Raw genomic sequence first — 180,815 nt, forward strand, 5'->3', positions numbered from 1 at the left:
GGGTGTGGCCGGCGCGCCCGTGGGCGGGCCCGGCGCCCGGGCCGTCCCGGGGCCGCCTGGTGTCGGGGCAGGGCCCGGCCACCCGGAGCGCGGCCACCGGCGCCTGCCGTACCGCGTCGAGGTCGGCGGCCACGCAGACGGCGCGGTAGGCGGCGCCGTCGGGCGGCGGGTGGTGGAAACGGGCGTCGGAGCGGACGGCGACGAGGGTGTTCGCCGGCCGGCCGAGTGCGACGCCGAGGATCACTCCAGCTCGCGCCCCTCGGTCTCGGGCAGCGGCAGGGCCAGCAGCACCGTGACGGCCAGGAAGGCGTTGATGATCAGCATGGTCGGCGTGAACCCGGTCGAGGCCGCGAGCAGCGCGCCGACCGCGGAGGGCGCGGCGGTGGTGGCGACGAGCTGGGCGGCGGTGGCCCAGGAGTAGCCGGTGCCGCGCAGCGCGGTCGGGTAGAACTCGCCGTTCCAGGTGTTCCAGACGCCCCACGCGCCGAGGCTGAAGAAGGAGAGCACGAAATTGCCCGCGTACAGCTCCCAGGTGGCCGAGGCGGTGGCGAACCAGAGCCCGCCGACGGCCGCGGCCGCGACGTAGGAGAGGAAGACCTTCTTGCGGCCGAAGCGCCCGGTCAGCCAGGAGGCGCTGACGTAGCCGGGGATCATCATCAGCGCGCTGAGCGCCGCGAAGCCGAGCGAGGCCGACAACGTCAGGCCCTTCTCCTGCAGCAGCGTCGGCAGCCAGGTCTGCAGCCCCCAGTAGCCCCAGTTGAAGGCGAAGTTGAGCAGCAGCATCAGCACGGTGATCCGGGCGAGTTTGCCGCGGAACAGGTCGAGCGGGTTGCCGACACGCTCGGTGGTGACGGTGAAGGTGGCGTCCCAGTCGGGGCTGCCCAGCTCGCGCAGCACCGCGCGGGCCTCGGCCTGCCGGCCGCGGGCGGCCAGCCAGTAGGGCGACTCCGGCACCCAGGCGCGGATGGCGAAGGCCCACAGCCCGGCGGCGGCGCTGGCGATGGCCACGACGTGCCAGCCCAGGTGGCCCAGGGCCAGCGAGGCGCCGATGGCGGCCAGGATGCCGATCGGCCAGCCGATGGACAGGTAGACCGCGGCCTTGCCGCGCTGCCTGGTGGGCAGCAGTTCGAGGAAGTAGGGGAAGGTGATGGTGTAGACGCCCGCCAGCGCCAGGCCGGAGGCCACCCGCAGGGTGAGCAGGACCGGCAGGTTGGGCGCGAAGGCGGAGGCCAGGGCGATCACCCCGTAGGCGACCAGCGACCAGAAGCTGGTCGGCAGCCGTCCGATGCGGTCGGCGATCGGCCCCCAGATGAGCACGCCCGGGATCATGCCGAAGGCCACCGCCGAGAGGACCAGGCCGACGCCGCCCTCGTCGATGCCGAAGGAGGCGCCGAGGTCGTCGGCGACGTAGATCAGCGCGAGCTGCTCCCAGGATTCGATGACGAAGGCGATGAAGAGCGCCAGCGCGATGAGCACGTGCCGCCGGGTGAACGGCATGCGGTCGAAAGCCGCGCCGATGGGCAGCGTCCGCGTGTCTGTGGCAGTCATGGAACTCCTCGGAGGGGGGCGTAGAAGTTGTTGCGAACCCTAGGCCCGCCCCCTCGTCCGGCGACTGTGCCAGACGCCTGTCTCGATCACCCGCGGCTGTGCGCCGCGCCCGGTACGGCCAGCATACCCGCAGGTCAGATGGTGTTCTCGTGGACGTGCACGATCAGCCACGCCTCGTCGGCCCGGCGGAGCACCGCGGTCGTCCTGACCAGCTCCGGCGGGCCGTCGGCGAAGTCGACGCGCAGCACGTAGCGCGCGAGGGCGGTCTCGCCCCACACGTCCACGACCTCGTCGAGGGGATGGACGCCGGTCTCCGCCGGCCCGCCGGCGGGCCGCGCGTCCCGGACGGCGTCGAGCTGGGCGCGGCTGGTGATCAGCTCGGGCGCCGCCGAGTCCCAGATGGTCGCCTCCGGGTGCAGGAGCCGGTCGATCCCGGCCCGGTCGCCTCGCGCGTAGGCGTCGTACATGCCGGTGATGACCGCCCAGACGGCGTCGCGAGACATCGCGCCCATCCCTTCGTCGTGCTCAGTCGGACGCGCTCACGTTACCCGGCGGCCTGCGCAGCAGCGTGACCACCCGCATCAGGCTGTCCCCGCCGTACCCGGCGGCGACCGCCTCGGCCATCAGCCGGCGGTGCGGCTCCAGGAAGTCGGTGCGCACGCCCAGCTCCTCGCTGGCGGCGAAGAAGTTGGGGAAGATCAGGTCGTTCATCGCCAGGTTGGACACGTCGGTGGCGAAGTGGTCGCTGTCGACCTCCTCGGCGCCCTCGCGCACGACGCTGAGCATCGCCTGGAGCCAGGTTTCGATGCGCGGGCCGAACTCGGTGGTCTTGATCCCGGCGTTGGAGATCATCGCCAGGGCGTGGTAGACGCCGCCGAACATGCCGTACATGGCGCTGAGCAGGGCCAGGTCGTACAACGCGGCGGTGCCGGGGTCGGTGTCGACGAAGTCGGGGGTGGCCAGGACGTCCAGGGTGGCGCGATGCTCGGCGAAGGCGTCGGCAGCGCCGCTGTAGAGGATCAGCGCCTCGCGGGAGCCGATCATCGGCGGGACCGCCATCACGCCGCCGTCCAGGTAGCGGGCGCCGAAGCCGCGGACCACGGTGTCGAGCTCGCGGGCCTGCTCGGGCGTGCCGTTGGTGAGGTTCACCACGGTACGGCCGGCCAGCGTCTCGCCCATCGCGGCCAGCAGCTCGCCGGCCGCCGCCTGGTCGAGCACGACGAGCACCACGAGGTCGCTCGCCTGCGCCGCCGCCACCGGGTCGGCGGCCCGGCCGGCTCCGGCGGCGACCAGGTCGTCGGCCTTGGCCGCGGTGCGGTTCCACACCGTGGTCGGGTGGCCGGCGTCGAGGAAGGTGCGGGCCACGGCGTGTCCCAGGAGGCCGAGGCCGAGCACTGTCACAGAGGGCTTGTTCATGGGACCCACCGTGCCGGGACGCGCTTCAGGTCCGCTTCGGATCGGCTCCAGGTCCGGCCAGCTCGTGGGCGAGCTGCTCCAGCTCGGCGCCGCCGGCCATCAGCGAGGTCAGCTCCTGCAGCGCGATGTCGGCCTTGGCGTGCAGGCCCAGGCTGGCGCCGCGGTTGAGCAGCAGGAAGCGGTCGCCGACCGGGTAGGCGTGGTGCGGGTTGTGCGTGATGAACACGACGCCGAGCCCGCGATCACGGGCGCGCACGATGTAGCGCAGCACCACCCCGGCCTGCTTGACGCCGAGGGCGGAGGTGGGCTCGTCCAGGATGAGGATCTTGGCCCCGAAGTGCACCGCCCGGGCGATGGCGACCGACTGCCGCTCGCCGCCGGACAGGGTGCCGACCGGCTGGTCCACGTCGCGGATGTCGATGCCCATCGCGCGCAGCTCCTCGCGGGCCACCCGCTTGGCGGTGGCGATGTCGAAGCGGCCGAAGGACTTGCGTGGCTCGGAGCCGAGGAAGAAGTTCCGCCAGACCGACATCAGCGGGATCATCGCCAGGTCCTGGTAGACGGTGGCGATGCCGCGGTCGAGCGCCGCCCGCGGGCTGGCCAGCCGTACGGCCTGGCCGTCGAGCAGGTACTCGCCGGAGTCGTGCTGGTGCACCCCGGCCAGGATCTTGATCAGGGTGGACTTGCCGGCGCCGTTGTCGCCCAGCACGCAGGTCACGGTGCCGGGCTCGACCAGCATCGACACCTCGCGCAGGGCCAGCACCGAGCCGAACGACTTGCCGATGGCGCGGGTCTCGAGGATCAATGTCTCACCTGCTCGGCGTAGCGGCGCACCAGCCGGTTGGCCAGCGTGGCCAGCAGCAGCATCGCGCCGAGGAAGAACATGAACCAGTCGGCGTCCCAGCCGAGGAAGACGATGCCCTTGTCGGCCATCCCGAAGATGACCGCGCCGATGGAGGCGCCGATGGCCGAGCCGTACCCGCCGGTGAGCAGGCAGCCGCCGATGACGGCGGCGATGATGTAGATGAACTCCTGCCCGATGCCGATGTTGGCCTGCACGCTGGTGTAGCGCAGCGCGAGCATGGAGCCGACCAGCCAGGCGGCGAAGGCGGTCGTCATGAACAGCGCGATCTTGGTGCGGGCGGCGGGCACCCCGACCGCGCGGGCGGCCAGGTCGTTGCCGCCGACGGCGAAGACCCAGTTGCCCGCGCGGGTGCGCATGAGGAACCAGGTGGCGAGCGCGGTCAGGCCGAGCCACCACAGGATCGCCACCCGGAACCCGACCCCGCCGACGGTGATCGTGCCGCCGAACAGGGTGCGGGCCAGCTCGTAGCCGTCGGCCCTGGCCAGGCCGCTGACCTGGACGGTGCCGGTCAGCGCCTTGGTGACGCCCAGGTTGACGCCCTGCAGCATCAGGAAGGTGCCCAGCGTCACGATGAAGCTCGGCAGCTTGGTGCGGGTGACCATGAGGCCGTTGAGGAAGCCGACCGCCAGCGCGACGACCAGCCCGGCCAGCATCGCCAGCCAGACGTTGACGCCGAAGCGGGTGGCCAGGATGACCAGCACCAGGCCGCTGGTGCCGGTCAGCACGCCCGCCGACAGGTCGAACTCGCCGCCGATCATGAGCAGGGCGACGGCGACCGCCATGATGCCCAGCGTGGCCGCCGGGTCGAGCCAGTTGGCGACGCCGGCCACCGAGCGGAAGACCTCCGACTGGGCGGCGAAGAAGGCGAAGACGACGACCGCGCCGACCACCGCCCCGAGCTCGGGGCGGATCAGCAGGCGGCGCAGCGGTCCGGCGTGGGCCAGCCGCTCGTCCACGGCGGCGCTCGTCACCTGGTGCCGCCCTCGGCCAGCTTGGCGATGGCCTCGGCGTTGTCCTTGGTCACGAAGCCGGGTCCGGTGTTGACCGGCAGGCCGCCGCCGACGGTGTTGAGGTTCTTCTTGTGCAGGGTGAGGAAGGTGATCGGCAGCCAGCCCTGCAGGTACTGCTGCTGGTCGACGGCGAACAGGATCTGCCCGTCCTTGATCGCGGCGACCACGTCGGCGGACAGGTCGAAGGTGGCCAGCTTGGCCTGCGAGCCGGAGTCGCGCACGGCGTCGCGGGCGGCGATGGCGACGGCGTTGTTCAGCGCCAGGATGCCGTTGACCGCCTTGTCCGACTGCAGCTTCGCGGTGACCTTCGAGGTGACGTCGGCGAGGTTGGCGATGTCGACCTGCAGCCGCTCGACCGTGCCGCCGAGCGTCTCCTCCGCGCCCTTGCAGCGCTGGTCGAGCCCGACGTTGCCGGCCTCGTGCACGACGCACAGCAGCTTGGTGACGCCGGCCGCCTTGAGCTGCTCGCCCGCGCCGCGCCCGGCCACGTCCTCCGACTGGCCGACGTGGGCGACCGCCCCGAACTCCTTTGAGCGGTCGGCGCCGGAGTTGATGGTGATCACGGGGATCTTGGCGGCGACCGCCTTGCCGATGGCCTCCTTCAGCGCGTCGGGGTTGGCCATGGAGACCACGATGCCGTCGACCTTCTGCGCGACCGCCTGGTCGATGAGCTGCGACTGCTTGCCCGGGTCGCCGTCGCCCTGGTAGGTGACGGTGACCCCGTACTGCTTGCCGGCGGCCTCGGCGCCGTTCTTGACCACGTCCCAGAAGGAGTCGCCCGCGCCGCCGTGGGTGACGACGGCGAAGGAGCCCTGGTTGGCGGCGGGGCTCTGGCCGCCCCCGGCCGGGGCGGGCGGCTGCGTCTGGCCGCCGCCGCCCCCGGAACTGCAGCCGGCCAGGACCAGCGAGCCCAGCAGAGCCAGGATGATCGGCGTTCGCTTCACGGCTACCTCCAAGACCGGTGAGTGACCTTGTTCTAACCGCCCGGTCCGCGAAGGTCAATAGTTTGTCCAGACATGAGGACTAATCTGTTAGCTGGCGGACATCAGGGCGATCAGGGCGGGGATGTCGTCCACGACGGCGCTCGGGCGCTGCCGTACCCGGTAGGGGATCTTGTCGGTGCTGGAGGAACGGACGATCACCGTGGTGCCGACGCCCGCCCGCACCCCGCACAGCGCGTCGCGGTCGAAGTTGTCGCCGACGTACCAGACGTCGGCCGGGTCGACCCCGAGCGCGCGGGTGGCGATCCAGATCATCTCCGGATTCGGTTTGCGCACTCCGACCTCGTCGCTGTAGACCTGCAGCGCCACCGGCAGCTCCTGGCGGGCGACGAAGTCGCGGTGCACCGCGCCGCACAGGGCGTTGCTGACCACCGCCACGGGCACCTCGCACGCCGCCAGCAGCTCGCGGACGCCCGGCCGCAACCGCCGCTCCTGGCGCAGCTCGCCCATCAGCCGGCACAACGCGCTCGCCTCGGCCAGCACCAGCTCGCGCGCCGCGGCCGGCCAGTCGGCCGCGACGTAGTCGCCCCAGAACTGGCGATGGGTCATCTCGGCCGGCGCGGCCAGGCGCGACATCGCGTCCTTCCAGTAGCGGTCGGCGTCGGCGCCCGCCCGGATGTCGAGCTCCACCTCCGCCACGTCCAGGTCGAGGCAGCCGGCCCGCGCCAGCCGCCCGTGCACCTCCTTGGCCAGCTCGGCCGGCCAGGAGGGCCGTTTGGCCCCCTCGACCAGCACCCCGCCGAAGTCCAGCAGCAACGCCTTCACAAACGCTTCCCATCCTCACCGAACAGGTGCAGGTCGGCCGCGCGCGCCCAGCAGCGCACGACCTCGCCGGTCGCCGCCTCGACCGGCTCGTAGGACAACGCGAACAGCTCAGTCTCCTGGATGCGCAACCGGGTGGTCCATGACGAACCCGCCGGGAGCACCGCCTCGACGACCGCCTCCTCGCTCCAGGCGCCGGGTGCGGGCTCGCCCAGCCGCAGCGCTTCCGGCCGGACCCCGACCGTCGCGACCGCTCCACCCGCTTTGTCCGTGGCGCCGGCGTAGCGCAGCAGTGACGCGATCCCCGGCGTGTCGACCAGGTTCATCGGCGGGCTGCCGACGAACTCGGCGACGAACCGGTTGGCCGGCCGGGCATACATCTCCAGCGGCGGCGCCACCTGCTGCAGCGTGCCGCCCTCCATGACCGCGATCTGGGTGGCCATGGTCATCGCCTCGAGCTGGTCGTGGGTGACGAAGACGATCGTCGCCCCCGACTCCTCGTGGATGCGCTTGAGCTCGGCGCGCATCTCCAGCCGCAGCCGCGCGTCCAGGTTGGACAGCGGCTCGTCCAGCAGCAGCACCGACGGGCCGACCGCCAGCATCCGCGCCAGGGCCACCCGCTGCTGCTGCCCGCCGGACAGTTGCGAGGGGTAGCGGTCCATGGCGTCCTCGACGTGCACCATCTTCAGCGCCGCCTCCGCCCGCGCCCGCCGCTCCGGCCCGGGCACCTTGCGCATGCGCAGCCCGAACTCGGTGTTGCCCAGCACCGTCAGGTGCGGCCACAGCGCGTAGTTCTGGAAGACGAGCCCCATCTGCCGCTTCTCCGGCGGCACGTAGCGGCCCTGCTCGACCGAGTCGAGCACCCGGCCGTCCACCTCGATCGTCCCGGCGCTCGGCTGCTCCAGCCCGGCGATCATGCGCAGGGTCGTCGTCTTGCCGCAGCCCGACGGGCCCAGCAGGCACATGAAGGCCCCGTCGGGGACGACCAGGTCCAGGTCCTTGACCGCGTGGGCGGAGCCGCCGTAGCTCTTCGACACGCCGCGTAAGGTGATCATTCATCCTCCGAGCCCGGCCGCCAGGGAACTCCTGGTCAGGCGCTGCGCGAGATAGGTCATGGTGAAGGAGACCAGCGCGATCATCAGCACGACCGCGTTGGCGAGCTGGGTGTAGCCGTAGTCGACGAGGTTGATCGAGAGCGTGGTGAGCAACTGGGTCCCGGTCGTGGTCAGCATGATCACGATGCTGAGCTCCTTCAGGCCCGAGATGAACGGCAGCACCACCCCGGTGACCAGCGCCCCCTTCTGGATGGGGAAGACGATGAGCCGCATCCGCGCCGCCCACGAGGCGCCGCTGACCTGCGCCGCCTCCTCGGGCTCGCGGCCGAGCTGCGTCATCGCCGCGATCCCCGAGCGCGAGGAGTACGGCAGATGCGTCACCGCCATCACGATCACCAGCAGGGCCGTCGTGCCGTACAGCGCCGGGACCGGTCCGCGCTGCACGGCGAACAGCGACAGCGACGCGGCGGCGAAGGCGATGCCGGGGATCAGGTAGGGCAGGAAGGACACCTGCCGCAGGAACCCGGCGACCCGGCCGGCCGTCCCCCTGACCACCACGTAGCCGACCAGCAGCCCGAGCACGCCGCAGATGAGCGCGGCGCTGCCGACGATCACCAGGCTGTTCCAGGCCGCCTCCCACAGCTCGCTGCCGCGCAGCACCCCGTGCGGGAAGCCGACCGCGCCCGGCAGGTGCTCGCCCAGCCAGAAGTCGAGGGTGAAGTTGTCGGCCCGCCACACCCCCGGCGTGCGCGTCACCGTGGACAGGGCCAGCGTCCCGACCGGGATCGCCACGCTGACCAGCAGGGTCAGCCCGGCCAGCGCGGCGGCCGGCCAGCGCCAGCGGCGCAGGTCCGCCGGCCGGTCCATCGCGCCCTTGCCGCCCACCGTCACGAACCGGCGCTGCTCGCGCAGCAGGCGCATGTCCACCAGCACGACCAGCACGCCGATGACCACGATCACCGAGGCCAGCACCGAGGCCACGCCCGTGCTCCGGTCGCGGATCGACTGGTACAGGCCGGTGGACAGCACCCGGTAGTCGGCCGGCAACCCCAGGATGTACGGCGTGCCGAAGGTGCCGAGCACCCGCCCCACCACCAGCAGCACCGCGCTCGACAACGCGGGCAGCATCAGCGGCGCGACGATGCGCCGCACCACCGTGGCCCGCGAGGCGCCCAGGATGCGCGCCGAGTCCTCCAGTTGCGAGTCGATGCGCCGCAGCGCGTTGCCCACCAGGAGGAAGACGAAGGGGAAGTAGTGCAGCCCCAGCGTCACGATGATCGGCACCGCCCCGTAGGCCAGCCAGTCGGGCGTGCGGATCCCGGCCGACTGCAGGATGCCCGCCTGCCCGCCGGCCCGCTCGTTCTTGAACAACGTCAGCCACGCCAGCGAGAACGTCCACGACGGCAGCATGTACGGCACGACCAGCGCGCCGGCCAGGAAGCGGCGGCCGGGCACGTTGGTGCGCGTCACCAGGAAGGCCATCCCGCCCCCGGCCACCAGCGCGAACAGCACCGTGCCGACGCTGACCACCACCGTGTTGACCAGCGGCTCCCAGAACAGCAGCCCGCTGATCTGCGAGCGGAACACCCGCCACAGGTAGTAGCCGGTCCACTCGCCGGGCCGCTGGCCCGAGTGCACCTCGTCCCCGTACTGCACGCGGAAGGCGTCGGAGATCACCGCGCCGAGCGGGGCCACCACCAGGTACAGCAGCAGGATCACCAGGATCAGGCCCATCGCCGCGGTGGGCTCGTGGCGCAGCACGCGTAAGCGGTAGACCACCCGCCGCCGGATCGGCGGCCGGTCGGTGACCGTCGTCATCTCATCGTCTCCTCAAGGTCCAGGGGGTCAAGTGCTGGCGCACCCGGCTGCCGGCCTTGCGCGCGGCCAGGGCGCAGGCGGTGACCGAGGCCGGGTCGCCCAGCACCCGGCCCCACGGCCAGCACCGCGCCCGCCCGCGCGGTGGCGATCTGCGCGCTGGCCAGGGCCACGAAACTGGCGCCCGAGGCGCCGCGCAGGTCGTCCCACGCCCGGCGCAACCGGCCCGTCATCCGTGGTTGATCCGCCAGAAGTCCGACACGACCTGCCGGTTCTGGAAGTCGGCCAGGAGCTTGGCCGAGTCGGTGTGGAACAGCTCGCTCTTCCAGTCCTTGAGACCTTCGGGCACCACGAGCGGCTTGACGGTGGAGTTGCCGGAGACCCCGCCTTCGGCGATCTCGTGCTTGACGCCCTCCTCGGTCATGATGAAGTGCACGAAGAGCTTGGCGGCGTTGGGGTGCTTGCTCTTGGTGGCGATGGCCGCGTACTTCGGGTAGCTGAAGCCGGCGAAGGGCTGCATGCCGGTGCAGGCGGCCTGGGTGTAGCCCTTCTCCTCGTTGTTCCTGAACTTCGAGATGGACATGAAGCCGATCTTGGAGTCCTTGGCGGTGGGGGCGCCGACGGCGCCGGAGATGTCCTCGTCGGAGCCGGTCAGCACGGGCTGGTTGGCCGAGAGCCGCTTGATCCACTCGTAGGCGGCGCTCTTCTCCTTGGTCTCCAGCGGCTTGCCGTACCTGGCCTGGTAGGCCTGTTCGAGCGCCTGGTTGCCGTGCGCGTCGAGCTGCGTGAAGAACGACAGGACGGTCGGCTTGCCGAGCGGGTCCTGCATGACGACCTTGCCGCGCCACTCGGGCTCGGTCAGGTCCCAGACGTTCTTGGCCGGGCAGCCGTCCGGTGACAGCTTGGTGTTGTAGGCGAAGATCGTGGCCTTGGCCAGGGCCATCAGCGGGTTCTGGTTCTCCGGCGGGATGTCCTTGGCCAGGTCGCCGGGGATCCAGGTGTGCACGATCTGCTGGGGCAGGAGCTGGCCGACCAGCACGCCGCCGTCCTCGTACATGGTGGCGTCGATGGTCACGTTGCCGGCGGCGTGCTCGCGGATCATCTTCTCCGCGGTCTCCGGGGAGTCGGACTTGACGCCCTCCATCTGGATCCCGTACTTCGCGGTGAAGGCCTTGGCGACGTCCTCGATGTCGCCGCTGGAGTCGTAGACGGTCACGCTGCCCTCCGCCTTGGCGGCGGCGACGAGCGCCGCCAGGTCGAAGGCGGCGTCCTGGGAGGCGCTGGGCGCGGGCGCGGGCGCGGCGGCCGGGCCCTGGGTGGACGGAGCGCAGGCGGTGGCGAGGACGGCCACGGTTAAAAGGGCTGGAACGGTGCGCATGAACGGCTCCTTCGAGAGAGCGGCCGGGCCCCCGTTCCGGCTGGCGATGCCTACAAAATGAACGCCAGATGAACCATTTGTCAAGACATAATGACCTTTAGAGGAGCAGCCCACCGGCTGTCAGGACGTGGGTCACGCGCTTGCCGTGGCACCATTCTGGTGCCATTCTGGTGCCATGGATCTCACGCCCTACGTCGACACCATCCGCCGCGAGATCGCCCTCGCCGCGGAAGCCGGCGGCGAGGAGGCGCGCGCCCTGGCCGTCCGGCTCTCCGCCACTGTGGAGTCGGCCGCCCGCCTCGCCCTGCTCGAAGCCCTCTCCGCCGCGGCCGACGAGATCACCCGCGACCTGGCCCCCGGCTCGGTGGACGTACGGCTGCGCGGGCGCGACCCCCAGTTCGTCGTGACACCATCCCCGCCCGCCGCCGGCACCACGCGGCACCACGAAGCGCCCGCCGACGAAGCGCCGGTCCCGGAGGCCGAGGACGGCGCCGTCGTCCGCGTCGCCCTGCGCGTCCCCGAACAGCTCAAGCCCCGCATCGACGAGGCGGCCGGCCGCGAGGGCCTGTCGGTCAACTCCTGGCTGGTGAGAGTCGTCGCCTCCGCCCTCGACCAGCGCACCCGCCGCCGCACCGCCACCCCCGACAGCGGCGCGACCGGCCAGCGGTTCACCGGATGGGTGAGCTGACGTGCCCGTCTACGACACCCCAGAGCCCATCACCGCCGCCGTCGAGGGCGTCTACGGCCCGATCCGCTTCCACGCCGGCCCGCGCATCACCACCGAGGTCCTCGTCCGGCCCGGCAACCCGGCCGACCCCGAGGACGCCCGCGCCGCCGCCGAGACCCGGGTGGAGTTCACCGCCGGCCGGCTCGTCGTCCGGCGGCCCAAGAAGGGACCGCTCAGCCGGCTCATCGGGGCGAGCGGCGAGACCGTCATCGACATCGGCCTGCCCGCGGGCTCCGCCGTCGAGGTCGACGCGGCCGGTGAGATCCACACCAGCGGCGAGCTCGGCGAGTGCACGCTGACCTCCTCCTACCACGACGTCCGCGTCGAGCACGCGGCGGCGCTGCGGGTCAGCGCCGCGCACGGCGACGTCTTCGTCGGCTCGGTCGGCGGGACCACCACGATCACCTCCGCCTACGGGGCGATCGAGGCCGGGCGGCTCGGCGGCCACACCGCCGTGAAGGCCACCCACGGCGACGTGCGGATCGCCGAGACCGGCGGCGACCTGCGCGTCCGGCACGCCTCCGGCCTGGTCTTCCTCGGCCGCGCCGGCGGCGACGTGGCGATCAGCACGGCCTACGGGGACCTGCGGGTCGCCGAGGTCTCCGGCGGCACCGTCACTTTGGAGACCAACACCGGTGGCATCGAGATCGGCATCGCCGAGGGCACCGCCGCCTGGCTCGACGTCAGCTCCGGCTACGGCACCGTCTCCGTCGGCCTCGACGCCGGCGACGGCCCGGGAGCCGGCCTGCGCACCGCCGAGATCACCGCCCGCGCCGGCTACGGCGACATCCGCGTCCGCCGCGCCCCCTGACCCCCCGCTTTCCCATCCCCCAAGAACCTGCTGGTCGCCCCTTCCGATCCCCGAAAGAACCTCCTTCCCATCCTCGGATGAACCTCCCGATCCCCCAGGCTCCCGGTCCTCCGGGTTGCCCGACGAAACGAGGTCCCATGCCCGCCCCCGCCATCGCCGTCTCCGGCCTGCGCAAGGCCTACGGCGACAAGACCGTCCTCGACGGCGTCGACTTCGAGGTCCCCGCCGGCACCGTCTTCTCCCTGCTCGGCCCGAACGGCGCCGGCAAGACCACCACCGTGCAGATCCTGTCCACCCTGCTGACCGCCGACTCCGGCCGGGCCTGGGTCGGCGGCCACGACGTGCGCGCCGACCCCGACGCGGTGCGCGCGCTGATCGGCGTCACCGGCCAGTTCTCGGCCGTGGACGAGCTGCTCACGGGCGAGGAGAACCTCCGCCTGATGGCCGACCTGCTCCACCTCGACCGCGCGGAAGGCCGCCGCCGCGCCACCGCGCTGGTGGAGTGGTTCGAGCTCGGCGAGGCGGCCAGACGCCCCGCCGGCACCTACTCCGGCGGCATGCAGCGCCGCCTCGACCTGGCGATGACCCTCATGGGCGAGCCGAAGGTGATCTTCCTCGACGAGCCGACCACCGGCCTCGACCCGCGCAGCCGGCACACCACCTGGCAGATCATCCGCGACCTGCTCAGCGAGGGCATGACCGTCTTCCTCACCACCCAGTACCTGGAGGAGGCCGACCAGCTCGCCGACCGCATCGCCCTGCTCGACCACGGCCGGCTGGCCGCCCACGGCACCCCCGACGAGCTCAAGCGCATGGTCCCCGGCGGCCACGTCAGCCTGCGCTTCGCCGACCCCTACTCGTTCGACGCCGCCGCCCGGCTGCTCGGCCCGGCGCGGCGCGACGAGGCCGCGCTGAGCCTCCAGGTGCCCGGCGACGGCAGCGTCCGCGCGCTCAGGACCCTGCTCGACCGCCTGGACGGGGCCGGGCTGGAGCCCGAGTCCTGCACCGTGCACACCCCCGACCTCGACGACGTCTTCCTGGCCCTGACCGGCCGGCCCGCCCCCGACAAGGAGCCCGCCCGATGAGCACGGTCCCCACCACCGGCCCCGGCGTCCGGCGGCTGAGCCCGCTGGCGCTCACCCTCGCCGACTCGGCCACCATGATCCGGCGCAGCTTCAAGCACGCGCTGCGCTACCCGTCCATGACCATCAGCACCGTGCTGATGCCCGCCTTCATGCTGCTGCTGTTCGTCGGCCTGTTCGGCAGGTCGATGAGGGCCGGCCTGGCCGGCACCGCCGCCGACGGCCTGGAGTACGTCGACTTCGTCGCCCCCGGCGTGCTGGTCGTCGCGGCGGCCGCGGCCGGGGTGGCCACCTCCGTCGCGGTCTGCGTGGACATGACCAAGGGCATCGTCAACCGCTTCCGCACCATGTCCATCGCCAGGACCTCGGTGCTGACCGGGCACGTCGTCGGCAGCGTGGTCCAGGCGATGGCCGGGGTGATCCTGGTCGCCGGCATCGCGCTGGCGATGGGCTTCCGCCCCACCGCCGGAGTCCTGGAGTGGCTCGGCGCGCTGGGGCTGCTCACGCTGCTGTCCTTCGCGCTCACCTGGCTGTCGGTCGCGCTCGGCCTGCTGGCCAAGAACCCGGAGGGCGCCAGCAACACGCCGCTGCTCTTCCAGCTCCTGCCCTTCCTCGGCAGCGCGTTCGTGCCCACCGAGACGCTGCCGTCGGCGGTACGCTGGTTCGCCGAGTACCAGCCCTTCACGCTGATCAACGCGACGTTGCGGGGCCTGCTGCTCGGCCTGCCGGTCGGCGACAACGCGATCATCGCCGTCGCCTGGTGCCTCGTCCTGGCCGTGGCGGGATACGCGTGGTCCAAGATGTTGTTCAACCGGCGCTAGCCCTACTAGAACGGAATCATTCGTTCCCTTATAGTGGACGGCATGACCAGCCCACCCATGAGCGGCCGCAAGAAGCAGGCCGCACGCAACGACGAGCTGATCCTGCAGGCCGCGCGCACGGTGTTCACCACCGATCCGGGAGCCCCCATCTCCGCCGTCGCCGACCGCGCGGGCGTCGGGATCAGCGCTCTCTACCGGCGCTACCCCAGCAAGGACGCGCTGCTGCAGAAACTCTGCTCCGACGGGCTACAGCTCTTCCTCAAGGCCGCCCGCGAGGGCCTGGCCGTGGACGACCCCTGGGAAGGCTTCGCCACCTTCGTGCGAGGCGTGGTCGCCTACGACAGCCACTCGCTCACCATCGCCCTGGCCGGCACCTTCCCGCCCACCGAGGACCTCTTCCGCGACTCCCAGCTCGCCTTCCAGCTCAGCGCCGAGGTCTTCGAACGGGCCCAGCAGGCCGGGGTGCTGCGCCCCGGCCTGGTCGTGGACGACCTCGCGATGGTCTTCGAGCAGCTCGCCTCGATCAAGCTCGGCGACGCCGAACGCATCGCCGAGCTGCGCGAGCGCTACCTCACCCTGATCCTCGACGCCCTGCGCAACCCCCCGGCCGTCAGCCCGCTGCCCGGCCCGCCGCCCACCGCCGCCGAGATCGGCCAGCGCTGGGTCTACACCGGCTGATCCGGCGTCCTGGCCAGCTCCCACAACCGCTCGAACTGCCGGAACCAGTAGGCGAACCAGCGCGGGTGGGCCTCCTTCGTCAGCTCCAGGTGCATGCGCGCCACGATCGACTCGTTGCGCACCCCGTGGAACTCGACGATGACCCGCCCGTGCCTGGTCCTCGGATCGATCAGCACGAGGCTGAAGCCCGGGTTGAAGCCCAGCAGCCGGTAGGCCACCCGGTCAGGGTCGCGCATCCGCTCCAGCCGGCCCAGCGTGCCGGCCAGGCCCTCGCGCAGGCCCTGCACCTGGTGCTCCTCCGAGCCGTCGAGCTGGGCCTCGGCCAGCCGCAGCCCCTCGGCCGCCTCCGGGTCCAGCACGATCACCTGCAACGAGCCGCCCCGCTTGGCCAGCAGGCCGTTCCACAACATCTGGCAGTTCTGGGCCGACAGCAGGTTCACCCCGGTCGGCGCGTAGATCCGCACGTCCTTGGCCTTGCCGAACAGCTGCGACAACGGCTCGCCCTCGAACGACAGCCGGTCGGCCGGCCGTACGGCGTCGCGGTCCAGCCGCTCCGGCGGCAGGGTCAGCCGGTAGACCAGCAGCGCGATCCCGCCCAGCACCACCGCCCAGCGCAGGTTCTCCGAGAGGACGTCGTCCACCGCCGTCACCACGGCGCAGACGAACGCCGCCGCCGCCAGCGCGTAGGCCTCGAGATTCCTGCGCTGCACCAGATCAGTTCGAAACCGCCGGAACAGCCCCACCGCGCCTCCCTCGGCTCGCCCCACCTCCATTCTGGGCGGGCCGGCCCTCGCGCGGGCGGTGTTCTAGGGCGCTTCCTCCCCGGCCAGGTCCAGCACCCGGCGGGCGCGCGCGACGACCGGCGCGTCCACGAAGCGCCCGTCGGCGAGCGCCACCGCGCCCCGGCCGGCCGCTTCGACGATCTCGCGGGCCCTGGCCACCTCCTCCGCGCTCGGGCGGAAGGCCCGGCGGATGACGGGGAGCTGGGCGGGGTGGATGGCGGCCCTGCCGTACAGGCCGATGGAGCGCCCGCGCACGCACGAGGCGAGCAGGCCCTCCTCGTCGCGCACGTGCGGGTAGACCGACATCGGCACCGGCGGCAGCCCGGCCGCCGCCGCGGCGAGGATGACCTGCAGCCGCAGGTGATCGAGGGCGCTCTCGGCGGTGATGGACAGCTCGGCCGCCAGGTCCTGCTCGCCGAGCGCGATGCCCGCCACGCGCGGGTGCGCGGCGATCGCCGGCGCGGCGAGCACGCCCGCCGCCGACTCCACCAGCGCGTACAGCGGCGTCTCCCCCGGCAGGTCGAGCGCCCGCGGCGACTCCACCTTGGGCACGCGCAGCCCGTCGGCGCCCGCCCCGGCCAGCGCCGCCACGTCGGCCCGCCCGCGCTCGGTGGCCGGGTCGTTCACCCGCACGTGCACGGCGGGCCCGCCCTCACGGGCGCCGAGGTAGGCCAGCGCGTTGGCCAGGGCCTCCGCCTTGCGCTCGGCCGCGACCGCGTCCTCCAGGTCGATGATGACCACGTCCGCCCCGGACCCGGCGGCCTTGGCGAACCGCTCGGGCCGGTCCCCCGGCACGTACAGCCAGGTCAGCGGTGCCGCGCTCACGCGATCACCCCGTCGGCGCGCAACGTCGCGACGGCCTCGGCGGCGTAGCCGAGCTCGCCGAGGATCTCCTCGGTGTGCCGTCCGTGCGGCGGCCCCGCCCACCGCACCTCCCCCGGCGTCTCCGACAGCCGGAACAACACGTTCTGTACGGTCACCGAGCCGAGCTCCTCGTCGGGGAGCTCGACGAAGGTGTTCAGCGCCTCGTACTGGGGGTCAACGGCGATGTCCTTTACATTGTAGATCGGAGCCACCGCCGCCTGCGCCTCCTCGAACCTGGCGATGACCTCCTCGGCGTCCCGCTCGGCGATCCACGACCCCACGGCCGCGTCCAGCTCCTCCACGTGCGCCACCCGCCCGCTGCCGGTGGCGAACCACGGCTCGGCCACCAGGTCGGCCCGCCCCACCAGCGTGACCACCCGCTCGGCGATGCTCTGCGCGCTGGTCGAGATGGCCAGCCACCGCCCGTCGCGGGTGCGGTAGGTGTTGCGCGGCGCGTTGCTGCTGGAGCGGTTGCCGGTGCGCGGCGGCACCACGCCCAGCTCCTTGTAGGCGGTCATCTGCGGCCCGAGCAGCCCCAGGATCGGCTCGATGATCGCCATGTCGATCACCTGGCCGCGTCCGGTCGCCTCCCGGGCGTGCAGCGCCACCATGATCGCGTAGGACATCGCCAGCCCCGCGATGCCGTCGGCCATGGCCAGCGGCGGCAACGTCGGCGGCCCGTCGGGCTCCCCTGTCATCGCCGCGAAGCCGCTCATCGCCTCGGCCAGCGTGCCGAACCCCGGCCGCGAGGCCATCGGCCCGAACTGCCCGAAGCCGGTCATCCGCGCGACCACCAGGCGCGGGTTGAGCTCGTGCAGCACCTCGGGCCCGAGGTTCCAGCGCTCCAGGGTGCCGGGACGGAAGTTCTCCACCAGCACGTCGGACTCCACCGCCAGCCTGCGCAGGATCTCCTGGCCGCCGGGCTGCGACAGGTCGACGGCCGCCGTCCGCTTGTTGCGGCCCAGCGTCTTCCACCACAGGCCCACGCCGCGCGAGGAGGCGCCATGCCCGCGCGCCGGGTCGGGCCGCCGCGGATGCTCGATCTTGACCACGTCCGCGCCGAAGTCACCCAGCAGCATCGCCGCCGAGGGGCCGGCGAAGAGCGTGGCCGCGTCGATCACCCGGATACCATCCAAAGCTCCCATAGTCTTATATCTTATAAGATGTGCCCGCACCGATGAGCAAAGCCGACTACGTCTACTCCGTGCTCCTGGAGGAGATCCGCACCGCGCGCCTGCCCGGCGGCACGGCCCTGCGCGCCGCGGCCATCGCCGAGCGGCTGGGCGTCTCGGTCACCCCGGTCCGCGAGGCGCTGCGCCGCCTGGAGCAGGATCGGCTGATCAGCTACGAGCCGCACCACGGCGCCACCGTCGCCGACCTCACCGGCGAGGCCCTGGAGGAGTTCTACGGCGTGCGCGCGGTCCTGGAGGGCTACGCGGCCCGCCGCGCCGCCACCCGGCGCACCCCCGCCGACCTGGAGCGGCTGCGCGCCCTGCACGAGTCGATGCGCGCGGACCTGGCCGCCGGCCGCCTGGAGGCCCTCGGCGGCCGGAGCGAGCAGTTGCACCTGGCCCTCGCCGACATCGGCGGCCCCGCCTTCCTCGGCCGGCAGATCCGGGCGGTCCGCGACACCGTTCCCGTGCGGCCCGGCGACTCGCTGTGGCTCGACCCCGCCCTGGCCGCCGACCTGCTGGAGGCGCACGAACGGCTGCTGGCCGCGCTGGAGGCGGGCGACGGAGCCGCCGCCGAGCGCGTGATGGTCGAGCACGTCGAGCAGGGCGGCGCGCACCGCACCGGCTAACCGGCCAGCCGCCAGCCGGTCAGCCGAAGGTCCAGTCCAGGTGGGCCAGGCCCGCCTCGAAGTAGCGCCGGTCGGTGCTCAGGCCGTGGACCAGGTCCTCCAGCAGCGAGCAGCGGGCGTAGAACAGCACGCGGGCGTGCTCCGGGGCCGGGCCGCCGTAGGACTCCAGGATCCGGGCGTAGGCGGCCGGCCCCAGGTCGCGCCAGAGCAGCGCGAAGTCGCGGGCCGGGTCGGTCAGCGCGGCGTCGCCCCAGTCGATGACGCCGCTGATCGCCCCGGCCTCCACCAGCAGGTGCTCGGCGCCCAGGTCGTTGTGGCAGAACACCACCGCCTCGCCGGCCGGCGGCGGAGCGGTCCCCAGGAACTCCTCGACCCTCGCGCGGGCACGGGCGGGCAACTCCGGGGCGACCTCGGCGAAGCTCTCCTCCGCCTCCTCCAGCAGGCCGCTCAGCGGGTAGTCGTCGCGCTCGGCCCCGATGGGCGCGCCGTGGATCGCCGTCAGGAACCCGCCCAGCGCGGGCGCCAGCCGTACCGGATCGACGGCCGGGCCGTCGATCAGCGGCACGCCGGGCAGCTTGCGGTAGGCCAGCACGCCGGCCTCCGGGTCGGCGTGGACCGGGACGGGCACCGGCAGCGGCGAGACCTCGGCCACCGCGCGCAGGATCGCCACCTCGGCGGGGTTGACCGCGCCCTTGCCCACCCGCACCACGTACTCGCCGTTGATCTCCCAGGCGACGTTGTCCACGCCCTCGCCGAGCCGGACGCGGCTGTGCTCCACGATGCCGGGGATCATGCGGGGACCAGCTCCGCGAGGGCGGAGCCGGCCAGGTCGAAGCCGCCCACGGTGGCCAGGTAGGGACCGACGGTGAACGGGTCGCCCAGGTAGCGGCCGCCCGCGCGGCGCACGAGCAACGCGCCCGCCGCCACGTCCCACGGGCTCGCGCCGAGCCCGAAGCAGGCGTGTGCCCAGCCGGCGGCCACGTGCGCGAGCTTCAGCGCCGCGCTGCCCGGCCGGCGCACCGCGCTGAAGGAGGTGACCAGCCGCCCGAACCGGTGCAGCGCCTCCTCCCCCTGCTGGGCCAGGTCGTAGGCGCTCGGGTAGCTGGTGAGCAGCAACGCCTCCCGGTCGGTGCGCGGCCCCGCGCTGGTCAGCGGGACCCCGTCGCACCGGGCGCCGCCGTCGCCGGCGGTGAAGAGCTGGTCACGGACCGGGTCGTAGATCGCCCCGGCGACCAGCTCGCCGCCGACGGCCGCGCCGATCGAGACGCAGAAGAAGGCCACTCCGGCGGCGAAGTTGGCGGTGCCGTCGATCGGGTCGACGTACCAGGTGACCTCGCCCGAGCCGGGGTGCGTGCCGCCCTCCTCCCCCACGATCACGCTGCCTGGGGCGCGTTTGCCGATCACCGCGCGGATCTGCTCCTCGGCCGCGAGGTCGTGCTCGGTGACGGGATCGTGGAAGTCGGTCTTGGTCGCCACCCGCGCCCCGGTGCGGAACACCTCGCGCAGCCGGGTGCCGGCTCCGGTGGCCGCCTCGACCGCGATGTCCAGAAGATCATCATTCGTCGCCATAATTCCACGGTAGCCGTTTGTCAGGACATTCTGACCCCATTACGCTGATCGCATGACCGCTAACCTGGCCATCGACCTGGACCGCTCCAGCCCGGTACCCCTGTATTTCCAGGTCGCCGAGCAGATCGCCGAAGCCATCCGGCGCGGGGATCTGGCCCCCGGATCGCGCCTCGACAACGAGATCCTGCTCGCCGACCGCCTGGGCCTGTCCAGGCCCACGGTACGGCAGGCGATCCAATACCTCGTGGACAAGGGCCTGCTGGTCCGCAAGCGCGGCGTCGGCACCCAGGTGGTCCACGGCCAGGTCAAGCGCTCGGTCGAGCTCACCAGCCTCTACGACGACCTGCGCCGCGCCGGCCAGGAACCGGCCACCCAGGTACTCGCCCTCGAACCCCGCCCGGCCGACGAGGAGATCGCCCGCATCCTCGGCGTCGAGACCGGCGTGCAGGTCCTCTACCTGGAGCGGCTGCGCTTCGCCGCCGGCGAGCCGCTCGCCGTGATGCACAACTGGCTGCCCTTCGGCCTGGCCCAGCTCAGCGCCGAGAGCCTGCAGCACCGCGGCCTGTACGAGCTGCTGCGCCAGGCCGGGGTCCGGATGCGCGTGGCCAACCAGCGCGTCGGCGCCCGCGCCGCCACCCAGGCCGAGGCCAAACTCCTCGACGAGCGGCGGGGCGCGCCGCTGCTGACCATGGTCCGCACCACCTACGACGACCAGGGCCGCGCGGTCGAGCACGGCTCGCACATCTACCGCGCCTCCCTCTACTCCCTGGAGGTCACCCTCATCGAGCGCTGACAACGCCTCGACAGGGGCGCTCGGTAGCGTCGCGCGGCGTGAACCTGTCCGATGTCGCCGCGCCGCGCTGGCCGGGTTGTTGTCGTGCTTTCCTCCCGCTGGTCCCGCTGGCGCTCCTGCCGATGGTCGCCCACCTTCCTCAAAAGCACCGCTGAGCCGTACCCCGCGGCCGGGGGCTCACCCGGTCAGTGACAGCGCCGTCTGGGCGGCTTCGCGCAGGTCGGCGTGCAGGCGGGCGTTGTGCTCGCGGTCGGAGCGGACCTCCACGATCCGCACCCCCTCGCCCCGGATCGCCTTGGCCACCTCCGACGGATCCTCCACCAGCGTGTACGGCGTGCCGGTGGCGGCCGCGACGTAGCCGAGGTCCACCCCGTGCGGCGTGCCGAAGACGCGCTCGAACGGGTCACGCAGCGCCGCCTGCGGCAGCAGCGAGAAGATCCCGCCCCCGTCGTTGTTTACCACCACCAGGCACAGGTCGGGCCGCGGCTCGCGCGGTCCGAGGATGAGCCCGTTCTGGTCGTGCAGGAACGACAGGTCGCCCACCAGCGCGTAGGAGGGCCCGTTGTGCGCCAGCGCGGCCCCCATCGCGGTGGAGACTATGCCGTCGATGCCCGAGGCGCCCCGGTTGGCCAGCACCCGCAGCCCGCGCCGGGGCCGCATGACGGTGTCGAGGTCGCGGATCGGCATCGAGGAGGCGGTGAACAGCAGCGACCCGTTCGGCAGCAGCTCGACCAGGTCGCGCGCCAGCCGCGGCTCGCTCATGCCGCTCACGTCCAGGAGCCCGTCGATCGCCGCGCGGACCGCGAGGTCGGCCCGGCGCCAGGAGTTGAGCCACTCGTCGTCGCCCGAGGCGACCGGGATCTCGACCGCCTGCGCCACCTGGGTCGCCGACCGGGTGGGGTCGGGCCAGCGGGTCAGGTCGGTGGCGACCACGATGTGCTCCTCGGCGTGCCGCAGCCACGACAGCAGCGGCCGCGACAGGCCGGGACGGCCGAGCGTGACGACCACGTCGGGCCGGTGCGCCTCGGCGAACTCCGGCGAGCCGAGCAGGAAGTGGTAGGTGGAGACGGCGTGGTCGCCGTAGCGGCCGTTGCCGTTCGGCTCGGAGATCACGGGCCAGCCGGCCATGCCCGCGGCGGCGACGTAGCGCCGCACGTTGGCCGCGCCGTCGCCGACCACCAGCACGCCCCGGCGGGTCGGCGGCAGGTGCAGCGCCACGGGCGGCGGGGCGACCCGCGCCCGGATCCAGGGGCCGCCGCCGGAGTCGCCGTCGAGCGACTCGCACCAGGTGGTGTCCCCGTCGGGGATCAGCGGCTCGCGGAAGGGCAGGTTCAGGTGGACCGGTCCAGGGTCGGCCGGGCCTGAGGCGCGCTGCCAGGCGCGGCAGGCCAGGGAACGCCAGTAGGCGGCCTGGCCGGGACGTTCCTCGGGCACGCCGACCTCGAAGAACCAGCGGGCCGCGGTGCCGTACAGCTTGAGCTGGTCGATGGTCTGGTTGGCGCCGGTGCCGCGCAGTTCGGGCGGGCGGTCGGCGGTGAGGACGAGCAGGGGCACGCCCGACTCGCTCGCCTCGATCACCGCGGGGTGGAAGTTGGCGGTCGCGGTGCCGGAGGAGCAGATGAGCGCGACCGGCTTCTCCGAGCGGCGGGCCAGGCCCAGCGCCAGGTGGGAGGCCGAGCGCTCGTCGATGCGCACGTGCAGCCGGATGCGGGAGTCGGCGTGGGCGGCCAGGGCGAGGGGGGCCGAGCGGGAGCCGGGGGCGAGCACGACCTCGCTCAGGCCGCAGCGGACGAACTCGTCGATCAGCACCGTGGCCAGCGCGATGGCGGGATTCACAGCTCAGCCTCCTGCAGGCGGCGCAACCAGGCCGGGGAGTCGATCTCGACGGCGGCGAGGCGCTCGGGGTCGACCTCCACGCTGCGCACCTCAAGCATCCCATCGACCGGGATAAGGGGATTTTTCGTGACATCGCCGGTCAGCAGGCTCATGGTGCCCAGCCCGCACGCGTACGGCAGCTCCGGCAACGCCGCCGCCAGCGCCAGCCCGGCGGCCAGCCCGACCGAGGTCTCGACCGCGCTGGAGACCACCGCGGGCAGCCCGCACGCCTCCACCACGCGCAGCGCGTTGCGCACCCCGCCCAGCGGCTGCACCTTCACCACGGCGATGTCGGCGGCCTCGGCCGCCCGCACCTTCAGCGGGTCCTCGGCGCGGCGGATCGACTCGTCGGCGGCGATCGGCACCCGCACCGCCCGGCGCACGCGCGCCAGCTCCTCCAGCGTCGCGCACGGCTGCTCGGCGTACTCCAGCTCGAAGCGGTCGAGCTCCTTGAGGTTGCGGACCGCCTCGTCCACGTCCCAGGCGCCGTTGGCGTCGACGCGCAGCCGGCCGCCCGGGCCCAGGGCGTCGCGCACCGCCTCGACGCGGGCCAGGTCCTCGGCGAAGCTCTGGCCGCGCTCGGCGACCTTGACCTTGGCGGTGCCGCAGCCGGCCTGCCGTACCAGCTCGTGGGCGCGCTCGGGGCCCACGGCGGGCACGGTCGCGTTGACCGGCACCCGCGCGCGCAGCGGCGCGGGCCAGCCCAGCTCGGCGGCCTCACGCGCGCAGGCCAGCCAGCGGGCGCTCTCGCGCGGCCCGTACTCCGGGAACGGGGAGAACTCCCCCCACCCGGCCGCTCCCCTGATCAGCACACCCTCACGGACCGTCTGGCCGCGGAAACGGGTGCTCATGGGGATGCGGAAGACCACGGGGCGTGGTGGGCTGGCGGGCTCGATCACATGACTAACCTTACGGACATGAAGGGGAAGTCAGCGCACCCGGACCGCGCGTTGCGCGCGGTGGTCCTGCCGCCCGGCCCGCGCCTGTTCGAGGCGATCACGCGCGCTCTGGCCGGTGACGGACCCGCCGTGCTGCCCCTGCCGCCCTCCCACGCCGCCGGCGCGCTCGCCGCGCTCGGCCCGACCGAGGTGGAGACCGAGCAGGGCGTACGGCAGGCTGGCGGCGAGGGCGTCCCGGCCGGCGTCGCGGTCGTGATCGCCACCAGCGGCAGCACCGGCCGCCCCAAGGGCGTCCAGCTCAGCGCCACGGCGTTGCGCGCCTCGGCGGCGGCCTCGCTGAGCCGCCTGGAGGCCGCCCCCGGCGAGCGCTGGCTGTGCTGCCTGCCGCCCTCGCACGTGTCGGGCCTGCAGGTGCTGGTCAGGTCGCTGCTCGGCGGCACCGAGCCGATCATCCACGAGCGCTTCGACCCGGCCGCGGTGCTCGCCTCCGGCGCCGCGCACGTCTCACTCGTCCCGACCCAGCTCCACCGCCTGGTCGAGAGGGGCGCCGACCTGTCGGTCTTCCGGACCATCCTGCTCGGCGGCGCCGCCGCCTCCCCCGCGCTGCTGGAGCGGGCCGGTGAGCTCGGCGCCCGGGTGGTCACCACGTACGGCATGAGCGAGACCAGCGGCGGCTGTGTGTACGACGGCCGGCCCCTTGACAATGTAGATCTCAAAATCGGCCCCGACGGGCGCATCCTGCTGGCCGGCCCGGTGCTCTTCGCCGGCTACCGCGGCGGCCCCGCCTTCGACGGCGGCTGGTTCACCACCTCCGACCTCGGCGAGCTGTCCGGCGGCCGGCTGCGGGTGCTCGGCCGCGCCGACGACGTCATCAACACCGGCGGCGAGAAGGTGGTCGCCGCCCAGGTCGCCGGCGTGCTCGCCCAGCACCCCGAGGTCGCCGACGTCGCCGTCGTCGGCCGCCCCGACGCCGAGTGGGGCGAGATCGTGGTGGCCGTCGTCGTGCCTCGCACGCCGGCGAACGCGCCGAGCCTCGCCCATTTGCGGGCGTTCGCCAAAGACCGTCTCCCCGCGCACGCCGCACCCCGTGACCTGCGGCTGCTCCCCCGCCTGCCGCTCCTGCCGAACGGCAAGACCGACCTCGAAAGCCTCCGGCATGGAACGCGGGGCCACGGCGATGCGTCATAGTGAGGCAAGCGTCGAAGGAGGATCCTCCATGAAGCAGACCCGCAAGATGTGGGTGTCCGCGGCGGTCGTGGGCGTCGTCGTCGCCGGCGGCCTCTACGTCGCGGCCGCCGCCTCGGCGGGCCGGTTGGAGAAGGTCAGCCAGGAGACCAGAGCGGTGGTCAACAAGATGCCCGAACCCGCGAGCGGACCCGCCGAGGCCCCCGAGCCCGCCGGCACGCCCACCCCCGAGCCCTCCGACATCGTGGTCTCCCACGAGGTCAACGAGAACCCGGGCGACGTGCTCCAGTTCTGGAGCAGCGAGCGCATGGAGGGCGCGGAGCCCATGCCCATGCCGACCGTGGTCCAGCGCCCCTCCGGCGACTGAACGGACCGGACGACACGGCTGGGATCAGAGTGAGATAGCCCACCATTCCGGCCGCTGCCCGCCCCACCAGGGGTTTTTCCCATGCGGCCGGGAACGGGCGGGAACAAAACGCGAAATTCGGCGTTATTGGTACTGGTGCGTTGATGCGGCCACAGCCGCCCCACCCGATGTCAGAACCTGTGCCAGAACTTGCCGACACTCCGCGAGGAGGAGGTGTCCTCATGCCCACAGCCGCCGCGCCCGCGACACCCGCGACGCTCGACCAGCTCCTCACCCGAGGGCGAGCCCAGGGTCACCTGTCCCTTGCCGAGCTGCGCGACGCCTTCGCCGAGGCCGGGATCAGCCCCGCTCAGGGCAGGTCGATCCTGCGTGAGCTGACCGAGTCGGGGGTGAGCCTCGCCGCCGAGGACGAGCCGTCCCTGACCAAGAAGACCCCCGCGCCCCGTAAGAAGGCCACCGCGAAGAAGACTACCGCCACCAAGCCCAAGATCGCCAAAAAGGCCGCGGAAGCGGCCCCGGCCGCCGCCACTCCCGCCTCCGACGAGGACGGCCCGGTGGAGATCTCCGCCGAGGACGTCGAGCTGGAGCAGGAGTCGCTCGACCTGGACGACACCCAGTCGGTGATGGGTGACTCGGTCCACACCTACCTCAAGTCGATCGGCCGCCGCACGCTGCTCACCGCGGCCGAGGAGGTCGAGCTCGCCCGCCGCATCGAGGCCGGCCTGTACGCCGAGTACAAGCTGGAGTCGGAGCCCGGTCTCACCCCGCGCCGGCGCGAGGACCTGGAGTGGGTGGCCGAGGACGGCCGCCGCGCCAAGGACCACATGCTGGAGGCCAACCTCCGCCTGGTGGTCTCGGTGGCCAAGAAGTACACCGACCGCGGCATGGCGCTCCTCGACGTGGTCCAGGAGGGCAACCTCGGGCTCATCCGGGCGGTGGAGAAGTTCGACTACACCAAGGGCTTCAAGTTCTCCACCTACGCCATGTGGTGGATCCGGCAGGCCATCCAGCGTGGCTTCGCCGACTCCGCCCGCACCATCCGGCTGCCCGTCCACGTGCTGGAGATGCTCTCCAAGCTGTCGCGCATCGAGCGGGACATGCACCAGCGGCTGGGCCGCGAGCCCACGCCGGAGGAGCTGGCCGTCGAGCTCGACAAGACGCCCGACCAGATCGAGGAGCTGCTGCGTACGGCTCGCCAGCCGATCTCGCTCAACGCGACCATCGGCGAGGACGGCGAGACCACCATCGGCGACCTGATCGAGGACGTCGACTCGCCCGAGGCCTCCGAGATCGTCGACCGGCAGTTGCTGGCCGACCAGCTCAGGGGCGTGCTCGGCAACCTGTCGCAGCGCGAGGCGCGCATCATGGCGCTGCGCTTCGGGCTCATCGACGGCAAGCCGCACACCCTCGACGAGATCGGCAAGCACCTGGGGCTCACCCGGGAGCGGATCCGGCAGCTCGAGAAGGAGTCGCTGTCCAAGCTGCGCCACCCGAGCAACACCCGCCCGCTGCTGGACTGGGCGAGCTGAGCAAGAGCCAGACCACTCTGGCCCCCTCTTCCGCGGCACCGGGCCAGGCCGGTCCCCGTCACCCCTTGAGCGGCGGACCGGCCACCCGGCGAGGGCCTCCGGGCCCGTCCGCGGAAGCGGCGAAGCCCCGGAACCACCAGGTTCCGGGGCTTCTTCGTGTCGCGAAACGACCTGCGCGGGGTGCCGCACCCTGCGAGGGCACGCACCGCTTCCGGCAGGAAGGGTCAGCGGACGGCGGGCACCCGCGGGATCCCCCACATGCGGTTCTGCTCGCGCAGCGTGCGCAGCCGGTCCACCTCGGCGGTCCACATGGCGCCCTTGGGCGTCGCCTTGGCCTTGCGCCGCGCGATCCGGTCGTCGTAGCTGCGCACCCCGAAGGTGCTGCGCTGCCCGCTCTCGGCCGCCCGCAGCGCCTCGGTGAGCGCCTTGTCCAGGACCAGCCCGGCCTCCCGCAGCTCCTCCTCGGACGCCTGCGCCGCCTGGAGCTCCCGCACCCGCTGCTCGGCCAGCCGGGCCTTCTCCAGCAGCTCGGGAAGGCTCTTGGAGATCTCCTGGTCCGCGAGGTAGCGGACCTCGGCCTCACGGCTCACACGCGGACGGAAAAACGCCATCGGAACTTCGCTCCCTCTGTCAGCTTGTCGAGGCTAAGCGTAGCCCCACCGCCCCGCGCGCCACGCACCGGACCTCCGGTGGTTCTGTACGGCGCGGCGGCCTTTACAAAGTAAGTCACCAGCGAGCAGGATGATCTCCATGCCTGCCAAACGCCCGCCCGTCCCGCTCTCCCGGGAACGCATCATCGACGCCGCCCTGCACATCGCTGACAGCCAGGGCCTGCGCCGGCTCACCATGCGACGGCTCGGGGACGCCCTGGAGGTCGAGGCCATGGCGATCTACCACCACCTCCCCCGCGGCAAGGAGGCCCTGATGGACGCCCTCGCCGAGCACGTCACCGCCGTCCAGGTCGAACGCGGCACCACCTGGGAGGACACCGCCCGCGCCTGGTGCCGGGCCGGCCGTGAGGCCCTGCGCGACCACCCCGGTGTCCTGGCCCTGGCCCTCACCAAGCCGCCCAAGGGCGCCACCGCGCTGGCCATCCGCGAGCAGATCGACCAGCTCACCGACCTGGGCCTGCCCGACGCCGCCGAGGCCGTCCGCTCGCTCCGCGCCTTCGTGTTCGGGAGTGTCGCGGTGGAGGTGCAGGCCAGCGGCTGGGCCGACCCCGAGGCCGACACCTGGACTCGCCGCGACCCCGGCGCCGACGCCGACTTCGAACGGGGCCTGGACGCCCTCCTCCGCGGCCTCACTTCCTCCTGACCCCACCCTTTCCATCGCCTCACCCGCCGCCCGCCGTACCCAGCCCCACCCTCTGCCACCGGTGAGCAGGGTGAGGGGCCGGGGTGAGCGGGCCGGGGCGAGCGGGCCGGGGCAGGGTGAGCAGCGCCCGTCACCCCGGCGGCGGTCAGGAGGCCGGGCCGCCCTCGCCTCGCCGGCCTTCCGGGCCCAGGTCGTCCCAGCCGGTGGTGGGGCGGCCGGCGCCGAGGTCGTCCCAGCCGTCGGGCAGGACGGCCCGGTCGGGATCGGGCGGCCCGGGACGGGGCCCGTTGAGCCCGTCCGCGTCTGGCACGGCCGACCCGGGAACGTCCGGGTCGGGAAGCCCGGGATCGGGCGCATCGGGATCCGGCAGGTCAGGGTCAGGCAGCCCCGGTTCCGGGACGTCCGGATCCGGCAGACCCGGTTCCGGAGCATCGGGGTCGGGAAGGCCGGGGTCGGGGATGCCCGGCGTTCCGGGGGTGTCCGGAGCGTCCGGCGTGTCGGGAGGCGGGGTGGCGGGGTCGTTGGGGCCGGGCGGCGACCCCGGACCACTGGGCACGTCGGGGTCGGGCAATCCCGGTCCACGGGGCGGCGAGAGCGACGGGTCAGGCGAGCCGGGCGTCTCCGAAGAGCCTCGCGACTCCAAGGACTCAGCCGACGACGGCTCCGAGAGCTCCGGTTCGTGTTCAGGGGTGTGCTGGCTCACGGCCTTCTCCTTCCGGGCGCTCCCCTCTCAGACCAGCCCGCCTACCCCCAGACCCCCCGATAACCCCGCACACCCTCCGGCTTTGCCCGCCGTACACCGAACAAAGACCACCCCCGCACCCCACCCGGAACTGTCGCGAAAAACCGGCGTGTCGGCGTTGGAGCAGGGCCGGAACATGGGCACTCTGTCTCTCAGGTCGCACGCCCTTCCGGCGAACCTCCTCCTTCAACCGTCCTAACGGGCTATGTCGGAATGTGTGATCTGCATCGCACACTTGCTGGGACCGATTGTTCACGAGATTTCGGAGGCACGCCGATGTGCCCGCACGACCCGGCCTGTCCGCCGGCCGACGCACGCGACCGTGAGGCCGCGCGCACCATGGCCTGCCACCCCGAACAGGGGTGGAGCCTGCTCTGCAACGGGGTCGTCCTGTTCGAGGACACCGGTGAACTGTTGCCGAGCGGGGCAGTCATCGCCCCGCACCGGCCCGTGCCAGTCACGGCCTGCTGATCAGCGGGTGTGACCCGCGATCCACTCGGCGACCACTTCGCCCACTTTCACGGGGTTCTTCTTCAGATCGTGGCCCTCCCCCGGCAGGACCACCAGGTACGAGGCGTCCGCGGCGTCCGGCACACCGAACGGGTCCCGGTCGCCGTTGATCACCAGCACGTCGACGCCCGTGTTCCTGAGCTCCTCCGCCCTGGAACGTTCCGGCCTGCCCGGCGGGTGCAGGGGGAAGGCCATGGCCACCACGGCCACCGCCCCCACCTTTCCAGCGGTACGGCAGGCGACCCGGGCGCCGTTGCTCCGCCCGCCCTGTACCAGCGGCAGGTCCGGCCGCTCCTCGCGCAGCCTGGCGACGATCTCCGCCCAGGCCTCGTCCTGCCGGTCCGGCGATCCCGGCGCGCGTGCCCCGGCCAGCCGGAACGGCTGCAGCACCCGCGCCACCACGGCCCCGCCGGCCAGCGCGGCGTCGCGGACGGCCAGCAGGTCGGGCGCGTCCACTCCCCCGGCCGAGCCGTGCGTCAGCACCAGCAGCAGCCGCGCCCGCCCGGCCGGCGTCTCGACCAGCACCCGGGCCGGGCCGCGCGAGGTGTCGAACTCCAGAACCTCAAGGCCCTTCGCGGCCGCGCTCGCCGCGGTCCCGGGCTCGTCTCCGCCGCCCCCCGCGGCACTGCTCTCCATGATCTGTCATGGTGGCACAGCCCGCTGCTCCGCCTGCCGTACGGCACGCCTTCCCACCACCGACCCGGGAAGGAGGGACGCCTGCCCCTCAGGAGGGATGCGCCCGCCCGGCCGGTGTGCCAGATTGGCTGCTATGTCTGACACTCCTTCCGAGATCGGCCGGGACTACCGGGCCACCCTCGACGCCCGCCGCGATCTCGGACCGGAATACGAGACCGCGCTGGCGGAGTCCTTCGCCGACCGGCTGGACCAGGTCATCGCCGCCCGGGTGCAGGCGGAGATCCAGGCCGCCGGGCCCTCGGCCAAGAAGCGCGCCAAGACCCAGGCGGAGGTCACCACCACCGTGGCGATCGCCTCGCTGGGTCTCGGCATCCCGCTCACCGCCATCGCGGCGGGGACCGCGGGGCCGCTCGGGCTGCTGATCGCGTGGATCGGCATCGCGGTGGTCAACATCGCCGTAGCCGTCGGCAACCGCCGCTGACCGCCCCCCGGGGGAAGGTGGCCGCAGGACGGCCTGCGTGAGAGGGCGGGGGCCGGCGCGAAACCGGGGCCGGGGAGCGGTCAGGGACGGTCGTGGCGGAGGCGGACCTGGTCGGCCAGTTCGGCGTCCCCGTGCCCCAGCCCGTAAGCCCACACCTGCTCCGCGTCATCCCCCCGCCCCCGCAACGGCAACGTCCTGGCGAGCAGCTCGATGGCCAGCGAGACGGTCTCCCGGTCGCGCCCCTCCTCCACCGCGACCGCGAAGTGCGCGCAGGCGAGTTCGAGGTGCGCGATCCCGAGCCGGACCCGCACCTGCGCGGCGGCCACCTCGTCGCACACCTCCAGCGTCTCCTCCAGCACCGCCACGGCCTCCTCGGGCTCGCCACGGGCCAGCAGGAGGTCGGCGAGCTGCTGGGCGGCGCTGATCGGCCCACCGGCCGCCAGGGCCCCGCGCAGGTGCGCCTCGGCCTCCTCGTCGCTCTCGGCGAGCCGGGCCAGGGCGAGGTGCGCCACGGGCAGGTAGGCGGCCGTGCCGAGCCCGAGGACGGCCTGCCACGCGCCCCGGGCCTGCTCGTCGAGCCCTTCGCGCTCGAAGCCCTGGGCGAGGTGGCAGGCGGCCTGGGCGGCGTACTCGGGGTGTCCGGTGGCCAGGGCGGAGCGGGCGGCGTTGCGCGCGCCCCGGACATCGCCCTGCTCGTCCAGCACCACGGCGAGCCCGACCGCCGCCTGGGCGCGGTCGGGCGCCTCGGGGTCGGAGGCCAGTCCGGTGAGGATGGCGGCGGCTCCGCCGAGATCGCCTTCCTCGGCCAGCCGCCGGGCGGTGTCGAGGGGTGAGGCGTCGAGCTCCTGGGGGGTCAACGAAACTCCTTCGCGTCTTCACGAGGCTGCCCCCGAGCCTAACGATTCCCGGCGATCACGTCGCGCGACTCGACGCGCGGGGTCTCACCGAGCCCGGCCCGGACGCGAGAGAGCCCGCCCCGGCCGGAGAACGGCCGGAGCGGGCTCCGTCACCCGAGCGGGATCAGTCCTCGTAGGCCTCCAGCGGCGGGCAGGCGCACACCAGGTTGCGGTCGCCGTAGGCCTGGTCGATGCGGCGGACCGGCACCCAGTACTTGTTCTCCCGCAGCGAGCGCACCGGGTAGGCCGCCTCGCTGCGCGAGTACGGGTGGGTCCACTCGTCGGCGGTGACCGACTCGGCGGTGTGCGGGGCGTTGCGCAGCGGGTTGTCGGTGCGGTCGTAGCCGCCGTCGGCCACCCGCGAGATCTCCTGGCGGATGGCGATCATCGCGTCCACGAAGCGGTCGAGCTCGGCGAGGTTCTCGCTCTCGGTCGGCTCGATCATCAGCGTGCCGGCCACCGGGAAGGACATGGTCGGCGCGTGGAAGCCGTAGTCGATGAGGCGCTTGGCCACGTCGTCCACGGTGACGCCGGTCTCCTTGGTGATCTGCCGCAGGTCGACGATGCACTCGTGGGCGACCAGCCCGCCCCGGCCGGTGTAGAGCACCGGGTAGTGCGGGGCCAGCCGGCGGGCGAGGTAGTTGGCCGACAGGATGGCCTGCTCGGTGGCGGCGCGCAGGCCGTCGCCGCCCATCATCCGGACGTAGGCCCAGGAGATCGGCAGGATGCCCGCCGAGCCGTACGGCGCGGCGGAGACGGGACCGACCGCCGAGCCCTCGCGCAGCGGGTGGCCGGGCAGGTAGGCGGCCAGGTGGGCGCGGACGGCGACCGGGCCGACGCCGGGGCCGCCGCCGCCGTGCGGGATGCAGAAGGTCTTGTGCAGGTTGAGGTGGGACACGTCGGCGCCGAACTCGCCCGGCTTGGCGAGGCCGACCAGCGCGTTGAGGTTGGCGCCGTCGACGTAGACCTGGCCGCCGGCCTCGTGGACCTTGGCGCAGACCTCGGTGATGGTCTCCTCGTACACGCCGTGCGTGGACGGGTAGGTCACCATGATCGCGGCCAGCTTGTCCGCGTGCTTGGCGATCTTGGCGTCGAGGTCGGCCAGGTCGACGTTGCCGTCGTCGTCGCAGGCGACCACGACGACGCGCATGCCGGCCATGACCGCGCTGGCCGCGTTGGTGCCGTGCGCCGAGGACGGGATGAGGCAGACGTCGCGCTCGGCGTCGCCGTTGGCGCGGTGGTAGGCGCGGATGGCCAGCAGGCCGGCGAACTCGCCCTGCGAGCCGGCGTTGGGCTGGATGGAGACGGCGTCGTAGCCGGTCACCTCGGCCAGCCAGCTCTCCAGGGTCTCGATCAGCTCCCGGTAGCCCTCGGACTGCTCCTCGGGCGCGTAGGGGTGGATGCCGGCGAACTCCGGCCAGGTGATCGGCTCCATCTCGGTGGTGGCGTTGAGCTTCATCGTGCACGAGCCCAGCGGGATCATCGAGCGGTCGAGCGCGATGTCCTTGTCCTGGAGCCGGCGCAGGTAGCGCAGCATCGAGGTCTCGGAGCGGTGGGTGTGGAAGACCGGGTGGGTGAGGTAGTCGTCGGTGCGCAGCAGCGCCTCGGGCAGCGCGGTGAGCTCCTCGCCGGCGGCGGGCGCCTCGATCGGCAGGCCGAGCGCGGCGGAGAAGGACTCCAGCACCTTGGCGACCTCGGCCGGGCCCGTCTTCTCGTCGCAGGCGACGGTGACGCGGTCGGCGTCGACCTGCCACAGGTTGACGCCGCGCGAGAGCGCCTCGGCGACGACCGCGGCGGCCTTGCCCGGCACCGAGGCGGTGACGGTGTCGAAGTAGTGCTCGGTCACCGGGACGCCGGCGCCGGACAGTGCGTGGCCGATCGCGGCGGCCTGGGCGTGCACGCGCGAGGCGATCCGGCGCAGCCCCTCGGGGCCGTGGTAGACGGCGTACATGCCGGCGATGACGGCCAGGAGCACCTGCGCGGTGCAGATGTTGCTGGTGGCCTTCTCGCGGCGGATGTGCTGCTCGCGGGTCTGCAGGGCCAGCCGGTAGGCCGGGTCGCCGTCGGTGTCGACCGAGACGCCCACCAGGCGGCCGGGCATCTGCCGCTGCAGGCCCTCGCGCACGGCCATGTAGGCGGCGTGCGGGCCGCCGAAGCCGAACGGCACGCCGAAGCGCTGCGAGGAGCCGATCGCGATGTCGGCGCCGAGCGAGCCGGGCGAGGCGATGAGGGTCAGGGCCAGCAGGTCGGCGGCGGCGACGACCTGCGCGCCGAGCTCGTGGGCCCGCTCGGCCACGGCGCGGAAGTCACGCACGGCGCCGGTGGCGCCGGGGTACTGGACCAGCACGCCGAAGCACTCCGGCAGCTCCTGGTCGAGGCGCTGGAAGACCAGCTCGATGCCGAGCGGCTCGGCGCGGGTGGCCAGCACCGCCTTGGTCTGCGGCAGCACGTCGTTGTCGACCACGAAGACGTTGCTCTTGGCCTTGCCGGCCCGGCGGGCCAGGGTCATCGCCTCGGCGGCGGCCGTCCCCTCGTCCAGCAGGGAGGCGCCCGCGACGTCGAGGCCGGTGAGGTCGGAGACCACGGTCTGGAAGTTGAGCAGCGCCTCGAGGCGGCCCTGCGAGATCTCCGGCTGGTAGGGCGTGTAGGCGGTGTACCAGCCCGGGTTCTCCAGCAGGTTGCGGCGGATGACCGCCGGGGTGACCGTGTCGTAGTAGCCCAGGCCGATCATGCTGGTCAGGACCTGGTTGCGATCGGCCAGGGCGCGCAGTTCGCCGATGACCTCGATCTCGCTCGCCGCGGCGGGCAGCTTGAGCGCGTCCTTGGCCCGGATCGCTTCCGGTACGGCTACCGCGACCAGATCCGCGACGGACTCGAAGCCCACGGCCTCCAGCATGCGCTGCTGCTCGGCGTCGGACGGGCCGATGTGACGGCTGGAGAAAAGCTCAGACATGAAGGGTGCCTCCTGGAGACAGCGCGCAGGCGGGTGCCGAGTCTCCCCCTCTGTCATCGCAACCTGAGAGCTTCACTCCCGAGGGAGCTTTCACCGTCGGTGAGACGCGCCTGGCGGGCGCGCCTGCTTTCCAGAGTCGCCTCGCCCGAGCGGTACCGGGTGCCTGAGAGATTCCGGGGAGGGTTGCTCCTTCGGCGCCCCACAGTTGCTGGGGACTCTCCCGCACGGGGTCGAAAGCTTCGCTGCCCAGATTACCCTCAGCCAATCCTCCGCGCACGTCGGCGCTGTGCGAGTTCGTCAGCCGGGTGGCCGGCCGAGGCGTTGCCGTCCTCGGCCGCCGTGGGTTCCCCCGGCAGCTCCGCGAGCGATCCCTCGACTTCCCGCCACACGCGGCCCAGCGCGATGCCGAACACGCCCTGACCGCCCTGGAGCAGGTCGATGACCTCGTCGGCGGAGGTGCACTCGTAGACGCTCACCCCGTCGCTCATCAGCGTGATCTGGGCCAGGTCGGCCACGCCGCGGTCGCGCAGGTGCTGCACGGCCGTGCGGATCTGCTGGAGCGAGACTCCGGTGTCGAGCAGCCGCTTGACCACCTTGAGCACCAAGATGTCGCGGAAGCTGTACAGGCGCTGGGAGCCCGAGCCGTGCGCGGCTCTTATCGTCGGCTCCACCAGACCCGTGCGCGCCCAGTAGTCGAGCTGCCTGTAGGTGATGCCGGCCGCCGCACAGGCCGTAGGGCCGCGGTAGCCGAGGTTGCCAGGCTGGGAGGCGGGCTCTTGGTCGAAGAGCAGCCCCTGTTCACCGGCACGCTGGCGCGCGTCCTCGCGCCGGGCCGGATCTTCCTGGCCGGCCCTGTTTCCCTCGCCGCTGCTGACCGCCACGCGGACCTCCGGCTTTCTCTCATCCCGCGGCCTGATCTGGGGGTTCTTCGGGCGACCGCGGGTTTCACTTGCACCGTAGGACCGTGACCATGCTCAGTCAACGATCCGCCCCGGCGAGTCGTGAAGCGTAAATGCTCTTATATAGCTACCCCGCGCGGCCGAAGTCCTCGGGCGTGATCTGGTCAAGGAACTCCCTGAACTTCTCCACCTCGTCCTCCTGGTCGTCGGGGATGACGACACCGGCTTCCTGGACGACTTCCTCGCTGGCGTAGATGCGCGCTCCGGTGCGCAGGGCGAGGGCGATGGAGTCGGACGGGCGGGCGCTGACCTCGACGCCGTTGGAGAAGACCAGGTCGGCGAAGAAGATGCCGTCACGCAGGGCGACGATGTTGACCGCGCGCAGGCTGACGCCGAGGGCGCTGAGCACGTCGCGGAACAGGTCGTGGGTGAGCGGCCTGGGCGGCGGCTCCTCCGCGGAGGCGAGCGCGATCGCCTGCGCTTCTGTCATTCCTATCCAAATAGGCAGGAATCGGTCACCACTCGCCTCCTTGAGCAGAACGATCGGCTGATTGGTGGGCATTTCAACGCGAACGCCCACTACTTCCATCTGCACCACGGGCTGCTCCGAAATCCGAAATGGCGACTGAAAAGCGAGCGACAGGCTCTTCCAACGTAACACCCGCAAGGCCCGGAATGTGCCCGATGCCTCAGCCGCCCAGCACCGACCGGACGCCGGAGCGCAGCAGGGCCGCGTGCAGATCCAGCAGCAGGCCGGTCAGCTCGCGGGCGTTCTCGTGGGCCTCGCCGATCGCTCCGGGGGCGCGCCGCTTCAGCACCGGGGCCACGGTCTGCTCGACCAGGCCGCACTCGCGCTCGGCCGCCGCCTTGACCGCCCGCAGGTGGCGGGCGTGCAGACCGAAACGGGCCAGCGCCCCGACCGTCCGCGCGATCTGGAGCGCCTCCTCGTCGTAGCGCCGGGCGACCGGCGCCAGCAGGCCGTAGTCCTCCAGCTCCGCCAGCGCCTCCTCGGTCAGCCCGGCCGCCTCCAGCAGCTCGTCGCGGCTGAGCCGTACCTCCTTGCTGTCCGGTACGGCACGCGGCCGGGACAGCTCCTCCAGCATCTTGTCCTTGATGACGCGCAGCGGCAGGTAGTGGTCACGCTGCTCGCGCAGGATGAAGCGGAGCTGTTCGACGTGCAAGTGGGTGAACTTGCGGTAACCGGAGGGGCTGCGGTCCGGCTCGATCAGCCCCTCCCCCTCCAGAAAACGGATCTTGGAGATGGTGACGTCTGGAAACTCGGACTTGAGCAGGGCGAGGACCTCGCCGATGCTCATGTGCGAGCGAGCCGCCTGCGCGCTCATCGAGAGAGGAACACCAGCCTGAACTTGCCGATCTGGACCTCGTCCCCCGAGTGCAGCGGCACCTCCTCGATGCGCTCCCGGTTGACGTAGGTGCCGTTGAGGCTGCCCACGTCACGGACGGTGAAGCGGCCGCCGGGGTGGCGGTAGAACTCCACGTGCCGGCGCGACACCGTGATGTCGTCGAGGAAGATCGTGCTCTCCGGGTGCCGGCCGACGGTGGTCAGGTCCTGGTCCAGCCGGAAGCGGCTGCCCGCGTTGGGCCCGCGCACGACGGTCAGCAGCGCGGCGCCCGGCGGGAGCTGCTCGACCAACTGCCGCTCGGCGAAGAGGAACTCCCCGGTCTCAGCCTCGTACGCCTCGATTCCCGCGACGGAGATCGTCGATGTGGTGTCCCCCGTGACCTCGGACCTGGTCAGGGGTGATCCACAGCGGGAACAGAAACGGGCATCCTCGGGGTTGGCGTGCCCGCACTGCGTGCAGTAGACGCTCGGCATCGATCGGCTCGGCCTCCTACCGCGACGGCGCTGCTTCGGTGCCCGGGCGCGCCTTCGCTTGTATCGCTGTCAACATTGCGAATGCCGCAACTTACGCTGTAGCGCCGCAAAGGTCAAGACGAGCCGCTGGCGACACGCTCGTACGTTTCCTGAGTCTGGTCGGGGACAAAGTTACCGCCCAGCGCACCCCAAGGTCCAACACCGAGGTGAAAGCCGGGTCAAGATCCCGACGCCTCCTCCACGACCCGCCCCCAGCGCTCCAGGAGGGCCTGTGCGGCGTCCACGTCGGCCGCCTCGGCCCACAGGTCGGTGACCGGCTCGGTGGCCGAGGGCAGGATCAGCACCCAGCCGCCGTCGGCCGACAGCACCCGCACCCCGTCGGTGGTGTCGGTGCGCAGTCCCTCGGCCGCCTCGATCACCGAGCGCATGACGACGCCCTTGGCCGCCCACGGCGTCGGCACGGCCCGGCGCAGCAGCTTGGCCTCGGGGATGCGGGCGTCGATCTGGCTGAGCGACAGCCGGGTCCTGGCCACCAGGCCGAGCAGCCGCATGAAGGCGGCCAGCCCGTCGACCGTGGGCGCGAACTCGGGCACCACGAAGCCGCCGCGCCCGTCCGCCGCGAAGATCATCTCGCTCTGGCGGGCGGCGGCGGTCAGCGAGTCGAGCGCGGTGGGCGTCCACTGGACCTGCACGCCGTGGAAGCGGCAGACCTGCTCGGCGACGCGGGTGGTGGTCACCGGCAGCGCCACCCGCCCGGTGCGCCGCTCGGCGGCGACCAGGTCCAGCACGACCAGCAGGGCGCGTTCCTCGCTGATGAACTGGCCCTTCTCGTCCACCAGCGCGATGCGCTCGCCGACCGGGTCGAAGCGCACGCCGAAGTGCGCCCGCGAGGAGCTGACCAGCTCCGACAGCCGTTGCAGGTCGCGCCGGCGCTCGGCCAGCGTCTCGGTGGGCGAGGCCTCGTCCAGCCGGGCGTTGACGGTCAGCACCTCCAGCCCGACCCGGCCGAGCAGGACCGGCATGACCAGCGAGGCGGTGCCGCCCGCGCAGTCGACGACCACCTTGAGGTCGCCCGCGCCGCTCATGTCCACGCAGCGCAGCAGCTCGTGGGCGTAGTCCTCGATGGTCCTGGCCGGGTGGCTCAGCTCGGCGATCTCGCCGGGGAAGGCGCGCCTGAACTCCTGGCGGGAGTAGACGCGCTCCAGCTTGCGCTGGGTGGCGGGGGCCAGGTCGGCGCCGCGGCCGTCGTGGAAGACGATGTCGAGGCTCTGCGGGTCGCCGGGGGTGGTGCGCAGGGCTATGCCGCCGGAGGCGTGCTTGCGCGAGGTGGCGAAGCGGGCCACCGGCAGCGGGGTGGCCTCCAGGTCGATGACGTTGATCGCGCTGGCGGTCAGGGCGCTGATCACGGCCCGCTTGAGCGCGCTGGCGGCGCGGGAGGAGTCGCGAGAGGTGACGACCGACTCGCCCTTCTTCAGGGTGGTGGCGTAGGCGCTGGCCAGCCGTACGCACAGCTCCGGGGTGATCTCCACGTTGACCAGGCCGCTGACGCCGCGGCGGCCGAAGAGGCTGGCCTGGCCGCGTGACTCCCAGATGACGCTGGTGTTGATCACGGCCCCGGCCTCGATGGTCTTGAAGGGGTAGACCTTGACGCCGCTGGAGACGTAGGCCTCGGCGCCGATCACGCACTCGTCGCCGACGACGGCGTTCTCCTCGACGCGGGCGCCGGTCATCACGTCGGTGTTCTTGCCGATCACGCAGCCGCGTAAGTGGGTGCCGGGGCCCAGGTAGACGTTGTCGTGGACGACCGCCCGGTGCAGGAAGGCGCCCTCGCGCACGACGGCGTTGTCGCCGAGCACGGTGTACTCGCGTAACTCCGCCCCGGCCTCGACCTTGGCGTAGTCGCCGATCAGCAGCGGGCCCTTGAGCACCGCGTCGGGGTCGACCGCCGCGGTCTCGGCGACCCAGACGCCCGGCGACAGCTCGAAGCCGTCGATGTCCAGGCGCACCCGGCCGGACAGGGCGTCGGCCTGGGCCTTGAGGTAGTTCTCGTGGGTGCCGACGTCCTCCCAGTAGCCCTCGGCGACGTAGCCGTAGACGGGCGCGCCGCGCTCCAGCAGCCGGGGGAAGACGTCGGCGGCCCAGTCGGCGGCCACGCCGTCCGGCACCTCGGCCAGGACCTCGGGCTCCATGACGTAGATGCCGGTGTTGACGGTGTCGGAGAAGACCTGGCCCCAGGTGGGCTTCTCCAGGAAGCGCTGGATGCGGCCGGCCTCGTCGGCGATGACGATGCCGAACTCCAGCGGGTTGGGCACCTGCTTCAGCCCGACGGTGACCAGGGCGCCGTTGTCCCGGTGGAAGCGGATCATGTCCGACAGGTCGATGTCGGTCAGCGCGTCGCCGGAGATGACCAGGAAGCGGTCGTCGGCCAGTCGGCTGGCGGCGTTCTTGACGCTGCCGGCGGTGCCGAGCGGCAGGTCCTCGGTGGCGTAGTGCAGGGTCATGCCCAGCTCGTCGCCGTCGCCGAAGTAGGAACGTACCAACGCGGCGAGGAACTGGACGGTGACCACGGTCTCGGTCAGGCCATGCCGTTTGAGCAGCCGGAGCACGTGCTCCATGATCGGGCGGTTGACCACCGGCAGGAGGGGCTTGGGCTGGTTGGCGGTCATCGGACGCAGCCGAGTCCCCTCCCCGCCCGCCATGACGACCGCCTTCACCCGATCACTCCTTCGCCGTGGCGCCACCCGTGTCGCTGGAAGCGGCAGTGCTACCCGAAGAGCCGCTGTTGTCCCGCTTCGAGGCTTTTACGAGCTGCCGCACCTGTACCACATACAGCACGCCGGCCCACCAGTACAGCCCCACGCCCCAGACGGCGAAGGCCCAGCCGATGATCCGGGTGAAGTCGGCGTACCACTCCCCCGTGTGCGAGGCGAGGAACAGCAGCGGGAAGGCGTACATCAGGTTGGCCATCGCGGCCTTGCCCAGGAAGTGCACCTGGAGGGCCTTGTAGCCGTACTTGCGCAGCACCGGGATGAAGCAGGCCACGAACAGCTCGCGGCCGAAGACGATCGCGGCCAGCCACCACGGGATCGCCTCGCGCAGCACCAGCCCGACGACGGTGGCGAAGACGTAGAGCTTGTCCGCCGCCGGGTCGATGATGCGGCCGAGCCTGCTGGTCTGGTTGAACGCGCGAGCGATCTTCCCGTCGAGCCAGTCGGTGGCGGCCGCGGCGATGAGCAGGGCGACCGCCCACCCGTCGGCCCGTGGACCCAGGACGAGCCACAGGAACACGGGCACGCCGAGCAACCGCAGGAAGCTCAGGATGTTGGGGATCGTCCAGATCCGGTCCTCGGCGGGAATCTCACTCACGTGCTCAAACCTACTGTGCCGCGCCTCCTGCCGACGGCATCGGGGCGTCCGCTCTGGGCAGCTTGACGGTGCTCTTGGCCGCGGCGGGCGGGGTGCCGCACAGCGCGGTCAGCAGGTGGACGCCCTCGGCCGCCGCCGAGTCCTCGGTGCCGGGGTGCCAGGTGAGGTTGACCCCGGTCGAGGCCTGCCGCTGGAGGTCCTCTGTGGTGAGCGAGACGGTGGCCATGCCGATCACGCCGCCGTCGTGGCCCCAGACCCGGCCGCCGCAGGGCAGGTCGACGGCGTAGATGCCCAGGCCGTAGGCCATCGTGTCGGGGATGCCCGCGCCGGGCTGGACCGGCACCGTCTGCTTCATCTGCGCCAGCGCCTGCGCGCTGACCAGCTTGCCACCGAGCAGCGCCCGGTAGAAGCGGTTGAGGTCGGGCATCGTGGCGACGATCGCGCCCGCGGTCGAGGCCCACGACATGTCGAACACGGTGAAGTCGCGCGGCGGGTCCCAGTAGCCGCCGAAGGAGGTGTAGGCGTTGGCGTGCGGGCGGGGCAGGTACGGCGTGCGCGGGAAGAAGGTGTCGCCGAGCCCGGACCGGCGGATGACGTTGCGGGTGATGACGTCCTCGGCCTCCTGCCCGGTGACCTCGGTGATCAGCAGCGCCAGGACGATGTAGTTGGTGTTGGAGTAGACGCCGGGCGTCTGGCCGGGCACGCCGGTGCTGCCCCGGCCGAGGCCCAGGCCGATCAGCTCCCGCTTGGTGTAGGAGCGGGTGCGCATGGTCTCCAGGTCCTCGGGCTTCGCGATCAGCGCCTCGTCGTAGTCGCCCAGGTGGCTGGTGTGGTTGAGCAGCATCCGCACGGTGATCCGGGCGTCGGGCAGCAGGCCGGGCAGGTAGCGCTCGACCGGCGCGTCGAGCTCCAGCCGGCCCCGGTCCACGAGCTGGAGCACCGCGGTCGCGGTGAAGGACTTGGTGATGCTGCCGACGCGGTGGTGCATGCCGGGGCGCATGGGGCGGCCGGCGAACGGGTCGGCGAACCCGGCCGCGCCGCGCCACTGCTGCCGTCCGGCGCTGACGGCCGAGTAGATGCCGTACATGCCGCCCTTGGGGACCTCGTCGAGGGTCTCGCGCAGCGCGCGCCGGTCGAGCTCGGGACCGGCCGCGGCCGGGGCGGCCACGACGCCGGCGAGCAGCACGCCGCCCAGGAACGCGGCCGCCGCCTTCAGTAAGATCATCGCTCTTCCTTCCACCGGAGGATGCGGGACATTCCCGACTTTCTCAGATGGAAGATCGCCTCGCCTCGGGCTGAGGACCGAGCCGCCGTCTCCCCCGCGAGGCGGAGCCGGGACCGACCAAAGTCGCGGCGGGCCCAGCGGCGGGCTCAGCGGCGGGCTCAGCGGCCGGCCCAGCGCGCGGGCTCAGCGGCGGGTTCAGCCGCGGGCGGCGTCCAGGAAGGCGCGGATCAGCCCGGCGTCCTTGACGCCGCGCGACACCTCGACGCCGCTGGAGACGTCCACGCCCCACGGCCGCGCCGCCTCGACGGCGGCGGCCACGTTGCCGGGGTCGAGGCCGCCGGCCAGGATCCATCGCCCGGAGGGCCGGCCGCGCACGGCCGCCCAGTCCCAGGGCTCACCCGCGCCGGCCCTGGGGGCGTCGACGAGCAGCAGGTCCTCGTCGAAGGCGCCGCAGCGCAGGTCGGCATCGGACGGTACGGCCCGCAGCAGGGTGAGGCCGAGGTCCTTCAGCGCGGTGAAGTCGGCGTGCGGGTGCCGGCCGTGCAGCTGGACGCCGCGCACTCCCGAGATCGCGGCGGCCTGCCGTACCTCCTGGGGGCTCTCGCCCATGAACACCCCGACGGTCAGCACGTGCTCCGGGACGAGCGCCGCCAGGGCGGCGGCCTCCTCCGGGGAGACGCGGCGCGGACTGGCCGTCATGACGAAGCCGATCGCGTCGGCGCCCGCCTCGACGGCGGCTCGGACGTGCTCGGGCTCGCGCAGCCCGCAGATCTTCACGAACACGCCGTCGAGCCTACCCGTGGCGTACGGTCGCCCGCTGCGACCAGCTCCACACGGTCAGCCACAACGACAGGCCGAACAGCAGCACGCCGTTGGGCAGGTGCGCGTTGATCCCGATGGCCAGCAGGAAGTGCTGCCCGATGCTCATGACCAGCAGGAGCAGGCTCACCAGGGCCGGCCAGCCGGCGCCGCGGCCCGGCCGCCAGTACAGGATCGCGGCGATGAGCTGCAGCAGGCTGAGCAGGTGGGAGACCATGCCGACCATGACGTGCGGCTCGGTGGCGGTGTTGTCGAAGGTGAGCGCCTCGCCCTGGTAGGCGAAGGAGGAGCCGGCCATGGCGGCGGCCACGATCAGCGAGACGGCGTGCACGAGGATGAGCACGCGCAGGGTGTAGACCAGGCCCGCGGCGACCGGCCTGGTCGCCGTGGGCGTCGTCGAGGAGATGTCCTGCATGGGGAGGTGAGTCCTTCCTGGTGGGCGATAGGCCCACATGCTCCCCAGAACCCGGGTGGCGGGTCGTCCGCCTGCGGGGGGAAGGGGCACTCACCCGGCAGGCGGATGGCGCTCGACCGGCCGGAAGCGGGAGTCGACCAGGCCCATCCGGTAGGCGAGCACCGCGGCCTGGGTGCGGTTGCGCAGGCCGAGCTTGTCCATGGCGGCGGCGGCGTGCGACTTGACCGTGGTGACGCCGACGTGCAGGCGCTCGGCGATCTCGGCGTTGGACAGGCCGGCGCCGAGCAGGGCCAGCACGTCGAGTTCGCGTTCGGTCAGGTTGGCGGGGACCGGCGGGGTGGCGGCCTCCGCCGCGCTGACCGCGCGCTCGACGACGCGGCGCAGCACGCTGGGGGCCAGGAGCGGCTCGCCGGAGGCGGCGCGGCGCACGGCGTCGACCATGCGTTCGGGCTCGTCGTCCTTGACCAGGAAGCCCAGGGCGCCCAGCCGGAGGGCGGCGAAGACGTTGGCGTCCTCGGCGAAGGTGGTGAGCACCACGATGCGGGCGCTGGGGCGGGCGGACAGGATGCGCCGGGCCGCCTCCAGGCCGTCGAGGCGGGGCATGCGCAGGTCCATCAGGATCACGTCGGGCAGGTGCTGCTCGGCCAGGCGGACCGCCTCCATGCCGTCCTTGGCCTCGCCGACCACCTCCATGTCGCCGGCCGCCTGCAGCAACATGCGCACCCCGGCCCGGACCAGGGCCTGGTCGTCGGCGATCAGGACGCGGATCACAGCGGGATCTCCAGGGGTGCGGCGGGAGAGGGAGGGGTCACGACCGGCCTGCCGGCAGGAGGGCGGTCAGGCGCCAGCCGCCCTCGCCGTCGGGCCCGGCGCTCAGCGAGCCGCCCAGGGCGCGGGCCCGCTCGCGCATCCCGGTCAGGCCCTGGCCGGAGGAGGGCAGCACCGGCCCGGGCGCGGGCGGGCGGGTGTTGGCGATCTCGATGTCCAGCCCGCCCCCGGCGGCGCCGGCGACGCGGACGTGCACGGTGGTGCCGGGCCCGGCGTGTTTGAGCACGTTGGTGAGTCCCTCCTGGACGATCCGCGCCGCCGAGGCGCGGGTGACGAGCGGCGCCTGGGACGCCTCGGGATCGAGGTCGAGCTCGACGTGGAGCCCGGCGGCGCTCATCCGTTCGGCCGACTCCCGCAGCACGTCGGCGGGGTCGGCGAGCAGCTCGGGCTCCGCCTCCGGGTCGCGCAGGACCTCCAGCAGCCCGCGCAGGTCCTCCAGGACCTGGTGGCCGGTCTCGCGGATGTCGGCCAGCGCCTCGGCGGCCGGGCCCTCGGGAGCGGCGTAGCGGGCGGCGCCGGCCCGCAGCACCATCGCGCCGACGTGGTGGGCGACGATGTCGTGCACCTCGCGGGCCAGCCGTTCGCGCTCGGCCAGCCGGTCGGCGCGGAGCTGGGCGGCGGCCAGGCGCACGCTCTCGGCGGCGCGCAGCCGTTCGGCCTCGGCGGCGGCCTGGCGCGCGCCGAGGTAGCGGCCGATCGCGACCGGCACCACGGTGAGGCTGACCAGGGTCAGTACCCGGACCGGCGTGATGTCGGCGACCGCGTTCACGAAGCGGGAGGCGGCCACCGCGGAGCTGACCAGGTAGACGACGATGGTCCAGCCCCAGGAGCCGACCCGCATGGCGAAGACGGCGACCGAGATGCCCATGAGGATCATGAAGGTGCCGCTGACCGCGGGGAAGTACCGGTCGCCGACGACCAGCATGGCCGCCTCCAGCAGGAACACCAGCCCGGGCAGCCGCCGCGCCAGGCCGAGGACCGCGCCGCCGAGCACGACGAACAGGCCGCTCACCCAGATCGGCTCGAAGCCGCTCTTCCAGTCCGACCAGGTGCTCAGCACCGAGATGGCCAGGCCGGCCCCGGCCAGCATGAGATCGGCCGTGAGGTCGAGGTGGACGCCGCGCAGGGCCGGCCGGCGCAGGTAGAGGCCGATGAGGCAGGGCAGCAGGGAGATGGCGACGGTGAAGAACCAGGCGGTGGCGGTCAGGGCCAGCCCGGGGTCGGCCAGGTTGACCGCGGTGGCCGCCGCGGTGACCGGCAGCACCGCCAGGGTGACCCGCCAGCCGTGGGTGTAGGCGACCACGCCGGTGGCGAGGCAGAGCATGATCTGGGCGGTGTTCGCGGAGAAGGAGCCCATCTGGTCGGTGAGGACGGCCACCGCCGCCAGGACGAGCGTCACCGGGACCGGGCGGTGGCGCACAAGGGCCATGGGCGCGCCGACGAGCAGGGCCATCCCGGCCAGCCGCAGCAGCGAGACCGAGTCCTCGGTGTCGCAGGCCGAGACCATGAGGTCGAGTCCACTTCCGGCCACCCCGAGCGGCACGTCGAGGCGCAGTTCCCGCCAGCGCATCCGCCCACGGTAGCGGGAGGGAGGCAGCCGCCCGTCCTCCCCTCGGACGAGGAGGTCCTCCTCCTATCGGCCGGAAAATCGCCCGCAAGATAGATCGGAGGCCGAGAAGTCCGCGCTTAGGCTCTACCCCATGGCTAACGACGCAGGGCTTTTCTTCGGGGAGTTCGTCCGATCCCCGGGGACCATCGGCGCCCTGGCCCCCAGCTCCCCCCGCCTGGCCGACGCCGTCTGCAAGCCGGTGCCGGAACGAGGCGAGCCGGTCGTGGTCGAACTCGGACCCGGCACCGGATCGTTCACGGCCGAGATCCAGCGCAGGCTGGGTGGCCGCGGCCACCACCTCGCGGTGGAGCTGAACGAGCGGCTGGCCACCCGCCTGGCGTCCCGTTTCCCCGGGGTCGACCTGGTCTGCGGCGATGCCGCCGACCTGCCGAAGGTGCTGGCCGAGCGTGGTTTCGGACACGCGGACGTGATCGTGAGCGGGTTGCCGTGGGCGGCCTTTCCCACGACGGTGCAGGAGAAGCTGATGGACGCGGTCACCGCGGCGCTGACGCCGGGCGGGGCGTTCACCACGTTCTCCTACATCCACGCGATCCCGCTGCCGTCGGCCCGGCGCTTCCGGGTGCTGCTGGGCAACCGGTTCGAGGAGGTCGTCGCCGGCCGGACCGTGTGGGGCAATCCGCCGCCCGCCTTCGTCTTCCACGCGCGCCGGCCCAGAATATCGTTCTAACATGCGCGCATGGACTTCACCCTCCCCGAGAGCGCGCTGGCCGTCCAGCGCGGCGTAGCCGAGCTCTGTGCCCGTTACGACCTGGACTACTGGCAGCGCTGCGAGAGTGACAAGCGCTGGCCGGAGGAGGTCTGGGCCGACCTCGCCAAGGGCGGCTGGCTCGGGCTGGCCGTACCGGAGGAGTACGGCGGCGGCGGCCAGGGCCTGCTGGAACTGGCCGTCGCGACCGAGGCCCTGGCGGCCTCGGGCGCGGCGGGCGGCTCCGCCTTCACCTACGTGCTGACCCCCGGTTTCGGCGCGCTCACGCTGGCCCGGCACGGTACGGCGGAGCAGCGCGCCGAGCTGCTGCCGCGCCTGGCCACCGGCGAGCTCGAGACCTGCTTCGCGCTCACCGAGCCGGACGCCGGCTCCAACTCGCTGGCCATCACCACGCAGGCCCGCCGCGACGGCTCGGACTTCGTGGTCAACGGCCAGAAGATCTGGATCACCGGCGTGCAGCGCGCCACCTGGATGCTCCTGGTCACCAGGACCATCCCGGCCGGCGAGGCCAGGCCCCGCACCAACGGCCTGACGGTGCTGCTGGTCAACGTGCCCGAGGCGGTCGCCGCCGGGCAGCTCAGCTACCAGCCGATCCCGAAGCTGGGCGCCAACACCACGCCGTCGAACATGGTCTTCCTGGACGACCTTCGGGTGCCGGCCTCGGCGGTCGTGGGCGAGGTGGACGCGGGCGCGGCGGTGCTGTGGGACATCCTCAACCCGGAGCGCATCCTGCTGGCGGCCAGCGCGCTGGGCGGGGCCGAGGTGGGGCTGCGGGTCGCGGTGGACTACGCGCGCCAGCGTGAGGTGTTCGGCCGGCCGATCGGCGCCAACCAGGCCATCGCCTTCCCGCTGGCGCAGGTCAAGGCCAAGATCGAGCTGGCCAGGCTGATGCTCTACAAGGCGGCGTGGTCCTTCGACCGGCAGTTGCCGTGCGGCACCGAGGCCAACATCGCCAAGCTGACCGCGTCGCAGGCGGCCTGGGAGGCGGCCGACGCCGCCTTCCAGACGCACGGGGGGATGGCCTACTCGCTGGAGTACCCGGTGGCCAGGCTGCTGACCGACGCCCGGATCGGCAAGGTGGCGCCGGTGACCGAGGAACTGCTGCTCAACTACCTGGCCACGCAGGTGCTCGGCCTCCCGCGCAGCTTCTAGACGGGCAGCTTCTAGACGGGCAGCTTCTCATTGGGCTGCTTCTAGGCGGGCCGGTCAGCGGGAGAAGCGGGGGGCGCGCTTCTCCCGCAGGGCCCGCACGCCCTCGGCGGCGTCGGGGCCGGTGAAGCCGAGGAACTCCATCGCCAGGGAGGCGTCGAAGGCCGGTCCGGCGCTGCGCAGCCAGTTGTTGAGCGAGTACTTGGTCAGCCGGATGGCCTCGGCCGAGCCCTGCGCCAGCCGTACGGCCAGCTCCAGGGCGCGCTCCTCGACCAGGTCGTCGTCCACGCAGAGGCTGACCAGGCCCATCCGCTCGGCCTCCTCGCCGGAGACCGGCTCGCACAGCAGCAGGTGGTACTTGGCCTTGGCCAGGCCGCACAGCAGCGGCCAGATGATCGCCGCGTGGTCGCCCGCGGCGACGCCCAGGCGCGTGTGGCCGTCGATGATGCGGGCGGTGCGGCCGGCCACCGAGATGTCGGCCAGCAACGCCACCGCCAGCCCCGCGCCCACGGCCGGGCCGCGGATCGCCGACACGACCGGCTTGGAGCAGTTGATCACGTTGTAGACGATCTCGCGGGCCTCGGCGAAGACGCGCAGCCGGGTGGCGTGGTCGACGATCATCTCCTCGATCATCGCCAGGTCGCCGCCGGCGGAGAAGGCCTCGCCCTCGCCCCGGACCAGGATCGAGCGGACCTCCTCGTCGCGGTCGGCCTCGCGCCAGACGTCGGCCAGCGCGGCGTGGTCGGCCATGCTGACCGCGTTGAGGCGGCGCGGCTCGCTGATCGTGACGCGCAGGACGCCCTCGGCGGGGCGGTCGAGCTCGAGGCTCACAGGAACTCCTTCAGCCGGGCGGCGACGTACTCACGGGCCTCGACGGCCTGGTCGAACAGGCCGGGCAGGCCGAAGAAGCTGTGCACGGCGCCGTCGAAGCGGCGGGTCTCGACCGGCACGCCGGCCTCGGCCAGGCGCCTGCCGTACGCCTCGCCCTCGTCGCGCAGCACGTCGCAGCCGGCGGTGACGACGGTCGCGGACGGCAGCCCCGCGCAGGACGGCAGCCGCAGCGGCGACAGCCGCGGGTCGGCCGGGCCGGCGCCGGGCGCGTACTGCTCGGCGAACCACGCCATCTCGGCGGCGTCCAGCCCGAAGCCGGTGGCGAACTCGCGGTAGCTGGCGGTGTCCATGGCGGTGTCGAGCACCGGGTAGACGAGCACCTGGTGGGCCAGGCGCAGCCCGGCGTCACGGGCCTGCCAGGCGGCCACGGCGGCCAGGTTGCCGCCCGCGCTGTCGCCGATCACCGCGACCGAGCCGTTGCTCTGGTAGAAGGCCGGGCGGGCGAAGATGTCGCGCACCACGGCCCAGGCGTCGTCGGCGGCGGCCGGGAAGCGGTGCTCGGGGGCCAGCCGGTAGTCGACGGAGACCACGACCGCGCCGGTGCGCAACGCCAGGTCGCGGCCGAGCGCGTCGTTGCGGCGGACGCTGCCGAAGACCCAGCCGCCGCCGTGGAAGTAGACGACGACCGGGAGCGCGTCCTCGCCCGGGTCGGCGCGGTAGACGCGGACCGGCACCTCGCCCACCCGCTCGTCACGGACGTAGGGGAGCTTGGGACGGGGGCCGCGCTGCAGCGCGAACCCGTCCTGGGCGCGCATCGCCTGGATGGTGGCCAGGTCGAGCGAGCCGAGGTCCACGCCGAGGTCGGACGGGTAGCTCGCGACGAAGGCCGCTGCCTGAGGGTGCATGGTGACGAATCTAGCGGGCGGCTTCGACGAAGTGCTCGACGAGCCGGTCCTCCCGGGCCCGTTCGGGATGCCACTGCACGCCCACGCCGAAGCGGTGGCCCTGCAGCTCGATGCCCTCGACGATCTGGTCGTCGGCCCACGCGACGGCCAGCAGGCCGCTGCCCAGGCGCTTCACCGACTGGTGGTGCGGGGCGGTGACCTCGACCCGGTCGCCGACCGCCTTGCCGAGCTTGCTGGAGACGCTGACCTGGATGACGTGCGGGCGGCCGGGCTCGTGGTGGCGGTCGTGGTCGACCACGTCGGGCAGCCACGAGATCAGCGAGCCGCCCTGGGCGACGTTGAGCACGTGCATGCCGCGCCCGACGGCCAGGATCGGCAGGTCGGCCTGGACGGCGGCGCGGGCCAGGGCCAGCTCGAAACGGTCGCGCATCGGCTGCGGCTCGGGCACCCGGTCCTCGATCTCCTCGCCATAGGCCTCCGGGCCGACCTCCACTCCCCCGGCCAGCACCAGGCCACGCAGTCCCCGCACGTAGTCGTCGACCGCCTGGGGGCTCAGCGGGGGCAGGACCACCGGCGCGCCGCCGGCTCGCTCGACCGCCTTGGCATAGGCCGGTGGGGACAACACCGCCTCGCGGACCCAGGTGTCCCACCTGGCGGCCTCGTAGTAGGCGGTGATACCGATCAGCGGTCGGGACATGCGCTCTCCAGGGGACTGCGCTCCCTCAACGGGACTCTCACGGGGGCACCAGGCCCATCATGGCGCACTCCATTTCGGTTATGTCACCAAACTCAGCTTTCACGTGCGGCCGATCGCCCTTTGTCGCGGCTTCCCGTCCGGGTGTCAGGCGGCGCCGATCGCGGAGAAGGACAGCCCGGTCGCCCGGTGCAACGGGTCGTCCGGCAGGGCGGCCCGGGCGTCGCGCAGCGCCTCGGCCGTGCCGAGCCCGGCGCGCAGGCCGTCGTGCAGGGCGAGCATCAGCGGAACCACCGCCTCGTCGTGCACCGGGACGGTGCTGGCCACGATCCCGGCGGTGCCGAGCGGCAGCAGCGCGGCCGACAGGCCCAGCAGCTCCTCGCCGCCGACCGGCTCCATCCGCCCGGAGTCGCAGCTCGACAGGATGATCCGGTACGGCGCGCGGCTCAGCCGCTCCACGTCGTGCACGGTCAGGGGGCCGTCGTCGAGGTGCAGGCTGGAGAACATGGGGCTGTCGGCGCGGAAGGAGCCGTGCGCGGCGATGTGCGCCAGGCTGCTGCCGTCGATGCGCTTGAGCACCTCCTGGGCGGTGGCCTGGCCGTTCTCCAGCACGGTGGCCGCGCCGTACCGGCCGGCCAGGACCGGAACCTCGGCCCCGCCGCCGCCGAGGCCGGGCCCGCGCACCAGCACCACCGGGCCGTCCGGCGGCGGGATGCGGGCGGCGCGCAGCCACGCGGCGGCCGAGGGCGAGACGCTCAGCACCCGCTCGCGCAGCGAGGGCAGCAGCGCCCACGGCACGTCGTGCAGGTGCCCGGGCGGGACCAGCACCAGCGGGGCCGACCCCAGATGGGCTGCGGCCTCGCCGAGCAGTTCGGCCTCCAGACGGCGGGCGGCGCGTTCGAGGCCGGCGGCGGGCGCGCCGTAGGCCAGGCGGCGCAGGGCGGCGTTGGCGTGCGCGGCCTCGGCGGCGGCCCCCGTCAGTGTGCCCGCCGGGTAGGCCCGCACCCGGCCGCCGCCGCACAGCAGGACCCGCAGCCGGCCGTCGATCACCACGATCTCGGCCAGCCGGCGCGGGCCGAGCTCGCGCAGCACCTCGCGGGCGAGCCCGCCGGGACCCGGCCGGGCCGCCCGGCCGCCCTCGGCGCCCAGGGCGAGCAGGCGGTCGCGGATGGCGCGCTCCAGGCGGTGCTGCTCGCGCTGGAGCTGCGGCACGGCCTTGCCGGCCGAGCGGGCCTCCTCGACGCGGCCGGAGATCTCGCGGAAGGCGGTCAGGTCGCGCATCAGGAGGGGGTCCTCGGGCGGGCGGGCCGGGGGGACCGACAGCGCGCTGGCCCGCCAGCGTTCGCTCCAGGCCAGCAGCCGTCTGGGGTGGTCGCCGACGACGCGCTGGGCCAGGGTGGCCAGCTCCGCGCCCTGGGCGCCGACCCCGGCCCGCAGCTCGGCGGCGCCCAGGGTCATGCGGTGCTCGTCCAGCAGGTCGAGGCCGCGGCGGCAGGCGGCCAGCACGCCCGCCTCCCGGCCGGCCATGCCGGCCAGCAGGGCCTGGGCGAGCCAGCCGTCCACGCGGGCGTAGGCGGGGCCGCGGTGGCGGGCCCTGGCCGCCCTGGCCAGGTGGGCCCCGGCCTCGCCCGTACGGCCAGCGGCGGCCGCGGTACGGCCGGCCAGCAACCAGGCCCGGGGGGCGTCCGGCGAGCCCAGCTCCTGCAGCCGGGCCGCCACCGCCGCGGCCTCCTGGGCGAGGGCGGCGGGGTCATCCGGGCGGGGGTGGCGGACGGGTTCCCGGGAAGCCGGCTCCTGCGGATGAGGGGCGGGTTCCGGGGAGCCTGGCTCCTCGGAGTGAACGGTGGCCTCCCGGGAGGCCGGGGCTTCGAGGTGGCCGGTGGTTGTCGGCGAGGGCGGGGCTTCGGCGTGGGGGGCGGTGGTCGGGGTGGTCGGGGCTTCGAGATGGGGGGCGGGGGTCGGGGTGGTCGGGGCTTCTGGGCGGGGGGTGGCGTGGCGGGCGGTGGCTAGGGTGAGGCGGGCGTGGGCGGCCCACCAGGGGCGGCGCTGGGCGGTGAAGGCGCGGGCGGCGGCCTCGGCCCGGTCGATGGCGGTGGCGTGGTCGCCGAAGGCGAGGGCGGCCCGCGCGGCGGTGAGCACCAGCTCGGCCCGCCGGGAGGCCGGCCCGCCCAGCCGGTCCATCCGCTCAGCCCCGGCGTCGGCCTCCCGCAGCGCGTCGCGGGCCAGCCCGGCGGTGAGCAGCACGTCGCACCGCCACAGGTCCACCACGTAGGAGGGCGTCCCCAGCTCGGCCAGCGTCCGCTCGGCCTGCTCCAGGTGGTGCAGCGCCGCGGGCAGGTCGCCGCTGCGGAAGGCGGCCACCCCCCGGTTGACCACCGCGATGGCCTTGTCGTGCTCCTGCCCCGTGGTGTCCCAGAGCGCCTCGGCGCCGTCGAAGTCGGCCCGGGCCCGCTCCACCGACCCGAGCGCGAGATAGAGCGTTCCACGAAGGGTGAGCGCCCTGGCCAGCCAGATGGTGTCCTCGCCCCGGCGCAGCAGCGGAATGGCCCGCCGCAGGTCCTCCAGCCCCTCCTGGTGCCGCCCCAGCACCCACATCACGTACGCCCGCCGGAACAGCACCCGCGGCAACGTCGCCCCGGTGGCCAGCTCGCAGGCCCGGGTGAGCGCCTGGATGCTGGCCCCGGTCCGCCCGGCGTGCACGTATCCCAGTCCGAGGGTGGCCAGCACGTCGGCCTCCCGCTCGGCCGACCCGGACTCCCGGGCCAGGCGGCGGGCGCGGTTGAGGTGGCCGAGCCCGGCCCGCAGGTCGCCGAAGTCGCGCTCCCAGATGCCGATCACCTGATGCGCCACCGAGGCGTCGTGCGGCCCCGGCGCGGACCCGAGCAGCTCGCGCGCCCGCGCGAGCGCTTCCTGGGGACGCGCGAACACCAGGGGCAACAGCTCCACGGCGCTTCCCGTGATCACGCATCGATGCTAGACGTGGAACTGCTGAGGAGTCCACGACGGGTGAATCAACTGGGGGTGGCCCGACTCCTAACAAGCGACAGCCACCGGCGCACAGGGAGCCACCATGAGGCCTGACCGTTTCCGAGAGCAGTTCGACGCGATGAACGAGGGCGCCAGGGAGCGCGGCCGTCCGCTCGCCTACGACCCCGAGCGGTTCTTCACCTGGGAGAAGGGGTGCCTGCTGGCCCGCGAGGGCGAGGACGCCGAGGTGGTGGCGGCCACCATCGACCGGCTGGAGCTGACCAGGCGCGGCGAGACGCGCAACGAGCGCAGCGGGATCCGCGCCCTGCGCTTCGGTGATCCGTTCCGCGACGGTGACAACGCCGACGAGGACGTGCGCCGGGTGCTGGGCGAGCTGCCGCGGCGGGGCGGCGAGCTGGGGCCGTACGCGACCCGCAACCACATCGTCAGCGTGACCGAGGTGAACGGCTGCCCCAACGACGAGCCGGAGCCGGTCTCCACCATCGCGCCGGCCGCGCTCAACCCGGGCCTGGCGGCGGCGCGCGGGAACGGGAGCGTTCGGGTGCTGGTCGTCGACACCGGCCTGGTCGCGGGGGTGACCGAGACCTACCCGTGGCTGCGTGACGTGGTCACCGACGACGAGCTGGAGCCCGACTTCGGGCCGCTGGCGCAGTACGTCGGCCACGGCACCTTCATCGCGGCCGTCCTGAAGGCGGTGGCGCCGGACGCCGCCGTCGAGGTGGACGACGCCATCCCGGCGATCATGGCCGCGGCGGTCCCGGAGGACGTCTTCGGCGAGGCCCTGCTGGAGGTGCTCGACGACAAGGGCTGGCCGCCCATCCTGAGCCTGTCGGCGGGCGCGGTCACCGAGGACGACCGGGCGCTGCTGGGCCTGAAGACCTTCATGGAGCGGCTCGCGCAGGAGCCCACGGTGCTGGTGTGCTCGGCCGGGAACAACGGCAGGGACGAGCCCTTCTACCCCGCCTACCACGCGAAGAGCATGCCCGGAAAGGTGATCGCGGTGGGGGCGCTGCGCGCCGACGGGCAGGGCCGCGCCTGCTTCAGCAACCACGGGGAGTGGGTGACCGTCTACGCGCCGGGCGAGCGGATCTCCTCGGTGTTCACCGCGGCCGACCACACCCCGCCGCTCTACGTCTACCGGCACTCCACCTTCGAGGAGTGCCGCTTCACCCACCAGCCGCCCTACGCCGACTGCAGTTGCGTCACGCCGCGCATCGACGGCGAGCGCTCGCTGGCGCGCGACGGCAACGCCGCCGGGATCGCGGCCACCCGCAAGGCCTTCACCGGGCTGGCCCGCTGGAGCGGCACCTCCTTCTCCACGCCCATCGTCGCCGGGATGATCGTCAACCAGATGCTCGAGTCCGGCGAGGACGACCCCGTGGTCGCGGCGCAGCACCTGCTGGCCAAGCAGGCGGTCGCCATCGGCGGCGGAGGGAGCGGCACGACGCTGACGCCGCCCACCTGGCGGCCCCTGCCGTACGGGCCGGCCTGAGCGCGCGCCCTATCTGCGGCAGTGATCGGAGACGTACGATGACACTCCCCGGACCTAGGGAAGTCATCGTGGATCACGAATCCATCGGACGGCTCTTCCAGGCCGCGGCGAAAGGCGACGCCGCGGCCTGGCGGAGCCTCGTCGAGGCGCTGAGCCCGCTGGTGTGGTCGGTGGTCCGCGCCCACGGCCTGTCCGACGCCGACGGGCACGAGGCCTACCAGACGACCTGGTTCCGGCTGGCCCAGCACCTCGATCGCATCCGTGAGCCCGAACGCGTCTCCACCTGGCTGGCGACCACCGCGCGCAACGAGTGCCGGAAGATCATCCGGTCCGGCCGCAAGCTCGTCGTGGGCGAAGCCGACACCTTCGACCGCATCCCGGACGAGCGCACTCCAGAGACGGTGGTCATCGAATCCGAGGAGGCCGCCGCCGAGGCCGAGCGCCATCGCCGGCTCTGGGCGGCCTTCCAGCAGCTCGGCGACAAGTGCCAGCGGCTGCTTCGTGTGTTGATGGGCTCGCCCCCGCACAGCTACCAGGAGGCCGCCGCCGCGCTCGGGCTGCAGATCGGCAGCATCGGGCCGATGCGCCAGCGCTGCCTGCGCCGGCTGCGCGTGCTGATGAGCGAGGGTGGCGGGCCGTGACCGAGGACGACGACATGCTCGAGAACGATCTCCGCCGCGCCGCGGAGTTCCTGGACCCCGTGCCGGCCGCGCTCCTGGACAGCGCGGTGGCGGCCTTCACGCTGCGCTCGCTCGACGCCGAGCTGGCCACGCTGACCTTCGACTCGCTCGCCGAGGCCGCCGCCGTCCGCTCCGGCGGCGGGGTGCGGGTGCTCGGCTTCTCCTCCGGTGAGCACCAGGTGGAGGTGGAACTGTCCTTCACCGACGGCAGTGGCCGCCTGGTCGGCGCGGTCGAGCCGCCCGAGCCGGCCGAGGTGGTGGTCGAGGGGGCGTCCTGGTCGCGTGCCGTACGGGCGGACGCCCTGGGGCGGTTCACCTGCGCGGGGCTGGCCTCCGGGCCGCTGAGCCTGCGGGTACGGCTGGCCGCGGGCGAACTGCGCACAGAGTGGATCACCGCCTAGGCCGGCAGCCGGTGAGCACCCCCCGGTGCTCGCCGGTCCGGCCCGGCGGAGGCCCGCCCGCGCCTAGTGGCGGGTGACCGCGGCGCGCCGGCCGAGCAGCAGGCCCAGGGCCAGCATGCCGAGGCCGAGCACCAGGTGCAGCCAGTTGTCGGCGGCGTTGAGCGGGACGAAGTTGGCCGAGCTGTCGGGATCGACGAGCAGGCCGTAGATCCACAGCACGAGGTAGACGACACCACCGCCGATCAGGAAGCCGCGCGCGCCGCTCCAGGTGCGCGAGAGCACGACTCCGGCCGCGCCGAACAGCAGGTGGACGATGTTGTGAAGGACGGAGACCTGGAAGACGCCCAGGAGCATCGCGCCCGAGTGGTGGCCGGCGGCCTGCAGGTCGCCGGTGTCGGTGGTGAGGCCGGGGATGAAGCCGGCCACACCGACCAGCAGGAAGACGATGCCCACGATCAGCGACGCCAGTTGAACGGGAGTACGGGCCGTACGGGCTGAAGCCGAGCTCATGACTCCTCCTTCGTTCGTCGGATGGGGTACGGCTACCCGCGATGACACCTTGTAGACGCTGTTTCGGGAGGTGGACGGGGGGCAGCCCGACCTCATGGGTGATTCGGTGCAGGACGGGTGTTTCGGGTTCGCGTTCGACGACCGCTACCGGCGGTGGCTCTCGGTGCTGGGGATCCGGCCCGCGAACTGCGGCCTGGTGGTGTCGGACGCCGGCATCCGGGTGCGTTTCGGGCCGTGGGAGGTCTCGACCGGGCTGGACAATTTGGCCGGTGCCGAGATCACCGGCCCGTACCAGGCGATCAAGGTGATCGGGCCGCACCTGTCGCTGGCCGACCGCGGTGCGACCTTCGGCACCAACGCCCGCCGCGGGGTCTGCCTGCGCTTTCACCGGCCGGTGCGCGGCGGCGAGCCGACCGGCCTGGTGCGCCACCCGGGGCTGACCGTCACGGTGGCCGACCCGGAGGGGCTGATGGCGCGGTTGCGGCCCCACCTCGGCCCGTCGTCGTCGTGAGGGGGCGCCCGCTACGCTCTCCGCATGCGCGCCACCGTTGACGGAGAAGACGTTCGCCTGGCCGTCGGCCTGGCGATCGACACGCTGAAGGACGCCGACCCCGCGGCGTGGGAGTCGAAGGCCGGCACCCTGGAGTGGACCTGCCGGGAGACCCTGGAGCACCTGGCCGACGACCTGTTCAGCTACGCCTCCCGGTTCGGCCTGGCCAAGCCGCCCACCACCCGGCTGCTGCCTTTCCGGCGCGTCACCGAACGGCCGGGCGGGCCGGAGAGCATCATCTTCGCCGACCCGGCGGCGCCGCCGGACGGCCTGCTGCTCCTGGTCGAGGCGTGCGGGGGGCTGCTGGCCTCCATCGTGCGCACCGCGCCGCCGGACACGCTGGCCTACCACGTCTTCGGCCCCTCCGACCCGGAGGGATTCGCCGCGATGGGCGTGGTGGAGACCCTCGTGCACACCCACGACCTCGCCCAGGGCCTGGGCCTGGCCTGGTCACCGCCCCGCGAGCTGTGCTCGAAGGTGCTGGAGCGGCTCTTCCCGCACGTCACGGCGGACGGCGACCCGTGGGAGGTCCTGCTCTGGGCCACCGGCCGCACCTCCCTGCCCGGCCGCCCGCAGCTCACCGGCTGGCGCTGGTACGGCGCGCCGCGCCCGTGAGCCCCGAACCCGCGCTCAGCCGGCGCACGCTCAACCGCACCCTGCTCCAGCGGCAACACCTGCTCGCCCGCAGCACGGACCTGTCGGCGCTCCAGATGACCGAGCACCTGCTCGCCCTGCAGTCGCAGGAGCCGAACTGGCCTTACGTGGGCCTGTGGACCAGACTGGCCGAGTTCACCCACGCCGACCTCACCGGCCTGCTCGCCGACCGTTCCGTGGTGCGCTCCACGCTGATCCGCGGCACCCAGCACCTGGCCACGGCCGAGGTCTTCGCCCTGCTCCGGCCGGTCGTCCAGCCGGTGCTGGACCGGTCGGCGCGCTCGCCGTACTTCACCGCGCAGACCGACGGCCTCGACCTCGCCGACCTGCTCGCGGCGGGCGCGGAACTGCTGGCCGGGCGGACCCTGAGCCGCCGGGAGTACGGCACGCTGCTCGCCGCGCGCTTCCCCGGCCGCAAGGGCTCCATCCTCGCCGGAGCCGTCGAGCTCCGGACGCCACTGCTGCATCCCAACCCGGGCGGGACCTGGGGCGGCTGGGGCACGCGGCCCGGCATGCCGGTGGCCCGCGCCGAGGACTGGCTCGGCCGCCCGCTGCCCGCCGAGGCCCGCCCGGACGAGGTGATCGCCCGCTACCTCGCCGCCTTCGGCCCGGCCACCGTCAAGGACGTCCAGGCCTGGTCGGGACTGACCCGGCTGCGCGAGGTGACCGACCGGATGGACCTCAGGCGCCTGCGCGACGAGGAGGGCCGCGACCTGCTCGACCTGCCCCACCTGCGGCCGGCCGACCCCGGCCGGCCCGCGCCGGTGCGTTTCCTGCCCGCCTTCGACAACGTGCTGCTCGCCCACGCCGACCGGACCCGCATCATCACCGACGCGGACCGCAAGCTCGTCATGCCGGGCGGCGCGATGGTCCGCCCCACTTTCCTCGTCGACGGCTTCGTGCACGGACTCTGGGCGGTGCGGGGCACGGAACTGCTGCTCCAGCCGTTCCGGCCGCTGCCGGACGAGGCCGGCGCGGAGCTCGTGGCCGAGACCGAGCGGCTCCTGCCGTTCGTCGGCGCGCACCGCTTCCGGATCGAGCCCGCCTGATCAGTCCGATACACCGCTCCCTCACTCCCTACGCGGTGACGTTCGACTTCGCCCGCATGCGTCTGCTGGTGGAGCCGGGGGCTCGGTAGGGTGATCGTCATGGCGTTGCTGGCTCACCTCGACCGGTTCAACCGGCGGCATCCGTGGAGCCACAACGACCACTACGGACCCTGGATCGCCCGCCAGGTGCGCGGCGCGCGGCAGGTGCTCGACGTGGGGTGCGGGACCGGCAACCTGGTCGCGCTGCTGCGCCGGGGTGGCGCCGCGGTGACCGGGCTGGAGCCCGATCCGGCGACGGCCCGGCTGGCGGTGGAGCGGTTCGCCGGCGACCCCGGGGTCGCCATCGTGCGGACCGGATTCGACGGGCGGGAGCCGGGGCGGCGGTGGGACGCCGTCACGCTGGTGGCGGTGCTGCACCATCTGCCGCTGGTGCCGACGTTGCGGGAGCTGCGGGAGTGCCTCGTGCCGGGTGGGCGGCTGGTGGTGGTGGGGTGTTATCGGCAGGACGGGGCCGGTGACCTGTTCGCGGCGCTGGCGGCCGTGGTGGCCAACCCCGTCGTGGGGCTGCTCAAGCACCCGCGCCGGGCGGTCGCGACGCCCGCGCACATGGCGGCACCTGTCGCCGAGCCGCGGGAGACGCTGGGCGAGATCCGGGCCGCGGCGGCGCGGGAACTGCCCGGGGCGCGTATCCGGCGGCGGCTATTCTGGCGGTACAGCCTGGTCTACGACGCCCCGGCCTGACCCCGGCCTTCCCCGGCCTTCCCCGGCCTGACCCGGGCTTCCCCGGCCTTCCCCTCCAACCTTCATCCCCGGCCCTCCTCCCCCCGACCTTCATCCCCGCCTTCTGAGCCGGCGGTGCGATCGGCTGACGGGTCAGGTTGCTTCGGCGCTGAGGGTCTGGGTGACGGGCCGGCGGGCGGCCAGGCGGGCGGGGAGGGCGGTAAGGGCGGCCGTCGCCAGGACGGCCACGACGGCGGCGCCGTACAGCCAGAAAGCGGGCGGATCCACCGCGTTCCGGGCAGCGAACAACGACAGCAGCCCGACGCCCAGCGGGACGCCGAGGACGGCCCCCGGCAGGGCGGGCAGGAGCTGGGCGAAGGAGAGTCCCGCGGCGATCTGCCCGGGGGTCGCGCCGAGGGTGCGGGCGATGGCCATGGTCGCGCGGGATTCCATGGCGGTGGTCCAGGTGAAGGTGACGGTGTTCGCCACGGCCAGGAGGATCAGCAGGAGGGTGACGGCGAGCATCAGCCGCCGGTCGTGCACATCCCGCAGGTTGGGCAGCGCGCCGGAGCCGTCCAGGCCGTACCCCCGAGGCCGCTGGACGTGCATGGACACCAGGGCGACCAGCGCGATCACCGTGGTGGCCGTGGACCACGCCTGCAGGACGGCCCGGCCCGGCCGGCGGGCGGTCAGCCGCAGCCCGAGCAGCAGCGGCGTGGGCAGCAACGCGGACAGCGCGGTGAGCCGCGGCCGGTGCCGGGGCTCGTGCACGGGGGCCGACAACGCCGTGACGGTCGCCGTGCGCAGGGCCCGCAGCGTCGGGCGCAGCGTGGACAGGACCGCCACCGCCACGGCGAGGACGGTGGCCGCGACGACGGTGGCCACGCCCGGCCCGGCGGCGTCGCCGATCCGGCTGGCGGTGGGGCTGGCGATGGCGGGCACGGTCAGCCGGGCCAGCGCCAGCCCTGCCGCCTCCCCGGCCAGCGCCAACGCCAGGTACTCGGCGAGCAGGACGGCGGCGATCAGCCCCGGGGTGGCGCCGACGGCCTTGAGCAGCCCGGCCCGGCGGGTCTGCTCGACGGCGCGCCCCGCCGCCAGGGCTCCCACGCCGGTGACGGCCAGCAGGCTGAGCAGCCAGGCCCCCACGACCAGGATGGGCCGGCTGACGCGGAGGATGGCCAGGTCGCGCTCGGCCCTGAACTGCCAGGTGTGGAAGGTGATCCGCGCGCCGGAGAGCCGGTGGGCCTCGGCGAACGCCTCGGTGGCGGCCGGGTCGCGCAGGTCGAGGTCCATGGCCAGAGTGACCGGCAGGTCGCGGGAGGCGGCCAGGGCCTTGGCGTCCGCCCGGGTCATCCAGGCCAGGCCGCTGTAGTCGACGGGGCCGCCGCCGGGGCCGATCTGCGCCGCTCCGGGGTAGACGGAGGTGGCCGCGGTCACCGCGATGCCGACGACCGGGTAGGAGCGGCCGGCGATGGTGACCCGGTCGCCGACGCCGGCGCCGAGCGCGGTCGCGAAGCCGCGTTCGAGCACCGTGCCGCCGGAGCGCACCCACGCGCCGGAGGTCACCAGCGGCCGGTTGACCGGGCCTGCCCGCTCGGCGAAGCCGTGCACCACCACCGGGGAGGAGACGGCGTCGCGGGTGGTGAGGGTGGCGTAGACGATGCGGTAGGGCCCGTGGTGGGCGGCGACCTCGGCCTCCTCGGCCAGCGCGGCCAGGATCGAGGGCACGGCCGGGCCGGGGTCGCCGGAGAGGGCCACCACGTCCGGCCCGGCGGTGGCCGCGCGGGTCTGCTCGTAGAGGGCGTCGGTGACGCCGCCCAGCGACAGGCCGAGCGCCATCGTCGCGGTCGCCACGGTCACCGCGAGCGTCAGCAGCGCGGCCTGGAGCCTGTGCCGCCGCAGGTCGGCCAGCACCAGCCGGGCGACGAGGACGGCGGAGCCCACGCCGCCGGCCAGACCCGAGCACGACCGGGGGTCCAAGATGCGACCCACTCCGCTCACCCGTCCAGGCCGATCAGCCCGCCGAGGCTGCCGAGCCCGCGCGGCTGGGCGCGGGCCAGCCACGTGTCGTCGACGAACCGCCCGTCGCGCATCGAGACCACCCGGTCGGCGGTGGCTCCCACGCGTTCGTCGTGCGTGACGAGGACCAGGGTCTGGCCCGCGGCCCGCAGTTCCTCGAAGATCCTCAGCACGTCGAGGGTGGCGGCGCTGTCGAGGTTGCCGGTGGGCTCGTCGGCCAGCACCACCAGCGGCTCGTTGACCAGCGCGCGGGCGACGGCGACCCGCTGGCGCTGCCCGCCGGACAGCTGGGAGGGCAGGTGCCGGGCCCGCGCGGCCAGTCCGACCCGCTCCAGCAGGGCGGCGGCGCGCCGCCTGGCCTGGCGGGGCGAGCGGCCGGCCAGCAGGGCCGGCAGTTCCACGTTCTCGGCGGCGGTCAGCTCCTCGACCAGGTGGAAGGCCTGGAAGACGAAGCCCACCGACCTGCGCCGCATCCGCGCCAGGGCTCGCTCGCTCAGCGGGTCGACGCGCCGCCCGGCGACCCACACCTCGCCACTCGTGGGGCGTTCCAGGCCGCCCAGCAGGTGCAGCAGGGTGGACTTCCCGCACCCGCTAGGCCCCATGACGGCCAGCGTCTGCCCCTGCGGCACCTCCAGGTCGACCTCGTCGACCGCGAAGACGCGGCTCTGCCCCTGCCCGTGCGTCTTCACCAGGCCCACGGCCCGCAGCGCGACGTCCGGTCCGTTCATCCGCCCTCGACCCCGCTCTCGTTCCCGCGCCTCGACCAGGCGCGCTCGCAGGCTTCCAGCCAGCGCAGGTCCGCCTGCAGCCGCAACACGACCCCTTCCAGCAGCAGTACGGCAGGCGAGCCCGCCGCCTCGGCCAGCACCGCCCCCTGCACCTCCCGCAGCCGGCGCAGCAGTTCCCGGCGCTGGGCGGCGACGAGCTCCACCGGGTCGGCCAGCCGGGCCGCCGCCGCGGCGGCGAGCTTGAGATGGAACTCCGCCAGGTCGGGCTTCGGCCAGCCCACCTCGGCCAGCCACGCCGCGACCCGCTGCTGCCCGGCCGGCGTCAGCGCGTAGACCTTGCGCTCCGGACGCTCGGGCAGTCCCTCGGCCCGCTCGCACACCACCAGCCCCGCGCGTTCCAGGCGGCCCAGGGTCACGTAGATCTGGCCCCGGTTCATCGCCTCGCCCAGCGGGCCGAGGCTGCGCTGGAGCCGGGCATGCAGGTGGTAGCCGTGCGCCGGCTCCTTGGCGAGCATCGCCAGCACTGCGTCCTGCACACGACCCCCTAACGGTTGGCTAATAGATAGCGGTTAGCCGTGATCCCTGTCAAAGCGCCGGCGGGTAGCCCCGAGCCGGAGCGGGCAGGGGTGGCCCATGCACGCACCAGTCACGCACCGGACGATCGACGTCGACGGCGTCGAGACCTTCTACCGGGAGGCGGGGCCGCCGGACGCCCCGGTGTTCCTGCTGCCGCACGGCTATCCCTGCTCCTCCTACGAGTTCCGCGACCTGATGCCCGCGCTCGGCGACCGCTGGCGGCTGGTGGCGCCCGACCTGCCGGGCTTCGGCTACAGCGCCACCCCCAAGGGGTTCGCGTGGACCTTCGACGGTTACGCCGACTTCCTCGAGCGCTTCACCCACGTGCTGGGACTGTCGCGCTACGCGCTCTACCTGCACGACTACGGCTCGCAGTTCGGCCTGCGGCTGGCCCTGCGCGCCCCCGAGCGGGTCGCCGCCCTCGTCATCCAGAACGGCGACATCTACGAGGACACCATGGGGCCCAAGTACGCCGGGCTGAAGGCGTACTGGTCCGACCCGACGCCGGAGGGCCGGGCGAAGCTCGCCGCGAACGTCTCGGAGGAGGGTTTCCGCGACGAGTTCGCCGGCGACCTGCCCCCGCACCTGGCCGAGCGGGTGAGCCCCGACCTGTGGAAGCTGCACTGGAGCCTGATGGACACGCCGCAGCGCCGGGGGAACGTCGTGAGGCTGTTCGAGGACCAGGCGACGACCCTCGGCTGGTTCGCCAAGGAGCAGCAGTACCTGCGCGAGCACCGCCCGCCGGCGCTGATCGTCTGGGGGCCCCATGACGGCTACATGCCCGAGGAGTCGGCCCGGGCCTACCTGCGCGACCTGCCGGACGCGGAACTGCACGTGCTCGACGCCGGGCACTGGGCGCTGGAGACCAGCCTCGGGGAGATCGTCCCGCTGGTCCGCGACTTCCTCGGCCGGGTGCACACCTCGTAGGGGGTCCCATTGAACTTAGGTCTATGCCGTCCGGCCCGAAGTCCCACGAGCGGTTCATCAGGCAGAAGGACGAGAGGCCGCCTCGCCGCTGCGAGTCTCGGAAGTGCACTCCCCCTGACACCAGTTGAGAGGCACCTGTGCTCAGAAGAATCGCGGTTGCGGCCGGCCTGCTGGCGGCGACCATCGTGGCCGTCCCCCACACCGCCACGGCATCGGCGCGCACCGGACCGGACCCGGTGCGGGCCGCGCTGGACAAGGCCTTCGCCGAGGCGACCGGCGGCGCGGACGGCCCCGGCGTCCAGGCCGTGGCGATGCGCAACGGGAAGGTCATCTGGTCGGCGAGGACCGGCCGGGCGGTGGAGGACCCGCCCGCCCCGGTCACCGGCCGGACGCTGTTCAGCCTGGCCAGCTTCGGCAAGCTCATCCTGGGCGCCTACGCCCTCCACCAGGCCGACAAGGGCGCCCTCCCCCTCGACCAGCCCATCTCCGCCCACATCGGGACCAAGCTGCCCGGCGCGAAGGTGGTCACGCCGCGGATGCTGCTCACGCACACCGCGGGCTACCCGGACCTGTACAGCCATCCCAGCACCGCGCCGCTGCTGCCGCGGGGCGCCGAGTACGACCCGAACCGGCCGTTCACCTTCGCCATGCTCGCGCCGGGCATCAGCGAGCCGGTCAAGCCGGGCACCCGCTTCGCTTACTCCAACACCGGGTTCATCATCCTGGCCCACGTGCTGACCGAGATCGCCGGCGGCGAGAAGGCGCTGGAGCGGGACGTGCGGCGCTTCCTCGCCAAGGCGGGCGAGCGAGGCGACCACCTCACCGGCGAGCGCGCCCCGCGCCATCGCCTCCGCTTCGCGCACGGTTACCTCGACGGCGGCAACGGCAAGCTCGTGGACTACTTCACCGCGTTCGGGGCCACCGGCGTGCCCACCGACGTGTACGGCCTGCCGTTCGGCGACGGCATGTTCGCCGGCACCGCCTTCGGCGCCGCCCGCTTCCTGGACGCGTTGTTCACCGGCCGCCGCCTCCTGCGCCCGGCCACCCTCGACGCGATGGTCAAGCCCACCGCCCTGTCGGTCGCCGCCAACATGCCGTACGGCATGGCCGCCCTCAGCGTCGAGTACGCCGGGCTCGCCTGGAAGGGCCACAGCGGCGGCTGGGGCGGCTTCACCTCCATGGCCGCCACCGACCGGGCCGGCGGGGTGACGATCGCCGTGGTCAACAACCGGCTGACCGAGACCGATGCCGCCGGGGCGACGTGGGCGAAGCTGGCCGCGGCCTACGCCGCCGCCAAGTAACCGCACCGCCTCCTACGACGCGTCCCGCACGAGGACCACCACGTCCGCCTCCTACGACCGGTCCCGCAGGAAGACCACCACGTCCGCCTCGGGGCCGGTCAGCCGCTGCCAGCCGGTCCGCTCGTACAGCCGGATCGCGTCGTCCGCCTGGGGCGAGGTCAGCAGCCAGGCGCGAGGGGCGTCCGAGCAGAGCAGGTCGAGGATGCGCGCGGCCAGGCCCTGGCCGCGCGCGTCCGGGCTGACCGCCAGCTCGTCGACCTCCAGCGCCCCGACCAGGCGCGTCTCCACCGCCGCGCCGAGCGCGCGGCGCACCCGGTCGTAGGCGCGGCCCGACGGGAAGGGCCCGGCGGTCGGCCAGGCCGTGCCGAACCCGGCGGGCCGGCCGTCCTGGGTGGCCAGCACCGCGACGAAGCCCGGGCGGCTCGCGTCGCCGGGCAGCCGCCGGGCGAAGTCGGCGGCGCCGTACCCGTCCTCGTACCACGGCGGCCCGCTGAACGCGGTGCGGTAGATCTCGGTCAGCTCGCCGGCGTGCGCGAGCACCTGATCCCCGGTGAGCCGCCTCATCGCGGCACATCTGCTGGACATCATCGCCGCACCTCACTGTCTACATATACTTAGCCAGTGACCCTAGATTCGGTACGCATCACTGGTCAACCGGAAATAGACCGTTACCTCACCCGGTCGGTGGAATCGGCCGCCATGCTGGTGAACGGCCTGACCGTGACCACCGCCCACGGCCGCCCCGTCACGCCCCCGTCCTCGCCCGAGGCCCGGCTGGCGGCGATCCTCGCGCACTCGCCGTCCGCCGGCCTCTCCCCGGCCGACGCCGACCACCTCGCCGGCGTCGCGGTCCAGCTCGCCCCCGCCTTCCGCACCGGCGAACCGGCGGAGCCGGTCGCGGCGCGCCTCAACGACCTGCTGGTCCGGCACGGCGCCGTCCCCAACCTGCACGGCGCTCCGGGCGGCCCGCTCGTCCTCGCCTTCCACCGCCCGGACGCCACCCTCGCCGACGCCTGGGCGGCCGACCTGGGCGCCGCGCTGGTGATGGTCATCGGCCTCGGCCAGGCGGCCAGACTCGGCCGATGCCGGGCCGATGGGTGCGACCTGGTGTTCTTCGACAGCACACGCAACACCTCCCGCCACTTCTGCGACCTGTCGTGCCAGAACCGCGCCAAGGCCAGCGCCTACCGCGCCCGGCGGCGCGGCTGACCCGGCGGAGCATTGGCCACCGAAGCCGCTTTCCTGAAACCTGCTTCATGTATTACCGTGGGCGATACGGACCCTTCTCCAGCGACTGGAGGCGTCATGGGCACCCCTGCAGCAGCCCGATCCACCCGGAGCGCCCGCCTCGAACCGGGGCGGATCCGGTGACGCCGCTGGTCCTGGACCTCCGGCCGTCGCCGGCCGGTCCGGTCCTGCATCCGGCGGGCGAGATCGACGCCACCAACCTCGACGAGCTGGCCTCGGCGCTCGACCGGGCCCTCGCCATGGGCGGCCCGGTGACCGTGGAGCTCACCGAGGTGCCGTTCCTGGACGGCCGGGCCCTCGACCTGCTGATGTCCGCCTACGTGCAGGCCGTGATGCAGGGCGACGACCTCCGCCTCGCGTCGCCGAGGCCCAAGGTCCGGAGGCTGCTGGAGATCACCGGCGCCCGGCTCCCGGTCTGCGAGGCCACGGAGGTCCGCGCCGCCTGAGGCGAGGTTCCTTGGTCAACCGCGGGCCGAGATCGTGGAAACGGGTGTCGTGGAGCGCCATTTCGGGTAGTCAAGAAATGGCAATCCACAGTAACGGGGAAGTCCCTCCCTTCTCCTCGGCTTAGAGAGCGGGATACATGCCGAGGACCAGCCCTGGCGGCAGCCTTGAAAGGGCCATCGACCTCCTGACCAGCCTGAGCGGCCACTCAGCCCCCCTGAGCCTGTCCAGGCTCGCGCGGGAGACGGGTCTGCCCAAGTCCACGACCCATCGCCTGCTCGGCGTGCTGTGCGCACGCGACCTCGTGAAACGGGCGGGCACCGGGTACGTGCTGGGCGACCTGCTGACCACCCTGACCCGGGAGCGCATCCCAGGCTCTCGCCCCCTCGTCCTGCCGTACCTCATGGACCTGTACGAGACGACCCGGCAGACGGTGAACGTCGCCGTCGCGTCCGGGCCGGAGGCGATCTACGTCGAGCGGATCTACGGGCACGACCGGGTGGCGTGCCCGTCCGACGAGCACGACCGGGCGCCGCTGCACTGCACGGCGGCCGGGAAGGTGCTGCTGGCCTACGACGACGACGCGCGGAAGGCGCTGCTGGAACACGGACGGCTGGCGCGGATGACGCAACGGACGATCACCGGCCTGCTCGGGCTCGACCGGGAGCTGGCGCTGGTGCGGCGGCACGGGCTGGCCTACTCGCAGGAGGAGTTCGCGCCCGGGCTCACCAGCGTCGCGGCCCCGGTGATCGGGCCCGGCGGTTCGGTGACCATGGCGGTGGAGATCGCCGGGCGGACGTCGGCGATGCGGCTGGGGCGGGTCGGGATCGCGGTCCGCGGGGCGGCCCAGGCGATCTCGACGGCGCTGTCCGTGGCCGCCTGACCTTCCAGCGGGACCACGCGGGCCCGGGATCTCGCGGACCACCGGCTCGAACCGGCCGGTGTCCTCCGCCGAGATCCCGGGCCCTTCCACGGACCCGGGGGGTCGAATAACTGTCGGACCGGAATCCGGGTCAGCCGGTTTCGGTCCGTCCCGCACCGGGTCGAAGTCCCGTCCGGTTCCAGCCCACGGAACGATCGGCACGCCCCGCCAGAGGGGCGTTCCGCTGATCAGGACCACCGATTGACCCCATGGATCATGACTCGCTGTGATCGGATCGTGACTCGGGAATGGCATGACCTCCCCCTCCCGCTCCAGCTCCGCGAGCTGGCGCGGATGCGGGACCGGCTTCGTTCAGACAACCTGCACGACACCTACGGCGCCGGCGGCGAGCGGCCACGACGCCCCTCCCCCGGCCGTGTCTGCCGGTCCTACGACGGTTCGGGCTACGACCCGGACGACGCGGACATGGGCGCGGCGCACACCCGCTTCGACCGGAACGTCCCCTTGGAGCTGGCGCACGGCGACCCGGCGAGCCTGATGTCGCCCAGCCCCCGCGAGGTGAGCAACCGGCTGCTGGCCCGGACCGTCTTCAAACCGGCCACCACCCTCAACGTGCTCGCCGCGGCGTGGATCCACTTCCAGAACCACGACTGGTTCAGCCATGGCCGAAACCCGGTCGGCGACCCGATGGAGGTGCCGCTGGCCGACGACGACCCGTGGCCGAGCCGGCCGATGCGGGTGCGCCGCACCCAGCCCGACCCGGTGCCGCACGCCGTCCCCGGCGCCCCGCCCACCTTCGAGAACACCGTGACGCACTGGTGGGACGGCTCCCAGCTCTACGGCAGCGACGAGCGGACCTGCCGCGAGCTGCGCACCGGCGAGGACGGCCGGATGCGGGTCGAGGACGGCCGGCTGCCGCTGGGCCCGCTGGGCCTCGACCTGACCGGCTTCTCCGACAACTACTGGGTGGGCCTGTCCCTGCTGCACACCCTGTTCGTCAAGGAGCACAACGCCATCTGCGCGCACCTGCGCCGGGCGCATCCGCGCTGGGGCGACGAGCGGCTGTTCCAGACCGCCCGGCTGGTGAACGCCGCGGTGATGGCCAAGATCCACACCATCGACTGGACCCCGGCGCTGCTGGACAACCGCGCGGTACGGCTCGGCATGACGATCAACTGGCGCGGCCTGCTCGGCAAGCCGTTCCGCGGCGAGGTGCTCGGCGGCATCCGCCGATCCCCCATGGACCACCACGGCGTGCCGTACTCCATCACCGAGGAGTTCGTGACCTGCTACCGCATGCACCCGCTGATCCCCGACGACTGGGAGATCCGCTCCCACCGCACCGGCGAGGTGGTCGCCACCACCGACTTCACCCCTCTGCAGGGGTACGGCACGCGCGCCGCGATCGACGAGCACGGCTGGTCGGACTGGTTCTACACCTTCGGCACCGCCCACCCCGGCGCGATCACCCTGCACAACCACCCGGAGGCGCTGCGCAACCTGCGCGGCATGTTCGGCGAGCACCTCGACCTGGGCGCGGTGGACGTGCTGCGCGACCGCGAGCGCGGCGTCCCGAGGTACACCAAGCTCCGCGAGGCCCTGCACAAGCCGCCCATCCACGACTTCTCCGACCTGTCGGACGACGTGGCGCTCAAGGACGTCTACGAGGGCGACATCCACCGCATCGACGCGATGGTCGGCATGTACGCCGAGCAGCCCCCGCCCGGCTTCGCCTTCTCCGACACCGCCTTCCGGCTGTTCATCCTGATGGCCTCGCGGCGGCTCAAGAGCGACCCGTTCTTCACCACGCACTACACCCCCGAGGTCTACAGCCCCGAGGGCCTGGCCTGGATCGAGCGCACCCGGATGCGCGACGTCCTGCGCCGCCACCACCCGGAACTGGATCCGGGCGTCCGGAATCCCTTCACCCCCTGGAAGGCGGCCCGAGCATGATCGTCCGTGACGCGGTCTTCGACTGGATGCGCCGCCGGGAGCTGACCACGCTGTTCGGCAACCCCGGCTCGACCGAGCTGCCGATGCTCGACGGCTTCCCCTTCCGCTACGTGCTGGGGCTGCAGGAGGCGGTGGTGACCGGCATGGCCGACGGCTACGCCGCGGTCACCGGGCGCCCGGCGCTGGTCAACCTGCACACCGGACCGGGCGTGGGCAACGCCATGGGGGCGATCCTGGGCGCCGCGGCCAACCGCACGCCGCTGATCGTCACCGCCGGGCAGCAGACCCGCGAGATGCTCGCGATCGAGCCGCTGCTGACCAACGTCGAGGCCACCACGCTTCCCCGGCCGGCGGTCAAGTGGGCCTGCGAGCCGGCCCGGCCGCAGGACGTCCCGGCCGCGCTGGAACGCGCCTACCTGATCGCGAACACGCCGCCGCGCGGGCCGGTCTTCCTGTCGCTGCCCATGGACGACTTCGACGCGCCCTGCGCCGGGCCGGTCGCTCTCCGCCGGGTGGGCTGCTCCGCCGTACCGAGCCTGGGCGAGCTGGCCCGGCGGCTGGACGCGGCGGCCAACCCGGTGCTGGTGGTCGGCGCGGAGGCGGGCTGGGCGGCGGCGGTGGAGCTGGCCGAGCACCGGGGGCTGCCGGTGTGGGAGGCGCCGCTGGAGGGGCGGCTGGGCTTCCCGCACGACCACCCCTACTTCCAGGGGCAGCTCCCGCCCGCGATCGCGCCGCTGGCCGCCCAGCTCGCCGGGCACGACCTGGTGCTCGTCGCCGGGGCGCCGGTCTTCCGCTACTACCCGCACGTGCCCGGCCCCTACCTGCCGCAGGGGGCCACGCTGGTGCAGCTCACCGCCGACCCGGACGAGGCCGCCCGGGCGCCGGTGGGCGAGGCGATCGTCTGCGACCCCGGCCCGGCCCTGGCCACGCTGGCCAAGCTCTGCGCGGGCGGCACCACCCGGCCACGGCCACGCCCCGCGCCCGCCGCGCTGCCCGAGGAAGGGGGGATGAGCGCGGCGGCGGTCATGGACGCACTCGCCCAGGGCGCGCCGCCGGACACGATCTGGTTCAACGAGTCGCCCTCCAACCGCCCGGCCTTCCACGACCGCATCCGCCCCGGGCTGCCCGGCTCGTTCTACTTCGCCGCAGGCGGCGGGCTCGGGTACGGCCTGTCGGCGGCGGTGGGCGCCGGGCTGGCCGCCCAGAGCCCCGAGCCGGGCCACCGGCGGCCGATCGTGGCCGTGCTGGGCGACGGCTCGGCCCAGTACGCGATCACCGCGCTGTGGACCGCCGCCGCCCACCAGGTGCCGGTCACCTTCGTGGTGCTGAGCAACCGCGAGTACGGCGTCCTGAAGTGGTTCGCCGGCGGGCGCAGCGTGCCCGGCCTGGACATCCCCGGCCTCGACGTCACCACCATCGCCCGCGGCTACGGCGTGCCCGCCCGCCGCGTGGCCACCCCGGCCGACCTCGCCGACGCCGTGCGCGACGGCTGCGCCTCGGGTGCGCCGGTGCTGGTCGAGGCCCCGATTCTCTGAAAGGACCTGTCCTGTGGACCTGGTGGAAACCCTGAGCGAGGGCTGCCGCGTGCTGACCGGCGGCGAGCCGTACGCGCGCGACAGCGCGCCCTTCTGCCCGGCGGGCCTGCCCGCCGCCGTGGCCCTGCCGACGACCGTGGCCGAGGTCCGGCACGTGCTGGAGGTGAGCGCGGCCTACGGCGTGCCGGTGGTGCCGCAGGGCGCCCGCACCGGCCTGGCCGGCGGCGCCAACGCCGTGGACGGCTGCGTCGTGCTCAGCCTGACCGGCCTGAACCGCATCCTGGAGATCGACCCGGCCAACCGGCTGGCCCGCTGCGAGCCCGGCGTCACCACCCGCGCGCTGCAGGAGGCGGTCGCCGCGCACGGCCTGCACTACCCGCCGGACCCGGTCTCCCGCGACACCTGCACGATCGGCGGCAACATCGCCACCGGCGCGGGCGGGCTGTGCTGCGTCAAGTACGGCGTCACCGGCGACTACGTGCTCGGCCTGAGCGTGGTCCTGGCCGGCGGGCGGCTCGTGCGGACCGGCCGCAGGACCGTCAAGGGCGTGGCCGGGCTCGACCTGACCAGCCTGTTCGTCGGCTCCGAAGGCACGCTGGGGGTGATCGTCGAGGCGACCCTGGCGTTGCGGCCCGCCCGGGGGCCGGTGCGCGGCCTGCTGGCCCAGTTCGGGAGCGCCGGCGAGGCCGGCGAGGCGGTCGCCGCCGTCGTCGCCGCCGGGCACACCCCCTCGGCGCTGGAGCTGATGGACCGGCACGTGTGCGGCGCCATCCGCGACCTGGGCCACGACCTGGCCGCCGCGTCCACCCTCGTGGTCGAGTGCGACGACGGCAGCCTGCCGGAGATCGCCGAGCTGATCGGCGGCACCGCGACCGAGCACGCCCTGGAGCTGCGCCGGCTGATCGCCCCGGCGATGGGCCGGATCATGGCCGGGATGCCCGGCCGGCCCACGGCCTTCATCGAGGACGTCGCCGTCCCGCGCAGCGAGCTCGCGGCGCTGATCGACCGGGTCGAGGCGATCGCCTCCCGGGCCGGGCTGTTCATCGGCACCACCGGCCACGCCGGCGACGGCAATCTGCACCCGATCGTGCTCTTCGACGCCGACGACCCCGCCGCCGTCGCCCGCGCCTCGGCCGCCTACGACGAGATCATGGCCGCCGGGCTGGAGCTCGGCGGCACGATCACCGGCGAGCACGGCGTCGGCCTGCTCAAGCGCGACTGGCTCGCCCGCGAGCTCGACCCCGCGGCCCTGGAGCTCCAGCGCGGGCTCAAACGGCTCTTCGACCCCGCCGGACTGCTCAACCCGGGCAAGGTGCTCCATGTCTGATCCGATCCCCCGCGCCACCGCGCGCGAGAACGCCGCCCTGGCCGCCACCTTCTACGCCCCCAGCCTGCTGCGCGGCACGATCGCCTCGATCCCCGCCGCGCACACCCTCACCACCCGCCTCGGCACCCTGGGCCGGGCCCAGCGGGTGCTGGCCCGGCTGCGCGAGCGGTACGGCGAGGCGGTCCTGACCCGCGGCCCGGCCGGGCACACGCTGCTGGTGCTGGGCCGCGACGGGGTGCGCCGGGTGCTGGAGGCGCCCACCGACCTCTACACGCTGGCCAGCAAGGAGAAGGTCGCCGGGCTCGGCCCCTTCCTGGAGGGCACGCTGCTGCTGTCGTCCGGCTCCGACCGCGAGGCCAGGCGGGCCTTCGTCACCGACGTGCTGTCCCGGCTCGAACCGCGCTTCGCCGAGGTCGCCCGCGAGGAGGCCGCGGCGCTGGTGCCCGGCGTGCTCACCTACGCGCGGCTCAACGACGCCTGGAACCGGGTCGCGCGCCGCTGCATCTACGGCGACGGCGCCCGTGACGCGGTCGAGCTCAGCCGCCTGCTGGCCGCGCTGCGCGGGGCGGGCAACTGGATGGGCCTGCGGCAGGCCCGCCAGCGGGAGCTGTCGGCCCGCTACGACGCGCTCATCGCCGTGCACCTGCGCCGGGCCGAGCCGGGCAGCCTCGCCGGGCTCACCGCCGGGCTCGCGCCCCGGCCGCCGGTCTGCCCAGTACGGCAGGCGGCCTTCTGGCTGATGGGGTTCACCGTGCCGCCGCCCGGGATCATGCAGGCGCTCGCGCTACTGGCGGGGCGGCCTGCCGTACCGGGTGGGGACGATCCGCGGGCAGTCCTGCTGGAGGGACTGCGGCTGTGGGCACCGGTGCCGGCGCTGATGCGGACACTCACCGAGGACACCACCTGGGAAGGCGCGCCCTTGGCGGCCGGGACCAGCGTGCTGATCCCGCTCGTGCTGCACCAGCGCGATCCGTCGCTGCCCTACGCCGACCGCTTCACCCCGGCGATCTGGCAGGACGGCACCGCCGAACGGGAGTGGCTGCTCGGGCCGTTCAGCCGGGGCGACGGCCAGTGCAAGGGCATGGAGCTGGCCCTGCACACCGGCTCGGCCTTCCTCGGCGAGCTGATGGCGCGGGCCGCGATCCGCGGGCCGTGGTTGCCCGACCCGCTGCCGCTGATGCTGGACACCCCCCGGCTGCGGCTGACCCTGGAGGAACGATGAGCGGCTGTCTCGACGAGCACGGCGGCGGCGCCCCGGCCGGGGTCGCCGAGCGGGAGGCGCGGCTCAAGGCCGCCGCGCTGGAACTGGCCCGCGTCGCCGAGCGGATCCGCGCGACCGGTGAGCGCACGGCGTCCGCCCTGCTCGACCCCGTTCTGACCCGTTCGGCCCTGGCGCGGCCGGTGAGCGCGCTGCGCGTGCACGCGGCGCTGCTGCAGGCGGTCACCAGCAGGCGCGGCCTGGGCTTCGCCTTCGGCGGGACCCTCGCCCGGCTCGGCGGCGTGGCCGGCATGGAGAGCCTTGCCCGCCAGGTGGCCGTGACCTCGCTGCGGCTGCGCATCGCCGCCGTCGCGCTCACCCACCCCGAACTGCTCACCGACCCGGCCACCCGCGCGCTGGTCGACGCCGCCACCGGCGACCGCGAGATCGAGGCCGGCCGGCTGCTGCGGGCGATGGTCGCCGAGCGCGGCGCCTCAGAGGCGATGTCGGCCGTCGCGCCGATCATCATGGAGGTGCTGGCCGCGCGGGCGCTGGTGGACGAGAACCCGTTCAACGACGGGTGCGGCTGGGCCATCGCCACCGGCCGCCGGCCCGACGCCGAGCCGCTGCTGGGCCTGGCCACCCGCGCGATCACCCGCTGGGACCGCGGCGAAGGCTCGGCGACCCCCGCCGACGCCCCGCCCGGCCTGACCACCCGCGGCGGCGTGCTCGGCTTCCTCGGCAACATCGCCGCCCTCGGCACCGACGGGCGCGTGCTGCTGCAGGAGGTCGAAGGCGGGCGGTACGTGCTGCACGCGCCCGGCATGGGCTTCGGCCGGCCGATCAACGACACCCCGCAGGACTTCGTCGGCGCCGGGCGCAACGCCATGCTGAACGACTCGCCGTACGTCCGGGCGCTGGCCAAGGCGATCCGCGCCTTCGGCGTGCCCGACGGCGCGCCGCTGGCGCTGATCGGGCACAGCGAGGGCGGCGCGGCCGTCATGAACCTCGCCCAGAACCCGGCCTTCTGCGCCCGCTACCGCGTCACGCACGTCGTCTGCGTCGGCTCCCCCATCGACTTCAAGGTCTGCGCCGACGCCGACACCTGGGTCGCCTCCATCACCAACCAGCACGACATCGTCCCCGCGCTCGACGGCCTGGGCACCGGGAGCTGCTTCGCCGACCTGCACCCCGGCTGGTACGTCGTCGACTACACCCACCCCAGCCACCGCTTCCCGCAGTGCCACAGCATCGGCGTCTACCTCGCCGACCTGCGCGAACACCTGCCCGCCGCCCGTGCCCACCTGGACGAACAGCTCGCCGCCTACCGCGGCGCGGTGCTGCGCTCCCAGGTGTACCGCCTGCACGACCGGGAGGCCCGATGAACGCCCTCGTCCTGCGCCTGCGCGGCGACGCCGCCGAGCTCGCCGAGCTCGCCCAGCGGCTGCGCGGGGTCGCCGCCGCCCTCCCCGACCCGCCGCCGTGGCTGAGCGCCGCCCTCACCGACCACGTACGGCGGTGCGAGCGTGCCTCGGGAGATCTCGCCCGAGCCGCCCAGGAACTCCACCGGCACGCCGAAACGTCCTTCCTCCACTAGAGTCTTGGGTGAATCGGGCGTTTGACTCTAGGGGACGAGACCGGGTTGGGGCGCGACAACGGCGAAGGGAAGGCGGCGGTGGGACAGCAGGGTCCGCTGACCCCCAACGACCCCGCCACCATCGGTCCGTACCAGCTGACCCGCCGGCTGGGCACGGGCGGCATGGGCACGGTCTACCTGGCCCGCCGGGCCGACGAGGCGGGCGAGGGCGGCGGCGCGGCCGGCCAGGTGGCGGTCAAGGCGATCCGCCGCGACTACGCCGCCGACCCGGTCTACCGCGAACGCTTCCACGAAGAGGTCTCCAACGCGCGCCGGGTGGCCTCGTTCTGCACCGCGCGCGTGCTCGACCACGGCGAGGACGACGGGGTGCTCTACCTCGTCACCGAGTACATCGACGGCGTCTCGCTCGAGGACCACCTGCTGGCGCACGGCGCGCTGCCGCACTCCATGCTGCACTCGGTCGGGGTCGGGGTGGCCGCGGCGCTCACCGCCATCCACGCCGCCGGGCTCGTCCACCGTGACCTCAAGCCGGCCAACGTCATGCTCACCCTCGCCGGGCCGCGCGTGATCGACTTCGGTCTGGCCCGTTCCACGCACCTGGGCACCCGGCACACCAACGTCGGCATGGTCATGGGCACGCCGGGGTGGATCGCGCCCGAGCAGGTCTTCGAGGGGCGCACCAGCCCGGCCGCCGACGTCTTCGCCTGGGGGTCGCTCATCGCCTACGCGGGGCTGGGTGGGCACCCGTTCGGGGAGGGCGACGCCTACGTCATGGCCGCCCGTGCCCGGACCGCGCCGCCCGACCTGCGGGGGCTGCCGGCGCCCCTCGACCGGCTGGTCGCCGCCGCCATCCACCCCGACCCGTCCCGGCGGCCCACGGCCACGCAGTTGCTGCTGGAGCTGGTCGGCGCCGAGGGCAGTGGTGCCCAGCAGGCGGCCACCCGCTTCCTGACCGACTCCTGGGACCCGGCCGCCTTCCCCCACCCCCGCCCGAGCCACCCCCAGCCGCCCCACCGCCGCCCCGCCCCCGACCCCCGCCACACGCCCGACCCCCACCGCGGCGGCCCCGACCCCCGCCACGCCCCGCACCGCGGCCCCGACCGTTACCCCCGCACGGATGCCCCGCCGCCGCCCCCTCCCGGCAGCCGCGGCCCCTCCCCCGTCCCCCCGCCGCAAGGTCTGGGCACCGGCCAGTTCCCCGAACAACACCCCCACCCCCAGAACGTCCCCCCTCCCGCCCCTCTGGCGGGCCCCCCGGCCGGCCCCCACGGCGGACCGCAAGGTGGACCGCAGGGTGGACCCCAAGCGGGACCGCAGGGTGCGCCGCCCCTGGGCGGGCCGCAGGGTGGGAGCCAAGGTGGACCTCAGGGCGGCCCGCAGCCCGGGCCTCTGCCGGGTGGGCCGCAGCCCGGTGCACAGGCCGGGCCGCCACCCGGTGGACCGCAGCCCGGTGCACAGGCCGGGCCGCCACCCGGTGGACCGCAGCCCGGTGCACAGGCCGGGCCGCCCGCCGGTGGGCTGTCGCCTGGGCACACCGGTTCCGGCCGGCTGCCGCAGCCGCCTCCGGGCGGTTACCCCGGCGCGCCTGGCCACACCGTCACCAGCCACTCCGCCCCACCGCCAGGCGCCCAGCCCGGCCACCCTCCGGCAGCCCCGGCGGGCGGCCCTCGGCCAGGCCCCCACACCGGCCTGCCCTCGGGCGGACCCGGTGGCCCCCGGCCCGGCGTCGGCGGGCCCGTGGGACGGCGTGGCGGCGGTGGCCCGGGACCCAGCGGGACGGCGCGGATGCCGCACCCGCACGGCCACACCGGCAGCGGCCGCCTGCCCCAGCCGCCCCCCTTCACCCCGCCGAAGACCAGAAGGGGCCCGAGCGGCGGCTGCCTGGCGCTGATCCTGATCGCGGTGGTGATGCTGGCCATCGTGATCGGCCTGGTGTCGATGTTCTTCCGCTCCTCCGCGGTGAACGCCGACACCCCGACCGCCCAGGACGGCAAGCTGACCTTCGCCGTCACCAAGTCGAGCTGCGCCAAGGCGGCCAAGTCGGCCGCGACGCGCACCTGCACGGTGAGCATCCGGGTGCGGAACGTCGGCCAGGAGGGCCGGGTGGTGTACCCGGGCTTCCAGAAGCTGGTCGACACCAAGGAGGCCCGCTACGCCGCGGCCCGGCTGCTCGACCGGGCGGGCAAGGCGCTGACGCCGACCCGGGTCGAGCCCGGCGGTTCGTTCGCCGCGACGCTGGAGTTCCTGCTGCCGAGGAACAGCCGCCCGCATAGCCTGGAACTGCACGACTCGGCCCTGAGCCGGGGCGTCCGCCTCCCGCTCGCCTGACGCACGGCCAAGCGGTGGTCAGGCGGTGGCGCGCTTGAGGAGTTCGGGCTCGGTGATCGGCTGTTCGTGGGTGCCGGCCGAGGTGCAGGCGTGCGCACCGGCCAAAGCGCCGTAGCGGACGCACTGCTCCACCGACGCGCCCCGCAGCCTGCCGTACAGGAAGCCGGAGACGAACGCGTCGCCCGCGCCGTTGGTGTCGAGCACGGGCCCGGGCAGCGGTGCGGCGGGGAAGGCGCGGACGGCGCCGCCGCGGGCGAGCACGAGACAGCCGTCCGCGCCCCGCGTGCAGACGACCAGTCCGGCCCGGCCCAGGCCGAGGATGGCGCGCATGGCGGCCTCGGGGTCGCCGAGGGCGGTGGCGCTGAGGAAGACCAGGTCGGACTCGCGCGCGAAGTCGAGGTGGTAGGGGTTGACGCCGTCCCAGTCGTGCAGGTCGGTCGAGGTGGGGACGCCGTCGAGGTCGGCGTAGACGTGGCGGGCGAAGTCCATGATGGAGACGTGCGCGTGCCTGGCCGGGACCGCGTACAGCTCACGGGGCAGGCGTTCGCCGGGGGTGGGGCGCGGGTCGTGCAGGGAGGTGCGGCGGCCCGCCGGGTCGACGAGGAGCACGCTGCGGCGGGTTCCGGCGGCGGCGGGCGCCCAGGCGAAGTCGAGGCCGGACAGGCGGGCGCGGATGAGCTCACCCTGAGGGTCCTCGCCGATGAGGTCGGCGAACCGGACCGACAGGCCCAGCGCGGCGGCTCCGAGGGCGACGCCGGCGCCGGTGTTGCCGATGCGGTCGATGATCGGGGGCACGGGGTGGGTGTCGGCGTCGGGCAGCGGGAGGGCGGGCACCTGGACGGTGCTGTCCACGCCGGCACCGCCGATGACGAGCAGGTCGATCACGGGACGTCCAAACCGGAGAAGGGTGAGGCCGGCTCGCGGGCGCGAAGCTCGGCGGGTGGGTCACCGATCGGTCCGCTGGCGGGCGGAGCCGAAGCAAGGACGGGTCAGCGGTTGACGAGGGGGCCGGAGCCGGTGGAGCCGCGCACGACGAGCTCGGGCTGGAAGATGAGCTCGATGTGCCGCGCGGGCGCCCCGTTGACCTCTTCGAGCAGGGTCTGGACGGCCGCAGACGCCATCGCCCCGATGGGCTTGCGGACGGTGGTGAGGGGCGGGTCGGTGAAGGCGATGAGCGGCGAGTCGTCGAAGCCGACGACCGACACCTCGCCCGGCACCGACAGTCCCCGCTCGCGGCAGGCGCGGATCGCGCCGAGGGCCATGAGGTCGCTGGCGCAGACGATGCCGGTGCAGCCGCGCGCCAGGAGCTGCGCGGCGGCGGCCTGCCCGCCCTCGACGGAGAAGAGCGAGTGGGACACCAGGTCGTCCACGTCGGGAGCGCCCAGGAGCTGGGCCATCGCCTGCTTGTACCCGTCGATCTTGCGGATGACCGGCACGAACCGCCGGGGTCCGAGGGCCAGGCCGATGCGCTCGTGCCCGAGGTCGACCAGGTGCTGCACGGCCAGGCGGGAGGCGAGCCGGTCGTCGGGTGAGATGAACGGCGCGTCGATGCGGTCGTTGTAGCCGTCGACCAGCACGATCGGCAGGCCGCGGTCGATGAGCCGGGTGTAGCGGTCCATCCGCGCGGTGGTGTCGGCGTGCAGGCCGGAGACGAAGATGATGCCGCTGACGCCGCGGTCGACGAGCAGTTCGGTGAACTCGTCCTCGGGCGCGCCGCCGGGCAGCTGGGTGCACAGCACGGGCGTGTAGCCGTGCTGGGTCAGCGCCTTCTCGATGGCCTGGGCGAAGGCGGGGAAGATGGGGTTGTCCAGCTCAGGGGTGACCAGCCCGACCAGCCCGTTGCTGCGCTGCCGCAGCCGCTGGGGACGCTCGTAGCCCATGAGGTCGAGCGCGGTCATCACCGCCTGCCGGGTGGCGTGGGAGACGCCCGGCTTGCCGTTGAGCACCCGGCTGACGGTGGCCTCGCTCACTCCGGCCTGGGCGGCGATGTCGGCGAGACGGGCATGGCCATTCATGAGGGACACTTTACGCAACCCTGCCTCTCCACCACGTGGTGGAATCAAGCGATTCCGGCGTGTCGCTGGAGAGCAGCACCTCGCCGCGGACCAGCCCGGCGGTGGAGCCGGTCAGGTTGACCGAGCAGACGAAGTCGCCGCGGGAGAACAGCAGCGTGCCTTCGGGCGAGGCGTGCCAGGTCAGCGGCCCGTCGAGGGTACGGCGAAGCCGCAGCGCCGCCTTGTACAGCTCCAGCGTGGAGCCGGCGGCCCCCTGCTGGGCCTCGACGCTCAGCTCCGACCAGGCCGCCGGGATGGGCAGCCACGGCTCGCGCCAGCCGAGGTCGCGCGTCCAGGGCAGCGGCACCCGGCAGCCGTCGCGGCCGCTGTCGGGGTCGCGCAGCCGCTGCGGGTCGCACAGCACCTCTTCCGGCAGGTCGAGCACCTCGGGCAGGCCGAGCTCCTCGCCCTGGTAGACGTAGGCCGAGCCGGGCAGCGCCAGGGTGAGCAGCCCGGCGGCGCGGGCACGGGCGAGCGAGCCGTACCGGGTGACGTGCCGCTTGACGTCGTGGTTGGACAGCACCCAGGTGGTCGGGGCGCCGACGGAGCCGGCGGTGGCCAGCGACTCGTCGATGACCTGGCGCAGCGGGCCGGCCTGCCAGGGGGCGAACAGGTAGTGGAAGTTGAACGCCTGGTGCAGCTCGTCCGGCCGGACGTAGTTGGCCAGCCGGGCCGGGGTGGGCGCCCACGCCTCGGCGACGCCGATGCGCTCGCCGGGGTAGGAGTCGAGGATGCGCCGCCAGCGGCGGTGGATGTCGTGCACCTCGTCGTTGTCGAAGTACGGGACCGGCTCGGTGCCGATCAGCCGGACCTGGTCGGGGTGGCCGATGTCGGGCAGCCCGGCGGGCTTGACCATGCCGTGCGCGACGTCGATGCGGAAACCGTCCACGCCGAGGTCGAGCCAGAAGCGCAGCACGGAGTCGAACTCGGCGTGCACCTCGGGGTGGTCCCAGTTGAGGTCGGGCTGCTCGGGCGCGAACAGGTGCAGGTAGTAGGACCCGTCCGGGGCCTGCGTCCACGCCGGGCCGCCGAAGATGGACTCCCAGTCGTTCGGCTCGTCGCGGAAGATGTAGCGGTCCTTGCCGCGGCCCTGCAGCGCCTCCTGGAACCACGGGTGCGCCGAGGAGGTGTGGTTCGGCACGATGTCGATGATCACCCGCAGCCCGAGCCGGTGCGCCTCGTCGATCAGCGCCTTGGCGTCGCCCAGCGTGCCGAAGAGCGGGTCCACGTCGCGGTAGTCGGCGACGTCGTAGCCGAAATCGGCCATCGGCGAGGTGAAGAAGGGGGTCAGCCAGACCGCGTCGACACCGAGGTCCTTCAGGTACGGCAGGCGGTCCCTCGCCCCGACGAGGTCGCCCACCCCGTCGCCGTCGCCGTCGGCGAAGCTGCGGACGTAGATCTGGTAGATCACCGCGTCGCGCCACCACTCCGTCATGGTTCCCCCGTGTCCTGCTCTCGACTGTGCCTGGAATTCCTTTCCGCAAGTTTACGCAAACCGTTTCACCCGTCAGCCCCATGTCCGAAATATGGGACAAAAATATGAGCCCTGATGATTTTTTGGGTTATCTCTGGACACCCACGGTGAACGCGCGATGTACTACCTCATCAGTCACTCGCGCAAGGTAGGGCGCATGAGCACGGTCGTTCTCGACAAGGTGACCAAGGTTTACCCAGGCGGCCACCTGGCAGTCGATCGAGTCAGCCTCAAGGCCGACAACGCGGAGTTCCTCGTACTTCTCGGGCCCTCGGGCTGCGGCAAGTCGACGCTGCTCCGCATGATCGCCGGCCTGGAGGAGGTCACGGAAGGTGATCTCTGGCTGGACGGGCGCATAGCCAACGATCTGAGCCCTCGCGAGCGCGACGTCGCCATGGTCTTCCAGAACGGCGCCCTGTACCCGCACCGCACGGTCCGCGGCAACATGTCCTTCCCGCTGGAGATCGCCGGCGAGGACCCGAACCTCACCCGCGAGCGGGTGGTGCAGTTGTCCAAGGCGCTGCACCTGGACGAGACGCTCGACCGCCGCCCGGGAACGCTCTCCGGCGGCCAGCGCCAGCGCGTGGCGATGGGCCGCGCCATCGTGCGCCAGCCCAAGCTCTTCCTGATGGACGAGCCGCTGTCCAACCTGGACGCGGGGATGCGCACCGAGTTACGCATGGAGATCTCCTCGCTCGTCCGCTCGCTCGGCGTCACCACCATCTACGTCACGCACGACCAGGTCGAGGCGCTCACCCTGGCCGACCGCATCGCCATCCTCAACCGCGGGGTGCTCCAGGACGTCGGCACCCCGTCGCAGATCTTCAACGACCCGGCCACCGCCTTCACCGCGAGCTTCCTCAACTCCCAGCAGCTCAACCTGATGACCGCCGGGGTGCACACCCCGCAGAACCAGTACGTGCTGCTCGACCTCGGCCCGCACTCGATCATCCTGCCTTGGAGCGATCCGCGCGCCTACGCCACCTCCCAGTACGTGGGCAAGGACATCCTCATCGGGATGCGGCCCGACGGGCTGGCGCCGGTGCCGGAGAGCTTCGAGGGCCCGGCCATCTTCGGCCGGGTGCGCGCTCTGGAGTACCACGGTCACGAGTGGCTGGCCTACGTCGAGTGCGGCATCCCCTCGATGCCCGTCCCCGAGCCGCCCGACCCCCGGGTGGCGGCGCAGGCGGCCAAGCAGGAGGCGGGCGGGCTGCGCGGCATCATGCGCCGGATGTTCGGCTCCGAGCAGGAGCTTCTCCCGCAGCAGGAGCAGGTCGGGCAGAACGTCGGCGGCATCCACCGGCGCTCCGACGTCATCGTCCGGGTGGGCAGCCGCCCGGTCTGGCGGGTGGGCGACCCGGCCAAGGTCGGCATCGACCTCAGCCGGCTCATGCTGTTCACCGTCGACGGCGCGCGCATCGACCCGCCCCGCCGCTGAACCGACGCTGAACCGCCGCTGAACCGCCGCTCGATCCAGCGGGGCCCGCTCAGCACTCGGCGAGCTTGCTCACCACCCGTACGAGCTGCACGGCACGTTCCAATTCGGCCCGATGGTACGGCGGGCCGTCCCCCCGGGCGACCACCAGCGTCAGGCCGCCGGCCGGCAGCGCCAGGTAGGCCAGCCCGCCCTCGCTCAGCGTGCTGGGCCGCAGCACCTCGGGCAGCTTGACCTGCTCGGGGGCCAGCGGGCTGCGCAGCCGTACCTCCTCGCCCAGCAAGGCGGCGGCCCACTCGCCGCCGCACAGCGCGGGCAGGGCGTCCACCAGGGTGGCGTAGGCGCGCGCCGGGTCGGCGGCGACGTGCCAGAGCAGGTCGTAGTCGGGCGCGGTGCCGGGCACCTCGCGGGTGGCCCAGACACCCTCCACGCGGATGCCGGGCACGCCGGTGAGCCGTTCGGCCACGGTCTCGGGACCGCCCGAACCTGGCCAGTTCACCACGAACTCGTCCACCGCGCGCCCGGCCTCACGTTCGAGCACCGTCACCTGCAGGATGTCGGCGCCCAGCACGCCCAGGGCTCGGGCCACGTGCCCCAGGCCGCCGGGGCGGTCCGGGAGCGAGATTCTCAGTCGCAGCAGCATGTCGATCGTCCTCTGCTCGTTCTCGCGAACCACGGTGCCGCAGGGAGGTTTCCGTCGGGTTCCGTAGGTGTTTCACCAGGATGAGGCCCCGCGTGCCATGGGTCCATGACGGTCCGGAAATCGCGTGGCAAAGCTTGGCCGGCTGCCGCCAGGATGGAGGGCGTGCGGTTGTGGACGGTGCAGCACCGGGCGGTGCTGGCGGAGCTGGCGGGCGGGCTCACCGGCCGGTGGGAGCGCGTCATCCCCACCTGGCTGCCCGCCTATGCCGAGATGGTGGCCGAGATGGCCCGGCGCGGGGTGGACTGCGCCGGGAACGCGCCCATCTGGGCCTGGCCGGGCCCCGACGACCGGGGCGAGCAGGTGCAGCTCACCGCTGAGCTGCTGGTGTGCCCCAGGACGCCGGAGGAGTACGAGCAGTACGTCATCCTCGACCTGCGGGTGCCCGAGCCGCTGGTCGTGCTCAGCTCCTACGGCCGGTGGAACGATTTCCTGGAGGCGCAGTTCGCCGGCCGGCCGGACGCGATGGATTGGACGATCGACCCCGGCGAGCGGAAGCGCTCCTTCACCGCCGGGGTGCAGGCGTGCCTGCCCCGGCTCGACCCGGCCTGGGTGCTGGGCAGCCGGGTCTGGACGGCCGCCTAGCGCTGGTAGGCGCCGGCGTCGGGGCTGGCGCCGAGTTCCTTGCCGAGCACGTCGCGGGCGGGCCCGCCGTACCACGCGGCGCCGAGCCGGGTGGCGCGGCCGATCGCCGGTGAGCCGTCGCGCAGCCGCAGGTCGGCGGCGGAGACGAAGAGCGGCTTGGCCACGACCGAGGTGCGGTGCACGCGGAAGCGGGCGGTGCGGCCGGAGAAGACGTTGCCCGCCTCGTCGGCGCCCTTGCCGTCGGCGTAGCCGATCTGGCCGGCCACCGAGATGACGTTGTTCCGCAGCCGCAGGATGGTCGGCGAGCAGCCGTCGTGGCAGGACCAGCCGATGGTCTGGCGGCCGGGCAGGTTGACCGAGTTGTGCACGGCGACGGTGCCCTTGACCGGGCCGACCACGTGGCCGGGACCGCGGGTGACCAGGAAGCCGGCCCGCGCGCGGGAGGAGGTGACGACGTTGAAGGCGAAGACGTTGCCGGTGGCGGTCTTGCCCTTCTCCGCGCCGAGTTCGGTGAAGGTCTCGTTGTCGCGGGCGATGTTGTGCGTGACGCGGTTGCGGTCGCCGTTGAACACCTCGACCGCCGCGCCGTCGCTCTTGTAGTCGAAGCTCTTGGCGTAGCTGCCGGTGATGGTGTTGCCGGTGATCAGGTTGTCGTCGCCGTTGAGCAGCACGCCGAAGGCGCCGGAGTCGTCGTCGCCGCCCTCGGTGTTGACGCTCATCCGGTCGTTGCCGATCAGCTTGCTGTCGCGCACGACGTTGCGCGAGCCGATGATGTGCACGCCGGCGATGTTGCGGTCGGCGTGCACGCCGGTCAGCTCGTTGCCGTTGCCGCCGAGCTCGAAGCCGGCCCAGCGGCAGTTGCTGGCGCGCAGGCCGCTGATCCGCCAGTGGTCGCCGCTGACCGTGACGCAGTCACCGGTGATCTTCGGGCTGGCGCCCTCGCCGTAGGCCTGGACGACCAGCGGCCGGGCCGCGGTGCCCTTGGCGGCCAGGGTGAGCGCGCCCTCCCAGCTCCCGCCGCGGCGGAAGCTGATCGCGTCGCCGGGCTTGAGGTCGGCGGTGTTGACCTTGTCCAGCGAGCGCCACGGCTTGGCCGCGCTCGTGCCGGCCGCGTTGTCGTCTCCCTGGCGCGAGTCCACGAAGTACGTCGTGCCCGCCGTACCCGATTCCGACAGGGGTACGGCAGGCATGAGCAGGAGCGCCGTCAAGGAGATCGCCTTCATGACGGTGCAGGTTACAGCGGTCCAACCCCGCTGGCGAGCCGCCAGATCCGCAGCGCAGGACCTTCACAGGGAATTCGGATCTCGGCGAGGTCGCCGGCGTGGTAGACGCCGGTCGCGGTGCCGGTCAGCGGCAGCTCGATCTCGGGGCCGGGCGCCCGCCGGACCGCCACCAGCAGCGACTCCGCCTCGGTCTCGCGCAGGAAGACCAGGCAGTCGGCGTCGGCGTGCAGCCAGCGCAGCCCGCCGTGCCGCAACGCCGGTTCGGCGCGGCGCAGGCCGAGCAGTTCGCGGTAGGCGGCGTGCGTCTCCTCGTCGCGCTCGCGGGTCCAGGGCATCGGCGTGCGCGAGTGCTCGCCGTTGATGCCGGTGAGCCCGAACTCGCTGCCCGCGAAGACCATCGGCGTGCCGGGCAGCGTCGCCTGCAGGCCGAGGGCCAGCAGGTGCCGCTCGCGGGAGCCGGTGACCGTGCGGATGCGCGGCGAGTCGTGCGAGTCGAGCAGGTTCCACGAGTGGGTCAGCGCCTGCCACGACATGCCGGCCGCGAAGGCGCGGAAGGTGGCCAGCGTCTGCTCGCCGTCGCGCAGCGGCACGTCGCCGGGGACGCCGAGGAAGGTGTCGAGCCCCGGAGCCTCGCCGCGCAGCCACGTCCAGACCGGCCGGGTGAAGCCGGCGTAGTTCATGGTGCCCTGCCAGCCGCCCCGGTCGAGGTCGGAGGCGGCGTCGTGGTTGTGCTCGGCGATGAAGGCCACGTCGCCGACCGCCGCGCGCAGCGAGCGGGCCACGTCGTGGGCCAGGTCGTCGGCGCGGAAGCGGCCGCTCATGTTGGCCACGTCCACGCGCCAGCCGTCCAGCACGCTCAGCCAGCGGGTGAGCACCTCGGTCATGCGCTCGCGCACCAGCGGGCTGTTCCAGTTGAGCTTGGGCAGCGTCTTGACGCCCCACCAGGACTCGTAGTCGCCGGTGTCGGGGTCGAAGTAGAACATCTCGCGCTCGGGCGCGTTGACGTCGGAGACGGCGGTGGTGAACCACTCGTGGGCGTCGCCGCAGTGGTTGGTGGTGATGTCGCCCAGCAGCCGCATGCCGCGCGCGTGCACCGCCTCGGCCAGCCGTTCCAGCGCCGCGTCGCCGCCGAGCACCGGGTCGACCCGGTCGAAGCTGGAGGCGTCGTAGCGGTGGTTGGAGCGGGCCGGGAAGAACGGCGTCAGGTAGACGGTGTCGGCGCCGAGCGCCTGGATGTGGTCCAGGTGCTGGGTGATGCCGTCCAGGTCGCCGCCGTAGAACTGCTCGGCGACGCCGGGGCCGCGCGGGATGACCGGGTCGGTGTCCCACTGCCGCGGCAGCGCCCAGTCGGGCATCTTGCCCTCGGGGTCGGAGCGCGCGAAGCGGTCGGGGAAGATCTGGTAGACGATGGCGTCCTTGAGCCACTCCGGCGGGGCGGGGTGGGCCACCAGCCGGAAGTCGGTGCTGTCGGGCACGTCGTGGTCCACCGGCCCGGCGGCGGTGAACCAGCGGCCGTCGAGCAGGAAGCGGTAGGGCGTCACCGGGTTGTGGGCGGTGATCTCCGCCTTCCACCAGGTGTCCGCCGCGCCGTACCCGGCCACGGGCCGGCCGGTGCGCTCGTGGTCGACCTCGGCGGGGGTGTAGCGCGGCTCGCCGTCGTGGACGGTGCGCACTGAGACGCTCTCCACCCGGTACGGCACGCGCAGCCACACGGTGACGCGCTCGCCGAGCCTGGGGCTGAGCGTGGAGACGTACAGCGCCGAACCGTCGTGGTGCGGCTGGTCGATCAGGCCGATCATGCTCATCCCTTCACGGCTCCGGCGGTCAGGCCGGAGACGATGTAGCGCTGCAGCCACATGAAGACCCCCACCGTCGGGATCGCGGTGATCAGGGTGGCCACGGCGAACATGCCGAAGTTGGTGTTGCGCCCGTCGCCGGAGAGCATGCCGAACATGCCGACGGCGAGGGTCTTGCTCTCCGGGTCGCGCAGGAAGACGCCCGCGATGATGAACTCGTTGATGATGCCGATGAAGGCCAGCAGCCCGGTGACCGCGAGGATCGGGGTGACCAGCGGCAGGATGATCCGCCAGAAGATCTGCCCGTGGCTGGCGCCGTCGACGGTGGCCGACTCGTCGAGCTCCTTCGGGACGGTGTCCAGGAAGCCCTTCATCAGCCAGGTGTTGGCGCCGAGCGCGCCGCCCATGTAGAGCAGCATGAGGCCGGAGACGGTGTCGAAGCCGAAGGCCGGGTAGAACTCGGTGATCCTGGTGAAGATCATCATGATCGTGACGATGGCCAGGAACTGCGGGAACATCTGGATGAACAGCAGCGACAGCAGCCCGATCCTGCGGCCCTTGAAGCGCATCCGGCTGAAGGCGTAGGCCGCCATCAGGCTGAGCAGCAGGCTGGTGAAGGCCGAGGCCAGCGCGATGCCGACCGAGTTGAGGAACCAGCGGCCGAAGGGGTAGACGTCGGAGCTGAACAGGTTGACGAAGTTGTCCAGGCTCGCTCCGGTCGGCACCAGTTCGGCGGTGGCGAGGGTGCCGAGCGGGTTGAGCGCGGCCGACACCACGAAGACGATCGGCAGCAGCGCGAAGGCGCAGGCGAGCAGCACGAAAGCGTGCCTGAGCGCCATCTTCACCGGTACACCTCCTCCTGCTTGCGGGTCATCCGGAACGTGATCGCCGACAGCACGGCGACGATGGCGAAGATGAAGACCGAGATGGCCGCGGCGAAGCCGAACTGCGCCGAGCCGGTGCCGAACGCCAGCCGGAAGGTGTAGGTGATCAGCAGGTCGGTGCCGCCCACCTGGGTGTTGTCCACGTCGAACGGGCCGCCGTTGGTGGTGAGCTGGATCGCGTTGAAGTTGTTGAAGTTGAACGCGAACGACGAGATCAGCAGTGGGGCCAGCGCCACCAGCAGCAGCGGCAGCGTCACCTTGCGGAAGGCGTACCACGGGGAGGCGCCGTCGATGCCGGCCGCCTCGGTCAGCTCGCGCGGGATGGCCTGCAGCGCGCCGGTGGTGACCAGGAACATGTAGGGGAAGCCGAGCCACAGGTTGACCAGCAGCACCGCGGCCTTGGCGGTGAGCGGGTCGCCCAGCCAGTTCAGGTCGAGTCCGGTGAGCTGGTTGATCAGGCCGAAGTCGCGGTTGAACATGTCGCGCCAGATCAGCAGCATCGCGAAGGCGGGCATCGCGTAGGGCAGGATCAGCACGATCCGGTAGACCTTGGTGCCGCGCATGCGCGGGTGGTGCAGGACCAGCGCCAGGGCCATGCCCAGGACGAAGGTGGAGACCACGGAGATCAGCGCGAACGACAGGTTCCAGGCGAAGACGCCGGCGAAGTGGCCGGAGATCGTCGGGTCGGTGACCACCCGGGTGAAGTTGCTCAGCCCGACGTTGACCTGCCAGCCCTGGGCGAGGTGCTCGCCGCGGCCGTTGACGAAGTAGCCGGTCGAGGCGTCGGCGGTCCATCGGTCGCCGCGGCCCTGGACGCAGTCGCAGGAGGCGTCGTAGACCAGTTCGGCCTTGCTCTCCACCGCGCGGCTCAGGCCGTTGGCCTTGATCGCGCCGCCCTCGGTGGGGACGGTCAGCGCGGAGATCTCCTTGCCGCGGGCGGCGGCCTGCGGCGCGGTCAGCACCTCGTAGCCGGGCGCCTGCACGACCTTGCCGGTGATGCCGAGCTTCGCGCCCTCGACCGGGGTCAGGCCCTCGGCCGTGCCGGCGCTGACCCGCTTGGTCTTGGCGTCGGCCAGCAGGAAGACCAGCTCGCCGTCCTTGATCGCGGCGGTGAGCTGGTACTCCGGCGAGCCGGGGACCTGCCTGAGCGAGCCGCGCTCGATCGCCTCGACGGCCTCGGTCTTGGTGCCGCGGTGGCCGTCACCGAAGTTGGTGACCGCCGTGCTGACCGTGTAGAGCACCGGGAAGACCTGGAAGGCCAGCAGGAAGACGGTGCCGGGGATCAGGTACTTGGCCGGGACGAAGCGCCGGGTCAGGTAGAGGAAGGCGATGATCGCGGCGGCGACGCACACCACGGCCACGGCGGGCCAGGCGCCCGCCGAGACCAGCGGCGGCAGCGCGAAGAGCAGGAGCGCCGCGGTCACGCCCAGCACCGCGATCCGGCTGAGCAGGAAGCCCGTGGTCAGCTCCCGCCGCCGGGCCGGGACCCGGCCGTGCCGCCCCCCGCCCGCCGGGCCGGTCCCCGAGGGGGAACCGGCGGCGGGGCGGGTGGCGTCCGGCGGGGTCGTCACGCTGTCTGCGGACATGTCCGGTTACTTCTTGAGCGTCTTCTCGACGGCCGTCTGCGCGGCGGCCGCGGCCTTGGCCGGGTCGCCACCCTTGATCACGGAGACCTCGGCGATGCCGAACGGCTCCCAGATAGCCGACATCTCGGGGATGGCCGGCATGGGCATGCCGTCCTTGCCGGCCTCCAGGAACTTGGCCAGGTCGGGGTCGTTGCCCTGGACCGCCTCGAGCGCGGCGCTCAGCGCCGGCGGGCGCGGGTCGGCCTCGTAGAGGGCCTTGGCGACGTCCACGTTGGTGACGTAGTTGGTCACGAACTCCTGGGCGAGGGTCTTGTTCTTGCCCTTGGCCGCGACGAAGAAGGCCTGCACACCGACGAACGGGGTGGCGGGCTTGCCGCCCTCGACGCCGGGGACCGCCGAGACGTCGTACTTCAGGCCCGACTTCTTGACGTCGTTCATGGCCCACGGGCCCGACTCCAGGAAGGCGCACTTGCCGGAGGCGAAGGTGGCGATGGAGTTCTCGGGGGTGATGGTGGCCTTCAGCGCGCCGGCTTTGCCGAACTCGCCGAGCTTGGCCCAGGCCTTGACCGAGTCGCCGGTGCCGACGGTGACCTTGGCCGGGTCGGGGTCGCCGGCGGCGGTGGTGCCGAACAGGGAGCCGCCCGCGGAGGAGAAGAGGGGGTAGGCGTGGTAGGCGTCGCCGCGCTCGGAGACCTGCAGGCACAGGATCTCCTTGACCTTGCCGGCCTTCTTCAGCTCGGCGCCCTTGGCGACCAGCTCGTCGAAGGTGGCGGGGGCCTCGGGGACCAGCTCGGTGTTGCGGATGATCGCAAGGTTCTCGACCGCGTACGGCGCGCCGTAAACCTGGCCGTTGAAGGTCACGGCCTTCATGGCGACCGGGTTGAAGGCGGCCTTCTGCTCCTCGGTCAGGGTGACCGGCTCGATGGCGCCGTTCTGCACCATGTTGCCGATCCAGTCATGCGCGCCGACCATGACGTCAGGACCGCTGCCCTGCTGGGAGGCGGTCACGAAGGCCTGCTGCGGGTTGTCGGTGAGCTCCTTGATCTCGACCGTCACCCCGTTCTCGGTGCCGAACTGCTCGGCGAAGGGCTTGAGCGCGGCGGTGCGCTTGGCGCCCTCGGACCAGATCACCAGCTTGCCGCCGGCGGCGGGCGCGGCGCTGCTCGAAGCGGATCCGGCGGGCGTGGCCTCCGGGGCGGCCTCGGGCTTGGCGGTCTCGCCGCCACCGCAGGCCGCGGCGGCGAAGGCCAGGCTCGCGAGAGCGGCCACAGCGCGGATGCGCATGACTCCTCCTGGAATGTTCATCGGGTGTGACGGGGACGTTAGCGGCTTGTTGCAAGTTTTGGAAGAACTTGCAAAGACCTTTTACCGGACTGCGACCACTTAAGCGGGCCTATGTCCCGTCTTGGCCAGTTCACTGGGCACTGTAACTTGCAGCAAGTTACGCTTGACCAGCTCCACACCTTCCGCCGACCCGAAGGATAAGTGCGCCGTGAGCATGCCCGACCCCGCCGACTGGTGGCGCGACGCCGTCGTCTACCAGGTCTATCCCCGCAGCTTCGCCGACTCCGACGGAGACGGTACCGGTGACCTCGGCGGGGTGGTGCGACGCCTGCCGTACCTCGCGGAGCTGGGGGTGGACGCGCTCTGGCTGAGTCCGTTCTACACCTCGCCGCTGGCCGACGGCGGCTACGACGTCGCCGACTACCGCGACGTGGACCCCCGCTTCGGCTCGCTGGCCGACTTCGACGCGCTGGTGGCCGGGGCGCACGAGCGCGGCCTGCGGGTGATCGTGGACCTGGTGCCCAACCACACCTCCTCGGAGCACCCCTGGTTCCAGGAGGCGCTGCAAGGGCGCGGCAAGGACCGCTACATCTTCCGCGACGAGCCCAACGACTGGGAGTCCATCTTCGGCGGCCCCGCCTGGACCCAGGCACCCGACGGCTCCTACTACCTGCACCTGTTCGCGCCCGAGCAGCCCGACCTCAACTGGGACCACCCCGAGGTGCGGGCGGAGTTCCGCTCGATCCTGCGCTTCTGGCTCGACCGGGGCGTGGACGGCTTCCGGGTGGACGTGGCGCACGGCATGGTCAAGGCCGCCGGGCTGCCCGACGTCGGGCCGAAGGAGGGCCGCCAGGCCGAGATGCTCGGCGACGAGCAGGTGCCCTACTTCGACCAGGACGGGGTGCACGAGATCTACCGCGAGTGGCGGCCGATCCTCGACTCCTACCCCGGCGGGCGGATGGCGGTCGCCGAGGCGTGGGTCTCCTCCCCCGCGCGGCTGGCCCGCTACGTGGGGCCGGACGAGCTGCACCAGGCGTTCAACTTCGAGTTCATGATGGCCGGCTTCGACGCCAAGTCCTTCCGCGAGGTCATCGACCGCTCGCTGGCCGAGGCGGAGATCGTCGGGGCGCCGACGACCTGGGTGCTGTCCAACCACGACAAGCCCCGGCACGTCACCCGGCACGGCTCGCTGGCCCGCGCCAGGGCGGCCACCCTGCTCATGCTGGCCCTGCCCGGCTCGGCCTACCTCTACCAGGGCGAGGAGCTCGGCCTCGACGAGGTGCTCGACCTGCCGGACGAGCTGCGCGAGGACCCGGCGTTCCTGCGCACCGGGGAGAGCCGGGACGGCTGCCGCGTGCCGCTGCCCTGGTCGGGGACCCAGGCCGAGGGCTTCGGCTTCGGTCCGGCCGGCTCGGCCGCGCCGTGGCTGCCGCAGCCCGCCTCGTGGGCCGCCCTCACCGCCGCCGCGCAGGAGGGCGACCCCGGCTCCACGCTCACCCTCTACCGGGAGGCGCTGCGGCTGCGGAAGGCGCACCCGGCGCTCGGTCTCGGCTCGATCGAGTGGGTGCAGGCGCCCGAGGAGGTGCTGGTGCTGCGCCGCGAGCCCGGCTTCACGCTGGTGACCAACACCGGCGAGACCCCGGTCACGCTCTCCGCGCTGGGGCTGGCCGGTGAGGTGCTGCTGGCCAGCGGCCCGATGGCGGGCGAGACGGTCCCGCCGGACACCACGGTCTGGCTCGCCCGCTGAAACTTGCGGCAAGCCGACCGGCCGAGGTGCTCGCGTATTTCCCGGTCTGCGGGGTATCCCTGGTGGCACTGTGATCATCGATGACGAGGCCGTCAGGGACGCCGCCGGCGCACCCGGGCGCGACTGGCTCCTGGTGCACTACCGGCGCGAGGACCCCGACGGCTGGGGCCTGCACGTGTGGGGCGACGTGGAACGGCCCACCGCGTGGGACGCCCCGCTGCCCCTCCACGGTGAGGACGCCTTCGGCCGCTTCGCCTGGATCCGGCTCACGCCCGGCGCGACCGGCGTCGGGCTGCTCGTCCACAAGGGCGAGGAGAAGGACGGAGGCGAGCGGCTCGTCGACGTCACCCGGCGCGGCGAGGTCTGGCTCGTCGAGGGCGAGCCCGAGGTGTACGGCTCGCGCCGGGCCGCCCAGGGTCACGCCACGGTGCGCTACCGCCGCCCGGACGGCGCCCATGCCGGCTGGGGCCTGCACCTGTGGGGCGAGGCGGTGGCCGAGCCCACCGACTGGGCACGGCCGAGACAGCCGGACGGAACCGACGCCTTCGGCCCGTACTGGACGATCCCGCTCAGGAAGCCGGACGCGCCGGTGACCTTCATCATCCGCAACGGCGAGGAGAAGGACCCAGGCCCCGACCAGAGCTTCACCGGCCCCGAGGCCTACGTGAACTCCGGCGCGGCCCGGGTCCACCCGACCAGGGCCGCCGCCGAGCAGGTCGCCGTGCTGCACTACCACCGGCCCGATGGCGACTACGACGGCTGGGGGCTGCACGTCTGGACCGGCGCGGCCACCCCGACCGAGTGGGACGCGCCGCTCCAGCCGGACGGGCGCGACCACTTCGGCGTCCACTGGCGCGTCCCGCTGGCCGCCGGAGCCACCGGCCTGAGCTTCGTCGTGCACCGGGGCGAGGAGAAGGACCAGCCGGCCGACCAGGTGCTCGACCTGGGTGCCACCGGCCACGAGGCGTGGAAGGTCGCCGGGACCGACGGCTTCGTCCTGCCCCGGCCGCGGGGCGCGGACGCGGACCTGTCGAAGGCGCGGGCGCACTGGATCGACCGCGAGACCGTCGCCTGGCAGGTCGTCCCGGCCGCCGGCCGGCAGTACGCGCTGGCCTTCGGCGACGACCGGCTCGACCTGGCGAAGCCGTACCGGGTGATCCGCCTGACCCCGGGCACGCTGAGCGACGGGCAGCGGGTGAAGTGGCCGCACCTGAAGGACCACGCCGCGCTCAAGGTGGACCCGCGCGACGCCGGCCTGGTCAAGGCCGCGCTGCTCGGGCACGTGGTCGCGGTGGAGCGGGACGCGGCCGGGCACCTGCTGACCGCGACCGGGGTGCAGATCCCCGGCGTCCTGGACGATCTGTACGCCAAGGCGGCGACCGCGCGGCTCGGGCCCAGCGGGACGATCCTGCCCAGATTGGCCCTCTGGGCGCCGACCGCCCGCCAGGTCAAGCTCAAGATCGGCGGCAGGACCTACCCGATGCGCCGCGACGAGGACAGCGGGGTGTGGTCGCTGCGCGGCCTGCCCACCTGGCGCGGACGCGACTACACCTTCCTGGTGACCGTCTACTCCCCCGCCGACGGCAAGGTGGTCACCAACGAGGTGACCGACCCCTACAGCCTCGACCTGGCCCCCGGCTCGGTGGCCAGCCGGCTCACCGACCTAGGCCGGGAGAAGCCCTCCGGCTGGGACGGCCTGCGCAAGCCGCCCCTCGACGGTCCGCTCACCCTCTACGAGCTGCACGTGCGTGACTTCTCCGCCACCGACCACAGCGTGCCGGAGCCGCTGCGCGGCACCTACCGGGCCTTCGGCCGGGACTCGACCGGCATGCGGGCGCTGCGCGAGCTGGCCGCCGACGGGCTGACGCACGTGCACCTGCTGCCGGTGTTCGACTTCGGGACGGTGCCGGACCGGCGGGCCGACCGCACCGAACCGGCCGGCGACCTGGCCGCCCTCCCGCCCGACTCCGAGGAGCAGCAGGCCCGCATCGCCGCGACCGCGGCCCGGGACTCCTTCAACTGGGGCTACGACCCGCTGCACTACACCGTGCCGGACGGCTCCTACGCCACCGACCCGGACCGGCGGGTGCGCGAGTTCCGCGAGATGGTCGCCGCGCTCAACGCCGCCGGGCTGCGCGTGGTGATGGACGTGGTCTACAACCACACCCACTGCCTCGGCGTGCTCGACCACATCGTGCCCGGCTACTACCACCGCCGCCTCGACGACGGCGCCGTCGCCACCTCCACCTGCTGCCCCGGCACCGCGCCCGAGCACACCATGATGGGCAGGCTCGTCGTGGACTCGATCGTCACCTGGGCCCGCGAATACAAGATCGACGGCTTCCGCTTCGACCTGATGGGCCACCACCCCAAGGCCAACATCCAGGCGGTACGGCAGGCACTCGACCGGCTCACCGTGGCCAGGGACGGCGTGGACGGCCGGCAGATCATCCTGTACGGCGAGGGCTGGGACTTCGGCGAGGTCGCCGGCGACGCCCGCTTCGAGCAGGCCACCCAGGCCAACCTGGCCGGCACCGGCATCGGCACCTTCAGCGACCGGCTGCGCGACGCGGTGCGCGGCGGCGGCACCTCCGACGCCGACCCGCGCGAGCCCGGCTTCGGCTCGGGCCGCGCCGACCGCCCCGACGAGCGGCTCAAGGTCTACCAGGACCTGGTCACCCTCGGGCTGACCGGCAACCTGCGCGACTACGTGCTGCCCGACGGGCGCAAGGGTTCGGAGGTGTCCTACCACGGCTCGCCCGCCGGGTACGCGGCCGATCCCCCGGACGTGGTCAGCTACGTGGACGCGCACGACAACGAGACGCTCTACGACGCGCTGGCCTACAAGCTGCCGCCGGGCACGCCCATGGCCGACCGGGTGCGGATGCAGGCGCTCTGCCTGGCGATCGTGCTGCTCGGGCAGGGCACGGCGTTCGTGCACGCGGGCGGCGAGCGGTTGCGGTCGAAGTCGCTCGACCGCAACTCCTACGACTCCGGCGACTGGTTCAACCGGCTGCACTGGGACTGCCGGCAGGGCAACGGGTTCGGGGCGGGGCTGCCGCCGAAGGCGGGCAACGAGTCACGGTGGCCCTATGCCCGGCCGCTGCTGGCCGATCCGGCGCTGCGGCCGGACTGCGCGGCGATCGAGGCGGCGCGGGCGGGGTTCGGGGAGTTCCTCCGTATCCGGTCGGGGTCGCGGGCCTTCGCGTTGCCGACGCTCGACGAGGTGCGGCGGCGGGTCACCTTTCCGGCCTCGGCGCCCGGGGTGATCACGATGCGGGTGGACGCGGCCGGGGTGGATCCGGCGTGGAAGGCGCTCACCGTGGTGTTCAACGCGACGCCTGCCGTACAGCGGCAGGTGGTGGCGGGAGTGACGGGGGCGCGCTTGCATCCGGTGCAGGCGTCGGGGGCGGACCCGGTGGTCAAGCGGGCCGCCTTCGACCAGGAGAGCGGCACGTTCACGGTGCCGGGGCGGACGGTCGCGGTCTTCGTCGAGCCCGCGCGCTGACCCTCGCCGAGCGGCGCTGCGGTCGTGCGCTGACCCGGCCGCCGAAGGTTGGCGGGTTTGGCGGGTGGCCAGAAATGGGGAAATCTTTCCAGTTGCCCGATATATCCGGACAGTACGCCCGAGTAGCCTCGGGACGTGGCACGCATATGGGCGACGACCCTCCGCGGACGGGTCACGCTCATCGCAGCAGCAGTGGCCACCCTTGTCCTGGTGCCCGCCGGAGTGGCGGGGGCCGCCCTCGCGCGTTCCCTCTCGGCGGCCGAGGTCTGGACCGAGAACCGCGACACCGCCGCCCTGGTCACCGGGATGATCCGCGGCGGCGACCTGGCCGGCGACGTGCTCCGGCTGAAGAACACCGACCCCACCACGCTCGTCCAGGTCGTCACCGCCGACGGCACCGTGGTCGCCGCCACCCCCGCCGCGCAACGCCTGTCCCGGCTGAGCGACGTGTGGCCGGCCGCCTCCGACCGCGTCGTCAACACCACGGCCTGCCCCAGCTTCGGCTGCCTGCACCTGACCGCGCTCCGCGAGTCGACCAGACCGGACTCCCTCGTCGTCTACGTCGCGCAGCCCACCCCGTCGATCCTGGCCGGCCGGGCCGTGGACCTGGTCATCGCCATCCAGGTCGTGCTGCTCACCGCGCTGATCACCTGGATCGCCTGGCTGCTGGCGGGCCGTACGCTGCGGCCGGTGAACCAGATCCGGGCCCAGCTCGACGACATCAACGCCACCGACCCGGGCCGCCGGGTCGTGGAGCCGTCCGGCGAGGACGAGATCGCCAAGCTCGCCCGGTCCATCAACGGCACGCTCGCCCGGCTGGAGTACGCGGCCGAGCAGCAGCGCCGCTTCGCCTCCGACGCCTCCCACGAACTGCGCACCCCGCTGGCCGGGCTGCGCGCCCAGCTCGAAGGCGCCCAGCTCTACCCGGAGGACACCGACATCGCCGAACTGGTCGACGACGCGCTGAAGGACACCGACCGGGTCGAGGCGATCATCACCGACCTGCTGCTGCTGGCGCGGATCGGCTCCCGGGTGGACATCGTCAAGGAGCGGCTCGACCTGGGCGAACTCGTGCGCAAGACACTTCTGGACCGCACCGGGCCGGTCCCGATCACCGCCACGCTCGCCGACGGGGTGTTCGTCGAAGGGGTGCGCTTCCAGCTCGACCGGCTGCTGGCCAACCTGCTCGACAACGCCGAACGGCACGCCGACACCAGCATCGGCGTCGAGCTCACCGCCGCGGGCGACGAGGCCGTGCTCAGCCTGGAGAACGACGGGGCGCCCATCCCCGAGCACGAGCGGGAGCGCATCTTCGAGCGGTTCACCCGGCTCGACAGCGCGCGCAGCCGGGGCGCCGGCGGCACCGGCCTGGGCCTGGCCATCGCCCGCGAGGTCGCGGTGGCGCACCGGGGCAGCCTCCGCGTGGCCGGCGACGCCCGCTTCGAGCTCCGCCTCCCCCTCGCACCCCCGCTCCCCTCCTGACCCGCCCCTGCCACCCCCGCATTTCCTAAGCCCGGGCCCTGCCGTACCTCCTGGGTCGGTCAGGCCGGGTCCAGGGTGGCGAGGATCCGGTCCACCTGAGCCGCCCGAGCCTCCGGAGTCCGAGCCTTCAGCAGCGGCAGCATCAGCAGATACCGCCCACCCTTGTCCAGCCCCTCCCAAGCCGCCAGCGCCGCCGGCCGCCCCTCCAGCGCGGCCACCAGTTCAGCCGGCGCGGCGGCGGTGCGCTGCGACTCGTAGGCCGCGTCCCAGCGCCCGTCCTCCTGCGCCGCCCGCACCTCGGCCAGCCCCGGCTCCCGCATCCGCCCGGCCGCCAGCAACGCCTCGACCTTGTCCACGTTGACCTGCGACCACACGCTCCGCCGCCGCCGCGGCACGTACTTCTGCAGGTAGTGGACCTCGTCCAGCGGCTTGCGCTGCCCCGACACCCACCCCCAGCACAGCCCGATGTCCACCAGCTCGTCCGAGGTGACCGAGGGAATCCCCGACCCCTTCTTGGCCACCTTGACCCAGACGCCTTCCGTGCGCGGGTGGTGCTCTTCCAGCCACGCCTCGAACGCCGGCCCGTCGGCGAAGGCCCGTACCTCCACCCCGTCGAGCTCCTCCCTCACGCCTCCTCCTTACGGGCCACGTCGAGCTGCGTGACCAGGACGAGATCCACGCCCGAGCCGATCTCCGCCGCGACCAGGCCGAGCAGTTCCTCCAGCTCGCCGCTCTCCAGCATCCGGTAGGCGGAGACGGACCGGATCAGGTCGAGATAGCGCGCCGCCGGATACCGCTCCTCCCGCCGGTAGAGACGATGCGCGGCGTCCCGGAACCCGGCCTCCCCGGCCAGCAACGGGTCACCGGGGAAGTCCTCCGGCGCGTGGTGGAGGCTGGAGGCGATGCCGAACCGGTCGTCGATCTCCTTGAGCCGCTCGCGCAGCTCCGGATCGGCCAGGATGTAGCGGTTCCAGAACAGCGCCAGCACCCCGCCGGGCGCGAGCGCCGCCAGCGCCAGCCCGGAGCGGCGCTCGGGGTCCACCCAGTGCCAGGCCTGCGCCGAGAACACCAGGGCGTAGGCGCGGTCGGGGAGGTAGTCCTCGAAGCTGGTCACCTCGATCCGGGCGCCCGGGCAGTGTCCGGCGAGCTGGCGGGCCATCCGCGGGTCGGGCTCGACGCAGGTCAGGTCCACGCCGCGGGCCGCGAACGCCACGCTCGCCTTCCCGGTCCCCGCGCCGACCTCCAGCACCGGCCCCGCCGGAGCCATCGCCAGCACATCCGCGACCAGCTCCGGCGGGTATCCGGCCCGCGCCGACTCGTACTCGCCCACCGCTTCGCCGAAGACACCGCTTCTCTGTCGCATGCCCAAGATTCAACCAGCCTCCTGTACGGCACGCGCAGACCACAGCCCTCGACCCCAACCTCCGCCGGCCCCAGCTTTCCTGGCCCAGCCTTCCTGGGTCGGCCACCTCGGCGGTGGTCAGACCTTCTCGGCCACCCGCCCCTCCTCCGGCCGCTCAGGCGCCCCCTGCCCCTCGACGCCCTCACCCTCCTGCACGTCGTCATCGTCCTCATCCAGCAACGTCGCCTCGTCGAACGGATCGCGCCCGGCCAGCACCTCAGCCGCCCGCTCCCGGTCGAACCCGCCGGTCCACGTCCCCACCAGCACGGTCGCCACCGCGTTCCCCGCGAAGTTGGTCAACGCCCGAGCCTCCGACATGAACCGGTCGATACCGACGATCAGCCCCACCCCGTCCACCAGGTCAGGCCGGTGCGACTGCAGCCCGCCCGCGAGGGTCGCCAGGCCCGCCCCTGTGACGCCCGCCGCCCCCTTCGACGCGATGATCATGAACACCAGCAGCGAGATCTGCTCCCCCAGCGACAGCGGCGCCCCGGTCGCCGACGCCACGAACAGCGTCGCCATCGTCAGATAGATCGCCGTGCCGTCCAGGTTGAACGAGTACCCGGTCGGCACCGTGATCCCCACCACCGGACGGCTGACGCCCAGGTGCTCCATCTTGGCGATCAGCCGCGGCAGCGCCGACTCCGACGACGAGGTGGACAGGATCAGCAGGAACTCCCGCCCGAGGTAACGCAGCAACGACAGCAGGTTGACCCGCGCCACCACCCACAGCAGCGGCCCCAGCACCACGGCCACGAACAGCAGGCAGGTCACGTAGAAGCCGAGCATGATGACCGCCAGCGACTGCAGCGCCTTGATGCCGGTCGAGCCGACCACCGCCGCGATCGCGCCGAACGCGCCGACCGGCGCGGCCCACATGATCATGGCCAGGATCCGGAACACCAGGCGCTGCAGGTGCGCGATGCCGTTCAGGATCGGCGTGCCGCGCGAGCCCATCGCCTGCAGCGCGAACCCGGCCAGCAGCGCCACCAGCAGCGTCTGCAGCACCTGCCCCTCGGTGAAGGCCGACACCAGCGTCGTCGGGATGATGCCGAGCAGGAAGGTGACGGTGTCGCTCTCCCCGCCCTTGGCCGCCTCCGCCTGCGCGGCCTGCTTGGCGGCGTCGGTCAGTTGCAGTCCCGCGCCCGGGTCCAGCAGGTTGCCGACGACCAGGCCGATGACCAGCGCGACGGTGGACATCAGCAGGAAGTAGCCAAGCGCCAGGCCGCCGACCTTGCCCACCCGGGCGGCCTTCGACACCGAGCCGACGCCCAGCACGATGGTGCAGAAGATGATCGGGCTGATCATCATCTTGATCAGGTTCACGAAGCCGGTGCCGAGCGGTTTCAGCTCCTTGCCCAGCTCCGGCCAGACGAAGCCGACGACGATGCCGGCCAGCACCGCGACGATGACGGCCAGGTAGAGATAGCGCGTGCGGTCACGCATGGCGGGTCTCCCAGGCAGTGGACGAACATTCGGGTTGCCCGGATACTGCTGCCGACAGTGACGTAGGTCACTATTTTGTAAGTTTCGTTCGCGGGGAGGCCGTCATGCGGAGCTGGAGTCTGGCCGCTCAGATGCTCGCGCTCCAGCTGGTGGTGGTCGTCGTCACCGTCACCGGGGGTGCCGTCCTGGCGCTGGTGCAAGCGCACGACCTGCTCACCGACGAGGCCGCCGGCACCGCCCGTGCCGTCGCCGCCGGCGTCGCCGCCTCTCCCGACGTCGTGGCCGGGCTCTCGGCGCCCGCGCGCCTCCAGCCCCATGCCGAGGCCGTACGGCAGGCGACCGGGGTCGACTTCATCACCATCATGGACCCCACCGGGCGGCGCTACACCCACCCCAACCCGGCCCAGATCGGCAAGCGTTTCCTCGGCCACATCGAGCCCGCCCTGCGGGGTGAGACCTTCACCGAGACCTACACCGGCACCCTCGGCCCCTCCATGCGTGCCGTCGCCCCTGTCTTCTCCGGTGGGCGGGTCGTCGCGCTGGTCAGTGCCGGGATCACCATCGACCGGATCTCCGCGCGCCTTCGTGACCAGCTCGCCTGGGCCGCCTTCATCGGCCTGCTCGGCCTGGCCCTGGGCACCTGTGGCACCTGGCTGGTCGGCGCCCGCCTCCGTCGTCAGACGCACGGTCTTGGCCCGGTCGAGCTGGCCCGCATCCACGACCACCACGACGCCATCCTGCACACCGTCCGCGAGGGCCTCCTCCTGGCCGGGCCGGACGACCGCCTCATCCTCTGCAACGACGCCGCCCGCACCCTCCTCGACCTCCCTCCGAACCCCGAAGGCCACCCCCTCCCAGCCCTGGGCCTCCCCACCCCCGAAGACCCCCATCGGTCGACCCTCCATCTCCCGACAGCGGACCTCCCTCGGCTGGCCCCGGATTTCCCCACGGAGGACCTCCCTCAGCCCGCCCCGGATCTCCCTACCCAGGACCCCCCTCAGCCCGCCCCGGATCTTCCGCAGGAGAACCCCCCTCGGCTGGCCCCAGATCTCATGAAAGAGGACCCCCCTCGGCGCGCCCCGGCTCTTCTCGGCTCACCGCCGCCGCCGCGCCTTCCCCAGCCCGATTCAGCGGACGTGGCCGCCCCTGGTGAGCAGGCCTGTCCGAAACTCCCGGCACCACCCCACAGCCAACCCCCGCCCCACAGCCAACCCCCGCACCACACCGAACCCCCGCCCCCCACCGAGGCCCGGCCCGCCACCGAGGCTCCGACTGCAGCCGAGCCCCCAAGCCCAGGTGGCCGGACCGACGAGATCCACCTTGTCGGGGATCGGGTGCTGGCTGTCAGCCGGGCGCCGAGCCGGCACGGCACGGTGGTCACCCTGCGGGACCACACCGAGCTCCAAGCACTCGCCGGACAACTGGACGCCGAGCGTGGGTTCGCCAACTCCCTGCGGGCCGCGGCCCATGAGGCGGCCAACCGTCTGCACACCGTCATCACCCTGGTCGAGCTCGGCCGCACCGAGCAGGCGGTCGCCTTCGCCACCGCCGAGCTGCGCGCCGCCCAGGACCTCACCGACCGGGTGGTGGGCGCCGTCCGGGAACCCGTCCTGGCCGCCCTCCTCCTCGGCAAGAGCGCCGAGGCTGCCGAGCGGGGCATCGAGCTGGCGATCCTGCCCGAGAGTGCCCTGCCCGATGCGGTGCCGTACGAGCGGGATCTGGTCACCGTGGTGGGCAACCTGCTGGACAACGCCATCGACGCCGCCGCTGCCCGCGTCGAGGTTCTGGTCAGTGCTACCGACACCGACCTTCTTCTCCGGGTAGGGGACGACGGGCCTGGCCTCACCTCGCCGGCGGCCTTCACCCGTGGGTGGACCACCAAGGGGGATGGTCGCGGGCTTGGGTTGGCTCTGGTCGGTGCCGCTGTTCGCCGTCTTCGGGGTTCCATCACCGTGGATGGGTCGACCTTCACCGTCTTGCTGCCTCGGGATGAGCGGGCTGGGGTGTCTGGTCGTCCGTGAGGGGTGGGCGGCTCCTACGGCCCTGGAGGGGCTGCGAGGTGAGGGCCGGGAACCCTGGGTGGCAGGGAACCCTGGGTGGCAGGGAACCCGGAACCCGGAGACCCCCAACCCGGGGGCCCGAACCCGGGGGCCCTGAAGACGGGGGCCCGGGGCTCTGGAGGCGGGGACCCCGAAGCTGGGGACCCCGAAGCTGGGGACCCCGAAGCTGGGGACCCCGAAGCTGGGGACCCGGAGGCGGGGACCCCGAGCTGGGGAAGCGGGGGGCTGAGGGGTGGTTGGGTGGGTTAAGGCTGGTCCTCCAGGACGGTGAGGATGGCTTCGCCGTACTTGGTGAGCTTGTTCTCGCCCACGCCGCTGATCCCAGAGAGTTCGCCCAGGGTGGTGGGGTGGGTGGAGGCGATCTCGCGGAGGGTGGCGTCGTGGAAGACGACGTAGGCCGGGACGCCCTGCTCCTTGGCGGTGGCGGCGCGCCAGGCGCGGAGGCGGTCGAAGAGGGAGGCGGCCTCGGGGGCGAGGTCGGCGGCGGGCTTGGCGGAGGAGCCGCCGGGCTTGGCCGAACGGTCGGGCTTACGGGGCGTGGGGTCACGGCGAAGGCTGAGGGGACGCTCGCCGCGCAGGACGGGGGCGGACTCTGGCGTGAGGGACAGGGTGCCGTACTCGCCCTCGACGGTGAGCAGGCCGAGGGCGAGGAGCTGGCGGACGACGGCCCGCCATTCGGCCTCGGAGAGCTCGGTGCCGACGCCGAAGACGGTCAGCGAGGCGTGGTCGAACTGCAGGACCTTCTCGGTCTTCTTCCCGAGCAGGATGTCGATGAGGTGTCCGGCGCCGAAGCGCTGGTTGCGCTCGCGCTGCAGGCGCAGGACGGTCGACAGGAGCTTCTGCGCCGGGACGGTGGCGTCCCAGGTGGCGGGCGGGGTGAGGCAGGTGTCGCAGTTGCCGCACGGCGAGCCGTCCTGGCCGAAGTAGGCCAGAAGGCGGACGCGGCGGCAGTCGACGGTCTCGCAGAGGGCGAGCATGGCGTCGAGCTGGTCGAGCTGGCGGCGGCGGTGGGTCTCGTCGCCCTCGGTGGACAGCTTGCGGAGCTGCACGACGTCCTGCAGGCCGTAGGCCATCCAGGCGGTGGCGGGCAGGCCGTCCCGGCCGGCGCGGCCGGTCTCCTGGTAGTAGCCCTCGACGGACTTGGGCAGGTCGAGGTGGGCGACGAAGCGGACGTCGGGCTTGTCGATGCCCATGCCGAAGGCGATGGTGGCGACCATGACCAGGCCGTCCTCGCGCAGGAAGCGGGACTGGTGGGCGGCGCGCGTGGCGGCGTCGAGACCCGCGTGGTACGGCAGAGCCGGGATGCCGTTCTCCTGGAGGAAGAGCGCGATCTTCTCGACCGAGGAGCGGGACAGGCAGTAGACGATGCCGGCGTCGCCGTCGTGCTCGGTGCGCAGCAGCCGCAGGAGCTGGCGCTTGGGCTCTTGCTTGGGCTCGATGTGGTAGCGGATGTTGGGCCGGTCGAAGCCGGCGACCAGGTGGCGGGCCTGCTCCAGGCCGAGGCGCTGGGCGATCTCGGCGTGGGTGGCGGGGGTGGCCGTCGCAGTCAGGGCGATGCGCGGGACGTCGGGCCAGCGCTCGTGCAGGGCGGACAGCCGCAGGTAGTCGGGGCGGAAGTCGTGGCCCCACTGGGAGACGCAGTGCGCCTCGTCGATGGCGAACAGGGCGATCTTCCCGCGCGAGAGGAACTGCAGGGTCTGCTCGGAACGCAGCCGCTCGGGGGCGAGGTAGAGGAGGTCGAGCTCGCCGGCGAGGTACTCGGCCTCGGTCACCTCGCGGTCGCCGAACTCCTGGGTGGAGTTGAGGAAGCCGGCCCGGACGCCCAGGGCTCGCAGGGCGTCGACCTGGTCCTGCATGAGGGCGATGAGCGGGGAGACGACCACGCCGGTGCCCGGGCGGACCAGGGCCGGGATCTGGTAGCAGAGCGACTTTCCGCCGCCGGTGGGCATCAGGACCAAGGCGTCGCCGCCGGCTACGACGTGCTCGATGATCTCCTGCTGGCCTTCGCGGAAGGAGTCGTAGCCGAAGACGCGGCGCAGGACCTCGGTGGCCTGAGGGGTGGAGGTGGAGGAGGTGGAAGTCACGGGCGCCATCGTAGGCAACTCGCGGGACGGGTGTGCGGGGTTGGCGGGTGGCTGTGGATAACCGGGGTCACCGTGGGCCCGTCTGGGGAGCCTTTCAGACGCCGCGGAGGCCGGTCAGAAGCCCTGGAAGCCGCTTGGAAGTCTCGGAAGCCGTTCAGAAGCCGTTCAGAAGCCTTGGGGCCGTCAGAAGATGAAGCCGCCGGGGCGGTGGTTGCGGTCGGCGATGAGGCCGGCGAGGGTGGCCAGGGCGATCTCGGCCGGGGTGCGGGAGCCGATGTTGAGGCCGATGGGGCGGTGGACGCGGGCGATGTCGGCCTCCGGGACGCCCAGGGCGGTGAGGGCGGCGACGTGGGGGGCGGTGTGGCGGGGGCTGCCCATGATGCCGATCCAGCGGGCCCGGCTCTGGAGGAGGTCGCGCAGGACGGGGCCGATCTCGGGGCGGTGGTGGTCGGTCAGCACGACGTCCGCACCGGTCAGCTCGGGAAGGACCTGGAGGGCAGGGACCCCGGAGAGCCCGGGACCCGGCGCGGCAGATGAAAATGCCGCAGGAGACAGCGCACTAGAAGAAGGTGCCGCGGCAGACGGCTCACCAGAAGGTGCCGCGGGAGACGGCGCGGCAGAAGAAGGTGCCGCGGGAGACGGCGTGGCAGGCGGCGGTGAGGCGGGGGCAGCCGGGGAGCCCGGGTGGGCGGGTGCCGCGGCGGGGTCGTACAGGTGGGTCTCGTAGTCCAGGTCGGCGGCGAAGCGCAGCAGGCAGTCGGCCACCGGTGAGGCGAAGACCGCGACGAGCACCCGCCGCCCCGGCGCGCCGGCCGAGCCCGTCCCGTGGGCGAGGTCGCAGGTCACGCCGTCGTCGTGCGAATGCGTCATGCCCGCAGACTACGCTGCACGCTGTGACGCACAAGGTCCTGGTCGTGGAGGACGAGGAGATCACCGCGGAGGCCAATCGCGTCTACGTGGGCCGGGTCCCGGGGTTCGAGGTGGTCGGGGTGGCCCGGACGGGCGCGGAGGCGCTGCGCTTCCTGGGCGGGCACCGGGTGGATCTGGTGCTGCTGGATCTGTACCTGCCGGACATGCACGGGCTGGAGGTGTGCCGCTCGATCCGGGCGGCGGGGCTGGCGTGCGACGTGATCGCGGTGACCTCGGCGCGGGATCTGGCGATGGTGCGCTCGGCGGTGTCGGCCGGGATCGCCCAGTACCTGCTCAAGCCGTTCACCTTCGCGACGCTGCGCGAGAAGCTGACCCGGTACGCGGCCTTCCGGGCGAGCGAGGGGCAGGCGGCCGGGCAGGGCGAGGTGGACCGGGCGCTGGCCGCCCTCAGCGGGGGCGCGGCGGCGGCGCTGCCCAAGGGGATGACGCAGGAGACGCTCGACGCCGTGGTGGCACTGCTCCGCCGTACACCGGAGGGGGTGTCCGCGCAGGAGGCCGGGGCCGCGCTCGGGGTGTCGCGGGTGACCGCGCGCCGGTATCTGGAGCACCTGCTGGAGACGGGGGTGGCCCGCCGGGCCCCGCAGTACGGCGGGCCAGGGCGGCCCGAGCTGCGCTACCGCCCGGTGAGCCCGGAAGCCCCGGAGAGTCGGCCGTGAACAGGACCGCGAGTCAGGCACGGACCGCACACGGAGTCAGGCGGAGATAGCACGGAGAGTTAACGGGCAGTTCAGCCCGTCCACCCGGCGAGGTCGGATTGCGTGGCTAGGTTCCTTGACACTTCGAGGAAACCGTAGGGAGTCACGTTGCGAGTCCTGGCCGTCATTCCAGCCCGTGGAGGTTCGGCGGGCATCCCCCTGAAGAACCTGGCGACGGTGGGCGGCCTGCCGCTCGTGACCAGGGCTATCAGGGCCTGTCTGCACGCCGGTCTGATCGACGAGGTCGTCGTCAGCACCGATCACGAGGAGATCGCCCGGGTGGCCCGCGAGGCCGGGGCCACCGTCGTCGAGCGTCCGGCGGAGCTGAGCGGCGCGACCGCCTCCAGCGAGTCGGCGCTGCTGCACGCGCTCGACGCCCGCGGCCAGGATCCGGAGGTCGTGCTGCTGGTCCAGTGCACCAGCGCCTTCATCGACCCGGCCGACCTGGACGAGGGCGTGCGCCGGGTGCTGGAGGGCGAGGCCGACGTGGTCTTCTCCGGCACGCCGACGCACGAGTTCCTGTGGACCGTGGCCGGCGCGGGCGTCAACCACGACCCGTCGGTGCGGCTGCCGCGCCAGCAGCGCGAGCCGCACTACCGCGAGACCGGCGCCTTCTACGTCATGCGTACGGCGGGCCTGCGCGAGCACGGTCACCGCTTCTTCGGCGAGGTCGTCGTGCAGCCGGTCCCGGCCGGGCACGCGGTCGAGGTGGACGAGCCGGCCGACCTGGAGATCGTGCGCGCCCTGGCCCCGTTCGTGGACCACCCCGAGCCGATCGACGTGGACGCGGTGATCACCGACTTCGACGGCGTGCACACCGACGACCGCGCCTACGTCGACTCCGAGGGCCGCGAGATGGTCCTGGTCAGCCGCTCGGACGGGATGGGCGTCTCGCTGCTGCGCCGCGCCGGGGTGAAGGTGCTGGTCATGTCGACCGAGCAGAACCCGGTGGTCAGCGCCCGCGCCCGCAAGCTGGGCGTGCCGGTGCTGCAGGGCCTGACCGACAAGCGCACGGTGCTGCGCGATTGGCTGGCGATCGAGGGCCTGGACCCGGCGCGGGTGGCCTACGTCGGCAACGACGTCAACGACCTGGGCCCGATGGGGCTGGTCGGCTGGCCGGTGGCCACGCCCGACGCGCATCCGCGGGTGCGGGCGACCGCGCGGGTGGTGCTGTCCACCCCGGGCGGCTCGGGAGCCGTACGCGAGCTGTGCGACCGGATCCTGGCCGCGCGGCCGGAGCCGGAGCCCGAGGCCGCGCCGGCTCCGGCGCGCACCCGCCGGCTCGGGCCGGTGGCGATCGGCGACGTGCTGGTCGGCGAGGGCCAGCCGGTGTACGTGATCGCCGAGATCGGCATCAACCACAACGGCGACGTCGAGATCGCCAAGCAACTGATCGACGTGGCGGCCGAAGCCGGCTGCCAGGCGGTGAAGTTCCAGAAGCGCACCCCGGAGATCTGCGTCCCGGTCGAGCAGCGCGACCAGATCCGCCAGACGCCGTGGGGCGAGATGACCTACCTGGAGTACAAGATCCGCACCGAGTTCGGGGCGGACGAGTACCGGGAGATCGCCGCGCACTCCTACAAGCGCGGCCTGCAGTGGTTCGCCTCGCCGTGGGACGTGCCCAGCGTGCACTTCCTGGAGGAGATGGAGGTCGAGGTGCACAAGGTCGCCTCGGCCAGCGTCGCCGACCACGAGCTGCTGCGCGCGCTGGCCGCGACCGGCAAGCCGATCATCCTGTCCACCGGCATGTCGACGCTCAGCGAGATCGACCAGGCGGTCGAGATCCTGGGCGGCAACCCGCTGGTCCTGATGCACGCCACCAGCACCTACCCGCTGCCGCCCGAGGAGGCGAACCTGCGGGCGATCACCACGCTGCGCGAGCGGTACGGCCTGCCGGTCGGCTATTCCGGGCACGAGCGCGGCCTGCAGATCTCGCTGGCCGCGGTGACGCTCGGCGCGGTGACGGTGGAGCGGCACATCACCCTCGACCGCACGATGTGGGGCAGCGACCACGCCGCCTCGCTGGAGCCGACCGGGCTGGAGCACCTGGTGCGCGACATCCGGGTGATCGAGCAGGCGATGGGCGACGGCATCAAGCGCGTCTTCCCGGGCGAGGAGGCCCCGAAGGCCCGGCTGCGCCGTATCACCGTCTGATGGCGCCGACGCTCTCGGTGATCGTCCCCATCCGCGACGGCGAGCGCTTCATCGAGGACGCGCTCGCCTCGCTGGCCCGCAACAGCCGGCCCGACTTCGAGGTGCTCGTGGTCGACGACGGCTCGGTGGACGCCACCCCGGAGATCCTCGCCGAGTCGGACCTGCCCGGGCTGAGCGTGCTGCGGCACGAGCGGCCCAAGGGCCTGGCCGACGCGCGCAACGCCGGGCTGGAGGCCGCCTCCGGGCGGCTGGTGACCTTCATGGACGGCGACGACTGGCTGGCGCCGGGCTACCTGGCCAGGCTGGTCGCCGCGATCGACGGGCTGGACTGCGACTTCGTGCGGACCGACCACGTGCAGGCCGAGGGGCGCAAGCGGGTGCTGCACCGCGCGCCGCTGACCGTGCGCGGGCGGGTCCTGAACCCGGCCGAGCACATCATGCCCGCGCACGTCCGGACGATGGTCGACTATCCCTACGCCTGGGCCGGGATCTACAAGCGCTCGCTGGGCGACCTGCTGCGCTTCCCCGGCTCGCTGCACACCGCCGAGGACCGGCCGTGGATCTGGCGGCTGCACCGCGAGGCCGCCTCCTTCGCGGCGGTCTCGCTGGCCGGGGTCTTCTACCGCCGGCAGGTGGCCGGCTCGCTCACCCAGGTGGGCGACGAGCGGCAACTGCACTTCTTCGACGCCTTCGAGCTGGTCTTCAAGGAGGTGGAGGAGGCGTACCTGCCCAAGGCGGTGCGCAACTTCTGCGCCCTGCTGGCCCACCACCTGGAGCTGTCGGAGCGGCTCACGCCGGAGCTGCGCGCCGCCTTCGCCGAGCGCGGCGCCGAGCTGGTGCGGCGGCTGCCGGGCGAGGTGGTCTCCGCCTCGGTCGCCGGGATGACCGCCGAGCGCGAGGCGATCCTGCGCGGGCTGGTGCCCGAGCTCGTGCCCGCCGGCCGGCGGGTGCGCCGGGAGAGGGAGGATCTGGCATGACGACCGTCTTCTACGCCTCGACCCTGTACGGGGCGATGACGCTGGCGGCGGCGCAGGACGCCGGGCTGCTGCCCGCGGCCGGGCGGCGGGTGCTCATCGTCTCGACCAACGCGGCCATCCCCGAGGTGGCCGTCCCGCTCGACCAGGCGCCGGGCTTCGCCGTGCTGCGCGAGCGCTTCGACGAGATCGTCTCCTGGAACGAGCTGATCGCGCCGCTGCATCCGGCCGACTGGCGGGCCCGGGTCATCGAGGTGCCGATGCTGGAGCGGCTGCTCGCCTCGCATCTGCGGCTCGACCAGGTCGAGGAGCTGGTGCTGGAGTCGATCGCGGTCACCCCGGCGCGGACCATCGCGGGGCTGATCCGCGACTGCCCGATCACCGTCTACGCCGACGGGCTGATGAGTTACGGGCCGACGCGCGATCCGCTGCCGGCCGAGATCCACCGGCGGATCAGCCGGCTGCTCCACCTCGACCTGGTGCCGGGGCTGGTGCCGTTGCTGCTCACCGAGTACGGCGTGCCTGCCGTACCGGTGCCGGGGGCGGCCTTCGAGGCGGTCGTCGAGCAGGTCGCGCGCACCGCGCCGGACATGCTGGCGGCGGACGCGATGATCCTCGGGCAGTACCTGTCCGCGCTCGACCTGCTGACCCTGGAGGAGGAGGCGGAGCTGCACGCCGGGCTGCTGCGCGGGGTGGCGGCGCTCGGGCACTCCACCGTGGTCTTCAAGCCGCACCCGGCGGCCGGGCGGCGGCCCACGCAGCTCCTGCGGCAGGCGGCCGAGGAGATCGGGGTGCGGCTGCACGTGGCCGGCGGGGCGGTGCCGGCCGAGGCGTGCTTCACCGCGCTGCGGCCCAAGCTGGTGGCGGGGTGCTTCTCCACCGGGCTGGCCACCGCGCGCACCTTCTACGGGCTGCCGGTGGCCACCCTCGGCACCGAGCTGGTGCTGGAGCGGCTGCGGCCCTACGAGAACAGCAACCGGGTCCCGGCCACGCTCGCCGACGCGTGGCTGCCGCGGCTCACCCCCGAGGGGGTGCTCGCCGGCCCGCCGGAGCTCGACCTGGCGCGGCTGGTGCGGGCGGTGGGGTACTGCATGCAGCCGGAGAACCTGCCCGGGCTGCGGGAGGACGCCGCGGCCTGGGTCGAGCGGCACGGGAGCGCGCGCTACTTCAAGAAGCAGCGGCTGGAGGCGGTGGGCCTGCTGCCCGAGGCCGAGCGGCCGGGCACGCTGGCCCGGATCCGCCGCCGGCTGGCCCGCACCCTATGACCGCCGCTCCGGCGGCGGCCAGGCCTGCCGCATCGGGTACGGCGGAGGCACCGCCTGCTGCTGCGGGTAGGCGGGCTGGGGAGGGACTGGCTGCGGAGGGAAGGGCTGCGGAGGGGCCGGGCGGGGGACCTGGCGGCGGGCGTCCCACTCCACGCGCCGGAAGACGACCGTGGCCAGCGCGTCCTCCGGCACCGCGACGGGCCTGGCCACCGGGGGGACCCGCCGGGCCGCAGTGAGCAGCGCGACGACGAGCGCGAGCCCCGCCGCCCCCGCGGTGAGCACGAACCCGAGGCTGAACCCGGACGTCAGCGCCTCGTCCAGCACGGCGGTCCCCGGCTCGGTGCGCGGATGCGCCGCCACCCACTCGCCGAACTCGTCCTTAGACCGCGTCGCCGCCAGCGAGGCGAAGGCCGCCAGCCCGAGCGAGCCGCCGATCTGCTGCGCCGTCCCCAGGACGCCCGAGGCCAGTCCCGCGTCCCGCTCGGCCACCTCGGTCATCGCCGACAACGTGTTGGCGACCAGCGCGAAGCCGACACCCACCGACAGCCCGACCATCGCCGGGAAGAGCGCGGCCCAGTAGCCGGAGTCCGGCTCCAGCCGCCCCAGCCACAGCCCGGCCAGCGCGGCGAAGGCGCCGCCCGCCGCGACCAGGACGGCCAGCGGCACCCGGGTGACCAGCCTCCGGGCCACCAGCCCGATGACCAGCGTGCCGACGCCGATGGGCATGGCCGCCCAACCGGCTTCGAGCGCCCCGTAGCCCAGGACGTCCTGGATGAAGCGGGTCAGGAAGAAGAAGGCGGGATACAGGCAGGCGAAGAAGAGCCCCGCGATGAGGTACGCCCCGGCTCTGGTGCGGTGCCGCCACAGGGCCAGCGGCATGGCCGGTTCCCCGCCGAGCCGCTCCACCTGCCGCTCGACCAGGACGAACACCGCCAGCAGGCCGGCCGCCGCGGCGAGCACCACCAGGGTGGGGCCGTCGTCCCAGCCGTGCTCGGCCGGGCGGCTCAGGCCGTACGCCAGGGTGACCAGGCCGGCGGTGCCCAGCAGGACGCCGGGCAGGTCGAGTCGGCGCGGCGAGCGGGCCGGGACCGGCACGCACAGCGGCGCGAGCACCAGCACGAGCAGCCCGATCGGCACGTTGACCAGCATCACCCAGCGCCAGGACAGGAACTCGGTGAGCAGGCCACCGGACAGCAGCCCGAGCGCGACCCCCACCCCGGACAGCGCCCCGTACACGGCCAGCGCGCGATGCCGCGCGGGTCCTTCTGGGTAGGCGCTGTGCAGCAGCGACAGCGCCGACGGCGAGGTGAGCGCGGCGCCGACGCCCTGGAGCGCCCGGGCGGCGATCAGCGGGCCGGGCTCGTCGACCAGGCCGCCGAGCAGCGAGGCGAGGGTGAAGACGGCCACGCCGGCCAGGAAGGTGCGGCGGCGGCCGAGCAGGTCGCCCAGCCGCCCGCCGAGCAGCAGCAGGCCGCCGTAGGGCAGCGTGTAGGCGGTGGTGACCCAGGCCAGGTCGGCCGGGTCGAAGCCCAGGCCCTGCTGGATGGAGGGCAGCGCGACGTTCACGATGGTGACGTCGAGCACCAGGATGAGCTGGGCGACGCAGATCACGGGCAGCGCCCACGCTCCGGCGGGTCGGGTGCGCATCACCGCACCGCCGCGCGGGCCGCGTCCCGGCGGGGCTTGCCGCTGGTGGTGACCGGGACGCCGCCGCGCTTGACGGTGACGACCTTGAGCTCCAGGCCGTGCCGCTCCCAGACGGCCGGGGCGGGGTCGGGGCCGTCGGCCATCTCGACGACCGCGACGACCTGGTGCTCGCCGGCGAAGACGGCCGCGCGGACGTGGTCGCCGCAGACCTCGGCGATGGTGCGTTCCACGTCGTGGGCGTGGTGGACGCGGCCGTCGCGCAGGAAGGAGTCCTCGACGCGGCCCAGCACGTACAGCTCGCCGTCGTGGAAGGCGCCCAGGTCGCCGGTGGGCAGCGGCCCGTGCCTGGGTGGCTCGTTCCAGTAGCCGGGGGTGACGGCGGGGCCGTCGATGACGATCTCCCCGATCTCGCCCGGCTCCAGCGGCCGGCCGGTGACCGGGTCGGCGATCTGCACGGTGGTGCCGGGCAGCACCCGGCCCGAGCCGCGCACGCGCCGGCCGCGTCCGGGCGCCAGGCGGCCCCAGGCCAGGGCGGCGGTGTCGGCCTCCAGGACGGCGCGACCCCCGCCGGAGACCATGAAGGCCCCCTCGGCCAGGCCGTACGAGGGGAAGAGCGCGTCCGGGGAGATCCCGGTGGCGGCGAGGAAGCGGTCGAGGTCGTCGGCGTACAGCGGCTCGGCCCCGACCAGGACGACGCGCAGCCCGCTCAGGTCCAGCCCGGCGCGCTGCTCGGGTGTGGTCTTGCGCAGCGCCATCCGCAGGCCGAAGCCCGGCGTGGCGGTGCAGGTCGCGCCCAGGTCGGACAGGAGCCGCAGCCACTCCTGGGGCCGCCGGACGAAGGCCAGCGGCTGCATCATCCAGCAGTCGTAGCCGGCGTACATCGGCATGAGCAACTGGGCGCCCAGGCCCATGTCGTGGAAGAGCGGCAGCCAGGCCACCATGCGGTCGTGCGGGCCGGCTCCCGACAGCTCGGTGATCTGGGCGAGGTTGGCGAAGGCCCCGCCGTGGGTGATCGCGACGCCGCGGGGAGCTCCCGTCGTCCCCGCGGTGTACTGCAGGTAGGCCACCGCCTCCGGGTCGGCGGGTAACGGCTCGAACGGCAGGTCGGGCAGTTGGTCGGTGGCCAGAGCGCCTTCGACGAGCGGGGCGAGCCCGCTGGTGGTGAGCACGAGGCGCGGGTCGCAGTCGAGCGCGACGGCCTCGAAGCGCTCGCTGAGCGCCCCGCCGGCTGGGGGCGGCACCGGGACCGGCAGCACGCCGGCGTACAGGCAGCCGAAGAAGGCGTCGGCGAAGTCGGGGCCGGTGTCGTAGGCGAGCAGCACCCGGTCGCCGGGCGCGGCCAGCCCTCGCAGCGCCGCGGCGACCGCCTGGGCGCGCTGGTCGAGCTGGGCGTGCGTGACGGCGATGAGGTGCTGGTCGTCGAGCACGTAGACGTGCGGCGCGACGTCGGGCAGGGTGGCGGCGCGCAGGCGCAGCAGGGCGGTGAGAGTCCCCGGGTGGGAGCCCGGCGGGGCCGCCGGGGCGATCTCTGGCGAGATTTGCGTCACGCGGGGAGGCTGGCACGGGGGACTTGTAAGTGATTGGGAAGTGGTTGCAAAGCGTCACGCCAGGGCGCGGCGCAGCTTGCGCTTGGCGCGGTAGCCGGCGCGCAGCAGCCGCGGCGGCACCTCGACGCGCAGCCGGGCCCGGCGGCGGGCGGCGGCGTGCTCGGGCCCGTCGAGCAGGGAGCGCGAGCGCATCCGCGGCCCGGCGGCCAGCGCGGTGAGCAGGCCCACCCAGTCGCTGTCGCGCTGGAAGTAGTTGGCCTCGCACCAGGCCGGATCGGGATCGCGGAAGCGCCCCGCGGCCAGCTCGGCCAGGGAGCCGAGCACCCCGCTGCCCTCGAAGACCAGGTTGATCATCTCGGCGCTGACCCCGAAGTCGTCCAGCACCAGCAGGGGCACCTCGCGGGCGATCGCCTCCAGCGCCGCGGTCGAGCTCACCGTGACGAACCCCGCCGCGCGGTCCAGATGCTCCTGCATGGAGCCGGCCTCGAAGCTCAGCCGCCCGGGCTCGCCCAGGTCGCGCCAGAGCCGGGGGTAGGGGTGGCGCTCGTTGTGCGTCTGGCGCTCGCCCTCCAGCGCGCGGAGCTTGACCACGACGTCCAGGTCGGGCCGGGCCTCGGCCAGCTCGGCCAGGGCCAGCAGGATCCGCTCGCGCTGCTCGCGCGGGCCGGGCACCTTGGCCTGCGTGGCGAAGACCACGCGCCGCCGCTCCCCCGCCGCCTGCGGCCGGCCCGGCGTGGGGGCCGTGCGCAGGAAGGGCAGCCGGGCCAGGCCGACCGCGCCGCCGCCGCCGAGCTGCCGGGACAGCGCCTCGAACTCGGCCACCTCGCGCGCGCTGTGCGCCACGAACAGGTCGCAGCCGCTGCGGTAGAGCCAGGCCTTCTCGGTCGCCGGCACCGCGATCCCCGGCAGGCCGGTGACGAACACCGGGCGGGGCCGCAGCCCGGCCAGCACCGAGGAGACCAGCACGTCGACGACCGGGCCGGTGCAGGCCACCACGATGGCGTCGGGGCGCAGCCGCTCCGCCGTACGCCGCAGGGCCCGGGCGGACAGGACGCCCGCGAGCGGGCGGGCGCCCGCGGCGGCGGCGATCTGCTGGGCGGAGGGCACGATCGGGGTGCGGACGACGGCGAGCTCGGCGTGGCAGCCGGCGGGCAGATCGTCCAGGAGGCAGGCCGCCCACTTCAGGTAGGAGTCGGAATCGGCGACGGCCAGGATCTTCACGGTCGGGCGGCTCTTCCTGAGAGGCCGGAGGCCGGGCCCCCGGAGAGGGTGAGATGGTCGCGCAGGTCGGGTGCGGCGCGGCTGGTCCACCAGTCGTCGGGGACCTCGACCGGCTCGACGGCGACGCCGCGCGGGCTCAGCAGGACACGCAGCGAGCTGATCGCGGTGGAGGGCAGGCTGAGCACGCGCTGCTCGGCGCCCAGGCCGCGCAGGCTGAGCTCGGCGGGCATGCCGGGCTCGTGCACGGTGATGCCGGGCCGCTCGCGCAGCAGCGCCAGGTCGGTCGGGTCCTCGCGGCGGTGCGGGAAGTAGGCGACGGGCTCGTCGGCCGCCAGCGCGGTGATCCAGCCGAGGTAGCGGTCGCGGTGGACCAGGCCGTTGCGGACCAGCGAGGTGCCGAGCACGACGGTGCGCTGCGGCGGTCCAGGCCGGTCGAGCGGCTGCGCCCGCAGCCAGGCGAAATCGTGGCTGATCACGTCGAACCCCGCGGCTCGTACGGCTTCCGCCAGCCGCTCCTCCACCGGCAGCGCGGTGAACACCGTCACCCGGCGCTTCCCCGCGTGCAGCCGCAGCCCGGCGGCCAGCCCCAGCGCGCGGCGGGCCACGCCCGGCGTCGCGCGGGCACGGACCAGCGGCCGGCCGGGACCCGCGGCCAGCAGCTCCAGCAGCCGGATGGTCGCCAGCCCGTCGTCCACGATCACCACCGGCCGCCACGAGGTCAGCCAGCGCACCTGCACGCGGCCGGAGAAGGCGTCGCCCACCGCCCCCAGGCGGCTGGGCATACGTTCGCGCGGCTCGGCCACCTCCACCCCCAGAGGCAGGCCGAGCCGCGCGAGCTCGGCGCGGGTGGCGCGCAGGGCGCGCACGCCCGCCCGCGGCACGATCACCGTCGTGGGCCCGAGCAGGCCGGCGTGGTGGGCTTCCACCGCGCAGATCATCTGGAGTGGCGATTCCACCCAGGCCGGCCACACGCTATGGGCCTCCCTCTCCTCACGGAACCGCACGGGCGATCCCGCGGGCCGACGACCGTGGCCCGACACTAACCCGGCCCTCTGACGCCATCGGTAACGCAGGGTGAACAATGAGATGCATGAACTCACTGCTGCTCAACACCGACGGCGTCCAGATTCCGCAGCTCGGCTACGGCGTCTGGCAGGTGCCCGACGAGGACGCCGAGCGGGCGGTCGGGCTGGCCCTGGAGGCGGGCTACCGCAGCATCGACACCGCGCGGCTGTACAACAACGAGGAGGGCGTCGGCCGGGCCGTGCGCAACTCCGGGCTGCCGCGCGAGAAGCTCTTCATCACCACCAAGCTCTGGAACGACGACCACGGCCGGGTGGCGGAGGCGTTCGAGGAGAGCATGGCGCGGCTCGGCCTCGACCAGCTCGACCTGTTCCTGATCCACTGGCCCGCGCCCAAGCAGGACCTCTACGTCCAGGCGTGGAAGGAGCTGGAGCGGCTGTACCACGACGGCCGGGTGCGCGCCATCGGCGTCTCCAACTTCACCGTCAAGAACCTCCAGCGGCTGATGGACGAGACGCAGATCGTGCCCTCGATCAACCAGATCGAGCTGCACCCCAACCTGCCGCAGACCGAGCTGCGCGCCTTCCACGAGGCCAACGGCATCCTGACCGAGGCGTGGAGCCCGCTCGGCCAGGGCCGGGGGCTGCTGGAGGAGCGGGCGCTGGCCACGCTGGGCGAGAAGCACGGGCGCACGCCCGCCCAGATCGTGCTGCGCTGGCACATCCAGCTCGGCAACGTGGTGATCCCCAAGTCGGTCACCCCGTCGCGGATCAAGGAGAACATCGACGTCTTCGACTTCATCCTGGACGCCGAGGACATGGCCGCGATCGGCGCGCTGAACAACGGCAAGCGCCTGGGTCCCGACCCGGCCGAATTCGGCTGATCCCGGCCGTTGCGTTCCCCCGGTCCCGGGCCGGGGGAACGCCGTCGGCAAAGGTAAAGTCAGGGGCTGGCGGAGGGTCCGAAAAAGATCTACTCATGGGGGTCCGGCGAACCGGCCGATTCCCCGATCGCCCTGCCCACAGGGGTTTTCCGTAGATCGGCGGCTATTGATCTACAGCCGATTTTACTGCCCGGACATTTACAGATTTGTAATCTCCTTGCCGCGTGTATTACCTTTTGGTCACTCCCGGCAAACGAACGGCCATCCGTTCCTTGCCTTGACCGACCACCTCTCACAGGCCCCCGCCTGTGACCGCTGAATCCGCCACCGCGCGGAACCGGGGACCCAAAAGTCTCACTGGGGTGAATCGGCGCCGACCCCGCCAGGGGCGCGCCGTAGGGCAGCTTCACGTCCGAACCCGTCAGCTAACCCGGTAAGCGGCATGAAGCAAGGAGTGTCCTTTCCCTCATGGCAAAACACCGTCGCGTGCGTCCTTCCAAGGCCCAGCTCGTCTCCGCCGGTCTCGGCGCCGCCCTTTTCGCGGCCACCGGATTCGGCGCCCACGTCGCACACGCTGACACCGTCAAGCCCGAGATCGGCGGCGTCCCCGAGGTCGCCGCACTCGCCTTCAACGCCCCCAAGGAAGCACCCGCCGCGCCCGCCGCGGCACCCAAGGCCGCCATGCCGGCCAAGCCGTCCCTCACCAAGGTCCTCGGCCTCGCCCGTCAGCAGATCGGCGTGAGCGAGAACTCCAGTGGCGGAGGCACCAAGTTCCAGAACTGGTACGCCGCCTCCAAGCGCGCCCAGGAGACCATCAAGCGTGACGGCGGCTCCACCAAGGCCTACCTGAACGCCGCCTGGTGCTCGATGTTCGTGTCCTGGGTCGGCGAGCACACCGGCGCCCGCAGCTCCGTTGGCTGGGACGCCTACACCGTGACCCACGCCAAGTGGTTCAAGAACAACAACCGCTGGGGCACCACGCCCAAGCCCGGCGCGGTCGTCTTCTTCTCCTGGTCCGGCAGCAAGAGCCTGGACGGCATCGCCCACGTGGGCTTCGTCGAGAAGGACAACGGCAACGGCACGATCACCACGATCGAGGGCAACACCGGCAACGGCAAGGTCGAGCAGCGTGTCCGGCCGAAGTCCCAGGTCGTCGGCTACGGCTACCCCGAGTACGGCAAGTAGGAGCTCGCGGCCCGTCCCCCGGGCCGCCTCCACTTCCCGGTGACCACCGCAGAAGCGCCCGCCCCTCCCAGGGGCACCCCCTCCCCAAGAGACGCCCGCCCCTCCCCAGGGGCGGGCGTTTCTTGCGTGTTTCGCGACACCCAGGATGGGAGCGCTCCCACCATCCTCTCCGTCCCCTTCATGCCGACATATCCGTTTAAGAAACCAGAAAACGCTCTCTCGGTCACGGTTGTGTTTCAGCCCGTTGACGAGCGAGCCCACCATGGCCACTCTTCATGGGAGCGCTCCCAAGCCTCACCCCCGAATCCCCCACGGGCGCACACGAAAGAGGACCTCATGACCATCAGCAAGCGCCGCGGCGCGGTCGCGGCCCTGGCCGCCATGGCGCTGGTCTCCTGCGGCTCGAACGGCACCACCACCCCCGCGGCCACCGGCGGCGCCGGCTCCCCCGCCGCGCAGGCCGAGCCGATCACCATCCGCGTGCAGACCTTCGGCGGCGGCGCCAACTTCGGCTACAAGACCGCGGTCGAGAAGTGGAACGCCGAGCACAAGGACATCCAGATCAAGCACGAGAACCTCACCGACCAGTTCGAGCAGCAGTACTGGCCCCAGATGATCCAGTGGCTGCAGGCCGGCAGCGGCGCGGGCGACGTGGTGGGCATCGACGAGGGCGGCATGGGCCTGGCGAAGGCCAACAGCGCCTGGTGGGCCGACCTGAAGGAGTTCGGGCTCGACAAGCGCCAGGCCGACTTCCCCGCCTGGAAGTGGGAGAACGGCGTCGCCGGCGACGGCAAGGTCTTCGCCCTCGGCACCGACATCGGCGGCATGAGCCTGTGCTACCGCAAGGACCTGTTCAAGAAGGCCGGCCTGCCCTCCGAGCGCGACGAGGTCAGCGCCCTGTGGCCGACCTGGGACGAGTTCATGAAGGTGGGCCAGCAGTTCCAGGCCAAGGTGCCCGACACGAAGTTCACCGACGGCACCAACACCCTCTACCAGGTGCTGCTCTACCAGGAGGCGGCCAAGAACGGCAACGTCACCTACTTCGACAAGGACAACAACCTGATCGTCGACAAGAACCCGGCGGTCAGGACGGCGTTCGACTTCGCCCAGAAGATGAGCCAGGGGGGCCTGACCGCCAAGCTGCGCAACTTCACCGACGAGTGGGCGACCGGCACCCAGAAGGGCTCCTTCGCCACCCTCGGCTGCCCCTCCTGGATGCTCGGCGTGGTCCAGGGCAACGCCGGTGACGCCGGCAAGGGCAAGTGGGACGTCGCCGCGGTCCCGGGCGGCGGCGGCAACTGGGGCGGCTCCTGGCTCGCGGTGCCCAAGCAGAGCAAGCACCCGAAGGAGGCCGCGCAGGTCGCCGACTACCTGACCAGCGCCGCCGTCCAGGCCGACGTGTTCGCCGAGTTCGGCAACATGCCGAGCAACACCAAGGCCCAGGCCGACCCGAAGGTGCAGGGCGCCAAGAGCGAGTTCTTCGACAACGCGCCCTCCGGCGAGATCTTCGCCAAGTCCGCCGCCTCGCTCCAGCCGGTCTTCCTCGGCGTCAAGCACGCCCAGGTCAAGAACGCCATCGAGTCGGTCATCCAGGGCATGGACGACGGCTCCGTGCCGCACGACAAGGCCTGGCAGCAGCTGGTGGACGACGCGGTGAAGGCCGCGGGCTGACCTAGATCCCGGACTCCGGTACGGCGGCGCGGCCCGCCGACTCGCCGAGCGGGGGCCCGGCCGCCCCGCCGTACCGGATCGTTCCCGACCCGTCTGGAAAGGTCTCCCATGAGCCTCAACGTGGCGCCGCCGCCCGCGGCCCACCGGCCTCCCCGCGGTTCGCGCCGCAGAACGCCCTCCACCGGCCGGCGGGGCTGGTCCGCCTTCGACCTCAAGGCCGTGCCGTACCTGCTGGTCTCCCCCTACTTCCTGCTGTTCGCCGCCTTCGGGCTGTTCCCGCTGGTCTTCACGCTCTGGTACTCGCTCTACGACTACGACCTGGCCGGCACCACGGAGTGGGCGGGCCTGGACAACTACGCCAAGCTGCTGGCCGACGAGGACTTCTGGAACGCCGTCACCAACACGACGGGCATCTTCTTCCTGGCCACCGTGCCGCAGATGCTGATCGCGCTGATGCTGGCCAACGCGCTGAACAAGCGGCTGCGTTTCCGGCTGGCGATCCGGATGAGCGTGCTGTTCCCGCTGGTCACCTCGGTGGTGGCGGTGGCGATCGTGTTCAGCCAGCTCTTCGCGCGCGACTGGGGCCTGGCCAACTGGCTGCTCGGCCTGGTCGGCGTCGAGCCGATCAACTGGCGGGCCGAGCGGCTGCCGAGCTGGATCGCCATCGCGCTGATGGTGGACTGGCGCTGGACCGGCTACAACGCGATCATCTTCCTGGCCGGGATGCAGACCATCCCGAAGGACCTGTACGAGGCGGCCGCGATCGACGGCGCCTCGCGCCGCCGGCAGTTCTGGCAGATCACGCTGCCGATGCTCAAGCCCACGATGATCTTCGTCGTGCTGAACTCCACGATCGGCGGCCTGACCCTGTTCGCCGAGCCGACGACGTTCTACAACGGCAACGTGGACGGCGGCTCGCAGGGCCAGTTCCAGACGGTGGCGATGTTCATCGTCAAGCAGGGCTTCCGCGAGTTCGACTACGGCTACGCCGCCGCCGCGGCGTGGATGTTGTTCCTGCTGATCCTGGTCGGCGCGGCGATCAACTTCGTGCTCGTGAGGAGGATCAGGTGACGAACTGGAAGCCGGCCGTCATGACGCGGGTCATGCTGGCCTTCACGGTGATCCTCTCCGTCTTCCCGCTGTACTGGATGCTCGTCATCGCCTCGCGCTCCAACTCCGAGGCGGTGGCCGTGCCTCCGCCGCTGCTGCCCGGCGGCAACCTGGGCGAGAACATCATGGCGGTGCTCCAGCACGAGGACGCCAAGTTCCTGACCGGCCTGCTCAACTCGATGATCGTGGCCACGACGGTGACCGTCTCGGTCGTGCTGATCTCGACCCTGGCCGGCTTCGCCTTCGCGCGGCTGCGCTTCAAGGGCAGCAAGATCCTGCTGATGGCGGTGCTGCTGACCATGATGGTGCCGCTGCAGCAGATGGGCGTGGTGCCGCTCTACCGGCTGATGGTCAGCCTGGAGTGGACCGGCACGCTGCAGGCGGTCATCCTGCCCTACCTGCTCAACGGTTTCGGCGTCTTCCTGATGACGCAGTACACCACCCAGGCGGTGCCGAACGAGCTGGTGGAGGCGGCGCGCGTGGACGGGGCCTCCACGCTGCGGGTGTGGTGGAGCGTGGTGCTCCCGGCGGTACGGCCGGGCATGGCCGTGCTCGGGATCAACACCTTCATGCTCATGTGGAACGACTTCATGTGGCCCCTGATCGTGCTGACCGGGGAGAACCCGACGGTGCAGATCGCCATCACCCAGCTCAACATGCGTTTCGCCACGAACTACACATTGATCTTCGCGGGGACCGCGCTGTCTATCATTCCGCTCATCGTGGTTTTCGTCGCGTTTGGCCGCCAGATTGTCGGCGGAATCATGGAAGGTGCTGTCAAGGCATGAAATTTCCGGCCAACTTCGTCTGGGGCGCCGCCACCTCCGCCTACCAGATCGAGGGTTCGACCACGGCCGACGGTCGCGGCGTCTCCATCTGGGACACCTTCACCGCCCAGCCGGGCCGCGTGGTCGCCGGCGACCACGCGCAGGTCGCGATCGACCACTACAACCGCTACCGCGAGGACGTCCAGATCATGGCGGAGCTGGGCCTGAAGGCCTACCGCTTCTCCGTGTCCTGGCCGCGCGTGCAGCCCGACGGCGCCGGGCGGATCAACGCCAAGGGCCTCGACTTCTACCGCAGGCTCACCGACGACCTGCTGGAGCACGGCATCCAGCCCTGGCTCACCCTCTACCACTGGGACCTGCCCCAGGCGCTGGAGGAGGCCGGCGGCTGGCCGAACCGCGACACCGCCTACCGCTTCGCCGACTACGCCGAGGCGGTGCACGACGCGCTCAAGGACCGGGTGCACACCTGGGCGACGGTCAACGAGCCCTGGTGCGCGGCCTTCCTCGGCTACGCCTCCGGCGAGCACGCCCCCGGCCGGCGCGAGCCCGCGCAGGCCGTCCAGGCGGCTCACCACCTCAACCTGGCCCACGGCCTGGCCGCCCGGCGGCTGACCGGCTCGCGGGTCGGCGGCTGCGTCAACCTCTACCCGGTACGGCCGGCCAGCGACGACCCCCGCGACGTGGACGCCGCGCGGCGCATCGACGGCGCCCAGAACCGCTTCTTCCTGGACGGGCTGCTCAAGGGCGCCTACCCGCAGGACGTGCTGGACGACTGGGGCGTCTCCTTCAGCCAGGAGGACCAGGAGCTGGTCGGCGCGCCGATCGACCTGCTGCTGATCAACTACTACAGCCCGTACACGGTCTCCGGCGCACCCGGCGGCAAGGCCTCTGCCTCGGCCGCGCCGACCGACACCGGCTCGCCGTGGGTGGGCAACGAGCACGTCTCCTTCCTCAGCGACGGCCTGCCGACCACCTCGATGGGCTGGGAGGTCGAGCCCGACGGCCTCAAGCGCACGCTGCTGCGCCTCAAGCGCGACTACCCGGCCATCCCGCTGGTGGTCTCGGAGAACGGCGCGGCCTACGACGACGTGCTGGAGGACGGCGCCGTGCACGACACCGAGCGCGTCGCCTTCCTGGAGGGCCACCTGCGCGCCTGCAGCGAGGCGATCGAGGCCGGCGTGCCGCTGGAGGGCTACTTCGCCTGGTCCCTGATGGACAACTTCGAGTGGGCCTGGGGGTACGGCAAGCGGTTCGGCCTGGTCTACGTGGACTTCCCGACCCAGAAGCGCATCCTCAAGGACAGCGCCCACTGGTATTCGCGGACCATAATGTCCGCATGAACCGACCGACACTCGAAGCCGTGGCCGCGCTGGCCGGCGTGGGCCGCGGCACGGTGTCGAGGGTGATCAACGGCTCGCCGAACGTCAGCGAGAAGGCTCGCCGCGCCGTCCTCGACGCGATCGACCAGCTCGGCTACGTGCCGAACCGGGCCGCCCGCACGCTGGTGACCCGCCGCACCGACACCGTGGCCCTGGTGGTCTCGGAGTCGGAGCTGCGGGTCTTCGACGAGCCGTACTTCGCCGGCACCATCCGCGGCATCGCGACCTACCTGGCCGAGACCGGGCTGCAGCTCATCCTCGCGATGTCGCAGTCGCGCTCGGAGCACAAGCGGCTGGAGGAGTACCTCACCGGCCAGCACGTCGACGGCGTGCTGCTGCTGTCGCTGCACGGCGCCGACCCGCTGCCGGGCCGGCTGGAGGACCGCGGCGTGCCGACGGTGCTCGGCGGCCGGCCGGTCGGCCTCGACCCGGCGCAGTTCCAGCGGCTGAGCTACATCGACATCGACAACCGCACCGGCGCCCGGCAGGCCGCCAAGCACCTGCTGGGCCTGGGCCGCGAGCGCATCGCGACCATCGCCGGCCCGCAGGACATGGGGGTGGGCGTCGACCGGCTGGCCGGCTACCGCGACGCCCTGTCGGCGGCCGGCCGCCGGGAGCTGGTCGCCTACGGCGACTTCTCCGAGGCGAGCGGCGCCACCGCGATGGCGGCGCTGCTGGAGGCCGATCCCGATCTCGACGCGGTCTTCGCCGCCTCCGACCTGATGGCTGTGGGCGCGATGCGGGCGCTGAAGACGGCCGGCCGGCGCGTGCCGGGGGACGTGGCGGTGGTCGGGTTCGAGGACGCCAAGGTGGCGTTGCACACCGACCCCCCGCTGACCACCGTGCACCAGCCGACCGAGGCGATGGGCCGGCAGATGGCCCAGCTCCTGGTAGCGCGGATCAACGGCGAGCAGCCGCAGCACCAGGTGGTCATCCTCGACACCCACCTGGTGCCGCGCGGTAGCGCCTGAGCTGCCCGTATCCTGGCACCGTGCAAGGATCCCCCCTTATCGCCGCCGGGTACACCGCCGAGTGGAGCGTGCGCGGCGCCGCCGTGCGCGCCCTGCGCCACGGTGACCGCGACCTGATCACGAGCTGGCCCGCCGAGGGCCCGGTGCCCTTCTACGCCGGGACGATCCTGGCCCCCTGGCCCAACCGGGTGGGGCAGGCGAGCTACCGCTTCGGCGGGCGCGAGCACCACCTGGAGGTGACCGAGCCCGACCGCGGCCACGCGCTGCACGGGCTGGTCGCCACCGCCGACTGGCGGCCGGTGGAGCAGGTCGCGGTCGAGGAGGAGCAGGCGTGGGTCCGGCTGGCCCACACCGTCACGCCGGTGGCGGGGTATCCGTTCACCCTCGACCTGGAGGTCACCCACCGGCTCGACGCCGGCGGCCTGACCACCACGCTCACCGCGGCCAACCGGGGCGCCGACCCGGCTCCCTACGGCTGCGGGCCGCATCCGTGGCTGGTGGGCGAGGAGCTGGAGCTGCCCGCCGGGCGGGTGCTGCTGACCGACGCGGCGCTGCTGCCGGCCGAGGTGGCCGAGGTGGCGGCGACGCCGTACGACTTCGGGCAGGCCAGGACGACGGCCGGGGTGGACGTCGACCACGCCTTCACCGGGCTGGCCGAGGGCCGGGCCCGGGTGGGCGGGGTCCTGATGGAGTGGGACCCCGCCGTGCTGCCGTGGGTGCAGGTCTGCACCGGGGCGCAGCTCGGCTACCGCGGGGTGGCGGTCGAGCCGATGACCTGTCCGCCGGACGCCTTCAACTCCGGCGACGACCTGATCACGCTCGCGCCGGGGCAGAGCCACAGCGCGAGCTGGACGATCAGGTCAGCTCGGCCGGAGTGAGCCGGAGGTACTCGATCATCTGGTGCGCGGCGCCGGACCACGCCAGGAAGATCCGGCCCCGGTAGCCGGCCGCGCTGAGCCCGGCCTTGGTCGGCCGGATGCCCTTGGCCACGACCGGCGTCGACCAGCCGCCGGTCTCGGAGCTGGTCGAGAGCTGCACGTCGTCGGCGCCCTGCGGGATCCACGCCATCAGCCGAAGGTAGTCGCCCTGCCAGGAGTGCGGGATCTCGGCCCAGGCGGGCACGCCCGTGACGCTGGCCAGGCTGACGGTGCTCGGGGTGTCGGCCGCCTCGTGCAGCGAGCGGTACTTGAGCTGGCCGGTGTCGGGCGCGCGGTAGAGCAGGCCGGGACGGCTGTCCAGGTCGGCGAGCACGATCGCCGGGTCGGCGTCGGAGCGGGCGGAGGGCACGGCCTTGGGCCCGCTCCCCCAGCTCCCGTCGGCGGCACGGCGCTTGAAGCGGATCTGCGTGCCGGTCCTGGCCCGCCAGGCCAGGTGCAGCGCGCCGCCGGGGAAGCGGCCGAGCACCGGGCCGCCTTCGGCGACGTAGTCGGGCCCGAGGTCGAGCCGTCCGGTCCACGTCACCTCGTCGGCCGTGCTCCCCCTGGGCACGGCTGCCCTGGCGACCTGGATGCGGGCGGTGGCGGCGTCGGTCCAGGCGAGGGTGAGCTCGTCCTCGGCCGACCACCACAGCCCCGGGGCGTGGCGGGTGTCCGGCGCGCCGCCGCTCACCCGCACGGGTTGCTGGGGCGACCAGCGGCGTTCCCTGTCCTGCCAGAGCGCGAACCACAGCCCGCGGTCCTCGCGCTGGCCCTTCCACACCATGGCGAGCCTGCTGCCCGCGGCGAGGACCGGCCGGTGGCTGGTCCCCTTCGTCTCCGTCACGGGGTCCGGTAAGTCGTGAATGACCATGAAATGTGTATGGCCCCGGTATCGTACGATCATGCACAGCCGGACCAAGCGCCGTCTGACCCCCGAGCAGCTCGACGCGCTGGCCCGCCGCGCGCTCGGCGCCGGGGTGAACCTCTCTGAAGAGCTCACCGACGGCTTCGCCAACGCGGTGTGGCGGCTGAGCCTCCATGACGGTCGCCGGGTGGTGCTGAAACTGTCACCTTCACCGGACCTCGATCAGCTCACCTACGAGCGCGGCCTGCTGCGCATGGAGGCCCACGCCTACGAGCTGGCCGCCGCGGCGGGCGTTCCGCTCGCCGGACTGCTGGCGGCCGGGTTCGACGACCCGGTGCTGGGCGGCGACTACCTGCTGCTGCGGGAGCTCGACGGCGTGCCGTGGAACCACGCCCGGCTCGACCCGGACCGGCAGCTCGCCCTGCGCCGGGAGCTGGGCGGCCACCTGGCCCGGCTCAACTCGGTGCGCGGCGACAGCTTCGGCTACCCGTGGATCGCCGCGCCGAGCTGGCGGGCGGGCTACCTGGCGATGGTCGAGGCGCTGCTGAAGGACACCGAGCGCTATCCCACGCCGCTGCCCGCGCCGGTGGAGGAGATCCGCGCGCTGGTGCACCGGGCCGCACCCGCCCTCGACGCGGTGCGCGAGCCGCGGCTGGTGCACTTCGACCTGTGGCCGGGCAACGTCTTCCTCGACCTGACCGGCGAGCCGCGCATCCAGGCCGTGATCGACCTCGAACGCGCCTTCTGGGGCGATCCGCTGGCCGACCTGGTCACCCCGACGCTCTTCGGCGAGCTGGCCGAGGACGACCCGGTGCTGGCCGGCTACCGCGAGGTGGCGCCCCTGGAGGTGGACCAGACCCGGCTGGCGCTCTACCGGGTCTACCTCTACCTGATCATGCTGGTGGAGAACGGCCCGCGGCAGTACCCGGAGGAGGACTACGCCCCGCTCCGGGCACTGACCACCGAGTCGCTGGTCAGAGCGCTCGCTCGACTCTGAACAGCTCGGCCTGCACGCCGTACCAGCGGTCGGTCTGACCGATGTGGCTCATCCCGATGCGGCGGCAGACGGCCTGCGAGGGGTGGTTGTCGGGGAAGGTCAGCGCGTAGACCTCGCCGATCCCGGCCGCCCAGGCCCGCTCCAGCGCGCCGCGGGCGGCCTCGGTGGCGTAGCCGCGGCCCCACATGTCCGGGTGCAGGTGCCAGCCGACCTCCACCTCGTCGTCGCCGTTGGGCAGCCGCTTGAGCAGGATCGTCCCGGCCACGACGCCGCTCTCGCGCTCCTCGATCGCCCAGACGCCCAGGGTCGGGTCGGGCTCGCTGTGCGCGCGGTAGCGCGGCACGAGATCGGCCGCGGGCGGCACCGCGCCGGGCAGCCAGCGGGTGACCTCCTCCCGGCTCATGATGTCGTCCAGGCGCTTGACGTCGGCCGGGCTGTCGGTCCACATGCGGACGGTCAGCCGGTCAGTCGTGTAGATGGTCATCGGTGCCCTTCTCGGGAGCTGCGGAGTTGATCACAGCCTCGTACGGCTCGCTTGCCGCTCGCTTGGCATCGGCTGCAGCCTGGATGGCTGCGCACTGGCCGGCTCCGGTGAGGCGGTTGGGGACGCCGAGATCGACCGGGGCCGGGGTGTTGCCCGCGCACGACAGCGCACCGTTGATCGTAGTGCCGGTCAGGATCGGATCCGCGTTGCCGGTCAGCGTCGCCGCGCCGCGCAGCTCCATCCCGGCCAGCACCAGCGAGCCGGTGGTGCCGTGCACGCTGAGCGCGCCGGTGATCCGGGCGTTGAGCACCTGGACGTCGGCCGCGCCGGTGGCGGTGACGGCGCCGGTGACCGAGCCGCCGGACACGATCAGGGAGGCGCCTCGCCGTACCGTCACCGGGCCCTTGACCTGGGCGCCGTTCAGGCAGGTCACCCCGGAGGCGACGGTGAGCGGGCCGGTGTGGGCGCCGGTGACGGTGCGGGTGCACGCGGGCGGCGGCGCGATGGTGGTCACGGTGAACGATTTTTCCGCGCCGGCGTTGCCGGCCGCGTCGATGGAGCGGTAGTCGATGACGTGCCGGCCGCGCGGCAGCCGGCCGAAGACCAGGTGGTCGATGGTGGTGCCGGTCTCGGTGAAGCGCCAGGGCAGCTCGGAGGAGGTGGGCCAGCCGAAGTAGTTGAACCAGCCGTCGCCGTCCACCCGCGACTCGGAGACCACGTAGCCGGGGTGCTCGTCGGCGCCGGTCAGCCGCATCTCGACCGGGCCGTTGTAGACGTAGGTGTCGCCGGAGCGCACCAGCGGCGCCGACAGCTCGTAGGCGGTCGCGGGCGCGGTGGCGTCCACGGTCCAGGTACGGCTCTGCCCGCCGGCGGTGGCGGTGAGCGTGTGCGTGCCCGGCTTCAGGGCGAGCGGCTCCAGGTCGAGGGCGGGCCCGCCGTCGCCGACCGGCGTGCCGTCGAGCGTCCAGGTCACCCGCGGGACGCTCCGCGCGGGGTGGGTGGTCTCGACGTAGACCACATCGGTGCCGCCGACCGGCCGCTCGGTGGGGGTCGAGGCCACGATGCCCGGCTCGACGCCGTCCGGCGGGGTGCTCAGCGCGGTGTCCACGGTCCAGGAGACGGTACGGCTGAGCGCCGCCTTGATCGCCGGGTCGCGCACGAAGCCGGTGGGGTCGGCGACGACCGCCTGGACGGTGTGCGTGCCGGGGCTCAGCCCGAGGGTGCGCAGGTCGAGCGCGACGCCCTTGGCGGGCAGTTCGGCGCCGTCGAGCGACCAGGTGACGGTGAGGGCGTGCGAGACCGGGTGCATCGGCTCGACCCAGAGCACGCGGTCGGCGCCCACCGGCGCGCCGGCCGGGGTGGAGCTCTGCACCAGGTCGGTCTTCGCGGAGATCCGACGGACCATGATCTCGCGGCTGACCTGGTCGAAGTAGTAGCCGAGCGTCTTCATCATCGAGTGCCGGCTGGGCCGCCAGACGCCGGTGGAGTAGTACAGGCCGCCCTCGTAACGGCCGATCGGGCCGCCCGACTCGCTCTCCTCGCCGAGCCAGCGCCACCACTTGCGGCGCTGCTCGGCCATCTGGGCCTCGGTGAGCAGCGTGTGGTGGGGGCTGGAGGGCTCGGCGCCGGAGTAGGCGCCGCCGGGCACGCCGCGCTGGTAGTAGTCGTACTCGTCCTGGAGCCCGCCCAGCGAGTGGCCCAGCTCGTGCGGGCTGATCAGGGCGGACATCGCGTTGCTGCCGGTCGCGGTGGCGTAGGCGCCGCCCGCTCCGCCGTAGGTGCCGCTGTTGCCGAGGGCGAGGATCTGCCGGTTGGCCGAGGAGGTGCCGGTGACGAGGTTGGCGTAGGTGTTGGCGGCGGAGTTGCTCATGGTGACCAGGCGCTGGACGCTGGCCGGGTTGCAGCCGCCCCAGAAGCCCATGTTCAGCGGGGTGTCGCGGCGGGGGGAGCCGAGGTCGGGGTCGCAGTCGATGCCCGACTCGGCCGAGACGATGTCGAGCCGGTAGACGTTGATGTAGTTGCGGTAGGACTTGAACGGCTCGATGGACCACATGACGTTCAGGTGGCGGTCGACGTCGGCGGCGAAGGCGGGCAACTGGCTCTCGGTGTAGCCGTCGCCCATCACGATGACGTTGAAGCGCTTGGCGGGGCTGCCGGTCACCTGGACCGGGACGACCGTGGCGCTGCCCGGCCCCGCGCTCGGAAGCGCGGTCTCGGCCTGGGCGGGTGCGGCGGGGGTGACGGCGAGGGCTAACAGCAGGAGCGCGGCGAGGGTTCGGCGCATGGGCGGGACCTTTCGGGGGGTGTTCCGGACGTCCCGATCATCGCCGAACCATGTCACATTCTCCAGATCCCCGCGGTCCGGTGCGCCTAGGTCCCGGGCAGTTCGGTGAGCAGGAGCGGGACCGTGGTGGGCTGCGCGGAGCCGCCCGCGGGCTCGACGGTGAGGCCGAGGTGGCGGTCGTCGGCTTCCGGGCTGGTCAGCAGGGGCAGGGTCTGCCCCGCGCCGTCGTCGGTGAGCAGCCCGGCGGGCCGGGCGCCGCCCGGTCCCATCAGCCACAGCTCGTAGACGCGGCCCTCCGGCAGGACGGGCAGGCCGTGCGCGGCGAACAGCAGGCGGCCGCGTTCGCGGGAGACCACCAGCGTCGCCGTCCCGCCCGAGGTGACCGGGCGGCGCAGCGTCCTGGCGTCGGGGGCGGCGAGCACCTCGACCAGCTCCCGCTGGGTCTCGCGGACCCGCTCCAGGTCGCGCAGCCCGTCGAAGGCCACCACGCCGAGCACCGCCGCCGCGACCGTCGCGGCAGCCGTGAGTCCCAGCGCCAGCCGCACCGGCCACGACCGGCGGGGGCGGCGCTTGCCGGGGCCGGTCCGTCCTCCCGCGCGGGCGCGTCGCGGAAGGGGGCCGGTGCGCTGCTCGACCCGCGTGGCCGGGGTCAGGTCGGGGGGCGCCTGCCGTACGTGCCGGGCGGCGGCGAGCACGCGGGCGCGCAGGTCCGGGGGCGGCGCCGCGGCGGCGTCCAGGGCCAGCAGCGCCGCGGTCTCGCGCAGCCCGCGCACCTCGGCCGAGCACGCCGAGCAGCCGGACAGGTGCCGCTCGAACTCGGTCTCCTCCGCCTTGCCGAGCGCGTTGAGGGCGTAGGCGCCGGACAGGGCGTGGATCTCGGGGTTCATCGTTCCACTCCCATGCAGTCGCGCAGCCGGACCAGCCCGTCGCGCATCCTGGTCTTGATCGTCCCGAGCGGGACGCGCAGCAGGCCCGCCACCTCGGGATAGCTGTAGCCACCGTAGAAGGCCAGCGTGACGGCCTGCCGCTGGACCTCGGTGAGCCCGCCCAGGCACCGCCGGACCCGCTCCCCCTCGAGCCGGACGGTCACCTCCTCGACGACGTGGTCGTGCGGCACCTCGGCCGAGCGCGTCCCGGCGCGGTGCTCGCGGTCGGCGGCGGCCTGGGCCGAGCGGACCCGGTCGACCGCGCGGCGGTGGGCCATGGTCATCACCCAGGACAGGCCGGACCCGCGGGCGGTGTCGAAGCGGGCGGCGGTGCGCCAGACCTCGACGAGCACCTCCTGGGCCACCTCCTCGGCCTGGGCCGGGTCCCGCAGCACGCGCAGGACCAGCCCGTACACCGGGCCGGCGAGCCGGTCGTAGAGCCGTTCGAAGGCCTGTTCGCCGCCCGCCGCCACGGCGGTGAGCAGCTCTTCCAGGCCGGGCTCCCGTGGCACCGGGGTCAGCGGGTGCGCGGTTGGCTTGGTCACACCGGTGATTCGGCGCGGCGGGGCTGTCGGATTGCGGTGGCCGATGGCATAATTTCACTAGGTGATGAATTATGACTTGTGTGATCGCCGGCGGCGGACCCGCCGGAGCCGTCCTGGCCCTGATCCTCGCCCGAGCCGGCGTGGAGGTGACCCTCCTGGAGAAGCACGCCGACTTCCTGCGCGACTTCCGCGGTGACACCATCCACCCGTCCACCCTGCAGGTGCTGGAGGAGCTCGGCCTGGCCGAGCGCTTCCACGACCTGCCCCACCGCAAGACCCGCGCGATCCGGCTGTGGACCGACCGCGGCACCGCCGACCTGGCCAGCCTGCGCGGGCTGCCGGGAAACTACGACTACATCGCCTTCGTCCCGCAGTGGGACTTCCTCACCCTGGTGACCGAGGCGGCCAAGGAGTGCCCCACCTTCCGGCTGATCATGAAGGCGGAGGCCCACGGCCTGATCCGGGAGGACGGCGTGGTGCGCGGCGTCCGCTACCGCACCCCGGAAGGCGAGCACGAGATCCGCGCCGACCTGGTGGTGGCCGCCGACGGCCGCACCTCCGCCCTGCGCGCGGCGGCCGGGCTGGTCCCGGAGGAGCTGGGCGCGCCGATGGACGTGGTGTGGTTCCGCGCCTCCCGGCTGCCCGGCGATCCGGACGAGACCTTCCTGCGCCTGTCGGCCGGGCACTTCATGGTCGCGATCAACCGCGACAGCTACTGGCAGCTCGCCTACGTCATCCCCAAGGGCGGCTTCGACGAGCTCAAGGCCGGGGGCATCCGGGCCCTGCACGAGCCGCTGGCGCAACGCCTACGTCGCCGCGGCGGCGGCGCTCGTGCGCTCGCACGCCCCCGAGCTGAGGCCGGGCCGCGTCGTCGAGTCGCTGATCGCCTCCGCCCGGCTCCCCGGCGCGGACGGCGGCTGGCTGGACCAGGACGGCTACGAACACGACGACGCCCTCGGCTTCGGCCTGGTCAACCCGGCGGGCGCGCTGGAGGCGGCCGACCGGCTGACCGCGGCCCCGCCGGCTGCCGGCCTGTCCCCCGGCAGCCGCTTCGTGGCCGGCCCGGCCGGCCGCATCGAGGCGGTCCGGCCCGACCCCCTGCTCACCGCGGGGTACGGCGGGCTGCTGGCCGCCGGCGTGGGCCTGCTGATCGTCGCCGGCACGCTGGCCCTGGCCACGCGCAGGCGCCGGACGAGCGCGCCTCCCCCCGGGCCGGACGCTCAGTCGCCCACAACGTGAAAATCCCTTCTCAGAACGTGGACAACTCGGCCGACCGGCTCAGCGGGTGGAATACCCTCGTATCTCGTGAGCGCACTCTCTAACCTCGATTCCTGGCGTGACCTGCCCGCGGCGCAACAGCCCGAGTGGCCCGACCCCGCCGCGCTCGGGCGCGTCGTCGCCGAGCTCAACACCCTGCCGCCGCTGGTCTTCGCGGGTGAGTGCGACCAGCTCAAGTCCGATCTGGCCGCGGTGGCCAGGGGCGAGGCCTTCGTCCTGCAGGGCGGCGACTGCGCCGAGACCTTCGCCGGGGCGACCGCCGACAACGTGCGCAACAAGCTCAAGACGTTGCTGCAGATGGCGATCGTGCTCACCTACGCCGGCCGGGTGCCGGTGGTGAAGATCGGCCGGCTGGCCGGGCAGTTCGCCAAGCCGCGGTCCAAGGGCACCGAGACCCGGGGCGAGGTGACGCTGCCGGCCTACCGCGGCGACATGGTCAACGGGTTCGACTTCACCGAGGAGTCGCGCACGCCCGACCCGCAGCGCCTGCTGCGCGCCTACCACTCCAGCGCCGTGACCCTGAACCTGGCCCGCGCCTTCACCAAGGGCGGCTACGCCGACCTGCGCCAGGTGCACGCCTGGAACCAGGACTTCGTGGCCGAGTCGCCCGCCGGGCGCCGCTACGAGCAGCTCGCCCGGGAGATCGACCAGGCGCTGGCCTTCATGCGCGCCTGCGGGGCCGACCCCGAGGAGTTCCACACCGTCGAGTTCTACTCCTCGCACGAGGCGCTCATCCTCGACTACGACCAGGCGCTCACCCGCATCGACTCGCGCACCGGCCTGCCGTACGACGTGTCGGCGCACATGGTCTGGATCGGCGAGCGCACCCGCCAGCTCGACGGGGCGCACGTGGAGTTCTTCTCGCGCATCCGCAACCCGATCGGCGTGAAGCTCGGCCCGACGACCTCGCCCGAGGAGGCGCTGGCGCTGGTGGAGAAGCTGAACCCAGACAACGAGGCGGGCCGGCTCACCTTCATCACCCGGATGGGCGCGAGCAAGATCCGCGACCACCTGCCCACGCTGGTGGAGAAGGTCTCGGGCAGCGGCGCGCAGGTCGCCTGGATCTGCGACCCGATGCACGGCAACACCTTCGAGGCCGCGGGCGGCTACAAGACCCGGCGCCTCGACGACGTGCTCGACGAGGTCAGCGGCTTCTTCGAGGTGCACCGGGCGCTCGGCACCCACCCGGGCGGCGTGCACATCGAGTTCACCGGCGACGACGTGACCGAGTGCGTGGGCGGCGGGGCCGAGATCCTCGAGGACGACCTGGCCCTGCGCTACGAGACGGCCTGCGACCCGCGGCTCAACCGGGGGCAGTCGCTCGACCTCGCCTTCCGGGTGGCCGAGCTCTACCGTTCGGTGTGACTTTGTACGGCTTGCGCCCTCGGAGAGGGGGGCGCAAGCCGTATGATCATCCCCGAATGCCGTGATATTTCGGGAGAAATCGTGAGCGAGCAGGTTCCGGAAGGCGTGGACCCCAGCGTCCCCAACGTCGCGCGGATGTACGACTACTACCTCGGCGGCAAGGACAACTTCGCCTCCGACCGCGCCGCCGCCGACCAGATCCTGCGGCTGTTCCCGAACACCCGGGACTCGGCGCTGGAGAACCGGTCCTTCCTGCGGCGGGCCGTACGGCACCTGGTGGACTCCGGGGTGCGGCAGATCGTCGACCTGGGCTCCGGCCTGCCCACGCAGGGCAACACCCACGAGACCGCCCCCGAGGCGCGCGTGGTGTACGTCGACTACGACGCCATCGTCTGCGCCCACGCCCGCGCGCTGCTGGCCGGCTCGCAGGTCAGCGTGGTGCAGGCGGACGTCAGGCAGCCGGAGGACCTGCTCGCCAAGCTCGGCGAGCACGTCGACTTCAGCGAGCCGGTCGGTTTCGTCATGCTCTGCCTGCTGCACTTCATCCCCGACGAGCCCGCCTACGCGCTCACCGACCGGCTGCGCGAGGTCAGCGTGCCGGGCAGCGCGCTGGTCGTCAGCCACGCCATCGACGCCGCGCCCGATCTGACGGCCGAGGCGATGGAGATCTACCGGCGCTCCACCGCCGGGCTGAACCTGCGCACCGAGAGCCAGATCGGGCGCTTCTTCGAGGGCTATCACCTGGTCGAGCCCGGGCTGGTGCACCCCAAGGACTGGCGGCCCGAGGGCGAGCCGGAGAAGACGCCGCCGATCGGGTACGCGGGCGTCGGCTTCAAGGCCTGACCGGATCCCCAGAACACCCTGGACACACGAAAGACCCCGCCGCGGCGGGGTCTTTTCGGTTGGCCGGGCCTCAGTTCTGCTCGGCGGCCTGCTGCATCTCGTCGGCCAGCTCAGCGCGGATCGCGTCCATGTCGAGCCCCTTGACCTGGCCGATCAGGTCCTCCAGCGCCGGCTCGGGCAGCGCGCCCGGCTGCGCGAAGACGACGATGCCGTCGCGGATGGCCATGATGGTGGGGATCGAGGTGATCTGGAAGCCCTGCGCGAGCGCCTGCTGAGCCTCGGTGTCGATCTTGCCGAAGGTCACGTCCTCGTGCTTGTTCGAGGCCTTCTCGAAGATCGGGCCGAACACCCGGCACGGTCCGCACCATTCGGCCCAGAAGTCCAGCAGCACGATGCCCTTGTCGGCGATCTCGTTGAAGTTCTGCTCGGTTACTTCGATGGTCGCCACGCGTGGCTCCTCGTTACTCGGTCACGGTCTATCGGTCTTGCCCTACTCAACCACCTACCCACTGAACGCATTCCACAACGGCCCCCTCCCCGAGCTGGGGACGGGGCCGCCAAGGTGCCGGGTGGAGGCTACTTGCCGCCGGGCATGTCGAGCCCGATCAGGACCGGGTCGTGGTCGGAGGAGCGGAAGGCGTTGGCCTGGTAGAGGTCAGGCCGGTGGCCGGTGCCGTACGGAGCCAGGATGCGCGGCTCGTCGGCGTTGATGTGCCAGATGGTCGCGCCGGTGACCCGCTTGAGGAGCTGCTTGCCGACCAGGGCGTGGTCGAGCTCGCCGGAGCGGCCCTCGAAGACGTAGCTGTAGCGGTCGGCCAGCGGCACGAACTTCTTGGTGAGGCTGGTGTAGGAGGCGCTCTCCAGCGTGTGGATCGGGTCCTCCTCGCTGTAGGCGTTGATGTCGCCGAGGATGATCGGGTGCGGGACGTCCAGCGTGTCCAGCAGCTTCACCAGGGCCTCCGCCTGCCGTACCCGCGTGGGGTTCCAGCAGCCCTGGCCCTGGTCGGTGTCGGGGCCGGAGGCCGGGCAGCTCTGCTTGGACTTGAGGTGGTTGACCGCGATGGTGAACGGCTGGCCGCCCGAGACGCGGCGGAAGGTCTGGATCAGCGGCGGGCGGTTGTTGACCGGGTCCTCGGAGGAGAGGGTCTCGCCGACCGGCTTGACCTTGGCCGGCTTGTAGATCGCGCCGACCTGGATCACGTCGGTGCCCGGGAAGGGGTGCTTCAGCGCGGCGTAGGTGCCGGCGCCGACCTCGGCGTTGACCGCGTCGACCAGGGCCTGGAGGGCGACCTGGCCGTTGTTCTCGACCTCCATGAGGCCGACGACGTCGGCGTCGAGGCCCTTGAGCGCGGCCACCAGCTTGGTGAGCTGGCGCTTCTGCTCCTCGGGCGTCCTGGCGCCGCGCGAGCCGAGGGTGGTGAACCAGTTGAGGGTGTTGATGCTGGCCACGGTGACGTTGCCGCCGACCTTGGCCGGCTGCGCCGGGCGCGGGTTGGTCGCGGCGAAGTCGACCGGCTTGACCGGCTGCAGGCGGTAGAGGTTGAAGCTGTAGCCGAGCACGCCGGTCAGGCCCTTGACGGTGTCGCCGTTGCGGACCGAGTAGGGGACGGTCTGCGGGTCGGAGTCGCCGGAGCCGTCGTCGAGCAGCAGCGAGCGGGCCAGGTTGGCCTCGACGGTCACGCCGGGACGGTCGTTCTGGTGGTACAGCCGGCCCTCGGAGGACAGCAGCACCTCGCCGAAGCGGCCGACGTTGTAGTGCTCGGAGACGGTGAGCGTCTCGGGGAAGGTGAGGAGCATGTTCTCGACCGGCTCGAAGGTGACGCCGGCCGGCCGGGGCAGCTCGTACGGCTGGGCCGCCACGGTGCCGGTGCCGCAGACGCCGACCGAGGTGACCGGGGACAGCTCGGTCAGCCCGTTGAACTCGATGGCCTTGCCGCTGACCAGGACGCGGTCGCCGACCTTGACGTCCTTGAAGGTGTCGCGCGCGAAGACGAACAGGCCCTCGGAGGTCTTGGGGTCGTTGTCCGGGGTCGGGTCCTGGAGGTAGAAGCCGCTGAGCTGGGTGCTCTTCTGGAAGTCACCGGTGACGACGCCCTCGACGCGGACGTTCTGCCCGGCCAGCGGGCTGGCGTCACCGCTGCCCTGCACCTGCGCGATCTGGTGCGTCGCCGGCGCCTCGCAGGGGTCGGCGGTGGGGCTGGGGCTCGGGCTCGGGCTGGTCGTGGGGCTGGTGCTCGGGCTGGGCGAGGGGGAGCTGCCGCCGCAGGGAGTGGCGGCGCTCGCGGTGTTGCGAGGGGCGGGGGCGCCGGTCTCGAAGTCGGCGTTGTTGGCGTCGGTGTCGAGGCAGCCGCCGGACTTGCGCAGCGCGGCGAGCGTGGCCGAGGGGGTCGGGGCCGCGCTCCCTTCGCCGAAGGTGGCGTTGCCGTACCCGACCAGGTCGGCGACCTGGGCGAGCTGCTCCGGCGTGCACGCGACCGGCGCGCCGTTGCAGGCGAGGCCGGTGTCGGACTTGACGAGGGCGACCTTCCCGCCGCCCGCGCCCATCAGGATGGAGGCGGTGGCGTCGGGGGTGGGCAGTTCGCTGCCGGTGCTGCCGCCGCCCATACGGACCAGGTAACGCTGGCCGGCGGCGAGGGAACCGCTGATGGCGACGGTGTTGGCGGCGAAGTGGCCGGATCCGGTGGCGCTGGCGTACTGCACCGACCAGCCGTTCAGGGAGACGGGCGCGGAGCTGCGGTTGAACAGCTCCACGAAGTCGTGGGTGTACGGGGCGCCGGTGTTGCCGCCACCTCCGTAGACCTGGCTGATGACGACGTCACCCGGCGTGGCGGAGGCCGGTAGGGCGGAAAGTGCCGTCAGGCCGGCGGCGCTGACGCCGACGGCGACGAGGGCGGCGAAGGCCCTGGACAGAACACGCATGGGCTGCACTTTACGGCGGTTTTACCTCACAATTTTCGACAAAACGGTTGATAGAGCGTTAATTCATCTAACCTTGACAGCAGCTCGTGGCGGGTATGACTGCAGCATGGATTGGGTCACCTGCTCGCACGCCGCTGCCTGCACGGGGATCGCGCGCCCGCCGTACGGTCTCTGCCTGTTCCACCTCCCGCCCGACCGGCTCGACGCCGAGCTGGCCGCCCTCGCCCCCGCCCGGCTGCTCGACCTGCGGGGCACCCGGCTCGATCCAGACCTCCTGGCCCGCGTGCTGGCCGCCGTCCGTCACCGGCCCGGCCGGACCCGCCTGGACCACGCCCGCTTCCCCGGCGAGGCGCGGCTGGCGGAGGTGGAGTTCGCCGGCGACGTGTCGCTGAACGGCGCCCGCTTCGACCGGCTGGCCAGCTTCTACGGCAGCCGATTCCTGGGCAACGTCTCGCTGGTCGGCGCCGGCTTCGGCCGCGAGCTGTCCTTCCACGGCGCGCGGGTGCTCGGCCACCTCTGCCTCGACGCGGCCGGCGTCGCCCGCGACGCGTTGTTCAGCGAGGCGGTCTTCGCCCGCGGGCTGTCGGCCGAGCGCGCCCACTTCGACGGGCACACCAGCTTCGACGGGGCGGTCCTGGGCGAGACGGCCTCGCTGCGCGGGGCCCGGTTCGGGCACACCCTCTCGCTGCGCAAGCTGCGGGGCGGGGCCTGCTTCGAGCGGGCGCGGCTGCTCGGGCCGGTGTACGCCTCCGTGACCGGGCGGCTGTCGTTCGCGCACGCCCAGGCCGGCGCGGGGGTGGACCTCGCGGTCCGCGGCGGCGGGGTGGACCTGCGGCACGCCGTCGTGGACGGGCCGGTGCGCGTGCGGCTGACCGACTCCCGGGCCGACCTCGAAGGCGCGGTCCTGCGCGGGCGGGCCGCGCTCAGCGGGCGGGGCCTGGCCGGGCTGGACTCGCTGCGCCGGGTGGTGGCTCCCGAGCTGAGCCTGACCGGGCTCGACCTGTCCACCTGCCGCTTCGCCGGGCTGGCCCACCCGGGCGGGCTGCGGGTGCGCGAGTGCTCCTTCCCGCTGACCCCGCGCGGGGTACGGCTCAGCCTCGGCTGGCCGCCGCTGCGCTGGTTCACCCGCCGCCGCCACCTGGCCGACGAGTACGGCTGGCGCGGGTGGAGCAAACCGGTCGAGGTCGTGGTCACGACGGAGGGGCAGGCCTCGCTCCGCGCCTCGATCGACGACCGGGACGCGGCTTCGGGCGTCGCCCTGGACGGGACGCAACCGCCGCGCAAGGCCGGGCGGCGCTGGTGGCGGTCGCCGGCGCCCTGAGCTCTGGGGACATCTCAGGGACATCCCCGATCCGCGCCCCACCCGGCGCGTCTACGCTGGGCGTCGTGCTCATCGACGACTACGTGGCCGAGCTCGAACGCGCGCTCGTCGGCCCCGCGAGGGTCAAGCGCGACCTCGTCGTCGAGGCCAGGGACGGGCTCTGCGACGCCGCCGAGGCCCTGGAGGCCGGGGGTCTGGCCCGCGCCGAGGCCGAGCGGCTGGCGGTGGAGGAGTTCGGGCCGGTGGGCGAGATCGCGCCCGGCTTCCAGGAGGAGCTCGTCGCCTGCGCCGGGCGGCGGCAGGCGTGGCTGCTCTTCCTCGGCGTCCCGGCCACCGCGCTCTGCTGGACGCTGGTGTGGCAGGTCTTCCCCTACCCGGTCGCGGAGTGGGCCGAGCGGCCCGAGTGGTTCGTCCCGGTCGCCCGGGCCCTGGACATCCTGCAGCTCGCCGCCGGGATGGTCGCGGGGGTGACCATCCTCCTGCTGCGGCGCCGGCCTCCGCAGCGGCTCACCCGCCGGCTGGGGATCTTCACCTGGACGCTGCTGGCGTGCACCGGCGTGCTGTCGTTGTGCCTGATGTTCGGCTCGCGTGGACCGGCCGGGTTCGGGGGGTACCCGCCCGGCATGCTGATCTCGGCGGCGAGCCTGGCGTTCACCGCGGCGCAGGTCGTCGGGGCGGCCCGCTGCCTGCGGGTGACGCGAGCGACCGCGTTGTCCTAACTCTCCGTCCGGGGCTGGAGGACGCCGCCGATCGTGCGGACGAACTCGCCCCAGGCCGTGCGTTCCCCGGCCAGGTGGCCGGCGCCCGAGGCGGTGAGGCGGTAGGTGCGCCGCTTGCGCCCCCCGACGGTGGCCCACTCGCTGGCCAGGAACCCGGTGCGCTCCAGCCGCCGGAGCGCGGGGTAGACGGTGCCGGTCGGCACGTTGAGCGTGCCGCCGCTGCGCTCCTGGAGCGCCTCGATGATCGCGTAGCCGTGCAGGGGCGCATCCTCCAGGACCGCGAGGATCAGGGCGTCCATGTGGCCGCGGAGCGCGTCTGAGTTCACTCCCTCATTGTATGTAGACTCTCTATATGTAGACAGACTCAATAAGGGAGTTCCGCCATGGACGTGCTCGATCTGGCCCGCCTGCAGTTCGCGGTCACCGGCAGCCTGCACTTCCTCTTCGTCGTCCTCACCCTCGGCCTGGCCCCGCTCGTCGCGATCATGAACACCCGCTGGGCCCGCTCCGGCCGGCCGGTCTTCGAGGGGATGACCCGCTTCTGGGGCCAGATCTACGTGGTCAACTACGCGCTCGGCATCGTCACCGGGCTGGTGATGGAGTTCCAGTTCGGGCTCTCCTGGAGCGGGCTGTCCCACTACGCGGGCGACGTCTTCGGGGCGCCGCTGGCCATGGAGACGCTCGTCGCCTTCTTCCTGGAGTCCACGTTCCTCGGGTTGTGGATCTTCGGCTGGCGGCGGCTGCCCAAGTGGCTGCACGTGGCGTGCATCTGGATGGTCGTGCTCACGGCCTACGCGAGCGCGTTCTTCATCATGATCGCCAATTCGTTCCTGCAGAACCCGGTGGGAGCGGTCGAGCGGGGCGGGCGGCTGGAACTGGCCGACTTCGGGGCACTGGTGAGCAATCCGGCCCTGGTCGGGGCGCTGCCGCACGTCATCGGGGCGGCGCTGCTCACCGGCGGGATGGTGGTGGCGGCGGCCAGCTCCTACCAGTTGCGGCGCCGTACCGCCGAGGTGGAGCTGTTCACCCGGTCGCTGCGGATCGGGGTGGTGACGGCCGCGGTGGGCATCTTCGTCGCGGTGGCCTCGGGGCACGCGCAGTTCGGGCTGATCCAGCCGGGCAAGTTCGAGGGGAACGCGGGGGCGGGGATCGGGCTCGGGTTCATGATCCTGCTCGGCGAGATGGCGCTGTTCCCGCTGCTGCTGTTCTTCGGGGCGGCGGTGAGCCGGATGCCGCGGTGGGGGTGGGCGCAGTCGCTGCTCATCGGGCTCACGCCGCTGCCGTTCGTGATCTCGATCCTGGGGTGGATGGCGCGGGAGATCGGCCGCCAGCCCTGGCTGATCTGGGAGCGGCTGACCGTGGAGGACGCGATGTCTCCCGGGCTCACCCCTGGGATGATCACCGGCTCATTTGCGGGATTTGTCGGGATATTGGGGCTTTTGGCGGTGATCGACTACGTGATCATCGTGCGCATCGTCCGGCGGGGCCCGGTCGAGCTGGCCCTCGGCGCCTAGCGCTCACTCAGTGACATCGGTGGAGGTGGAACACGGTATGGACATCATCTGGTTCGTCGTCTTCGGCGGGCTGCTGGCGGGATATTTCGCCCTGGAGGGCTTCGACCTGGGCGTCGGCATGCACCTGCTGGGCCGGCCGCGCGGGCAACGGGACGAGATGGTCGCCGCGATGGCCCCCTTCGTGCTGGCCAACGAGGTCTGGCTCATCGCCCTGGCCGGAGCGATGTTCGGCGTCTACCCGCAGCTCGAGTCCTCGGTCGTCTTCGCGCTCTACCCGATCGTGGTGGGCATGCTCCTGAGCTGGGTGCTGCGCGACGCCGGCCTGTGGTTCCGGCGGCGGCTGCCCGGCGACGGCTGGCGGGCGGCCTGGGACCTGGCGATCGGCCTCGGCTCGCTCGGGCTCACGCTGGGCTGGGGGCTCGTGCTGGGCGCGCTGGTCACCGGCTCACCCGGCCTGCTGGGGCTGGCGATCGGCGTCGTCCTGGTCCTGCTGTTCACCCTGCACGGCCGTACCTTCCTGGCCTGGCGCACGCCCGAGGCCGCCTCGGGCATGGTGGCCGTCAAGCCGGTCACCCTGTGGATGTTCCTGGCGACCGGTGCGCTGGCCGCCCTGCCCGCGCTGGCCGTGGTCGTCGGTGGGGCAGGATACCTTCTCAACCACTCGGCCCCGTCGTCGACGCTGGTCACCCTCGGTCTTATGGTGGTGCCGTTCGCGCCGATCATGGTCGGGGCGCAAGTATGGGTGTGGCGCACCTTCCGCCGCGCCGACCGCCAACCGTCGTTCTTCTAGGGGGGACGTGCACAAGGACCTCATGCGGCTGCTCCGGGCCACGGTGCGGGGGCACCTGCTGGTCGTGCTCGGCTCCGCCGTGCTCGCCGGAGTGCTCGTGCTGGTCCAGGCCGAACTGCTGGCCGGGGTGCTCTCCGGCCGCTTCCCGGCCGCCGTCCTGCTCGGGCTCGCCCTCGTCGTCGGCCTGCGTGCCCTGCTCGGCTGGTTCCAGGGCGTGTACGGCGGGCGGCTGGCCACCGGCGCCAAGTCCGAGCTGCGCCGCCGCCTCCTCGACCGCTTCGGGCGGCTCGGCCCGGTGCGGCTCTCCTCCCGGCGCTCCGGCGAGCTCCTCACCCTCGTCGGCCGCGGGCTCGACCGGCTCGACCCCTACCTGACCGGCTACCTCCCGGCCGTCGCCGTCGCCGCGGTGGTGCCGCTGGCGGTCCTCATCCGGCTGTTCACCTCCGACCTGGCGAGTGCCGTCATCGTCCTGGTCACGCTGCCGCTCATCCCGATCTTCGGTGCGCTGGTCGGCATGCACACCAAGACGGTCACCGAGCGCCAGTTCCACGCGTTGTCGCGGCTGGGCGGCCACTTCCTCGACGTCGTCCGCGGCCTGCCCACCCTGCGGGCCTTCGGCCGGGCCCGTCACCAGGCCACCGTCATCCGCTCCGTCGCCGACGCCCACCGCAGCGCCACCATGCGCACCCTTCGGGTCGCCTTCCTCTCCGCCCTGGTGCTGGAGCTCTGCGCCTCCCTGTCCCTGGCGCTCGTCGCCGTCCCCGTGGGGCTGCGGCTGCTCGGCGGCAACCTCGACCTCACCACCGCTCTGCTGGTGCTGCTCCTCGCTCCGGAGGCCTACCTTCCGTTGCGGGTCATGGGCACCCGCTTCCACGCCTCCATGGAGGGCGTCGCCGCCGCCGACGCTGCGTTCGCCGTCCTGGACGACACCGACCCCACGCGCCCTGACACCGACCCCGCGCGACTCGACACCGAGCTCCCCAAGCCGAGCACCCCCGCGGTCGGCGAGCCCCCCGAGGACGGTCGCCCCACTCCGGGCGAGCCCGCCGACGACCGCCGACTCGCCTTGGGCCGGCCTCGTCCCGAGCAGACACCGGCCGCCGACCCGGCCCCGCCCGAGATCCGCCTGGAGCACGTCACCGCCACCTACCCCGGCCAGGACGAGCCCGCCCTCTCGGACGTCACCCTCACCATCTCCCCCGGCGAACGCGTGGCCCTGGTCGGCGAGAGCGGCGGCGGCAAGAGCACCCTGCTCAACCTCCTCCTCGGCTTCCTCACCCCCACCAGCGGCCGGATCCTGGTCGACGGCACCGACCTCCAGGACCTCGACCTCACCGAGTGGCGGGCCCGCACGGCCTACGTCCCCCAGCGCCCCCACCTGTTCACCGTCTCGGTCGCCGACAACATCCGCCTGGGCGCCCCGGAGGCCCCCCTCCCCGCCGTACGGCAAGCCGCGGCGCACGCCCACGCGAGCGACTTCATCGAGGCCCTCCCCCACGGCTACGACACCCTGGTCGGCGAACGCGCCGCCAACCTGTCGGCCGGGCAACGCCAGCGCATCGCCCTGGCCCGTGCCTTCTGCCGCCCGGACGCCTCGATCCTGCTGCTCGACGAGCCCACCGCCCGCCTCGACGGCCGGAGCGAGGCCGCGATCGTCGCCGCCACCGGCGACCTCGCCCACGATCGCACCGCCATCATCGTCGCCCACCGCCCGGCCATGATCGACCTCGCCGACCGCGTCATCCGCATCCACCGAGGCCGCATCGTCTCCGACACCACCCGGACCACCGCCCCCCTCGCCCAGCCCACGCCCACGAGGAACGCCCAGTGACCCGGCCGCCCACCCCACCCGACCCCGACGGCACCCCCGCCCCGACCAGGCCGAGCCCTGGCGAGGGCAGCAGCCCTCCCGCCGAATCGGCTTCCGGTGCGGCCACCCCCGGTCCCGCCGCCGGCGAGGGCCCCGCCGCTCTTCCCGCCGACACCGGCACCCAGGGCGCGACCCGGGCCGTCGCGGAGAGTCCGCGCATGGGCGTCCGCCTGCTCTGGGCGGTGCTGTCCGGGGCGGCGGCCGAGCTGGCCGGGCTCGGCCTGATCGCCGCCGCGGCCTGGCTCATCACCCGAGCCGCCCAGCAGCCGGAGCTGGCCGCCCTGAGCGTGGCCATCGTCGCGGTGCGCGCCTTCGCCACCAGCCGGGGCGTCTTCCGCTACGCCGAACGCCTGACCGGGCACGACGTGGCCCTGCGCGCCCAGGCCACCACCCGCGAGCGCCTCTACGAAGCCCTCATCCCGCCGCAGTCCCCCCGCCACGGCGGAGCCGACCTGCTGAGCCGGATGGTCGACGACACCGAGGCGGTCCAGGACCTGCTGGTCCGCTGCCTCCTCCCGGCCGCCGCCGCGCTGATCACCGCGCTGGCCGCCGTCACCATCGGCCTCACGATCCTCCCCGCCGCCGCGCTGGTCCTGCTCGCGGGCCTGGCCCTGGCCGGGCTGGCCCTCCCCGCCGGTACGGCAGGCGCGGCCCGCCGCTGGGCGGCCCGCATCGCCCCGGCCCGAGCCGGCCTGGCCGCCCGTACCGCCGACGTGGTGCACGGCGCCGCCGACCTGGCCGCCTACGGCGCCACGGGCCGTGCCCTCCAGGCCGCCCTCGACGCCGACGCCCACCTGGCCGATCTCGAACGCCGCCAGGCCCGCGTCCACGCCGCCGCCCTGGGCTTCGGGGTCCTCATCCAGGGCTTGACCGTGGCCGCCATCGTCCTGCTCGCCCAGCGCTCCGGCGTCGGTTCGGTGGGCACCGCCGTACTCGCCCTGATGTCTCTGGTCGCCTTCGAGCCGGTGCTGCCCCTGGCCGCCGCGGGAGAGCGGCTGGCCGGCATCCTCGCCGCGGTTCGCCGCCTCCGCGAGGTCAGCGCCGCCCGCCCCGCCGTCACCGAACCCTCCCGGCCGGCTCCCCCGCCCACCGGCCCGCTCACCGTCGAGGTCCGCGACCTCGTCGTCCGCCACGCCGTACCGGATGCCCCGGCCCCCCGCCCCGCCACCCGGCCGGCCGGGACCGCCTCCTCCCCCACGCCGGGGGCGGAGCCAGCCGGCGCCGCAGCGCTCGACGGCGTCTCCCTCACCCTGGTCCCGGGCAAGCGGGTCGCGCTGGTGGGCCCGAGCGGTGCGGGCAAGAGCACCCTGCTCGCCGCACTGATGCGGCTGGTCGAGCCCGAATCCGGCACGATCCGGGTGAACGGCGTGGACGTCCGCGAGCTCGACTCCGACCGGGTCCGCGAGCTGATGACCGGCCTCACCCAGGACCCGTACCTCTTCCAGACCACCGTCCGCGCCAACCTCCTGCTCGCCGGCCCGGAAGCGGGTGACGAGGAGCTGGAGCAGGCGGTCCGGAAGGCCAGGCTCGACGGCTGGATCGAACGCGTCGGCTGGGACGCCGAGCTGGGCGAGGACGCCCGTACGGTCTCCGGCGGCCAGCTCCAGCGCCTCGCCCTGGCCCGGGCCCTGCTCAACGACCCGCCGGTGCTCCTGCTCGACGAGCCCGCCGAGGCGCTCGACGAGCAGACCGCCGACGAGCTGATGGCCGACCTGCTCGACGCCACCCACGGCCGGACCACCTTGCTGGTGACCCACCGCCTGACCGGCCTGGAGCAGGTGGACGAGATCGTCGTGCTGGAGCAGGGCCGGGTCGTGCAGCGCGGCACGCACGCGGAGCTGGTCGCGCGGGACGGCTACTACCGGGACCTGTGGGAGTCGGAGGTCCTCACCCGCCGCTGACCCCGGCCCCCGCGGTGATAAACGGTCGCTAACCTGTCGAATCCCGCGCTACCGTGAATCTTGATCAACCCCTCCGCGGACCCTGAGCGCGAGGCCCGGTGGGTCGAAGCTCGTCAGTCCTGCCGGTGGCGCGGGTCGAATCTCGATCGGTTATCGCTCTCCAATAGCGACGACCCGGGTTCGAATCCCGGCGCCACCTTCGGGTGGTGTGGTGCAGCGGCCCAGCACGTCTCACGACCGGTCGGTATCCCCACATCCGCGCCTCCGGCAGGACTGACGACCAGACCCGCCACGGGCGGGTCGGACCGTGACGTATGGAGGTGTACCTGATGGCCCGCACCGATCCTCTCGCCGCGCTCTCCGCGAGCGCCACCCCGCAGTCGCAGCCGATCCCCGGCCGCGAGCACGAGCAGGTGCGCGACAACGCGGGCGGCTACGTCTTCGCCAAGGACCTGTGGCAGCAGGTCGAGGACTTCCTCATCCTCGGCACCGCCGGCGGCACGTACTACCTCGGCCAGGACCGGCTGACCGCCGACAACGCGGGCACCCTGTTCCAGGCCATCCGCGAGGACGGCGTGCGGGTCGTGGAGCTGGTCACCGCCGTCTCCACCGCCCGGCCGCCCCGCGCGCCGAAGCAGCGCCCCGCCCTGTTCGCGCTCGCCGCCGCCTACGCCCAGGGCGACGCCGGCACCCGGCAGGCGGCCAAGGCGGTGCTGGCGAAGGTGGCACGGACGACCGACCACCTGGCCCAGTTCTTCGGCTACTACAAGAACCTCGGCGGCAAGCCGTCGCCGCGCGGCGGTACCGCGCCGCGCGCCGGCCGCAGCCTGCGCACGGCGCTCGGCTCCTGGTTCCTGTCCGGCGAGCCCGACGCGGTGGCGTTCAAGGCGGTCAAGGCCCGGCAGCGGAAGACGCCGCAGGGCGAGGCGTTCGACCTGCGGGACGTGCTCCGCATCGCGCACCCGGTCGCCGACACCGCCCAGCGCAAGGCGCTCTTCGGCTGGATCGCCGGGAACGTCTCCGACGACGAGGCCCGCGACGAGCTCCCGGCCGTCGACCGGTTCCTGACCGCGAAGGCGGTCACCACCGTCGAGCAGGCGGTCCGGGTGGTCACCGAGGCGCGGGTGCCGTGGGAGTTCCTCCCGGACGCCATGCTGAAGGAGCCCGCGGTCTGGGAGGCGCTGGTCGACACGATCGGCATGACCGCCCTGATCCGGAACCTGGCCCGCATGACCCGCATCGGTGCGCTGAAGCCGATGGGCGACGCCACCAGCCGCGCGGTGTCGCGGCTCACCGACGCGGACGCGATCAGCAAGGCGCGCATCCACCCGATGGACGCGTGGCTCGCGCTGCGGGTGTACGGCTCCGGCCGATCGCAGCCGAGCCCGCGGGCCACCGTCCAGACGTGGCAGCCGGTCCCGGCGATCCGCGACGCCTTGGAGGAGACCTACGAGCTCGCCTTCGGCGCGGTCGCGCCGTCCGGCAAGCGGCTGCTGATCGCCGTGGACTCCTCCGGGTCCATGACCTGGGCGAACCTGCACGCCGGCGGCTCGCCCATCGGCTCGCCGTACGAGGTGGGGTGCGCGATGGCGGTCATGCTCAGCCGGATCGAGGGCGGCAACGCCCACGTGATCGAGGTGGACACCCAGGTGCACGCCTCCAGGGTGACGCCGCGCACGAACCTGCGCGAGATCGCCTCCTGGACCCCCTCGGGCGGCGGCACCGACCTCAGCCTGCCGTTCTCGTGGGCCCAGCAGGAGCGGATGGAGGTGGACGGCATCGTGGTCTTCACCGACAGCGAGACCTGGGCCGGGCACAGGCACGCCTCCCAGGCCCTGACCGCCTACCGCCGGACGCTGGCCGGACACGCGCGGGTCGTGGTGGCGTCCCTGGCCGCCAACGGCCTCACGATCGCCGATCCCGAGGACGACGGCGTGCTGAACCTCGCCGGGCTGGACGCGTCGCTGCCGATGGTCGTGGGCGGCTTCCTGCAGCGGTGAGTCCGCGCGCTGGAGTGCCTGCCGGCATGGACACCATACCTACTGGTCGGTATCTTCACCCCATGACGCTCGCACGCAAGACCTGGCGCACGCTGGAGCCGTACCACGGGATGATCTACTTCTCCCCCGAGGCGGAGGCCGCCTATCGCGACCTCGGGCTGAGCGGGCGGATGGGCTACTTCGCCTCCCGGTCCGCCGCCATGGGCGCGGTCTCGGCCGAGGTGGTCGTCGCGACGTTCGCGAACTTCAACCCCGAGCTCGTACGGCAGGCGATACCCGCCGCGTGGGGCATCGCCGGCCCCGAGCAGCTCCTCGCCGCGCGGCTGGGGGCGGTCGACGCCACCTTGCGGCGGGTCCTGGGCGAGGCGGTGGCCTCGGCCGAGATGGCGCGCGCCGCGACGCTCGCCCGGCAGGCGGCCGAGGCCATCGGGGACGATTCCGTGGCCCGGCCGCTGTACGCCGCGCATGCGGCGCTTCCCTGGGCGGACGCGCCCCACCTGGTGCTCTGGCAGGCGCAGACGTTGCTGCGGGAGTACCGCGGCGACGCGCACCTCGCCGCGCTCCTGACGGCAGGCCTCAACGGGATCGAGTCGCTCGTCACGCACGCGGCCGCCGGCGGTCCACCGGCCGAGGTGCTCCGCCTCAGCCGCGGGTGGACGGCCCAGCGGTGGGCGGAGGCGCTGGACGGCTTGCGGGCACGTGGCCTGCTGAGCCCGGCTGCTTCCGGGAGCGAGCCGCACCTCACCCCGGAAGGGGCCCGGGTCCGCCAGGAGATCGAAGACCTCACCGATCGGCGCTCGGCCCGCCCCTACGAGGCACTGGGCGAGGACGCCTGCACCGAGCTGCGCGGGCTCGTCCGGCCGTGGAGCAAGCTGCTGGCCACCGAGGTCATCGGTCGGGCCTTCGGCTAGCCGCGACCCCGTCCCCTCAGGACGAGGAGAGGGCTTCCTGCTGGATGCGGTCGAACTGGGCGCCCATCGCCTCCGCCAGAGCCTGCGCCCCGGAGAGCGGCCTCACCATCACGGTGAGGTCGTCGATCAGGCCGTCCTCGTTGACGTGCAGGAAGTCGCACCCGTGGATCCGCTTGCCGTTGACCGTGGCGGTGAACACCAGCGCGTGGTCGGCCCCGTCACCGATCTCGCGCACGTACTCGAAGTCCTCGAACACCCGCAGCACCCCGCGCAGGATGGCGGCGGTGATCGCCTTGCCGGGGTAGGGCTTGAAGGCCACGGGACTGGTGAAAACCACGTCCTCGGCCAGCAACGCCTCAAGGGCCGCACCGTCTCGGGCCTCGACGGCCGCGCGGAAGGGATGCACCGGACTCCACCTACTCACCTAGTCGACTACCTGCATTGAACACTAGCCACGCACCTCGCTCGCCGGCCGGTGCGTAAGTGGGCGGCCCCACCAGGTGACCCGGCGCCAGCACCATTCGAGCGGCCCGGCCGGGAAGGATCTGAGCCACAGCACGCTGAAGAGCCACTGCACGGCCAGCACCAGAGCGGCCAGGCCGAGGACGTGCCCCCAGGTGGCGAGGCCGGCCAGGCGGGCGGCGCCGAGGACGAGCAGCGTGGCGCCCAGGTAGTTGGTCAGCGCCAGCCGTCCGAGCGGCGCGAACACCGCCTCCAGGCCGGGGGCGAGCCGGGTGCGCATCAGGAGAGCCAGCCCGGTCACGTAGGCGCCCGCCATCAGCAGTCCGGCCACCGCGCCCGACAGGCTGAAGCCGGTGAGCTCGACCTCGCTCCATTGCCACGCCACGGCGGGCACGGCCGCGGCCAGGAAGAGGGCGAACGCCACCGCCAGAGGCCGGCCCAGGCTGTCGAGCCGGTACGGCAGGCCGTACCGGCTGGCGGCCAGGCCGAGCAGGAACATCCCCGGGATCAGCCCGATCCCGCCCTGCGTGACGGCCAGCGAGGCCGCGGTCGCGGCCAGGCCGGCGGCGAGGGCCACGGCGCGGGGCAGGTAGGAGGCGGGCAGGAGCACGACGAGCCCGCAGACCGCGTACGGCAGCAGCGCCTCGCCCGGCTGCCCGAGATGATGGAGCGCGCCGAGCACCGCCAGCGCGGCCAGCCGCCGGACCAGGAGGAGCCGCGGGCGCGGGTGACGTCGCGCGGAGCCGTCGAGGAACAAGGTGAAGCCGACGCCGAAGAGGAAGGCGAAGATCGGGAAGAAGCGCTGGTCCACGAGGAGGTTGAGCGCGACGCCGTCCGGCGGCGGGGGCACCTGGGCGATCGGGACGAGGTTGGCCGGCAGGATCCCGCAGAGGGCGAAGCCGCGCAGCACGTCGAGGGTGGCGATCCGGGTCATGAGCGACGAGGTTAGACAGGCCGGGCAGGGGCGCGGATCGGGCGAAAGTACGGCTTGACCGGCCGCAAGGAGGAGAGCGGCGCCGGGGAGGGTGCCGGTGGGGGGGTGGGGGTGGTTGCGTCGTGATACTCGAAGCATGAAGTTCGTGCTCGCCGGTGGCACCGGCGCTCTGGGGCGAAGCCTGTCGAAGGATCTCACCGCGCACGGCCACGAGGTGGTCGTGGTGTCCAGGCGGCCGGACGGCCGCGGGCCGTACCGGACGATCGGGTGGGACCGGGCCGGCCTGGCCGAGGAGCTGGGCGGCGCGGTGCTGGTGAACCTGGCGGGCGAGCTCGTGGACCGCCGCCCGACGCCGGCGAACATCGAGCTGCTGACCCGCTCCAGGGTCGAGCCGACGCGGAAGCTCGCCGAGGCGGCGGCCGAGGCTCCGCCGGCGGTGTGGATCCAGCTCAGCACGCTGGCGATCTACGGCGACGCGGGCGAAGCCGTCCTGACCGAGGAGGCGCCGCCGGCCGCGGGCCCGCCGCAGATGGCGGGGGTGGCCAGGGCGTGGGAGGCGGCGGCCGAGGGGGCGCCGCGCGGGCGGCAGGCGGTGCTGCGCACGGCTGTGGTGTTCGACCGCGACACCCCGGCGCTGAACCGGCTGGCCGGGCTGGCCCGGTGGGGGCTGGGCGGCCGGGTGGGCAGCGGGCGGCAGTGGGTGAGCTGGCTGCACATCGACGACTTCCTCGCGGTGGTCCGCCGGACGGCCGAGGACCCGGAGCTGTCGGGCGTGCTGCACGTGACCAGCCCTGAGCCGGTGCGCAACGCCGAGCTGATGGCCGCCTTCCGCCGGGCGGTGCGCCGGCCGGCCAGCCCGCCGACGCCGGAGTTCCTGGTCAAGCTGGGGGCGCTGGTGCTGCGGACGGACCCGGCGCTGGCGTTGACCGGCCGCCGGTGCGTGCCCGCGAGGCTGGCCGCGGCGGGGTTCGAGTTCCGGCAGCCGAGCCTGCCGGAGGCTCTGGAGGACTTGCTCCGATAAATCCGGACCCGTTCAGGGGTGGAGTTGGCCCGGCAAGCTGGTTTAAGATACAAACTAGTTTGGAGGGTCGACAATGGAAGACGAAGCCCGGATGACGCCCGAGGAGAGCCTCAGCCTCATCCGCCAGCAAGAGGCCGCCACCATTCACCGGCTGGTGCCGAACCCCTTGTTCACCTACACCCCCTGGGGAGTCTCCTGGCTGGTCGGTTACGGCCTGTTCTTCCTGTCCTACGGGCTGGACGGGACGCCGATCCTGCCGATCCCGTGGGGGTGGGCCCTGGCGGTCCTGCTGGCCCTGCAGTTGCTCGCCTTCGGGGTGATGTTCTACGGCATGACCCGGTCGAGCCTGCGGGTCAAGGGCAGGTCGGCGCGGAAGTCGGCGATGTTCGGCATGGCGTGGGGCATCTCCTACCCCACGGCGATGGCCGCCGCCTCCCGCTTCGGCCCGCTGCTGCCGCCGGCCGAGATCGGGCTGTTCTACACCTGCCTCACCCTGGTGCTGGTCGCGGTGCTCTACATGGCGGGCTCGGCGGTCTGGGGCGACCAGCGGATGTTCTTCCTCGGTGCCTGGACCGCGGTCGTCGTCTCGGTGGGCGCCATCGCCGGCCCGGGCATCGCGTGGCTGCTCTTCTCCCTCCTGCTGGGCGGTGCGTTCATCACCATCGGGGTCCTCGGCAGGCACCGCCCATGACGGCGCAGCTCCCGGACCTCGACCCGGTGATCCACGCGCAGGCCAGGCTGCGCGTGATGGTCACGCTGAGCAAGCTCGCCGACGGCGACCACCTCGCCTTCCCGAGCCTGAAGGACGTCCTGGGCATGACCGCGGGCAACCTCTCGGTGCACCTCACCAAGCTGGAGGAAGCCGGCTACGTCGAGATCGAGAAGACCCACAAGGGCCGTACTCCGGTCACCTACGTCTGCCTGAGCAGGCGCGGGCGGCTCGCCTTCGAGGAGTACAACGCGGCGCTGCGCGCGCTGCTCGACACGGGGAAGGACTGACATGACGGCATTAGTGAAGACCGTCGAGGTGACCAGGCGCTACGGGGACGTGCTCGCCCTGGACGGGGTCTCCCTGGAGGTACGGCAGGGCGAACTCGTGGGCCTGCTCGGTCCCAACGGCGCCGGCAAGTCCACGCTGATCAACCTGCTGGTGGGCCTGCGCCGCCCGACCAGCGGCACGGTCGAGGTCCTGGGCGGCTCCCCCGCCGACCCCCGGGTACGGCGAGGCATCGGCGTCACCCCGCAGGAGACCGGCCTGCCCAGCTCGCTGCGCGTCGGCGAGATCGTCGACTTCGTGGCCCGCCACTACCCCGCCGCCGTCGCCAAGGACGAGCTCCTGGGCCGCTTCGGCCTCGACGGCCTGGTCCGCAGGCAGGTCGGCTCGTTGTCCGGCGGCCAGCGCAGGCGCCTCGGCGTCGCCCTGGCCTTCGTCGGCGATCCGCGCCTGGTCTTCCTCGACGAGCCCACCACCGGGCTCGACGTGGAGGCCCGCCGCGCGCTGTGGGACGGCATCCGCGCCTTCCACGCCTCCGGCGGGACCGTGCTGCTGACCAGCCACTACCTGGAGGAGATCGAGGCGCTGGCGGAACGCGTGGTGGTGATCGGCGGCGGCCGGGTGCTGGCCGACGACACCGTCCAGGCGATCCGGGGCATCGTCGGGGTGAAGAAGGTCTCACTCCGCACCCCGGCCCTGCCCGAGCTGCCGGGCGTGCTCGACGTCGAGCACCAGAACGGCCGCGTGCACCTGGTGACCAGCGACTCCGACGCCCTGGTCACCGCCCTGGTGCGCAGCGGCGCGCCGTTCAGCGACCTGGAGGTCGCCCCGACCTCGCTCGAAGAGGCCTTCCTGGCCATCACCACGACGGAGGCGAGCCATGTATAGCCTGGTCATGGCGCACACCCGGGTGCAGATCCTGGAGCAGTTGCGCGTCCCGATCGGCCTGGTGGCCAGCGCGTTCTTCCCGTCGGCAGCGATGCTGGCCTTCGTGGTCCCGAACGTCTCCGGCCAGCTTCAGGCGACCATGGCGACCGGGTCGATGCTGCTGTTCACGCTGATGTCGATGTCGCTGATGGGCCTGGGCATCGGCGTGGCCTCCGACCGCGAGCTGCCGTGGGACCCCTACCTGCGCACGCTGCCCGCCGGTCCGGGGCCCCGGCTGGCCGCCCGGCTGATCGCGAACGCGTTGATCTCGTTGCTGGCGATGCTGCCGGTGCTGATCATCGCCGGCGCGCTCACCGACGCCTCCGTGCCGCCGCTGCGGTTGCTGCTCGGCCTGGTGGCGGCGCTGCTGGCGACGGTGCCGTTCGTGCTGATGGGCCTGACGGTCGGGTACCTGCTGCCGTCGAAGGCGGCGATCGGGGTGGCACAGGTGCTGTTCTTTCCGATCGCGGTGCTCGGCGGGCTGATGGGCGATCCGACGCACATGCCGGCCTTCATCGCGGCGGTCTCGCCGTACGTGCCGAGCCGGGGGGCGGTGCAGCTCATCTGGGCGGCGACCACCGACTTCCCGGTCGACTGGCTGCCGATCATCATGCTCGGCGTCTGGACCGTGGTGCTGGGGGCGCTGGCCGCCTGGGCCTACCGGCGCGACGAGGGCCGCCGCTTCAGCTGAACAAAGGGGGGGTGTGCCGCCGAGTCCGCAGCGATCTCGACGGCACACCCGTTCAGCGAGGGGGAATTCTCTACTGGGTCTTCTCCTTGAGGGTGACCTCCACGTCGTGGCTCTGGCCGTCCCTCATATATGTGATCTTGACCTTCTCGCCGACTTTGAAACCTCTTACCGCTCCTACCACCGTATCGCCGTCCTGGACCGGCTTGTCGCCGATTTTGGTGATGAGGTCCCCTTCCTGCAGTCCGGCCTCCGCGGCGGGGCTGTCCTTCAGGACCTGGCGGATGAGCGCGCCGGGCACGTCCCCGGTGGCGTCGGTGACGCTGACCCCGAGGTAGGCGTGCTTGACCTTGCCCGAGGTGATCAGCTCGTCGGCGACCTTCTTGGCGGTGTTGATCGGGACGGCGAAGCCGACGCCGATGTTGCCGTTGCTGCCCGCGGTGGCGATGGCGGTGTTGATGCCGATCACCTGGCCCGCGGCGTTGACCAGCGCGCCGCCCGAGTTGCCGGAGTTGATGGCCGCGTCGGTCTGGATGGCCCCGGCGATGGTCGTCCGGCTGCTCTGCTGCTGGGACTGCTGCGGGTTGCCCCACGGGAACTGCTCCTGCGGCGCGTCGTCGCCGACGCTGAAGGTGCGGTCCTTGGCGCTGACGATGCCCGCGCTCACCGAGCCGTCGAGGCCGAGCGGGCTGCCGATCGCCAGCACCGGGTCGCCCACCCGCAGCTTGTCGCTGTCGCCGAGGGCGGCCGGCTGCAGGCCGGAGACGTCCGCCGCCCTGATCACCGCGATGTCGGTGCTGGGGTCGGTGCCGACGACGGTGGCCTTGGCGGTCTTGCCGTCGCTGAACTTGACCGTCATGCCGTCGCCGCCCGCGCCCTGGACGACGTGGTTGTTGGTGAGGATCAGGCCGTCGGCCGAGAGCACCACGCCCGAGCCGGAGCCGGTGCGGCCCTCGATGGTGACCACGGACGGCTGCACCTTCTGGGCCACGTCGGCGACGGTCAGGGAGGTGCTGGCCTGCTTGAACACCGGGCTCTCGGCCGCCGGGCGGTTGGCGGTCACCGTGCTGGTGGCGATCGCCGCCCCGGCCGCGCCGCCGCCGAGGGCCATGGCGGCCAGCGCCAGACCGGCGATCGCCTTCTGGCCGGCGCTGAAGGCGGCGCGCTTGGGCTTGGGCTGGTCGGCGCCGAACGGCGGCTGCTGCTCGAAGGCCGCCCCGGGCAGCGGCTGGATCAGCGTGTCCGCCGCGGGCGGCGCGGCGAACCCCGGCGTCCGGGTGGGACCGGCCGGGGGCGGACCCGCGGGCCCGGCCGGGGTGGTGTTGTCAGTGCGTCCGAACCCGCCCGCCGCGGGCGGGGTGGCGCCGAACTGGGTCCAGCCACCACCCGCCGCCGGCAGTTGTTCGGTGCGGTCCTCGTTGCCCGGCTCGCGCGGCTCGTTCGCGTTCATTGTCTACTCCCTCAAGTCCCGATGACTCAAGAGTGCCAACACCCGCGTAAGAGCTGCTTAAGCCGGTGATCGTCCCGGGCCCGTCCGGCTGACGGACGGCTTATCCGCCCTGCTCGGGACGTGGTCCTCCGCCGGAAATCCGGGGGCACGGACTTCGCGTCAGCGGCGTCGCAACCTGCTGAACCAGCCGCGGACCCTCGCCTGGTTCCTCGGGTCGCGAGCCGCCCGCTTCACCTGCTCCACCTGCCGGCGGCCCTGGGGGCTCTGGAGATATCTGCGCAAACGATCCATCAGCTTCATACGCACCCCCTACCCGGGAGGCGTCGGCTCAGGCCCAGTACTCGTCCCGGAGCAGCCGCTTGTAGAGCTTGCCGGTGGGATGGCGCGGCAGTTCGTCCCGGAAGTCGATGGATTTGGGGCACTTGTAGTGCGCCAGCTTCGACCGGCAGTACTCGATCAGTTCGGCCTCCAGCACCGGCCCCGCCTGGTCCGGGTCCACCGGCTGGACGACCGCCTTGACCTGCTCGCCCATCTCCTCGTCCGGGATGCCGAAGACGGCGACGTCGGCGACGAGGGGGTGGACGGCGAGCACGTTCTCGGCCTCCTGCGGGTAGATGTTCACCCCACCGGAGATGATCATGTAGCTGCGCCGGTCGGTGAGGTAGAGGAAGCCTTCCTCGTCCAGGTAGCCGATGTCGCCGAGCGTCGTCCACCCGCGTCCCCGGGGGTCCTGGGCGGCGCGCGTCTTGTCCGGGTCGCCGTGGTACTCGAAGCGGGGCCCGTCGGCGAAGAAGACGGTGCCGTGGGTGCGCGGGGGCACGTCGTTGCCGTCCTCGTCGAGGATGTGCACCTTGCCGAGCAACGCGCGGCCGACCGTGCCGGGGTGGGCGAGCCAGTCGGCCGGGCTGACGTACAGGAAGCCGTTGCCCTCGGTGCCGGCGTAGTACTCGTGCACGATCGGGCCCCACCAGTCGAGCATCTGCTGCTTGACCGGCACCGGGCAGGGCGCGGCGGCGTGCACGGCGCACTGCAGCGAGGACAGGTCGTACTTGGCCCGCCGCTCCTCCGGCAGCTTGAGCATCTTGATGAACATGGTCGGCACGAGCTGGCTGTGCGTGGCCCGGTAGCGCTCCACGGCGGCGAGGTAGGCCTCCGGCTCGAACTTCTCCATGACCACGACGGTGGCCCCGAGCTTCTGGAAGGCCATGCAGTACCGCAGCGGGGCGGCGTGGTAGAGCGGCGCCGGCGAGAGGTAGACGCTGTCGGCCGAGGGCGCGAACAGAAACTGGATGAGCTGCAGGAGCACCCCGGGCTCGCTCATCTCGGCCCGTGAGAGGGCGGGTTTGACGCCCTTCGGCCGCCCGGTGGTCCCGGAGGAGTAGAGCATGTCCGCGCCCTGGCACTCGTCCGGGATCGGCATGGCCGGCTGGGCGGCGACCGCCTCCTCGTAGGAGGAGTAGCCCTCGGCCACCCCGTCGATCATGAGCCGGAGCTCGACCTCGGGCACGGCGGCGGCGACCTCGGCCAGGTCCGCCGAGGTGATGAAGGCACGGGCCTCGCAGTTCTCGACGATGTAGGCCAGTTCCTCGGCCTGGAGGCGGGGGCTGATCGCGGTGTAGTACAGGCCCGACCGGTGCGCCGCCCAGGCGATCACCAGGAAGAGCGGGTGGTTGCCGAGCATGAAGGCGATGTGGTCGCCCGGTTTGAGGCCGTTGGCGCGGAAGAGCTGGGCCAGCCGGTTGGACTCCTCGTCCAGCCGGCGGTAGGTGACGACCTCGCCGGAACCCGCCAGGATCACAGCGGGCTTGTCGGGGGTCACGGCTGCGATGGCTCCGGGGTACATGACCGAACAGTATTCTGTTAGGGCCGGATCACGTAAGTGGTTCCGGTGCTCGCGCGCAGCCACGCCCGCTCGAAGGCGGCCCGCGGATAGACCGCGCGCACGCCGGAGGCGGCCGGGTCGTTCACGATCACCTTGCCGTTCCGGGTGAAGCCGGTGACGACCATGAGGTGCCCCTCGCTGCCGTAACCGAGCTCGTCCCGGCTGAAGGCGAGCGAGACCACCGGCGGGACGCCCTGCACGATCAGCCGCTCCAGCGCGGCCAGCGAGGTGAAGCGCTCGACCCGCGCGTCGAGCCCGAACCGGCCGGCGTAGGCGGTGTTGAACGCCCAGTTCCCGGTCCCCCGGTAGCCGCGGTCGTAGGTATGCCGGGCCGCGTGGTCGACCCGGGGGTCGGGGTCGCCGGCCGCCACCCAGGCGAGCTCGGCGGGCGGCGGGCCCTTGCGCCAGTAGTGCAGCACCATCGCGGTCGCGGTCGGGCTGCACCAGCCGCGGCCGCCGTGCCCGGCGTGGGCGAGTTGCGACTTGCGCGGCACCGCCAGTTCCCGCCCCCACGCCTGGCCGCCCCGCTCCGCCGACGCCACCCCGCGCGCCGAGGCCACCGCGCCCAGCGTCCTGACCACCGGCTGTACGGCGGAGCCGTACGGCCTGCTCAGCGTGACGCGCAACCGGTAGGAGGTGACCGGCCGGCGGGCGCTGAACACGTCGGCCCGGACCCGGCCGTGCGCGTCGGACTGGCCCGCCACGGTGGTGCGCGGCCCGTGATAGGACCAGCGGCCCAGGACGTACCACCGCGAGCCGGGCACCTTCAGCTCCACCCGCAGCCGCGTGCCGGGCGGGGTGTCGGCGGTCCAGGACGGCACGATCTCGTCGGCGGCGAACGGCAACCGGCGCTCGGGCCCGGTCCAGACGGCCTCCTCGCGCTCGCCGCGCCGGACGAAAACGCCGGGCGAGACGATTTCCTCGCTTTGCTGAACAGCACGCGCCACAGGCGGCTGCGGCATCATCAGGAGCCACACCGCCAGCATTGTTCTCATGAAGCACAGATACGGCGAAGCCGTGATCCCTAAACGGGATCACGGCTTCGGCGTTGTTTCCGGTCAGGCGTGGTAGACGTCCTTGAAACCGGAGTGGTCGGTCTTCGGCTCGAACGGGTTGCCGCGGCTCACATCGACGGTGATGTGGGCGGCGTTCTTACCGGAGAAGGAGTACTCCTTCGGGTGCTTGCCGCAGTTCTTGAAGGACTTGTGGTAGGTCGAGCCGTCGAGCCCGACGACCTTGAAGGTCTCCCACGCACAGCCGTACTTGCCCCACCACTTCTTGTTGTGGAGGGTGCTGTGCACGACGAAGGGGTAGGTGGTCTTCTTCACCCACACCGGCACCTTGACCAGGCGCCAGACCTTCTTGCAGTAGAGCTTCCCGTCCTTCTTCTTGCAGACGAGGACCTTCTTCCACTTCTTCTTGTAGACCTTGTACTTGTCGACGACCTTGTCCACCTTGACGATTCCTTCTGCGGTGGACTTGCCGCTGGGCGATGAGTACGGACCCCATTTGGCCTCGACGGGGTACGTGCTCGAGGGCGCCGCGCTCGCCGCGACAGGCGCGCCCACGGCTACCGCGGTGGCAGCCGCGACGCCGATCATGATTCGTGAAACGAATCGCATGGCTGGTGTTCTCCTCGGGACGAGGTATTTGTCAAGCAATTCCTATGCCCCGAGGATTGCAGCACGCTTTCCATTCACTTAACACGGATGATCACGCTGAAGTCCCGCCGCAGGTAAGGCAGCTTATCTGAAAGAAAGCTGAAATTCGGCCCTATTCGGCGGCGATCACCGCGCCGGCGTACTTCTGCGCGATGAAGTCCTTGACCTCCTTGCTGCGCAGGAGCTCGCCGAGCTTGACGACCGCGGCGTCCTTCTCGTGGCCGGTCTGCACGACCAGGCCGTTGACGTAGGGGTTGGCCTCGGTCTTCTCCAGGACCAGCGCGTCGGAGCCCGGCTTGAGGCCGCCCTCGATCGCGTAGTTGCCGTTGATCACCGCGGCGTCGACGTCCTCCAGCGAGCGCGGCAGCTGGGCGGCCTCGATCGGCTTGAAGGTGAGCTGCTTGGGGTTGTCGGTGACGTCCCGCTCGGTGGCGGCGGTGCCCACGCCGTCCTTGAGCTTGATGACGCCGTTGTCGGCGAGCAGCTTGAGCGCGCGGCCCTGGTTGGTGGCGTCGCTCGGCACGGCCACGGTGGCTCCACTGGCCAGCGCGTTCACGTCGGTGATCTTCTTGGAGTACAGGCCGAGCGGCTCCAGGTGCACCGGGGTGACGAAGGACAGCTTGGTGCCCTTGGAGGCGTTGAAGTCGTCCAGGTAGGGCTTGTGCTGGAAGAAGTTGGCGCCGAGCTGGCCCTCGTCGAGCTGCACGTTCGGCTGCACGTAGTCGCCGAACTCCACGATCTCCAGGTTCAGGCCGGCCTTGGCGGCCAGGTTGTCCTTGACGAAGGTCAGGATCTCGGCGTGCGGCACCGGCGAGGCGCCGACCTTCAGCACGGCCGCCGGGCTGGCGCCGTCCTTGGCCGCGGCCGGCGTCGTCTCGGGCTGTGACGAGCCGCATGCGGTGAGCAACAGGGCAAGAGCGGCAGCGCCTACGATGGCGGGGATCTTCATGAGATTTCCTTACTTGTGGCTCAGGCGGCGGGCGACCCGGTCGCCCGCGCTCTGGATCAGTTGAACGATGATGATGAGGACGACCACCGTGGCGATCATCACGCCGGTCTCGAAGCGCTCATACCCGTAGCGTTTGGCCAGGTCACCCAGGCCGCCGCCGCCGATCGTGCCGGCCATCGCCGAGTAGCCGATCAGCGCGACGACGGTGACCGTCAGCCCCGCGACCAGGCCGGGCAGCGCCTCGGGCAGCAGCACCCGGGCGATGATCCGGCCCCGGCTCGCGCCCATCGCCTGCGCCGCCTGCACCACGTCCCGGCCGACCTCGCGCAGCGCGGTCTCGACGAGCCTGGCGAAGAACGGCGCGGCGCCCACGGTGAGCGGCACGACCATGGCCGCGGTGCCGAGCGTGGTCCCGACCACCAGCCGGGTGAACGGGATGAGCGCGATCATGAGCACGATGAACGGGAGCGAGCGCCCCACGTTGACGACCAGCCCGAGGACGCCCTTGAGCGCCGGCATCGGGCGCAGCCCGTCGCGGTCGAGGGCCACCAGGCTGATGCCCAGCGGCAGCCCGATGAGCACGGTGAAGAGCGTGGCCCAGCCGACCATCAGGGCGGTGTTGCCGGTCTCCTCGGCCAGCAGCGGCATCAGCTCGTCCCAGGTCATGCGGCCACCTCCACCAAAAGCCCGCGCTCGCGCAGGTAGGTGAGGGCGCTCTCGCGCTCCTCGCCGGCCAGCTCGATGCGCAGCCGGCCCACCGAACCGGCGGCCAGCTCCTCGATCGCGCCGCCGAGGATGTTCACGTCCACGTCGTACTTGCGCACGACCGCGGAGATGACCGGCTCCTCGGGGTCGCCGGTGAAGGTCACGGTGACCTCGCCCGGGCGGGCGGCGGGCAGGGGGAAGATCTCCCTGGTCAGCCGCGAGCCGGGGGTGCGGAGCAGGCTCGCGATGGTGCCCTGCTCCAGGATGCGGCCGTCGGCCATGATGGCGGCGGAGTCGCAGATGCTCTTGACGACGTTCATCTCGTGGGTGATCAGCAGGATGGTCAGCCCCAGCTCGTGGTTGAGTGAGCGGAGCAGCTCCAGGATCGACTCGGTGGTGGCCGGGTCGAGCGCCGAGGTGGCCTCGTCCGACAGCAGCACCTCTGGCCGGCCGGCCAGCGCGCGAGCGATGCCCACCCGCTGCTTCTGCCCGCCGGACAACTGGCGCGGATGGTCCTTGCCTCGCCCGCCGAGCCCGACCAGCTCCAGCAGGTCGGCCACGCGGCGCTCGCGCTCGGCCCTGGGCACCCCCATGACCTCCAGCGGGAAGGCCACGTTGCCCGCGACCGTGCGGGAGCTGAGCAGCGCGAAGTGCTGGTGGACCATACCGATGCGCTGCCGGGCGCGGTTGAGCTCGCGCTCGCCGAGGCCGGTCAGGTCCTGGCCGGCGACGGTGACCGTACCGGCGTCAGGCCGCTCCAGCAGGTTGACGCAGCGCAGCAGCGTCGACTTGCCCGCGCCGCTCTGGCCGAGCACACCGAAGATCTCGCCCTGGCGCACGTGCAGGTCGACGCCGTCGAGCGCGACGGCCGAGCCGTACGACTTGCGCAGGCCGGAAGCCTGGATCACGAAATTTCCCCACGTGAGTTGGATGGAACGTCAACAGAGCCGCAGCCGGTACGGCTACCGCGTACCCGGGGGAAAGGGCAGGTGGGTCAGGCGACGCAGCACGAAGCTGGGAGGAATCACGGTTCGTCAGAACTTTCGCGGAGAACGGATGGGGCGGGTCAGCGGGCCGGTCGGCAGCACATCAGGCCGCCGGTGGCGCGCATGCTCGGCATTCGCCCCATACGCATGACGCGACACATGAGGTCGCCGTGGGCGCTCATGGTTTTCGCGTATGCCTCGTTCACGCTCGTGCTAACAGTCCCTTTACCTGCCGCTATTCCGGACATCTGGTGTGATCTGCCTCACCGTGTCCGGTCGGGTGGCGCCCAGCCCGGCCACCACGACCGTGGTGAGCAACACGTAGCCGCCCGCGAGCAGCAGCGGCGCGGAGAAGGCGCCGGTGCTCTGCCGCAGCCAGCCGATCACGGGCGGTCCGGCGATGGCGGCGAGGTGGGCCAGCGAGTTGACCAGCGCGATGCCCGCCGCCGCGGCCCGGCCGGACAGGAACTCGGTGGGCAGGCTGTAGGTGATCGGCACGGCGGCGAACTTGCCCATCGCGGCGAGCACCAGCCCGGCCAGGACCAGCAACGGCGCCGAGGCCAGTCCGGCGAGCGCGAAACCGGCGGCGCTGAGCAGGCAGGCGGCCAGCAGGTGCCCGGCCCGGTCGCCGGTCCGGTCGGAGTGCGCGCCCCAGGCCAGCATGGCCAGGACGGCGAAGCCGTACGGGATGGCGCAGATCAGGCCGATCCCGGTCTCCCCCGCGTGCGGCCAGAGCTGCTCGACCATCTGCGGGAGGAAGAGGCTGAGCAGGTAGGCGCCGAAGACGCTGCCGCTGGAGACGAAGGCGATGGCCAGCACCCGCCGGTTGAGCAGGCCGGCGCGGGCCGGGCGCTCCGGCGGGGTCTCCCGCGCGAGGTCCGCCAGCAGTTCGGCGCGCTCGGCCTCGGTCAGCCAGCGGGCCTGGGCGGGCCGGTCGGGCAGCACGAACCAGACCGCCACGCCGAGGACGACCGCCGGGAGCGCCTCGACCACGAACATCGCCTGCCAGCTCACCTGCTCCACCAGCCAGCCGGACACCGGGTTGGCGACCAGGAAGGAGACCGGGATGCCGGCCATCAGCATCGCGATCAGCCGGGCGCGCTCGCGCTGCGGGAACCAGTAGGAGAAGTAGAGGATGACGCCCGGGAAGAAGCCGGCCTCGGCCATGCCTAGCAGGAAGCGCACGACGTAGAGCTGCTCGGGGGTGGACACCAGGGCGGTCGCGCCGGACAGCAGGCCCCAGGTGACCATGATCCGGGCGATCCACCGGCGGGCGCCGACGCGGTGCAGGACGAGGTTGCTGGGAATCTCGCAGAGCGCGTAGCCGACGAAGAACGCGCCCGCGGCCAGGCCGAAGCCGGCCGGGTCCAGGCCGATCTCCTCGCCCATGCGGAGCTGGGCCATGCCGATGTTGGTGCGGTCGATGTAGCAGATGACGTAGGAGGCGATCACCAGCGGCAGGAGGCGGCGGCGGACCTTGCGGAGGAGTGGTGCGGTCACGATGCGTGACGATACCCTCGCGCGCTGTGGATCATTCGCGGCACTTCGTGGGACGGCTGAGTCGCATGTTCCGACATGTCGCACAATGGAGGGCATGTCTTACCCGCCGCCAACTCCGCCCGGCCACCCCAACGGCCCCCGTCAACCAGGGCAGGTCCCCGGCGGTCCCCCTCCTCCCCCACCCGGTTATGGCCCGCCTCAGGGCGCTCCCGGCCAGCCCCCGCCACCTCCCGGCTACGGCCCCGGCCCTGGTCCCGCTCAGGGCCCCGGCCCGTACGGTCCCGGCCCTGCTCACGGCCCCGGTCCTGCTCACGGTCCCGGTCCTGCTCACGGTCCCGGTCCTGTTTACGGTCCCGGCCCTCAGGGCGGCCCGGGTTACGGACAGCCACCCGGACCGGGCGGACCCCCCGGGTACGGCCAGCCCCCCGGCTACACCCAGCCGCCCCCTCCCCCGCGCAAGAGCAACGGCCTGGTCATCGGCCTGATCATCGGCTTCGCCGTGGTCCTGCTCGGCGGCGGCGGGGTGGTCGCCCTGATCTACGCCCTCGACGACAAGCCGTCCACCACCGTGGTGGCTTACCCCGAGGCCACCAAGATCCCCACCGAGCCCGCCACCGAGCCCGCCCCCGAGGAGACCACCCCCGAGCCGAGCCCGGAGGAGAGCACCACCCCTGCCGAGGAGCCCTCGGAGACCCCGAGCACCACCACCCAGGGCAAGCCGCTCACCGTCGAGGAGTTCGGCGCCGACTGGAACTTCCGCCTGGGCGAGACCGCCTTCCAGGCCGAACGCGTCGGCGGCTGGCGGCACGACACCTGCGGACCCCTGGACGGCAAGAACAAGCCGCTGTCCAAGAACGACTGCGACCACGGCGTCCTGATGGCCTACTCCGGCTACGGCGGAAAGATCAAGGCGAACGTCGTCCTGCTCGCCTTCCCCGACGAGGAGCAGGCCAAGGCCGCCCTCAAGGGCATCGCGGTCGACTCCAACACCACGATCCGCTGGCGGATGGACCTGCTGCACAAGGACTTCGCCTACGGCAAGATCCGCTACAACAGCACCGGCCGCTACGTCGTCGCCACCGTCGTCACCGGCGCGCAGGCGGAGAAGACCCGCGCCGAGCGCTTCCACCGCTACCTGCAGACCGACTTCGAAGGCGTCTTCGTCTTCCGCGGCTAGCGGCCGGCCGCCAGACATGACGCTGCCCCGCCGTACCTGATCGGGTACGGCGGGGCAGCGGTGCGGCGGGCCTGACCGGCGGCGCCGCGGCGCGGCCGGTCAGGCCGCGGCGGGGGCGGCCACCTTCGCCGAGGTGAGCGCGATCTCCAGCACCTCGCGCACGTCGCTGACGGCGTGGATGGTGAGCTGGTCGCGCACCTCCTGGGGCACGTCGTCCAGGTCGGGCTCGTTGCGCGCCGGGATGAGCACCGTGGTGATGCCCGCCCGGTGCGCCGCCAGCAGCTTCTGCTTGACGCCGCCGATCGGCAGGACCCGCCCGGTGAGCGAGATCTCGCCGGTCATCGCCACGTCCGGGCGGACCTGGCGGCCCGACAGGAGCGAGGCGAGCGCGGTGGTCAGCGTGACACCCGCCGAGGGGCCGTCCTTGGGCACGGCGCCCGCGGGGAAGTGCACGTGGACCGCGCGGTCCTTGAACGAGCCGACCGGCAGCTCCAGCTCCGCGCCGTGGGAGCGCAGGTAGCTGAGCGCGATCCGCGCCGACTCCTTCATGACGTCGCCGAGCTGACCGGTCAGGGTCAGGCCGGTGTCGCCGGTCTCGGGGTCGGCCAGCGAGGCCTCGACGTACAGGACGTCGCCGCCCGCGCCGGTGACCGCCAGGCCGGTGGCCACACCGGGCACGCTGGTGCGCTGCTTGGACTCGGGCAGGGAGGACTCGGGCACGAACCGGGGCCGGCCGAGGTAGTCGACGAGCGACTCGGCGGTCACGGTGACGGGCACCTCGTCCTTGGCGGCGACCTTGCGGATCACCCGGCCGACCGCCCGCTCCAGGGAGCGCACGCCCGCCTCGCGGGTGTACTCGGCGGCCAGGCGGCGCAGCGAGGCGTCCTCGAAGGTGATCTCCTCGGGCTCGAAACCGGCCTGCTTGAGCTGCTTGGGCAGCAGGTGGTCGCGGGCGATGGAGACCTTCTCGTCCTCGGTGTAGCCGTCGAGGGTGACGATCTCCATGCGGTCGAGCAGCGGCCCGGGGATGGCCTCCAGGACGTTGGCGGTCGCCAGGAAGAGCACGTCGGACAGGTCGAGCTCGACCTCGAGGTAGTGGTCGCGGAAGGTGTGGTTCTGGGCCGGGTCGAGGACCTCCAGCAGGGCGGCGGTGGGGTCGCCCCGGTAGTCGGCGCCGACCTTGTCGATCTCGTCGAGCAGGACGACCGGGTTCATCGAGCCCGCCTCGCGGATGGCACGGACGATGCGGCCGGACTGCGCGCCGACGTAGGTACGGCGGTGCCCGCGGATCTCGGCCTCGTCGCGGACGCCGCCCAGGGCGACGCGGACGAACTTGCGGCCCATGGCCCGCGCGACCGACTCGCCGAGCGAGGTCTTGCCCACTCCGGGAGGGCCGGCGAGGGCGAGGACGGCGCCGCTGCGCCGGCCGCCGACGACGCCGAGGCCCTTGTCCTGGCGGCGCTTGCGCACGGCCAGGTGCTCGATGATGCGGTCCTTCACGTCGTCGAGCCCGGTGTGGTCGGCGTCGAGCACGGCCCGCGCGCCGGAGATGTCGTAGGTGTCCTCGGAACGCTCGTTCCAGGGGATGTCGAGCACGGTGTCGAGCCAGGTGCGGATCCAGCCGGTCTCGGGCGACTGGTCGGAGGTGCGCTCGAGCTTGTCGACCTCCTTGAGCGCGGCCTCGCGCACCTTCTCGGGCAGGTCCGCGGCCTCGACGCGGGCGCGGTAGTCCTCCTCCTCGGTGCCGTCGGTGTCGCCGTTGAGCTCCTTGAGCTCCTTGCGGACCGCGGCGAGCTGCTGGCGGAGCAGGAACTCGCGCTGCTGCTTCTCCATGCCCTCCTGGACGTCCTTGCGGATCGTCTCGGCCACGTCGAGCTCGGCGAGGTGCTCGCGCGCCCACTCGACCAGCCTGGCCAGGCGGTCGCCCGGCTCGGGGGTCTCCAGCAGCTCGACCTTGCGCTCGGTGCTCAGCCACGGGGCGTAGCCGGCCGTGTCGGCGAGCACGGCGCCGTCGTCGATCTGGTTCACCTGGTCGACGACCTGCCACGCGCCGCGCTTCTGCAGGATCGTGGTGGTCAGCGCCTTGTACTCCTTGACCACCTCGGGGTCGGCGGTCCTGGTCGCCTCCAGGACGTGCGCCTCCACCCACAGGGCCGCGCCGGGGCCCGTGGTGCCCTGGCCCACGCGGGCCCGGCTGACGCCGCGCACCACCGCCGCGGGCTCGCCTCCGGGCAGGCGGCCGACCTGCTCGACCACCGCCTGCACGCCGACCGCTCCATACCGGCCGTCGATCCGGGGAACGAGCAGAACCCTGGGCTTGTTGCCACCGGATGCCTGGGCGGCGTCGATGGCCGCACGCACCTCGGAGTCGGACAGGTCCAGCGGAACCACCATGCCCGGGAGGACGACCTCGTCGTCGAGCGGCAGCACCGGCAGGATCAAGCTCTCACTCATCTGAACTCCAAAGGGTTGAGTTATACGGGCTCAACTTAGAGGAGTCGAGGGTTGTTCCCGAAGCTGAGTGAGTTCGCTGTGAGCGAATGTAATCAGGTAATCGGCCCGCTCGGGATGCTACTTTCGAGGGACGCGGGTTACGCCGTCGTCTCCTACGCTGGCAGGGTGCTCGCCGACCTCGTACGGCCGTTCACGCTGGCGCTGGTCAAGGGTTCCGCCGATCCCGCGCCCGCGCGGCCGGCCTTCACCGTCACCACCCCCCGCTGGCTCGGCCTGCTGCCGGTGCATCGCCTCCACCTGGCCTTCCTGGCCGACTTCGTGATCGCCTGGGTGGTCTTCGGCACCGCGCTCAACATGATGATCTCCGAGCACGACCGGCGACCGCTGGACGCCGGGATCGGCATGATCTACCTCACCGCGATCTCCACGGCGCTGCCCATCGTGCTGCGCCACCGCTGGCCGCTGGCCGCCTGGCGGATCCTCCTGCTGGGCACCCTGGCCACCGTCGTCGTCCCGCTGGAGCTGCACCGCTTCGCGCAGCCGGTCTTCCTGCCCGGCGTGGGAGTGGCGGCCGTGATGTGCCTCTACTCGGTCGCGGTGCGGTGCGAGCGCCAGATCACCCTGGCCGTCTGGGTCGTCTCGATCGTGTTCATGTGGAGCGTCGACCAGCACGCCTACACCCTCGGCGCCGGCGGCATCGGGCTCACCGTGGCCGCCCTGTTCGGCTACAACGTGCGCACCCGGCGCAGCGCCACCGAGAAGCTCGCCGAGGAGGAGGAACGCACCCGGCTGGCCGAAGGCGCGCAGGCCGCGCTGGCCGAACGGGCGCGCATCGCGCGCGAACTGCACGACGTGGTGGCCCACCACATGTCGGTGATCGCCATCCAGGCCGAGGCCGTGCCCCTGCGCGCCCAGGGCGACGCCGCCCAGCTCGAATCCGGCATGGCCGACATCCGGGGCCTGTCGCTGGAGGCCATCGCCGAGCTGCGGCGGGTGCTCGGCGTGCTGCGCGATCCCGAGGGGCGTACCGAGACGGCTCCCCAGCCCGGGCTGGACCGGGTGGGCGAGCTCGTCGCCAACGCCCGGACGGCCGGGCTGACCGTGGCCCTCACCTGGTCGGGATCCGCCGACGGGGTGCCGCAGGCGGTGCAGTTGACGGCCTACCGGATCGTGCAGGAGTCGCTCAGCAACGTCATGCGGCACGCGCCCGGCTCGCCGGTGGCGGTGGCCGTCGTGCGTGAGCCCGCCGAGGTCCGGGTCTGCGTGGTCAACGCCGCGCCGCGGGTCGTCCCGCCCCCGGTCGGCGGGGCGGGGCAGGGGCTGGCGGGGATGCGCGAGCGGGTCGCACTGGTCGGCGGTACGCTCACCACCGGCCCGACACCGGAAGGCGGCTTCTCGGTGGAGGCCCGACTACCGGTGGAACCGGCGTGACCCACGACGGGGTGCGGCGACGCTGCTCAACCGGGGAGTCCGACGTGATCCGGATGCTGCTCGCTGCCGGAGGGACAACGTGATCAGAGTACTGATCGCCGCTGAGGAGACGCCGTGATCAGAGTGCTGACCACGGCCGAGGAGACGCCGTGATCAGAGTGCTGACCACGGCCGAGGAGACCACATGCTCAGGGTGCTGATGGCCGCCGAGGGGACCACATGATCCGGGTACTGATCGCCGACGATCAGGGCATGGTCCGCACCGGGTTCACCACCTTCCTGGACACCCAGCCCGACATCCGCGTGGTCGGCGAGGCCGCCGACGGCCGCGAGGCGGTCGACCAGGCCGCCGCCCTCCAACCCGACGTGGTCCTGATGGACGTGCGCATGCCCCACATGGACGGCCTGGAAGCCACCCGGCAGATCTCCGCGCACCCCGACATCTCCGCCAAGATCCTCATCCTGACCACCTTCGACCTCGACGACTACGTCTACGAGGCCCTGCGCGCCGGAGCCAGCGGCTTCCTGCTCAAGGACGCCTCCGCCGCCCAGCTCGCCGAGGCGGTGCGCGTGGTCGCGGGCGGCGACGCCCTGCTCGCGCCCGTGGTCACCAAGCGCCTCATCCACGAGTTCGCCCGGCTCGGCGGCCCGCGCGCCCCCACCCGCCGCCGCCTGGCCGAGCTGACCGAGCGGGAGACCGAGGTGCTCGTGCTGGTCTCGCGCGGGCGCTCCAACCAGGAGATCGCCGCCGAGCTGATCCTGTCGGAGCAGACGGTCAAGACGCATGTCGGACGGGTGCTGATGAAGCTCGGCCTCCGCGACCGCGCCCAGGCAATCGTCTACGCCTACGAAACCGGCCTGATCCGCCCCGGCGAGTAACCCCCTCTTCCCACCGCCCCTGGCATACCGCCCGTCACAGCGCGCCAGGCTCCCTTCCAACAGGGGTTCCGTTTCACGAGAAGGCGGAACCGACCCGAGCAACCGCCACCTTTCCTTTCGCAGAAGGCGGCCTTCCCCCTCCGACGAGCACCGGTCGACCGGCTCACGAGCTCTACCCCCTTCCCGACCCCTTTCCCGGCCCCCTTCTGGGAGAGCGCGGGACGACCTAGCCCGGCGAGCAATCCTCGCCGCCCCTTTGCCCCGCCTCCCCTCTGTCCCGTCCCTCTCAGTCCCGTCCCCTTCCGTCCCGCCCCCCTCTGCCTCGTCCCCCTTTTGAGGGAGGCCGCGGCTTCACTCGGCGGCGGGACGCGGACTACAGACGCCGATTTCTAGCGTCACAGCATGTTCAAGCCGCTGACCTTGACCACCGCGCTCCTGCTGGCCCTCTCCGCCCCACCCTCACCGAGCCCGCCCGAACGGCTAGTGCGCGTGTACGGCGAGCTGGAAACCGCCACCCGAATCGCAGTGATCGTGCCCGGCTCCGACACCCGGGTGGCCACCTTCGAGCAGGCCACCCACCGCCCCGGCGGCGCCGCCCGTGCCCTGCTCACCGAGGCCGGCGCGCTGTCACCCGGGGTACGGCTGGCGGTCGTGGCATGGCTGGGCTACGACAGCCCGGCCACCTTCAGCACCGACGTCCTGACCGACACAGCGGCCCGGCGCGGCGGGACCGCATTGCGCACCTACCTGCGCAGCCTGCCCCAGGTGCCGATCACGCTGGTGTGCCACAGCTACGGCTCGGTGGTCTGCGCACAGGGCGCACCGGGCGCGCGGGTGGACGAACTGGCCGTGATCGGCAGCCCCGGCCTGGGCGACCCACCCGGCGCCCTCCCCCGATTGTGGGCCGGACGCGGGACGAACGACTGGGTCCGCTTCGTCCCAGGCGTGCGACTCGGACCGCTCGGATTCGGCACCGACCCGATGCACACCGGCCACGTCTTCGAGACCGGCCCCGGTGGGCACAGCGACTACTTCAAGCCAGGCACCCCCTCACTGCGCAACCTCGCCCTCATCACCTTGGGCCGAACTGCCGAGGTGAGCCGTGGCTGACCTCAGCACTCTGCGCCCGTCCGGCGAGGCGAGCCGCGACGACCGCACCGCCCCGAACCCACCCGCGGAGGTGAGCCGTGACGACGGCACCTCCCCGAACCCACCCGGCGATCTGAACCAGAGCGACCGTACCGCCCTCAACCCGACAAGCGAGGCGAGCCGCAGTCACCACATCGCGCGCGGCCGGACAAGCGAGGCGAGCCGTGGGTGACCTCGCTGCAGCGGTGCGGCGGTTGGATCGCGCGACCCCGCCCAGCCGCGACCGAGGGATCGACGCTCTGCGGGCGCTGGCGATCGGCGGGGTGGTGCTGGGGCACTGGCTGGTGACCGCGTGGGAGCCCGGGCCACGGATCTCCAGCCCCCTCGTGCACCTGCCACACCTCGCCCCGGCGTCCTGGGTGCTGCAGACGCTGGCCGTCTTCTTCCTGGTCGGCGGGTATGTGGCCGCGCTGGGGGTGCGCGAGCCGTACCGCACGTGGGTGGGCGGGCGGCTACGGCGGCTGCTAGGTCCGGTGGTGCCGCTGGTGGTGTGCTGGGCGGTGGTGGCGGCGTTCATGCCCTGGCCGACGCTGGAGGCCCTGGGGAAGCCGGCACTGGGGCCGTTGTGGTTCCTGGGCGTCTTCGTACTTCTGACCGCCGCCACTCCCATGCTGATGCGAGTACGGCACGGCGTCCCCGCGATGGTCGCGGTGGTGGCCGTGGTCGATCTGGTCAGGTTCGGGCTGGACGCGCCCGCATGGGTGGGCTGGCTGAACGCCGGGGCGGCCTGGCTGGTGCCGTACTTGCTGGGCCTGTCCTGGGCCCGCGGGACGGTCCGCCCGAGCATGGCGTGGTGGCTGCTCGGCGGCGGCGCCGCGGTGACGACGGTTCTGGTCGGCTGGGCAGGCTATCCGGCGAGCATGGTCGGCGTGCCCGGCGCGGACGTGTCCAACCTCAGCCCGCCCACCCTGGCCTCGGTGAGCTTCGGCCTGGCCCAGGCGGGGCTGGCGATGCTGGCGCGCGAACCACTGGGCCGGCTCATGCGACGAACGCGGGTGTGGGCGGTCGTGGCGCTGGTCAACCTGAACGCGATGCGGATCTTCCTCTGGCACCAGACGGTACTCGTCGCGCTGGTGGTCTGCGCCGCCGTCCTGTACGGCAGGCCCGACGGTCTCGGCTGGCTGGGGCTGAACCACAGGCCCGACGACCCGGGCCGGCAAGGGCGGGACGGGCCCGACGATCTGGGCCAAGGACAGGGCGGGCCTGACGTTCCGGGCCGGGAAGTACAGGGCGGGCCCGCTGCTCCGGGCCGGGAGGGGTTGCACGGCAGGTCCGGCGAGCTGGGCCGGGTAGAGCGGGACAGGTCCGACGAGCTGGGCGGGAACGGGTTGCATGGCGGGCCCGATGATCTCGGGCGGGTACGGCGGGGCGGGCCCGGCGAGCTGGGGCGGGTAGGGCGGGGCGGGCCCGACGAGCTGGGACGGGAGGGGTCGTATGGCGGACCCGAGGATTTCGATCGGGTGGGGTACGGCGGGCCGGACGAGCTGGGCTGGGTGGGGTTGCTCGGGAGGCCCGATGATCTCGGGTGGGTGGCCGGGCGGCTGGTGTGGGTGCCGGTGCTGGTCTTGGCGCTCGTCGCGACGGCAGGTTTAATGACATGGTGTCGTCAACAGTTTGACGAACGGCTCCGTCGTTTGTGACACTTCGTCATATAACCACTCGCGCCCCCATGGAGCCAGCCGTGACCGCCTTCTCCGAGATTCTCAAGACCGCGACCTGGGGCGACCACGAGTCGGCCGAGGACGAGAGCTACCTCAAGGAGCTGATGGGGGGCCGGCTGTCGGAGCAGGAGTACGGCGAGATGGTGGCGCAGCACTACTTCGCCTACGTCGCGCTCGACGGCGCCTCCAGGGCTCTGGCCGACCATCCGGTCGCGGGCCGCTTCGTCTTCCCGGAGCTGTACCGGGAGGCGGCGCTGGAGCGTGACCTGGAGACGATCTACGGCGCCGGGTGGCGGGAGCGCATCGCGCCCTCCAAGGCCACGCGCACCCTGGTGGCCCGCATCGAGCAGGTGGCCGACTGGCCCGGCGGGTACATCGCCCACCACTACACCCGGTACATGGGCGACCTGTCCGGCGGTCAGTTCATCCGCATGGAGCTGCAGAAGATCTACGGCTACACCAAGGGCGGCGGAGTGGACTTCTACTTCTTCGACGAGGTCGGCAGCCTGCCGCGGTTCAAGAACGACTACCGCGCCCGGCTCGACGCGCTGGAGCCGTCCGAGGCCGAGCAGCGGCGGATCATCGCCGAGGTGAAGCTGGCCTACCAGCTCAACACCGAGGTACTGGCCGAGCTGCTGCACGTGGTCAAGGCAGCGGCCTAGACTGGTCAAATGCCCCGGATCACCGCCGCGACGATCGGCGAGCACCGCGCCCAGACGCGCGATCGCATCCTGCAGGCGGTCTCGCGGCTGTCGCGTGTCCAGGGCATCGACGCGATCTCGATGACCGATGTCGCCTCCGAGGCCGGCATCACCCGCACGGTGCTGTACAACTACTACCCCGACAAGGCCGCGCTGCTGCTGGCCTTCACCGAGCGGGTGACCCACTACTTCATCGAGAGCTTCGAGCGCGAGCTGCCCGCCGACGCCTCGCCCGCCGAGCGGCTCCGGGCCTTCGTGCGGCTCCAGCTCGCCGGCCTGCTGGCCCACCCTCACCCCGGTGCCGCCGACCTGTCGGCCACCCTGGGGCCCGACGCCTACCAGCAGCTCGCAGAGCATGTCGCGCCCATGCAGGCCATCCTGGTGGGCATCATCGCCGACGGGGTGGAGTCGGGTGACTTCCACGCGCCCGACGTGCCGGCGACCGCCCGGATGGTGCTAGCGGTGATCGGGGCCGAGCGGGTCCCGTTGATCAGCGGGACCATCGCCCTGGAGGACGCCTCGGCCATGGTCACCGGCTTCGTCCTGCGTGCCCTGGCCGCCTGACACCGTGATTTAGGGTCCTTGAATCCCCCTGGTTGCCTGGGCGTCTGACATCGCGCCTTAGGGTCCTTGGCTCGCCCCTGGCTGCCGGGGCATCTGACATCGCCCCTTAGGGTCCTTGGCTCGCCCCTGCTTGCCGGGGCGCCTGACACCGCCCATTCGGGGTCGTTGGCCCCGCCGTACGCGCCTGGGGCTCCGTGGCACAGACCACATAGCCCCGTCGCCCTCGCCCCGCGTGCCTGGCCCCGTGGCACAGACCCTCATGGCGCCGCCGGCCTCGCCCTGCGTGCCTGGCGGGGTGGCACAGGCCCCCATGGCCCCGCCGGGCTCGCTCTGCGTGGACCGCTCACCTGGCACCGCCGCCCGCGGTCGCCGGGCTCTTTCTCTGCCCGGCTGCCTGATGTGGGTGATCGTGGTCGCCCAGGTCACTCTGCGCTCCCGGCTGCGTGACGGCGGGATCATGGTTGCCGGCTCCGTCCGCGTGGCCTGGCCGCGATGGCGGGATCGTGGTCGGGGGGGTTCGTCTTGGGGTCGTGGCTGTCTGGCGGGGGCGATCCCTGCGGGGATCTTGTCGGGGGCCGGTGACAAGATGGGCGTCATGTCTTTTGCCCAGGTGCACCTGAAGACCGCGCGTGGCCGCTGGATCCTGGCCGCCACCGTGCTGGGCTCGGGGCTGACGATGCTCGACTCCACCGTGGTCAACGTGGCGCTGCCGTTCCTGGGCCGGGACCTGAAAACTGACATGTCGGGCCTGCAGTGGTCGGTCAACGCCTACACCCTCACCCTGGCCGGCCTGATTCTGCTGGGTGGTGGTCTCGGCGACCGGTACGGCAGGCGGAAGATCTTCCTGATCGGCACGGTCTGGTTCGCGCTGGCGTCGTTGATGTGCGGCCTCGCGACCAACATCGAGGTGCTGATCGCGGCCCGCGCGCTCCAAGGCGTGGGCGGCGCGCTGCTGACGCCGGGGTCGCTGGCGATCATCCAGGCGTCCTTCTGCCGGGACGACCGGCCCCGGGCGGTGGGCGCGTGGTCGGGTCTGGGCGGTGTGGCCAGCGCGATCGGGCCGCTGGTGGGCGGCTGGCTGGTGCAGGGGCCGGGCTGGCGGTGGGCGTTCCTGATCAACCTGCCGTTCGCGGCGCTGGTGGTGCTCGTGACCCTGCGGCACGTGCCGGAGACCCGCGACGAGCAGTCCACGGGCAAGTTCGACGTGGCCGGGTCGGCGCTGGCCGCCCTGGCGCTGGCGGGGGTGACCTACGGGCTGATCGACCTCGGCACCCCGCTGCCGCTGATCGCCGGCATCGTGCTCGGCGTGGCGTTCGTGGCGCTGGAGATCCGCCGCTCCCCCGACGCGCTGGTGCCGGTCGGGTTGTTCAAGAACCACGTCTTCACCGCGGTGAACGTGGTGACCTTGATCATGTACGGCGCGATGGGCGTCGCCTTCTTCCTGCTGGGCTTGCAGCTCCAGGTGGTGTCGCAGTTCGGGCCGATCGCGGCCGGATCGGCGCTGCTGCCGGTGACGCTGCTGATGATGGTGCTCTCCGCCCCCGCGGGTGAGCTGGCCAAACGCATCGGGCCGCGGTGGCCGATGACGCTGGGCATCCTGGTGGCCGGGCTGGGGTTCCTCTGGATGGCGTCGATCGGCGAGGGCTCCAATTACTGGTTGCAGGTGCTGCCCGCGGTGAGCCTGTTCGGGCTGGGGCTGTCGGCGGCGGTCGCGCCGTTGACCGCGACCGTGCTGGCCACCGCCGACGAGCGGTACGCCGGGACGGCCAGCGGCATCAACAACGCGGTGGCCCGCACCGGCAGCCTGCTCCTCGTTGCCGCGCTGCCGCCCATGGTGGGGCTGGTGGGCACGGCCTTCGATCAGCCGGCGGTGTTCGACGTGGGCTATCGGCTGGCGATGTTGATCAGCGCCGGGTTGATGGGGGTGTCGGCGTTGATCACCTTCCTGACCATCCGCACCAACGTCCTGCGGGATCCCCAGAACTGACCCATCGCAGCGGCGGCCTCCGGGATCCTCGGAGCTAACCTCGCCGGCCACGGTAATGTCCTGCCCGACCACCGAATCCCACCTCACATCCGCCGCGACCTCCTGCGCGGCCCGCAAGACCGACCTGCACTTGACTGGGGGTCAAGGGGTTGCCTCGGCGAAGTGGCAGGCCACCTGGCGGCCGCGGACCTCGCGCAGCGGTGGCGGAGCCGTACGGCACAGGTCCTGGGCCAGGGCGCAGCGGGGGTGGAAGGAGCAGCCCGGCGGGGGTGCGGCCGGGCTGGGCGGGTCGCCGCGCAGGACGATGCGTTCGCGGGTGGCCTCGACGTCCGGGTCGGCGACCGGGACCGCCGACAGCAGGGCGCGGGTGTAGGGGTGGGCCGGGTCGTCGTAGAGGGCGGCCCGGGAGCCGAGTTCGACGATCCGGCCGAGGTACATGACGGCCACCCGGTCGCTCATGTGCCGCACCACCGACAGGTCGTGGGCGATGAACAGGTAGGCCAGGCCGCGTTCGTCCTGCAGGTCGGCCAGGAGGTTGACGATCTGGGCCTGGATGGAGACGTCCAGGGCGGAGACCGGCTCGTCGCAGACCACCAGCCGGGGGCCGGAGGCCAGGGCGCGGGCGATGCCGATGCGCTGGGCCTGGCCGCCGGAGAACTCGTGCGGGTAGCGGTCGGCGTGCTCGGCGGCCAGGCCCACGCGTTCCAGCAGCTCGATCACCTGCGGGCGGGTGAGGAGTTTGCGCGGGCCTGAGACGATCTGGTGGACCGTCTGGCGGGGGTTCAGCGAGGCGAACGGGTCCTGGAAGATCATCTGGAGGTCGCGGCGGAAGGGCAGCATGGCCCTCGGCGGCAGACGGGTCAGGTCGTGGCCGTCGAAGGCGATCGTGCCGCCGGTGGACTGCAGCAGGCGGACGATCATGCGGCCGGTGGTGGACTTGCCGCAGCCGGACTCGCCGACCAGGCCCAGGGTCTCGCCGGGGCGGAGGTCGAAGCTGACGCCGTCGACGGCTCGGACGCCGCTGCCGAAAGTCATGCGCAGGTCGCGGACCGACAGGAGCGGGACCGGGGTGGGCGGTCCGTCGTGGGTTTCTGGGGCGGGACGGGTGTCGAGGGGGTTCATCGGAGCGCTCCTTCCAGGTGGCAGGCCACCTTGCGGTCGCCGGCGGCCGGGCGCAGCGGGGGCTGCTCCGCCGTACAGGCGGGCAGGGCGGAGGGGCAGCGGGGGTGGAACCGGCATCCGGGCGGGAAGGCCGACGGCGAGGGCGGGCTGCCGGGGATCGCCGGCAGCCGCCCCGAGCCGCGTCCCTCGGCCGCCCGCCCGGATCCGGATTCCACACCGTCCTCCGGCCCGGAGCCGGGCGACGCCGAAGCCGGACCGAGCGGCCCCGGAAGCAGCCCGGGCTCCTCCGAAGCCAGGCCGAGCGCTCCCGGAACCAGGCCGGGCTCCCCCGAGTCCAGGCCGGGGGCCCCGGGGGCCAAGCCGGGGACGCCGGAGGCCAGGCCGGGGACCGAGGGGGCGAGGTTGGGGACGGAGGGGGCCAGACCGGGGACCGAGGGGGCGAGGCCGGGGACGGAGGCGAGGAGGCCGCGGGTGTAAGGGTGGCGCGGGTCCTTGAAGAGCGGCCGGGCCGGCGCGTGCTCGACCGTACGCCCGCCGTACATGACGAGCACCTCGTCGGCGATCCGCGCGACCACGCCGAGGTCGTGCGTGATCATGATGACGGCAAGCCCACGCTCGGCCTGGATGCGCTGGATGAGCTCCAGGATCTGCGCCTGCACGGTGACGTCGAGCGCGGTGGTCGGCTCGTCGGCGATGAGCAGGTCGGGCTCGCAGGCCAGGGCCATGGCGATCATCACCCGCTGCCGCATGCCGCCGGAGAAGCGGTGCGGGTGCTCGGCGGCCCGCCGGCGGGGCGCGGGGATGCCGACCTCGGCCAGCATCTCGACGGCCCGCTCGCGCGCCGCCCGGCGGGAGGCGCGGAAGTGCAGCCGGTAGGCCTCGGCGATCTGCTCGCCGACGGTGTAGAAGGGGTGTAGGCACGACAGCGGGTCCTGGAAGATCATCCCCATCCGGCGTCCGCGCAGCGCGCGCAGCCGCTCGGCCGGGGCGCCGACGAGTTCCTCGCCGTCGAAGCGGATGGACCCCGAGACGCGTGCCGTACGGTGCAGGCCCATGACGGCCAGCGAGGAGACCGACTTGCCCGAGCCGGACTCGCCGACGATGCCCAGCGTGCGCCCGCGCTCGACGCCGAAGTCCACCCCGTCGACCACGGTGACGGGGCCGAAGCCGACGGTCAGGCCGGAGACCTGGAGGATCATGCGTACCTCACCCGGGGGTCGATCACCGCGTAGACCAGGTCGACGACCAGGTTGGCGACGGTGATGAAGAAGGCGGCCAGGAGCGTGACGCCGAGCACGACCGGCTGGTCGGCCTTGAAGATGGCGTCGTAGGTGAGCTGGCCGATGCCCGGCAGCCCGAAGACGTGCTCGGTGATGACCGCTCCGGCCAGCAGCCCGCCGAGGTCCATGCCGAAGATGGTGACGATCGGGGTGAGCCCGGCGCGCATGCCGTGCTTGACGACGACCGTCCGTTCCGGCAGGCCCTTGGCGCGGGCGGTGCGGATGTACGGCTCGCCCATCGTCTCGATCATGGACGAGCGGGTCTGCCGGGCGTACATGGCGGCGTAGAGGCTGGCCAGGGTGAGCCAGGGCAGCAGCAGGTTGCCCGCCCAGGCGCCCGGGTCCTCGGTGATCGCCACGTAGTCGGGGTAGGGCAGCAGCTCGAAGTGCTGCACGACGACGAGCAGGAGCATCATCGCGGTGAAGTAGACCGGCACCGAGGCCGAGGCCAGCGTGCCGGCCATGAGCACGCGGTCGAGCCCGGTGCCGCGCCGCAGCGCCGACACCAGCCCGACCAGCACGCCGCCGCTCAGCCAGAGCACCGCCGCGCCGAGGGCGAGGGAGACGCTGACCGGCAGCCGGTCGGCCAGCAGGTCCCAGACCGGCAGCGAGTTCTGGTAGGAGTAGCCGAGGTCGCCGGTGAAGGCCTTGGCCACGTATCCGGCGAACTGCTCGTGCACCGGCCGGTCGAGGCCCATCTCGGCGCGGACCGCGTCGACCTGCTCGGTGGTGCAGGTCTTGCCGCAGGCGTGCAGCGCCGGGTCGCTCGGCAGGACGAAGAAGATGATGAAGGTCACCGCGCAGATGACCAGCAGCACGCCGGCCACGGCCAGCACGCGCCGGCCCAGGTAAGCGATCATGAGCGGGCCTCGCGGGGGTCGAGGGCGTCGCGCAGCGCGTCGCCCAGCAGGGTGAAGGCCAGCACGGTCAGGAACAGGCACAGGCTGGGCACGATGAAGTAGCTCGGCACGACCTGGTACCACTTGAGCGAGTCGTCGAGCATCTGCCCCCAGCTCGGCGTGGGCGGCCGGACCCCGACGCCGAGGAAGCTGAGCGCCGCCTCGGTGCCGATGTTGGCCGGGATGGCGAGCGTCACGTAGACCAGCACCGGCCCGGACAGGTTGGGCAGCAGCTCGCGGAAGAGCAGGTGCGCCCCGCTCGCCCCGCCGACCCGCGCGGCCTCCACGAACTCCCGGTGCTTGATCGACAGCGCCTGGCCGCGCACGATCCGCGCGACGTACGGCCAGCTGAACATCGACATGATCGCGATGAGCAGCAGCACCCGGTTGGCGTCCGGCGCGACCGACAGCAGCGCGAGCATGAAGATCAGGCTGGGGAAGGACATGACCAGGTCCATGAGCCGCGACAGGATCGTGTCGGTCCGCCCGCCGGCGTAGCCGGCCAGTAGCCCGGCCGCGGTGCCGGCCACGACGGTCACCGCGGTGGCGGCCACCGAGATCAGCAGCGAGATCCGCGCGCCGTACACCACGCGGGCGAAGACGTCGCGCCCGGTGCCGGGCTCCACGCCGAGCCAGTGCTCGGCGCTGAAGGTCTCGTACGGCACGCCGCCCAGCGAGCGGTCGATGGCGCTCTTGTCGAAGGTCTGGGTGTCCCACCCGCTGATCGCGGTGAGCAGCGGGGCGGCCAGGGCGACGGCGACGAAGAGCGCCACGATGGAGCCGCCGAACAGCGCCGCCGGGTCGCGGCGCAGGCGGTCGAGGGCGATCCGGCCGGGCGAGCGGCCGGATCGGATCGCCACCGTCACTGCTTGACGCCGAGGGCGGCGTAGTCGAACTGCCCGGACCAGATCAGGTGGCCGAAGGCGCCGGCGACCTTGGAGCCGGCCAGCAGCGGCTTGCGCTCCCAGGTCAGCGGGATCATCGGGGCCTTTTGCATGAGCGCCGCGTCGAGCTGCACCCAGGCCTGGTCGGCGGCCTTCAGGTCGGTCATGGCGTAGATCTCGTCGATCTTGTCCATGGTCTCCTGGTCCTTGAAGAGCGAGACGTTGCCGCTGTTGCCCTTCTCGGTGATGGTCCGGCCGTCGAACATCATCGGGATGAAGGAGGAGCCGGAGGGGTAGTCCTGGCACCAGCCGTAGGAGGCCATGCCCTCGAACTTGGCGGTGTCGCCGATGGTGTCGTAGTAGACGGCCGGGTCGTAGGTGTTGATCTCCACCTCGACGCCCACGCGCTTGAGGGACTCCTGCAGCGCGGTGGCCTCGTTCTTGGCGCCGGTGCTGGTGTGCAGCTTGACCTTGACCGGGGTGCTCACCCCGGACTCGGCGATGAGCTGCTTGGCCTTCTCGACGTCGCCGGTGGCCGGGATCTTGAGGGTGTCCTGGGGGACGCCGCCGGACAGCGACGGCGGCAGGAAGGCGGTGGCGATCTCGCCGGCCGCCGGGCCGCCCTTGACGGTCTGGTAGGCCTCCTTGTCGATGGCGTACTGCAGCGCGAAGCGGAACTTGGCGTTGTCGAAGGGCGCCTTCTGGGTGTTCATGGCCAGCACGTCGGTGCAGCCGCGGATCTCGTTGTGGAAGCGGGCCTTGACCTTCGGGTTGTTGAGGATCTTGGCGAAGCTCTCGCCGTTGACGTCGGCGTAGGTGATCGCGGTCTGGTCCTCGCCCTGGTCGGCGATGAGGCGGTCGTCGATGACGCTCTGCCGTAGGCCCTGCTTGACCACGATGCGGTCGGGCAGCGCCTTGCGGGCCGGGTCGGAGGCGGGGTCCCAGTTCTCGTTGCGGACCAGGATCATCTCCTTGCCGCGGGTGTAGCTCTCGATCTTGTAGGGGCCGGAGGAGAAGACGCGGTTGTCGTACTGCTCCTTGGTGTCCTTGGCCTTGGGCACCGGGCTGAAGCTGGGCAGGGTGGCGTAGTAGGGGAACTCGGCGACGGCGCGCTTGAGGCGGAAGACGATCGTCTTGTCGTCGGGTGTCTCGATGGAGGCGAGCTCGCCGCTCTTGTACGGGCCCTTGTAGGCGTCGGCGTCCTTCAGGACGAGCTTGTGGTAGTTCGGGCCGCCGGGCAGTTCGGGGGCGAAGGAGCGTTCGAGGTTGTACTTGACGTCGGCGGCCTTGATCGGGCTGCCGTCCTCGTACTTCAGGCCGTCCTTGAGGGTGAAGGTCCAGGTCTTGCCGCCGTCGGCCATCTCGCCGGTGGTGGTGGCGAGGTCGGGGACGACCTCCAGGCTGGCCGCGCCCGGCTCCGACTTGAAGGTGACCAGCGAGCGGTACAGGTAGCGCAGGCCGAAGTCCATCTGCGGCATCGTCCAGTTGCGGGCCGGGTCGAGGTGCTCGAAGTCCTGGTTGGACAGGATCGTCAGGGTGCCGCCCTTGCCCGCCTCGGTCACCGGAGGCTGGGCGCCCACGTCGGCCGCGGGCTTCTTGGGGCCCGAGGCGCCTCCGCAGGCGGTCGTGCCTAACAGGACCGCGAGGGCAAGCAGGCCGAGCTTCTTCGCCATGATCGTCACTCCGTTGTGAGAAACAGTGTGACGCGTAACATAATAATGTGAAATAGTACTGACAAGCCTGCGTTACCGATCCGTGTCCGGAAACGCGTGATCCGAGTGGATCTAGATGGCGAAAGGCTGGCGGCGCACGCTGTTGTCGAAGTTGGAGACCAGCAGCTCGGGCTCCCCCACCGAGCGGATCTCGGGCAGCCGGGTGAGCAGCTCGCGGAACATCGTGCGCAGCTCCTGGCGGGCCAGATTGGCGCCGAGGCAGAAGTGCGGACCCGGGCCGCCGAAGCCCACGTGCGGCTTGGTGTCGCGGGTGATGTCGAAGCTGTCGGGGTCGGCGAAGACCTCCTCGTCGCGGTTGGCCGAGCCGTAGAACAGCACGACCTTGTCGCCCGGCTTCAGCTCCAGCCCGCGCAGCTCGTACGGCTCGGTGACCGTACGGCGGAACTGCATGATCGGCGAGACGTAGCGGACCATCTCCTCGATGGTGTTGCCGATGTGCGCGTCGAAGTCGCTCATCAGCAGCTCGCGCTGGGCCGGGTTGTCGGTGAGCAGCTTGATGCCGTGCGCCATGGTGTTGCGCGCGGTCTCGTTGCCCGCCACCAGCAGCAGCGAGAAGAACGAGCCGAGCTCGCGATCGCTCAGCCTCTCCCCGTCGGGGTTGGCGGTGACCAGCGCCGACACCAGGTCCTTGCCCGGGTCGCCGACCCGCTCGTGGCCCAGGCGGATCACCAGGCGCTGCAGCGCCAGCAGGGCCAGCACGTTCTGGCCGGCCATCCTCGCGCTCTGGAACAGGCTGGGCCGTACGCCGCTGTAGGCGGTGGAGATGTCGACGTGCTTGTGCACGCGCTCGCGCTCGGCCTCGGGGATGCCCATCATGTCGCAGATGACGTGGATCGGCAGCCGGGCCGCGACCTGGGTCACGAAGTCGCGCGGGCCCTGGCGCTGCACGTCGTCGACGATCCGGGCGCAGGCCGCCTCGATGTCGCTCTGCAGGTTCTGGAGCATGCGCGGGCTGAAGGCGCGCGAGACGATGCGGCGCAGGCGGGCGTGGCGCGGGTCGTCCATGTTGACCATCGACTCGCCGAAGACGTACTTCACCCAGCCCGGCGGCTCGGGGTTGGTGACCGCCGGCTCGCTGGAGAAGACCTTGGCGTTCCGGCTGGCCTCGACCACGTCCGCGTGCCGGACCAGGGCGTAGAAGCCCGAGCCCGAGCGCAGGAACGGCACCTTCTTCTCGGGGAAGAACACCGGCTGGTCGAGCTGGCGCAACCGGGCGAAAGCCTCGTGCCGCTCCTTGAGGGGTTTGCGCCAGAATGCAAGGTCCGCAAGGTCGATGTCCACCCGTCTATCCTGGCACGTTCCCGGATGGTTAACGCCAGGTTGGGACGGGGCGGGGATCCTCCGAGCATGAGTGCGACTCTCGCCGCCCTGCTGCTCACCAGCCTCACCACCTGGCCCGCCACCCCCACGGCCCCCTCCCCCGCCGTCACCTCCTCCCCGGCCGCCGAGGCCGCCTGCTCGGGGGCGGCCGGGGACTTCGACGGCGACGGCCGCGCCGACCTGGCGGTGGCCGCGC

General features: G+C 72.6%; 164 protein-coding genes, 1 tRNA gene and 2 riboswitches. Of the genes, 78 read left to right on the forward strand and 87 right to left on the reverse strand.

Features of this window, described 5'->3' with window-relative positions; genetic code table 11:
* The 12 genes from AB0I67_RS31510 to AB0I67_RS31565 all read right to left on the reverse strand — a co-directional run.
* Window positions 1-244 (reverse strand): hypothetical protein (locus tag AB0I67_RS31510; RefSeq protein WP_357930845.1); only part of this gene is annotated, 244 nt, incomplete at its 3' end.
* Window positions 241-1,548: an MFS transporter gene (locus AB0I67_RS31515; RefSeq protein ID WP_357930848.1), complete on the reverse strand. Its 1,308-nt coding sequence runs from the start codon at window positions 1,546-1,548 to the stop codon at window positions 241-243. The genes AB0I67_RS31510 and AB0I67_RS31515, both read right to left, overlap by 4 nt.
* Before the next feature lie 134 nt (window positions 1,549-1,682).
* Window positions 1,683-2,051: a nuclear transport factor 2 family protein gene (locus AB0I67_RS31520; protein WP_357930849.1), complete on the reverse strand. Its 369-nt coding sequence runs from the start codon at window positions 2,049-2,051 to the stop codon at window positions 1,683-1,685.
* A 22-nt stretch (window positions 2,052-2,073) separates the two neighbouring features.
* Window positions 2,074-2,964, reverse strand: coding sequence for an NAD(P)-binding domain-containing protein (locus tag AB0I67_RS31525; protein WP_357930852.1), 891 nt, complete (start codon window positions 2,962-2,964; stop codon window positions 2,074-2,076).
* A 25-nt stretch (window positions 2,965-2,989) separates the two neighbouring features.
* Window positions 2,990-3,769: an ATP-binding cassette domain-containing protein gene (locus AB0I67_RS31530; protein WP_357930855.1), complete on the reverse strand. Its 780-nt coding sequence runs from the start codon at window positions 3,767-3,769 to the stop codon at window positions 2,990-2,992.
* Window positions 3,766-4,800 carry an ABC transporter permease gene (locus AB0I67_RS31535; protein ID WP_357930858.1) on the reverse strand — a complete coding sequence of 345 codons (1,035 nt, stop codon included), beginning with the start codon at window positions 4,798-4,800 and terminating at the stop codon, window positions 3,766-3,768. Before AB0I67_RS31535 ends, AB0I67_RS31530 begins: the two co-directional genes overlap by 4 nt.
* On the reverse strand, window positions 4,797-5,783 hold the full coding sequence (locus AB0I67_RS31540) for a sugar ABC transporter substrate-binding protein (protein WP_357930861.1): 987 nt from the start codon (window positions 5,781-5,783) through the stop codon (window positions 4,797-4,799). Before AB0I67_RS31540 ends, AB0I67_RS31535 begins: the two co-directional genes overlap by 4 nt.
* Window positions 5,784-5,870: 87 nt before the next feature.
* Window positions 5,871-6,605 (reverse strand): HAD family hydrolase, encoded by a 735-nt coding sequence (locus AB0I67_RS31545; RefSeq protein ID WP_357930864.1) that lies wholly within the window; start codon window positions 6,603-6,605, stop codon window positions 5,871-5,873.
* Window positions 6,602-7,657: an ABC transporter ATP-binding protein gene (locus AB0I67_RS31550; RefSeq protein WP_357930868.1), complete on the reverse strand. Its 1,056-nt coding sequence runs from the start codon at window positions 7,655-7,657 to the stop codon at window positions 6,602-6,604. Before AB0I67_RS31550 ends, AB0I67_RS31545 begins: the two co-directional genes overlap by 4 nt.
* The gene (locus AB0I67_RS31555) at window positions 7,658-9,475 is read right to left on the reverse strand and encodes an iron ABC transporter permease (protein ID WP_357930871.1); all 1,818 of its coding nucleotides are present in this window, start codon (window positions 9,473-9,475) and stop codon (window positions 7,658-7,660) included.
* A complete protein-coding gene (locus AB0I67_RS31560; RefSeq protein WP_357930874.1) occupies window positions 9,472-9,705 on the reverse strand; it encodes a hypothetical protein in 234 nt (77 codons plus the stop codon). The genes AB0I67_RS31555 and AB0I67_RS31560 overlap by 4 nt, the downstream gene beginning before the upstream one ends.
* Window positions 9,702-10,850 (reverse strand): ABC transporter substrate-binding protein, encoded by a 1,149-nt coding sequence (locus AB0I67_RS31565; RefSeq protein WP_357930876.1) that lies wholly within the window; start codon window positions 10,848-10,850, stop codon window positions 9,702-9,704. The genes AB0I67_RS31560 and AB0I67_RS31565 overlap by 4 nt, the downstream gene beginning before the upstream one ends.
* Before the next feature lie 175 nt (window positions 10,851-11,025).
* Here AB0I67_RS31565 and AB0I67_RS31570 point away from each other — a divergent pair, with 175 nt between their 5' ends.
* From AB0I67_RS31570 to AB0I67_RS31590, 5 genes are all read left to right on the forward strand, one after another.
* A complete protein-coding gene (locus AB0I67_RS31570) occupies window positions 11,026-11,538 on the forward strand; it encodes a hypothetical protein (RefSeq protein WP_357930878.1) in 513 nt (170 codons plus the stop codon).
* A gap of 1 nt (window position 11,539) precedes the next feature.
* Window positions 11,540-12,388 (forward strand): DUF4097 family beta strand repeat-containing protein, encoded by an 849-nt coding sequence (locus tag AB0I67_RS31575; protein ID WP_357930881.1) that lies wholly within the window; start codon window positions 11,540-11,542, stop codon window positions 12,386-12,388.
* Between the two features lie 137 nt (window positions 12,389-12,525).
* Window positions 12,526-13,473, forward strand: a complete 948-nt coding sequence (locus AB0I67_RS31580) for an ATP-binding cassette domain-containing protein (RefSeq protein WP_357930884.1) — start codon at window positions 12,526-12,528, stop codon at window positions 13,471-13,473.
* Entirely contained in the window at window positions 13,470-14,291 is an 822-nt protein-coding gene (locus AB0I67_RS31585; RefSeq protein ID WP_357930886.1) for an ABC transporter permease, read from the forward strand. The genes AB0I67_RS31580 and AB0I67_RS31585 overlap by 4 nt, the downstream gene beginning before the upstream one ends.
* 42 nt (window positions 14,292-14,333) lie before the next feature.
* On the forward strand, window positions 14,334-14,969 hold the full coding sequence (locus AB0I67_RS31590; protein WP_357930887.1) for a TetR/AcrR family transcriptional regulator: 636 nt from the start codon (window positions 14,334-14,336) through the stop codon (window positions 14,967-14,969).
* Here the strand turns inward: AB0I67_RS31590 and AB0I67_RS31595 are convergent.
* The 3 genes from AB0I67_RS31595 to AB0I67_RS31605 all read right to left on the reverse strand — a co-directional run bounded on the left by AB0I67_RS31595 (window position 14,957) and on the right by AB0I67_RS31605 (window position 17,760).
* The gene (locus tag AB0I67_RS31595; RefSeq protein ID WP_357930888.1) at window positions 14,957-15,679 is read right to left on the reverse strand and encodes a hypothetical protein; all 723 of its coding nucleotides are present in this window, start codon (window positions 15,677-15,679) and stop codon (window positions 14,957-14,959) included. The two genes, AB0I67_RS31590 and AB0I67_RS31595, sit on opposite strands and share 13 nt — an antisense overlap.
* Window positions 15,680-15,775: 96 nt before the next feature.
* Window positions 15,776-16,576, reverse strand: coding sequence for a CoA ester lyase (locus tag AB0I67_RS31600; protein WP_357930890.1), 801 nt, complete (start codon window positions 16,574-16,576; stop codon window positions 15,776-15,778).
* Window positions 16,573-17,760, reverse strand: coding sequence for a CoA transferase (locus AB0I67_RS31605; protein WP_357930891.1), 1,188 nt, complete (start codon window positions 17,758-17,760; stop codon window positions 16,573-16,575). The genes AB0I67_RS31600 and AB0I67_RS31605 overlap by 4 nt, the downstream gene beginning before the upstream one ends.
* A gap of 32 nt (window positions 17,761-17,792) precedes the next feature.
* Here AB0I67_RS31605 and AB0I67_RS31610 point away from each other — a divergent pair, with 32 nt between their 5' ends.
* Window positions 17,793-18,416 carry a GntR family transcriptional regulator gene (locus AB0I67_RS31610; RefSeq protein ID WP_357930893.1) on the forward strand — a complete coding sequence of 208 codons (624 nt, stop codon included), beginning with the start codon at window positions 17,793-17,795 and terminating at the stop codon, window positions 18,414-18,416.
* A 19-nt stretch (window positions 18,417-18,435) separates the two neighbouring features.
* Here AB0I67_RS31610 and AB0I67_RS31615 read toward each other — a convergent pair whose 3' ends face one another.
* A complete protein-coding gene (locus tag AB0I67_RS31615; RefSeq protein ID WP_357930896.1) occupies window positions 18,436-19,209 on the reverse strand; it encodes a phosphotransferase in 774 nt (257 codons plus the stop codon).
* Window positions 19,206-19,985 carry an inositol monophosphatase family protein gene (locus AB0I67_RS31620; RefSeq protein WP_357930899.1) on the reverse strand — a complete coding sequence of 260 codons (780 nt, stop codon included), beginning with the start codon at window positions 19,983-19,985 and terminating at the stop codon, window positions 19,206-19,208. Before AB0I67_RS31620 ends, AB0I67_RS31615 begins: the two co-directional genes overlap by 4 nt.
* A gap of 52 nt (window positions 19,986-20,037) precedes the next feature.
* Here AB0I67_RS31620 and AB0I67_RS31625 point away from each other — a divergent pair, with 52 nt between their 5' ends.
* The gene (locus tag AB0I67_RS31625; RefSeq protein ID WP_357930902.1) at window positions 20,038-20,778 is read left to right on the forward strand and encodes a GntR family transcriptional regulator; all 741 of its coding nucleotides are present in this window, start codon (window positions 20,038-20,040) and stop codon (window positions 20,776-20,778) included.
* 177 nt (window positions 20,779-20,955) lie between these two features.
* Here the strand turns inward: AB0I67_RS31625 and menD are convergent, their stop codons facing one another.
* Together menD and AB0I67_RS31635 are read right to left on the reverse strand one after the other, a co-directional pair.
* A complete protein-coding gene (menD, locus tag AB0I67_RS31630) occupies window positions 20,956-22,614 on the reverse strand; it encodes a 2-succinyl-5-enolpyruvyl-6-hydroxy-3-cyclohexene-1-carboxylic-acid synthase (RefSeq protein WP_357930905.1) in 1,659 nt (552 codons plus the stop codon).
* Window positions 22,611-23,552 carry an o-succinylbenzoate synthase gene (locus AB0I67_RS31635; protein WP_357930907.1) on the reverse strand — a complete coding sequence of 314 codons (942 nt, stop codon included), beginning with the start codon at window positions 23,550-23,552 and terminating at the stop codon, window positions 22,611-22,613. Before AB0I67_RS31635 ends, menD begins: the two co-directional genes overlap by 4 nt.
* Window positions 23,553-23,570: 18 nt before the next feature.
* On the opposite strand from AB0I67_RS31635, the gene AB0I67_RS31640 reads away from it, so the two are divergent.
* From AB0I67_RS31640 to AB0I67_RS31650, 3 genes are all read left to right on the forward strand, one after another.
* Window positions 23,571-24,740, forward strand: coding sequence for an AMP-binding protein (locus tag AB0I67_RS31640; RefSeq protein ID WP_357930909.1), 1,170 nt, complete (start codon window positions 23,571-23,573; stop codon window positions 24,738-24,740).
* A 28-nt stretch (window positions 24,741-24,768) separates the two neighbouring features.
* On the forward strand, window positions 24,769-25,104 hold the full coding sequence (locus AB0I67_RS31645) for a hypothetical protein (RefSeq protein WP_357930911.1): 336 nt from the start codon (window positions 24,769-24,771) through the stop codon (window positions 25,102-25,104).
* Between the two features lie 221 nt (window positions 25,105-25,325).
* Window positions 25,326-26,633 (forward strand): sigma-70 family RNA polymerase sigma factor, encoded by a 1,308-nt coding sequence (locus AB0I67_RS31650; protein WP_357930914.1) that lies wholly within the window; start codon window positions 25,326-25,328, stop codon window positions 26,631-26,633.
* Between the two features lie 224 nt (window positions 26,634-26,857).
* Here the strand turns inward: AB0I67_RS31650 and AB0I67_RS31655 are convergent, their stop codons facing one another.
* Window positions 26,858-27,223, reverse strand: a complete 366-nt coding sequence (locus tag AB0I67_RS31655; protein WP_357930916.1) for a hypothetical protein — start codon at window positions 27,221-27,223, stop codon at window positions 26,858-26,860.
* A gap of 160 nt (window positions 27,224-27,383) precedes the next feature.
* On the opposite strand from AB0I67_RS31655, the gene AB0I67_RS31660 reads away from it, so the two are divergent.
* Window positions 27,384-27,947 (forward strand): TetR/AcrR family transcriptional regulator C-terminal domain-containing protein, encoded by a 564-nt coding sequence (locus AB0I67_RS31660; RefSeq protein ID WP_357930919.1) that lies wholly within the window; start codon window positions 27,384-27,386, stop codon window positions 27,945-27,947.
* Window positions 27,948-28,092: 145 nt separating this feature from the next.
* Here the strand turns inward: AB0I67_RS31660 and AB0I67_RS31665 are convergent, their stop codons facing one another.
* Window positions 28,093-28,518 carry a hypothetical protein gene (locus AB0I67_RS31665; RefSeq protein WP_357930922.1) on the reverse strand — a complete coding sequence of 142 codons (426 nt, stop codon included), beginning with the start codon at window positions 28,516-28,518 and terminating at the stop codon, window positions 28,093-28,095.
* Between the two features lie 447 nt (window positions 28,519-28,965).
* On the opposite strand from AB0I67_RS31665, the gene AB0I67_RS31670 reads away from it, so the two are divergent.
* Complete coding sequence (locus AB0I67_RS31670) at window positions 28,966-29,160, forward strand: DUF5999 family protein (protein ID WP_357930925.1); 195 nt, start codon at window positions 28,966-28,968, stop codon at window positions 29,158-29,160.
* Here AB0I67_RS31670 and AB0I67_RS31675 read toward each other — a convergent pair whose 3' ends face one another.
* The gene (locus tag AB0I67_RS31675; protein ID WP_357930928.1) at window positions 29,161-29,835 is read right to left on the reverse strand and encodes an alpha/beta family hydrolase; all 675 of its coding nucleotides are present in this window, start codon (window positions 29,833-29,835) and stop codon (window positions 29,161-29,163) included. It abuts the gene before it with no gap.
* A gap of 133 nt (window positions 29,836-29,968) precedes the next feature.
* Between AB0I67_RS31675 and AB0I67_RS31680 the strand changes: the two genes are divergently transcribed.
* The gene (locus AB0I67_RS31680) at window positions 29,969-30,316 is read left to right on the forward strand and encodes a hypothetical protein (RefSeq protein ID WP_357930931.1); all 348 of its coding nucleotides are present in this window, start codon (window positions 29,969-29,971) and stop codon (window positions 30,314-30,316) included.
* An 80-nt stretch (window positions 30,317-30,396) separates the two neighbouring features.
* Here the strand turns inward: AB0I67_RS31680 and AB0I67_RS31685 are convergent, their stop codons facing one another.
* From AB0I67_RS31685 to AB0I67_RS31745, 13 genes are all read right to left on the reverse strand, one after another.
* Window positions 30,397-31,173: a hypothetical protein gene (locus tag AB0I67_RS31685; RefSeq protein WP_357930934.1), complete on the reverse strand. Its 777-nt coding sequence runs from the start codon at window positions 31,171-31,173 to the stop codon at window positions 30,397-30,399.
* 163 nt (window positions 31,174-31,336) lie between these two features.
* On the reverse strand, window positions 31,337-34,165 hold the full coding sequence (gcvP, locus tag AB0I67_RS31690; RefSeq protein ID WP_357930937.1) for an aminomethyl-transferring glycine dehydrogenase: 2,829 nt from the start codon (window positions 34,163-34,165) through the stop codon (window positions 31,337-31,339).
* A gap of 140 nt (window positions 34,166-34,305) precedes the next feature.
* A riboswitch (glycine riboswitch) is annotated at window positions 34,306-34,398 on the reverse strand.
* 24 nt (window positions 34,399-34,422) lie between these two features.
* On the reverse strand, window positions 34,423-35,046 hold the full coding sequence (locus tag AB0I67_RS31695) for a MerR family transcriptional regulator (RefSeq protein WP_357930940.1): 624 nt from the start codon (window positions 35,044-35,046) through the stop codon (window positions 34,423-34,425).
* A gap of 145 nt (window positions 35,047-35,191) precedes the next feature.
* Entirely contained in the window at window positions 35,192-35,662 is a 471-nt protein-coding gene (locus tag AB0I67_RS31700; protein WP_357931256.1) for a bifunctional nuclease family protein, read from the reverse strand.
* Window positions 35,663-35,753: 91 nt separating this feature from the next.
* On the reverse strand, window positions 35,754-36,407 hold the full coding sequence (locus AB0I67_RS31705) for a MerR family transcriptional regulator (RefSeq protein ID WP_357930943.1): 654 nt from the start codon (window positions 36,405-36,407) through the stop codon (window positions 35,754-35,756).
* On the reverse strand, window positions 36,404-36,901 hold the full coding sequence (locus AB0I67_RS31710) for an FHA domain-containing protein (RefSeq protein WP_357930945.1): 498 nt from the start codon (window positions 36,899-36,901) through the stop codon (window positions 36,404-36,406). The genes AB0I67_RS31705 and AB0I67_RS31710 overlap by 4 nt, the downstream gene beginning before the upstream one ends.
* A gap of 218 nt (window positions 36,902-37,119) precedes the next feature.
* Window positions 37,120-39,615: a mannose-1-phosphate guanyltransferase gene (locus AB0I67_RS31715; RefSeq protein ID WP_357930947.1), complete on the reverse strand. Its 2,496-nt coding sequence runs from the start codon at window positions 39,613-39,615 to the stop codon at window positions 37,120-37,122.
* A gap of 4 nt (window positions 39,616-39,619) precedes the next feature.
* On the reverse strand, window positions 39,620-40,267 hold the full coding sequence (locus AB0I67_RS31720; protein WP_357930950.1) for a CDP-alcohol phosphatidyltransferase family protein: 648 nt from the start codon (window positions 40,265-40,267) through the stop codon (window positions 39,620-39,622).
* Window positions 40,268-40,277: 10 nt separating this feature from the next.
* Window positions 40,278-41,492, reverse strand: coding sequence for a serine hydrolase domain-containing protein (locus AB0I67_RS31725; protein WP_357930953.1), 1,215 nt, complete (start codon window positions 41,490-41,492; stop codon window positions 40,278-40,280).
* A gap of 195 nt (window positions 41,493-41,687) precedes the next feature.
* Window positions 41,688-42,275, reverse strand: a complete 588-nt coding sequence (locus AB0I67_RS31730; protein ID WP_357930956.1) for a phosphoribosylanthranilate isomerase — start codon at window positions 42,273-42,275, stop codon at window positions 41,688-41,690.
* Between the two features lie 10 nt (window positions 42,276-42,285).
* A complete protein-coding gene (locus AB0I67_RS31735) occupies window positions 42,286-42,726 on the reverse strand; it encodes a hypothetical protein (protein ID WP_357930959.1) in 441 nt (146 codons plus the stop codon).
* A gap of 90 nt (window positions 42,727-42,816) precedes the next feature.
* The gene (locus AB0I67_RS31740; protein ID WP_357930962.1) at window positions 42,817-43,497 is read right to left on the reverse strand and encodes a response regulator transcription factor; all 681 of its coding nucleotides are present in this window, start codon (window positions 43,495-43,497) and stop codon (window positions 42,817-42,819) included.
* 37 nt (window positions 43,498-43,534) lie between these two features.
* Window positions 43,535-45,124, reverse strand: a complete 1,590-nt coding sequence (locus AB0I67_RS31745; RefSeq protein ID WP_357930965.1) for a histidine kinase — start codon at window positions 45,122-45,124, stop codon at window positions 43,535-43,537.
* A 130-nt stretch (window positions 45,125-45,254) separates the two neighbouring features.
* Here AB0I67_RS31745 and AB0I67_RS31750 point away from each other — a divergent pair, with 130 nt between their 5' ends.
* A complete protein-coding gene (locus AB0I67_RS31750) occupies window positions 45,255-45,851 on the forward strand; it encodes a methyltransferase domain-containing protein (protein WP_357930968.1) in 597 nt (198 codons plus the stop codon).
* A gap of 9 nt (window positions 45,852-45,860) precedes the next feature.
* Window positions 45,861-47,042, forward strand: a complete 1,182-nt coding sequence (locus tag AB0I67_RS31755) for an acyl-CoA dehydrogenase family protein (RefSeq protein ID WP_357930971.1) — start codon at window positions 45,861-45,863, stop codon at window positions 47,040-47,042.
* A gap of 54 nt (window positions 47,043-47,096) precedes the next feature.
* Here AB0I67_RS31755 and AB0I67_RS31760 read toward each other — a convergent pair whose 3' ends face one another.
* From AB0I67_RS31760 to AB0I67_RS31775, 4 genes are all read right to left on the reverse strand, one after another.
* A complete protein-coding gene (locus tag AB0I67_RS31760) occupies window positions 47,097-47,870 on the reverse strand; it encodes an enoyl-CoA hydratase/isomerase family protein (RefSeq protein WP_357930973.1) in 774 nt (257 codons plus the stop codon).
* Window positions 47,867-48,775 carry an alpha/beta hydrolase gene (locus tag AB0I67_RS31765; RefSeq protein ID WP_357930975.1) on the reverse strand — a complete coding sequence of 303 codons (909 nt, stop codon included), beginning with the start codon at window positions 48,773-48,775 and terminating at the stop codon, window positions 47,867-47,869. The genes AB0I67_RS31760 and AB0I67_RS31765 overlap by 4 nt, the downstream gene beginning before the upstream one ends.
* A 10-nt stretch (window positions 48,776-48,785) precedes the next feature.
* Window positions 48,786-49,472 (reverse strand): gamma-glutamyl-gamma-aminobutyrate hydrolase family protein, encoded by a 687-nt coding sequence (locus AB0I67_RS31770; protein ID WP_357930978.1) that lies wholly within the window; start codon window positions 49,470-49,472, stop codon window positions 48,786-48,788.
* A gap of 144 nt (window positions 49,473-49,616) precedes the next feature.
* A complete protein-coding gene (locus AB0I67_RS31775) occupies window positions 49,617-52,433 on the reverse strand; it encodes a CHAT domain-containing protein (protein ID WP_357930981.1) in 2,817 nt (938 codons plus the stop codon).
* A 106-nt stretch (window positions 52,434-52,539) separates the two neighbouring features.
* On the opposite strand from AB0I67_RS31775, the gene AB0I67_RS31780 reads away from it, so the two are divergent.
* The 3 genes from AB0I67_RS31780 (at window position 52,540) to AB0I67_RS31790 (ending at window position 55,030) form a co-directional block, all read left to right on the forward strand.
* Window positions 52,540-53,949: a S8/S53 family peptidase gene (locus tag AB0I67_RS31780; protein WP_357930983.1), complete on the forward strand. Its 1,410-nt coding sequence runs from the start codon at window positions 52,540-52,542 to the stop codon at window positions 53,947-53,949.
* Between the two features lie 68 nt (window positions 53,950-54,017).
* Window positions 54,018-54,590, forward strand: a complete 573-nt coding sequence (locus tag AB0I67_RS31785; protein WP_357930986.1) for a sigma-70 family RNA polymerase sigma factor — start codon at window positions 54,018-54,020, stop codon at window positions 54,588-54,590.
* Window positions 54,587-55,030, forward strand: coding sequence for a hypothetical protein (locus tag AB0I67_RS31790; RefSeq protein ID WP_357930989.1), 444 nt, complete (start codon window positions 54,587-54,589; stop codon window positions 55,028-55,030). Before AB0I67_RS31785 ends, AB0I67_RS31790 begins: the two co-directional genes overlap by 4 nt.
* A gap of 63 nt (window positions 55,031-55,093) precedes the next feature.
* Here AB0I67_RS31790 and AB0I67_RS31795 read toward each other — a convergent pair whose 3' ends face one another.
* On the reverse strand, window positions 55,094-55,540 hold the full coding sequence (locus AB0I67_RS31795) for a DUF4383 domain-containing protein (protein WP_357930991.1): 447 nt from the start codon (window positions 55,538-55,540) through the stop codon (window positions 55,094-55,096).
* Window positions 55,541-55,634: 94 nt separating this feature from the next.
* Between AB0I67_RS31795 and AB0I67_RS31800 the strand changes: the two genes are divergently transcribed.
* The 4 genes from AB0I67_RS31800 (at window position 55,635) to AB0I67_RS31815 (ending at window position 58,534) form a co-directional block, all read left to right on the forward strand.
* Window positions 55,635-56,051: a hypothetical protein gene (locus AB0I67_RS31800; protein WP_357930993.1), complete on the forward strand. Its 417-nt coding sequence runs from the start codon at window positions 55,635-55,637 to the stop codon at window positions 56,049-56,051.
* Between the two features lie 24 nt (window positions 56,052-56,075).
* Entirely contained in the window at window positions 56,076-56,705 is a 630-nt protein-coding gene (locus tag AB0I67_RS31805; RefSeq protein WP_357930994.1) for a maleylpyruvate isomerase N-terminal domain-containing protein, read from the forward strand.
* On the forward strand, window positions 56,702-57,793 hold the full coding sequence (locus AB0I67_RS31810) for a winged helix DNA-binding domain-containing protein (RefSeq protein ID WP_357930996.1): 1,092 nt from the start codon (window positions 56,702-56,704) through the stop codon (window positions 57,791-57,793). The genes AB0I67_RS31805 and AB0I67_RS31810 overlap by 4 nt, the downstream gene beginning before the upstream one ends.
* A 99-nt stretch (window positions 57,794-57,892) precedes the next feature.
* The gene (locus AB0I67_RS31815; protein ID WP_357930999.1) at window positions 57,893-58,534 is read left to right on the forward strand and encodes a class I SAM-dependent methyltransferase; all 642 of its coding nucleotides are present in this window, start codon (window positions 57,893-57,895) and stop codon (window positions 58,532-58,534) included.
* Window positions 58,535-58,666: 132 nt separating this feature from the next.
* On the opposite strand, the gene AB0I67_RS31820 is transcribed toward AB0I67_RS31815, so the two are convergent.
* The 3 genes from AB0I67_RS31820 to AB0I67_RS31830 are packed head-to-tail and all read right to left on the reverse strand — an operon-like array spanning window position 58,667 to window position 61,796.
* On the reverse strand, window positions 58,667-60,505 hold the full coding sequence (locus tag AB0I67_RS31820; RefSeq protein ID WP_357931001.1) for an FtsX-like permease family protein: 1,839 nt from the start codon (window positions 60,503-60,505) through the stop codon (window positions 58,667-58,669).
* 5 nt (window positions 60,506-60,510) lie between these two features.
* Window positions 60,511-61,260, reverse strand: coding sequence for an ABC transporter ATP-binding protein (locus AB0I67_RS31825; protein WP_357931003.1), 750 nt, complete (start codon window positions 61,258-61,260; stop codon window positions 60,511-60,513).
* A complete protein-coding gene (locus AB0I67_RS31830; RefSeq protein WP_357931005.1) occupies window positions 61,257-61,796 on the reverse strand; it encodes a PadR family transcriptional regulator in 540 nt (179 codons plus the stop codon). The genes AB0I67_RS31825 and AB0I67_RS31830 overlap by 4 nt, the downstream gene beginning before the upstream one ends.
* Window positions 61,797-61,893: 97 nt before the next feature.
* On the opposite strand from AB0I67_RS31830, the gene AB0I67_RS31835 reads away from it, so the two are divergent.
* Entirely contained in the window at window positions 61,894-62,763 is an 870-nt protein-coding gene (locus tag AB0I67_RS31835; protein WP_357931007.1) for an alpha/beta hydrolase, read from the forward strand.
* A gap of 137 nt (window positions 62,764-62,900) precedes the next feature.
* The gene (locus tag AB0I67_RS31840) at window positions 62,901-64,064 is read left to right on the forward strand and encodes a serine hydrolase domain-containing protein (RefSeq protein WP_357931010.1); all 1,164 of its coding nucleotides are present in this window, start codon (window positions 62,901-62,903) and stop codon (window positions 64,062-64,064) included.
* 51 nt (window positions 64,065-64,115) lie between these two features.
* Here AB0I67_RS31840 and AB0I67_RS31845 read toward each other — a convergent pair whose 3' ends face one another.
* Complete coding sequence (locus AB0I67_RS31845) at window positions 64,116-64,628, reverse strand: GNAT family N-acetyltransferase (RefSeq protein ID WP_357931013.1); 513 nt, start codon at window positions 64,626-64,628, stop codon at window positions 64,116-64,118.
* A gap of 57 nt (window positions 64,629-64,685) precedes the next feature.
* On the opposite strand from AB0I67_RS31845, the gene AB0I67_RS31850 reads away from it, so the two are divergent.
* The 10 genes from AB0I67_RS31850 to AB0I67_RS31895 all read left to right on the forward strand — a co-directional run bounded on the left by AB0I67_RS31850 (window position 64,686) and on the right by AB0I67_RS31895 (window position 76,577).
* Window positions 64,686-65,273: a CGNR zinc finger domain-containing protein gene (locus tag AB0I67_RS31850; protein WP_357931016.1), complete on the forward strand. Its 588-nt coding sequence runs from the start codon at window positions 64,686-64,688 to the stop codon at window positions 65,271-65,273.
* A gap of 158 nt (window positions 65,274-65,431) precedes the next feature.
* Complete coding sequence (locus tag AB0I67_RS31855; RefSeq protein WP_357931019.1) at window positions 65,432-65,758, forward strand: STAS domain-containing protein; 327 nt, start codon at window positions 65,432-65,434, stop codon at window positions 65,756-65,758.
* Between the two features lie 137 nt (window positions 65,759-65,895).
* Window positions 65,896-66,639: an IclR family transcriptional regulator gene (locus AB0I67_RS31860; RefSeq protein ID WP_357931021.1), complete on the forward strand. Its 744-nt coding sequence runs from the start codon at window positions 65,896-65,898 to the stop codon at window positions 66,637-66,639.
* A gap of 276 nt (window positions 66,640-66,915) precedes the next feature.
* Complete coding sequence (locus AB0I67_RS31865) at window positions 66,916-68,592, forward strand: peroxidase family protein (protein WP_357931024.1); 1,677 nt, start codon at window positions 66,916-66,918, stop codon at window positions 68,590-68,592.
* A complete protein-coding gene (gene mdlC, locus AB0I67_RS31870) occupies window positions 68,589-70,127 on the forward strand; it encodes a benzoylformate decarboxylase (protein ID WP_357931027.1) in 1,539 nt (512 codons plus the stop codon). Before AB0I67_RS31865 ends, mdlC begins: the two co-directional genes overlap by 4 nt.
* A 13-nt stretch (window positions 70,128-70,140) precedes the next feature.
* A complete protein-coding gene (locus AB0I67_RS31875; protein WP_357931029.1) occupies window positions 70,141-71,454 on the forward strand; it encodes an FAD-linked oxidase C-terminal domain-containing protein in 1,314 nt (437 codons plus the stop codon).
* Window positions 71,447-72,676 (forward strand): cytochrome P450, encoded by a 1,230-nt coding sequence (locus AB0I67_RS31880; RefSeq protein ID WP_357931032.1) that lies wholly within the window; start codon window positions 71,447-71,449, stop codon window positions 72,674-72,676. Before AB0I67_RS31875 ends, AB0I67_RS31880 begins: the two co-directional genes overlap by 8 nt.
* Window positions 72,673-74,037, forward strand: coding sequence for a hypothetical protein (locus AB0I67_RS31885; protein WP_357931035.1), 1,365 nt, complete (start codon window positions 72,673-72,675; stop codon window positions 74,035-74,037). Before AB0I67_RS31880 ends, AB0I67_RS31885 begins: the two co-directional genes overlap by 4 nt.
* Entirely contained in the window at window positions 74,034-74,249 is a 216-nt protein-coding gene (locus AB0I67_RS31890; protein WP_357931038.1) for a hypothetical protein, read from the forward strand. Before AB0I67_RS31885 ends, AB0I67_RS31890 begins: the two co-directional genes overlap by 4 nt.
* Window positions 74,250-74,327: 78 nt before the next feature.
* On the forward strand, window positions 74,328-76,577 hold the full coding sequence (locus AB0I67_RS31895) for a serine/threonine-protein kinase (RefSeq protein ID WP_357931041.1): 2,250 nt from the start codon (window positions 74,328-74,330) through the stop codon (window positions 76,575-76,577).
* Between the two features lie 18 nt (window positions 76,578-76,595).
* Here the strand turns inward: AB0I67_RS31895 and AB0I67_RS31900 are convergent, their stop codons facing one another.
* The 3 genes from AB0I67_RS31900 to AB0I67_RS31910 form a co-directional block, all read right to left on the reverse strand.
* Window positions 76,596-77,462, reverse strand: coding sequence for a PfkB family carbohydrate kinase (locus tag AB0I67_RS31900; RefSeq protein WP_357931044.1), 867 nt, complete (start codon window positions 77,460-77,462; stop codon window positions 76,596-76,598).
* Window positions 77,463-77,566: 104 nt separating this feature from the next.
* Window positions 77,567-78,592 carry a LacI family DNA-binding transcriptional regulator gene (locus tag AB0I67_RS31905; protein WP_357931046.1) on the reverse strand — a complete coding sequence of 342 codons (1,026 nt, stop codon included), beginning with the start codon at window positions 78,590-78,592 and terminating at the stop codon, window positions 77,567-77,569.
* Between the two features lie 10 nt (window positions 78,593-78,602).
* The gene (locus tag AB0I67_RS31910; RefSeq protein WP_357931048.1) at window positions 78,603-80,066 is read right to left on the reverse strand and encodes a glycoside hydrolase family 13 protein; all 1,464 of its coding nucleotides are present in this window, start codon (window positions 80,064-80,066) and stop codon (window positions 78,603-78,605) included.
* A 196-nt stretch (window positions 80,067-80,262) separates the two neighbouring features.
* On the opposite strand from AB0I67_RS31910, the gene AB0I67_RS31915 reads away from it, so the two are divergent.
* A complete protein-coding gene (locus tag AB0I67_RS31915; RefSeq protein WP_357931051.1) occupies window positions 80,263-81,543 on the forward strand; it encodes an ATP-binding cassette domain-containing protein in 1,281 nt (426 codons plus the stop codon).
* A 49-nt stretch (window positions 81,544-81,592) separates the two neighbouring features.
* Here AB0I67_RS31915 and AB0I67_RS31920 read toward each other — a convergent pair whose 3' ends face one another.
* Window positions 81,593-82,183: an amino acid-binding protein gene (locus AB0I67_RS31920; protein ID WP_357931054.1), complete on the reverse strand. Its 591-nt coding sequence runs from the start codon at window positions 82,181-82,183 to the stop codon at window positions 81,593-81,595.
* 162 nt (window positions 82,184-82,345) lie between these two features.
* Here AB0I67_RS31920 and AB0I67_RS31925 point away from each other — a divergent pair, with 162 nt between their 5' ends.
* Entirely contained in the window at window positions 82,346-82,825 is a 480-nt protein-coding gene (locus tag AB0I67_RS31925; protein WP_357931056.1) for a hypothetical protein, read from the forward strand.
* On the opposite strand, the gene AB0I67_RS31930 is transcribed toward AB0I67_RS31925, so the two are convergent.
* Genes AB0I67_RS31930 through AB0I67_RS31950 form a run of 5 tightly spaced genes read right to left on the reverse strand, consistent with a single transcriptional unit; the run spans window position 82,822 to window position 89,598 of the window.
* Window positions 82,822-84,048: a NosD domain-containing protein gene (locus AB0I67_RS31930; RefSeq protein WP_357931059.1), complete on the reverse strand. Its 1,227-nt coding sequence runs from the start codon at window positions 84,046-84,048 to the stop codon at window positions 82,822-82,824. The two genes, AB0I67_RS31925 and AB0I67_RS31930, sit on opposite strands and share 4 nt — an antisense overlap.
* Window positions 84,049-84,059: 11 nt before the next feature.
* Window positions 84,060-85,847: a glycoside hydrolase family 13 protein gene (locus AB0I67_RS31935; RefSeq protein WP_357931061.1), complete on the reverse strand. Its 1,788-nt coding sequence runs from the start codon at window positions 85,845-85,847 to the stop codon at window positions 84,060-84,062.
* A 2-nt stretch (window positions 85,848-85,849) separates the two neighbouring features.
* Window positions 85,850-86,683 carry a sugar ABC transporter permease gene (locus tag AB0I67_RS31940; protein WP_357931259.1) on the reverse strand — a complete coding sequence of 278 codons (834 nt, stop codon included), beginning with the start codon at window positions 86,681-86,683 and terminating at the stop codon, window positions 85,850-85,852.
* A gap of 2 nt (window positions 86,684-86,685) precedes the next feature.
* Window positions 86,686-88,314 (reverse strand): ABC transporter permease subunit, encoded by a 1,629-nt coding sequence (locus AB0I67_RS31945; protein WP_357931064.1) that lies wholly within the window; start codon window positions 88,312-88,314, stop codon window positions 86,686-86,688.
* A 6-nt stretch (window positions 88,315-88,320) separates the two neighbouring features.
* Window positions 88,321-89,598: a maltose ABC transporter substrate-binding protein gene (locus tag AB0I67_RS31950; protein WP_357931067.1), complete on the reverse strand. Its 1,278-nt coding sequence runs from the start codon at window positions 89,596-89,598 to the stop codon at window positions 88,321-88,323.
* A 214-nt stretch (window positions 89,599-89,812) separates the two neighbouring features.
* Between AB0I67_RS31950 and AB0I67_RS31955 the strand changes: the two genes are divergently transcribed.
* From AB0I67_RS31955 to AB0I67_RS31965, 3 genes are all read left to right on the forward strand, one after another.
* Window positions 89,813-91,345, forward strand: a complete 1,533-nt coding sequence (locus tag AB0I67_RS31955; protein ID WP_357931262.1) for a glycoside hydrolase family 13 protein — start codon at window positions 89,813-89,815, stop codon at window positions 91,343-91,345.
* Window positions 91,346-91,415: 70 nt separating this feature from the next.
* The gene (gene pulA, locus AB0I67_RS31960; protein ID WP_357931069.1) at window positions 91,416-94,853 is read left to right on the forward strand and encodes a pullulanase-type alpha-1,6-glucosidase; all 3,438 of its coding nucleotides are present in this window, start codon (window positions 91,416-91,418) and stop codon (window positions 94,851-94,853) included.
* Window positions 94,854-94,988: 135 nt separating this feature from the next.
* Complete coding sequence (locus tag AB0I67_RS31965; protein ID WP_357931072.1) at window positions 94,989-96,335, forward strand: ATP-binding protein; 1,347 nt, start codon at window positions 94,989-94,991, stop codon at window positions 96,333-96,335.
* A 59-nt stretch (window positions 96,336-96,394) separates the two neighbouring features.
* Here AB0I67_RS31965 and AB0I67_RS31970 read toward each other — a convergent pair whose 3' ends face one another.
* The 3 genes from AB0I67_RS31970 to AB0I67_RS31980 form a co-directional block, all read right to left on the reverse strand.
* Window positions 96,395-96,964, reverse strand: a complete 570-nt coding sequence (locus AB0I67_RS31970) for a YdeI/OmpD-associated family protein (protein WP_357931075.1) — start codon at window positions 96,962-96,964, stop codon at window positions 96,395-96,397.
* A complete protein-coding gene (locus tag AB0I67_RS31975; RefSeq protein ID WP_357931078.1) occupies window positions 96,961-97,698 on the reverse strand; it encodes a class I SAM-dependent methyltransferase in 738 nt (245 codons plus the stop codon). Before AB0I67_RS31975 ends, AB0I67_RS31970 begins: the two co-directional genes overlap by 4 nt.
* Before the next feature lie 117 nt (window positions 97,699-97,815).
* The gene (locus AB0I67_RS31980; protein WP_357931081.1) at window positions 97,816-99,183 is read right to left on the reverse strand and encodes a cation:dicarboxylase symporter family transporter; all 1,368 of its coding nucleotides are present in this window, start codon (window positions 99,181-99,183) and stop codon (window positions 97,816-97,818) included.
* A gap of 104 nt (window positions 99,184-99,287) precedes the next feature.
* On the opposite strand from AB0I67_RS31980, the gene AB0I67_RS31985 reads away from it, so the two are divergent.
* The gene (locus tag AB0I67_RS31985; RefSeq protein WP_357931083.1) at window positions 99,288-101,204 is read left to right on the forward strand and encodes an ATP-binding protein; all 1,917 of its coding nucleotides are present in this window, start codon (window positions 99,288-99,290) and stop codon (window positions 101,202-101,204) included.
* A 284-nt stretch (window positions 101,205-101,488) separates the two neighbouring features.
* Here AB0I67_RS31985 and recQ read toward each other — a convergent pair whose 3' ends face one another.
* Entirely contained in the window at window positions 101,489-103,336 is a 1,848-nt protein-coding gene (gene recQ, locus AB0I67_RS31990; protein WP_357931086.1) for a DNA helicase RecQ, read from the reverse strand.
* A 174-nt stretch (window positions 103,337-103,510) separates the two neighbouring features.
* On the reverse strand, window positions 103,511-104,197 hold the full coding sequence (locus AB0I67_RS31995) for an XdhC family protein (protein WP_357931089.1): 687 nt from the start codon (window positions 104,195-104,197) through the stop codon (window positions 103,511-103,513).
* Window positions 104,198-104,220: 23 nt separating this feature from the next.
* Between AB0I67_RS31995 and AB0I67_RS32000 the strand changes: the two genes are divergently transcribed.
* The 4 genes from AB0I67_RS32000 (at window position 104,221) to AB0I67_RS32015 (ending at window position 109,345) form a co-directional block, all read left to right on the forward strand.
* Window positions 104,221-104,913 carry a response regulator gene (locus AB0I67_RS32000; RefSeq protein ID WP_357931092.1) on the forward strand — a complete coding sequence of 231 codons (693 nt, stop codon included), beginning with the start codon at window positions 104,221-104,223 and terminating at the stop codon, window positions 104,911-104,913.
* A 147-nt stretch (window positions 104,914-105,060) separates the two neighbouring features.
* Window positions 105,061-107,106 (forward strand): N-acetylneuraminate synthase family protein, encoded by a 2,046-nt coding sequence (locus tag AB0I67_RS32005; protein ID WP_357931095.1) that lies wholly within the window; start codon window positions 105,061-105,063, stop codon window positions 107,104-107,106.
* A complete protein-coding gene (locus AB0I67_RS32010; protein ID WP_357931098.1) occupies window positions 107,106-108,083 on the forward strand; it encodes a glycosyltransferase family 2 protein in 978 nt (325 codons plus the stop codon). Before AB0I67_RS32005 ends, AB0I67_RS32010 begins: the two co-directional genes overlap by 1 nt.
* Complete coding sequence (locus AB0I67_RS32015) at window positions 108,080-109,345, forward strand: polysialyltransferase family glycosyltransferase (protein WP_357931100.1); 1,266 nt, start codon at window positions 108,080-108,082, stop codon at window positions 109,343-109,345. The genes AB0I67_RS32010 and AB0I67_RS32015 overlap by 4 nt, the downstream gene beginning before the upstream one ends.
* On the opposite strand, the gene AB0I67_RS32020 is transcribed toward AB0I67_RS32015, so the two are convergent.
* Genes AB0I67_RS32020 through AB0I67_RS32035 form a run of 4 tightly spaced genes read right to left on the reverse strand, consistent with a single transcriptional unit; the run spans window position 109,340 to window position 114,686 of the window.
* Complete coding sequence (locus AB0I67_RS32020) at window positions 109,340-110,992, reverse strand: MFS transporter (protein WP_357931102.1); 1,653 nt, start codon at window positions 110,990-110,992, stop codon at window positions 109,340-109,342. The genes AB0I67_RS32015 and AB0I67_RS32020 overlap by 6 nt on opposite strands.
* Window positions 110,992-112,539, reverse strand: coding sequence for an AMP-binding protein (locus AB0I67_RS32025; protein WP_357931105.1), 1,548 nt, complete (start codon window positions 112,537-112,539; stop codon window positions 110,992-110,994). The genes AB0I67_RS32020 and AB0I67_RS32025 overlap by 1 nt, the downstream gene beginning before the upstream one ends.
* Before the next feature lie 54 nt (window positions 112,540-112,593).
* Window positions 112,594-113,760, reverse strand: coding sequence for a DUF6716 putative glycosyltransferase (locus AB0I67_RS32030; protein ID WP_357931108.1), 1,167 nt, complete (start codon window positions 113,758-113,760; stop codon window positions 112,594-112,596).
* Complete coding sequence (locus tag AB0I67_RS32035) at window positions 113,757-114,686, reverse strand: hypothetical protein (RefSeq protein ID WP_357931110.1); 930 nt, start codon at window positions 114,684-114,686, stop codon at window positions 113,757-113,759. Before AB0I67_RS32035 ends, AB0I67_RS32030 begins: the two co-directional genes overlap by 4 nt.
* Window positions 114,687-114,850: 164 nt before the next feature.
* Here AB0I67_RS32035 and AB0I67_RS32040 point away from each other — a divergent pair, with 164 nt between their 5' ends.
* The 8 genes from AB0I67_RS32040 to AB0I67_RS32075 all read left to right on the forward strand — a co-directional run bounded on the left by AB0I67_RS32040 (window position 114,851) and on the right by AB0I67_RS32075 (window position 123,648).
* Window positions 114,851-115,666, forward strand: coding sequence for an aldo/keto reductase (locus AB0I67_RS32040; RefSeq protein WP_357931112.1), 816 nt, complete (start codon window positions 114,851-114,853; stop codon window positions 115,664-115,666).
* Window positions 115,667-115,969: 303 nt separating this feature from the next.
* A riboswitch (cyclic di-AMP (ydaO/yuaA leader) is annotated at window positions 115,970-116,123 on the forward strand.
* 11 nt (window positions 116,124-116,134) lie between these two features.
* On the forward strand, window positions 116,135-116,851 hold the full coding sequence (locus AB0I67_RS32045) for a CHAP domain-containing protein (protein WP_357931114.1): 717 nt from the start codon (window positions 116,135-116,137) through the stop codon (window positions 116,849-116,851).
* A gap of 336 nt (window positions 116,852-117,187) precedes the next feature.
* On the forward strand, window positions 117,188-118,522 hold the full coding sequence (locus tag AB0I67_RS32050) for an ABC transporter substrate-binding protein (RefSeq protein WP_357931117.1): 1,335 nt from the start codon (window positions 117,188-117,190) through the stop codon (window positions 118,520-118,522).
* Window positions 118,523-118,630: 108 nt separating this feature from the next.
* Window positions 118,631-119,593, forward strand: coding sequence for a sugar ABC transporter permease (locus tag AB0I67_RS32055; protein ID WP_357931120.1), 963 nt, complete (start codon window positions 118,631-118,633; stop codon window positions 119,591-119,593).
* Window positions 119,590-120,420, forward strand: coding sequence for a carbohydrate ABC transporter permease (locus AB0I67_RS32060; protein WP_357931123.1), 831 nt, complete (start codon window positions 119,590-119,592; stop codon window positions 120,418-120,420). Before AB0I67_RS32055 ends, AB0I67_RS32060 begins: the two co-directional genes overlap by 4 nt.
* On the forward strand, window positions 120,417-121,760 hold the full coding sequence (locus AB0I67_RS32065; RefSeq protein WP_357931126.1) for a GH1 family beta-glucosidase: 1,344 nt from the start codon (window positions 120,417-120,419) through the stop codon (window positions 121,758-121,760). The genes AB0I67_RS32060 and AB0I67_RS32065 overlap by 4 nt, the downstream gene beginning before the upstream one ends.
* The gene (locus AB0I67_RS32070) at window positions 121,757-122,770 is read left to right on the forward strand and encodes a LacI family DNA-binding transcriptional regulator (protein ID WP_357931129.1); all 1,014 of its coding nucleotides are present in this window, start codon (window positions 121,757-121,759) and stop codon (window positions 122,768-122,770) included. The genes AB0I67_RS32065 and AB0I67_RS32070 overlap by 4 nt, the downstream gene beginning before the upstream one ends.
* A 20-nt stretch (window positions 122,771-122,790) precedes the next feature.
* The gene (locus tag AB0I67_RS32075; protein WP_357931132.1) at window positions 122,791-123,648 is read left to right on the forward strand and encodes an aldose 1-epimerase family protein; all 858 of its coding nucleotides are present in this window, start codon (window positions 122,791-122,793) and stop codon (window positions 123,646-123,648) included.
* On the opposite strand, the gene AB0I67_RS32080 is transcribed toward AB0I67_RS32075, so the two are convergent.
* The gene (locus AB0I67_RS32080; RefSeq protein WP_357931135.1) at window positions 123,626-124,531 is read right to left on the reverse strand and encodes a hypothetical protein; all 906 of its coding nucleotides are present in this window, start codon (window positions 124,529-124,531) and stop codon (window positions 123,626-123,628) included. The genes AB0I67_RS32075 and AB0I67_RS32080 overlap by 23 nt on opposite strands.
* A gap of 58 nt (window positions 124,532-124,589) precedes the next feature.
* On the opposite strand from AB0I67_RS32080, the gene AB0I67_RS32085 reads away from it, so the two are divergent.
* Window positions 124,590-125,549: a phosphotransferase gene (locus AB0I67_RS32085; RefSeq protein WP_357931138.1), complete on the forward strand. Its 960-nt coding sequence runs from the start codon at window positions 124,590-124,592 to the stop codon at window positions 125,547-125,549.
* On the opposite strand, the gene AB0I67_RS32090 is transcribed toward AB0I67_RS32085, so the two are convergent.
* From AB0I67_RS32090 to AB0I67_RS32105, 4 genes are all read right to left on the reverse strand, one after another.
* Window positions 125,527-126,033, reverse strand: a complete 507-nt coding sequence (locus AB0I67_RS32090; RefSeq protein WP_357931141.1) for a GNAT family N-acetyltransferase — start codon at window positions 126,031-126,033, stop codon at window positions 125,527-125,529. The two genes, AB0I67_RS32085 and AB0I67_RS32090, sit on opposite strands and share 23 nt — an antisense overlap.
* Window positions 126,014-128,317 (reverse strand): M64 family metallopeptidase, encoded by a 2,304-nt coding sequence (locus AB0I67_RS32095; protein ID WP_357931144.1) that lies wholly within the window; start codon window positions 128,315-128,317, stop codon window positions 126,014-126,016. The genes AB0I67_RS32090 and AB0I67_RS32095 overlap by 20 nt, the downstream gene beginning before the upstream one ends.
* An 86-nt stretch (window positions 128,318-128,403) precedes the next feature.
* The gene (locus AB0I67_RS32100) at window positions 128,404-129,204 is read right to left on the reverse strand and encodes an anti-sigma factor (protein ID WP_357931146.1); all 801 of its coding nucleotides are present in this window, start codon (window positions 129,202-129,204) and stop codon (window positions 128,404-128,406) included.
* A complete protein-coding gene (locus AB0I67_RS32105) occupies window positions 129,201-129,764 on the reverse strand; it encodes a sigma-70 family RNA polymerase sigma factor (RefSeq protein WP_357931265.1) in 564 nt (187 codons plus the stop codon). The genes AB0I67_RS32100 and AB0I67_RS32105 overlap by 4 nt, the downstream gene beginning before the upstream one ends.
* A gap of 95 nt (window positions 129,765-129,859) precedes the next feature.
* Here AB0I67_RS32105 and AB0I67_RS32110 point away from each other — a divergent pair, with 95 nt between their 5' ends.
* The 3 genes from AB0I67_RS32110 to AB0I67_RS32120 all read left to right on the forward strand — a co-directional run bounded on the left by AB0I67_RS32110 (window position 129,860) and on the right by AB0I67_RS32120 (window position 133,274).
* On the forward strand, window positions 129,860-131,110 hold the full coding sequence (locus AB0I67_RS32110; RefSeq protein WP_357931149.1) for an FAD-dependent monooxygenase: 1,251 nt from the start codon (window positions 129,860-129,862) through the stop codon (window positions 131,108-131,110).
* Entirely contained in the window at window positions 131,094-132,431 is a 1,338-nt protein-coding gene (locus AB0I67_RS32115) for a class II 3-deoxy-7-phosphoheptulonate synthase (protein WP_357931151.1), read from the forward strand. The genes AB0I67_RS32110 and AB0I67_RS32115 overlap by 17 nt, the downstream gene beginning before the upstream one ends.
* Before the next feature lie 81 nt (window positions 132,432-132,512).
* The gene (locus AB0I67_RS32120; RefSeq protein WP_357931153.1) at window positions 132,513-133,274 is read left to right on the forward strand and encodes an SAM-dependent methyltransferase; all 762 of its coding nucleotides are present in this window, start codon (window positions 132,513-132,515) and stop codon (window positions 133,272-133,274) included.
* Window positions 133,275-133,344: 70 nt separating this feature from the next.
* Here AB0I67_RS32120 and trxA read toward each other — a convergent pair whose 3' ends face one another.
* Window positions 133,345-133,722, reverse strand: coding sequence for a thioredoxin (gene trxA, locus AB0I67_RS32125; protein WP_357931156.1), 378 nt, complete (start codon window positions 133,720-133,722; stop codon window positions 133,345-133,347).
* A gap of 128 nt (window positions 133,723-133,850) precedes the next feature.
* Complete coding sequence (locus tag AB0I67_RS32130) at window positions 133,851-136,193, reverse strand: ExeM/NucH family extracellular endonuclease (RefSeq protein ID WP_357931158.1); 2,343 nt, start codon at window positions 136,191-136,193, stop codon at window positions 133,851-133,853.
* 106 nt (window positions 136,194-136,299) lie between these two features.
* On the opposite strand from AB0I67_RS32130, the gene AB0I67_RS32135 reads away from it, so the two are divergent.
* Both AB0I67_RS32135 and AB0I67_RS32140 read left to right on the forward strand, forming a co-directional pair.
* Entirely contained in the window at window positions 136,300-137,514 is a 1,215-nt protein-coding gene (locus tag AB0I67_RS32135; RefSeq protein ID WP_357931160.1) for a pentapeptide repeat-containing protein, read from the forward strand.
* A 65-nt stretch (window positions 137,515-137,579) separates the two neighbouring features.
* On the forward strand, window positions 137,580-138,233 hold the full coding sequence (locus AB0I67_RS32140) for a permease prefix domain 1-containing protein (RefSeq protein ID WP_357931163.1): 654 nt from the start codon (window positions 137,580-137,582) through the stop codon (window positions 138,231-138,233).
* Here the strand turns inward: AB0I67_RS32140 and AB0I67_RS32145 are convergent.
* Window positions 138,230-138,559, reverse strand: coding sequence for a helix-turn-helix transcriptional regulator (locus AB0I67_RS32145; RefSeq protein ID WP_357931166.1), 330 nt, complete (start codon window positions 138,557-138,559; stop codon window positions 138,230-138,232). The genes AB0I67_RS32140 and AB0I67_RS32145 overlap by 4 nt on opposite strands.
* Window positions 138,560-138,616: 57 nt before the next feature.
* Between AB0I67_RS32145 and AB0I67_RS32150 the strand changes: the two genes are divergently transcribed.
* The 7 genes from AB0I67_RS32150 to AB0I67_RS32180 all read left to right on the forward strand — a co-directional run bounded on the left by AB0I67_RS32150 (window position 138,617) and on the right by AB0I67_RS32180 (window position 147,219).
* Window positions 138,617-139,747 carry a cytochrome ubiquinol oxidase subunit I gene (locus AB0I67_RS32150; RefSeq protein WP_357931168.1) on the forward strand — a complete coding sequence of 377 codons (1,131 nt, stop codon included), beginning with the start codon at window positions 138,617-138,619 and terminating at the stop codon, window positions 139,745-139,747.
* A gap of 37 nt (window positions 139,748-139,784) precedes the next feature.
* Window positions 139,785-140,537, forward strand: coding sequence for a cytochrome d ubiquinol oxidase subunit II (locus tag AB0I67_RS32155; protein WP_357931170.1), 753 nt, complete (start codon window positions 139,785-139,787; stop codon window positions 140,535-140,537).
* Between the two features lie 7 nt (window positions 140,538-140,544).
* A complete protein-coding gene (gene cydD / locus AB0I67_RS32160; protein WP_357931173.1) occupies window positions 140,545-142,368 on the forward strand; it encodes a thiol reductant ABC exporter subunit CydD in 1,824 nt (607 codons plus the stop codon).
* Window positions 142,365-144,308, forward strand: coding sequence for a thiol reductant ABC exporter subunit CydC (cydC, locus tag AB0I67_RS32165; protein WP_357931176.1), 1,944 nt, complete (start codon window positions 142,365-142,367; stop codon window positions 144,306-144,308). Before cydD ends, cydC begins: the two co-directional genes overlap by 4 nt.
* A 124-nt stretch (window positions 144,309-144,432) precedes the next feature.
* Window positions 144,433-144,507: transfer RNA gene (locus AB0I67_RS32170), tRNA-OTHER, on the forward strand.
* A 130-nt stretch (window positions 144,508-144,637) separates the two neighbouring features.
* Window positions 144,638-146,308: a TROVE domain-containing protein gene (locus AB0I67_RS32175; protein WP_357931178.1), complete on the forward strand. Its 1,671-nt coding sequence runs from the start codon at window positions 144,638-144,640 to the stop codon at window positions 146,306-146,308.
* A gap of 62 nt (window positions 146,309-146,370) precedes the next feature.
* A complete protein-coding gene (locus tag AB0I67_RS32180; RefSeq protein WP_357931179.1) occupies window positions 146,371-147,219 on the forward strand; it encodes a hypothetical protein in 849 nt (282 codons plus the stop codon).
* Between the two features lie 16 nt (window positions 147,220-147,235).
* Here the strand turns inward: AB0I67_RS32180 and AB0I67_RS32185 are convergent, their stop codons facing one another.
* Window positions 147,236-147,625, reverse strand: coding sequence for a nuclear transport factor 2 family protein (locus tag AB0I67_RS32185; RefSeq protein ID WP_357931182.1), 390 nt, complete (start codon window positions 147,623-147,625; stop codon window positions 147,236-147,238).
* Between the two features lie 42 nt (window positions 147,626-147,667).
* Entirely contained in the window at window positions 147,668-148,615 is a 948-nt protein-coding gene (locus tag AB0I67_RS32190; RefSeq protein WP_357931183.1) for a DUF418 domain-containing protein, read from the reverse strand.
* Between the two features lie 136 nt (window positions 148,616-148,751).
* Between AB0I67_RS32190 and AB0I67_RS32195 the strand changes: the two genes are divergently transcribed.
* The 5 genes from AB0I67_RS32195 (at window position 148,752) to AB0I67_RS32215 (ending at window position 152,248) form a co-directional block, all read left to right on the forward strand.
* Window positions 148,752-149,636 (forward strand): TIGR01777 family oxidoreductase, encoded by an 885-nt coding sequence (locus AB0I67_RS32195; protein ID WP_357931186.1) that lies wholly within the window; start codon window positions 148,752-148,754, stop codon window positions 149,634-149,636.
* Window positions 149,637-149,709: 73 nt separating this feature from the next.
* Window positions 149,710-150,327 carry a hypothetical protein gene (locus AB0I67_RS32200; RefSeq protein WP_357931188.1) on the forward strand — a complete coding sequence of 206 codons (618 nt, stop codon included), beginning with the start codon at window positions 149,710-149,712 and terminating at the stop codon, window positions 150,325-150,327.
* Window positions 150,324-150,635 carry a transcriptional regulator gene (locus tag AB0I67_RS32205; RefSeq protein WP_357931190.1) on the forward strand — a complete coding sequence of 104 codons (312 nt, stop codon included), beginning with the start codon at window positions 150,324-150,326 and terminating at the stop codon, window positions 150,633-150,635. The genes AB0I67_RS32200 and AB0I67_RS32205 overlap by 4 nt, the downstream gene beginning before the upstream one ends.
* Before the next feature lies 1 nt (window position 150,636).
* On the forward strand, window positions 150,637-151,518 hold the full coding sequence (locus tag AB0I67_RS32210) for an ABC transporter ATP-binding protein (RefSeq protein WP_357931192.1): 882 nt from the start codon (window positions 150,637-150,639) through the stop codon (window positions 151,516-151,518).
* Window positions 151,511-152,248, forward strand: a complete 738-nt coding sequence (locus tag AB0I67_RS32215; protein ID WP_357931195.1) for an ABC transporter permease — start codon at window positions 151,511-151,513, stop codon at window positions 152,246-152,248. The genes AB0I67_RS32210 and AB0I67_RS32215 overlap by 8 nt, the downstream gene beginning before the upstream one ends.
* A 70-nt stretch (window positions 152,249-152,318) precedes the next feature.
* Here the strand turns inward: AB0I67_RS32215 and AB0I67_RS32220 are convergent, their stop codons facing one another.
* From AB0I67_RS32220 to AB0I67_RS32255, 8 genes are all read right to left on the reverse strand, one after another.
* Window positions 152,319-153,695, reverse strand: a complete 1,377-nt coding sequence (locus AB0I67_RS32220; RefSeq protein WP_357931197.1) for a trypsin-like peptidase domain-containing protein — start codon at window positions 153,693-153,695, stop codon at window positions 152,319-152,321.
* Window positions 153,696-154,023: 328 nt separating this feature from the next.
* Entirely contained in the window at window positions 154,024-155,538 is a 1,515-nt protein-coding gene (locus AB0I67_RS32225; RefSeq protein WP_357931199.1) for an acyl-CoA synthetase, read from the reverse strand.
* Between the two features lie 17 nt (window positions 155,539-155,555).
* Window positions 155,556-156,572, reverse strand: a complete 1,017-nt coding sequence (locus AB0I67_RS32230; protein ID WP_357931202.1) for a C39 family peptidase — start codon at window positions 156,570-156,572, stop codon at window positions 155,556-155,558.
* Between the two features lie 63 nt (window positions 156,573-156,635).
* A complete protein-coding gene (locus AB0I67_RS32235) occupies window positions 156,636-157,199 on the reverse strand; it encodes a hypothetical protein (protein ID WP_357931204.1) in 564 nt (187 codons plus the stop codon).
* 151 nt (window positions 157,200-157,350) lie between these two features.
* Complete coding sequence (locus tag AB0I67_RS32240; protein ID WP_357931207.1) at window positions 157,351-158,187, reverse strand: MetQ/NlpA family ABC transporter substrate-binding protein; 837 nt, start codon at window positions 158,185-158,187, stop codon at window positions 157,351-157,353.
* A gap of 9 nt (window positions 158,188-158,196) precedes the next feature.
* Window positions 158,197-158,853, reverse strand: a complete 657-nt coding sequence (locus AB0I67_RS32245; RefSeq protein ID WP_357931209.1) for a methionine ABC transporter permease — start codon at window positions 158,851-158,853, stop codon at window positions 158,197-158,199.
* The gene (locus AB0I67_RS32250; RefSeq protein WP_357931212.1) at window positions 158,850-159,800 is read right to left on the reverse strand and encodes an ATP-binding cassette domain-containing protein; all 951 of its coding nucleotides are present in this window, start codon (window positions 159,798-159,800) and stop codon (window positions 158,850-158,852) included. The genes AB0I67_RS32245 and AB0I67_RS32250 overlap by 4 nt, the downstream gene beginning before the upstream one ends.
* 303 nt (window positions 159,801-160,103) lie before the next feature.
* Window positions 160,104-161,378 carry an MFS transporter gene (locus AB0I67_RS32255; RefSeq protein WP_357931215.1) on the reverse strand — a complete coding sequence of 425 codons (1,275 nt, stop codon included), beginning with the start codon at window positions 161,376-161,378 and terminating at the stop codon, window positions 160,104-160,106.
* 499 nt (window positions 161,379-161,877) lie between these two features.
* On the opposite strand from AB0I67_RS32255, the gene AB0I67_RS32260 reads away from it, so the two are divergent.
* Window positions 161,878-162,555, forward strand: coding sequence for a hypothetical protein (locus tag AB0I67_RS32260; RefSeq protein ID WP_357931218.1), 678 nt, complete (start codon window positions 161,878-161,880; stop codon window positions 162,553-162,555).
* A 99-nt stretch (window positions 162,556-162,654) separates the two neighbouring features.
* On the opposite strand, the gene lon is transcribed toward AB0I67_RS32260, so the two are convergent.
* Window positions 162,655-165,009 carry an endopeptidase La gene (gene lon / locus AB0I67_RS32265; RefSeq protein ID WP_357931220.1) on the reverse strand — a complete coding sequence of 785 codons (2,355 nt, stop codon included), beginning with the start codon at window positions 165,007-165,009 and terminating at the stop codon, window positions 162,655-162,657.
* Window positions 165,010-165,174: 165 nt separating this feature from the next.
* Here lon and AB0I67_RS32270 point away from each other — a divergent pair, with 165 nt between their 5' ends.
* From AB0I67_RS32270 to AB0I67_RS32300, 7 genes are all read left to right on the forward strand, one after another.
* Window positions 165,175-166,440, forward strand: a complete 1,266-nt coding sequence (locus AB0I67_RS32270) for a histidine kinase (protein WP_357931222.1) — start codon at window positions 165,175-165,177, stop codon at window positions 166,438-166,440.
* Window positions 166,441-166,659: 219 nt separating this feature from the next.
* Window positions 166,660-167,319, forward strand: coding sequence for a response regulator transcription factor (locus AB0I67_RS32275; protein WP_357931224.1), 660 nt, complete (start codon window positions 166,660-166,662; stop codon window positions 167,317-167,319).
* 402 nt (window positions 167,320-167,721) lie between these two features.
* Window positions 167,722-168,429 (forward strand): alpha/beta hydrolase, encoded by a 708-nt coding sequence (locus AB0I67_RS32280; RefSeq protein WP_357931227.1) that lies wholly within the window; start codon window positions 167,722-167,724, stop codon window positions 168,427-168,429.
* Window positions 168,430-168,653: 224 nt separating this feature from the next.
* Window positions 168,654-170,108 (forward strand): acyltransferase family protein, encoded by a 1,455-nt coding sequence (locus tag AB0I67_RS32285; RefSeq protein ID WP_357931229.1) that lies wholly within the window; start codon window positions 168,654-168,656, stop codon window positions 170,106-170,108.
* A 29-nt stretch (window positions 170,109-170,137) separates the two neighbouring features.
* Window positions 170,138-170,791 (forward strand): biliverdin-producing heme oxygenase, encoded by a 654-nt coding sequence (locus AB0I67_RS32290; RefSeq protein ID WP_357931231.1) that lies wholly within the window; start codon window positions 170,138-170,140, stop codon window positions 170,789-170,791.
* A 9-nt stretch (window positions 170,792-170,800) separates the two neighbouring features.
* On the forward strand, window positions 170,801-171,394 hold the full coding sequence (locus tag AB0I67_RS32295) for a TetR/AcrR family transcriptional regulator (protein WP_357931234.1): 594 nt from the start codon (window positions 170,801-170,803) through the stop codon (window positions 171,392-171,394).
* A gap of 595 nt (window positions 171,395-171,989) precedes the next feature.
* Window positions 171,990-173,381 (forward strand): MFS transporter, encoded by a 1,392-nt coding sequence (locus tag AB0I67_RS32300; protein ID WP_357931237.1) that lies wholly within the window; start codon window positions 171,990-171,992, stop codon window positions 173,379-173,381.
* Window positions 173,382-173,522: 141 nt separating this feature from the next.
* Here the strand turns inward: AB0I67_RS32300 and AB0I67_RS32305 are convergent, their stop codons facing one another.
* The 6 genes from AB0I67_RS32305 to AB0I67_RS32330 form a co-directional block, all read right to left on the reverse strand.
* Entirely contained in the window at window positions 173,523-174,503 is a 981-nt protein-coding gene (locus tag AB0I67_RS32305; protein ID WP_357931240.1) for an ABC transporter ATP-binding protein, read from the reverse strand.
* Complete coding sequence (locus tag AB0I67_RS32310) at window positions 174,500-175,702, reverse strand: ABC transporter ATP-binding protein (RefSeq protein WP_357931243.1); 1,203 nt, start codon at window positions 175,700-175,702, stop codon at window positions 174,500-174,502. The genes AB0I67_RS32305 and AB0I67_RS32310 overlap by 4 nt, the downstream gene beginning before the upstream one ends.
* Entirely contained in the window at window positions 175,699-176,643 is a 945-nt protein-coding gene (locus tag AB0I67_RS32315) for an ABC transporter permease (RefSeq protein ID WP_357931245.1), read from the reverse strand. Before AB0I67_RS32315 ends, AB0I67_RS32310 begins: the two co-directional genes overlap by 4 nt.
* Window positions 176,640-177,542 carry an ABC transporter permease gene (locus AB0I67_RS32320; RefSeq protein ID WP_357931247.1) on the reverse strand — a complete coding sequence of 301 codons (903 nt, stop codon included), beginning with the start codon at window positions 177,540-177,542 and terminating at the stop codon, window positions 176,640-176,642. The genes AB0I67_RS32315 and AB0I67_RS32320 overlap by 4 nt, the downstream gene beginning before the upstream one ends.
* Window positions 177,543-177,544: 2 nt before the next feature.
* A complete protein-coding gene (locus tag AB0I67_RS32325) occupies window positions 177,545-179,239 on the reverse strand; it encodes an ABC transporter substrate-binding protein (protein ID WP_357931250.1) in 1,695 nt (564 codons plus the stop codon).
* Window positions 179,240-179,350: 111 nt separating this feature from the next.
* Window positions 179,351-180,580 (reverse strand): cytochrome P450, encoded by a 1,230-nt coding sequence (locus tag AB0I67_RS32330; RefSeq protein ID WP_357931253.1) that lies wholly within the window; start codon window positions 180,578-180,580, stop codon window positions 179,351-179,353.
* Window positions 180,581-180,815: the final 235 nt, after the last annotated feature.

Origin of the sequence: Nonomuraea sp. NPDC050310 (assembly GCF_040655795.1) — a bacterium.
Classification (GTDB): domain Bacteria; phylum Actinomycetota; class Actinomycetes; order Streptosporangiales; family Streptosporangiaceae; genus Nonomuraea.

Excerpts from the sequence above, each read along its gene's own strand:
- AB0I67_RS32240 (WP_357931207.1), bottom strand. The coding sequence starts at position 158,187 with ATGAAGATCCCCGCCATCGTAGGCGCTGCCGCTCTTGCCCTGTTGCTC.
- AB0I67_RS31755 (WP_357930971.1), top strand. The coding sequence starts at position 45,861 with ATGGACTTCACCCTCCCCGAGAGCGCGCTGGCCGTCCAGCGCGGCGTA.
- AB0I67_RS32245 (WP_357931209.1), bottom strand. The coding sequence starts at position 158,853 with ATGACCTGGGACGAGCTGATGCCGCTGCTGGCCGAGGAGACCGGCAAC.
- AB0I67_RS31985 (WP_357931083.1), top strand. The coding sequence starts at position 99,288 with ATGCGGAGCTGGAGTCTGGCCGCTCAGATGCTCGCGCTCCAGCTGGTG.
- AB0I67_RS32095 (WP_357931144.1), bottom strand. The coding sequence starts at position 128,317 with ATGCGCCGAACCCTCGCCGCGCTCCTGCTGTTAGCCCTCGCCGTCACC.
- AB0I67_RS32085 (WP_357931138.1), top strand. The coding sequence starts at position 124,590 with ATGCACAGCCGGACCAAGCGCCGTCTGACCCCCGAGCAGCTCGACGCG.
- AB0I67_RS31735 (WP_357930959.1), bottom strand. The coding sequence starts at position 42,726 with ATGCAGGACATCTCCTCGACGACGCCCACGGCGACCAGGCCGGTCGCC.
- AB0I67_RS32050 (WP_357931117.1), top strand. The coding sequence starts at position 117,188 with ATGACCATCAGCAAGCGCCGCGGCGCGGTCGCGGCCCTGGCCGCCATG.
- AB0I67_RS31795 (WP_357930991.1), bottom strand. The coding sequence starts at position 55,540 with ATGAGCTCGGCTTCAGCCCGTACGGCCCGTACTCCCGTTCAACTGGCG.
- AB0I67_RS31710 (WP_357930945.1), bottom strand. The coding sequence starts at position 36,901 with ATGCCGAGCGTCTACTGCACGCAGTGCGGGCACGCCAACCCCGAGGAT.
- AB0I67_RS32130 (WP_357931158.1), bottom strand. The coding sequence starts at position 136,193 with ATGCGTGTTCTGTCCAGGGCCTTCGCCGCCCTCGTCGCCGTCGGCGTC.
- AB0I67_RS31610 (WP_357930893.1), top strand. The coding sequence starts at position 17,793 with ATGAGCAAAGCCGACTACGTCTACTCCGTGCTCCTGGAGGAGATCCGC.
- AB0I67_RS32150 (WP_357931168.1), top strand. The coding sequence starts at position 138,617 with ATGGACGTGCTCGATCTGGCCCGCCTGCAGTTCGCGGTCACCGGCAGC.
- AB0I67_RS31615 (WP_357930896.1), bottom strand. The coding sequence starts at position 19,209 with ATGATCCCCGGCATCGTGGAGCACAGCCGCGTCCGGCTCGGCGAGGGC.
- AB0I67_RS32040 (WP_357931112.1), top strand. The coding sequence starts at position 114,851 with ATGAACTCACTGCTGCTCAACACCGACGGCGTCCAGATTCCGCAGCTC.
- AB0I67_RS31640 (WP_357930909.1), top strand. The coding sequence starts at position 23,571 with ATGAAGGGGAAGTCAGCGCACCCGGACCGCGCGTTGCGCGCGGTGGTC.
- AB0I67_RS31650 (WP_357930914.1), top strand. The coding sequence starts at position 25,326 with ATGCCCACAGCCGCCGCGCCCGCGACACCCGCGACGCTCGACCAGCTC.
- AB0I67_RS32280 (WP_357931227.1), top strand. The coding sequence starts at position 167,722 with ATGTTCAAGCCGCTGACCTTGACCACCGCGCTCCTGCTGGCCCTCTCC.
- AB0I67_RS32010 (WP_357931098.1), top strand. The coding sequence starts at position 107,106 with ATGGCGCCGACGCTCTCGGTGATCGTCCCCATCCGCGACGGCGAGCGC.
- AB0I67_RS31580 (WP_357930884.1), top strand. The coding sequence starts at position 12,526 with ATGCCCGCCCCCGCCATCGCCGTCTCCGGCCTGCGCAAGGCCTACGGC.
- AB0I67_RS31515 (WP_357930848.1), bottom strand. The coding sequence starts at position 1,548 with ATGACTGCCACAGACACGCGGACGCTGCCCATCGGCGCGGCTTTCGAC.
- AB0I67_RS31845 (WP_357931013.1), bottom strand. The coding sequence starts at position 64,628 with ATGAGGCGGCTCACCGGGGATCAGGTGCTCGCGCACGCCGGCGAGCTG.
- AB0I67_RS31890 (WP_357931038.1), top strand. The coding sequence starts at position 74,034 with ATGAACGCCCTCGTCCTGCGCCTGCGCGGCGACGCCGCCGAGCTCGCC.
- recQ (WP_357931086.1), bottom strand. The coding sequence starts at position 103,336 with ATGGCGCCCGTGACTTCCACCTCCTCCACCTCCACCCCTCAGGCCACC.
- AB0I67_RS31705 (WP_357930943.1), bottom strand. The coding sequence starts at position 36,407 with ATGAGCGCGCAGGCGGCTCGCTCGCACATGAGCATCGGCGAGGTCCTC.
- AB0I67_RS31645 (WP_357930911.1), top strand. The coding sequence starts at position 24,769 with ATGAAGCAGACCCGCAAGATGTGGGTGTCCGCGGCGGTCGTGGGCGTC.
- AB0I67_RS31915 (WP_357931051.1), top strand. The coding sequence starts at position 80,263 with ATGAGCACGGTCGTTCTCGACAAGGTGACCAAGGTTTACCCAGGCGGC.
- AB0I67_RS31860 (WP_357931021.1), top strand. The coding sequence starts at position 65,896 with ATGCCGAGGACCAGCCCTGGCGGCAGCCTTGAAAGGGCCATCGACCTC.
- AB0I67_RS31765 (WP_357930975.1), bottom strand. The coding sequence starts at position 48,775 with ATGCACCCTCAGGCAGCGGCCTTCGTCGCGAGCTACCCGTCCGACCTC.
- AB0I67_RS31940 (WP_357931259.1), bottom strand. The coding sequence starts at position 86,683 with ATGGCGCTCAGGCACGCTTTCGTGCTGCTCGCCTGCGCCTTCGCGCTG.
- AB0I67_RS32300 (WP_357931237.1), top strand. The coding sequence starts at position 171,990 with ATGTCTTTTGCCCAGGTGCACCTGAAGACCGCGCGTGGCCGCTGGATC.
- AB0I67_RS32275 (WP_357931224.1), top strand. The coding sequence starts at position 166,660 with ATGATCCGGGTACTGATCGCCGACGATCAGGGCATGGTCCGCACCGGG.
- AB0I67_RS32225 (WP_357931199.1), bottom strand. The coding sequence starts at position 155,538 with ATGTACCCCGGAGCCATCGCAGCCGTGACCCCCGACAAGCCCGCTGTG.
- AB0I67_RS31805 (WP_357930994.1), top strand. The coding sequence starts at position 56,076 with ATGCGCGCCACCGTTGACGGAGAAGACGTTCGCCTGGCCGTCGGCCTG.
- AB0I67_RS32220 (WP_357931197.1), bottom strand. The coding sequence starts at position 153,695 with ATGAACGCGAACGAGCCGCGCGAGCCGGGCAACGAGGACCGCACCGAA.
- AB0I67_RS31885 (WP_357931035.1), top strand. The coding sequence starts at position 72,673 with ATGAGCGGCTGTCTCGACGAGCACGGCGGCGGCGCCCCGGCCGGGGTC.
- AB0I67_RS31550 (WP_357930868.1), bottom strand. The coding sequence starts at position 7,657 with ATGATCACCTTACGCGGCGTGTCGAAGAGCTACGGCGGCTCCGCCCAC.
- AB0I67_RS31935 (WP_357931061.1), bottom strand. The coding sequence starts at position 85,847 with ATGATCGGCCTGATCGACCAGCCGCACCACGACGGTTCGGCGCTGTAC.
- AB0I67_RS31585 (WP_357930886.1), top strand. The coding sequence starts at position 13,470 with ATGAGCACGGTCCCCACCACCGGCCCCGGCGTCCGGCGGCTGAGCCCG.
- AB0I67_RS32190 (WP_357931183.1), bottom strand. The coding sequence starts at position 148,615 with ATGACCCGGATCGCCACCCTCGACGTGCTGCGCGGCTTCGCCCTCTGC.
- AB0I67_RS31770 (WP_357930978.1), bottom strand. The coding sequence starts at position 49,472 with ATGTCCCGACCGCTGATCGGTATCACCGCCTACTACGAGGCCGCCAGG.
- AB0I67_RS32235 (WP_357931204.1), bottom strand. The coding sequence starts at position 157,199 with ATGCGATTCGTTTCACGAATCATGATCGGCGTCGCGGCTGCCACCGCG.
- AB0I67_RS31675 (WP_357930928.1), bottom strand. The coding sequence starts at position 29,835 with ATGGAGAGCAGTGCCGCGGGGGGCGGCGGAGACGAGCCCGGGACCGCG.
- AB0I67_RS31750 (WP_357930968.1), top strand. The coding sequence starts at position 45,255 with ATGGCTAACGACGCAGGGCTTTTCTTCGGGGAGTTCGTCCGATCCCCG.
- lon (WP_357931220.1), bottom strand. The coding sequence starts at position 165,009 with ATGAGTGAGAGCTTGATCCTGCCGGTGCTGCCGCTCGACGACGAGGTC.
- AB0I67_RS32315 (WP_357931245.1), bottom strand. The coding sequence starts at position 176,643 with ATGATCGCTTACCTGGGCCGGCGCGTGCTGGCCGTGGCCGGCGTGCTG.
- AB0I67_RS31555 (WP_357930871.1), bottom strand. The coding sequence starts at position 9,475 with ATGACGACGGTCACCGACCGGCCGCCGATCCGGCGGCGGGTGGTCTAC.
- AB0I67_RS31815 (WP_357930999.1), top strand. The coding sequence starts at position 57,893 with ATGGCGTTGCTGGCTCACCTCGACCGGTTCAACCGGCGGCATCCGTGG.
- AB0I67_RS32110 (WP_357931149.1), top strand. The coding sequence starts at position 129,860 with ATGACTTGTGTGATCGCCGGCGGCGGACCCGCCGGAGCCGTCCTGGCC.
- AB0I67_RS31525 (WP_357930852.1), bottom strand. The coding sequence starts at position 2,964 with ATGAACAAGCCCTCTGTGACAGTGCTCGGCCTCGGCCTCCTGGGACAC.
- AB0I67_RS32200 (WP_357931188.1), top strand. The coding sequence starts at position 149,710 with ATGGAAGACGAAGCCCGGATGACGCCCGAGGAGAGCCTCAGCCTCATC.
- AB0I67_RS31560 (WP_357930874.1), bottom strand. The coding sequence starts at position 9,705 with ATGACGGGCCGGTTGCGCCGGGCGTGGGACGACCTGCGCGGCGCCTCG.
- AB0I67_RS31825 (WP_357931003.1), bottom strand. The coding sequence starts at position 61,260 with ATGAACGGACCGGACGTCGCGCTGCGGGCCGTGGGCCTGGTGAAGACG.
- AB0I67_RS31910 (WP_357931048.1), bottom strand. The coding sequence starts at position 80,066 with ATGACGGAGTGGTGGCGCGACGCGGTGATCTACCAGATCTACGTCCGC.
- gcvP (WP_357930937.1), bottom strand. The coding sequence starts at position 34,165 with ATGTCTGAGCTTTTCTCCAGCCGTCACATCGGCCCGTCCGACGCCGAG.
- AB0I67_RS32155 (WP_357931170.1), top strand. The coding sequence starts at position 139,785 with ATGGACATCATCTGGTTCGTCGTCTTCGGCGGGCTGCTGGCGGGATAT.
- AB0I67_RS32015 (WP_357931100.1), top strand. The coding sequence starts at position 108,080 with ATGACGACCGTCTTCTACGCCTCGACCCTGTACGGGGCGATGACGCTG.
- AB0I67_RS31625 (WP_357930902.1), top strand. The coding sequence starts at position 20,038 with ATGACCGCTAACCTGGCCATCGACCTGGACCGCTCCAGCCCGGTACCC.
- AB0I67_RS32305 (WP_357931240.1), bottom strand. The coding sequence starts at position 174,503 with ATGAACCCCCTCGACACCCGTCCCGCCCCAGAAACCCACGACGGACCG.
- AB0I67_RS32325 (WP_357931250.1), bottom strand. The coding sequence starts at position 179,239 with ATGGCGAAGAAGCTCGGCCTGCTTGCCCTCGCGGTCCTGTTAGGCACG.
- mdlC (WP_357931027.1), top strand. The coding sequence starts at position 68,589 with ATGATCGTCCGTGACGCGGTCTTCGACTGGATGCGCCGCCGGGAGCTG.
- AB0I67_RS32215 (WP_357931195.1), top strand. The coding sequence starts at position 151,511 with ATGTATAGCCTGGTCATGGCGCACACCCGGGTGCAGATCCTGGAGCAG.
- AB0I67_RS31780 (WP_357930983.1), top strand. The coding sequence starts at position 52,540 with ATGAGGCCTGACCGTTTCCGAGAGCAGTTCGACGCGATGAACGAGGGC.
- AB0I67_RS31835 (WP_357931007.1), top strand. The coding sequence starts at position 61,894 with ATGCACGCACCAGTCACGCACCGGACGATCGACGTCGACGGCGTCGAG.
- AB0I67_RS31565 (WP_357930876.1), bottom strand. The coding sequence starts at position 10,850 with ATGCGCACCGTTCCAGCCCTTTTAACCGTGGCCGTCCTCGCCACCGCC.
- AB0I67_RS32310 (WP_357931243.1), bottom strand. The coding sequence starts at position 175,702 with ATGATCCTCCAGGTCTCCGGCCTGACCGTCGGCTTCGGCCCCGTCACC.
- AB0I67_RS31590 (WP_357930887.1), top strand. The coding sequence starts at position 14,334 with ATGACCAGCCCACCCATGAGCGGCCGCAAGAAGCAGGCCGCACGCAAC.
- AB0I67_RS31955 (WP_357931262.1), top strand. The coding sequence starts at position 89,813 with ATGCCCGACCCCGCCGACTGGTGGCGCGACGCCGTCGTCTACCAGGTC.
- AB0I67_RS31945 (WP_357931064.1), bottom strand. The coding sequence starts at position 88,314 with ATGTCCGCAGACAGCGTGACGACCCCGCCGGACGCCACCCGCCCCGCC.
- AB0I67_RS32230 (WP_357931202.1), bottom strand. The coding sequence starts at position 156,572 with ATGAGAACAATGCTGGCGGTGTGGCTCCTGATGATGCCGCAGCCGCCT.
- AB0I67_RS31980 (WP_357931081.1), bottom strand. The coding sequence starts at position 99,183 with ATGCGTGACCGCACGCGCTATCTCTACCTGGCCGTCATCGTCGCGGTG.
- AB0I67_RS31930 (WP_357931059.1), bottom strand. The coding sequence starts at position 84,048 with ATGAAGGCGATCTCCTTGACGGCGCTCCTGCTCATGCCTGCCGTACCC.
- AB0I67_RS31605 (WP_357930891.1), bottom strand. The coding sequence starts at position 17,760 with ATGGGAGCTTTGGATGGTATCCGGGTGATCGACGCGGCCACGCTCTTC.
- AB0I67_RS32070 (WP_357931129.1), top strand. The coding sequence starts at position 121,757 with ATGAACCGACCGACACTCGAAGCCGTGGCCGCGCTGGCCGGCGTGGGC.
- AB0I67_RS31660 (WP_357930919.1), top strand. The coding sequence starts at position 27,384 with ATGCCTGCCAAACGCCCGCCCGTCCCGCTCTCCCGGGAACGCATCATC.
- AB0I67_RS31570 (WP_357930878.1), top strand. The coding sequence starts at position 11,026 with ATGGATCTCACGCCCTACGTCGACACCATCCGCCGCGAGATCGCCCTC.
- AB0I67_RS31680 (WP_357930931.1), top strand. The coding sequence starts at position 29,969 with ATGTCTGACACTCCTTCCGAGATCGGCCGGGACTACCGGGCCACCCTC.
- AB0I67_RS31800 (WP_357930993.1), top strand. The coding sequence starts at position 55,635 with ATGGGTGATTCGGTGCAGGACGGGTGTTTCGGGTTCGCGTTCGACGAC.
- AB0I67_RS32045 (WP_357931114.1), top strand. The coding sequence starts at position 116,135 with ATGGCAAAACACCGTCGCGTGCGTCCTTCCAAGGCCCAGCTCGTCTCC.
- AB0I67_RS32205 (WP_357931190.1), top strand. The coding sequence starts at position 150,324 with ATGACGGCGCAGCTCCCGGACCTCGACCCGGTGATCCACGCGCAGGCC.
- AB0I67_RS32135 (WP_357931160.1), top strand. The coding sequence starts at position 136,300 with ATGGATTGGGTCACCTGCTCGCACGCCGCTGCCTGCACGGGGATCGCG.
- AB0I67_RS32090 (WP_357931141.1), bottom strand. The coding sequence starts at position 126,033 with ATGACCATCTACACGACTGACCGGCTGACCGTCCGCATGTGGACCGAC.
- AB0I67_RS32180 (WP_357931179.1), top strand. The coding sequence starts at position 146,371 with ATGACGCTCGCACGCAAGACCTGGCGCACGCTGGAGCCGTACCACGGG.
- AB0I67_RS32055 (WP_357931120.1), top strand. The coding sequence starts at position 118,631 with ATGAGCCTCAACGTGGCGCCGCCGCCCGCGGCCCACCGGCCTCCCCGC.
- AB0I67_RS31975 (WP_357931078.1), bottom strand. The coding sequence starts at position 97,698 with ATGCGACAGAGAAGCGGTGTCTTCGGCGAAGCGGTGGGCGAGTACGAG.
- AB0I67_RS32210 (WP_357931192.1), top strand. The coding sequence starts at position 150,637 with ATGACGGCATTAGTGAAGACCGTCGAGGTGACCAGGCGCTACGGGGAC.
- AB0I67_RS32295 (WP_357931234.1), top strand. The coding sequence starts at position 170,801 with ATGCCCCGGATCACCGCCGCGACGATCGGCGAGCACCGCGCCCAGACG.
- AB0I67_RS31725 (WP_357930953.1), bottom strand. The coding sequence starts at position 41,492 with ATGATCTTACTGAAGGCGGCGGCCGCGTTCCTGGGCGGCGTGCTGCTC.
- AB0I67_RS31880 (WP_357931032.1), top strand. The coding sequence starts at position 71,447 with ATGTCTGATCCGATCCCCCGCGCCACCGCGCGCGAGAACGCCGCCCTG.
- AB0I67_RS31905 (WP_357931046.1), bottom strand. The coding sequence starts at position 78,592 with ATGAATGGCCATGCCCGTCTCGCCGACATCGCCGCCCAGGCCGGAGTG.
- AB0I67_RS31745 (WP_357930965.1), bottom strand. The coding sequence starts at position 45,124 with ATGCGCTGGCGGGAACTGCGCCTCGACGTGCCGCTCGGGGTGGCCGGA.
- AB0I67_RS31520 (WP_357930849.1), bottom strand. The coding sequence starts at position 2,051 with ATGTCTCGCGACGCCGTCTGGGCGGTCATCACCGGCATGTACGACGCC.
- AB0I67_RS32290 (WP_357931231.1), top strand. The coding sequence starts at position 170,138 with ATGGAGCCAGCCGTGACCGCCTTCTCCGAGATTCTCAAGACCGCGACC.
- AB0I67_RS31920 (WP_357931054.1), bottom strand. The coding sequence starts at position 82,183 with ATGCTGCTGCGACTGAGAATCTCGCTCCCGGACCGCCCCGGCGGCCTG.
- AB0I67_RS32195 (WP_357931186.1), top strand. The coding sequence starts at position 148,752 with ATGAAGTTCGTGCTCGCCGGTGGCACCGGCGCTCTGGGGCGAAGCCTG.
- AB0I67_RS32065 (WP_357931126.1), top strand. The coding sequence starts at position 120,417 with ATGAAATTTCCGGCCAACTTCGTCTGGGGCGCCGCCACCTCCGCCTAC.
- AB0I67_RS31620 (WP_357930899.1), bottom strand. The coding sequence starts at position 19,985 with ATGGCGACGAATGATGATCTTCTGGACATCGCGGTCGAGGCGGCCACC.
- AB0I67_RS32100 (WP_357931146.1), bottom strand. The coding sequence starts at position 129,204 with ATGAACCCCGAGATCCACGCCCTGTCCGGCGCCTACGCCCTCAACGCG.
- AB0I67_RS31670 (WP_357930925.1), top strand. The coding sequence starts at position 28,966 with ATGTGCCCGCACGACCCGGCCTGTCCGCCGGCCGACGCACGCGACCGT.
- AB0I67_RS32175 (WP_357931178.1), top strand. The coding sequence starts at position 144,638 with ATGGCCCGCACCGATCCTCTCGCCGCGCTCTCCGCGAGCGCCACCCCG.
- AB0I67_RS31950 (WP_357931067.1), bottom strand. The coding sequence starts at position 89,598 with ATGCGCATCCGCGCTGTGGCCGCTCTCGCGAGCCTGGCCTTCGCCGCC.
- AB0I67_RS31995 (WP_357931089.1), bottom strand. The coding sequence starts at position 104,197 with ATGACGCATTCGCACGACGACGGCGTGACCTGCGACCTCGCCCACGGG.
- AB0I67_RS32020 (WP_357931102.1), bottom strand. The coding sequence starts at position 110,992 with ATGCGCACCCGACCCGCCGGAGCGTGGGCGCTGCCCGTGATCTGCGTC.